204 protein-coding genes, 3 tRNA genes, 2 rRNA genes and 3 pseudogenes (2 of these 212 only partly in view) are annotated in these 230,686 nt (G+C 47.9%); 37 read left to right on the top strand and 175 right to left on the bottom strand.

What is annotated here, in order from left to right; all coding sequences use genetic code 11:
- From murD to IPJ67_01090, 51 genes and pseudogenes are all read right to left on the bottom strand, one after another.
- A protein-coding gene (murD, locus tag IPJ67_01340; GenBank protein ID QQR77776.1) for a UDP-N-acetylmuramoyl-L-alanine--D-glutamate ligase crosses the window boundary here: on the bottom strand, positions 1-1,262 show its 5' portion. The gene continues 1,270 nt to the left of window position 1, outside the view; the window shows 1,262 of its 2,532 coding nt (coding positions 1-1,262); its start codon is at positions 1,260-1,262; the stop codon falls past the left edge of the window.
- A gap of 144 nt (positions 1,263-1,406) precedes the next feature.
- Positions 1,407-3,005 carry a D-aminoacylase gene (locus IPJ67_01335; GenBank protein ID QQR77775.1) on the bottom strand — a complete coding sequence of 533 codons (1,599 nt, stop codon included), beginning with the start codon at positions 3,003-3,005 and terminating at the stop codon, positions 1,407-1,409.
- Between the two features lie 88 nt (positions 3,006-3,093).
- Positions 3,094-4,083 (bottom strand): type I glyceraldehyde-3-phosphate dehydrogenase, encoded by a 990-nt coding sequence (gene gap / locus IPJ67_01330; protein ID QQR77774.1) that lies wholly within the window; start codon positions 4,081-4,083, stop codon positions 3,094-3,096.
- A 32-nt stretch (positions 4,084-4,115) separates the two neighbouring features.
- On the bottom strand, positions 4,116-5,045 hold the full coding sequence (locus tag IPJ67_01325) for a class II fructose-bisphosphate aldolase (GenBank protein QQR77773.1): 930 nt from the start codon (positions 5,043-5,045) through the stop codon (positions 4,116-4,118).
- Complete coding sequence (tpiA, locus tag IPJ67_01320; protein ID QQR77772.1) at positions 5,042-5,821, bottom strand: triose-phosphate isomerase; 780 nt, start codon at positions 5,819-5,821, stop codon at positions 5,042-5,044. The genes IPJ67_01325 and tpiA overlap by 4 nt, the downstream gene beginning before the upstream one ends.
- Before the next feature lie 4 nt (positions 5,822-5,825).
- On the bottom strand, positions 5,826-6,872 hold the full coding sequence (locus IPJ67_01315; GenBank protein ID QQR77771.1) for a DUF4921 family protein: 1,047 nt from the start codon (positions 6,870-6,872) through the stop codon (positions 5,826-5,828).
- A 54-nt stretch (positions 6,873-6,926) separates the two neighbouring features.
- The gene (locus IPJ67_01310; protein ID QQR77770.1) at positions 6,927-7,709 is read right to left on the bottom strand and encodes a glycosyltransferase family 2 protein; all 783 of its coding nucleotides are present in this window, start codon (positions 7,707-7,709) and stop codon (positions 6,927-6,929) included.
- Positions 7,710-7,756: 47 nt separating this feature from the next.
- Entirely contained in the window at positions 7,757-8,167 is a 411-nt protein-coding gene (gene ruvX, locus IPJ67_01305) for a Holliday junction resolvase RuvX (GenBank protein QQR77769.1), read from the bottom strand.
- 24 nt (positions 8,168-8,191) lie between these two features.
- Entirely contained in the window at positions 8,192-8,545 is a 354-nt protein-coding gene (locus tag IPJ67_01300; protein QQR77768.1) for a GFA family protein, read from the bottom strand.
- A 62-nt stretch (positions 8,546-8,607) separates the two neighbouring features.
- Positions 8,608-9,888, bottom strand: a complete 1,281-nt coding sequence (dcm, locus tag IPJ67_01295; GenBank protein ID QQR77767.1) for a DNA (cytosine-5-)-methyltransferase — start codon at positions 9,886-9,888, stop codon at positions 8,608-8,610.
- 73 nt (positions 9,889-9,961) lie between these two features.
- Positions 9,962-11,347: a hypothetical protein gene (locus IPJ67_01290; GenBank protein ID QQR77766.1), complete on the bottom strand. Its 1,386-nt coding sequence runs from the start codon at positions 11,345-11,347 to the stop codon at positions 9,962-9,964.
- A 3-nt stretch (positions 11,348-11,350) separates the two neighbouring features.
- Positions 11,351-12,013, bottom strand: coding sequence for a DNA repair protein RadC (gene radC / locus IPJ67_01285; GenBank protein QQR77765.1), 663 nt, complete (start codon positions 12,011-12,013; stop codon positions 11,351-11,353).
- A 237-nt stretch (positions 12,014-12,250) separates the two neighbouring features.
- Complete coding sequence (locus tag IPJ67_01280; protein ID QQR77764.1) at positions 12,251-12,466, bottom strand: hypothetical protein; 216 nt, start codon at positions 12,464-12,466, stop codon at positions 12,251-12,253.
- Between the two features lie 134 nt (positions 12,467-12,600).
- A complete protein-coding gene (locus IPJ67_01275; protein ID QQR77763.1) occupies positions 12,601-14,508 on the bottom strand; it encodes a CHAP domain-containing protein in 1,908 nt (635 codons plus the stop codon).
- A gap of 151 nt (positions 14,509-14,659) precedes the next feature.
- Positions 14,660-15,493, bottom strand: a complete 834-nt coding sequence (locus IPJ67_01270) for a hypothetical protein (GenBank protein ID QQR77762.1) — start codon at positions 15,491-15,493, stop codon at positions 14,660-14,662.
- A 168-nt stretch (positions 15,494-15,661) separates the two neighbouring features.
- Complete coding sequence (locus IPJ67_01265) at positions 15,662-16,129, bottom strand: hypothetical protein (GenBank protein ID QQR77761.1); 468 nt, start codon at positions 16,127-16,129, stop codon at positions 15,662-15,664.
- A gap of 329 nt (positions 16,130-16,458) precedes the next feature.
- Positions 16,459-16,968, bottom strand: a complete 510-nt coding sequence (locus IPJ67_01260; protein ID QQR77760.1) for a hypothetical protein — start codon at positions 16,966-16,968, stop codon at positions 16,459-16,461.
- A 20-nt stretch (positions 16,969-16,988) separates the two neighbouring features.
- Positions 16,989-17,939 carry a hypothetical protein gene (locus IPJ67_01255; GenBank protein QQR77759.1) on the bottom strand — a complete coding sequence of 317 codons (951 nt, stop codon included), beginning with the start codon at positions 17,937-17,939 and terminating at the stop codon, positions 16,989-16,991.
- Positions 17,940-18,157: 218 nt separating this feature from the next.
- Positions 18,158-18,928 carry a type I methionyl aminopeptidase gene (gene map / locus IPJ67_01250; protein ID QQR77758.1) on the bottom strand — a complete coding sequence of 257 codons (771 nt, stop codon included), beginning with the start codon at positions 18,926-18,928 and terminating at the stop codon, positions 18,158-18,160.
- Between the two features lie 122 nt (positions 18,929-19,050).
- Complete coding sequence (locus IPJ67_01245) at positions 19,051-19,716, bottom strand: nucleoside monophosphate kinase (protein QQR77757.1); 666 nt, start codon at positions 19,714-19,716, stop codon at positions 19,051-19,053.
- A gap of 24 nt (positions 19,717-19,740) precedes the next feature.
- Positions 19,741-21,021: a preprotein translocase subunit SecY gene (secY, locus tag IPJ67_01240; GenBank protein QQR77756.1), complete on the bottom strand. Its 1,281-nt coding sequence runs from the start codon at positions 21,019-21,021 to the stop codon at positions 19,741-19,743.
- Between the two features lie 19 nt (positions 21,022-21,040).
- Entirely contained in the window at positions 21,041-21,523 is a 483-nt protein-coding gene (gene rplO / locus IPJ67_01235) for a 50S ribosomal protein L15 (protein QQR77755.1), read from the bottom strand.
- A 17-nt stretch (positions 21,524-21,540) separates the two neighbouring features.
- The gene (rpsE, locus tag IPJ67_01230; protein QQR77754.1) at positions 21,541-22,098 is read right to left on the bottom strand and encodes a 30S ribosomal protein S5; all 558 of its coding nucleotides are present in this window, start codon (positions 22,096-22,098) and stop codon (positions 21,541-21,543) included.
- A gap of 33 nt (positions 22,099-22,131) precedes the next feature.
- A complete protein-coding gene (locus IPJ67_01225) occupies positions 22,132-22,491 on the bottom strand; it encodes a 50S ribosomal protein L18 (protein ID QQR77753.1) in 360 nt (119 codons plus the stop codon).
- A gap of 12 nt (positions 22,492-22,503) precedes the next feature.
- Positions 22,504-23,040: a 50S ribosomal protein L6 gene (gene rplF / locus IPJ67_01220; protein QQR77752.1), complete on the bottom strand. Its 537-nt coding sequence runs from the start codon at positions 23,038-23,040 to the stop codon at positions 22,504-22,506.
- Between the two features lie 76 nt (positions 23,041-23,116).
- Positions 23,117-23,524 carry a 30S ribosomal protein S8 gene (rpsH, locus tag IPJ67_01215; protein QQR77751.1) on the bottom strand — a complete coding sequence of 136 codons (408 nt, stop codon included), beginning with the start codon at positions 23,522-23,524 and terminating at the stop codon, positions 23,117-23,119.
- Between the two features lie 4 nt (positions 23,525-23,528).
- Positions 23,529-23,714, bottom strand: coding sequence for a type Z 30S ribosomal protein S14 (locus IPJ67_01210; protein ID QQR77750.1), 186 nt, complete (start codon positions 23,712-23,714; stop codon positions 23,529-23,531).
- 13 nt (positions 23,715-23,727) lie between these two features.
- Positions 23,728-24,291 (bottom strand): 50S ribosomal protein L5, encoded by a 564-nt coding sequence (gene rplE, locus IPJ67_01205; protein ID QQR77749.1) that lies wholly within the window; start codon positions 24,289-24,291, stop codon positions 23,728-23,730.
- 40 nt (positions 24,292-24,331) lie between these two features.
- A complete protein-coding gene (rplX, locus tag IPJ67_01200; GenBank protein ID QQR77748.1) occupies positions 24,332-24,640 on the bottom strand; it encodes a 50S ribosomal protein L24 in 309 nt (102 codons plus the stop codon).
- A 27-nt stretch (positions 24,641-24,667) separates the two neighbouring features.
- Positions 24,668-25,033 carry a 50S ribosomal protein L14 gene (rplN, locus tag IPJ67_01195; protein ID QQR77747.1) on the bottom strand — a complete coding sequence of 122 codons (366 nt, stop codon included), beginning with the start codon at positions 25,031-25,033 and terminating at the stop codon, positions 24,668-24,670.
- 44 nt (positions 25,034-25,077) lie between these two features.
- Positions 25,078-25,353 carry a 30S ribosomal protein S17 gene (gene rpsQ / locus IPJ67_01190; protein QQR77746.1) on the bottom strand — a complete coding sequence of 92 codons (276 nt, stop codon included), beginning with the start codon at positions 25,351-25,353 and terminating at the stop codon, positions 25,078-25,080.
- 19 nt (positions 25,354-25,372) lie between these two features.
- A complete protein-coding gene (gene rpmC, locus IPJ67_01185) occupies positions 25,373-25,558 on the bottom strand; it encodes a 50S ribosomal protein L29 (GenBank protein QQR77745.1) in 186 nt (61 codons plus the stop codon).
- 57 nt (positions 25,559-25,615) lie between these two features.
- The gene (gene rplP, locus IPJ67_01180) at positions 25,616-26,026 is read right to left on the bottom strand and encodes a 50S ribosomal protein L16 (GenBank protein QQR77744.1); all 411 of its coding nucleotides are present in this window, start codon (positions 26,024-26,026) and stop codon (positions 25,616-25,618) included.
- 19 nt (positions 26,027-26,045) lie between these two features.
- Positions 26,046-26,693, bottom strand: a complete 648-nt coding sequence (gene rpsC, locus IPJ67_01175; protein QQR77743.1) for a 30S ribosomal protein S3 — start codon at positions 26,691-26,693, stop codon at positions 26,046-26,048.
- Positions 26,694-26,718: 25 nt separating this feature from the next.
- The gene (rplV, locus tag IPJ67_01170; protein QQR77742.1) at positions 26,719-27,234 is read right to left on the bottom strand and encodes a 50S ribosomal protein L22; all 516 of its coding nucleotides are present in this window, start codon (positions 27,232-27,234) and stop codon (positions 26,719-26,721) included.
- A 4-nt stretch (positions 27,235-27,238) separates the two neighbouring features.
- Positions 27,239-27,577 carry a 30S ribosomal protein S19 gene (rpsS, locus tag IPJ67_01165; GenBank protein QQR77741.1) on the bottom strand — a complete coding sequence of 113 codons (339 nt, stop codon included), beginning with the start codon at positions 27,575-27,577 and terminating at the stop codon, positions 27,239-27,241.
- 47 nt (positions 27,578-27,624) lie between these two features.
- A complete protein-coding gene (gene rplB / locus IPJ67_01160; protein ID QQR77740.1) occupies positions 27,625-28,467 on the bottom strand; it encodes a 50S ribosomal protein L2 in 843 nt (280 codons plus the stop codon).
- A gap of 27 nt (positions 28,468-28,494) precedes the next feature.
- Positions 28,495-28,815: a 50S ribosomal protein L23 gene (gene rplW / locus IPJ67_01155; GenBank protein QQR77739.1), complete on the bottom strand. Its 321-nt coding sequence runs from the start codon at positions 28,813-28,815 to the stop codon at positions 28,495-28,497.
- A 5-nt stretch (positions 28,816-28,820) separates the two neighbouring features.
- On the bottom strand, positions 28,821-29,480 hold the full coding sequence (rplD, locus tag IPJ67_01150; protein ID QQR77738.1) for a 50S ribosomal protein L4: 660 nt from the start codon (positions 29,478-29,480) through the stop codon (positions 28,821-28,823).
- 35 nt (positions 29,481-29,515) lie between these two features.
- Positions 29,516-30,112: a 50S ribosomal protein L3 gene (gene rplC, locus IPJ67_01145; protein ID QQR77737.1), complete on the bottom strand. Its 597-nt coding sequence runs from the start codon at positions 30,110-30,112 to the stop codon at positions 29,516-29,518.
- Between the two features lie 248 nt (positions 30,113-30,360).
- Positions 30,361-30,690, bottom strand: a complete 330-nt coding sequence (rpsJ, locus tag IPJ67_01140) for a 30S ribosomal protein S10 (GenBank protein QQR77736.1) — start codon at positions 30,688-30,690, stop codon at positions 30,361-30,363.
- A 132-nt stretch (positions 30,691-30,822) separates the two neighbouring features.
- The gene (gene tuf / locus IPJ67_01135; protein QQR77735.1) at positions 30,823-32,013 is read right to left on the bottom strand and encodes an elongation factor Tu; all 1,191 of its coding nucleotides are present in this window, start codon (positions 32,011-32,013) and stop codon (positions 30,823-30,825) included.
- Between the two features lie 274 nt (positions 32,014-32,287).
- Positions 32,288-33,328, bottom strand: a complete 1,041-nt coding sequence (recA, locus tag IPJ67_01130; GenBank protein QQR77734.1) for a recombinase RecA — start codon at positions 33,326-33,328, stop codon at positions 32,288-32,290.
- 60 nt (positions 33,329-33,388) lie between these two features.
- Entirely contained in the window at positions 33,389-34,390 is a 1,002-nt protein-coding gene (locus IPJ67_01125; GenBank protein QQR77733.1) for a helix-turn-helix domain-containing protein, read from the bottom strand.
- Between the two features lie 241 nt (positions 34,391-34,631).
- Positions 34,632-34,799 (bottom strand): annotated as a pseudogene (locus tag IPJ67_01120) (DUF1697 domain-containing protein).
- A complete protein-coding gene (locus IPJ67_01115; protein ID QQR78024.1) occupies positions 34,777-35,055 on the bottom strand; it encodes a YdeI/OmpD-associated family protein in 279 nt (92 codons plus the stop codon). Before IPJ67_01115 ends, IPJ67_01120 begins: the two are co-directional and overlap by 23 nt.
- Positions 35,048-35,464, bottom strand: a complete 417-nt coding sequence (locus IPJ67_01110) for an SRPBCC family protein (protein QQR77732.1) — start codon at positions 35,462-35,464, stop codon at positions 35,048-35,050. Before IPJ67_01110 ends, IPJ67_01115 begins: the two co-directional genes overlap by 8 nt.
- A gap of 286 nt (positions 35,465-35,750) precedes the next feature.
- Entirely contained in the window at positions 35,751-36,170 is a 420-nt protein-coding gene (locus tag IPJ67_01105) for a nucleoside 2-deoxyribosyltransferase (GenBank protein ID QQR77731.1), read from the bottom strand.
- Between the two features lie 609 nt (positions 36,171-36,779).
- Positions 36,780-37,496, bottom strand: coding sequence for a hypothetical protein (locus IPJ67_01100; GenBank protein ID QQR77730.1), 717 nt, complete (start codon positions 37,494-37,496; stop codon positions 36,780-36,782).
- A gap of 667 nt (positions 37,497-38,163) precedes the next feature.
- Positions 38,164-39,147, bottom strand: coding sequence for a hypothetical protein (locus tag IPJ67_01095; GenBank protein ID QQR77729.1), 984 nt, complete (start codon positions 39,145-39,147; stop codon positions 38,164-38,166).
- A gap of 4 nt (positions 39,148-39,151) precedes the next feature.
- Positions 39,152-39,835: a hypothetical protein gene (locus IPJ67_01090; protein QQR77728.1), complete on the bottom strand. Its 684-nt coding sequence runs from the start codon at positions 39,833-39,835 to the stop codon at positions 39,152-39,154.
- 173 nt (positions 39,836-40,008) lie between these two features.
- On the opposite strand from IPJ67_01090, the gene IPJ67_01085 reads away from it, so the two are divergent.
- Entirely contained in the window at positions 40,009-40,143 is a 135-nt protein-coding gene (locus IPJ67_01085) for a tyrosine-type recombinase/integrase (protein ID QQR77727.1), read from the top strand.
- A gap of 320 nt (positions 40,144-40,463) precedes the next feature.
- On the opposite strand, the gene IPJ67_01080 is transcribed toward IPJ67_01085, so the two are convergent.
- On the bottom strand, positions 40,464-40,760 hold the full coding sequence (locus IPJ67_01080) for a hypothetical protein (protein QQR77726.1): 297 nt from the start codon (positions 40,758-40,760) through the stop codon (positions 40,464-40,466).
- A gap of 272 nt (positions 40,761-41,032) precedes the next feature.
- Between IPJ67_01080 and IPJ67_01075 the strand changes: the two genes are divergently transcribed.
- The 4 genes and pseudogenes from IPJ67_01075 (at position 41,033) to IPJ67_01060 (ending at position 43,563) form a co-directional block, all read left to right on the top strand.
- Positions 41,033-41,620 (top strand): hypothetical protein, encoded by a 588-nt coding sequence (locus tag IPJ67_01075; protein ID QQR77725.1) that lies wholly within the window; start codon positions 41,033-41,035, stop codon positions 41,618-41,620.
- A gap of 373 nt (positions 41,621-41,993) precedes the next feature.
- A complete protein-coding gene (locus tag IPJ67_01070; GenBank protein QQR77724.1) occupies positions 41,994-42,761 on the top strand; it encodes a hypothetical protein in 768 nt (255 codons plus the stop codon).
- A gap of 25 nt (positions 42,762-42,786) precedes the next feature.
- Positions 42,787-43,242 (top strand): annotated as a pseudogene (locus tag IPJ67_01065) (recombinase family protein).
- Positions 43,216-43,563 (top strand): annotated as a pseudogene (locus IPJ67_01060) (recombinase family protein). Before IPJ67_01065 ends, IPJ67_01060 begins: the two co-directional pseudogenes overlap by 27 nt.
- A 300-nt stretch (positions 43,564-43,863) precedes the next feature.
- Here the strand turns inward: IPJ67_01060 and IPJ67_01055 are convergent.
- The 8 genes from IPJ67_01055 to IPJ67_01020 form a co-directional block, all read right to left on the bottom strand.
- Positions 43,864-44,028, bottom strand: a complete 165-nt coding sequence (locus IPJ67_01055) for a hypothetical protein (GenBank protein ID QQR77723.1) — start codon at positions 44,026-44,028, stop codon at positions 43,864-43,866.
- A gap of 228 nt (positions 44,029-44,256) precedes the next feature.
- A tRNA-Ser gene (locus IPJ67_01050) sits at positions 44,257-44,343 on the bottom strand.
- Positions 44,344-44,552: 209 nt separating this feature from the next.
- Entirely contained in the window at positions 44,553-44,840 is a 288-nt protein-coding gene (locus IPJ67_01045; protein ID QQR77722.1) for a hypothetical protein, read from the bottom strand.
- Between the two features lie 49 nt (positions 44,841-44,889).
- The gene (locus IPJ67_01040) at positions 44,890-45,216 is read right to left on the bottom strand and encodes a hypothetical protein (GenBank protein QQR77721.1); all 327 of its coding nucleotides are present in this window, start codon (positions 45,214-45,216) and stop codon (positions 44,890-44,892) included.
- A 26-nt stretch (positions 45,217-45,242) separates the two neighbouring features.
- Positions 45,243-46,673, bottom strand: a complete 1,431-nt coding sequence (gene pyk, locus IPJ67_01035) for a pyruvate kinase (GenBank protein ID QQR77720.1) — start codon at positions 46,671-46,673, stop codon at positions 45,243-45,245.
- Between the two features lie 176 nt (positions 46,674-46,849).
- Positions 46,850-47,230 (bottom strand): DUF4870 domain-containing protein, encoded by a 381-nt coding sequence (locus IPJ67_01030; GenBank protein ID QQR77719.1) that lies wholly within the window; start codon positions 47,228-47,230, stop codon positions 46,850-46,852.
- A gap of 64 nt (positions 47,231-47,294) precedes the next feature.
- Positions 47,295-48,185: a M48 family metallopeptidase gene (locus IPJ67_01025; protein QQR77718.1), complete on the bottom strand. Its 891-nt coding sequence runs from the start codon at positions 48,183-48,185 to the stop codon at positions 47,295-47,297.
- A 9-nt stretch (positions 48,186-48,194) separates the two neighbouring features.
- Positions 48,195-48,746 carry a LemA family protein gene (locus IPJ67_01020; protein QQR77717.1) on the bottom strand — a complete coding sequence of 184 codons (552 nt, stop codon included), beginning with the start codon at positions 48,744-48,746 and terminating at the stop codon, positions 48,195-48,197.
- A 209-nt stretch (positions 48,747-48,955) separates the two neighbouring features.
- Here IPJ67_01020 and IPJ67_01015 point away from each other — a divergent pair, with 209 nt between their 5' ends.
- Positions 48,956-49,630: a hypothetical protein gene (locus IPJ67_01015; protein ID QQR77716.1), complete on the top strand. Its 675-nt coding sequence runs from the start codon at positions 48,956-48,958 to the stop codon at positions 49,628-49,630.
- 36 nt (positions 49,631-49,666) lie between these two features.
- Entirely contained in the window at positions 49,667-50,107 is a 441-nt protein-coding gene (locus IPJ67_01010; protein QQR77715.1) for a divergent PAP2 family protein, read from the top strand.
- A 117-nt stretch (positions 50,108-50,224) separates the two neighbouring features.
- On the opposite strand, the gene IPJ67_01005 is transcribed toward IPJ67_01010, so the two are convergent.
- Positions 50,225-50,590 carry a hypothetical protein gene (locus IPJ67_01005; protein QQR77714.1) on the bottom strand — a complete coding sequence of 122 codons (366 nt, stop codon included), beginning with the start codon at positions 50,588-50,590 and terminating at the stop codon, positions 50,225-50,227.
- A gap of 58 nt (positions 50,591-50,648) precedes the next feature.
- On the bottom strand, positions 50,649-52,676 hold the full coding sequence (gene uvrB, locus IPJ67_01000) for an excinuclease ABC subunit UvrB (protein QQR77713.1): 2,028 nt from the start codon (positions 52,674-52,676) through the stop codon (positions 50,649-50,651).
- Between the two features lie 80 nt (positions 52,677-52,756).
- Here uvrB and IPJ67_00995 point away from each other — a divergent pair, with 80 nt between their 5' ends.
- Both IPJ67_00995 and IPJ67_00990 read left to right on the top strand, forming a co-directional pair.
- Complete coding sequence (locus IPJ67_00995) at positions 52,757-53,122, top strand: hypothetical protein (protein QQR77712.1); 366 nt, start codon at positions 52,757-52,759, stop codon at positions 53,120-53,122.
- Between the two features lie 179 nt (positions 53,123-53,301).
- Positions 53,302-54,453: a PD-(D/E)XK nuclease family protein gene (locus IPJ67_00990; GenBank protein ID QQR77711.1), complete on the top strand. Its 1,152-nt coding sequence runs from the start codon at positions 53,302-53,304 to the stop codon at positions 54,451-54,453.
- Positions 54,454-54,456: 3 nt separating this feature from the next.
- On the opposite strand, the gene IPJ67_00985 is transcribed toward IPJ67_00990, so the two are convergent.
- Positions 54,457-55,158: a DUF1361 domain-containing protein gene (locus tag IPJ67_00985; GenBank protein QQR77710.1), complete on the bottom strand. Its 702-nt coding sequence runs from the start codon at positions 55,156-55,158 to the stop codon at positions 54,457-54,459.
- A gap of 329 nt (positions 55,159-55,487) precedes the next feature.
- Here IPJ67_00985 and IPJ67_00980 point away from each other — a divergent pair, with 329 nt between their 5' ends.
- Positions 55,488-56,141 carry a peptidylprolyl isomerase gene (locus IPJ67_00980; GenBank protein ID QQR78023.1) on the top strand — a complete coding sequence of 218 codons (654 nt, stop codon included), beginning with the start codon at positions 55,488-55,490 and terminating at the stop codon, positions 56,139-56,141.
- A 24-nt stretch (positions 56,142-56,165) separates the two neighbouring features.
- Here IPJ67_00980 and IPJ67_00975 read toward each other — a convergent pair whose 3' ends face one another.
- Positions 56,166-58,289 carry an acetate--CoA ligase family protein gene (locus tag IPJ67_00975; protein QQR77709.1) on the bottom strand — a complete coding sequence of 708 codons (2,124 nt, stop codon included), beginning with the start codon at positions 58,287-58,289 and terminating at the stop codon, positions 56,166-56,168.
- Positions 58,290-58,588: 299 nt separating this feature from the next.
- Here IPJ67_00975 and IPJ67_00970 point away from each other — a divergent pair, with 299 nt between their 5' ends.
- The 3 genes from IPJ67_00970 (at position 58,589) to IPJ67_00960 (ending at position 61,951) form a co-directional block, all read left to right on the top strand.
- Positions 58,589-60,667: a ribonucleoside triphosphate reductase gene (locus IPJ67_00970; GenBank protein QQR77708.1), complete on the top strand. Its 2,079-nt coding sequence runs from the start codon at positions 58,589-58,591 to the stop codon at positions 60,665-60,667.
- A 168-nt stretch (positions 60,668-60,835) separates the two neighbouring features.
- Positions 60,836-61,087, top strand: coding sequence for a hypothetical protein (locus IPJ67_00965; protein ID QQR77707.1), 252 nt, complete (start codon positions 60,836-60,838; stop codon positions 61,085-61,087).
- Between the two features lie 84 nt (positions 61,088-61,171).
- On the top strand, positions 61,172-61,951 hold the full coding sequence (locus IPJ67_00960) for an anaerobic ribonucleoside-triphosphate reductase activating protein (protein QQR77706.1): 780 nt from the start codon (positions 61,172-61,174) through the stop codon (positions 61,949-61,951).
- A gap of 85 nt (positions 61,952-62,036) precedes the next feature.
- On the opposite strand, the gene IPJ67_00955 is transcribed toward IPJ67_00960, so the two are convergent.
- The 15 genes from IPJ67_00955 to IPJ67_00885 all read right to left on the bottom strand — a co-directional run bounded on the left by IPJ67_00955 (position 62,037) and on the right by IPJ67_00885 (position 75,120).
- On the bottom strand, positions 62,037-62,837 hold the full coding sequence (locus tag IPJ67_00955; protein ID QQR77705.1) for a metal ABC transporter permease: 801 nt from the start codon (positions 62,835-62,837) through the stop codon (positions 62,037-62,039).
- 2 nt (positions 62,838-62,839) lie between these two features.
- Complete coding sequence (locus IPJ67_00950) at positions 62,840-63,616, bottom strand: metal ABC transporter ATP-binding protein (GenBank protein QQR77704.1); 777 nt, start codon at positions 63,614-63,616, stop codon at positions 62,840-62,842.
- The gene (locus IPJ67_00945) at positions 63,604-64,536 is read right to left on the bottom strand and encodes a zinc ABC transporter substrate-binding protein (GenBank protein ID QQR77703.1); all 933 of its coding nucleotides are present in this window, start codon (positions 64,534-64,536) and stop codon (positions 63,604-63,606) included. The genes IPJ67_00950 and IPJ67_00945 overlap by 13 nt, the downstream gene beginning before the upstream one ends.
- Before the next feature lie 26 nt (positions 64,537-64,562).
- The gene (locus tag IPJ67_00940; GenBank protein QQR78022.1) at positions 64,563-64,910 is read right to left on the bottom strand and encodes a transcriptional repressor; all 348 of its coding nucleotides are present in this window, start codon (positions 64,908-64,910) and stop codon (positions 64,563-64,565) included.
- A gap of 184 nt (positions 64,911-65,094) precedes the next feature.
- Complete coding sequence (locus tag IPJ67_00935) at positions 65,095-65,928, bottom strand: TatD family hydrolase (GenBank protein QQR77702.1); 834 nt, start codon at positions 65,926-65,928, stop codon at positions 65,095-65,097.
- A gap of 6 nt (positions 65,929-65,934) precedes the next feature.
- Positions 65,935-67,362 (bottom strand): methionine--tRNA ligase, encoded by a 1,428-nt coding sequence (locus IPJ67_00930; protein ID QQR77701.1) that lies wholly within the window; start codon positions 67,360-67,362, stop codon positions 65,935-65,937.
- Between the two features lie 536 nt (positions 67,363-67,898).
- Positions 67,899-68,624: a 16S rRNA (cytidine(1402)-2'-O)-methyltransferase gene (gene rsmI / locus IPJ67_00925; protein ID QQR77700.1), complete on the bottom strand. Its 726-nt coding sequence runs from the start codon at positions 68,622-68,624 to the stop codon at positions 67,899-67,901.
- A gap of 15 nt (positions 68,625-68,639) precedes the next feature.
- On the bottom strand, positions 68,640-69,674 hold the full coding sequence (locus IPJ67_00920; protein QQR77699.1) for an AI-2E family transporter: 1,035 nt from the start codon (positions 69,672-69,674) through the stop codon (positions 68,640-68,642).
- A 56-nt stretch (positions 69,675-69,730) separates the two neighbouring features.
- A complete protein-coding gene (locus IPJ67_00915; protein ID QQR77698.1) occupies positions 69,731-70,999 on the bottom strand; it encodes an insulinase family protein in 1,269 nt (422 codons plus the stop codon).
- A 46-nt stretch (positions 71,000-71,045) separates the two neighbouring features.
- Positions 71,046-72,530 (bottom strand): glycine--tRNA ligase, encoded by a 1,485-nt coding sequence (locus tag IPJ67_00910; GenBank protein QQR77697.1) that lies wholly within the window; start codon positions 72,528-72,530, stop codon positions 71,046-71,048.
- Between the two features lie 123 nt (positions 72,531-72,653).
- Entirely contained in the window at positions 72,654-72,896 is a 243-nt protein-coding gene (locus IPJ67_00905; protein QQR77696.1) for a hypothetical protein, read from the bottom strand.
- A gap of 317 nt (positions 72,897-73,213) precedes the next feature.
- The gene (locus IPJ67_00900) at positions 73,214-73,498 is read right to left on the bottom strand and encodes a hypothetical protein (GenBank protein QQR77695.1); all 285 of its coding nucleotides are present in this window, start codon (positions 73,496-73,498) and stop codon (positions 73,214-73,216) included.
- A 38-nt stretch (positions 73,499-73,536) separates the two neighbouring features.
- Complete coding sequence (locus IPJ67_00895; protein QQR77694.1) at positions 73,537-74,397, bottom strand: N-acetylmuramoyl-L-alanine amidase; 861 nt, start codon at positions 74,395-74,397, stop codon at positions 73,537-73,539.
- Positions 74,398-74,463: 66 nt separating this feature from the next.
- Entirely contained in the window at positions 74,464-74,700 is a 237-nt protein-coding gene (locus IPJ67_00890) for a DUF883 family protein (GenBank protein QQR77693.1), read from the bottom strand.
- Between the two features lie 72 nt (positions 74,701-74,772).
- Complete coding sequence (locus tag IPJ67_00885) at positions 74,773-75,120, bottom strand: hypothetical protein (GenBank protein QQR77692.1); 348 nt, start codon at positions 75,118-75,120, stop codon at positions 74,773-74,775.
- A 143-nt stretch (positions 75,121-75,263) separates the two neighbouring features.
- Between IPJ67_00885 and IPJ67_00880 the strand changes: the two genes are divergently transcribed.
- Positions 75,264-76,934 carry a lamin tail domain-containing protein gene (locus tag IPJ67_00880; GenBank protein ID QQR77691.1) on the top strand — a complete coding sequence of 557 codons (1,671 nt, stop codon included), beginning with the start codon at positions 75,264-75,266 and terminating at the stop codon, positions 76,932-76,934.
- A 364-nt stretch (positions 76,935-77,298) separates the two neighbouring features.
- Here the strand turns inward: IPJ67_00880 and IPJ67_00875 are convergent, their stop codons facing one another.
- Positions 77,299-77,604, bottom strand: a complete 306-nt coding sequence (locus IPJ67_00875; GenBank protein ID QQR77690.1) for an RNHCP domain-containing protein — start codon at positions 77,602-77,604, stop codon at positions 77,299-77,301.
- Between the two features lie 146 nt (positions 77,605-77,750).
- On the opposite strand from IPJ67_00875, the gene IPJ67_00870 reads away from it, so the two are divergent.
- Complete coding sequence (locus IPJ67_00870; GenBank protein QQR77689.1) at positions 77,751-78,860, top strand: efflux RND transporter periplasmic adaptor subunit; 1,110 nt, start codon at positions 77,751-77,753, stop codon at positions 78,858-78,860.
- 74 nt (positions 78,861-78,934) lie between these two features.
- Positions 78,935-82,360 carry an efflux RND transporter permease subunit gene (locus IPJ67_00865; protein QQR77688.1) on the top strand — a complete coding sequence of 1,142 codons (3,426 nt, stop codon included), beginning with the start codon at positions 78,935-78,937 and terminating at the stop codon, positions 82,358-82,360.
- Between the two features lie 60 nt (positions 82,361-82,420).
- Here IPJ67_00865 and IPJ67_00860 read toward each other — a convergent pair whose 3' ends face one another.
- The 6 genes from IPJ67_00860 to IPJ67_00835 form a co-directional block, all read right to left on the bottom strand.
- Positions 82,421-83,725, bottom strand: a complete 1,305-nt coding sequence (locus IPJ67_00860; GenBank protein ID QQR77687.1) for a trypsin-like peptidase domain-containing protein — start codon at positions 83,723-83,725, stop codon at positions 82,421-82,423.
- Positions 83,726-83,774: 49 nt separating this feature from the next.
- Positions 83,775-84,860, bottom strand: coding sequence for a peptidylprolyl isomerase (locus tag IPJ67_00855; GenBank protein QQR77686.1), 1,086 nt, complete (start codon positions 84,858-84,860; stop codon positions 83,775-83,777).
- 88 nt (positions 84,861-84,948) lie between these two features.
- Positions 84,949-85,347, bottom strand: a complete 399-nt coding sequence (locus tag IPJ67_00850; protein ID QQR77685.1) for a hypothetical protein — start codon at positions 85,345-85,347, stop codon at positions 84,949-84,951.
- A 408-nt stretch (positions 85,348-85,755) separates the two neighbouring features.
- Positions 85,756-87,840, bottom strand: coding sequence for a type IV secretion system DNA-binding domain-containing protein (locus tag IPJ67_00845; protein QQR77684.1), 2,085 nt, complete (start codon positions 87,838-87,840; stop codon positions 85,756-85,758).
- 49 nt (positions 87,841-87,889) lie between these two features.
- Entirely contained in the window at positions 87,890-89,155 is a 1,266-nt protein-coding gene (locus IPJ67_00840) for a hypothetical protein (GenBank protein ID QQR77683.1), read from the bottom strand.
- A gap of 171 nt (positions 89,156-89,326) precedes the next feature.
- Complete coding sequence (locus tag IPJ67_00835) at positions 89,327-90,481, bottom strand: hypothetical protein (GenBank protein ID QQR77682.1); 1,155 nt, start codon at positions 90,479-90,481, stop codon at positions 89,327-89,329.
- A 207-nt stretch (positions 90,482-90,688) separates the two neighbouring features.
- Here IPJ67_00835 and IPJ67_00830 point away from each other — a divergent pair, with 207 nt between their 5' ends.
- The 12 genes from IPJ67_00830 (at position 90,689) to IPJ67_00775 (ending at position 104,100) form a co-directional block, all read left to right on the top strand.
- Positions 90,689-91,981 carry a nucleotide sugar dehydrogenase gene (locus tag IPJ67_00830; GenBank protein ID QQR77681.1) on the top strand — a complete coding sequence of 431 codons (1,293 nt, stop codon included), beginning with the start codon at positions 90,689-90,691 and terminating at the stop codon, positions 91,979-91,981.
- A gap of 26 nt (positions 91,982-92,007) precedes the next feature.
- Positions 92,008-92,238 carry a hypothetical protein gene (locus IPJ67_00825; GenBank protein QQR77680.1) on the top strand — a complete coding sequence of 77 codons (231 nt, stop codon included), beginning with the start codon at positions 92,008-92,010 and terminating at the stop codon, positions 92,236-92,238.
- Between the two features lies 1 nt (position 92,239).
- On the top strand, positions 92,240-93,190 hold the full coding sequence (locus IPJ67_00820; protein ID QQR77679.1) for a glycosyltransferase: 951 nt from the start codon (positions 92,240-92,242) through the stop codon (positions 93,188-93,190).
- An 82-nt stretch (positions 93,191-93,272) separates the two neighbouring features.
- Positions 93,273-94,382 (top strand): glycosyltransferase family 4 protein, encoded by a 1,110-nt coding sequence (locus IPJ67_00815; protein QQR77678.1) that lies wholly within the window; start codon positions 93,273-93,275, stop codon positions 94,380-94,382.
- Positions 94,379-96,388, top strand: coding sequence for a hypothetical protein (locus tag IPJ67_00810; GenBank protein QQR77677.1), 2,010 nt, complete (start codon positions 94,379-94,381; stop codon positions 96,386-96,388). Before IPJ67_00815 ends, IPJ67_00810 begins: the two co-directional genes overlap by 4 nt.
- A 1-nt stretch (position 96,389) precedes the next feature.
- A complete protein-coding gene (locus tag IPJ67_00805) occupies positions 96,390-96,764 on the top strand; it encodes a hypothetical protein (GenBank protein ID QQR77676.1) in 375 nt (124 codons plus the stop codon).
- A gap of 3 nt (positions 96,765-96,767) precedes the next feature.
- On the top strand, positions 96,768-97,895 hold the full coding sequence (locus IPJ67_00800) for a glycosyltransferase family 4 protein (GenBank protein QQR77675.1): 1,128 nt from the start codon (positions 96,768-96,770) through the stop codon (positions 97,893-97,895).
- Positions 97,896-97,956: 61 nt separating this feature from the next.
- On the top strand, positions 97,957-98,964 hold the full coding sequence (locus IPJ67_00795) for a hypothetical protein (protein ID QQR77674.1): 1,008 nt from the start codon (positions 97,957-97,959) through the stop codon (positions 98,962-98,964).
- A gap of 8 nt (positions 98,965-98,972) precedes the next feature.
- Complete coding sequence (locus IPJ67_00790; protein ID QQR77673.1) at positions 98,973-99,950, top strand: hypothetical protein; 978 nt, start codon at positions 98,973-98,975, stop codon at positions 99,948-99,950.
- A 42-nt stretch (positions 99,951-99,992) separates the two neighbouring features.
- Entirely contained in the window at positions 99,993-101,501 is a 1,509-nt protein-coding gene (locus IPJ67_00785) for an RtcB family protein (protein QQR77672.1), read from the top strand.
- A 7-nt stretch (positions 101,502-101,508) separates the two neighbouring features.
- Complete coding sequence (locus IPJ67_00780; GenBank protein ID QQR77671.1) at positions 101,509-102,117, top strand: hypothetical protein; 609 nt, start codon at positions 101,509-101,511, stop codon at positions 102,115-102,117.
- 507 nt (positions 102,118-102,624) lie between these two features.
- Positions 102,625-104,100 carry a flippase gene (locus IPJ67_00775; protein ID QQR77670.1) on the top strand — a complete coding sequence of 492 codons (1,476 nt, stop codon included), beginning with the start codon at positions 102,625-102,627 and terminating at the stop codon, positions 104,098-104,100.
- Between the two features lie 48 nt (positions 104,101-104,148).
- Here the strand turns inward: IPJ67_00775 and IPJ67_00770 are convergent, their stop codons facing one another.
- The 5 genes from IPJ67_00770 to IPJ67_00750 all read right to left on the bottom strand — a co-directional run bounded on the left by IPJ67_00770 (position 104,149) and on the right by IPJ67_00750 (position 111,385).
- Complete coding sequence (locus IPJ67_00770) at positions 104,149-106,656, bottom strand: type IV secretion system DNA-binding domain-containing protein (protein ID QQR77669.1); 2,508 nt, start codon at positions 106,654-106,656, stop codon at positions 104,149-104,151.
- A gap of 29 nt (positions 106,657-106,685) precedes the next feature.
- Positions 106,686-107,147, bottom strand: coding sequence for a hypothetical protein (locus tag IPJ67_00765; protein QQR77668.1), 462 nt, complete (start codon positions 107,145-107,147; stop codon positions 106,686-106,688).
- 87 nt (positions 107,148-107,234) lie between these two features.
- Positions 107,235-107,750 (bottom strand): hypothetical protein, encoded by a 516-nt coding sequence (locus tag IPJ67_00760; protein QQR77667.1) that lies wholly within the window; start codon positions 107,748-107,750, stop codon positions 107,235-107,237.
- A gap of 66 nt (positions 107,751-107,816) precedes the next feature.
- Positions 107,817-108,149: a hypothetical protein gene (locus tag IPJ67_00755; protein QQR77666.1), complete on the bottom strand. Its 333-nt coding sequence runs from the start codon at positions 108,147-108,149 to the stop codon at positions 107,817-107,819.
- Between the two features lie 29 nt (positions 108,150-108,178).
- A complete protein-coding gene (locus IPJ67_00750; GenBank protein ID QQR77665.1) occupies positions 108,179-111,385 on the bottom strand; it encodes a hypothetical protein in 3,207 nt (1,068 codons plus the stop codon).
- A gap of 103 nt (positions 111,386-111,488) precedes the next feature.
- Here IPJ67_00750 and IPJ67_00745 point away from each other — a divergent pair, with 103 nt between their 5' ends.
- Both IPJ67_00745 and IPJ67_00740 read left to right on the top strand, forming a co-directional pair.
- Positions 111,489-113,105 carry a glycosyltransferase family 39 protein gene (locus IPJ67_00745; protein ID QQR77664.1) on the top strand — a complete coding sequence of 539 codons (1,617 nt, stop codon included), beginning with the start codon at positions 111,489-111,491 and terminating at the stop codon, positions 113,103-113,105.
- Between the two features lie 210 nt (positions 113,106-113,315).
- The gene (locus IPJ67_00740) at positions 113,316-115,277 is read left to right on the top strand and encodes a glycosyltransferase family 39 protein (protein ID QQR77663.1); all 1,962 of its coding nucleotides are present in this window, start codon (positions 113,316-113,318) and stop codon (positions 115,275-115,277) included.
- 20 nt (positions 115,278-115,297) lie between these two features.
- On the opposite strand, the gene IPJ67_00735 is transcribed toward IPJ67_00740, so the two are convergent.
- From IPJ67_00735 to uvrA, 22 genes are all read right to left on the bottom strand, one after another.
- On the bottom strand, positions 115,298-116,233 hold the full coding sequence (locus IPJ67_00735; protein ID QQR77662.1) for a hypothetical protein: 936 nt from the start codon (positions 116,231-116,233) through the stop codon (positions 115,298-115,300).
- Between the two features lie 55 nt (positions 116,234-116,288).
- Positions 116,289-117,191 (bottom strand): hypothetical protein, encoded by a 903-nt coding sequence (locus tag IPJ67_00730; GenBank protein QQR77661.1) that lies wholly within the window; start codon positions 117,189-117,191, stop codon positions 116,289-116,291.
- 21 nt (positions 117,192-117,212) lie between these two features.
- Positions 117,213-118,349: a glycosyltransferase gene (locus tag IPJ67_00725; GenBank protein QQR77660.1), complete on the bottom strand. Its 1,137-nt coding sequence runs from the start codon at positions 118,347-118,349 to the stop codon at positions 117,213-117,215.
- Positions 118,350-118,699: 350 nt separating this feature from the next.
- Complete coding sequence (locus tag IPJ67_00720) at positions 118,700-119,809, bottom strand: glycosyltransferase family 4 protein (protein QQR77659.1); 1,110 nt, start codon at positions 119,807-119,809, stop codon at positions 118,700-118,702.
- A gap of 7 nt (positions 119,810-119,816) precedes the next feature.
- Positions 119,817-120,824 (bottom strand): rod shape-determining protein, encoded by a 1,008-nt coding sequence (locus IPJ67_00715; protein QQR77658.1) that lies wholly within the window; start codon positions 120,822-120,824, stop codon positions 119,817-119,819.
- A gap of 182 nt (positions 120,825-121,006) precedes the next feature.
- On the bottom strand, positions 121,007-122,278 hold the full coding sequence (gene murA, locus IPJ67_00710) for a UDP-N-acetylglucosamine 1-carboxyvinyltransferase (GenBank protein ID QQR77657.1): 1,272 nt from the start codon (positions 122,276-122,278) through the stop codon (positions 121,007-121,009).
- 48 nt (positions 122,279-122,326) lie between these two features.
- A complete protein-coding gene (locus tag IPJ67_00705) occupies positions 122,327-122,719 on the bottom strand; it encodes a response regulator (protein ID QQR77656.1) in 393 nt (130 codons plus the stop codon).
- A gap of 17 nt (positions 122,720-122,736) precedes the next feature.
- Complete coding sequence (locus IPJ67_00700) at positions 122,737-124,341, bottom strand: PAS domain-containing sensor histidine kinase (GenBank protein QQR77655.1); 1,605 nt, start codon at positions 124,339-124,341, stop codon at positions 122,737-122,739.
- A 16-nt stretch (positions 124,342-124,357) separates the two neighbouring features.
- Complete coding sequence (locus IPJ67_00695) at positions 124,358-125,047, bottom strand: FAD-dependent oxidoreductase (GenBank protein QQR77654.1); 690 nt, start codon at positions 125,045-125,047, stop codon at positions 124,358-124,360.
- Positions 125,032-125,289, bottom strand: coding sequence for a hypothetical protein (locus IPJ67_00690; protein QQR77653.1), 258 nt, complete (start codon positions 125,287-125,289; stop codon positions 125,032-125,034). The genes IPJ67_00695 and IPJ67_00690 overlap by 16 nt, the downstream gene beginning before the upstream one ends.
- Positions 125,290-125,621: 332 nt before the next feature.
- On the bottom strand, positions 125,622-126,080 hold the full coding sequence (locus IPJ67_00685; protein QQR77652.1) for a type II secretion system protein: 459 nt from the start codon (positions 126,078-126,080) through the stop codon (positions 125,622-125,624).
- Positions 126,081-126,097: 17 nt separating this feature from the next.
- Complete coding sequence (locus IPJ67_00680) at positions 126,098-126,553, bottom strand: type II secretion system protein (GenBank protein ID QQR78021.1); 456 nt, start codon at positions 126,551-126,553, stop codon at positions 126,098-126,100.
- Between the two features lie 74 nt (positions 126,554-126,627).
- Positions 126,628-127,059 carry a hypothetical protein gene (locus tag IPJ67_00675; protein QQR77651.1) on the bottom strand — a complete coding sequence of 144 codons (432 nt, stop codon included), beginning with the start codon at positions 127,057-127,059 and terminating at the stop codon, positions 126,628-126,630.
- Between the two features lie 30 nt (positions 127,060-127,089).
- The gene (locus IPJ67_00670) at positions 127,090-127,626 is read right to left on the bottom strand and encodes a prepilin-type N-terminal cleavage/methylation domain-containing protein (protein ID QQR77650.1); all 537 of its coding nucleotides are present in this window, start codon (positions 127,624-127,626) and stop codon (positions 127,090-127,092) included.
- A gap of 3 nt (positions 127,627-127,629) precedes the next feature.
- Positions 127,630-129,060 carry a hypothetical protein gene (locus tag IPJ67_00665; protein ID QQR77649.1) on the bottom strand — a complete coding sequence of 477 codons (1,431 nt, stop codon included), beginning with the start codon at positions 129,058-129,060 and terminating at the stop codon, positions 127,630-127,632.
- Positions 129,011-129,451 (bottom strand): prepilin-type N-terminal cleavage/methylation domain-containing protein, encoded by a 441-nt coding sequence (locus tag IPJ67_00660; protein ID QQR77648.1) that lies wholly within the window; start codon positions 129,449-129,451, stop codon positions 129,011-129,013. The genes IPJ67_00665 and IPJ67_00660 overlap by 50 nt, the downstream gene beginning before the upstream one ends.
- Complete coding sequence (locus IPJ67_00655) at positions 129,448-130,887, bottom strand: type II secretion system F family protein (protein ID QQR77647.1); 1,440 nt, start codon at positions 130,885-130,887, stop codon at positions 129,448-129,450. The genes IPJ67_00660 and IPJ67_00655 overlap by 4 nt, the downstream gene beginning before the upstream one ends.
- Positions 130,888-130,945: 58 nt before the next feature.
- Entirely contained in the window at positions 130,946-132,598 is a 1,653-nt protein-coding gene (gene tadA / locus IPJ67_00650) for a Flp pilus assembly complex ATPase component TadA (protein QQR77646.1), read from the bottom strand.
- A 147-nt stretch (positions 132,599-132,745) separates the two neighbouring features.
- Positions 132,746-133,123, bottom strand: a complete 378-nt coding sequence (locus tag IPJ67_00645; GenBank protein QQR77645.1) for a response regulator — start codon at positions 133,121-133,123, stop codon at positions 132,746-132,748.
- Between the two features lie 62 nt (positions 133,124-133,185).
- Positions 133,186-134,529 carry a GIY-YIG nuclease family protein gene (locus IPJ67_00640; GenBank protein ID QQR77644.1) on the bottom strand — a complete coding sequence of 448 codons (1,344 nt, stop codon included), beginning with the start codon at positions 134,527-134,529 and terminating at the stop codon, positions 133,186-133,188.
- Positions 134,526-135,560 carry a YvcK family protein gene (locus IPJ67_00635; protein ID QQR77643.1) on the bottom strand — a complete coding sequence of 345 codons (1,035 nt, stop codon included), beginning with the start codon at positions 135,558-135,560 and terminating at the stop codon, positions 134,526-134,528. The genes IPJ67_00640 and IPJ67_00635 overlap by 4 nt, the downstream gene beginning before the upstream one ends.
- A gap of 103 nt (positions 135,561-135,663) precedes the next feature.
- On the bottom strand, positions 135,664-138,228 hold the full coding sequence (gene uvrA, locus IPJ67_00630) for an excinuclease ABC subunit UvrA (protein ID QQR77642.1): 2,565 nt from the start codon (positions 138,226-138,228) through the stop codon (positions 135,664-135,666).
- A 259-nt stretch (positions 138,229-138,487) separates the two neighbouring features.
- Here uvrA and IPJ67_00625 point away from each other — a divergent pair, with 259 nt between their 5' ends.
- Positions 138,488-138,997, top strand: a complete 510-nt coding sequence (locus tag IPJ67_00625; protein QQR77641.1) for a hypothetical protein — start codon at positions 138,488-138,490, stop codon at positions 138,995-138,997.
- A gap of 54 nt (positions 138,998-139,051) precedes the next feature.
- Here the strand turns inward: IPJ67_00625 and IPJ67_00620 are convergent, their stop codons facing one another.
- From IPJ67_00620 to IPJ67_00520, 21 genes are all read right to left on the bottom strand, one after another.
- Positions 139,052-139,360, bottom strand: coding sequence for a methylated-DNA--[protein]-cysteine S-methyltransferase (locus tag IPJ67_00620; protein QQR78020.1), 309 nt, complete (start codon positions 139,358-139,360; stop codon positions 139,052-139,054).
- 382 nt (positions 139,361-139,742) lie between these two features.
- Positions 139,743-140,060 carry a hypothetical protein gene (locus IPJ67_00615; GenBank protein QQR77640.1) on the bottom strand — a complete coding sequence of 106 codons (318 nt, stop codon included), beginning with the start codon at positions 140,058-140,060 and terminating at the stop codon, positions 139,743-139,745.
- 70 nt (positions 140,061-140,130) lie between these two features.
- Entirely contained in the window at positions 140,131-140,385 is a 255-nt protein-coding gene (locus IPJ67_00610) for an MGMT family protein (GenBank protein ID QQR77639.1), read from the bottom strand.
- The gene (locus IPJ67_00605) at positions 140,382-141,344 is read right to left on the bottom strand and encodes a tRNA-dihydrouridine synthase (protein QQR77638.1); all 963 of its coding nucleotides are present in this window, start codon (positions 141,342-141,344) and stop codon (positions 140,382-140,384) included. The genes IPJ67_00610 and IPJ67_00605 overlap by 4 nt, the downstream gene beginning before the upstream one ends.
- 108 nt (positions 141,345-141,452) lie before the next feature.
- Positions 141,453-143,963 (bottom strand): magnesium-translocating P-type ATPase, encoded by a 2,511-nt coding sequence (gene mgtA / locus IPJ67_00600; GenBank protein ID QQR77637.1) that lies wholly within the window; start codon positions 143,961-143,963, stop codon positions 141,453-141,455.
- A gap of 297 nt (positions 143,964-144,260) precedes the next feature.
- Positions 144,261-146,558: a ribonuclease J gene (locus IPJ67_00595; GenBank protein QQR77636.1), complete on the bottom strand. Its 2,298-nt coding sequence runs from the start codon at positions 146,556-146,558 to the stop codon at positions 144,261-144,263.
- Between the two features lie 172 nt (positions 146,559-146,730).
- Positions 146,731-146,814 (bottom strand) — tRNA-Leu (locus tag IPJ67_00590).
- 88 nt (positions 146,815-146,902) lie between these two features.
- Complete coding sequence (locus tag IPJ67_00585; GenBank protein ID QQR77635.1) at positions 146,903-147,937, bottom strand: bifunctional phosphoglucose/phosphomannose isomerase; 1,035 nt, start codon at positions 147,935-147,937, stop codon at positions 146,903-146,905.
- Between the two features lie 121 nt (positions 147,938-148,058).
- A complete protein-coding gene (locus IPJ67_00580; protein ID QQR77634.1) occupies positions 148,059-149,687 on the bottom strand; it encodes a hypothetical protein in 1,629 nt (542 codons plus the stop codon).
- 157 nt (positions 149,688-149,844) lie between these two features.
- Positions 149,845-150,063: a preprotein translocase subunit SecG gene (gene secG, locus IPJ67_00575; protein QQR77633.1), complete on the bottom strand. Its 219-nt coding sequence runs from the start codon at positions 150,061-150,063 to the stop codon at positions 149,845-149,847.
- Between the two features lie 85 nt (positions 150,064-150,148).
- Positions 150,149-151,255, bottom strand: a complete 1,107-nt coding sequence (rodA, locus tag IPJ67_00570) for a rod shape-determining protein RodA (protein QQR77632.1) — start codon at positions 151,253-151,255, stop codon at positions 150,149-150,151.
- 81 nt (positions 151,256-151,336) lie between these two features.
- Complete coding sequence (locus IPJ67_00565; GenBank protein QQR77631.1) at positions 151,337-152,173, bottom strand: hypothetical protein; 837 nt, start codon at positions 152,171-152,173, stop codon at positions 151,337-151,339.
- Positions 152,174-152,356: 183 nt separating this feature from the next.
- A 5S ribosomal RNA gene (gene rrf, locus IPJ67_00560) occupies positions 152,357-152,503 on the bottom strand.
- Between the two features lie 90 nt (positions 152,504-152,593).
- Positions 152,594-155,815, bottom strand: a 23S ribosomal RNA gene (locus IPJ67_00555).
- A 387-nt stretch (positions 155,816-156,202) separates the two neighbouring features.
- On the bottom strand, positions 156,203-158,872 hold the full coding sequence (locus IPJ67_00550) for a hypothetical protein (protein QQR77630.1): 2,670 nt from the start codon (positions 158,870-158,872) through the stop codon (positions 156,203-156,205).
- A gap of 151 nt (positions 158,873-159,023) precedes the next feature.
- Positions 159,024-160,784: a Flp pilus assembly complex ATPase component TadA gene (gene tadA / locus IPJ67_00545; protein ID QQR77629.1), complete on the bottom strand. Its 1,761-nt coding sequence runs from the start codon at positions 160,782-160,784 to the stop codon at positions 159,024-159,026.
- 44 nt (positions 160,785-160,828) lie between these two features.
- Positions 160,829-162,058 (bottom strand): lytic murein transglycosylase, encoded by a 1,230-nt coding sequence (locus tag IPJ67_00540; GenBank protein ID QQR77628.1) that lies wholly within the window; start codon positions 162,056-162,058, stop codon positions 160,829-160,831.
- 175 nt (positions 162,059-162,233) lie between these two features.
- Positions 162,234-164,324: an elongation factor G gene (gene fusA / locus IPJ67_00535; protein QQR77627.1), complete on the bottom strand. Its 2,091-nt coding sequence runs from the start codon at positions 164,322-164,324 to the stop codon at positions 162,234-162,236.
- Positions 164,325-164,385: 61 nt separating this feature from the next.
- A complete protein-coding gene (gene rpsG / locus IPJ67_00530) occupies positions 164,386-164,853 on the bottom strand; it encodes a 30S ribosomal protein S7 (GenBank protein ID QQR77626.1) in 468 nt (155 codons plus the stop codon).
- Positions 164,854-164,979: 126 nt separating this feature from the next.
- On the bottom strand, positions 164,980-165,396 hold the full coding sequence (gene rpsL / locus IPJ67_00525; protein QQR77625.1) for a 30S ribosomal protein S12: 417 nt from the start codon (positions 165,394-165,396) through the stop codon (positions 164,980-164,982).
- A gap of 167 nt (positions 165,397-165,563) precedes the next feature.
- Positions 165,564-166,292 (bottom strand): site-2 protease family protein, encoded by a 729-nt coding sequence (locus IPJ67_00520; GenBank protein QQR77624.1) that lies wholly within the window; start codon positions 166,290-166,292, stop codon positions 165,564-165,566.
- A gap of 109 nt (positions 166,293-166,401) precedes the next feature.
- Between IPJ67_00520 and rpmB the strand changes: the two genes are divergently transcribed.
- Positions 166,402-166,578, top strand: coding sequence for a 50S ribosomal protein L28 (rpmB, locus tag IPJ67_00515; GenBank protein ID QQR77623.1), 177 nt, complete (start codon positions 166,402-166,404; stop codon positions 166,576-166,578).
- A 25-nt stretch (positions 166,579-166,603) separates the two neighbouring features.
- Positions 166,604-167,035, top strand: a complete 432-nt coding sequence (mscL, locus tag IPJ67_00510; GenBank protein QQR77622.1) for a large-conductance mechanosensitive channel protein MscL — start codon at positions 166,604-166,606, stop codon at positions 167,033-167,035.
- A gap of 57 nt (positions 167,036-167,092) precedes the next feature.
- Here mscL and IPJ67_00505 read toward each other — a convergent pair.
- From IPJ67_00505 to lepB (IPJ67_00415), 19 genes are all read right to left on the bottom strand, one after another.
- Positions 167,093-167,163: transfer RNA gene (locus IPJ67_00505), tRNA-Pro, on the bottom strand.
- A gap of 135 nt (positions 167,164-167,298) precedes the next feature.
- Positions 167,299-167,508, bottom strand: a complete 210-nt coding sequence (locus tag IPJ67_00500) for a hypothetical protein (protein QQR77621.1) — start codon at positions 167,506-167,508, stop codon at positions 167,299-167,301.
- A 927-nt stretch (positions 167,509-168,435) separates the two neighbouring features.
- Positions 168,436-169,044, bottom strand: a complete 609-nt coding sequence (locus IPJ67_00495) for a nucleoside-diphosphate kinase (GenBank protein ID QQR77620.1) — start codon at positions 169,042-169,044, stop codon at positions 168,436-168,438.
- A 76-nt stretch (positions 169,045-169,120) separates the two neighbouring features.
- Positions 169,121-169,828, bottom strand: coding sequence for a ribonuclease H-like domain-containing protein (locus tag IPJ67_00490; protein ID QQR77619.1), 708 nt, complete (start codon positions 169,826-169,828; stop codon positions 169,121-169,123).
- Between the two features lie 34 nt (positions 169,829-169,862).
- Complete coding sequence (locus tag IPJ67_00485; protein QQR77618.1) at positions 169,863-170,063, bottom strand: DUF1508 domain-containing protein; 201 nt, start codon at positions 170,061-170,063, stop codon at positions 169,863-169,865.
- A 57-nt stretch (positions 170,064-170,120) separates the two neighbouring features.
- Positions 170,121-170,966: an MBL fold metallo-hydrolase gene (locus tag IPJ67_00480; protein ID QQR77617.1), complete on the bottom strand. Its 846-nt coding sequence runs from the start codon at positions 170,964-170,966 to the stop codon at positions 170,121-170,123.
- Positions 170,967-170,997: 31 nt separating this feature from the next.
- A complete protein-coding gene (locus IPJ67_00475; protein ID QQR77616.1) occupies positions 170,998-172,332 on the bottom strand; it encodes a ComEC/Rec2 family competence protein in 1,335 nt (444 codons plus the stop codon).
- A gap of 132 nt (positions 172,333-172,464) precedes the next feature.
- Positions 172,465-173,805, bottom strand: coding sequence for a cell division protein FtsZ (gene ftsZ / locus IPJ67_00470; protein QQR77615.1), 1,341 nt, complete (start codon positions 173,803-173,805; stop codon positions 172,465-172,467).
- A 288-nt stretch (positions 173,806-174,093) separates the two neighbouring features.
- The gene (lepB, locus tag IPJ67_00465) at positions 174,094-174,585 is read right to left on the bottom strand and encodes a signal peptidase I (GenBank protein ID QQR77614.1); all 492 of its coding nucleotides are present in this window, start codon (positions 174,583-174,585) and stop codon (positions 174,094-174,096) included.
- A gap of 179 nt (positions 174,586-174,764) precedes the next feature.
- Positions 174,765-175,601: a hypothetical protein gene (locus tag IPJ67_00460; protein QQR77613.1), complete on the bottom strand. Its 837-nt coding sequence runs from the start codon at positions 175,599-175,601 to the stop codon at positions 174,765-174,767.
- A 43-nt stretch (positions 175,602-175,644) separates the two neighbouring features.
- Entirely contained in the window at positions 175,645-176,019 is a 375-nt protein-coding gene (locus tag IPJ67_00455) for a hypothetical protein (protein QQR77612.1), read from the bottom strand.
- Positions 176,020-176,106: 87 nt separating this feature from the next.
- Entirely contained in the window at positions 176,107-177,354 is a 1,248-nt protein-coding gene (ftsA, locus tag IPJ67_00450; protein QQR77611.1) for a cell division protein FtsA, read from the bottom strand.
- 185 nt (positions 177,355-177,539) lie between these two features.
- Complete coding sequence (locus IPJ67_00445; protein QQR77610.1) at positions 177,540-177,899, bottom strand: diacylglycerol kinase family protein; 360 nt, start codon at positions 177,897-177,899, stop codon at positions 177,540-177,542.
- Positions 177,900-178,054: 155 nt separating this feature from the next.
- Positions 178,055-178,510, bottom strand: coding sequence for a GatB/YqeY domain-containing protein (locus IPJ67_00440; GenBank protein QQR77609.1), 456 nt, complete (start codon positions 178,508-178,510; stop codon positions 178,055-178,057).
- A gap of 11 nt (positions 178,511-178,521) precedes the next feature.
- Positions 178,522-178,776, bottom strand: coding sequence for a hypothetical protein (locus tag IPJ67_00435; protein ID QQR77608.1), 255 nt, complete (start codon positions 178,774-178,776; stop codon positions 178,522-178,524).
- Positions 178,777-178,895: 119 nt separating this feature from the next.
- Complete coding sequence (locus IPJ67_00430) at positions 178,896-179,243, bottom strand: histidine triad nucleotide-binding protein (GenBank protein QQR77607.1); 348 nt, start codon at positions 179,241-179,243, stop codon at positions 178,896-178,898.
- A 31-nt stretch (positions 179,244-179,274) separates the two neighbouring features.
- On the bottom strand, positions 179,275-179,802 hold the full coding sequence (locus IPJ67_00425) for a hypothetical protein (protein QQR77606.1): 528 nt from the start codon (positions 179,800-179,802) through the stop codon (positions 179,275-179,277).
- Positions 179,803-179,828: 26 nt separating this feature from the next.
- On the bottom strand, positions 179,829-181,229 hold the full coding sequence (locus tag IPJ67_00420) for a histidine--tRNA ligase (protein QQR77605.1): 1,401 nt from the start codon (positions 181,227-181,229) through the stop codon (positions 179,829-179,831).
- Between the two features lie 12 nt (positions 181,230-181,241).
- The gene (gene lepB / locus IPJ67_00415) at positions 181,242-181,895 is read right to left on the bottom strand and encodes a signal peptidase I (GenBank protein ID QQR77604.1); all 654 of its coding nucleotides are present in this window, start codon (positions 181,893-181,895) and stop codon (positions 181,242-181,244) included.
- A 460-nt stretch (positions 181,896-182,355) separates the two neighbouring features.
- Between lepB (IPJ67_00415) and IPJ67_00410 the strand changes: the two genes are divergently transcribed.
- Both IPJ67_00410 and IPJ67_00405 read left to right on the top strand, forming a co-directional pair.
- Positions 182,356-183,771, top strand: a complete 1,416-nt coding sequence (locus IPJ67_00410) for an LCP family protein (protein ID QQR77603.1) — start codon at positions 182,356-182,358, stop codon at positions 183,769-183,771.
- A gap of 54 nt (positions 183,772-183,825) precedes the next feature.
- Entirely contained in the window at positions 183,826-184,383 is a 558-nt protein-coding gene (locus IPJ67_00405) for an aminoacyl-tRNA hydrolase (GenBank protein ID QQR77602.1), read from the top strand.
- 315 nt (positions 184,384-184,698) lie between these two features.
- On the opposite strand, the gene IPJ67_00400 is transcribed toward IPJ67_00405, so the two are convergent.
- The 19 genes from IPJ67_00400 to IPJ67_00310 form a co-directional block, all read right to left on the bottom strand.
- Positions 184,699-185,367: a 50S ribosomal protein L25 gene (locus tag IPJ67_00400; protein QQR77601.1), complete on the bottom strand. Its 669-nt coding sequence runs from the start codon at positions 185,365-185,367 to the stop codon at positions 184,699-184,701.
- A gap of 93 nt (positions 185,368-185,460) precedes the next feature.
- Positions 185,461-185,781 (bottom strand): hypothetical protein, encoded by a 321-nt coding sequence (locus IPJ67_00395; GenBank protein QQR77600.1) that lies wholly within the window; start codon positions 185,779-185,781, stop codon positions 185,461-185,463.
- A 220-nt stretch (positions 185,782-186,001) separates the two neighbouring features.
- Positions 186,002-186,586 carry a hypothetical protein gene (locus tag IPJ67_00390; GenBank protein ID QQR77599.1) on the bottom strand — a complete coding sequence of 195 codons (585 nt, stop codon included), beginning with the start codon at positions 186,584-186,586 and terminating at the stop codon, positions 186,002-186,004.
- A 189-nt stretch (positions 186,587-186,775) separates the two neighbouring features.
- Entirely contained in the window at positions 186,776-188,848 is a 2,073-nt protein-coding gene (gene gyrB / locus IPJ67_00385; protein QQR78019.1) for a DNA topoisomerase (ATP-hydrolyzing) subunit B, read from the bottom strand.
- 185 nt (positions 188,849-189,033) lie between these two features.
- Entirely contained in the window at positions 189,034-189,423 is a 390-nt protein-coding gene (locus IPJ67_00380; protein QQR77598.1) for a hypothetical protein, read from the bottom strand.
- Between the two features lie 129 nt (positions 189,424-189,552).
- Positions 189,553-190,110: an elongation factor P gene (gene efp, locus IPJ67_00375; protein QQR77597.1), complete on the bottom strand. Its 558-nt coding sequence runs from the start codon at positions 190,108-190,110 to the stop codon at positions 189,553-189,555.
- An 11-nt stretch (positions 190,111-190,121) separates the two neighbouring features.
- Positions 190,122-190,331: a 30S ribosomal protein S18 gene (locus IPJ67_00370; protein QQR77596.1), complete on the bottom strand. Its 210-nt coding sequence runs from the start codon at positions 190,329-190,331 to the stop codon at positions 190,122-190,124.
- A 100-nt stretch (positions 190,332-190,431) separates the two neighbouring features.
- Positions 190,432-190,923 (bottom strand): single-stranded DNA-binding protein, encoded by a 492-nt coding sequence (locus IPJ67_00365; GenBank protein QQR77595.1) that lies wholly within the window; start codon positions 190,921-190,923, stop codon positions 190,432-190,434.
- 17 nt (positions 190,924-190,940) lie between these two features.
- Positions 190,941-191,429 carry a 30S ribosomal protein S6 gene (locus IPJ67_00360; GenBank protein QQR77594.1) on the bottom strand — a complete coding sequence of 163 codons (489 nt, stop codon included), beginning with the start codon at positions 191,427-191,429 and terminating at the stop codon, positions 190,941-190,943.
- A 152-nt stretch (positions 191,430-191,581) separates the two neighbouring features.
- Positions 191,582-192,748 carry a hypothetical protein gene (locus IPJ67_00355; protein ID QQR77593.1) on the bottom strand — a complete coding sequence of 389 codons (1,167 nt, stop codon included), beginning with the start codon at positions 192,746-192,748 and terminating at the stop codon, positions 191,582-191,584.
- A 101-nt stretch (positions 192,749-192,849) separates the two neighbouring features.
- Complete coding sequence (locus IPJ67_00350) at positions 192,850-195,879, bottom strand: fibronectin type III domain-containing protein (GenBank protein ID QQR77592.1); 3,030 nt, start codon at positions 195,877-195,879, stop codon at positions 192,850-192,852.
- 40 nt (positions 195,880-195,919) lie between these two features.
- The gene (locus IPJ67_00345) at positions 195,920-197,323 is read right to left on the bottom strand and encodes a LamG domain-containing protein (protein ID QQR77591.1); all 1,404 of its coding nucleotides are present in this window, start codon (positions 197,321-197,323) and stop codon (positions 195,920-195,922) included.
- A 112-nt stretch (positions 197,324-197,435) separates the two neighbouring features.
- The gene (locus IPJ67_00340; GenBank protein ID QQR77590.1) at positions 197,436-199,997 is read right to left on the bottom strand and encodes a DNA translocase FtsK 4TM domain-containing protein; all 2,562 of its coding nucleotides are present in this window, start codon (positions 199,995-199,997) and stop codon (positions 197,436-197,438) included.
- A gap of 145 nt (positions 199,998-200,142) precedes the next feature.
- Positions 200,143-203,766: a DNA-directed RNA polymerase subunit beta' gene (gene rpoC, locus IPJ67_00335; GenBank protein QQR78018.1), complete on the bottom strand. Its 3,624-nt coding sequence runs from the start codon at positions 203,764-203,766 to the stop codon at positions 200,143-200,145.
- Positions 203,767-203,884: 118 nt separating this feature from the next.
- Positions 203,885-207,196 carry a DNA-directed RNA polymerase subunit beta gene (locus IPJ67_00330; protein ID QQR78017.1) on the bottom strand — a complete coding sequence of 1,104 codons (3,312 nt, stop codon included), beginning with the start codon at positions 207,194-207,196 and terminating at the stop codon, positions 203,885-203,887.
- A 464-nt stretch (positions 207,197-207,660) separates the two neighbouring features.
- Positions 207,661-208,818, bottom strand: coding sequence for a tRNA guanosine(34) transglycosylase Tgt (gene tgt / locus IPJ67_00325; GenBank protein ID QQR77589.1), 1,158 nt, complete (start codon positions 208,816-208,818; stop codon positions 207,661-207,663).
- A gap of 55 nt (positions 208,819-208,873) precedes the next feature.
- Positions 208,874-210,781 (bottom strand): hypothetical protein, encoded by a 1,908-nt coding sequence (locus tag IPJ67_00320; protein ID QQR77588.1) that lies wholly within the window; start codon positions 210,779-210,781, stop codon positions 208,874-208,876.
- A gap of 87 nt (positions 210,782-210,868) precedes the next feature.
- The gene (locus IPJ67_00315; protein QQR77587.1) at positions 210,869-213,652 is read right to left on the bottom strand and encodes a fibronectin type III domain-containing protein; all 2,784 of its coding nucleotides are present in this window, start codon (positions 213,650-213,652) and stop codon (positions 210,869-210,871) included.
- A 68-nt stretch (positions 213,653-213,720) separates the two neighbouring features.
- Positions 213,721-215,061, bottom strand: a complete 1,341-nt coding sequence (locus IPJ67_00310; protein QQR77586.1) for a hypothetical protein — start codon at positions 215,059-215,061, stop codon at positions 213,721-213,723.
- A 119-nt stretch (positions 215,062-215,180) separates the two neighbouring features.
- Here IPJ67_00310 and IPJ67_00305 point away from each other — a divergent pair, with 119 nt between their 5' ends.
- Together IPJ67_00305 and IPJ67_00300 are read left to right on the top strand one after the other, a co-directional pair.
- Entirely contained in the window at positions 215,181-216,656 is a 1,476-nt protein-coding gene (locus IPJ67_00305) for a LamG domain-containing protein (GenBank protein ID QQR77585.1), read from the top strand.
- 35 nt (positions 216,657-216,691) lie between these two features.
- Positions 216,692-219,172, top strand: coding sequence for a fibronectin type III domain-containing protein (locus tag IPJ67_00300; protein ID QQR77584.1), 2,481 nt, complete (start codon positions 216,692-216,694; stop codon positions 219,170-219,172).
- 82 nt (positions 219,173-219,254) lie between these two features.
- On the opposite strand, the gene IPJ67_00295 is transcribed toward IPJ67_00300, so the two are convergent.
- From IPJ67_00295 to IPJ67_00285, 3 genes are all read right to left on the bottom strand, one after another.
- Complete coding sequence (locus IPJ67_00295) at positions 219,255-219,440, bottom strand: four helix bundle protein (protein ID QQR78016.1); 186 nt, start codon at positions 219,438-219,440, stop codon at positions 219,255-219,257.
- 131 nt (positions 219,441-219,571) lie between these two features.
- Positions 219,572-229,576, bottom strand: coding sequence for a tail fiber domain-containing protein (locus IPJ67_00290; protein QQR77583.1), 10,005 nt, complete (start codon positions 229,574-229,576; stop codon positions 219,572-219,574).
- A 103-nt stretch (positions 229,577-229,679) separates the two neighbouring features.
- Positions 229,680-230,686 carry the end of a hypothetical protein gene (locus tag IPJ67_00285; protein ID QQR77582.1) on the bottom strand. Its footprint extends 5,437 nt past the window's final position, so only the last 1,007 of its 6,444 coding nucleotides appear in the window; its start codon lies off the right edge, out of view; it ends in the stop codon at positions 229,680-229,682.

The following is a 230,686-nucleotide window of genomic DNA, read 5'->3' as shown; positions in this document are numbered from 1 at the left end:
ACAAGCGATTCCGGATGTTCAATCTTCACAAGGAATTCTTTCGCAATGCGACTCTCGCCGAAATGTTCATTTGAAAGAAAGAGTGCCGCACGAGCCTCCTCAACCGTGCCCACGCAGTCAAACGGCTTCATCGAACCAAAGCCCAAAATATCGCCAAAGAGCGGGAGAAGAGACTCATCATCAAGGAGATTCTTACCGAAAATTTCCAGCACGTTCTGCTTTTCGAGAAATGCCGAGAGTAAGAGAAAAACAAAAGCACACTTCGCACACTCGCCACACCAGAGCGTTTCCGAACGCCTTTGGTGTACTTTGAAACTCCGATTGCAACTTGAGAAAGAAGAAAAATATTTCTCATGACAAGCAAACATCTCTGCAATCCGAATTTCGTAAAACGGGCGAAGCAGTGAAAAATACGTTATATCCGGCGACAAAAATGCTCGCGAATACTCCTGAAACATCGTCTCAAATTCAAGAGACTTGCTCCATTGGTGATTTACTGTTTCACCGAGATACTCGACATTGCCGATATTACTGCTCCGCTCATTTCCCACAATGACATATCGATATCCACCGAGAACCGCCGAAAGATATCCCACCCATGCAACGAGCGCCGAGAAAGGCACATGCCCATTGTACGCCCCGTCATAACCATCAAAGACCTGCGGATCAAGGAAGTGTTGCACCTTCATTGTTGGAATACCCATCGTCTCAACGACGTTTTCAATGAGCGGTACCGGACTCCCTGTTTCAAAAAGAAATGCCGTCGTTTCATACTTCATTTCTTTGAGGAGTTCTCCGGCGACGATGGAGTCTTTGCCACCACCAATGCCGAGAAGCGCACGGTCTTCGGGATGAGCGCCATAGCTTCCCCGGGAGAGAGTCGCATCATATGGAAACGATATTCTCCCTCGCGGATCAAGATTATTTCGAAAGAAAAATTCACCCAGTCCTTTGCGATAGACAGTATTCCAAAAGTTCGCTTGCTTCTCTGAAAGCGCATGGGTCACCTCGATATGTTCCGGACACGAAAGTTTGTAGTAACTCACACCAAGAGCGATATGCACTCCTTGCAGCACCGCATCAATCAATGATTCTGAGGCAGCCACTGTTTCCGGCAACCCCGGAAAAAGGAGTGCATCAGTAAACACCATTGGCTCCCGATTCTCAAATTCCATCCGATACACAAAAGACGCTTTTCTCTCCTCGAGAGAAAAGTCGTAGGAATCAAACACAAATTTCGTCGCTTTCGGTCGTTCAGACATAGTACAATTGTCAACACACTACCACCTCAACCATACCTCCAAAGTGCCCTCCTATCAAGCGAGGAACTCTCCCACGGGAAAACAAAAGACGCACTACTAGGTGCGACTCATGCGTAGAGCAATACAAAAAGTATAGCAGGCACATCACCAAAATCGTTCAAGGAAACCGCTTTCGCGGCGGAGTACAGTACCGGATCGATTGCCAGTGTATTCTCCGCTTTCTACTGCAATCTTACCATTGACAATAACAAATGGGATTCCTGATGGGTATTGATAGGGATTTTCTGATGTTGCATGATCTTCGACTTCACTCGGGTTAATCACGACGATATCAGCGTGATTTCCAACCGCAATCGTGCCGCGTTTCTCAATGCCCGCTTTTGCAGCTGGCTTGCCGGTCATTTTGTGAATCGCTTCTTCCCAACTGAGAAGTTTGCGCTCGCGCACATAACGAAAGAGGACGCGCGGGAACGTACCGAAACATCGAGGGTGAATAGCTTCGCCTGTTTGGGCATATCCGACCGGATAGCCCGTACCATTCGTACTCACAATCGAAAATGGATGACGAAGTCCCTTTTCGATATTCTCTTCGGAGAGTGCGTCAAGTGAAACAATCGCGCGATCATCCGAAGCAAGAAGCACATCAAAGATAACGTCTTCCGGTGTCTTTCCCTCTGCATGCGCCATCTCGAGCACATTTGTCCGAGTAATCATCTTGTTGAGCGACGAGAGCGAGAGTACCGCTGAAGAATAGTCGATATGTTCTTCTCTGAGATCATGAACCGCCTCCGTCCGAATGGCAGGACTGCGGAGTCGTTGGAACATTATTTTCTTCCCACCATCAGTTATCCATGTCGGGAGAATCGTGTAGAGTACGGTTGCGGTCGATCGATACGGGTAGATATCAAATGACACGTCAACTCCTTCGGAATCAGATGCGTCAAGCAAATAGAGCGCGCGTTCCATAGCCTCCCAGTATCGTCGCCCGACCGCCTTGAGGTGCGAGATATGGAGACGGACACCGGAATGTTTCGCCATCGTGATTGCCTCCGCAATCGCTTCCGGAAGCTCTTTCCCTTCACTACGCAGGTGCGCCGTGCAGAATCCATTGTATTTCCCGACTATTTTTGCGAGCGTCGAAAGCTCATGCTCTGTCGCATGTCGCCCATGCACATAGGCAAGTCCCAAAGACATACCTATCGATCCCTCACGCATCGACTGTTTCAACATCTTCTCCATGCCGGCAAGCTCCGCCGCTCGAAGCGGTCGCGATTCATCATGGACAAATCCGCGACGAAGTGTCCCGTGCCCCAAAAGTGTCGCAAAATTCACCGAGAGCTCCCGTCGTCCAACCTCATCCAGAAATTCATTCGTCGAAAGCCAATTGAGATTGAGATTTCGAATATCCGTCCATTTCTGAATGGACTGCAGCATAGATTGATCCGTGAGCGGCGCAAGAGACGAGCCACAATTCCCACCAACAATCGTCGTGATACCCTGTCGCACAAGACTTTCCAAGTCGGGATTCAAAAATATCTGCCAATAGGTATCCGAGTGATTGTTGATGTCCACAAATCCGGGCGCGACATAGCAACCCTTGGCGTCAATCGTCTTCTCGGCTTGTTCACCGTTCAGATTTCCAATCGTCACAATCGTGCCTTCCTTGATGCCGATATCGCCCGCAAACTCACGCGCACCCGTCCCGTCGAGCACTGCCCCGTTTTTTATGATGATATCGTACATACAACGTCTTTTTTGTTTTTCTAGCCAAGCTCACTCCAATTTCAAATGCCTCTTGTTTTTCTGAAGAACAGTCTTGCTCGTCAGACTCTTACACCATGAGCGTCATGTCGACAAGTCGCTCGGAGTAGCCCCACTCATTGTCATACCAGGCAACGACTTTGACGAGATTGCCACCGACTACCTTGGTAAGCGAAAGATCCACCGTCGATGAAGCCGGATTGCCAATAAAGTCCGATGATACCAATGGTTCATTGGTCACTTCAAGGATTCCCTTGAAACGATCCGTCTTCGATGCAGCTTCCAGCGCCGCATTCACTTCTTCCGCCGTCACATCACGACTCAGTACAAAGGTAAAATCCGTGAGTGATACAACCGATGTCGGAACGCGTATCGCCAAGCCATCAAATTTCCCTCGTATTTCAGGAACGACTTCCCCAATAGCGATTGCAGCACCCGTTGTCGTCGGGACGATATTCTGCGCCGCCGCACGCGCTCGTCGCAAATCCTTGTGCGGGCCATCCTGCAAATTTTGATCGGCTGTGTATGAGTGCACCGTGGTCATCATTGCTTTCTCAATGCCAAACGTCTTCTGTATCACCTGCGCAACCGGCGCCAAGCAATTCGTCGTACACGACGCGTTCGAGATAACCTTCTCGCCCTGATACGTATCATCATTCACGCCCATAAGATACATCGGGATATCACTACCCTTCCCCGGCGCTGAGAGAATCACTTTCTTGGCACCCGCGGTGATGTGCTTTCCCGCCGCATCACCCTTTACAAATCGCCCCGTGCATTCGAGCACCACATCCACATTCATGTCTCCCCAAGGAAGCTTTGCCGGGTCCGGCTCAGAAATCACAGGAATTTCCTTTCCATCTACCACAATCGCATTTTCTTTCGAAGAAACTTCGTGAGCAAAAGCGCGAAACGCCGTATCATGTTTCAAGAGATGCGCGAGTGTCGCCGCATCTGACAAATCATTCACCGCGACTACTTCCACTCCCTCACGGTCCGAAAGAATCCGAAACGCCGTTCGCCCAATTCGTCCAAAGCCATTTATTGCAATTCGTTTCATAGTGTTTTCTTTATTCTTTTAATCGCACCTCGTTATTCTTCCGCTCTATCATTCGCCGTCGATTCGAGTTGAATATCATTGCTGATTGGTTTCTTCGATGCTCCTTCTGCCTTTCCCGCCGAGCCAAATTGCTCTATCTTCTTCCACACAGCTACCTCGGCACTGCGTCGCGCCGCACCAAGTGCTTTGCGAATATCTGTCTCATCGCCACTTGCGAGCGTTTGCGAGAGTTGACTCAAGAAACTCAACCGAATAGCCGTATCAACATTGAAACATGAGACACCGAGACCGATGACTTTTGTCACTCGATTTCCATCCCAATCCGACGCACCATGAAGCACAATCGGCACGCGGACGCATTTGCGGAGTTTCTCGAGACGCGCATAGTCCGGTTCGGGACGCTCCGGGAAGAATCCATGTGCATTTCCGATGGCAATAGCAAGGGTATCAATTCCCGTCTCTTCGACAAATCGACACGCCTCTTCCGGATCAGTCATATACTCTTCCCATACAATCGTCTGCGTGGAAGCTTCTCCAATATACGGCACACTGCCAAGCTCGCCTTGCACACACACATCACGACTATGGCAAAGGTCTACAACGCGCTTCGTCATTGCGGCGTTGTCGATATACTTCTTGCGCGACCCATCATACATCACCGATGTGAAGCCGATATCAACCGCGCGCTCAACCAATTCGTAGCTCTTCCCATGATCGAGATGAATACCGACGGGAATATTCGAATAATAACATTCTGCCAAATCACGAACGAGATGATAAATCGCCCGTCCTCCAGCATAATCCAGCGTTTTCTCTGTCATTTGCACGATAACCGGTGAGCGGAGTTCGGATGCCGCATGAAGAATCGCGTGTGTCGTCTCAAGATTGACTGTGTTGAATGCGCCAACCGCATATCCCCCCTCTTTCGCCTTTGTCAGAATATCTTTTACATTGGCTATCATAGACGTTCATTTACCGGATTATCCGAAAGCATATTCAGAATCTTCACTATTTCCCGTGGTATCAATCCCTCCCGCCCAACGAGCACCCCGGCAAGTCCAGACGTATGCAAGATATCACCCGCTCGATCTGCCGACACCGACCCACCATAGAGAATCGGGAGTACATCCGCCATATCGCGGTTGAACACTTCCACAAGCGTGCGACGAATTGCAATGATTACTTCCAAAATTTCATTCGACGAAGGCACCTGTTCTGCACCAATTGCCCAGCGCGGTTCATACGCTATCATAACACGCCTGAATTCTTCGGGAGAAATACCGGCACATGCCGACTCAATCTGTCGACGTATTATGGAAAAAGTTTTCCCCGTCGAACGCTCTGCCAACGTTTCTCCGACGCACAGTATCGGTCGTATATTGTTTCGCAAGCACGTTACCAGCTTCTTTGAAACCAGTGCATCTGTTTCACCATGATAGTCCCGCCGCTCACTGTGTCCCACAAGCGCATAGGTCACGCCACAATCGAACAAAGACTTGGGTGATACATCGCCCGTATAGGCGCCACTCTCTTCCGAGGCGACATCCTGCGCACCAAGCACCGTCTGTTTCGGCAATTTTTTGCCAAATTCACCGAGAAATGGAAATGACGGACATATCACGAGACACACATCTTTCTCCTTTCGTCCCTTCAGAGCGTCTGACAGCGCCGAAAGATACCCGAGATTTTCTTCCTTCGATACCAGCTTCATTTTCAAATTGGCAACCAGATATCGCATAGAATTACAATTGTGCTCGCAAATACTCCGCTGCTTTTTCGGGTTCGAGGGAAGAGACTTCTATACCGGTCGAAAGTTCGAATCCCGCCCAGACGGATGTCTTCGGGAGAATCTCGATATGCCAGCCATAGTGTGGATAGTCACAACCATCACAGGGCGCAGTATGAATATAAAAGTTGTATGACGGATCACCAAGTCCGCGATAAATCGAAAAAAGTGCCGCACGAAGCGCCTCCGCGGCAAAAAATTTTTCTTCATCGCCAATTCGTTCGAAATAGGGCGAAGATTTCTTCGGCATTACCCACACCTCAAATGCCGCCCGAGAGGCAAAGGGACAAAACGCAATGAACGCATCATTTTCATAGACGACTCGCGTCTTTGTCTCGCGTTCATATTCCGCCATCACGGAATATACTTTCTTTCGCGTACTTCGATAGTAAAGCTCTGCGCCTTTCAATTCCAATTGCAGGTACGGCGAGATAACCGGTATCGCCATGAGCTGAGAGTGCGGATGCGGAAGCGATGCGCCCGAAGATTTGCCGTGATTATGAAATATCTGAATATAGTTTACGCTCTTTTTCTTCATGAGCGAGAGATATCGATCTTGATAGGCATCGAGCACTTCCGCCACCTGCCACGTTTCCATCGTCGCCAATTGATTGTAGTGATCGCGTGTCACGAAAAGCTCATGATATCCCGATCCCGTCATCGAAAAATACGGCCCCTCGCCGATTTGTCGCGGCACCTTGCCACGCGAAAAAGCCGGATATTTGTTTGGAAATACCCGAAGCGTCCACTGGTCATCTCCCGAAGAGTAGATCAAAACGTCCTTCTCCTGCCCGGTTGCCTCGGGATTCTCGAAGGGGCAGTGTTCGATACCAACATCATTCGACTCGTGGTCATGATGCGCAAATTCATCCGGACGCTTAGCGCGCCCCGTCGCAATAACCACCCAGTCCCCTGTCACAATATCTTGCCGCAATTCCGAAATCGACGGCACCGAAGGAGGCGTGGATTTTACCTCTATTTCTTTTTGAAGTTCCTCGTTCACGATTTTGTTTTACATCTCGTATCCCACTATCTACAACCCTGTCATTTCCTCACACTATCCTTCCTGTACCTTCTCATCCGACACATATTCTCCTATCTTGTATACACCCGTCATAAGTCGCCACTTTGTCTTGAAGAGATCGATAAGCACCTGTATAAAACCGTTTGGGCCGAAGAGTCCACCCACTGTCGACCCTTCTTCATTGAGCCAGCGAACCGGCAATTGTTTCACGGTAAATCCCAGTTTGTGTGCCAAGATAATGAGCTCATAGTCAAAGCCAAATCGGTCGACAACCATACGGCTCGCAATCGCTTCCGCGGCACGCGCCGAGAGTATCTTGAATCCGCACTGCGTATCCGGATACGACCACAACCCCAACACGATACGGATCGCCCAGTTACCCATATCGCCCATGATTTCCCGATACCGCGGCTGATGCACCTGCACAAATGCTCCTTCGATATCGCGCGACCCAATCACCACATCATTCCCCGCCTCAAGTGCCGGCAGAAATGTCTCGAGATGCGTAATCGCCGTCGATCCATCAGCATCCATGAAGAGCCGATATTCCCCCTTCGCCTCAAGCAGTCCCTGGCGAACCACATACCCCTTGCCGTGATTCTCCGGATTGTCGATGACACGAATATTGTCTATATGGAGCGCGTAGTTTCGTGCAATTTCCGCCGTATTGTCCGGCGACCCGTCCACTACGACGAGGATTTCATAGGTGAGATCTTTCTGTTTGAAGTACTTACCGATTTCCAAAAGCGTTGTCCCGATACGGTCACCTTCTTTGTACGCTGGTACAATGACCGAAACAAAAGGCTGTGATTCCATAAAAAATAAAGGGAAGAGAAATTATACCCCTGAACACTTCCAGTGTATCACAATTTCCCCTTCCCCGCGAGGAAGCTCTCGAGGATGATACGAGCGGCTTCGCGGTCGTCTTGGGCGTCGAGGTGTCCACGAACGCCACGGGCGATGAGTTCGGCGCGCGCCATTTTGGTCGTGAACATTTCATTTTCATAGTGAACAGGAAGGTGGAAACGGTCGGCAATTAATTTACCCAGCTTTTCCCCACCATACTCGACTTGCTCGCGATTCACATGAGACGGAATGCCGATGACGACTTCCCGTACCAGGCGCGCCTCGACAATCTCTCCAAGTGCATCGAGGAGTCGGGCATCATTCGGAAGTGTCGCAAGGGCAAATGCCATCCGCGTCTCCGAATCCGCAATTGCTATTCCCACCTTCTTCTCTCCCCAATCAATACCGAGAAAGGAAAATGTCTCCATAAAGATGCTGTGTCATTCTCAATTTTACAACGACTTTCCGTCGAATTTCTTCACCGTCAGAGAGTCGACATCCATATTATCCACGCACCGCACATTGATAGCTACCGTCTCCACACCGTCTGTCCCCAAACCATACGCAAATGATTCAATCCCGCAGGTCTTACAAAAAAGATGTGCGATACTCTTGTCGCCGAAGCGATACTCTGTCAGATTGTCTTCTCCCGAGAGGAGCGTGAATTGCGCCTTGGGGAGAAAGGTCAAAAGCCACCCCGCCTTCTCACATCGCGAACAATTGCACGAGAGCACCTCCTTGATATCCTCCACCTCCATCTCAAACCGCACCACCCCACACTGACACCCACCCGTATATTTTTTCATAAGTTTTTTTGTTAAAATTTTCCCATAAATGCTCTCGCCCACTTATATAGTGTGTTTCATCTTTATTCTTTTTCAATAGCTTTTCGAAGAGACTTCCCAAGCTCTCTAATGACACCAACAACAAGTGCGTTTCCCATAATAAACGCTCGCTTCACATCAGAAACTTCCAGTCCTTCCCCCATAAACCGCGTGTGATTATCAGGAAACATATTGAGCCTCTCAAGTTCTATTGGCATCAATCGGCGGAGTCTCCCAGAGTTTGTTCTAATAACATGCTTAAACCTCGATGCGGAACGTCCTCCTTCACCAGTTACGATTGTACGTGATGGTTTCTCTAATGAGTCAGGGAAAATCATCGACCCTTCCGAATAATGGTATACATGCCCAGTCTTTGTCTCTCGTCGTTCTTTTTTTCCTGCCTTCAAATACTCCCATTCCTTTATCTCATTATCATCTACAAAAAAGACATCTGGAATCTTCTTCTCGTCAGTCTCAATTATATCTCCAAGAATAATCTTATGCTTCGACTGCTTTGGAATCGTCTTCAATGTATAGACTTTTCGATTAATCATCAGCCCGGAATTCTCAAACGGACTTTTCGCTGGACCTCCGACTGAAAAATTCTTTGTCACCTCAGCAAAATCTCCTTCAATAAGAAATTCACGGGCACTATTAGTAGATTTCTCAACAGGAAATGCCTTTGCTATAACGCCATTACTTTGCAACCAATCTGACTTCATTTTCTCAGAATTCACTGTTGTATACAGGTTTGTACCCTTTTTATACCCAAGAATAAAAACGCGTCTTCTCCTCTGCGGAAATCCATATTCTGCCGCATTTATAATCCGCCATTCAACTGCATAACCAAGGTCAGCAAGAGAAGAAAGCATGACTGCGAAATCGCGTCCACGCTGTGATGCTGGCGATTTCAACAACCGATCAACATTCTCCAACATAAGAAATCGAGGAGCTTTTTTCCCCTTCTTCTTCAGAATATCAAATATCGACCACCAAAGAACTCCCTTCTTTCCTTTCAAGCCTTCAGCTCGACTCAATGTCCTTGCAACGGAATAATCCTGACACGGGAAACCTCCAACAAGCAAATCATGGTCTACTATTTCTTCAAATTTTTTCTCGACTACTTGTCGTATATCTTCACATGAGTGACCTTTAGATCCAAACTTGTGAACATAAATACCGGAAGCGTGCTGCATCTTAGCGTCAGGTTCCCACTGGCTACTCCAGACAACCTCATATTTGCAATCTTTTCTACTTGCAGCATCAAGACCAAGACGAAATCCTCCAACTCCAGCAAACAATTCAACAATTCGTATCTTCTTCATACCAAGAAAGGTAGTTAAACGCCACAACAACAATGGTAGCAGAGTACTGAAAATTGATCAACTACGGCTTAGATTAGTCATCCTCTACCACTCTTCGTATATAATTTGCATTCAACCAAAAACATCGCTTTACTTCACGCGTTCCTTGTGGCGTTTCAAGAGTATCCGTCAAATCCTTCCCATGTGGTCTTACGTGCGCAATGGCACTCTCGCTCATTTTTGGTAAATCTCCATAGTGCCCTTCCCTCACACATTCAACAGCTTTCTCCCACACACGCTTTGCTTCAGTCATATCTTTCATTGGGAAATTCCAAAACTTAATTTTTTTAAGAACGATTTCACTACTTCCCACAATCTTCTGGAAGACTATGAAAAGAAATCTCCTTGTTTCAAGTGCCAAATGAAAGTCCGTCATAGTTCCATCCTCTTCATTCTCCCATTCCTGTATGACAAGTTCATTATAATCAAAGGCTGGAAATGATATGGATTCCCTGAGAGAACCCGTGTGTTCAAGAGTTACCACTCTAAGCGTGACATTCGCTTTCTCAAGCTCTTCAATCCTATTTGAAGATACCCCGAGCATCTTATTTACGAGTATCCTTCTATAATTTTTCGCTTTCGTCGCTCCCTTCCAACCAATCTCCTGAATAATCTCCTTGTCAGTCTTTCCGATGTAAGGTCTCAATTTTTCCTTAAAAGCATCATCAACACTTTCAATTCGCCGCGTCTTCTTAAAAATAGAATCCGTCTCAATATCCTTTCCGAGAAGCTCCTTCTGGATAATATAGTTTAAATACTGTTGCTTGAGAGAGAATGCTCGAGGTTTAGCTGGAATTCGATTGTTCGGCTGTTCGCGGACAATCTGGCTATTCGCAGCTTTCGTACACGCTCCGAGATAATACGTATCACCTTCAGATAGAAGATGCGCCTCTCCCCGTCTTATCTTCGCAACTATATACTCCCAATCTTTACGTATCTGAAAGATATCAACATCCGATATATCTTCAAGTAAATTCATCAAGTAAACAAATTTGAATTTATAATCAAGAAGACTCTGCTCCTTCATCCATAAATAGAATAGTATAAGAAGAACTCTATTCTTCTTAAGGAAAGAGCTTGTTTCCCACGTCTCCTGAACAATTTCATCGTAATTAATCAGGGAGAAAACAAGACGCTCCTTTGAGATATACACCTTTGTAGGATGGCTCTTAAGTGGATTTGTTTTTAATTCGACTCCCGCTATCTTGAAATCAGCTTCTGAATTATTGTTTACACTGAGACCAAATACAAACTCTTCAACGAGTCCGCCAAGAAATCCCTTCCGATTTGTACCATAGGAGTTAAGACGCTTTTCAACTGCATCAATATCATCTTTAGACATCAAACTCCGCAGGGATTGATTCAATATCTTCCTCGCTTCATTGATAACTGCCTCCTTCGTTTGGTATTTCTTTTGCATAAGTCAATCAATAGCGATAACTTTCCACCCCGCCGTTGCCACAATTATATGATCAATTACTCGTATATCTAGAACTTTACCCGCCCTGAACAATCGCTTTGTTACCTCAATATCTTCAAATGACGGCTCAAGACTCCCTGATGGATGATTATGAGCGACAATAATTCCCGCAGCAAGACAATCTACAGCTGGCTTAAACACCTCTCTTGGATGAACGAGACTAGCATTTAGCGTTCCTATAGAGATAAGCTCTTTATGCACGAGTTGATTTCGAGCATTCAAATACAATGCAATGAAATGCTCTTTCTTAGCCGTCCGCAACTCCTGGAGCTGAGCAACAGCGTCTCTTGCCGAATCAATTATCGGGAGACTATTATCTTCAACCGCCAAGGCACGTTTCGTCAACTCAAACGCCGCCAACAAGAGACAGGCTTTTGCCTGTCCAATACCTTTCACTTCCGACAATTTCCCATAATCAAGAGCTAGTAGCTTCTTCTTTGGATATCTCGCCAATATTTCTTCAGACACCCTTACAACGTTCTTTCCCGTAATTCCAGTTCCAAGGAGGATAGCCATTAATTCACTATCGCGAAGATTTCCTACCCCCCTTTCAATGAGCTTTTCTCTCGGCTGCTCGTGTTTTGGAAGATTTTTAATTCTCGGCATACTCTTATTATACAGAAAGCTCTACTTTCCCTTAGAAAGAGGGCAATCGATTCACTACATTAACATTTCTCATCTATAGTTTCCTTACATTTTCTTGAATTTACAAGTCTCCGCTTCAGCACTCTCCCTATCCTACTCCCCTTTCCCTCCCCGTTCAAGCCAAAAACCAAATCAAAAACCCACCACCTTCCGGCAATGGGTTTTGTTGAATTGTGAATTGAAAGAACTTTCCAGCGACTACCTGGAAACCGACCACAGGTCATGAACCGTGTTGCTGTCACTGTCCGTTTTGCTATTGATGTCATAGTACAGCTTCACACAGGTTCCATCTGCTTTTGCCGACACGATAGCATCGTACCAAAGAGCGACAGACGTTTCCGTCGGCCAGTCATAATCGGGATTGGCACTGAGCGCATGATTTGAAGCAACTCCCGATACGCCCCAAATCCGCATAACCGAGTGCCCATTTATCTCGATCTGGCTGTAGCTATCCGGGCAATACGACGTTTCAGCCGATAGAGCCGAGTAAGCAATGAGTCCACTGAAGAAAATCAGCAGAACCATTTGCGCTAATGTTAGCTTCACTTTCATCTCCTACTCCTCTCACGCCTGTGTTTGTTGAGTATCATAAGGACTGCCGGATTCACATGTTTGTTTACCGGGTGGCTGCTCTCAATGGTGACGACATCCCCTGAAGTGCAGGTTGTCATCCCTTCGATACACGCCGTCAACACCCATGGACCGAGCTTGGTAAACGAAACGCCCGAAAGCGTCCCAGTGGCATTTCCCCCTTCGGGTACTGCGCCGACTTGGAATGTCCCCAGGGAGATATTCTCTACCCCATGAGGAGCCGATGAAATGAATACTTCGCCAGTCATGGGAGACGAGATGCCTCCGGTATTTCCGATACTGATGGAAATGTCCGGACGCTCGTCGGTGAAGACGTGGCGGGTGCCGTTTGCGAGAACTACTCCGTTTATCGACAAAATCGGAGAAACGGGCGCAGTCACATTGACCAGAAGTATCCTGCAATTGTCCGATTCGTTCGTCTCGACGATATCGTCCGTAAAGTCAGCGCACGCTTTGATTTCGTGGACACCGGCCGTTGCAATACCTCCGTGGATGGGGATTTCTTCCGCTTTGCTCATCCCTCCTTTCATGTTTTCGCGACGGATTTGGTTTTGTCCCACCAGTTCTCCGTCTACGAAATAGCCGATATAGACATAGTCGGGTCCGAAGTTTTCTCCCAGATTGGTTGTGGTTGAAGAAATATTGAAAGGCTGATTGATTACGGGGTTTCCGACAATGCCAGTAAGACTGATTGCCATCGTCGCAAGATTCGGATCACTTACCACGTCAAAACGATATTCGTCATGGCAGTTGTCTCCTTCATCAGATTCCGCAATCTTTTTGTCGCCGTCATTGCCATCCGTATCTGCACAGGCAGTGATATTGAACTTTCCCGGATATTCGAAAGCGGGAATGATTTGATAGACTCGACGGGATTGTCCCGCCGACAAATCAGTCATGCTCTCGTGTCCCAGGTTGTCGGGATCGTGATCACGATAGTTTCCTTTGGACAAGTAGCAGCGATTCGCCCAGGTGCCCCAAGCTCCGGCTTCTCCGGTATTCTTGACCTGGATGTTGCAGTAGCTTCGTTCTCCGATATGGATTTGGGAAAGATGCGGGCTGTCCCTATCGGCTTCTTTCACCAGATACAGTTCGTGAACGATGAGATTGGGGAGGTCGCCCGGGTGTTTGCCTCCGGTGATGGGAGGGGGAATGGAAGTCTCAAGATGATCGGTTGAAATCACTTGCTTAGCGCAGGAACTAATCGTTCCAGTAGCATAGACAGGAGAAATTAAGAAATCCAGGGCTGATGACTGACTGTCATAGCACGACGTCGAACAAATACTCCAATCTGCGGGTTGGCTCATATGAGCCACACTATCTTCAATACCCCATGCGGTCGCATTTTCACAAGAGCGGTCAACACCATTCTTAGTGAGCCAGCAGATATACTGAGTTGCACTCACTTGAGAACATTCAGTGGCAGGGAAACCAAGGTTGGCGTCTTTGGAGTAGATGAAACCGAGAACCGGATAGGATCCGGAGCCGTATACAGAAACGCTCGTCCAGTTTCCTCCAGAGAGGTCTTTGACAGAAACACTTCTATAAATTCTGTCATCCGTCGCTCCGTTTGGCGCCCAGTTTGCATGATTCACAGCGATTTCACTGCTACTCGCAATACTCGCAATAATAGCGACGTGACCAGCGGCACTCTTACCCCACGAATCGAACACTATTACAGCACCAACCATGGGAACATGCCCTGTGGAATAGCCTTTCCCATTGGCGGCACCATACCAATTTTTGGCATATCCTGTACCAAAAAAATCGCTATAGCCATTGTCATAGGCAAAAGCAACGCACTGGCAACCGCCAGGGATGCCCTCATGACAATATTGCGCGTGAGCATTCGTCCATGCAAACATTGCAAATAAGAAAACGATTATGAATCTCGCCTTCATCAAAGTCACCTCATTTTCAGGTTGTTAAAGATCTATCCATACTTGAAATACACTGCGGACAAATTCCTTGTCCGCAAAGAATCTTTTTGTAAAAGATTCTTTGCGAAAACAGAATCTACTGAAATGAGAAAGTATTTATTAGATGCTCAAATGCATTGCTCACAATATTGCTATAGTTTGCATTTTCCTGATAGATAACAAGAACCTTTTCTATATTTTTTAGTGGCACAAAGATCTTTCTCGTGCCAGCAAAGCCATACTCGGTAGTTTTATCACCTATAAACGATAGGGCATTCTTACTACCAAGCGTAGTATTACTCATTGTTCCTCTAGAAGAAACATCTGAGGATATACTCATATCCTTAACATCGAAATCATAGTAACGTTTAGAATCCTGTTCTGATAGAAGATAAAAATCTATTTGTCCACCATTTAACCCTGAGTATATTACACAACCGTCGGAAATAGAGGCGTTTGGAAAACCAACCGAAAACTTGTCTTTTTTATCTTTATATAAGGTAAGCATCTCTTCGAAAGTAATTTTCTTGAACTTTTCTTGAAAAAATCCCGTGTAGGATGACTCCTTTGATGATGAAAATATTCCTTGCTGTTCAAAGTAGGAACTTTTCATTTTTTCATCATAGAAACAACTAGTACTAAGGAATTCTCGCAACTCCCCCTCATTCATTGTCACTTCCCCTGAATTCCGCGTCTCGACAAGCCACTTATCGGGAACCTCGAAAGAAAAGGTCAACTCTCCGTTACTCACCATCACCTTCTTGTACGGTCCTTCGAGGTCTTGGACACCCGTAATCTTGTCGCGTGAAAGCACCTTGTTGTACTTGGCAAAGTCGGCATCAGAAACCTGTTGCATCGCCGCTTGTTTTGCCACTTCCTCTTGGTCTGCTTTTTCCAAAGCCATTCTTTCAAATTTTTCCTTCGCAACCAAAAACACCCCACCGAGAGTGACAATGAGGACGAAAAAGGTGGCAAGAATGAGCGTCTTTTTTGACATAGAAGCATTGAAACAGGTTTATGGCTTAGTGTCAAGTTGCGTATCATTGCACTGTCAACAAGTTCCATGAATCCATGGTACCAGGAGAAACGGTTTGATTCTCTACTCGTTTCCAAACTTTTGAAAACGCGATGAAGAAACAAAAAGAACCTGCTGGTTCGTGTCTTCGCGCTGGTTGTGCTTTTCAATCACAACCGTTGCGGAGAGATTGGGGGCGGAACTGCTTGTTCCTGCCGAGACCAAACTTGGGAGGTTGGACGGTGGAGGAGGTGGAGTGGTGGATTCGGGGTCGGCGGGTGGAAGGGAAACAAGACCATCATACCAGAGAACAACATCTGAAAATCCAATACCGCCAGCAGTAAACGCCCACGCCCTCAAGCCAAGACAAATGGCAACGGTATTATCCCAATCCGTAAGAGATGCTGATACTTCAATCACACCATGTGGCATTGTTGACTTCCAGACATCAATGGCAGTATCCCCAAGAAACGTCACCCCATAGATATATATCTTTTTGGGATCAAACGAACTTCCGGTTATTCTTCGAAAAATCGATACATCGAAGAACATGATTCTGTCATTTGTGTCATTGGGGTCACCGCAAGCCGCTGGACCATTAGGCACAGATATCGCAGTCTTGATCGTCCCGTATACAAGCGGCCTTTCGCCATACCAAACACTTTCCGCCAAAGACGAACTCCTTTCAGAACCAACAGCGTGTTCCATCCAAAGACAGAAAAAACATACAAATAGCAAAACCACAAACTTGACATTCATCACTTTTCCTCCAACTAAAATTCAGATTGTCAATGTGCACTTGGAGCAGAATACTTCGGTGCTCCACACAAATTTTCATGAAAATTTGTGTGGAAAATCGAATGCCTTCTTACAAAACACTATCAAACATTTTTGCTTCTCATGAAAGATATCCCAAGAAAAAATCGAACAATACGAGAAAAAATATAACCAGAAAAAAACGGGATCAAAAAAACAATAATGCTTGAGGTAATCCCAATCAAAATCGAATTTGGAAGAAATGTCCATATATCATCAAAAGAAAAAGACGCAACAACCACAAAAACAAAAAGCAAACAAGACGACCATAGTATAGGGAGAGCATGGCTTATGAATGAAAAACGACCAATGACATACAATCTTTTATCAGAAAAAAATCCGTAAATGGTGCCCCATAAAAACACCAGAGAACATCCAAAATACAAAACAGCTATTATTGTAGCATCACCAACCTCATCATGAACATTGAAAAAGTTCGCATACATGTTCGCAGGTACAACAATGATCGAGTTCAGCAAAAATCCTCGAAGAAAAGCTGACACAAGAGAGTAGTCAGATATAAGTCTAATCGTAAAAACTGGTCGAAATAAAATTGATTTCCATTTGCTTTCCATAAATCAGATTTCTATTTAATTTACTCGAACGTGAGAGTGTCTATGAGACGTTTAAACCCATCTTCGAACTCGCCTTCAGCATAGGCTTCTTTCCATATCCTAAGAACCTTGTTATTGCCAAGATCAATCGTTTCCGCAAACCCATGCATTTCTCCCTTGTCTATGATAACATTCCTGTTTTCGTCTCTTTTCGCCCTCTTTTCGATATTCTCTCTATATTCAAGGTAGTCTTTTTGAAGACACTCCGTGTCATAACAGAAAGAAGTAATGCCCCTAATATACTTATACTGAGAATCCAAAACTTTATCGAGAATGTAAAAATGCACCTGATCCCATCCGGTATCTGTGTACCAAATTTTATTGTCGGGTGTTACAGTTGCATTTGGAAATCCAGGAGAAAATTCACTTTTCGCATCAAGATATCGTTTCTGCATATCCTTATACGAGATGCTTTTAAGCGTATTCCAATCCATACCAGAATAGTCGGAGTACGGTTTCCCACAAAACTTCTCAATCGTCATTTTTCCGTTTGCATCATAAACATCTTCGTTGGTGCAAACCTCTTCTGATCGGATATCCCCGTCATAATTCGTTCCCAAAAACTCCCGCAACTCCCCCTCATTCATTGTCACTTCCCCTGAATTCCGCGTCTCGACAAGCCACTTATCGGGGACCTCGAAAGAAAAGGTCAACTCTCCGTTACTCACCGTCACCTTCTTGTACGGTCCTTCGAGGTCTTGGACACCCGTAATCTTGTCGCGTGAAAGCACCTTGTTGTACTTGGCAAAGTCGGCATCAGAAACCTGAACATCTTGCGGTTTCTCCACCGTTTGCACCGGCTGTTCCGAGGCTACAGATGGCCCTTTCGGAGCATTCCAAACACCCTTCTGACCACGAAACACAAGCCACCCGCCGAAAAGAGCGACGAGCAAAACCATCAAAATAGAGAGAATGAGGGATTTCTGGTTCATGAGGGTTCAAGAGAAGTATACTTGAAAATATACTGTAATTATATTTTTGTCAATATCTGTACCATTGTGAAATCAATGTTTATAATTACCGATCATTACAGAGTCATCTTCGCAAGCAACTCCATCTCCATATCCAATCTCCAAACTTCTTACAAAAAACCGTCTCCGCAGAGACGGTTTGTCACAATGCCGAAAAGAACATATTGCTAGGTGAGAGATTATTTCCCACTTCTTGTTACGACTTCGATGCCTTGGTCAGTAATAATAACCGTGTCCTCGAAATGAGCACTAAGACTGCCATCTTCGGTTGCGAAGACCCAGCCGTCTTTGCCGAGACACACTTCGTATCCGCCGACATTTACCATTGGCTCGAAAGCGACCGCCATGCCAACGCGGAAGATTGCATCCTTCATGCCAACGAAATAATAATTTGGAATCTGCGGAGGTTCATGGAGATCAAAACCAACGCCATGCCCTACCAAATCGCGCACGACCGAAAAGCCATTCTCCTCAACATGCTTTTGTACCGCCTTGGCATAATCAGACAGTCGCCCGCCAATTCGCACGGCGCTAATTCCTCGCAACAGGCTCTCTTCGGTGACACGCACGAGGCGTACCGCCTCATCGGAAACTTCGCCGACGGCAAATGTCCGCGCCATATCGGACACCATCCCATTAAAGCGCAGTCCCATGTCTATTTTTACCAAATCGCCATCCTGAACAAGGCGGTTTTTCCGAGGAATGCCATGCACCACTTCATCATTGATTGAGGTACAAATTGTCGCTGGAAACGGTTTCCCATATTCCTCGCCGTACCCTTTGAAAACTGGTGCGCTTTCGAGTTGATGGATTTTTTGTTCGGCAATTTCATCCAATTCCGCCGTAGAAACGCCCGGGCGAATCGCTGCTGCGACTGCCTGCATTACTTTCTCGAGACGCCTGCCGCTTTCTCGAAGTGCGTCCATTTGCTCGTTGTTTTTGAGTTGCATAGCACGTATACATCTTTAGGCGACATGCTTCCGAAAGGCGTAGCTTTCCAAAATTTTCTTATGAGAATACTCTGAAAAAAACCGTTCTGTCTTTCAATTTCATTGTGTCACAAAAGAGCGAACTAAAGGTTTGACATGATACGTTTTCGTATATCACCAAAAATTGTAATGGGATCTTGCGTGCCATCAACCTCAAGCAGCGTGCCCTCCTTGCGGTAGTGTTCTACAACTGGAAGCGTATTCGAGGAAAATACCTGGAATCGTTTTCGCACACCCTCTTCTGTATCATCCTTTCTCCGTGAAAGTGGCAGAGCACATGAAGGACAGAGAGCGTTTCCTTCCGAGAAATCTACTCCCGACACAAACGACTGATTGCACTGCGAACACATCCATCTGCGAGAAATCCGCCGCACCGATTCTTCTTCCGAGAGAGCAACATACACAGCAAGATTCACTCGTCGTTCGAATGTCTTGAGTATAGCATCGATAATTTCAATCTGTGTTTCACAACGAGGAGCACCATCAACAATCACCAATCGATTCGGAGGCACCGAGGCAAGTGCACCCGAGAGTACTTCTTCGACAATATCATCCGGAACAAGCTCCTTTCGGCGATTCATAATATCTGCAACTCGCGCGCCAAGAGGCGTGTTCATTTCAGCGGTCTTCCGAAGTGCGAGACCGATATCAACATGCACCGCCTCCATCTCTCGCACCAAAAAATCTGCCTGCGTGCTCTTCCCACTTCCCGGAGGTCCTAGCAAAATAGCCGTAAATAATGTGTTCATGTAAAAAGTAAAAAGAAAAGAATCTCAAAATCCCTCATAGCTTCGCATAGCAAGCTGGCTCTGCACATGCTTGACCATCTCAAGTACCACAGATACAACAATAAGAATACTGATACCACCAATTGTGAGCGACTGTACACCAGTCAAACCGCGTACCACAACCGGAAGCACAGCGACCGTCCCCAAGAACACCGCTCCAACCAGCGTCACATGCCCCAAAACTTTTGCCAAATATTCCACGGTTGGCGTCCCTGGGCGTATACCCGGCACATAGCCACCCTGTTTCTGCAGATTCTCGGCAATTTTCGTCGGATCAAAAATAACCGCGGTATAGAAATAGGTGAAGACAACGACAAGTGAGAAATAGAATATCCCGTAGAACCACTGATTCTGAAAGAGGAAATAAGCCTTCGACGCCAGACTCGCCACAGTCGGATTCGTCGCTGTTTTCATGAGATACCCAGCGACGACATTTGGCAAAATAATGAGTGAAACCGCGAAAATTATCGGGATTACCCCTGCTTGATTGACGCGCAACGGAAGATGTGTCGATGTGCCCGCCGCGGCAATGCCCCCCCGAATACGCTTGGCATAGGAAATCGGAATGGTACGCTGTGCCTCATTGACAAACACAATGCCCGCCACCATGAGGAGCGCCACTATTGCAAAGACGATATTATTGAAAAAATCATCAGGACTCTGCCCGAACGTATCGAGAAAACGCGCGAGCACTCCCGGGATGCCCGCCATGATGCCCGCAAAAATCATAATCGAGACACCATTCCCAAGTCCCTTTTCGGTAATCAGCTCGCCAAGCCACATAAGCAGAATCGTACCAGCTGTCGCAATAATCACCATCGCGGTCGTATCGAAGGCAGTGATTTGTCCCAAAACACCCTGCGACCGAAGCAACGATATCATGCTAAAGGTCTGAATAACGGCGAGCGGGATCGTCAGCCATCGCGTCACCATGTTGAATTTCTGTCGCCCAGCTTCGCCCTCCTCCTTGTAAATCCGCTCAAGACGAGGTACGACCGTCGTCAAAAGCTGCATAATAATAGACGCCGTAATATACGGCGCCACTCCCAAGAGCACGATAGAAACACTCGAAATCCCTCCACCAGCAAAGACATTCAAAAGTCCAAGAAACTGATTTTGATCAAAAAACCGCTGGAGCTGCAAAACATCAACACCGGGCAACGGCACAACTGCCGCTATCCGATACACTACCAGCGCTCCAAAAATAAATAGGATTTTGTTTCGTATTTCCTTCTCGGAAAAAATACGAATGAGTGCTGCATACATAACTTTTGTGTTCCGGTTGTTATCGACTCTCCTCTTCTGCGTTGTCCGCTGAAACAGATTTCTTCATCGATACCATTTTCCCGCCGGACTTCTCGATACCGGCGCGGACGCTTTCCGAAAACGAAAGAGCTGAATCAAAAGAAAGATTCTTTGGAACAGTTCCCAAGCCGATAATCTTCACACCGCTCTTCAAGATTTCTGTCGGAGCGAGATTCTTTGCTACCAATGTTTCCGCTGACACGGTCTCTTCGGATGTAAATACCCGGACAATGTCTGAGAGCTTCACAAATGACTTCTTCGCATGTGGCGACTTAAATCCTCGCACTTTCTTGAGACGATCGACAATCGATGTGTGTCCACCTTCAAAAAGCGGGTTCACGTGTGCGCCCGAGCGAGCCTTCTGTCCCTTGTTTCCGCGACCAGAGTATGTGCCGCGCTTCCCGCCGCGCCCTACGCGCTTTCGTCGCAACCGATTTCCTGAAGAAATTTCATGAATCTGCATAGTATTCGTTCGTCGTGTTATACCTGAGTCGTCACTTCTGCAACAGGAGTATCTGTGGCAGCTACCACTTGTTCAGTTTCCGATACGTTCTCATCGTGTCTCATACTCGGCTTTGTTCGGAATCGCGAGAGCGCACGAACCGTCGTACGAGCAACATTGAGAGGATTTGATGCTCCAAGTGACTTGGAAACGATATCTTTGATACCCGCTAAATCCATAACTGCTCGGACAGCGCCACCAGCAATAATACCCTGCCCAGCAATACCCGGCTTTAGAAGAACTATCGAGCTCCCCAATTTCTCGCGGACATCATGTGGTATAGTCGAACCGTCCAGCATCACCGATATCATATTCCGTTTCGCATCGTTAAATGCCTTCTGTATAGAATCTGAGACATCCGAACCCTTTGCAACGCCAACGCCGACCTTGCCTTTCCGATTCCCAATAACCAGCGTCGCACGAAAACGAAATCGCCGTCCGCCTTTTACCACGCGCGTCACGCGAGCAAGGTTCAGAAGTTTCTGATCATACTCCGGTTTCTCTCGACGTTTCGGTTTTCTGTTCTGCTTGGACATAGATTCGTTCACCCAAAGTTACATGGTTTACCGCTAAAATACCAAACCACCCTCTCGAGCTCCCTCCGCGACCGCTTTCACACGACCGTGATACCGATAGCTACTTCGATCAAAGAGAGCGCTCTGAATATTCCCAGCGAGACATTTCTTGGCTATCAACTTTCCCACTTCATGCGCACCGGCAATGGTATTCGACGCCTTCCCATTTTTGATTTCACGAAGATACGCAGAGAAAAGTGTTTTCCCATTCACATCATCAATCGCTTGCACGGAAATTCCTCGAAGGCTTCGAAATACCGAAAGACGAGGACGCTCCACACTCCCGGATATGCGTGCACGAACCCGATTTTTTCGGAGCGTTCGCCCACTTTTTTTTGTCAGTGATCCTTTCATATCCATTCGTCATTAAGCGGCTGATTTCTTGCCTTCCTTCTTCAATACTGTCTCTCCGACATATCTAAATCCCTTTCCCTTGTAAGGCTCAACGGGCTTCAGTTTCTTTATTTCTGCAGTAAACTGCCCCACAGCCTGCTTATCTATACCAGAGATATCCAATACATTGTTCTCTATTTTCGCTGCAATTCCTTCGGGAAGAGCAACTTCAACTGGATGCGAGAAACCAAGTGCAAATACCAATTTCTGCCCCTGCAATACCATGCGATACCCGACACCGTTCAGTTCAAGGCGCTTTGAGAACCCCGCAGTCACACCGACAATCATATTGTGAATCAATCGAGCGGTGGTTCCCCAGAGGGCCGGCGCCATCTTTGAATTCACCCGCTTCTCAATCAAAACCTCAGAACCTTCGATTTTCACAATCACATCGTAGTGGTGCGTCAAAGAAAGGACTCCCTTGGGACCTTTGGCTGTCACCACATTTCCAGAAAGCGTCGCCTCGACACCCGCTGGAATGGCAATGGGTTGTTTTCCAATTCTGCTCATATGCTTCATTGCTAGATAAAATCCTACAGGACTTCCGAGCTTTCGTACAGCCCCAAGGAGAAAACTGCCCAAACCTCTACCACACCTGACAGAGATACTCTCCCCCGAGTCCGGAGTGATACGCTTCTGTCCCCGTCATCACTCCCTTGGAAGTTGATACAATGGCGAGACCGAAACCATTCTTTACCTTCCGGATATCCTCGTGTTTCACATACATTCTCTGTCCTCCGCGACTCACGCGACGAATCTCGCGAATAGCTGGGTCGAGCTCCGTCGGAGAAACACGACGATACCGAAGTACAATATGAAGACTTTTGGCAGACCCCTTTCCAAGGTCTTCCTCAGTCGCTTTTTCCACAAATCCCTTCCGCTCGAGTATGGATGCAATTGCCAACTTCACTTTGGATGAGGGAAGTGTGACGGAAGCGTGTCCCGCTCGCTGAGCGTTCCGGATTCTCGTTAACATGTTTGCAATAGTATCCATAGAATTACCATGAAGATTTTCGAACACCCGGAATTTCCCCTTTACTCGCTAGCTCACGGAAACAAATTCGACACAAATCAAACTTTCGAAGATAGCCGTGCTTCCGTCCGCAACGCCAGCATCGGCGAACAATTCGAGTAGAGAATTTTGGTTGTTTCCGAGCTCTCGCTACGGTCGATGTCTTCGCCATACAATATATTCTTTTAATTGGTGTCGCGGAGCGGGAATCCGAGGGACTTCGCGAGCGTAAGACCCACATCTCTTGTCTTTGCTGTCGTGACAACCGTCACCTGAAGCCCAAACGAAGTCTGCACTTTCTCGGGGATAATCTCAGGAAATACCGCATGCTCACGAATTCCGACATTGAGATGTCCATTGCTGTCTACAACTGAAGATGATATGCCCTGAAAGTCCCGAACTCGTGGAAAAGCCGTCTTGATAAGACGATCCAAGAAGTCCCACATACGATCCCCTCGCAGTGTCACTTTCACGCCGACCGCTAGTCCTTCACGAATCTTAAATCCAGCAATCGCCTTCTTCGCTTGGGTCAAGACCGGCTTTTGTCCGGTGATATCCGTTATCGAGCGAACAATTTCTTCAACCCGCTGTTCCTCCTTGAGAAACTTCCCGATGCCGGCATTGACAACCACTTTCTGAACACGCGCAACCGCCATAGGATTGGATTTCCCAGAGGCAGCAAGCAGTGCCGGAACCGCGCGGGTCCGATAGATTTCTTTGAGTGGGATGGTGACATCGACATGTTCCATAGAGGTAGAGGAAACGGTTCAACGGTTCTTTCTTGATATATTAGGCAATCGGCTTATTTGCTCGCTTGCTGATGCGAATCTTCTCGCCGCTCTCCATTTGATACCCAATTCTCGTCAGTTTCCCCGTATGAGGACACACGAGCATCGCCTTGGATATTGAGAATGGCGATGATATTTCAACTCGCTCACCTTTCTGACCTTCTTTTCGAGACTTGATGTGTTTCTTTCGCACATTTACCCCCTCAACTACAATCTGTCCAAGAGTTGGCACCGTACGAGACACAGGACCTCGTTTTCCTTTGTCCTTTCCAGTAATAATCTCGACTTCATCTCCTTTCTTGAATTTCATAGGGGTTGTTCAGGGGATATAGATGCCTTACAAAACTTCCGGAGCAAGAGAAACAATTTTCGCAAAGCCACGGTCACGCACTTCTCGAGCAATTGGCCCAAAAACTCGCGATCCTTTTGGCTCTGTTCCTTCGAGAATCACAGCGGCATTTTCATCAAACCGAATACAGGAATTGTCAGCACGACGATAGGTGTCTTTTTGGCGAACAATAACCGCTTTTACCTTATCACCCTTCTTCACCATACCTCTCGGCTGAGACGACTTTACTGACGCAACGATGATATCGCCAAGCGCTGCATATCGACGCTTGCTCCCTCCAAGCACTTTGAAGCATTCGATCACAATCGCTCCGCTATTGTCCGCCACTTTCAGTTGTGTTTCCGCCTGAATCATAGGTCTGATTATTCTTACTCGCCTGTCAAGATTTCAAAATTTAATTACTTCTCCGAGACAATCACTTCGTGCCGCTTGTGCCGACTAACTGGCGGACACTCGCGAAACTCCACCGTATCTCCAACCACATGCTTTTTCTCCGGATCATGTACCTGATATCGTCTCGTTGATCGGTACTTCTTCCGATATTTCGGGTGCGTCTTGAGCGTCTCTACAGAGACAACGATAGTTTTCTCCATTCGATCACTCACGACCGTACCTCGAAATACTGGTGCTTTCGCCGATTGAGAGATTTCAGATTGTAGGGATTTCTTCGTCATACCAACAAGCACAAGAAAATTATATCCGTTCGCTGAGCACGGTCAGCATTCGCGCAATTTCCCGACGGAGTCGTCGGTGTTCCTGATGATTCTTCACTTCACGCTCAGCTATCCCAAATCGAACAACTCGAAGTGCCTCCCGACTTTCCAAGAGTGCCTCCTCGATATCTTTTCGGCTTTTTTCCCGTATTTCAGCGATATTCATAATAGTTCGTAGGAAGTTCTGAGTATACCTTTCTTTCCCAAAAAAATCAACCCCCACTTATTCAGAGACAACAAATTTCGTTTTTACAGAGAGCTTATAGGCAGCAAGCTTCATCGCCTTTTCAGCTACTTCACGAGACACGCCATCTATTTCAAAGAGGACTCGTCCAGCAAGTACTTTGGCAACAAAATGGTCTACCGCTCCTTTTCCCTTTCCCATAGGCGTCTCATCACCCTTCTTCGTCATCGGCTTGTCAGGGAAAATCCGGATCCACACCTTGCCGCCACGCTGAATATAGCGTGTCATCGCGCGGCGTGCAGACTCAATCTGGCGAGCAGATATAAGCCCCGCTTCCGTCGACTTCAACCCATAGGTTCCGAAGCTTACCTGATTGCCAACATACGAAATTCCCTCGACCTTTCCGCCGCGATGAATCTTCCGGTGTTTGACTTTTTTCGGCATCAACATACGATTCTCATGTTCAATACTAATCGCTACTGAATTTCTCTCCTCGATACAACCATACCTTCACGCCAATCGCTCCATAGGTCGTCCGAGCTGTCGCTGAAGCAAAGTCAATGTCAGCTCGAAGCGTATGCAGTGGGAGCGTCCCTCGAGAAAGCCATTCTCTTCGTGACATTTCCGCGCCACCCAATCGTCCGGATATTTCAATCTTTACTCCGCGAATCGCGTGACTCTTCTCCACCTGATCAAGTGTTCCCTTGAGAACACGGCGAAACGGCAAGCGTCTCTCAAGCTGTTCCGCTACCTGTCCAGCAACAAGCACTGCACTTTCCTCAAAATGTTTCACCTCCTGCACGTCGAGCTTCAAGTCAATACGACGACCGGGAAAGAATCGGTGCTTGAGTGTCCGAGTGACATCCTCAATACCTGTCCCTCCGCGACCAATTAAGACACCCGGACGAGCTGTTCGAATGATAAGTCGAATCGTTCCAGACGAGCGTTCAATTTCGACACTGGAAATCCCTGCAGCCTTCCATTCCTTCATGACAAACTCTCGAATGAGGATATCCTCACGAAGGTGCCTTTGATACAGCTTGCCACCGAACCATCGCGACTTCCATGAAGTCGTAATGCCGATTCTCATGCCGATTGGATTTGCTTTATGTCCCATAATGTAAGAGGCTTCAAAACAGAAACTAGACAGCTTTTCGGTGAAAGATAGACCGGGATGATCGCGTGCCAGACGTTTTCTTTATATTTCCAGAACGATGTGAATCGGAAAAAGATTTGGTCTTTGATGCTTTCTCCTGCGCTGGTTCAGACATATCTCTCTTTGCATGAGGCGTCTTCCCTTTAGAAGTAGCAGCTCGCAACTCCGGGTCCACCTCTCTAAGCACGATATGCACTCGAGACATCCGCTTCCAAATCGGTGTCGCACGCCCCTGCGCGCGAGGCATCCACCGCTTTAGCTTTCGCCCCTCCCCGACGGTCACTTTTGACACAATCAAATTCTCGGGAATTGCCTGAAAATTATGCTCGGCATTGGCAATAGCGCTCGTGATCAACTTTTCAAGCGGAAGTGCCGCACGTCGAAGTTCGCGATCAAGCTGAACGATTGCCTCTTGCGCCGGAAGACCCTTGAGCATCTTGGCTACCATGAGAACTTTCCGAGGGGAAATACGCAAATTGTTGAGATGTGCCTCTATGTTCATAACATTATTTCTTCTTTCCACCAGATGAAGCTCCTGCTGCCGCACCAGCATCCTTTTGCTTGGAAGCAGTCTCTATTTCTTTTTGCATCTTTCCGCCGTGGCGTGTGAATTTTCGAGTCAATGAGAATTCCCCCAAACGATGACCCACCATATCTTCCGTCACATACACCTGTGGAAATTCCTTCCCATTGTGAACACCAAAGGTCACACCAATCATTTCAGGAGTAATGACACATGCTCGCGACCAGGTCTTTATAGGACTCGTATCGCCAGGCTTCCGATTTCTCACCTTCTGGAGAACTCGTTCATCGATGTAGGGACCTTTTTTGAGACTTCGAGACATAGAAAACACTCTAAATTATCAGCTTCAATGAAAAATTCTGTATACGCTTATCGCTTCTTTGCTCGACGCTTCACGATATACTGATCACTCAGCCTCCGCTTTCGACGAGTCTTCTTACCAAGTGCTGGCTTACCCCATGGCGTCTTCGGATGCTTGAGACCAATACCCTGGCGACCCTCACCTCCACCATGTGGATGGTCAACCGGATTCATCGCCGAGCCTCGAACAGCCGGACGCTTTCCCTTCCAGCGATTCCTCCCGGCCTTTCCAATTTTCTCAGCACTATGCTCAAAATTGCTCACTCCGCCCACGGTAGCATAACATTCAGCATTCACCAAACGTATTTCCCCAGAAGAAAGTCGAATCCGTGCCATACCACTATCTATCGACATAAGAGAAGCGCTTGATCCGGCACTACGCACCATTTGCCCGCCTTTTCCAGGGAAAAGCTCGATATTTGAAATCGTAGTACTGGCAGGAATATTTTTGAGTGGAAGACTGTTTCCTACTGCAACCGGAGCCTCCGGTCCAGCAAGCAATTTCTGCCCAATGACAACACCAGCTGCTGCCAAAATATACGCTTTGGCACCATTCTCGTAGTGAAGAAGCGCGATAAGAGCAGAGCGATTCGGATCTTTCTCAATCGAAACAACCGTTGCTGAGACACCCTGCTGTGCTACCTGGGCAAAATCAACCAATCGATAGCGTCGCTTGTGTCCGCCTCCCTTGTGACGAACCGAAATCTTTCCGTGTGAACGCCCCGACTTCTTTGTAAGCGAAGTCGTCAGAGACTTCTCGGGACGAACTGTCCCGCGACTTACGTTCTCGGGCTTCACCATGGACATATTCCGTCGTCCTGCCGTATTTTTTCTGTAAACATGAATGGCCATACGAATAGTTTCAGTAGTCCGACACTGCTATACCCCTTTGAATAAATCGATACTTTCTCCCTTTTTGAGGGTCACAACTGCTTTCTTAATGGCAGATTTCCAGCCAACAGATCGACCGAATACCCGGCGCTTCCTTGGCGTACTCACAATATTCACCGCTGTCACCGAAACACCATAAATATTCTCAACAGACTGCTTTACCGACTGCTTCGTCGCCGATGGCGTCACTTGGAAAACATATTTCCCCAAAGAAATCGCAAAATGCGCCTTTTCAGTCATACGAGGACGGAGCAACACTTTGGAAGCAAGGGCACTCGGCATGGATTTTTTGTTCTTGTCCGTGGTCATATTCGTTATGAAACTGTTTCAATACAGCGCTTCTCAAGATCAGCAATAGCAGTCGTGCTCAAAAGAAGAAACTGATGGTCCAAGAGCTCTTTCGTATTCAGCGTATGAATTGGGAACGATGAAACTTTTGAAATATTGTGACTTGCCCGATCAATGCCCACCTCTCCCTGAGAAAATGCAATTACCGCGCTCTTTCCTGACACGGAAAGTGCCGATAGAGCCGCAGCAACGCGCTTTGTCTTCCATTCAGAAAGCAGGAACGAATCAACGATACGGAGAGTGCCGCTACGAACCTTCTCGCTCAATGCAATCTTTATTGCTTTCTGACGAACCTTACGATTTATCTTCTTTGAAAAATTTCGATCTTTCTTCGGTCCAAAAACAACGCCACCCTTCCTCCACAGAGGACTTCGAACGCTTCCTGCGCGTGCGCGACCCGTATGTTTCTGCTTCCACGGCTTCTTCCCTGAACCCTTCCGCTCGCCACGCCCCTTGGTATGCGCATACACCCCTCGCTCATTCGCCGACAAAGAGACATAGACTTCGTGAAGAAGTGCATCATTTTTAGGAAGCGCAAACACGCGTTCATCGAGCTCAATCGAGCTCACCTCTTTCCCTTCAAGATTGTAGACTGGAAGTGTTGTCATAAGATTCACATGCTGCATCAGTTCATTTTCCGTTCAAATCCGATTCATGTTAGTTACTTAGCCGACCGTATTTCAATGACACTCCCCCGACTGCCAGGAACTGCTCCACGGAGTCCTATCAGCCGTTTCTCTGGGTCTACATAGGAGACTGAGAGATTCTTCGTTGTCGATCGAACTCCTCCCATACGCCCTGCCATACGCATTCCCTTGATAACATGCTGTGGGAATGTTGCTCCAATCGATCCATGTGCACGAAGATCGTGTTTATGTCCGTGTGTTTTTGGTGCACCTTTGAATCCATGCCGCTTCACAACACCCTGAAAGCCTTTTGCTTTTGTGATACCAGAAACAGAAACACGTTCTCCGACTGTAAAGATATCCATCGGCAACACGGCACCAATCGGAAATGACTCCACCAAAGCAGATGATTCCGTCTCAGAAAGCTTCTTATCAAGACGAAACTCTCGCTGGGCATTCTTACGTCGTGTCTTCAGCATCTCCACCTGAAGCGCCACATATCCATCACGTTTAATACTGCGCGCCAAAGTTACGGTATTAGTGTCACATTCAATAAGCGTGACATTCCGCGCACCCTTTTCCGGATCATGGATAGTCGTCATGCCGAGTTTTTTCCCCAGAAGAAATTTCATAGAATACAGCAAAGACAGTGAATTTTCGGATGAAGCCTCTCGAATCTCAAGCAACAAAAAAACCGGTCAAAAGCCAGTCCCATACTACAGACATAGAGTCTGTTTCGGTCCCGCTGAGTATCCATTCTCTCCATCCGTTTCTTCCCCGAGAGTCGGACTTGAACGAGTTTTCTATTTTTCGAGAAAGGAGCAGAACATTCGAAAAATAGGTACACGGGAATGCGCCGATTTTTCGAATGCCCTTACTCTTACATTTTTATTTCAATATCCACCCCCGCCGGAAGATCAAGATTCGTCAGATGATCTATGGTTTTTGCCGTTGGCTCGAGGATGTCTACTACCCTTTTATGAACGCGCATTTCATACTGATCTCGCGCATCTTTATGCACAAACGAAGATCGGTTCACTGTCACCCGATGTGTCTCAGTCGGCAAAGGCACTGGACCAGCTACCCGAGCCCCTGTCCGCTCCGCCGTCTCGACGATTTTCCGAGCCGTCTGATCAATCACTTTGTGATCGTATGCCTTAATCTTGATTCTCACTCGATTGAGTGCTCCAACCGGTTCCGACTTCTTCATGTGAGAGGAATACCGAAATTAAATCTTTCCCGAAGAATATCCTGACCATTTTCCAATGTCTTGGAAACGTTTGTTTCGGGAAACAGTGGCAAGCTGGAGAGAATTCTTCAGCTTGCGCTCTTTCTCGAAAATCTACTTGATAATAGAAGTTGCCACACCAGCACCAACCGTTCGTCCACCCTCACGAATAGCGAAGCGCATTCCTTCTTCCATGGCGACTGGAGCAAGAAGCTTCACTTTGAGCTTCACTGTATCACCAGGCATCACCATTTCAGAACCTTCTGGAAGCGTGACATCGCCAGTCACGTCGGTTGTTCGGATATAGAACTGAGGTTTGTAGCCCTTAAAGAAAGGTGTGTGTCGCCCGCCTTCTTCTTTGGTCAGGACATACACTTCGCTCTCAAACTCTGTATGCGGGGTTATGGAGCCTGGCTTTGCCAAAACCTGACCACGTTCGACATCTTCTTTCTTGATACCTCGAAGAAGAATTCCGGCATTGTCGCCAGCGTTTCCGCTATCGAGTGATTTATTGAACATTTCGATACCCGTCACGACAGTCTTCACTGTTGGGCGAATTCCAACGATTTCAACTTCCTCGTTTATCTTGACGGAACCACGTTCGATACGACCAGTGACTACCGTGCCGCGACCTTCAATGGAAAAGATATCTTCGATTGGCATGAGAAGCGCCTTGTCCATATCGCGTGTTGGCGCTGGAATTTTCGAATCAAGTGCTGCAACAAGATCAAGAATCGGCTTTGCATCGGCATCATCAACAGACTTCGACTCGAGTGCTTTGAGCGCGCTTCCGCGAACCACAATAGCATTGTCTCCATCAAATTCATACTTCGAAAGCAATTCCCGGACTTCTGCTTCAACGAGATCAACAAGTTCTGGATCATCCACCATGTCTACCTTATTGAGGAAGACCACAATGGCAGGAACATTAACATAGCGAGCCAAAAGGATGTGCTCACGAGTCTGTGGCATCGGACCATCGGTCGCAGACACCACGAGAATCGCTCCATCCATCTGAGCGGCTCCCGTAATCATGTTCTTGATATAGTCAGCATGTCCCGGACAGTCCACGTGTGCATAGTGACGCGCCTCGGATTCATACTCGCAGTGTGAGGTAGCAATCGTAATACCGCGAGCTTTCTCTTCTGGAGCATTGTCAATTTCATTGACATTTTTCTCTTTTGCAAAACCCTTCAGACTCAGAACATGCAAAAGTGCCGCGGTAAGAGTTGTCTTTCCGTGGTCGACATGACCGATAGTTCCAACATTCACGTGCGGCTTATCCCGCTTGAATTGCTCCGCCATACGATTTGTCCCGGAAAGTTTACGTCCTTTGTATTTCTGTCATCACTTCTCCAGGAGAAGGAAACAGAAAATAACATGACGCGGAAACTTCCTTTACAGGAGAATTAACAGTTTACGCAAACATTACTTTTTTGAGTGTACCACATCCCCTTCAAAAAGAAAGAGAAATACTCGGAACCCCGAGCGCTTTTCAGAGTCTAGCAATTGCATTTTCTTTTGTCAAGCATCGCAAGAATCGTTTCTGCGAAACACTCACCCACACACCAAGGTCGCACTATACCTTGCTGTCATCCTTAGCTTTTTCAGTTATTGCCATTTCTATTTTCTCAGCAATATCGGCATGCTCTTTGAGGAAATTCCGAGCGGCCTCACGACCGACGCCGAGCTTTTCTTCACCAAAAAGAAAGGAATTCCCACTCTTCTTGACAACCTCGTAAAGCAGTCCCGTATCGAGAAGATCGCCCTCTCGAGAGATGCCTTCATTGTACATGATATCGAATTCCGCCTTGCGAAACGGCGGTGCTACTTTGTTCTTGACGATTTTCACATTCACGCGATTGCCAACGATTTCTTCACCCTTCTTGATCTGTGCCGCGCGGCGCACCTCGATACGAACAGATGAATAAAATTTGAGCGCTTGCCCGCCAGTCGTCGTCTCCGGATTCCCAAACATGACGCCGATTTTCATGCGAATCTGATTGATAAACACGACAATCGTATTGGAACGAGAGATAATCGCCGTCAATTTCCGAAGCGCCTGAGACATAAGTCGCGCTTGGCGACCAACATGTTGATCTCCCATCTCGCCCTCGATTTCCGCTTTAGGCACCAACGCTGCCACTGAGTCGACGACAATAATATCAACCGCATTCGACCGTACAAGCGTCTCAACAATATCAAGCGCCTGCTCACCTGTATCCGGCTGAGAAATAAGCAGTTCATCGACATTCACCCCGATCCGCTTGGCATATTCCGGGTCAAGCGCATGCTCAGCATCCACAAAGGCTGCTGAACCGCCCGCCTTCTGGGCATTTGCGACAATATGAAGCGTGAGCGTTGTCTTTCCGGACGACTCTGGTCCGTAGATTTCGACAATGCGCCCCCGTGGCACACCGCCAATACCAAGTGCCAAATCGAGCGACACAGAGCCAGTCGGAATCGCCTGAACATCCACCTTCTTCACATCGCCTAGCTTCATAATCATCCCATCACCGAACTTCTCACGAATCTCCTCCATGACCGCATTCAAATCCTTCTTACCCGCTTTTTCGACGGTTTTCGCTGCCTTCTCCACTTTTTCTTTTCCTTTAAACATATTCGTGCTGATTAATATAAAAACTGCGAGCCTCTCACAACAAGAAAGTCTTCAACGATATCATTCCTGCTTTTCCGGCGCAAGCGAGAAGTCGACGCCGACAATTGTCCCCGACTTCTCTGCTATCGGCTTTGCCTCACCACCATCCCAACTCGCAAGCGTCCCCGAGCCAGATGTCGAGTCTACCGTACAGCCCCGTTCGCATTCAAATTCTTTCGTCTCCCCCGTCAAGAGGTCGCCCTTGTAGAGTTCGCGCCCATCGGAGCGAACCAGTATCGACACGGGCTTCTTCTCATTCGTCGAGAGAACCAGCTTTGGCACTCGAGGTGCCTCAGACCCCTCTGACGATGGCTGATCTGGGCTTTCTGGCACATCATAGTTGGCAATTACCGAAACCGTCTCCACACGCTCTTTTTCAAAGCGATTCACCACTTTCACGGTGACAGTATTCACTCCCGGCTGGAGGCGCACTCGTTCTCGAAATCCCCCTGACTCATCCACAAATACCGGCTGATTATTCAAAAAGAGCTTTGCGTCTTTGTCTGTCTTCCCGACCACGGTGCTCTCATCACTCGAAACCGTCTGCCCATTCGATGGTTCCAAAAGTACCAGATAGGGTTCCGAGACAAATGTGCGGTATTCCTGATAGAGATAGAGCGCAATGCCAAACACACATACAGCAACAACACTCCCAATCATCACCTTTGGCGTGACAACAAAGAACGAAAATTTCCGAGATGGCTTAGCAGTCGCGGAAAGCGCCTTCTCAGGCTCTTTGCCAAGATTCTTAGCAATGCTCCGCTCCCGTTCATAGAGACGAACGAGCGCCTTGGGATCAACCCCGAGAAACCGCGCGTAACTACGCAAAAATCCGCGAATGTACACATCCGCGGGCAATTTGGTATATTCTCCACGCTCAAGATACTCGAGATATTCTCGACGAATACCCGTCTCGCGAACCACATCCGCAAGATTCACTCGATACTCCGCGCGTATTTTTTGAAGTTTCTCGCCGAGCGTGAGCGACCCGACTTTCTTGCGAGTAAATCCATTCCCAAGCATACAAGTAGAACACGAGTCCCGTTCAAAAGCGAGACTGCAAAGACAAAGAGAAGCGTACAATCATTCTCGACGCTCCGCAATGAATTGTCAAATTTCTTTGTTTTTTCAGAAATATTCGCGGTTCTTTTCTCCTCATTTCATCTCTCAGAAGTCATATCCACAGTGCCTCCAAGAATTCTTTTATGCAAAGATTTGTCCAATTTTTTGGAATCTCTTTCTGCAAAGTATCCTGTTCCGTATCTGATTCAAATAGAACATTTCCGGAATTCAAATACGTTACAACATCTGCGTAGCCCAAAGATTCGAAAAGTTTTTTGAGTTTTTTCATCTCAACTTTTCGATTTCCTCCGACATTTATTCCTCTCAGTAATGCGATGTATTTCGTTTTACTTAAACCACTTTTTCGCACTTTCTCTGCGATGCGGACACCCCGGCCAACAACAGGGTCGCTTTTTCCCTTTCAGAATATCCTCTTGCAAACGAACCAGATGTTCTTTACGTGTTTCTTGTTTTTTGACAATGGTCACCCAGCATATCCACTCATTGCGTGCCAATGGGGTGAGTTTGTTCCATTTTTCAAGCACGTCTGAACGAGAAGTCAAGACTTCGTTTAGGTCAGAAGGTATCTTGTGAACAACGCTAGTTTCAATATCGTTTTTACCCATTTTTTTCTCTTTCAGCATAAGACCGAAAATTATCCAGTATTGATTGCCAACCACTTCTTTGTTTTTCTTCAGAATTTTCTTTTTCTGCATCAAAAACGACTACTACCTTGGTTTGACCATCGAGGTTTTCAAAAGAAACATTTACTTCTCTTCCATCTTCCAGAGTGGATGAAAATCTTTCACCCTCGACAACTTCACTGTAGGTTGCTTCAAAATCAAAACCAAAACTTTTGTCCTTTGCTTCCATTCGTGCCTTGTATTTCCCGCCAACCTGTAGATCATTTTCCGCACTCGGACAACACCAGTCTTCTGATGCAAAATTCCAATTTACAATATGCTTAGGATTTGTATAAAGATCCCAAACCTTCTTTTTGTCTGCTGATATCGTTGTTTGAACTGTAATTTTCATAATATCATCATTACCGATGAAAGATTTAAAAACAATTCGTTTTCTGTACCAGAGTGAAAGAAAGCACTCTATTACCTTCCACCGCTCCCTATAGTATACGAAAAATTAAATTTATCCCCTACTGAAAAGCTTATCAAAATTCCTGACTAAAGGAATATTTCAGCTAATGTCAGGATTATGAGAAGTCTGCAAGACTTCGTAACCTCATAATACTTGTTATATTCCCCGAAGGGCTGAAATTTAGTGCAACGTTCCGAAGGAAAATTTCAGAGTTCGGGCTGGCTCGCTACTTCAATGATTCAAAGAAACTATCAATATGAGAAACTGCATCTTCAAAAGTTTCATATCTTGCAATTTTTACGTTTGGATTTCCACTAATCATTGCAGATAATCTTTTATTTTGCTGATTCCTATAAAGACACAACATTTTTATGTTCATATCCTCAGCTTTTCCGATTTCGTATCCAACACCGAGCGATGGTGTGGAAACTTCGGCAATAACAACATCTGATTGGCGAACCCAATCCATATCACGCTCGTAGATATATTCGTCATTGGGGCCGTCTTCACCGATCTCTGTTAGGTTTCCATCGCCGACATGTTCAGTTAAAACTTTACCATGTTTAGCGAGGTGTTGGATTAGCTGAAGATATAAATCTTTATCACCTCTTCCGCCACGAATTGAACCAGCAAAATATATTTTCATAGTCATAATTATAGTAAAAATTGCAAGGATTTAAATGTTTTGCGAGCCAGCCCGAATTGAATATAACGCCTACGGATGATGCGACGTTTTTCTGAAAAGAAATGAAATTCTTGAAAGGAAAATTTCGAATATCTCGCTGTTATACGGAGTTTCGCGAAGCGAAATGGAGGAGAATAGCAAGATTATCATCCGCAGGCTTTATTCGCAATGGAGCAAAGTGAAATTGCGAATAACGTCAGGATTATGAGAAGTTTGCGGAATGTAGCGAAAGAAATTTAGGAGGGATCTCAAGCCGAGCAATTTTTCTTTTATCTCTTGCTGAAGACACGAATGTAGCGTAGCGAAGTAAGAGCGAAGCGTGGTTCGAGCGATAGCGAGAAAGTCAGACAAAGGGGCACTACTTTAAATTATCCTTAATTTTTTCTTTTATCTGAATTAGTGTTTCTTCATCAACTTGAGATTGGCGGAAGGGGTGGGACGAAGTGAGAACGTATGTGCTTCAATTTCCATCATTCCACCAAGTACCCATGATTGTACGATAAATTTTTGGAAACAAAAAGCCTCCTATGTGGAGGCTTCAAGATAAGCACTGTGTGAGAAGCAAAAAAACTACTTTAATGAGGTAAAATTTTTCTGCCCAAAGTCAACAAGAAGTCGACCCTCTGGATTTTCCGTATTTTCGCCAAAACTCAATACGAAAGTATTTGTCTTTTCACCCACTGCAAATAAATACTCAAATTCAACCGAAGCCCCACCCGGAATACTAAAGCTAGCAACATTATAGTTAACTGGGGCTACTTTTATATCATTGACTGATAAAAGAAAATTCGGGTTTATTGACAAACTAGCAGTGTTTTTCTCGTTGCTAACTATTACTCTGACGCCTATTATAGATTTTCCACTTGGGACATCCACTTCTACACTCTTAACAGTCCCGTCTCTCTGTGGTTGGTCGTCAACATAAAAAATTGGTGCGACTCCTGTAGGCGTCGTCAACGTATATTTTTTTACATTTTGAAATGAAAAATTATTTTTTACAGGGGAATCAATGGTTGAGTTTGGCAAAGTGAATTTAACATTTGAAATTGATATGTCTTCGACTTTAAGCTCACGTCCAGACGTATCTCTACCAGCAGCAGAAGAAGAAAGAGTTGCTGGAAGACTTTTCTTTTCAGTTATACTTTGATTTTCTACGGATTTGACCACGGGTTTAACTACTGAATCCAATGTTTGCTGTTTGCTACCCAGCCAAATAAAACCCACAATAACAATAAAAATGACAAGTATTATTCCCACAGCAATCTCTGTTCTTATATTTTTATTCATATTTTTATTTTACCTAATTTTTACATTTTGACATTACCACAAGCAGGCAGGCTATGTCCACGGGATATATTACGCGGGCAATCACGACACTCTCATTTCCAAAGAGTTGTTTGAGAAGGCGCAAGATGTTTTCACAGGAAAAAATCGAAGCCGATACAAAAAGCATTTCTTTCCGCTTCGAGACTTTATGAATTACCACGCGTGCGGATGTCTCATGACCGCCATGGAGAAAAAAGGCTTCACGTATTACTACTGCACCAATGGCAAAGGAAACTGTGAAGCGCGCAAGCGATATTTGCGGAGTGAAGAAGCTGAGAAAATTCCTTATTTCCCCTCATTAAAATAAAGAAAATTTTTCACTCGTTCCTTATTCTAAAAAAGAGACTTGGAAATATGTCACTTAACGTTACGAGTATCCGAAGTTTTTCTGTAGCGTAGCGGAGGAAAAATTTGGATGGAGGCTTTTGTGTAAAAGCCGTAACCGGATACTCGTTGTTAGCTGATGTATTCCTTTTCTTTTTTCCGACTAATGTCGGAATTGTTTTAAAAAATTTTAAAATTTCTTTTTCTGTTTTGGATTTTGGCCAGAGAGGTAGGGGTGCATGCCAAAAATCAAAAACTCCTTTTATTTGTCATGTACAGGAAATTGGTTTCTAATTAAATTTCTTTAAAATAGCCCTTCATTTATAGTTTTGTTTTTACGCCTATATTCTCTAACAAATTTTTGTAAAACATCACCCCATCCATCTCTATGTTCTATGCGATCAAAGTCTTCTCTTGGTCCATTGAGTAATTCTGTCCTGCTTTTTTTACTTAGCTCCGCCCATGAATTATACATTATATATAAGGCGTTTCCATATTTTATATTTTCAAAAACAACAAAATCATCTCCGAACTTTGCCCCAAAATATCTTAAAAAACCATTTGTACCTTTTATATAAACAACGGGCTTTAATTTTGACATAACACCTATTCTTTCTCTCATTATTTTTATTTGATCTGGGGTAATACTTTCTGTTTTTTGGTTCTTTAGCAAAGCTTCTATAATTTCATCAACGGTTCCTGGCGGTAATATTTCCCAATCAATATAAACGGTTTTTGCGTAATCTGCCAAAGTTGCAATACTCGGAAAGACATCTATCATTCCAACGTTTTCTTGTAATAAATTTAAGTTGTACAATAATTCTTTTTCAAAATTCGGAGTATTTCGATTAATTACTTGATCAATTAAAAATTTTATTTTGAAACCATGCTCTCTTTTTTCTATTTGCTCAATTTTCAACTCAACTTCTTTGGGTGGATAAAAATCTTTTCGATATACATCTCGCGAATAAGAAACAACATGCGCACCATTTCCATTCCAATTTGGAGCTTCAGAGCTGAATTCTTTTGATATTTTTGGCAAATCAGTTCTTTTTTTCTCCAAACCTTCCAGGTTTGCCCGAGAAAATTTCCCGGTATTAGGATTTGGGGTTTCCGAAGGTGGGAGAATAAGTTCGCCGTCAATATAGCGTATCCTCAGATGTTTGCATCTATGAATTTCTTCTTTTGGAATATATTTTACACAAGCTACAACAACATCATCCTGACTAAATGTTTTTATCTGATTTCTTATTTTAGCTGGTATTTTTAAAATATTTTTACGTGCCATATAATTATAAATGTGACCTGCAAAAAACTTCTCCTGCAGTTAGTAAATTATTTAAAAGCATTTCCATGCTATCCTCGTTTGATTTGACTATCAATTCATTTAAGGGTTTATTGTTCAATTTCCATTCTGTCGGGAGTGATTCATCCTCTCCTATGTGTAGATAAATCTTTCTTCCCGGCGCTGTTCTATGAATAAGAATATTCCTAGTATTTCTAATATTTTCGAATTCTGAATCGGCAGTTAACTCAATTAATGTTTTAGTGATTTGTTCATCAGGAAATGCCTTTTGAAAAGTTTTTTTTGTTGTTTCTGGAGATATTTTTCGTTGATCAGCTTTGTCGCTTATGGAAAAATATTCTGGATTAATAATAGATCCTATCGCAAAAAATCCATAACACACTGATTCAAAAACTGAAAAGCAAGAACTGAAATGATTAAAAAGAGCTTGTTCTTGTAAATATCTTTTTTCTGGCTGTGGTGCTGTTCCGTATAATTTTATTAATTTGACGAAATCACTTCCATAGTCAATTGCTCCTCTGTATCGATATGCTATAGCATTCCACGCTCCTGAAAAATGTTCGTATTCATTCTTTTCTGCATATCTGCTACTTAAAATAAGGTGAATAGATTCATATTTCTCTTGCGGAAAGCTCTGTATTATTAGACCATTTGTTTTAAGTGGGTTCATATTTATTATTTTTCAAACTAAGCAATTGCATTATGTCCGTTTTTCCCTTATAAGATAAATGTTTTCGTAGCGAAGCGGAGAAAACTCCATATTTCCCCTCTACAATAAAAGAAAAACAAAATCGGATTCTTTCTAAGAGCGGGCGTCAGCGCCGAGCATCGTGAAAGAATGGGGTGAAGCGAAATTTAGAGAACGGTACCGATGTTCGATATGTGCAAGAGCTTTTGGGGCATAGCAATATACGGACGACACAAATCTATACACAGGTAACAAATCCCAAGCTAAAAAACATAAAGATCCCATTGTGACGCCTCTGTTTACAAAGCAGCGGAAACGCGAGGCGCGCATTGCTTACTTTTTTACTTTTGTCCGAAATAACAAGAGCGAGCGCACCACGAAGCAACACTCCACGTTCTACCGTTTCGAACAAAAATGAAAATTGGCGGAAGGGGTGGGACGAAGTGAGAACGTATTTAGTGTATCAAAGCCATTTCTCAAATCAGCTAACTGTAGCATAAAAAAGACCGATACGCACAGGGCATATCGGTCAAGATGTCTTCGTGTTCTCGAGGTTATTGCGCCATTCTGTGTGGACAGTTGTGTTCGAGATAGGAAAAGTTGTTGTCCGTCAAATACGGTCATCAACCCCATCAAAAATAGCCTTTCCCTTTTTCAGGAGTGGTTTCCAGATGGTATCAGGCAGTTCTTTGATGTAAGTGTATTTCAAACAGCGCGGACATTGAGTCGCCGGATAGTGATGCTTGAAGTGAGTGCCATACCACTTCATCAAGACTACATCGTCCTTAGTAACTTTAAGTATGGCACCACATCCTTTACTTTCATCGCTACCGCTACCAATACATTTAATCTGCGTAGACCACTCTTCCGGTGAAGGAACGCTACCTTCTGTAATGACTTGTGCCATGACGATACCTCGAAATTAAAGTACTCTTCACGTGGCCGACGTGATACGGGTTTTCGTTTCCGATAACTGTGGAGTATATAATATTCTCTTTTATTAGTCAATACCCACTCACGAAAATACAGTAAAAATGCTTCATAAAGCCTCATTCTTTGCATCTTCACTTTGACACCAACCTCAAAATACCCTATAACTTCACTGACCTAGAAAATACCTTCCCTATGCCTCCCAAATTCACCTTCGAAGAAAAAATTCTCCAAGGAGTCTCCCTTTTGATGACGGACGACGACTTCATGGCAGACATACGCGTATTGCAGGAAAAATACCATTTTCCCGCCCCTCCCGAACAAAGAGAAAAAGATGGTACGCCGAAACACCTCTTGGACGTACTCGAACCTTTGAAAAAAGACGTGAAAGCGTTGAGAGAAAAATACATACTCTCGGAGTCATACCAATTGGCAATCCTGTATCTTGTTCAAGAAGGAAACATGAATAATTGCAAGTTACGTTCAGAAATGTGGCACCTCAACCCATATTTTACAACCACGGAAACACGAGGAGTTATCCCATTAAAAATATACCCCGAAACGTCGTGGGGCGACATGAAAGCCAATTGGCCAAGAATCAAAAGGGCTCAACAAGAAATCTTGGCGCAAAGAAAACTCGGGAGAAAAAACAGACGGAAAAACTTGGAAAGAGACATGGAAATATTCAGCCTTTACAAAGCAGGAATGAAAACACAAGACATTGCGTCGAAGATAAACGAAAAGTACAAAATACCACGACTCAACTATGAGGATATTCTAAACATCATCACAAGGCTTAAAAAAGGCGCAAACTGCATATCACCCAAGAAAACCTAGCGCGCCTTATACCGTCCCCTCAAAACTCTCTACCCTAAAGACCGTAAATCAATACGGTCTTTTTTTGTGTCCTACTCCTTCACCCAAAACCTCCGAGACAAGCTTATCGAGTACTTCCTCCGCGTCCACGGAGAAACGATAAACCATGAAGAAGCCGACTTGTACCTTGCTTCGATGGCGACTTTGTATTCAGCGTTTTCTTATGGCACCCGTTCCCCTGTGGCTTCCGGTGAAACAAGGTTTCCGAAGGAAACCTATGAGGGTACCCGCATTTCCCGAGTGCGGGTCAAGGTGGAGGCGCCGAAGGCGCACGACCTTGACGCGCCAGCGAGGGAAATGCAAGCACCCAGTGTTCCTCTCTTAACTTGATTCTATGAACACATCTACGGGAAGGTATACCGAGAGAATTTATGAAAAAGTGGTGGTTTCTGGTTTTGAATGCGAACAATACCAGTACAAAGACCGACCCGTCCTTCGCAACTACAAACGCAGGAAACGAGAAAAAAATGAGAACGACAAGAAAGAAGAAAAAGGTCAGACGGAAAAAGCGGAATCCTCCGTTCGACGTACTCGCCGAGAAATTCGACGGACTGTAAACTCAAACCCACAACTCACAAAGTTTTTGACACTCACCTCGAAGATAACCGACGGAAAAAAATCGAATCACTGTTTTAATCTCTTCACCCAGCGCATGAAAGACCGCTTTCCCGAGTTTCAGTACTTTGCCGTCTTGGAATTTCAGAAAGACGTGGATTTTTTCGGAAACGTGAAACCCGAGGGCGGCGCGGCGCATTACCACCTGCTTTGCAACTTGCGGTATGTAAGAAGCAAGGAAATCGAGAAAATTTGGGGCAATGGGTTTATCAAAATCAAGCGAGTACGGCATGTTTCCAACTTGGGACGATACCTGTCAAAGTACCTGCAGAAAGATATGTTCGACAAAAGAATGCTTGGCAAGAAGAAGAAGTTTTTTTGTTCACAGGATTTGGAAAGACCAGTTGAAATCGTCAACGACGACGCCCGAGTTTTCATGCAAGAGAATGCTGGAAATATGGAAAATGGGTGGGAAACGACATTTACCAGCAATTACCTCGGAGAAATTTTCTACGCGATTTTTCGTCTCAATGCTTCGTCTGCTTGATTTTATCCTTTGTTTTCGGTAGCTTATGGACACTATGAAATACCTCCTCTACGTCCGAAAATCTTCCGAAGACAAGAATCGGCAAGCCCTCTCCCTTGAATCGCAAATCAGCAACATGCAAAGACGGGCAAGTGAATTGGGCTTGAATATCATCAAAGTCTTCGCCGAATCCAAGTCCGCCAAGAAACCCTACAATCGCCCGATGTTTACGGAAATGATACGAATGATTGAAGACGGCGAAGCAGACGGCATTGTCTGCTGGGCATTAGACCGCCTTTCGAGAAACCCGATAGACAGCGGAAAAATCCTGTGGCTTTTGCAGGAAGGAATCATCAAGGAAATTCAGACGATGGAGAAATGCTATCTGCCAAGCGATGACGCCGTACTTTTCAGTGTTAAAACCGGAGAAGCAAATCAGGAAATCCGCACCTTGAGTACACGAGTAAAGCGAGGCATGGCGTCGAAACTGGAAAATGGCGGCTACCCCAATTATGCCAAAATTGGATACCTCAACGACCGACTCAACAAAACGATACTCGTTGATACCGAACGCGCCCCCTTTATCAAGAGGGCTTTTGAATTGTACGCTTCGGGAAGTTATAGCCTCAAAAAAATATCCGACCTGCTTTTTCAAGAAGGCTTCCGTTCTCGAAGCGGGTACAAATATCGCAAAGGAAGAATTCAGAAAATTCTCAAAGACCCTTTCTATCACGGCATCATGTATGTCCACGGCATATATTATTCGGGCAATCACGAAACCATCATATCCAAAGAATTGTTTGAGAAGACACAGGATGTTTTCACGGGAAAAAACAGAAGCCGATACAAGAAACATTTTTTCCCTTTGCGAGGCTTTATGACCTGTCATTCGTGCGGGTGTCTCATGACCGCCATGGAGAAGAAAGGCTTCACGTATTACTACTGCACCAATGGGAAAGGAAACTGTGAAGCGCACAAGCAGTATATGCGAAGTGAAGAAGCCGAGAAAATACTTGCCTCAATCTTCAAGAAAATTCACTTTGACGAAGAATTCATCGAGTTGTGCTACGAAGCCGACCGAGAGAAAAACAAAAAAGACGGGAGTTTCTTTGAAACCATGAAGTCAAACCTCGAAAAACGGCGCGAGACACTCGCACAACAAGAGATGAGGCTTCTTGATATCCAACTGGCGGGAAAGTATGCGGGAGAGACCGTAGACGCGAAGCTGGAAGCCTTCAACAAAGAAACCGCCGAGATACAACAGCGACTCAAGGAATTGGAGAGGCACAATCCCGAAACCATGACTCGCACTTTAGAACAGGTGAAAAAAGTCTTTTTGTCCGCTTCTGGTGCGGAAAAGGATTTTATCGAGGGCGATGATGTGAAAAAGAGGAAGGTACTGGAAACGGTACTTTTGAACGCGACGATTGTAAATGGCGAGATGGCTTCGTATACACTAAAACAGCCGTACCGCATACTTGAAAAAGCAGGGGGTACGGCGGATATTGAACAAATGCGGAAGGGGTGGGATTCGAACCCACGGTACCGTTTCCGGTACAACAGTTTTCGAGACTGTCCTATTCGACCACTCTAGCACCCTTCCGTAAAACTTTTTGTCAATCTCTTCTTCAGGTCTTTTTTTCCATCACTTGTTTTCAAATATTTTTCTCTCCCCAGGGCTTCCTCTTTGAAAGAGTAGGCTTCATAACAAAGCAATTCAAGTGGTCGCCGATTCCTTGTCGATTCGACATTTCCTTGAGAATGCTCTTCTATTCCCAAGATCGCACCATGCCCTTGCATCTTCCAAGTCACTTACACTTCTCCTCCCTCAATTTCTTCATCGTCTTGTTTTCTTTCGTGCGAACTCCCTCCTTGTTCAATTCGAATCCTTGCCGCCTTTAATCTCGGGTAAAGAGCTCTGATTGCCTGCTCCACATTGAATGCCTCACGAGGATGAAGGAGCCTCCGAATACCAGAAAGCGCCAAAGTCAGCTCATTCAGTTTATCCTCCAGCTGTTTAAGCTTTCTCAAGTCTTCCTGACATTCTCTTTCCACAACTCCATCGGGAGTATTCCACTGTGTCAGTATTCTCTCTTGCATAGATACCAATTTATGGAAGATTATTGAGAAATTTACCTACCATATCCTTCTATCGAATGTTCCCGTAAAATCGCGCCTCTATCTTTGTGATTTTCCTTGCAAGCGCCTCTGGAACATTCACCTCGAGCGAAGCGGCGAGTATGAGTGTTGTGATAAGCACATCGGCAATCTCATCCCCAAGACCTTCAGCGCGTTTTTCTTCAAGCTTCTCCTTCCGCTGATCACCTTGTGAAGCGAGCACTTCATCAGCAAGCTCCCCAACTTCTTCGGTCAGCTTTACCATACGAGCAAACGCTCGCTCTGTCGATGTCGAGTTTGGCGTCCTTTTGGAAAGCTCACTTGCCACCCGTTCCGTAAACTCAAGCAATTCACGCATTTCCATGGCAACTTATAAAAGAATGGTTACCCAATCTCTCGTACGCCGACGAGCTGGAGCTGGTCGCTCTTGCGGTGGCGGCCGAGGCAGAGGACGGCGCGCTCGCCTTTTTTGACCTTGCCTTCGGCGAGAAGCTTCTCAATGAGTCGATCGATGATGCCGTCAAGTTGAGTATTATCCGCAAAAAGCGTCGCGTCAACTCCCCAGAAGAGTGCCATCCGATTCCATGCATTTTGATTATTCGTCGCCACGAAGAGTCGCGAATCCGGTCGGAAATGCGACATGAGTCGCGCCGTAAAACCGCTCTCGCTCATAAGGAGGATAATTTCGGCATCATAGCTCTTTGCAAGCTCGTAGACACTCCGCACCATGGTCGCATATTCGGAACGAAGATTCATGCCGATAGTTTGATATACATTGTCGAAGGGCGACTCTTCGGTACTGGCAATGATTTCACTCATCGTGCGAATCGTCTCGACGGGATACTTCCCCATTGCCGACTCTTCCGAGAGCATCACGGCGTCCGCATGATCGATGACGGCATTGGTGACATCACTCACTTCGGCACGCGTCGGACGAGGATTCTCAGTCATAGACTTCATCATCTGTGTTGCCACGATAACCGGTCGCACAGCAGAGAGACTCGCCGCAATGATTTCTTTCTGCAAAATAGCGACGCGCGTCTCGGGAAGCTCGATGCCGAGGTCGCCGCGCGCCACCATCACCGCATCCGCTTCATGCACGATTTCACTGAGATTCTTGACCGCTTCTTTTCGCTCAATCTTTGCCACAATCTTGGGCAGTGCCGATTCCGCAAGACCGCCCTCCGCCATCACTGTGCGTGCCAAGCGGATATCATCGGCATTCCCGACAAACGAGAGCCCGACATAGTCAACACCATGCTCCACAACGAAATGAAGATCTCGCGTATCCTTCTCAGTAATAACCGGGAGCTGAAGTTTTGAGTCGGGAAGATTTACACCTTTGTGATTTTTCACTTCACCATCATTCACCGCCTCAAGTTCGAGAACATTCCCCTCCTTCTTCATGACGCGAAACTGCAAGAGACCGTCTTCCACCAAAATGAGATCGTCGACATTGATATCGTGAACAATATTCGGCTGGTCAAGAAAGAACCAATGCCCGCGCGTCTTTGGAAATTCCGCCTCATTTGAAATATCTCCCACAAAGACTGCATCCCCCTTTGCAACGTGAAACGGTTCGTCTATCTGAGTCCGAATACGCGGACCCTGAATATCCGCAAGAATAGCAATCGGACGCTTCAATTCTTCAGACACCTCACGCACGCGATTGATTACCATCTCATGCCAAGCATACTCGCCATGAGAAAAATTAAGTCGCACCACATTCATGCCCGCCTCTGCCATCTCGCGCAATTTCTCCTTCGACTCCGATGCCGGACCAATCGTCGCCACGATCTTGGTATTCTTTTTCATACAGGTTTTATTGAGAGATAGAACGCACTAAAAATTTCATTCGAAATGCCACCCGGAGTATCCTATCAGGAAAATCGGCAAGAGGCAAAAGAAAAAAGGCTTCACACCTTTTTCCTTCCCCGAGCAAGCAAAAATTCTCGCAGAAACCCATGTCTCACAACGCGCGAAGACGGATCCTAGATGTTGATTTTCTTTGCAAGGTCTCCAATAAGCGGTATATCCCACTTCTCCCCGGCAAGAGTCTTTATTAAAGCCATAATATTGAGCACCGCAACTGCGATTGCGATCGCCCACCCAAATATCGGGAACCAAAAGACAAACTTCCCGACTATCCAGACAATGAAAAGCGCCAACCCTTGTTTTGCATGAAACTGACAAAACGGGCTCTCACGTTTGAGAAAAAGCGGAATGAAAAAGAGGGGTCCGAGATAACTCAGCGCCGCGACAACCTTGTTCTCCTCAACATCCTTATCCACCTTCGGTGCCTCAGCACCCTCATGTACGGTTTCCCATGCTTTTGCATTCTCTTCCTTTTTCTCAGATGTTTCTTCTGACATATCGTGTGTCTAAAAAATTTATGAAGGTCTCACCTTAGAAGTATACACCACCTCGCAATACGCGCTAGAGTTTCATCCCACGAAGTGCCGCAATCCGCTCTTCCATCGGCGGATGTGTCATGAAAAGATTCATCATCTTCTTACCCTTAAAAGGGTTGGCAATATAGAGATGAGCTGTCGCGCGATTCGCGGCTTCGAGTGGCTCCGTGTCGCCCGAAATCTTCAAAAGGGCACTCGCAAGTCCTTCTGGATAACGAGTCAGAAGCGCACCTGACGCATCTGCCAAGAATTCCCTCTTTCGCGAAATGGCGAGCTGCATAAGCACGGCAGCAATCGGCGCGAGAATAGAGAGTACGATGGCGAGAATCATAAAAACAAATTGCAATTGCCCGCTCTCACGATCATCGCTTCGCCGACCGAAAAACGCCCAGTTACGAAACCAATCCGCGAGAAGTGTCACAAATCCCACCATCACCACAACCACCGTCGAGAGCAAAATATCACGATTCCCGATATGCGACAATTCATGTGCAATCACTCCCTCAAGCTCTATTTTCTCAAGCCGGTTGATAATACCTGTTGTGAGACAAATCACGCCGTGCTTCGCATCGCGTCCTGTCGCAAAAGCGTTCATCGCAGAATCTTCGATAATATAAATCTTGGGCGTCGGCAACCCCGCTGTGATGCAGAGGTTTTCAACGAGACGATAAATCTCGCGACCATTCTCATGCGTCACTTCCTTGGCGCCGCTCATCGCGAGCACGATCTTGTCACTCCACCAATAGGAGCCAAAGCTCATAATGATTGAGAAAATCACCGCCCCGTAGAGAATCGCACTCGACTGCATCGCGCCCGCAAACACATACCCCACCCCAATCACAAACACCAAAAACCCCGTGATATAAGCCCAGGTCAATCGAGTGTTCTTGTCATAACTCGTATACAGAGTTGCCATACAGAAATACTAAAATTCCACTTTCACCGGTTGCTTTGCTGCTTCTTCTTCGAGTTCGAAGAATTCGCGCTTGGTAAAGGTGAACATGTTAGCAATGATATTTGTCGGAACGGTTTCTATCTTCGTGTTGTACTCCATCACGACACCATTGTAGAAGCGACGTGATGCCTGAATCTTGTTTTCCGTATCGGAGAGCTCGCGCTGAAGCTCGAGGAAATTCTGATTCGCTTTGAGATCGGGGTACGCTTCTGCAACCGCAAAGAGACTCTTCAGGGCACCCGAGAGCATATTCTCCGCCTGCGCTTTCTCCACTGTGCCACCTGCTTGCATTGCCTGACTCCGCGCCTCGGTCACCTTCTGGAAAACACCGGACTCATGTGCAGCATAGCCTTTCACTGTACTTACCAGATTTGGGATGAGATCATAGCGACGTTTGAGCTGAACATCGATATCGCTCCACGCTTCTCCAGCGCGATTCTTGAACATAACCAAGCCATTGTATGCCGCTACTCCCCACACCACAAGAACGACCACTATTCCAAGCAAAATATAAATCGCCATAGACGTGCGAGCCGACCACCTCCGGAAATTCCGAAGAAAATCGTCTTCGTTAAAGCAAAATACTTATTCCCAACACCTCAACACTAACACAAAAATCCCCCAATGAAAAGCAGTATAATATCAAAAAAAGAACAAGCGTTGTATAATTAGTATAATCAACAAACAAGAAGAATATGTTTATTGATTGGTACTTAAAAAGAGGTAATTCTATGAATCGATTCGAAAACCCGACACCACCAAAGGAGAGCAGAGAAGAAAACACGCTACCACAAGAAGTATCTAAAGAAAAAAGTCCAGAAAAATTCAGTCATCAGCTTGCCGAGCATATAACCGGGCTAAAACTGAATGATCCGACTTTTTTAGATCGCCTTATTCAAGATCAAAATATTATTCGATCCAAATACCGTTTACCGCAAAGGGATATGCGGTTTGATCAGCCAAGTGAATATGAAAAAATGCTCCGAGAAATGGCAAAAAATTCCAACGTTGCCATACGATCCAAAAGCGAATGTGGAAAATTTTTCGCTGAAAACCATGCGGCAGGTGGAGTCTTTCTTCCAGAGTCAAACAAAATTGGTATAGATATCAACAGAAACGACCTCGAGACCTATTCAAAGAACTTAGGTACATTTGAACATGAACTCATCCATGCCTTTCAAGAAAATCAGAGTTCAGGAATGCCTATAGAGCTAATGGAATACGAAGCATACATAGCCGGATTTAACTTGCAATTCCTCAATGGAAAGCGAAAAGAAGGTGGGAATGTAGAAGAATATCTCGATACAATGTTCAATATGATTGGCGGATCAGTAGGAATTTGGTACAAATCGCAAAGCAAAGGACGAGATACTCCTTTGGAACCGAAGTGGTATAAGAAAGACTGATTACTTAATTATTTTTCATTCTTTATTTTTCTTCTTATGATTCGAAACGAAATTATGCTCTTCCTAATTCCGATTCTCGTCGGCATCATCACTGAGGGTATCAAGTTTGCCAATTACTGTCGCAAACACGGCTGGGATCTGCGCTACTCGATAGCCTATGGACACATGCCGAGCGCGCACACGGCGTTCGTCTCTTCCCTCGTGACAACCGTCGCCCTCATCGATGGCTTCACCAAGACATCATTTGCCATCGCGCTCACGCTCGCCATCATCGTTGTCTTCGACGCACTTCGTCTGCGCGTCTACATGGGCGAGCATGCACGCTATCTCAACAATCTCACCAAAGAGCTCAAACTCGACGAATCAAATTTCCCTCGCCTCAAAGAGCGTGTCGGACACAAACCCGAAGAAGTCGCTGTCGGCGCCCTAGTCGGAATCCTGCTCACCCTCCTCTTCTTCGCCGTTTGGGGGATATAATTTCGAAATATTCAGATCGCCGGCAGCACAACACTATCGGCATAACTTTTGAAACTCTCGAGAAAAAAGACGGCTGTTCAAAGATAGAACAGCCGTCATGTTTTTATTCCCCACGTTTCAATCTTCTTGAGAACCCCAGATACGATCTGTACATTCGCGTACAAGTATCGTCATGTTCCTGCCAGCTGGGGTGATTTGAATCATCTTGCGTCGGCGTCCTGTCGGCTTTTTCAACCGCCTCCCAGAGTATTCTTGCATGGATTCAAGCCGCGTCTTCACTAAACTTTTCATTTCCAACCGCGCAAGTGTCGAATGCACCGAGCCAATCGTGGCGCGTATACCCATCGTGTCTTGAAGATGCTTCGATATTCGTCCTACATTCACCCATTCACCAACTCCCCTACTCAACAACATCACGAGTATTGCTTCTTCCAATCTACCGACATATCTCTGTACGTTCATCACGATTTTTTCCGCATTCATCTCATTCCCCTCTTGTTACACTACCGTCGAAGTCCGACTCTGGAGCATACGCGCGCCTTTACTTCTTTTCAAGTCCTTCTAATTCCTGTATCTCGTCGCGCAAGAGAGCGGCGGTTTCGAAGTCGAGAACTTTCACGGCTTCATTCATCTCGCTCTTCTTTCGGCGAATGAGTTTCTTTTTGTCATTACCAAATACTTTTTCATCGAGCGCGAGATCGGCGCGGACGGCGCGATCGTGATCACTTTCCATCTTATCGGTAATGTCGTGAATTTCCTTGCGGATAGTGATCGGCGTAATGTTGTGCTTGACATTGTACGCGAGCTGAATATCACGACGGCGATTCGTCTCGTCGATTGCGCGCTTGAGTGAACCAGTCACTCTATCCGCATAGAGTGCGACGCGCCCCGAAACATTTCGCGCCGCGCGTCCGATTGTCTGAATAAGCGCGGTTTCCGATCGCAAGAATCCTTCTTTGTCCGCGTCCAAAATGCCGATAAATGTCACCTCGGGAAGATCAAGCCCTTCGCGCAGCAAGTTCACACCAACAAGACAGTCGAAATTTCCCTTGCGAAAATTAGTGAGAATGCGAATCCGATCGATTGTCTTCACATCGCTGTGCAAATATTCTGCCTTGATGTTCTTCTCCTTGAGAAATGTCGAGAGGTCTTCCGCCATCTTCTTGGTCAGTGTCGTTGCAATAACTCTGCCATCTTTGGCGATTTCTTTCTCCGCTTCGGCGATGAAATTTTGGATCTGTCCGGCATATTCTCCATCAGCGCGAACGGGCTGAATTATCAGCAGAGGATCGACGAGTCCCGTCGGGCGTATCACTTGCTCGACGATATTCTTGCTCGTTCGCCGTTCTTCATCGCCCGGCGTCGCGGACGTAAAAAGAGTCTGCCCGACACGCGCCTCAAATTCTTCGCCACGAAGCGGACGATTGTCGAGCGCGGACGGAAGTCGAAAGCCGTGCTCGACAAGCGTCTTCTTGCGTGACTGGTCACCCGCATACATGCCACGAATTTGTGGAAGTGTGACGTGCGATTCATCAATAATAGTGAGGAAGTCCGACTGCCCATCAGGAGTCTTCGGGAAATACGAGAGCAGCGTCTCAGGCGGCTCGCCGGGCGCCTTCCCCGAAAGGTGCCGCGAATAATTCTCAATACCATTGGTATAGCCGATTTCCTCAATCATCGAGAGGTCATAGTTTGTCCGGCGTTTGAGTCGATCTGCTTCAAGAAGTTTCCCGGCGTCCGTCATTTTTTTGAGCTGTTCCTCCAGCTCAGTCCGAATGGAAACGAGTGATTTTTTCTGCTCTTCTTCTGTCGTCACGAAATGCTTTGCCGGGAAAAGAAAAAAATTGCTTGGCTCTTCGAGAATGGTTTGCGACACGGGGTCTATTTTCCGAATTCGCCCGATTGCATTTCCCGAGAGCTCGATTTCGAAGATGGCTTTCTCTTGCACCGGCATCACCTCGATTCGATTTCCCATCGCACGAAATGTGCCTGGCGAGAGATCGACATTCGTCCGCTCGAAATGCCGACCGATAAGCGCCCGAAGAAATTCCGCACGCGAACACGGCATGCCGAGTTCGACCCGCATATTCTCGCGTTCGTATTCTTCCGGCGACCCCAAGCCATAGATGCACGACACCGACGCGACGATAATCGTGTCGCGACGCGTGAGGAGCGCCTGCGTCGACGCATGCCGCAACCGCTCGATCTCCACATTGATTGCGGCGTCTTTCTCAATATACGTATCGCTTGCGGGAATATATGCCTCCGGCTGATAGAAGTCGTAGTACGAGACGAAATAGTGCACCGCCGCATCGGGGAAAAACCCCTGATATTCCTGAGCAAGCTGTGCAGCAAGCGTCTTGTTGTGTGCGATGACCAGAGCCGGCTTCCCTATCTGCTGAATCACATTTGCCATCGTGAAGGTCTTCCCTGATCCCGTCACCCCCAAGAGGGTCTGCCGATTCATTCCCGCTCGCAACCCCGAAACAAGCGACGCTATCGCCTTCGGCTGATCCCCTGCCGGAACATACGGCGCCACGAGACGAAAGGTATTGTTTTCTCTTGACATAAAGTAAGTTTCTCGCTACTGTAGCAGGAAATCAATTCTTTCACAACCCAGTCCAAAACCATGCAAATAGGAGAGCTGAAGTGTCCAAGAGAATACCCCTCATATACCACATAAGTTCTTCGGTCACAAAGACGATAGAGCTCTCAGCAGGCGATCATAGAATTCTTCCGATGGCGCTCACCCTGCTCCAACAACACATCTCGGAGCATGTTCTTACCAAAAGTAATATCGGCATAGGATATCTCGGCGCATTGGGAGATATCGAGGAAAAAATAAAAAATCGTGATCCAGCAATCCTTTCTCTCCTTAAAGCAAAAGAGGCGGAAGCGCTAAATACAGAGGACTACTGGCCTCCTCGAGCCGCAGAAAGAAACACTCACATTGTCCGCTGTATAGCCAACAGCATTATCAGGTTGGCCAATCAAGATACGGTCGTTCCAAGCTAGTGTCGCGACCACCGCTCAAGAACCTGAACAAAAATTCGAAAACTATGGTTTTCGGACAAACCACTCCAACCACCGGTCTCATTCGCATATGCAGACCGGTTTTTCTTTTCTTTTTTTCTTGCTACAGTGTGGACAGCAATAGTTCTCGGGCTAACAGCTGACAGTTAACAAAACCCTTTATGCGCCTCTCCTACTCATCTCTCGGCACGTATCAGACGTGCCCGCTGAAGTACAAATTCAAGGAAATCAACCGGCTGAGAGAGCCGAAGTCGAAAGAAGCAGTCTTTGGAACACTCGTTCATTCAACGCTGAAATTTTTCCATGAGCCAGCACTTCTCCCGCCTTCGCTCGAAGACGCGCTCAATCATTTCTCCAAAAACTGGAATGACGCGGTCTATGATAACCCAGATGAGGAGCGCGCCGCTTTCTCCGCTGGCGTCGATATAATCCGACGCTACGCCGAACACAATGACCCAAAAGACTTCGCCATCATCGCGCTCGAAAGTCCGTTTCAAATAGAGATTGCCGACTCAACTGGCACGACACATACCATAAAGGGCATCATCGATCGCATCGACAAGACACCGACCGGTTACGAAATCATCGACTACAAAACCGGACGCAAGATGCCCTCCCAAGCGGACGTCGATCACAATCTCCAACTCTCCGTCTATGCCAAAGCATTCCTCGCCCGCTATCCAAAAGAGGCTGAGCATCTGGAAAGTCTCACGGTAAGCCTCTATTTTCTCAAGCACGGCGTAAAACTTTCCTCAACAAGAACCGCAGGAGACCTCCAAAAAGTTGACGATATTTTCTTGGAGACAATCCAAGAAATAGAAGCCGGGCACTTTGAGCCGCGTGTAAATCCCCTTTGCGATTGGTGCGGCTTTCAGAAGATCTGCCCCATGTGGAAACACAAATTCCGTGAGCTCCGCACCGCAACCACCGAGGAAAAAGAACAAGCCGTCAATGACTACCTCGCCACCAAACGTGCGATTGAGCTCGACAAACAAAAGCTCATGAAACTCCAGGCGACCATACTGGAATATATGGACGCCGAAGATGTTGAACGGCTTTTCGGTGATGCCGGAATCATCGAGCGAGCACGAACGCAGAAATATGACTACGATGCCAACAAACTTCGCGATTACCTCGAGCCGCTTGGCAAGTGGGAAAGCGTCCTTGCTGTCAATCAGACACTCGTCAAGAAAACACTCGCCTCACTTCCACTCGAAACACGCACGGCAATAGAGTCTGAAGCGAAAACAATCGGAAAAGAAACCACCACACTCCGTGTCAAGAAAACCCTTGCCGAGGATACGGATGAATAGTGTTTATTCATCGTTTCTGCCAACACACTCGCGAGCACGATTCTCTCGCAACCCGAGAAGCCAGTATGCAGCTACAAAGAGGAGATACGACAGCCCGATAAATATCGCAAAAAAACACGAAAGCGTGACGGCACGACCAAACCATACCGGATCGCCATAGTGCGAAACGGTATCACGAAGCATCTCGAGAGGATTGAGAAATGCATCCCAACTGTTCCACCGAAGAAACCGCCCAAGATACATCCCTACGCCCGAAAGAAAAATCACCGAGACTATCATGAAACCTGCCCACATATCACCAATCATCCGCCGAAGCACACGATGCACCCGAAAGAGTGCCCCCATTCCCAAGAGCAATCCCGTCACCGCAAACACAGCAATGAGTGAAAAATCGTAGATAAAATTCCGTGACCACATATATTCCCATGGCAAATGCACGAAATCCGTCACGATATATGGCGCGTTTGGAAAGAAAAAGAGCCAGAGAAAAAACACGACCCACGCACTCCACGTCATGGAAACACTCTTCCGAGCAATTCGTTCAAATGCTACAGCGAACGCATATGGTATCACCGCCAAGAACAAATTCCAGAGAAGAAAAAAGTAACCATCCGTCATCGCCACAAACATCCGTGCTGCGAGCATTGAAAACGACCCCGCAAGCAGAAGATTGAGCACCGCCAAAAAGCAGTTTTTTCGAGACATACTCAAAGAATCCTGAACAATAAAGTACCGAGAAATATACCACAGAAAACCCATCTCGTCGATATCGGCGAATCTTGAGAGAAATCTCATTTTCCCCTACAATGGAAGCAAAATCCCCGAAGAATCCTATGAAAAAAATAGTCCTCTCCGCAATTCTCTTCATTGCTACACTCACGCTCTCCGGATGCTCGCAAGAGCCAGCAGCAGAAACGCTGCAGAGCAAAAAAGCGGGCGATTACACGTATCTCTCGCGAGCTTTCGGCGAAAGTTCCGGAGCTGCTGCTACAGGAGCAACTCCACAGTCAACGCAGAAGCGACCCGCTCAGGCAATGCCACAAACAGCACCCTCGCCGCAAGTCGCCGACGATCAGACATCGGCAGATTCGCCAGATTCAACTCAAAGCAATCCAGCGTCAACCAATGTGAAACCAACAACAGAAAGCCCTGCTGTCAAAGAAGATACCTCTCAAAAAGACGCCGATTTGAAATTCCTCAAGAAATACGATGGCGCTATTATCAAAACAAGCAAAGGAAATATTACGGTGCACTTCTACAATGACGACGCGCCAAAAACCGTGAATAACTTTCTCAAACTCGCCAGCGAGAATTTCTATGACGGCATCCGATTCCATCGCGTCATCAAGGGTTTCATCATCCAAGCAGGCGACCCCAATTCTAAAGATGAGAATTGGTCGGACGACGGACAAGGCGGACCCGGCTACGCTTTCGACGACGAGATAAACTCACACAAACTCATCGAAGGCTCCGTCGCCATGGCAAACTCCGGACCAAACACAAATGGTTCACAATTCTTCATCGTCACCGCCAAATCGACACCGCTCTTGGACGGCAAATACACCAACTTCGGCGAAGTGACGGATGGCATGGACGTCGTCAACAAAATAGAAAAAGTCGACACCAACAAAAACGACCACCCCAAAGAAAACATCACCATCGACAGCATAGAGTTCATGAAGAAATAGACAAGCTCTCACGCTTACCTTGACTCACAATGACAGTCGACCATCGACAATGAGAGCATGTGTGCTCTCTGAAGACTGCGGATAGACGATAATTGGGTTGATGTCGAGTTCGTGGATAGCGGGGAAATCAGCGAGAAGTTGCGAGAGGCGACCGACGCATTCAACGACGGAAGCAACATCGTATTTCGTGCCACCGCGCGCACCATCGAGCAGCGGGAAGATTCGGAGTTTCCGAAGCATTTCTTCGGCACGATTCCGAGAAACCGGAGCGAGACCAAACGCCGCGTCTTTCAAAATTTCGACATAGATACCGCCACTCCCGAGCATAATAGTCTGTCCCAAGTTTGGATCGCGGAAGCTGCCCGCAATGAGTTCAATACCACCCCTTGCTGCCATTTCCATAAATAATACGCCCTCTATCTTCGCCTCGGGAGAAGAAGCTCTCACACGGTCTATAATCGCCTGAAACGACGCTCCGGCATTTTCCGGCGAGATATTGAGAAGGACACCGCCTGCGTCGCTCTTGTGTGTGATGTCTTCCGACAGAATTTTCAGCGCACAAGGTGTGCCAATCTCACGTGCCACTCGACTCGCCTCTTCGGCAGTCGTTGCAACAGCATATCGAGGCAGAGAGAGTCCATACGCCGAAAACACCTCGAGCGTCTCCACTGCCGACAACGCCTTCCGTCCAGATACTTCTATTTCATGGAAAATCGCTTCGACTCGCGACCGGTCAATCGTTCCCGATGCTTCGAATCCTGAGAAATCTCCCGCATCAACCCGCATCTCTTCTCGCATTTCGCGAAAGTGCGCGAGTGCGGCGAGCATATGTATGCCATCTTCCGGAAACCCGACTACAGGGACCTTTTTTCGCAGAAGCACTTTGATGCCACCAGCAACCAGCTTCCCTCCCATGAAGGCAGCAACCATTGGCACAGTAGCCACTTTGGCACGCTCCGCGATTACTTCTGCTATTGCTTCAACATCCGTCATAGACTGTGGCGTGAGCACCACCATCACCATATGAACGGACGTATCGAGAAGAATCGTGTCGAGCGCACGAGCATAGCGGTCACTTTTTGCATCGCCCAAGATATCAACTGGATTTTTCACACCCGAAGCTAGTGGCAAAAACGAACGCAATTCGGTCATCGTCGCCTCAGAAAGCGGCGCAAGCGAAAGTCCTGACTCAAGCGCCGCATCCGCAGAGAGCACACCCGGACCGCCGGCATTGGTGAGTACGGCAATATTTTTCCCCAGAGGAAGCGGGAGAAGCGAGAAACCTCGCGCCAGCAAAAAGAGCTCTTCCGCTGTCTCGGCACGAAGAATCCCCGCCTCCTCAAAGAGCGCCTCATAACTCGCATCATTTCCCGCAAGAGACCCGGTGTGCGATGAAAGCGCCTGTGCACCTGCCGATGTTTTCCCTGATTTGAGTATGATGATTGGTTTCGACTTCTTTGCCAGTGCCATCGCGCGCGCCACATTCTTAATTGCCGTAGGATTTCGAAGATCCTCGGCGTATATAGCAATCACCTTCGTCTTCCTATCATTTGCAAAATATTCAAGCAGTGCCGACTCATCAAGAAGCGCTTTATTCCCAAGACTCACAAATTTCGAGAAACCCACACCGATATTTGCTGCCATATCGAGCACGGCTGTTCCGAGTGCGCCGCTTTGTGATAAAAATGCGATATTGCCCTTCTTCGGAAGCGTCCGCGCAAAAGAGGCATTCATGGAGAGATGCGGATTGACTACACCGAGACAATTCGGACCAAGAAGCGCCATATCACCCGAACGTGCAATATCGGAGATTTCCCGCTCGAGTTCGGCATTCCCTGCTTCGTGAAACCCGGCGGAAATAACCACCGCGCTTTTCACTTGCTTTGCCACTGCCTCTCGCAAAACAGTTGACACAATTGGCGCTGGGACCGCGATAATAGCGCAATCAACCTCTCCCTCAATCGCCGCAAGATGTGGGTAACAGCGTCGATCATAGAGTGAATCAGTCTTTGGATTGACTGGGTATATTTCGCCCTGATATTTTTGCTCGACCAAATTCTTCACGATGTCGTTTCCGACACTCCCAACCTTCGTCGATGCTCCCACAATAGCGATTGATTTCGGCTCAAACAAAGACTGAATGTTCATACGGCAGAAAATGATGGATTATTTCTTCTTCAAATGATGCGCTGCATTTGGTGGAAATTCTTCTTTTGTGGCTTTCAGAGCATGCATAGACAAGTAAAAAAGAATTTCTGCCGAATACTTCCGCGAGACAGTGCTCTTCAAAGTATACCATTTTTCTTTCCACCAAAGGAAACTTTACGAGTTAGAAACTTTGGAAGATAATGAGGAGGCGCACAACGGAAACGCGCACTCCGTGGGGGAGGTCTTGATGTCCACGGTTTTTCTTTTCTCCAAAATCGAATATTCTAGACAAAAACCGTATGAAACAAAGAAAGAAAACAGAGAAAGTATCCATCGAATCCGTACGAAGAAGAAGTGGACGAACCACATCGTTCAATCCGTACAAGATTATTAATGCCATCGAGAAAGCGCTCTTTGCAACCACGGAAGGAAGTGAAAAAGACGCCGCACGCGTCGGCAAGAAAGTCCTCTCCCTCCTCGAAAAGAAAGCTCGACACTACGCAAAGCAAAACCTCGGTCCCTTCATTCCAAAAATAGAAGAGATTCAGGACCTCGTCGAAACCGTCCTCATGTCCGAAGGCTTTCATGACACCGCCAAAGCCTATATCCTCTACCGACAGCAACACGCGGAAGTCCGCGAAACGGAAGAATCTCTCGTCAAAGCCGTGCACCTCGTCGACAAATACATCGGCAATCTCGACTGGCTTGTGAAGGAAAATGCAAACATGGCGTATTCTCTCCAAGGGCTCAACAACTATGTCTCGAGTGCTATCAGCACCAAGTACTGGATGAACAAAATCTATTCCAAAGAAGTGCGTGATGCCCACGAATCCGGCGATCTCCATATTCACGATCTCCAACTCATCTCTGCCTACTGTTGTGGCTGGGATCTCGAAGACCTCTTGCGACAAGGCTTCACCGGCGTCCCTGGCAAAGTTTCTTGCAAACCTGCCAAGCACCTGGGATCAATCTTGGGACAAATGGTTAATTTTATCTACACCCTCCAGGGCGAAGTCGCCGGCGCGCAGGCATTCTCCAACTTTGACACACTCCTTGCTCCCTTCGTTCGAAAAGACAAACTTTCTTATGCACAGGTAAAACAGGAAATCCAATCTTTCGTCTTCAACATGAATGTCTCGACGCGCGTCGGATTCCAAACGCCGTTTTCGAACATCACGATGGACATCATCCCGCCCAAGATTCTCGCAAAGAACCACGTCATCATCGGCGGCGAGCCACAGAAAGAAACCTATGGCGACTTCGCCACGGAGATGGCAATGATCAACCGCGCCTTTGCCGAAGTAATGTGCGAAGGAGATGCTTCGGGACGTATCTTCACTTTCCCTATCCCGACCTACAACATCACCAAGAATTTCGACTGGGAAAATCCCGCCTATGCTCCGCTCTGGGAAATGACCGCCAAATATGGCATCCCCTACTTCGCCAACTTCGTCAATTCCGACATGAGTCCGGACGACGCGCGCAGTATGTGCTGTCGCCTACGCCTCGACAATCGCGAACTTCGGAAGCGCGGCGGCGGACTCTTCGGCGCCAATCCCCTAACCGGCTCAATCGGCGTCGTCACTATCAATCTCCCTCGAATCGGCTACCTTTCCAAGAATGAAAAGGATTTCTTCAAGCGTCTTGATCGCCTCATGGACATCGCTCAAGAAAGCCTCGAAGTCAAACGGAAAATCGTCGAGCAACTCACCGAAAAGGGCCTCTACCCCTATACAAAATTCTACCTCGGAAATATCAAGAAGCGATTCCATCAATACTGGAAGAATCATTTCTCCACCATTGGACTCGTCGGCACCAATGAAGCCATTCAAAATCTCATCCATACCGATATCACCACCGAAAAAGGTCAGGCATTTGCCAAGAGAATTCTGACACACATGCGCGAGCATATCGGAAACTACCAAGAAAAGACCAATAATCTCTACAATCTCGAAGCGACTCCCGCCGAAGGCACCGCCTATCGCCTCGCGCTCCTCGACAAGAAACACTATCCTGATATCATCGTTGCCAATCAGAAAGAAGTGCAGACTCGACACGCCGAACCCTACTACACCAATTCTTCGCATCTTCCTGTTGGCTTTACCGACGATATCTTCGAAGCCCTCGACCTCCAGGATAACCTGCAGACGCAGTACACGGGCGGCACCGTCCTCCACGGATTCTTGGGCGAACGCATCAATGACCCCGATATGGCACGCACTCTCGTCCGCCGTATCGCCGAGAAATACCATCTCCCCTATTTCACACTCTCTCCCACTTTCAGCGTCTGTCCCACCCACGGTTACCTCCCCGGCGAACACAAGACGTGCCCACAATGCATCACTATTTCAACCACAAAGGAATATCAAAAAGTCTGAGAGCCTGCTAAAAAAGTATCAAAAAGGCGTACTTCTCGCACTGTTTTTCAGAAAAAATTGTTTTTTTGCGGCTTTCGGAGCAAGCGTAGACAAGTAAAAAAACAATTTTTTCTGAAAAACAGCCCTTCTCAACAGACTCTAAACAAATAATTTGTTAGGAAAAAAGTTATGCAAAAGATAACCTGTCATGATTGTGGGAAGGCGCTCGAGAGAGGGGCAGAGTATATGCCCTACGAAGTGAACGGGAAAACAATGGCGAAGTGTCGCGCGTGCCATGAGGCAAAACCGGAACTCTCCGACTTCCAGAAAACCGAAACCTACACGCGCGTCGTCGGCTATATCCGCCCCGTCGAGCAATGGAACAAGGGCAAGCAACAAGAATACGCCGACCGCTTGGAGTACACCCCATCCGTCGCCTAGGGATATCTGCATATTTCTCAATACTACCAAGGCTTGCAATTTTGAGTTTATTTCGAGGCGCAAATGAGAAGCAGAATAAGCTGTATGGAGTCATACCGTGTCGAGTATCGGAATTTGCGACGAAGAAATACGTCAAAATTGCAAGCCCATCGCATTATGTATATCGCCGGCTACCAACCACTCACACTCCTCGACTACCCCGGCAAACTCGCCGCGACGGTGTTTACGCTCGGCTGTGTCTTGCGATGCCCTTTCTGCCACAACCCCGAGCTCATAGAGCCGAGCAAAGAGTACCTTGCGAAAACGGGTGGCGACAAGACCGATGAATTTCTGAATTTTCTCAAGAAACGAGGAGGCAAACTCGACGGTATCTGTATCACGGGTGGCGAACCGACACTCCACGCTGATCTTCTCGATTTCATTCGAAAGATAAAAAATATGGGCTTTTTGGTGAAGCTCGACACCAATGGTGTTTTCCCGAATATTGTCCGGAAAATCGCCGAGACCAAGCTCGTAGACTTTTGGGCGATGGATATCAAACACACGCCGGAGAAATATCCACTCGCCTCCGGCAATACCGATATCGATATCAGTCGCTTCCAAGAGAGCGTTCGCATTATCATGGAGAGTGGCGCCGACTATGAATTCCGCACCACGGTCGTTCCGGGCATACACACCGAAGATGACTTCCAAGAAATCGGCAAATGGATTCGCGGTGCACGACACTTCGCGCTCCAGGAATTCCGAGATATAAAACTCTACGATCCGACACTTGCAAAAAGCGCACGAAACAAATCTGTAGACCTCAATAGTGCCCGAGCCAGACTCCTCCCCTTCATTGAACACGTCGATATTCGTCGATGACGCAAAGAACCCTTTGAAATTCAGGACACCAAAACATCAATGCTCCCGAGCATTGATGTTTTTCAAGAACCAAAAAATATCACTTCTACTGCCTATTGACAAACAAAGAAATGATAAACGCAAAGAGCATAATGAGCACGATAGTCCCTCCCGTTGCGAGATTGAGATAAAACGAGGCAATGATACCCGTAAGTACTGAGAGTATCGATATAATTTCTGCAATAATGATTGTCCCCGTAAATCCCCGCTTCCACTGCAGTGCCGCAATGACCGGAATCACCATGAGCGCCGCAATGAGGAGCACGCCCACAATAGGAATAGCCACAGAAACGGTGAGTGCCGTGAGCAATATGAGTGTGAGATTGAGGAATCGCGTCGGCATACCACTCACTTGTGCCGCTTCTTCATCGAAGGTGACATAGAGCAATGGTTTGAAGAGCGCGAACAATACAATAATAACAAATGCTGAGACGACACCGATGACAAGCACATCATTCTCTGTCACGGTCACAATGCTCCCAAAGAGATAGTTAAAAAGACTCGAGTTGAAGCCATTTGCAAGACTCAGAAGCACGACTGCTAAGGCAAGACTTCCCGAGAGAAAGAGAGCAAGCGCCGACTCACCATAGACTCGTTTCGAATTTCGCAAACGCTCAATACCAAGTGACGCCACTGTCGTCGCACCAAGCGCCATCAAAAGCGGATTCACCTTCAGAAGCAGTCCGAGAGCAATACCCGCAAGGGACACATGAGACAGCGTATCGGCAATCAGAGAATATCGTCGCAATACGAGAAATGTACCAATAAGCGGCGCAACACAAGCGACGATAATGCCCGCTTCGAGACCGCGGAGGATAAAGCTATATTGGAAGATATTTTCTATCATAATCAGGCGTAGTGATGGCGATGTGGCTCTACCTTGATATCACGTTCAAAGATGTCTGCCGATGCACTTTCTGCACGATACTCTTCGGGTGAGAGATACCGAATAAGTGATCGGTCGATGCAGGCAATATGCATCACCTCCTGCGTGATGCGATCGATATCGTGAGACACAAGCACGAGCGTGATGCCAAATTCGCTATTGAGCCTCTTGAGCAATGTATAGAAACTCTCTTGCGTCTTCTTGTCGACGCCGGTCGTTGGCTCATCAAGGAAGAGTATTTCCGGCTGATTCACGAGCGCGCGAGCAATGAAGACTCTCTGCTGTTGCCCGCCAGAGAGATCCCCAATAAGCCGATCTTGATATTCCAGCATACCCACTTTGGAAAGCGCCTCCTGCACTGCCTCGCGATCGGATGCATTCATTTGCTGAAAAAGCCGCCGATTCTTGTATCGACCCATCAATACCACTTCGTACACACTCGCAGGAAAATGCACATCGAAACGCACCGCCGTCTGTGGCACATACCCAACTTTGTTCCACTCTGAGAATTCATGAATATCTTTCCCAAAAAGTCGCACCGTGCCACTCTCCGCAGAGAGGAGATGAAGCATGATTTTGAGAAGTGTCGTCTTCCCGGCACCATTGGGACCCACGAGCCCGACATAATCCCCACGATGAATCGCGAGCGTGATACCCTGAAGAACATTTTCTTTCCCGTCATACGAGAAAGAAATGTTCTCAACTTCAAAAATGTTGTCCGCGTGATCTATTGAGTACATTGCAGTGCTGTTTGCAAATTTTTGAGGTTATCATACATAACCGAGAAATAATCTTTGCCTTTTGATATCTCATCATCGCTCAACCCCTCAATCGGATTGAGCACGAGCGTCTGCGCGCCGACTTCAGTCGCGATTGTTTGCGAAAGCTTTGGACTCGCGAGGCTCTCAAAGAAAATATACCTGACATTGTTCACTTTGGCGAATTGTACAGTGTCGGCAAGCTGCGAGGGCGATGGTTCGGCATCGGGCGACAAACCTGCGATCGACACCTGATTGAATCCATACTCCGCTGCAAGATAGCCAAATGCATCATGAGATGTGATAATATTTTTCTCCGCACACTTTTGAAGACCACTTCGATACGCGATATCCACATCTTTCAATTTCTCGAGGAGTTGGTTGGCGTTTTCACGAAAATAGATCGCATTTTCCTGATCAGCAGCCTCGAACCCGCGAGTAATATTCTCTACCATTTTCCCAGCGAACACCGGGTCAAGCCACACATGCGGATCTGTCGTAAGCTGGTCCTCTCGCGTCATCTCTCGCGTCGTCAAGCCTTCTCCTGTAACAACAATAATAGTCTTGGCTGTATTGATATTTTTTCCAATACTATCGCCCCATGATTCAAGTCCGCTTCCGTTTAAAATGATGAGTCCACTCTTTTCCATCCGTGCCATATCTTGCGCAGTCGGTTCATAATCATGTGGCTCCGCTCCCGCTGGCACAATATTCGTCACACTCGCCTTGTCGCCACCAATTTGCTGAGAGAAAAAATACAACGGGTAGAAACTCGCCACGACTTGAAGCTTCCCTGGCTGATGAAGAGTAGACGACGACTCCTTCCCCAAGTTCCAAAATACAGCATATGCGCCTCCACAAACAAAGATCGCGAGAACAAAAAAATATACCAGCTTTTTCATACGTGTTTTCTTATAATCCTAAAAACTTACTGACACTCCTTACACTTGCCAAAAAATTCAAGTGAATGATCGAGAATGATAAAATGTTCACGACGTTCCAATTTTCTTTCTTCACACTCGAGAGATTCTTCAAGGTGTACATCTCGAACGTCACCACATGAGGTGCAAACAAGATGATGGTGATGTTCCCCAACAAGCTCGTAAAGCGCCGTATCGTTTCGAAAGAAAACTTCTTTCACATACCCTTCTTTTTTCAGAACTTCCATCTCGCGATAGAGCGTCGTCTTATTGAACACCCTCTTTTTTCTGGAAAGTATATCAAGAATTTCAAATACCGAAACCGGTTTCGAAGCGCTTACGAGCACAGAAAGAATTTCCTCTCGCGCGAGAGATCGGCGAAATCCCTTTTCCGGAGATTATTCAAAATAGTGTTCGCTTTTTCCATACTTACACGATAACGCAACTAAGTTGCGTGTGTCAAGTACGTGATTAAAAACAGAAAAAACGCTTCAATTTAGAGCGTTTTTGACAATAAGAATAAGATAGACCGCCCACCTACTAACTGGCAAACTTTCTTGGAAAACATCGATTCGTATTCTCTTCCGTCGCGCGCTCGACTTCTTTAAAAGAAACTTTTTTTACTTCCGCAATCTTTCGAGCAACTTCCATAACATACGCTGGTTCATTCCGAGTTCCGCGATATGCTTGTGGCGCGAGATACGGGCAATCGGTTTCAGTGAGCATTCGCTCAATTGGTATGAGTCGTATGCTCTCGAGAATATCGCCTTTCGTCCCTACAAGTGACTTTTTCACCGGATACGTAATATTCCCCGCAAAGGAAAACAAAACGCGTTCGTCAAGATTGAGAAACTCTTCTGTCACCTCAGTATTGCCTTGATAACAGTGAAGCACGACAAAAGGAATATCGCCGACATACTCGCGCGCGATTTCAAGTACGTCCCTATACGACTCGCGCGCATGAATAACGACTGGCTTCCCAATGCGCTTTGCAAGCTCGAGATGATCACGAAATCCGATTTTCTGACTTTCCTTTTGTTTCTCCGTCACCGCAACAGTGTTAAACGCATGATAATCGAGACCGCATTCCCCGATTGCCACCACTTTCGAATCCATCGCCAATTTTCCAAGACACTTCATCCACAAATTCCTCGTTTCTTCATCAGGAAGCTTAGAATATTCCTCTGGATGAACCGCAACCGTTGCGAAAATATTGTCGTACTTTTTCGCCGCAGCAAGAGCATCTTCGCTTTCCGAAATACTGGTACCAATCGTGATAATTCGTTTCACGCCGCTGTCAAACGCTCGAAGGAGCATCTCTTCTCGATCGACATCAAACATCTCATCATGAATATGCGCATGCGTATCAATCATAGCATTTCAGATTCGCTGAAAGAGAATTCCACCTTTCCGATTAGCAAGCATTGATTGAATATTCTCTGAAGTCTCCGGAAGGAATGGCGCAAGGAGAGTCGCAATACGCTCCAAATCTCTCAAGAGCTTCTGCATCACCAATGCAAACTTTTCTAGATTCGTCTTGGCAAGTTCCCATGGCTTCTCTTTCTCAATATATTTATTGCTCTCGCGCACAATGCTCCAAATATATTCCAATCCCTCACTTAGATGATAACTCTCAAGCAACTTCCCAAACTCATCTGGAAATCCTTCATTACTTCCTTCCATCTTCCAGCTTCCATCTTCCAATTTTTCTCCTAATTTCAAAACACGCGACACTAAATTCCCCAACCCGTTCGCCAGATCGGCGTTGTATTTCTCAGTGAGTTTTTCCCATGACACATCGCCGTCATTGGAGAATGGGAGTGTTGAGAGAAGAAGATACCTTGCACCATCAATGCCATACTTCGCAACCAAGTCCACCGGATCAATAATATTCCCGAGCGACTTCGACATCTTCTGTCCATCCACAGTGAGATATTCATGCGCATAAATCGTTGTCGGAATTGGAAGATTGGCTGAAAGTAGCATTGCCGGCCAATACACCGCATGAAATCGCAGTATCCCCTTCCCAATCACATGAGCACGCTCACCATCGCTCGCCCAGAACTTTTCATAGAGTACGCCGCCACTTGCATAATCAAGAGCCGTAATATAGTTTGACAAAGCATCAACCCACACATACATGATTTGCGAAGGATCTCCCGGCACCGGCACACCCCAATCCTTCGCGCGCGAGACCGATCGCGAGATGGAAAAGTCCTCCAGTCCCATCGAAATAAACGACAACACTTCATTCCTCCGAAAGTCCGGCACAATGTGTAACTCGCCGCTCTCTATTTTTTGCTTCAAAATATCAGCATACGCTGAAAGTCGAAAAAAGTAGTTTTCTTCCTCCACAAGTTCCGGTTCTTTTTGGTGATCCGGGCATTTCCCATCAATCAAATCTTTCGGCAATTTGAATTCTTCACACCCGACACAGTAGAGTCCGGAATACTTTTTGGTATACACGTCTTCAGCCTTGAATGAACGCCAGAGTTTCTGCGCTCCATCGAAGTGTCGCTTCTCGGTTGTTCGAATGAAATCATCAAAGGAGAGATTCAGGAGCTTTCCCAAATCGCGGAACGACTCCGCATTCTCTGCGACAAATTCTCCAACTGGCTTCCCCGCTTTCTCTGCTCCCTGCACATTCTTCAAACTATTCTCGTCAGATCCAGTAAGAAAGTAAACCTCTTCCCCACACGCGCGATGAAACCGCGCCATTGTATCCGTAAGCACCTTCTCGAGCGCATGCCCCACATGTGGCTTCGCATTCACGTAATCGATAGCGGTAGTAATATAGAATCTTGACATAATATTTTATTTATTGCAGTATGTAATCGATTTCGTAAAATTTTCTTTACCAATTCATCCGAGGAGAAAGCACCATGATTATACAAAGAAGCAACTTTCAACAAATAGGAGGGCATCCTCATCCTCCTCATTGCTTATCCCCAAAAAATCGCCCGAGGAAGCATTCAAACCTACTCTTATTCATAGCAATTCCCCTTCTTTTGGTTGCATCGTATATCTATTTCGTCGGAAAAAGCGATGACTACCGACAAGAACAAGCTCGGGAAATTGCTACTCAGCAGGGATGTGCCGTGCAGTTTTCTCGAAGCGTCAGCAATGGATTTGTTGACCGTAACGGAAGGGCAGTAAATTACGAAGTGCGATGCACAAATGGAACAACATTGTACCTCACCATCTCCCTCTTCTCATCGCACTAGATGCACAAGAAACACAAAGGTGCCACGCTTTCCAAGCAAATTCCCCATAGGGACGCGAGATAATTTCTTCCGTCCCTCATTTTTATATACACAACATCCTGGAAAAATGCGCATTCCACTCTACATCACCATCACCACAAACTCTCCCTTCACTTTTCCTGGATTCTTTTGGTAATATTCTAGCACTTCTCCAACACTTCCTCTTTGAATTTCCTCAAACATCTTGGTAAGCTCGCGTCCGATAATCACATTTCTTTCTGATGCAAGCGATGCAAGGAGTTCCAAATTTTTGACAACGCGATAGGGCGATTCGTAGTAGACGACCGGAACTTTTGACTGAGCAATAGCACGAAAAAATGTTTCTCTTCCCTTCTTGTGTGGTGGAAATCCTTTGAAGAGAAATTCCTGCGTATTCACTCCAGCGACCGAGAGAAGCGCTGCAAGCGCCGACGGACCCGGTACAGGTGAAACGCAGAAGCCCGCCGCAATCACCTTTTCCACGACCTCGTTCCCCGGATCGGAAACACCCGGTGTGCCAGCATCAGTCGTCAGCGCCACATTCTTTCCAGTTCGAAGAACATCAAGCACACGACGAATTTTCTCATCTGCTGCTCGCTGCGGAATAGCAAGGAGTGGCTTTGACACATTGTGTCTAAAGAAAAGCTTCTTGGCGACTCGCGTGTCTTCACAAATTATCAAATCGCATTCATTCAAAATGCGAAGCGCGCGGAGCGTAATATCTTCCATATTCCCAATCGGCGTCGCCACGACAAAGAGCATTCCAGTTTCGGATTTTTCTTCCGTGTCGATTTGAATTTCTTCTTCAAAATTATCCATATTCTTCATATTCCATTCTCTCCTCTATTCTTCAATCTGCGCGGGTTTCCGAGTTCCCAAGAACTCATCCGTAAACACCGAGAGTGCTGCTGCCGAAGGAACCGCGAGCAATATTCCCGCAATCCCCGCAAGCTTTGCGCCAATCAAGAGCGCGAGAATAACCGCCACAGGATTGAGCCCTACCGTACGTCGCATGACCTGCGGTACAACAATGTGATTCTGTATTTGTTGGATAACGAAATAGAGAAGAACAACCGCCGCACCCAACCAGGGCGAAACAAGAAGTCCCAAAGCAATTGCCGGAAGAGCTGCCACGGTTGGACCGGCATAGGGTACCATCTCCAGCAAACCACCAAGAAGCGCCAAGAGAAGCGCATAGGGAATGCCGAGTGCGGTAAGCCCGATGAAATAAAACGTAAACACAATCGCCATGAGAAGCAATTGCCCAAACATCCACTGCCCGATTTTCTCCTGAATTTTCCGAGAGAAATAGAGTACGCGCTCCTCATATTCAGCGGGTGTCACCGTTCGGAGAACCTTGTCGATACCGCGCCGTTCAAACGACATATAGAGCGAGAGGAAAAAAATCACCACCACTGAAAAAATCGCATGAAAGACACTTACCGTTGTCGAGAAAATTCCCGAAACCGTCCCCGATGATTCGCCGCTACTCGACATCGCCGCTCCATCAAGAGGCACATCGTGGATACGAAAAAATGAATCGATGCCATTTACAAAAAGCGAGATTCTCTCAAGGTAGCGCGGAACATTTGCTGAGAATTCCACCATCTGACTTGAGAATATTGGCACGATAAGCGAAATAATGGTGACGAGAACACCAACAATAAGCGCGTAGACGCCGAGCACACTCAGCATGCGCGGGATCCGAAACATCTCCAGTCGCTCAATAGCCGGCGCAACCGATGCTGTAATAATAATCGCCACAAAGAACACGATGATAATATCGCGAATGAAATACAGGAAAAAAAGCGTTATCGCTGCAACAACGCCATGCAACAAGATCTTCGTCCACGCCTCAATGTATTGTTCTTTGGTCATAAAAGAAATTCCACAAGGCATACATCAATCAACACCCCACGTTCTTGCACGTATTCTTACAAAGTAAGCATTTTCTCCAATTTCTTGGCTGATTTCTGCGGACCGATAATAGCCAGATTGAGTCGATCGGAACGGAAAATCATTTCCGCAACTCGACGCACATCCGCACTGGTCACGGCGTCAATTTTTGCATAGCGATTCTCCGGAAGGACGATTTCACCCTTCAGCACCTCCTGATCGACGAGATAACCCACGATATCATCGGAAGATTCGAGATGCATTGCCATACTTCCCTTGATATGTTCCTTGGCTTTCAGAAGTTCTTTTTCTGGAACCGCTTCCGTTGCAATTCGCTTGTATTCCTCAAGAATAACCGCGATTGTTTTCTCAAGATTGCCATGCTCGACACCGCATTGCGTCGAGAGATACCCCGCATCGTGATATGCGTCCGTCCCCGTGTGCACACTATAGGCGAGACCGCGCCGCTCGCGAACCGCCATAAAGAGCCGACTCGACATGCCACCACCAAGTATCGTCGAAAGAACCGCAAGCGTATATCGATCCGCATGAAAGAAATCAAATGTCCGCACACCGAGGATGAAGTGCGTCTGGTCAGTCTTCTTACTCTGCAAGAGCACAGCAGGAGCTTTCTGCTTCTCAGTAATTTTCTTTCGCTCGGGATTCTTCCCTGTTCGCATATCCGCAAAACTCCGCTCGATTATCTTCTTTGCCCAAGCGGCATCGAAGTTTCCCGCAATGCCAACAACGACATTTGAGGCAACATAGGCGCGATTGAGATAGCGGATAAATTCCGAGCGTTTGAAGCTCTTGATATTCTCTCGCGTCCCAATGATGTCTCGTCCAAGCGGATGCTCTCCGTAGAGGAGCATTTCAAATACATCACCTACATGTCGCACTGGCGTGTCCTCATACATATTGAGCTCCTGCAAAATCGGTCCCCGCTCGCGATCAATCTCCTCTGCCGGAAGCGTCGAGTTGAGGAAAATATCGCTCACGATATCAAGCGCCATCTCAGCATGCTTCTTGTCAACTTTGGCATAGTAAGCAGTTCGATCCTTCGATGTGAAGGCATTGTATTCCCCGCCAACCGCATCGAGTTCTTCACTAATCGAAAGAGCCGTTGGGCGTTTCTTCGTCCCCTTGAAAAACATGTGCTCCAAGAAATGCGAAAGCCCACCCTCTTTCTTCGTTTCATATCGCGACCCCGTCGCCGTCGTGATAAGCACCGTCACCGTTTCCGCCTCTTTCATCGGCGCCAAAATTACCCGCAATCCATTCGACAAAACAATTTTTTCGTAGTGCATAACGACAGACATTCAAGAATAAAATCGCCTCCTCCCAAAAAATTCTTTACCGAAGATGTTCCCACAAATAATTCCCGAGGTCGGCGAGCGACTGTCGCTCTTGTTTCATCGTGTCGCGGTCGCGCACCGTCACCGTGCCATCATCAAGAGTCTGAAAGTCAATCGTCACGCAGTACGGCGTCCCGATCTCGTCCTGACGTCGATATCGCTTCCCAACATTGCCGTTGTCATCAAATTCGCAGACGACATCTTTCTTGAGAATATCAAATACCTCACGCGCCTTCGCAACAAGCTCGGGTTTATTTTTCATGAGCGGGAATATGGCAACCTTCACTGGAGCAATCGATTTTGCCAAGCGAAGCACGATGCGTGTCTCACCGCCTTCCAGCATCTCCTCATCATAGGCGGAAAGAAGAATCGCGAGAAGCCCGCGATCAAGTCCAAATGTTGGCTCAATCACAAATGGCGTAATCTTTTCTTTCGTCTCAGGATCCTGCCATGTCATATCCCGACCAGAGAACTTCGCGTGACGCGAAAGGTCATAGTCCGTCCGACAGGCAAGTCCGAAGAGCTCTTTTCGTCCGAAGGGATAGTCGAATTCGAAGTCCACCGTACGCGCCGAATAGTGTGCTCGTTCATTCTCGGCTATCTCCGTCGGGTGTACTCGATCCATATCCATGCCAACCGATTGCATCCATCCTTCCATCTCTCCCTGCCAATAACCAAATACGTCATTCCACTCTCGTTTCTTGGAGTCAAAAAAATATTCTATTTCCATTTGCTCAAACTCCCGCGTACGAAAGATGAAATTCCCTGGCGTTATTTCATTGCGAAATGCCTTTCCGATTTGAGCAATACCAAACGGCAAGCGTTTTCTTGACACACCGGCGACCAGTGGAAAATCCACAAACATCGCCTGCGCCGTCTCCGGACGAAGATAGGCAATGTTGGCGCTCTCTTCGGCAGGACCTATGAAAGTCTTGAACATGAGATTGAAGAGTGTCGGATGCGACCAATCGCGCTTCCCACAATGCGGACACGCAATGGTTCGCAAAGCACCAAAGAGCTTCTCGGCAAGCTTCTCAATATCATGTTCGTATTTCTCTACTGTTGCCTGATCTGGAGACGCTTCTTTCTTGAGCTTCTCAATCTCCATTTTCTTGAATGTCATTTCCGAGAATGACAACATGAATTCGTTTTGATTCACCGCATCGAGATGCTGATCCGGTCGTAGTCGCTCATGGCATTCCTTGCACTCAACTAGGAAGTCATTGAAACCAGAAATATGCCCGCTCGCTTCCCATACCTTTGGATTCATAACAATAGCGGCATCGAGCCCAACCATATCATCACGACTCTCGACAAAGGTCTTCCACCAATGATCTTTGATGTTCTTCTTGAGCTGCGCGCCGTATGGACCGTAGTCCCACGAATTCGCAAGCCCCCCGTAAATATCACTCCCCGGAAAAACAAAGCCGCGTCGCTTTGCGAGCGAGACAATCTTGTCCATGGTTATTTCCGCCGTATTCATAGGGATTTTCCAAGAATTTATCTGCCTCTATCCTATCGTTTCAGCCCCAAAGTGTCAAAAAAGAAAACGCCCGAGCAAAGCTCTGAGCGTTCCAATAAATTTAAGTTCAGCTACCTACCTCTGTCATATTCCATCATTGTCCTGCCGACGCTGCCATTCAGCGTGGGCGTGAGCTGAAGAGAATGAAACTTTCGACGATATACTGCCGGCGTACTTTTTTGCGAAATACCCTTGCTGCAAGCCACTCTTCACGGCAACATCTCTCGGTGCATGCTCGCGTTTCCCCTTTCCTTTCCTAGACTTACACTGCGTCGCCATCGTATTCTCCTCTGTTGAAATGAACGAATAACAAGGATTCTTTTTCATAGCCACTATCACCTCTTTCAACAAAGAGGAGTATTTCTCCTGTTCCTGAAAAATCCGAGTAGTACCTTTGTGCACATTCCAATGCACGAGCAACACTCGGAACGAGAAATGAACTCCGATCACTTCCTTCCTTTCTATGTACAACCACATCAACCCAAAAACTTTTTCTTTCCGGAAAATCTGCAAGACACATTGAGAAAATACCTCTCTTGTAGTTGTCAAAATAACTTCCTTATACTAAACAAATAATTTATATTTGTCAATAGTAAGTTCCTGAATTCTATTACAACTGAAACAATCTCAAATGTTACTGCCCCTCAAGAACGCTTAAATCGCTTCCACACACCCGCGACCGTCTCTGCGATACGGCGAGAGGAATAGCCATCCGGCAACTCCGATTCAACTTTTATATCAGTGATGTCGCTCGGCAAAAGTTTATGTTCCAAAAGAAGCCCGTCAATCACTGGCAAAATTTTCTCCAACAACTCCCGATTGGGCTCGATGCGTACCCGCCCGATTTCCTCCGCGCCACGAAACAAAACGACATGTGTCGCCACTTCCTCAACATGAAAAAGAAACCTGCACTCTTGTTGCTTCTGCATAAAAATCCAAATACCGAAAGACGCAAAATCTTGCGTCTCTACAAAATTTTTCCACCTATCTTTTTCCAATCAAATCCCCACGGATCAGTCTTTCTTCCCGGCGCGATATCACTGTGTCCCACGATATGTTTGATGCTATTTCGACTCTTGATATCGGCAAGAAGTTTTTTGAGCGAGACATACTGCGCATCACTCGGGCTGCCGTTATCCTTCCCAATTACTTCGATGCCAATCGAAAACGCATTCACATTCGTCCGACCGTCGGGCATCTCGGAATCCCCTGCATGGTAGGCAATATTCTTTTCTTCAACCATGCGATACACCGCGCCATCTCGCGCGACCAGATAATGCGGCGACACACCATAGCTCTTGTAGATATCAATAATTTTCGAAACCGAGAATGGGTCGCCACCCGTCGCATTGTAGGTCGAGTGAACGACCACCGTATCAATTGTCCGCCCGCTCGCCTTGGTAAATCCCCATGATACGAGTCGATTCTCTATCGAGAATTTTCCGCCCGAATCCTGTTTCGACACAGCTACCTCCTGCTCCTGTGAAGGCGCTGCCACTTCCGGCGATGATGTTGGTACTTCCATTGCTGAAGCTGGCGACGAAGCAGATTCTTGTTCATTTGGCATTGCTTGATTAGATGCGCTAGCCGCATTATCACCACTCTCCGCTTCTCTCGGCATCGCATTTCCCGCTTCGAGCTTCTCGACAATACCCGCGGAGTCCTCTTGTGAAAGCACCTCACTTGTCGCGTTCGCCGACGTATCTCGCATTTCGTTCTCAACCACTCTTGCTGAATCTCCCCGAAACAAGAAGATGCCCACACCCCCCGAAACCAACACAAACAGAACGAGAAGCCACGTCCACGGATTTTTGAAAAATTCATTCATGTCCTCATAATAACAAAAACCCTCTCCGAAGAGAAGGTTCGTGTCAAATCCATGATAACGAGAGAACTATTTCTTCCTCCCGGTGAAGAAGCCGACAATGGCTCCTATGGCAGCGCCAACACCGAGGGCTATGCCGGTTGATTTAACAGGATTTTCCTTGACATACTCCCGCGCATCATCCGCTGTTTCGGCGATTTTCTCCCGCGCTTGTCCCGCCTTCTCGACGACGGTGTCTCGCATCTCACCAGCTTTCTCCGACGCTTTTCCAACTTCTTTCTTTGCTCGATCCATAAAATCATTCATAGGATAGTGATATTAACATTAATACTTCTGTGAAGAATAGAACCTGCCACGCGCATTCTTGTGCTACCACCTTTACCGTCGGGAAAACATCAAGAGAAGTGCGCCCGTTGCAACGAAGAGCGTCCCCACAACGAGCGGTCCTGCCGATGGTCCGAGACGAAACACCTCGACCAATGCCATTCCGAGACCAAACACAACAAACCCAAATCCGATCAAGAGAAACACCATGCCCAGCACAATCTCTCGGATAAACCGCATAATGAATGCGCGAATATCCCCTTCGACTGTGCCGGCAATCGCAAGTGCTCCGCCGACAACTTCCTTGGCGTGTCGTGAGACCATATCAAGCAACAACGAAACCCACGATGGCTTCGCATCTTTCTGAGTTCCTCCAGCTGATTCTTGTGTTGTCTCAGTCATACGCGTATATAAAAAGTCTCTTTCAACCTCCTAGGGGAAGTATACCAGAATATTGACAAAACAAGAACAGTTGCTACTATGTCCAGAAAATTCGAAATACTGAAGATACACTCACTGCTTTCCTGAAACGACTCTTCTAACCTATGACTGCTCGCACAGCATTCTCCGCCTATATAAAACAGAGCGCCCTTCTCGCGATATCGCTCGGAAGCGCTTTTTTTGTTCTCACTGAAATCGCCGAAGCACAAGAAAACTCTTGGAATGTCTTTATACGAACCGTCCAGACTTCAGGCGACACCACTTCCGAAGACTTCATAGAAATACGAAACGATGAAGACTGTGCGCTCGACCTCTCCGGCTGGAAACTCCGAAAACGAATCGGGAGTGGCAGTGAGTCATCCGTCAAAGTATTCGGCGACACATCGAACACGTTGCCACCTGGTGCGACACTCCTCTGGGCAAATTCCGCAAACAGTTTTGCGAGTACCCTGCACGCAACAGAATCAAGCACGGCAACGCTCACAGACAACAACTCTCTCGCCCTCCTCGATACAGATGACGCAATCGTCGATTCCCTCTCATGGGGCATCGTGAACAAACCATTCCGAAGCGACGAACCGAATGTTCGAAATCCCGAAGCTCACGAGATGATTGTCCGAATATCTAAAACAAATGCGCCAAGCATTGAAAAAGCTTTTCTGCCAACCAGGCAAACCTCCTCCCACACATCTGTCGATTTTTGTGGCGCATCCAAAGACCATGTGGGTGATGCGCATATTGTCCTCTCCGAGATTCTCGCCAATCCAAAAGGAGACGAATCAAAAAACGAATTCATCGAACTCGAAAACCGAAGCAGTAAAACCGTCGATCTCTCCAAGTGGACGCTTCGCGACGCCTCCAAAACCGGGAAATACACTTTCCCCACCAAAAGTGCCATCGAGCCAAACGCTTTCCTTACCATCTTCCGCCCCGACTTCATCTTTGCGCTCAACAATAGCCATGAAACCGTCACGCTCGAAGATGCAACCGGCACCAAATCCGACAGCATTTCTTGGGACACAACTCACGAAAACATCTCACTCGCCCGAGACGGTAGTGCCTGGCGCAATACCAAATTCCTCACCCCCGGCGAAGCAAACCGATTTGGCAACGACCCCTCCGCCAAAACATCCGTTCCGAAGGAAGGCTTCGCAAAAATCTCTCTGGAATTCACCGCAAAGATTCGCGATAAAGACCGCGACAAAACCAAAGTCGTATGGGATTTCGGTGACGGACACAAGAGCTACAAGAAAGACACAATGCATACTTTTGCCAAGACCGGACGATACACCGTGAAGCTCACCTACACCGACGGCATCGCCGACAAAACGAAAACATTCCACGTCAAAATTGAGAAATATGTCGCGCCAAAAGTCCGCATTGTTTCTCTCATGCCAAACCCCCAAGGCGCCGATACCAACCGAGAGTCGATTCTCGTCCAAAACAAATCAAAGAAAAATGTCAACCTGAAGAAGTGGAGCATTTCCACCAAATCCAAACGCACCACAAAGAATTTCACAAACCACGTTATACACGAAGACTTTCTTCTCAAACCCGGCGAGTCGAAAACACTCACCCATCAAGAATCTGCCTTCACCCTTGGCAATACGAGGCAATATATAGAACTGCGCGACCCGCAAGGAAAGACCCTGCAACACATCCACTACAAACTCGACAAAAGCGCCCCCGACAATGCCGAATTTTTCAAAATTCCCAACCACCCCTGGCAGTGGCGCCTCCCCATACCACTTGACGCCACAGAAAATGTACAGTAGAAAGGTAGTATTAAATCTTTAACAACCTAGGCTTCTACACGTCTTTGTGTTCTCTTTAAGTGCTGTCCAGAGATTACAAAGGCAACAGAAGAACCCCAGACAAACCCTATCTGGGGTGAAGTTCCCTGCAAGGAACAACCCATCCTTGCAGTTCTCCGGGCGGCGCGGGAATACATGCAAAGTAGCGACGAGCGAAATGCGTCCGTGTCCGCCCGACCAATTCCGGAATCCTGACAATGTTCAGGATTTCAAACCAATCTTTCACGCAGCCAATGCCTTCTCCCAAGCGTGAAGATCTTCTCCCGATGTGATTCCCATGGCATTCCCAATCGCTGCCACTCCCACAAATCACATCGGGAGCTTTTTATTTCTCCCCGTGAACAATTTTGGCAAGTACACTCATATCATCGTCCGCTGCGAGGCGGTTCTTTTTTTCGTATCCACAAGAGAGACAGTGGTGCTGTACCTGCCACTCGCCATGCTCGAGGAATGCTGAAACGGGTTCCATAAGCTCGCCACATCTCGACAGCCTATCACCGGGATGGATGTCGACATGCCGACTCCACAGGCAATGCGGGCAGTGATTGGTATAGCCATCCCCCGATACAGCAGCAGCGCAATGCCCGCACGAGAAATCCTCAACGCGTTTTTGAAAAAATTTCGAAGACATATTCCACTGCTATACCAAAAAAATCTCTTTTCGTCAAACATATCCGCCCTCATAAAAAGGCGCCCCATCTTGACAAAGTAGATTATTTCGAGGATAATGGGCAGATTGTTCAAAGAATATTTATTTGTTTTTAAGCCGAAACTCCTATGCCGTTTCCAATGCCACAATCGCGACGATCAACTCTCTGGATCTTTACAATACTCCTCATTATCATCGGCAGTGTCTGGGTCTTTCTCTCACAAAAGAATACTTCAAAAAGCCAAGAAGAAACCTTGAAAACCGATGAAATAACTCCTCTTCAGGTCACCGCCAAAAAAGCGCGCGATCTCAAAAGCACCACTACCGAAGACCATCTTCCCGGTGTCATTGTCCCCGAAAATGAAACCACTCTCCTTGCTACTACTTCCGGTACTATTTCCTCTGCCCCATTCGAGGTTGGTAGCACTGTCGCACTCGGATCGATGCTCTTCCGCATCGACACGCCCTTTGGGTCTGCCGTTTCAAAAGACGGCTTACTATCAGAGACTATCCGACAGGCAGAAATTGCCGTGTCCCTTGCCAATAAAGCCTACAAGGATGCCGCTCGCCTCACTGAAAAGGACAGCACAAAGAGCACTGCCAATACACTCGCACGAAACCTCGCAAAGCTTCGTCTCGAAAGCGCAACCATAGCACTCGACAACGCTCGCAACAGTGCCCTTGTCCGAGCAACACTCTCCGGCATCATTTCAGAGAAAAATGTTGCTGTTGGGAGCACAGTCTCACCTGGCACCACACTTGCAACCATCGCTTCCGGCACGGCGCCCAAGATACGATTCCAGGTGTCTACCGACACACGACACGCACTTGCGCTTAGCGACACGATTACAGTGACCTCGGGAAATGTTTCATCCGAAGCACGTATCATTTCTCTCGGCGCCATCGCTGATTCCAGTACTGGGAAATTCCCCATCGAAGCGAAACTCTCAGACAAAAGTCTCCGTGCAGGATCCATAGCAACAGTGACCCTCAAAACAGAGCGTGCTTTGACCAACGTTTCCACATTTTCCCTTCCGCTTTCCGCCATCACGACCGGACAAGATGGATCGTTTTTCTTTATCGAAGAAGAGGGCAAAGCAAAAAAAGTTATCGCCACTTCTGTGACCGTCTCTGGTGAAACAGGCATTGTCTCGGCAGACATCTCGGACGACACAAACATCATCATTGAAAGCGGAAGAATTCTCGAAGAAGGGGTCTCCGTAAGTACCGAGGAATAGGAGCGTGTTGAAACAACCCAGACACGAGATATTTCGTACAGATTTCATTCTTCATCTTCATGACGGTCCACGCTATGTCCAAAAATACTTCACACGATACCTCTTCCGATTCGGAATACCTGAGAAAACTCGAGTTTGATCCGGCACTCCGAAAAAGCGCTTTCAATTTCTTCGTCACGCGCCCTCGGGTCATTCTCCTCCTCATTACCGCCATCACCATCTGGGGACTTTGGTCATTCTTCCAGCTTCCGCGCGAATCCAATCCGGAAATAAAAATTCCGGTCGGCATCGTCATTACGCCGTTCCCAGGCGCTTCGCCGTCGGATGTCGAAGAACTCGTCACCAAAAAGATAGAGACAAAGATTAGTGGGCTCTCCGGTATCAAAAAGATTACTTCGAATTCCGCAAATTCCCTCTCATTGGTCACGGTTGAATATGAAGCAAACGAACCGATTGACGATGCTATTCGCAATCTTCGCGATGCGGTCTCTGAAGTAAAGAGTGATCTCCCTGACGACGCCAATGACCCTTCCGTTAAGGAAGTCTCTTTTGATGATCAGCCAATACTCACTATCGCCCTCTCCGGTCCAATCGACGGGCTCGCTCTTCGATCACTCGCCGACACCGCAAGTGATGAACTCAAGAAAATCCCCGGCGTCCGAGAAGTAAAAGTCTCCGGCGGTGATGAACGCGAATTCTCCGTCGCCTACGATCCGGCAAAACTCTCCGCACTTGGCATCTCCCCCGACGAAGCCAATCGCGCTATCGCTCTTACCAATCGCGCCGTTCCCGCCGGTACTTTCGACGGGTCGCGATTCTCCTACCCCGTGCGAACCGATGCGCGATTCTTCAACGCAGACACCCTCGGAAATATTCCCATTCGATTTTCAGCAAATGGCGGTGCAGTACTCCTCAAGGATATCGCTACCGTAGAAGAACGTGCCATAAAACGAACCGTTCTCTCGCGACTCTCTATCAGTGGATCAATCCCGGCAAGCGCGGTCACATTGGATATCACAAAACGAACCGGCGGATCTATCATTGAAACTGTCGATGAAGCAGAGAAGACCATGAGTCAATTATCTGCGAGTTTCCCCGGAGGCGTAGAATGGACGACGACCGTCGACCTCGCCAAAGAAATTCGCAAAAACTTTGACGAACTGACTCGCGACTTTTTCCTCACGGTCGGGCTCGTTGTTGGCACGCTTATTCTCATCGTTGGACTGAAAGAAGCGCTCATTGCCGGACTCACTATTCCACTTGTTTTCTTTATCACTTTCGGCACGATGCTTCTCTCTGGTATATCCCTCAACTTTCTCTCGCTCTTCTCCCTTCTCTTGTCCATGGGACTCCTGGTCGATGACGCCATCGTCGTCGTATCGGCAACCAAACAATACCTCCGAACCGGAAAATTCACCCCAGAAGAAGCCGTACTCCTGGTGCTTCGCGATTTCAAAGTCGTCCTCACGACCACGACGCTCACAACGATGTGGGCATTCTTGCCGCTCCTCCTTGCAACCGGTCTTATTGGACAATTCATCAAGTCTATTCCGGTCACCGTTTCTGTCACACTGACAGCATCTCTCGGTATCGCTCTCATGATCAATCACCCACTTGCCGCCGCACTTGAGCGCATTCGATTTACCAAAAATTGGTTTATCATTGCAACGATTTTTCTCCTTGGACTCGGCACATACGGTCTTTCCTTCAGAAACTTCTGGGGATTTGCCATTGCAGGAGTGTCATTCATTATCGCGATACGACTCCTACTCTGGTATTTCCTCCGCAAAGGAAAGATTCTTCTTGCAAATAATTCCGCACTCGTCGACGCGGAATGGGCTGACGAAAACCTCATAAAAACTCGTCTCAAAGAAGCAGGAAATCGCGAAAACGGCACCCTCAAGGACCGATTCATCCATGGCATCATCCATTTCGATCGCATTATTCCGCCCTATGAGAGATTGCTTCGAAGCGTCCTTTCGAGCACTCGGCGCAAATGGACTGTCCTCATCGGAACCGGTGCCATCTTCATAAGCGCCGTCTTATTGCCCGTACTTGGCATCGTGCCCGTCGAATTCTTCCCCGCATCTGATGAAGATCTCATCTTTGTCAATGTCGAAGCTCCCACAGGACTCAAACTCGATGAGACGAACACTATCGTGCAACAGGTTGAACACAAGCTTCTTGCCTATCCCGAAATTGTGAATTTCTCTACTGTCGTCGGAAATGCCGGCGTTTCCCAAGATGGCACCGGAAGCACGAGTGGAAATTCCTCACACCTCGCCGGTATCGTCATCAAACTCTCCGACAAGCATGACCGGAGTCGCACATCTTCTGCGATTGCCGACGCATTGCGCACTGACGTCTCTGACATCAAAGATGCCGATATCCGCATCGCAAGCCAGCAGGGTGGTCCTCCATCAGGAGCCGCCTTCGAAGCACGAATATCGGGTGACGATTTGAAAACCATCGACGAAATCGCACGCGACCTCAAGGGCATTCTCGCGACTATCCCAGGCACGACTAATATTAATAGCTCACTCAAGAATGCTCCTGCCGACTATACCTTTACACTCAATCATGACCGTCTCGCCTACTACGGACTCGACGCAACCAGTGTTGGGAGCACGCTTCGCATGGCAATTTCCGGCATCGAAGTCACTACTGTCCTGCGCGACAACAAAGAAATCAGCGTCAATGCCCGATTCGCCGAACGCTCAATACCTTCACTCGATGATGTGCGAAATATCGAATTTCGAAATGCCTCCGGCAATATGATTCGCCTCAGTGATCTCGCTACCATCGAACTCAAACCCTCCGTCGATTCCATCACTCGCATCGATCAGAAGCGGACAGCTCTCCTCTCTGCCGGCGTCAATACCGATGTCCGCCCCGCTGAAATCCTCACTGCCTTTCAGAAAAAAGTGAAGGAGAGCTATCATCTCCCTGATGGCTATTCCCTCTCCTATGGCGGTGAAAACGAACAGAATCAAGAGTCGGTCGCTTCTATCCTGCGCGCGCTCGTCATTGCCATCGCACTTATCGTTGCCACCCTTATCATTCAATTCAACTCTGTAAAGCAAGCTGCTATCGTCCTTACAACACTCCCACTTGCTATGATTGGTGTCTTTGTTGGCATGGCGATATTCCACGTCCCCCTCTCCTTCCCGGGGCTCATCGGCATTCTCGCGCTCTTTGGCATCGTCGTAAAAAACGCCATCATACTCATAGACAAGATGAATCTCAATTGGGCAAGCGGTCTCGAACATACCGAAGCGATTATCGATGCCGGGAAGTCTCGAATCGAAGCGATATTCATCACTTCATTCGCCACCATATTAGGACTCATTCCTATCACCCTCTCTGATGCCCTATGGCGAGCACTCGGTACTGCCATCATCTTCGGGCTTGCCGTTTCATCTTTCTTCACCCTCCTCATCGTCCCCGTTCTCTCGTCGATGTTGGTCAAGAAGAATCCCATCAAATCAGCATCACGCTAAATTCAAAAAGAAGTCTCTCTAGAAGACTTCTTTTTGTTTCTTATGACGAAGTGACTACCATCACTTTCGTTCCTCGAGCGTCACATCAACATCTCTCGTATCGCCCTTGTGCCATACTTTGAGCGTCACCGTATCGCCCGCATGCTTCGAAGCAATCACGTCAGCAAGTTGAGCATCGGTATCAATTTTTGTTCCATCAATCTCGAGAACAATATCATTTTCGACGATATCCGCCTTGTCCGCCGGAGAACCAGGCACGACGGCGAGATCGGTAATGTTCTGCCCGCGAACTATAAGCGCTCCATATGCAAACGGAAGATTATTCGCCTTCTGAATTTCCGGCGTAATCGCAACCGAGCGGACACCAAGAAAGGGCGCCGAGATTTTCCCCGTATTTCGTACCTCGTCAAGCGCATGCTTGATGCTATTGACCGGTATTGCGAAGCCAATATTCTGCGCCCCCTGTGCCATGGCAACATTGATGCCAATCACATTTCCCGAAAGGTCCAAGAGTGGTCCGCCCGAATTCCCCGGATTGATAGCAGCATCCGTCTGAATAATGCCTGAGAGACGCTCGGAAGCGCCCATTCCCGATCCCGCAACAAGACTCCGCTGCAGTCCGGATATAATGCCACGACTCACCGTATTGGAAAATTCCCCGAGCGAATTTCCGATAGCCACCGCTGTTTGTCCAACGCGCAGATTCTCCGAATCACCCAAATCAAGTGCTGGGAAACCATCTCCGTCGATTTTCAGGATAGCGATATCTTGCACCGGATCACGAGCGAGCACACGAGCCACGTGTTCTTTTTTGTCGCTCGTTATCACTGTGTAATCCGCCTGCAAATCCTCGACAACATGTTTATTGGTCACAATAGTACCGTCGGAAGACACAAAGAATCCCGACCCTTCACCAATAGTTTGCTTTTCGGTTTCTCCTTGATTCGAATTTGCATCACCGCCAAATGGACGCCCAAAGAAAAATGATGGGAAGCTTGGATCATCAAAAAAACTGCGATATTTTGGAACGTCTTTTGAGATGACAACACTTACCACACCTGAAGTACTCTTCTCGACCAGAGAAACGAGAAGCGACTCTTCCGACGACACTGATGGCGGCAGTGTTGCTGACATATCCTTACTGCCGATATTCCCCGCATTCTTTGTCATTTCCAGAAAAGCTGGCGACATGGGGAGTTTCAAATCATGTGCCACGCGTGGCCCAACCCACCACCCAAGAATACCGCCGAATACGCCGAGGAAAAAACTCATTAACAAGAGCGAGGCGCCGCCATGGCGACAAACCTTTCGACGAGAAATATCCGATCGTTCCGTCGTTGGAACGACACTATCTGTTGTTTCCATACGAAGAAGTAAAAAGAATTATGAATTGTAAAGAAGATTTCGAGGGACATTAGAAGACAAGCGAGGGATCTCCTTCAGATTGTTGAAGCGCCGTCTTCTCAAAAGCACGCAACGCTTCGTCACGAAATATGACACTCCCACTTTCCGCATCCCAGAGATAGCGACGAGGAAGAATAAAAATTACTGCCTCACGCTTCTTCTCAGCAAGCCAGTCCGGAAATGATGGCTTTCGCGTAAATATTTGCCGCATTCGAACCAGCTCTTTTCCGGATTCTGTTTTCCGATCCAAGACGACCACAATATGGAATCCAAGCGTACTCTCAAGTATCGACCCAACCGCATTAATAGACTGTGTTCGCGCCGCATCCTGCAGTTCCGGAACCAATGCCTCAATATCTGTCCAGCCGAGATCGCCGCCATCTTTCTTGGAGTCACCATCCGAAAACGTCTCTGCAACAGTTTCGAACGCCGTCCCATTACTAAGCTCTGAAGCCGCTTTCTCAATTGCCGACTTTGCCGCTGTCACGTCACGCTCTTTCATGAAAGACGCCTCAAGTGCTTCCCGATAAAGCGATGGAACAACAATCTTCTCTTTAAACTCCGAAAGGTTCCATCCATAGAAACGCGCGAGTTGATTCTCAAGATTTTCTTGACTGCCACCCTGCTCTTGTATCGCCTCTTTAACCTTTGCCATCGCTTCTCCATCGGAGAATCGAATGCCCTTTCCCTGTGCCAAGAAAAGAATGATGCGATCTTCCACAAGCTTGTTTAAAATATCCTTCTCTCGAAGAAGCAATCGTTTCTTTCCATCTGGCGTGTTGAAATCCACACGAAATCCCCGCTGTTCCAAATCATCCGACTGCGATTCGTAAAAACGGCGAAGAGACTCTCGATTCTTATCGAGTTCGCCATATGAGATGAAAGCACCATCGGCAATGGCAACCGGAAACGGAAGGACGCGACGCATAACCACGCCAACGGATGCATCCGGAGCAAATGCCACAAGCAAGGATAGCCCCAGCATAGCCAAAATACCCGTAAGGAGCAGTCCAAAAAGCACCGTCCGAACACGAACAACTCCGTGTTTCTTCGCATTTTCTTTAGCAATCTCAGATTGTGTATCGTATTGAGACATAACGAATATCAGAGAGAAGAAAACTAAAAACCATTCTCAGACAACTCAAATCCTGCTCAAGGCACTAGGAAAACATGCTTATTGTTTCTCAGAAAAACTCTCGCCACCATTTGAGGGGATTTGGTTCCGTATCAGTTGATACTCCAAGCACAAATGGCTCATCTTGAGATGAATCCTCCGAAGAATCCTTTGGCATGCCGGCACGTTCTCGAATGAAAACTACTTTTTCTCCCGATTTCTGATATTCAAGAACCCGCTTTGCTTCCCGCTCACGAAACGTGTCCGACTGGAGGTATTCTATACGATCACTCAATTTCCGATTCTCTTGATCAACTCGATTCGCTTCATCTTGGAGTGATTGAATTTCTTCCGCAATAGCCTTGTTTCGCTCAGATTCCTGATACGCACGATATCCCATCACTATACTCCCGACAACGCCAAACAAAACCACGGCACCAGACACAAAAGTAAGCGCGATTCTCTTCATACATCAGAGTCTCCACACAGGCGATTTATCGATACGTAAAGATAGGAGCAATCAGGAAGAATATCATCGATATGACCGCGAGAATCGACACAACGACCCAAGCGGCATAGATTCGTCGATAGCGTTTTTTGAATGATGTCATACGCGTTTCATCAAACAGTAAATACAAGAAATCAACGGCATCAGACAGTATAGCAAAAAATTCACAGAGAGAAAATTGCCAGAAGCCCTCAACGTACATGTCAATTCCTAGAGCCTATCTCAAAAATAGCTTTCGACGCTTTTTAGGAAATTTGAATGGAAAATCATGAAAAACGAGGAGGTATATCGAGATATTTCAACGAATTTTGAATGATTTCCCGTCAAAATTTACAGAAAGTAAAGCAAAGATTATTTTTGAGATAGGCTCTAGTCAATCTTCGAATCGACATCTGGCATTCGCTCGGACGAAAGAATCTTTCGCACTTCGCTCAGATCCACCGTTTCTTTCACCCGCTTGAAAGGTTTTGGGGCGATATGTTGCATTTGCCCCAAAGAAATCGGCGCGTCTTTTGGAGTATATGCCTTGGGAATGAAGGAATTCTGTTCACGTGGCAGTCTCGGCGACATACGATCGTCACGCCTTGCAAGATTCGGCTCAAAATTTCTCGGCATACCACTGCTCTGAACAGCATCTGAACGCGAATCCAATGACGGAAGAGCTGTGGAAGTATCCACCCGAGTCCGAGCAACAGTTTTCTGGAAATTCTTGAAATGCTCACGACAAAATGTCGGGCGCTTCCCATCGGGTTTGAAAGGAACGTCTATCTCAACACCGCACACGGCACACACAGACTTGTACAAGGGGCGATTGTTGAAAGACGGCGCGTCATTTCCCGATAACGCTTCTTGTCTCTGACTCGGACGAACATCCGAACGTGATGAAGAAAAAGACACATTCGATTCATACCGTGGAGTGGAAGAAACTGTGAGTTCATTGGGAGCGGAAAATTCTTTTCGTGGAGACGGTTGCTGCAAATGCGACGGAAACTCCCGAGAAACCGCTCTTTCAGAAGAGTACCGACTTTCTCGATGCTGCCCAAGCGAAGCCTCTCGATTCGAAGGTGAAGCAGAAGGCGCTGGAACTGAAACATTCATTTCCTGAGAAGTTCGTTTGGTGAGCGTCGTCTCAACACGCATTCGCATGCGTTCTTCGAAGCTCTGGCGCTCTTCTTCCGTGAGAATGCCCGTCCAACGACGAATCTTGTCTTCAACATCCTGTTTCTTTGCCGCATATCGCTCGCGAGAAATGCGGATTACTTTGTCAGCGTTGTCAGCGCTTTCTGGAAGATCAATGGGCGGAAGCGTTGTCGCACTGAAGGCATCGCCAGAGATGCCATCAATCATGAGCTTCAGATAGATGTGATATTTCTCCAGATTCACGATATCCGTCGCCAAGAAAATCGGTGAGAATTCCTTTTCGAGAAATTCAGCGTCCGTTGACCCGACACGAAAACTGATAATGGTTCCTGCATTGCCAAAAATGGCATCCCGCACGGGTTCCTCAATCTGCAAGATGTATTGATTGGCGAGGACGAGGTTAAGGCGGTATTTTCGCGCTTCGGAAAGAATATTCCCAAATGATTCCGTTGCAAAGTTCTGGAATTCGTCGACATAGAGATAGAAATCCCGCCGTTCGTCCTCGGGAATATCTACGCGTCCCATAGCAGCGAGCTGAATCTTCGTAATCATCATCGCGCCAATAAGCGCACTATTATCCTCACCGATACGTCCCTTCGAAAGATTCATGATGAGAATCTTTCGATTGTCCATAATATCGCGGACATCGAATGACGAAACCGTCTGCCCGACAATATTGCGGATAAGCGAGCTCGAGAGAAATTGCCCAACCTTGTTCTGAATTGGCGCAATTACTTCCTGCAACACTCGGTCATTCCACTTGGTATATTCATCCACCCAAAACGACTTCACCACCGGATCCGTCACTTTGTCGACCACGCGCTTGCGATATTCTTTGTCGACCAAGATGCGCATCACGCCAAGGAGCGTACTCCCCGGATATTCAAGGAGTGCGAGAATCGCATTTCGCAAAATATATTCGAGACGCGGTCCCCAAGAATCCGCCCAGATCTTCTTGAATACACCCACCAAACCAGAAGCAACCAAATGTCGGTATTCTGCCGACACATGTTCCATCACATTGAAGGCGACCGGGAAATCTTGATCCGACGGATTGAAATAAATCACATCATTGACGCGTGACGGCGGAATGGCGCGTATGAGTTTCTCTGCCGTATCGCCGTGTGGATCGATAAAGGCAACGCCATGTCCGTGCTGAATATCTTGAATGACAAGGTTTTCGAGCATATTCGTCTTCCCCATGCCTGTCTTTCCGATGACATACATGTGTCGTCGGCGATCATCGGCCTTGATGCCGAAGACGCGATCTTCGTTCCGAAAATTCGTTTTTGCAAAATAGGTGATATCAGACATAGGCAAGAAACTCAAAAGAAACAGAAATCCAACACAAAACCAACTCAAACTATTGAATCGGCAAATTCTGTGGTGCAGAACCTCGCTTCGCGGAGATGCGTGGCAGGGAAGGTGCAACAACGTTCATGTCAGGAATGTGGAAGAGCGTCGCAAGCTCCGCAGTACTGAGCGCGAGCATCGGAACCGGAGAGTCGGGATCGCGAAATTTGTAACGACGCAAAATTTTCCGCTGTCGATAGCGAAGGCGCATATCGGTCAGGAGATAGTTCGCATAGGTTTTCGACGCGTCATTCGGCTTGAAGCCATTGAGATTGAAGTCGTTGAACTGCTTGAGTCCTCCAAAAAATGTCGACACAAATGATTTGTCGAAGCCCTTTCTCTTGCCGATATAGATCATACGAAGACGAGACCCGAACACATTGCGCCCGATATTCGACTCGAGCGCCTTCACTACTTCTTTTTCGACCGGCGTCAATTGATATTCAAGAAAGTCTTTTTTATCCGGCTTTTCTGGTGTTGCTGGAGCGAATTCGACTGGCCCGAAGAACGCTTTGGGAACAGCCGTCGCTATTTCTCCAATACCCGCTGCCAGATTGCCAAGCGCCGAAGACGGCTTCACCTTGACCGCACGCCCAATAATTTCATCAAGGAGCGCCTTCCCGGTATTGTAATAATCCGGCTTGAGTGGCGTAATGATCATTTGAAACCAGAGCTTCTGACCCGGCGGCAATTTCCCAAAGCTCTCGAAAAGCCCTGCGAGCGGATCAATCATTTTCCCTGTCACTTCTTCCTCATAGTAGTGATACGTCTTGATCGGATAGGCATCAGGCTTGGTAAATTCAATATCAACTCCAAACAGATCCCAGTCTCGATTCGGCGCACCTTTTGGAATTTCATCGACATAGTCAGCTACCTCAACGATTTCGACATTGGGATATTGCGCGTAAAAATATGCCTCAATAAGATTCCTAAAAACCACCGGCGTCCGCACATAGAGATGCGTGCCCTCGACACCATCGCCCGTCATCTCAAGACTAATGAGTGGCGGGAGATACCCTTGTACATAAGTCTCGACTGTCGTTGGACCTTTATCAACCCCTGCAATACCATCGAAAATCGTCTCCATCACCTTGGGACTCCTCTCGATATCGCGTGGCGAAATAATCTCGAGAAGCACGTTCTTGGTATTTCCGATGTACTGATTCTGGATGTGATCCATCCAGAGAAATTTGAAAACAAAGTAGAGTGCTGGTGGGAGCACCAAAAACCACACTTCTCCCATAACGCTCCAGATAGACAAGAGCGCCTCCGACATGCCTCTAAAATTCTGCAATAAAATAGTGCCCATGGGATAGTTCGTTGAAAATCCCTCACGCATTCTGTTGATTAAGAGTCTGCCAAAGAAACACTCAAAAGGTATACTTCCGCACTGTCTTTTCAGGAACAATTGTTCTTCTTAGCAGACTCTAAAGAGCGTACTTCCCTCCTATTTCGCTCGCTTCTTCGACTCCTTCAAGCTATAGGTACCCTCTGGAGTACGAGCAAAAAAGGCATTGAGATTGATAACCACCGTAGATGCCTTCACATCGCGAACTTTGAGCACCTCAGACACAAGCTCATCACGCTTCACGGGCACGCCTCGCTCACGCAGTATTTCCTCAACAACTTCGCGGACAGTTCCTCGTCGGAATCCCCACTCCACGAGCGCATAGGTACCACGCCCTACCAACACAAATCGCTTATCTTTGATCAATTCATTGTGCACGGTCTGGGGATGCGTCACCTTCCCTGGCTTCTGCAATCCGGACTGGTCTATTTTCGCTGCTATCTCACGGAAGTGCAGTGGCTTTCCTTCGGCGCGAACAACGAGATAGGCACGCTCTCGTGTTCCTCGCGGACAAATATCACTCCATTCAGGAAGTCCCCACTGACCAAAAGGATTCTTGCGACAGTCTTCCGACACCGCGAGAAAATCCAATATCGTCTTCTGAGAAACCGCTTTGAGTGAAGGGTGTTTGGCGATTCGTTTCAAAAATTCTGCTTCGAGGAGTGATTCGCCGTTTTCGACAAGTAGTGTTTTTGCTGCCGTGTTTACTGCCTCCCATGAGGCATCAGCAAACGAAGCCACAGCAATAGAAGGTGTCATCGAATTGCTTTCGAGCATTCGAAAACGCTCCGACAAAACAGCCAAGAAAAACCGAGCGGCGCCCTGTTCTTTTGTGTCTGTTCCAGCAATCGCTTCAAAAAATACTTGCCTCTTCATGATACCACTTTTGCCCATGAGCGTCGACTCCATGCGCTTCGATACTTCCTCGAGTGATGCCGGGTAACGACGTGCGCGAACATTCCCGAGGAGTACCGAGATAATCTGACGAATTCGCTCACGCGTAATGCCATAGGTCTTCCCGATTTCTTCGAGCGTCATCGGTTCCTTCCCGCCTGCGCCGTAGCGCGCCGAGACAATAGCAACTGCCCGTGGCGATATCGAGTGCAAGAAACGGTGAAATGCCGTACCATAAAACCCTCGGGAGGAGGCATCCTTTCGAGATATCTTCCCTGTTTTCTCCATCTTCGCCGTCTTCTGAATCTGACGCGTTCTGTGCTTGAGTTTTCCCTCCGCTCTCGTGTCTGGGGCTGTCATAATGATGCGTTCTTCGGATAAAATTGAGTGAAATAATATTAACGCATAATACAATGTTTTGTCAAGACCACAAAGCGTTCTCCTCTCACGAAGGGTTAGAAGACCCCTGCTACGCCCGATTACACCTCTTTCATCCGCGCACCTCGACTTCTTTACTCTTTTTTCGTACAATAAGGGGCAGAAAGAATAATCTGATTATACTGCGCTATGAAAGAAGGTGAGAAAAAAAATACAACCGTTGGTATTGTCGGATTGGGATATGTGGGATTGCCACTTGCTGTACGTGCAAAAGAACGAGGATACGATGTTGTCGGATTTGATCTCGACGAAAAAAAGAACGCCCTCATCAGCCGAGGAAAAAGCCCTATCGAAGATCAGTACCTCGAAGAGAACCTTCCAAAATATCCTTTCTCCACTTCTTCCGATCCACATACACTCAAACGCGCGGATATCATCCTCGTCTGCGTCCCGACACCCGTCGATGAAATGTACGCGCCCGATCTGACACCCGTCATTGGTGCCATGGAGACTATCGCTGGGAATCTCAAGAAGGGCGCGCTCGTCGTACTCGAGTCAACCGTCAATCCCGGCGTTTCCGAAGAAGTTGTTGTTCCCCTTTTTGAAAAAGCGGGACACATCATCAACAAAGATGTCTTCATTGCTCACTGTCCCGAGCGCATCAATCCGGGAGACGAGGTATGGAATGTCACCAATATCCCTCGCGTCGTCGGTTCACTCGATGCCATCGGACTCAAACGCGCCCTTGATTTCTATCAGTCTATAATTGACGGTGAAATCCGCCCTATGAAGTCCATCCGCGAAGCCGAAGCGGTCAAGGTGGTTGAAAATTCCTTTCGAGATATAAATATCGCCTTCGTCAATGAGCTTGCCCGATCCTTCGACCGACTCGGTATTGATGTCACTGACGTTATCCGCGGTGCTGCAACCAAGCCATTCTCTTTCCTTGCACACTTCCCTTCCTGTGGCGTCGGCGGTCACTGCATTCCAGTCGATCCCTACTATTTGATAGAGCGCGCCAAGAAAGCCGGATTCGATCACAAATTCCTGCGTCTTGCCCGAGAAATCAACAATGACATGCCAGATTATACGGTCGAGCTCCTCCAAGATGCGCTCAACACGGTTAAGCTCCCTCTCAATGGCACCACTATTGGCGTTCTCGGCATCGCCTACAAAGCGAATATCGACGACGTGCGCGAATCACCATCCGTGCGCATCATCGAGCATCTCAAGAAACACCAAGCAAAAGTAGAAACTTTCGATCCGCATATTCTCGATCGCTCAAGCCTGAAGTCTCTCGACGCCATACTCAAGAAATCCACCGCGCTCATCCTCGCAACCGATCATGCGGAATTCAAAGAAGCAATTACCCCCACTCTTCTCAAGAAACACAAGATTAAAGTTTTCATCGATGGCAAGAACGCGTTTGATAAAAATTTGTTCCGAAAGTCCGGAATCGTCTACAAAGGTATCGGGCGATAGCACAGAACACACTGCTAATAACACGTATGTTTCATCTTCTTCGTCTCGCTATTTGGATAGTTGGCGCAATCGTCGTCGGGAGTTTCCTTTTGAATTTCTTCCACTACCAAATAGACTGGTTGTATATCCGAGAGAGCCAGAGTCGCTGCTTCGGCGTCGCACTCGAATGCCAGCAAGATATCGTAAAGAACGGAACCGAAAACGCCCGCTGCAAAGTCGCCTGTTTTGAATTTTCAAAACTCATAAAGAAAAAATGATATGAAACTTGTTATCAATATTCCCGCGTTCAACGAGGCGGAAAAGATCGGTGAAACGATACGGAGAATTCCCCGATCATTCGAGGGCATCGACAAGGTGGTCGTGCATGTTGTCGATGATGGATCAAACGACAATACCGGCTCAATCGCTCGAGAAGCAGGCGCCGACCGCGTGATCATACACTCACGCAACCGGGGACTCGGAAGAGCCTTTCGCACCTCGGTCGAGACAGCGCTCGAATCAGATACGGACATCATGGTAAACATCGACGCCGATGGACAGTTCGATCCCAACGATATTGGTACACTCATTGCGCCCATACTCTCAGGAGAGGCGGACATCGTAAGTGCCGACCGTTTCGGCGAACACGCCGCACAAAATATTCCCCTCGTCAAAGATCGCCTCAACCGTCTCGCTGCAAGCCTTATATCCAGATTTCTCAAAACACCAATACAAGATCTCACTTGCGGCTTCCGCGCCTACAGTCGTGAGTCGCTCTTGCGTCTCAATCTCCTCGAGAATTTCACCTACACACAAGAAGTTATCATCGACGCAATTGGCAAAGGACTCAAGATTATCTGGATTCCTGTTCCCGTCACCTATTTCGCTGGACGGAAATCCAAAATGACGAAGAGCATCGTAAACTATATCCGACAAAGCTCACGCATCATCGTAAAAGCCGTGCGAGACGTTCGCCCGATGAAGTTCTTCGGCATCCCCGGCTTCACCCTCATCGGCATCGCGTTTCTCCTGTTTTGCACCTTCTTTGTTTTCTATATTCAAGACTTCAAAATTTCCCCCTATCGAAACTACCTCTTTTTTTCCGCACTCTTCTTTATCATCGGACTCCAGTTCGTCGTTTTCGCTCTCCTTGCCGATATGGTCAAATCCAACCGTCGCCTCATCGAAGAACAGCTCTATCTCACAAAGAAAAAAACATACAAAAAATGAGTGGATCCCACTCTTCACCGAGAGCATTCTCTGTCATGAGTTTCTCTTTGAAATAATGTATCATTTGAAATTCCGTCCCGCTATGCCTCTTCGTATTCTCTTTATTTCTCGTGCGTATCCACCGATTGTTGGTGGCATCGAAAATCAAAATGCCGCGCTCTCTCTCTGGCTCAAAGAACACGCTGAGATTACCACGATAGCCAATCGATTCGGCAAGAAATTCCTGCCGATTTTCTTGCCCTATGCCCTCTGCCGAGCGCTTTTTCTGTCGCGAAAATATGACGCCGTGCTCCTTGGCGACGGCGTTCTCTCCGTAGTTGGCTGGGCGGTAAAGATTTGCTTTCCAAAAAAAGCCGTACTCTCCGTTATTCACGGACTCGACATCACCTATCCACTCTTTATCTATCAGGCACTCTGGGTTCGCATCTTCATCCCGAAGCTCGACCGACTCATCGCTGTCGGCAATGAAACCATCATGCTCGGCGTCCATCATGGAATAGCCAAGGAAAAATTCGAATTCGTCCCCAACGGTATCGACCCGCAAAAACACTACAACCCAAACTTCACCCGCAAGGACCTTGAAGGCATCATCGGTGATGTGCGCAAAGATGCAACGGTCATCCTTACATCAGGGAGACTCGCTCGTCGCAAAGGTGTCGCCTGGTTTATCCGAAATGTCTTCCCAACACTCCCAAGAGAAACCGTCTATATCGTCGCCGGAGACGGTGCCGACCGCGACAATATCCGAAATGCCATCGAAGAAACCAAAACATTCGAGCGCGTGAAACTCCTCGGGTATGTGAGCGACCGCGCACGAGACATCCTCATGAATACCTGTGATATATTCGTCCAACCGAATATCCACATACCAGGCGATGTCGAAGGCTTTGGCATCACCCCGATAGAAGCAGCATCCTGCGGCATTCCCGTCATTGTCTCGCGTCTCGAAGGACTCAAGGATGCCTTCACGGATCATCAAAACGGTATCCTCGCCGAACCGGAAGACGCCACAGATTGGAAGGAAAAAATCGAGCACTTCATCGTCAACAAAGAAGAACGAGAGATCTTTGGTGAACGAGCCAGACACTACACTGTCAAGCACTTCAATTGGAAAACGATTGCCACATGCTATGCCGGCATTATCAAAGACACGATTGTGCAAATAACCGGCGAACGCGAACTCCACCTATGAGCACATTCTCCAGTCAATTCGCCTTCCTCCTCACAATCACCGGACTCTTTTTCGTTCCCGGAACACTCATCATATCCGCATTTCTCCGAAAGCGACTCCCCACACTTTCCCTGTTTGAATACACACTTCTTTCATTCGCGATGAGTCTTTCTTTGCTCGACTTTGGCTTGCTCCTTCTCTCGCGCATACACATCCCGATAACCGCACTTTCAATTATCGGACTCGAAAGTATCTTCATACTTCTTCCACTTGCATTCCTCATTCCAAGATTCCGAAAAGGCAAAGCGAAAGAAAAAAATTCCCCAACAAAAAATCAATCAACTTCAGGAATAGCATTCTCACACAAAGAAGGCTGGCTCTTCATTGGACTTATTGTGCTTACAATTTTCATCAAATCTCTCTATCTCTGGGATACGATTCTCCCTACGTCGACCGACCTCGGACATCATATGTTTTGGGCAAAGAAAATAGCCCTTACTGGCGCTGTTCCTTCCTATGAAAAAGTTAACATCGACTTCGAGGGAACCGAAAGTGCCGGAGACACCCTCACCGATCCACAACCGATTGATGACTTTATTGTAGGCGAACATCTCCCCTTTGCAGCAACCGCGCTCGTCGCTCACATCGACTTTGTTTCGGCTTTCCCGTCACTCATACTTCTCCTCGTCAACATTCTCACCATCCTCGCACTTTCCCTTCTTAGCTACCGCCTCTTCGAGGATACACTCCCATCAAAACTCCTCGCCCGACGTGGCATGATCGCCGTCCTCCTCTCCGTGGGACCACTCTGGGCACTCTCTTCTCCTGAAGCAAAATATGTGAGCGGTGGCGTCGTCGGCAATCTCTTTGGAAATCTCCTCATTCCGATTATCATACTTTGCTTCTTCCGCGCGCTCCGAGAGAAGAACTCCATATTCCTCGGACTCGCCATACTCTTCATGGGCACACTTGCCTTCACTCATCACCTCTCGACATTCGTCTTTCTCTTTATTGCACTTTTCATCCTCGCAATATTCTTCCTCTCAACTTTCTTCTCGAAAAATTCCGATACAACACGATTCTCCGAACTCCGAGAGTGGCTCGCTCTTTTCCGCTCGCCCTTCCCGATACTCATTGCTTTGTCTCTTCTTGCATTTACGGCATTTGTCTACACGCCGACCTATCTCCACGCGAGTGCCATCGACACCGCTGTCGGCACGCCCTCAAAAGCAACGCGCGAAGGACTTTCTTTTGACCAACTCGCCCAAAGTGTCGGCGGATCCCGATTTGGACTCGAGATTATCGGCATCACGATTCTTCTCCTCTCTCCCAGGCGCAAGCAGCTCGGAAGCATCGTGATGATTGCCTGGAGCGCCGGTCTCATCGTCATGACTCTTTTCCCAAATCTCCTCTTCATCGACATCCCCTCCAATCGCATTGGCACCTACAATACCTTCCCGGCTGCACTCCTTACTGGATTCGCTTTCGTCTCACTCTTCATGCAAGGGCAAAGCAGCAAGAAAACACTCAAAGAAAAATCTCCCGACGAACATCGCTTCCTCCGCTATGCATTTGGGCTCTTCCTCGTCGCTGTTATTGTTGGCGGGTTCTTTGACAATGCCGGGACAATCTCGACAAAAAGCACTGTGCGTGAAGCCGTGCAAACCTATACCGTCTCCTCATGGCTTGCAAAAAATACCCGCTCGGACGAATGGGTACTCAAGGATCACAATTACATCATCGCCGACTCGTGGATGAAACTCTTCTTCATGAGAGACTACTCCTACCCCCTCTCTCGCGGACTCTTCCAACGCTACACTGACGAGACCAAAACGCGTGAACAATGTACCCTCCTCATGATCTCTGCCCCCAATACACCCAAAGGACAAGATTGTTTCAAGGGAACCGGCGTCGACACGGTTGTCGTCAATCCCCACGTCGACAGCCTCCAGTTCACCAAAGCCAAAGACATGTCCCTTCTCTATCTGTCGGACGATATTGCGGTGTATAAGCGAGCAGAAAAATAATATGAAAGAAAAAAATATACTCCTCATTACCGCACTCGCTCTTTCAATCGTTTTCATCATGCTTTCTTTTCGTGAAGCCTTTCTCTCCGACCCAACGAATTCCGACTGGTGGTCATTGTCATTTGCTTCACAGCAAGAAACCGATGCAAGTTTCACTGTTTCAAATTTCGGTCCGACACGCGTCTTCTTCTACGAGATACATGAGAGCGACACAGTCACTGAATCTGCGTCATTCACTCTCAGTGGCACGAGTGGACAAACCATACTCGCCAAGAATCCCGACAAACAACCAATCACCGTACGTGTCTGGACCGAAAGCGATGTAAATAAGGAGAGTAAAGAGCTCAGCAAAAAGAAAGAAATTTATAAAAGATAACGTATGTCGCTTCCCAAAAAGAAAACGCGCATTCTCCTGGCTACACGCCCCTTAGTGCCGCCGTGGGATGAAGCATCGAAAAACTTCGCCTATTTCCTTGCCAAAAGCATCCAAAATCCACACGTCGAATTTCACCTCCTCACTTCCGATGAAACACTCGAGGGATTGGGGGAAAATTGCATACAACACCCGATTTTTACGGACGGACATTTTGATTTCAAAGCGAAAGCGCGCCTCGCGCTGTTTCTTTTTACGCAAAGCCACCACTTCGACATCGTCCACTATCTATTCACGCCAACCCCATTCAATTCGTTTCTCCTTAAGAACTTCACATGGAAACGCCCGCGAACGATTCAAACAATTGCCACACTGCGCGAAGAGCGTTGGGGTGAGCGAGAATGGAGAGACATGTTCTTTGCCGACCGACTGGTCACCTACACAGATCTTTCAAAAACAAAACTCGAAAAGATAGGGTTCTCAAATGTGGAAAGAATATATCCGGGAATAGACCTTGAAAGATTTTCTCCGAGACCAAAAGACACAGAAACTCTCAAAAAACTCGACCTCTCTCCCGACGATTTCATCATCTCCTATGTCGGCGAATACGCCCGCCTCGGTGCGACCGATATGATTGTCGACATGATTGTTCGTCATTCCCGCGAAGGCGAGAATCTAAAATTCCTCTTCGCTCTTCGCATCAAGAATGAAGCCGACCGAAAGAAGAAGGAAGAGATTCAGGAAAAACTCGAGCGTGCTGGCGTCCTCGAATACGTCCGATTCAGCGACACGGTTTTCGATGTTGCCAAACTCTACAATGTTGCCGATATCATCACGTTCCCCGTCACCAATATGCACGGAAAATTCGACGTGCCGCTCGTTATCCTCGAAGCCTATGCCTGTGGGAAGCCGGTCATCCTCTCCGACCTTCCTCTTTTCCAAGAGTTCTCAAATCCGAGATTTTCTGCTACCATTCCTCGTGACAATGGCAATGCCCTCTGGAGCGCTATTCAGGCGTTGCAAGCCAATCCAGAGAAAAGAAAAGCCCTCAGCACGAGTGCGAGGGCGTTTGTGGAGAGGTACTTTGACCTCAAGGAAACAGCAGGGAAATATCAGAGACTATACAAATCCTGACAAATATCCTCCTCAATTGTTTGAAATGTCCGAAATATGACACTACCGTTAACAAAAAAGTATGAGCACGGGCATCAAAAAGCGCAGTCTAGGACAATTTTTTACAAAGAACAACTCCTGGATTAAAGCCCACATTTTGGAGTTTATTAAATCTACAGGAACAACTATTGCATTCGATCCATTCGCTGGAGCTGGAGACCTTTTGCGGATGGCCCAGCAAATTGGCTTTAGCAATACCAAGGGTTTTGATATAGATAAAGGTCTGGGGTGGGAAGTGAATGATAGTCTTCTCCACATCCCAAAGATAAAGAATTCGTTAATTATTACCAATCCACCGTATCTAACGAATTATAGCGCTAAGAGAAAAAAAATATATGAAAACGTACACAAATATTTTGATATTTGTAGTTACGACGATATCTATCAACTAGCTATTGAGAAATGCATGGGGAACGATTTTGGTATCATGATTGTGCCAGAAACATTTATCAACTCAAATGTCCCAAAGAACAGACTGGTAAGTATAACAATAATCGAAGATCCCTTGTTTGATGATACAGAGAATCCCATTTGTATCATCTGTTTTGACAATACTTACAAATCGCATGAGCACATCTCTGTCTATAAGAACGATGAATACATTGGTAGTCTTGGGTATTTCGAAAAATTTCGACGAACACCTCACAAGAATATTCCCATAAAATTTAACGCCCCAAAGGGTCGGATTGCACTAAGAGCTGTTGATACAACAAATCCACAAAAGCCAATCTCCTTTATGAAGCCTGAAGAAATAGACTACGATTTAGCCGACATAAAATATAGTTCAAGATTGATAACCGTCATTGAAGTCGGCGTGGAGAATAACGCTATCGTTGAAAAAATAATCGAGCACAGTAATATTGCACTTCTCGACTTTAGAAGAAAAACTCGCGATGTCCTTCTATCCCCGTTCAAAGGGAACAAAAAAAATGGGGAAAGAAGGAGACGTCTTGATTATCTCACAGCAAGAGCATTCTTAGAAGATGCTTATGAGATTGCCTGTCCAAATTTAAAATCAAGACTGTTTTAAATAAATATATGGGTTACATCGGCAATAGGGAGATTTTTGAATTTTCGCTCGTTCATCCAGAGCCAATCGTGGACGAATTCTATCTGAAAAATGGGAGTCTTATCATATCAGAAGATGCAAAGATCCCAACAGATGCGATGAGAAAAAATTTAGATCTAATCGAAAGTATCTCGACATATAGTTTTGCAAGAAAACACCAGGAAGACTTTATAGCTGAAAAAGCGCTCGAAAAAATATCGGCTATCATACAATGCAAAAGTATAAATTATTCCGAGTTTGTCTCTTTTTGGCCAGTTGCAGATGTTTCTTACAGCCTTTTCAAGAAGATGGACACAGAAGAACAGTATGACATTCTAAAAAGTATTATTGAAAAATACATAGAGTTAAGACACTCGCTTTATTCGTCATATGGCTACACTCCAGTCACATTACAAGCGAGTAAAGATGCAAAAGCTCACAAGGAAAGTGGGGGTCTTGGCATTCGTAAGGTATCAAGAATTCTAAGCACGGCTGGCTACAAAAAATCAGATGATGAAACACTCGAAGAGTTCACTTCTCAGGGTAGCAAAAAGTATATTGAAGCAGATAAAAAAGGGAAAAAACTTTTTAAAAGATTTCTCCAGCATCATGGAATAAGATTCCTATGGAGCAAAAAGAAAGATCAAAAGATGCCAGATTTCCTTATAAAAGACGGGGATGATATTTTCATAGTGGAGCACAAACATATGAAAGAAGGTGGTGGTGGTCAGGATAAACAAATAAACGAGATAATATCTCTCATTGGCTTCAGTGAAAACAATGTGAAAATTCATTATGTTTCATTTTTGGATGGAATGTATTTTAATTTATTTACTAACGAAAAACATTCAAAGAATGGAAAACTCTCGAATCAGTTAAGGAATATAAAGGCGAATCTCACTCGAAATAAGCAAAATTATTTCGTCAATACAGCTGGATTCAAAAAGCTGTTTAACATACAACAATAACGCAGACCATGGAATCCTTCTCAAATATCTTTCCATTATTTTATGTCTCTTCTCTACAAAATTAAGAAACACTCCCCCTACAAGCGCGAGATGAAGACGGGCAAGATGAAAGTGCCAGTGGTATTTCACGTACAGGAGAGCCTCATGCCGAGCGAATCAACACTTGAGCAACTCGAGAGTGTCGCGTCAAACGACGCGTGTTTCCATCACATCGCGGCGATGGCAGACGTGCATTCCAAACCAGGACGCAAGAATGCAACCGGCACCACTGTCGCCTCCGAAAAATATATCTTGCCGCAAGTGAACGACTCCGACCCCGCCTGTGGCATGCGGCTTGTTCGCACCAACCTCAACGAATCGAATTTCTCACCGAAAGACATCGACACCCTCTTCGAAGCACTCGTGTCAAAAGTGCCGACCAAAGCCTATCTCGGTACATTCCTCCCCTTCCATATCATCACCGACATCTGCCGGCAAGGCATCAAGCCACTCATCAAGCACCTCGGTATCAAGACAGTCCACGAAGCCGAAAACTCTCTCGACCGAGGCAATTTCTTCGACCGCGAGCTCTCCCGACAAGATATCTACCATATTATTCCGAAATTCTTCCTCTTCCTCGCGCAGTTTCGCTCCGGTGTCCTCGGCGCCGCCGGCAATCACTTCCTCGATCTTATGAAAGTGACTGGCATTGAAGACAGTGACAAGGCAGCGAAGCTCGGTATCAAAAATGGCGACTATCTCTTCATGGTGCATTGCGGTTCGGGCATCTTGGGACAATATACTATGTATATGTACACCGCGAAGAAACGCGAGCATCTCTCGACGGCAATTATGATGAATATCGGGCGATTTTTCTGGAACACGCCGCACCGGAAAGCGATAGATGAAATCGCTCGGAAAATTCGCGAGTCCGACTTCGGCAAGAAAGAACCTCTCATTACCTTTGATGGCGACGGCGAAGATGGCAAAACCTACCTGGCAGCACGCAATGCCTGCTCCAATTTCGCCCACGCCAATCGTGCGGTCATCACACACAATATTTCACAAACAATTAAGAGTGTTCTCAATCGCAATCCGGAATTCGACCTCCTCTACGACATGCCACATATCCTCGTCTCTCGCGAAGAGCACTTCGGTAAAAATATCTGGGTCCACCGAAATGGCACGAGTCGCGCCTATGGACCATCGCGCATGAGCGATCACCCGGTATTCCGCGAGACCGGTGAACCTGCTTTCATGCCGACATCTATGTCAACCGAGGCCTATCTCGGCGTCGGTACAGACGAAAATGAATCCAGTTTTTTTTCCGCTAATCACGGCGCCGGAAAATCCAAAGACAAAACCGACACAGTTGTACCAAAAAACAAAACCGAGCTCGACCAAAAGCTCGCGACCAAAGGTGTCCGACTCTACAATGGACGCTCATCAAAGGTTATCGAGCAAGACTCCGCACACTACAAGCAAGCCGACGATGTCGTCGCAAGTGTCCGCGAAAACGGCATCGCCATCCCCGTCGCCCGCCTCCAGCCTGTTGCCGTTATCATGTACTAAGCTCACCATGAAATTCATCACTTTCACTGGCATAGACGGATCGGGCAAGTCCACGCAACTTGCTCTCCTCAAAGAACACCTTGAGTCCGAAGGGCACTCTGTCGCCGTGTTCCACGCCATCGAATTCTCCTTGGCAAACAAAATAAGCAGATTCCTCAAAGGCGAAAAAACATTTATCCCCGGGAAAGAATCCGCCATCACGAAGGTTTCTTTTTTCTCACTCTTCCTCCGCAAAATATTTCTTCTCATCGATATCTTTCGTTTCCGATTCTTCCAAAAGAAGCTCGAGAAAAATAGGATTGATTTCCTCCTTTCCGACCGCTATTTCTACGATTCGATTATCAACCTCGAATATTTGAGCAACGAAAAGTCTCCACAAAAATACTTCACCTCACTTGCTACGCTTATTCCTCATCCCAACATCGCCTTCTCCCTCCGTATCACTCCCGAAGAAGTCATGAAACGCGATCGCGTCCCAGAACAAGGCAGAGAATATCTCCAAAAAAAATTCGCCCTCCTCGAAGAGAAAAAAACAAGCTGGCATCTTATTGAAATTGATGCCAGCCAAAACAAAGACTCTGTTTCCCAGGATATTTATTGCCAAGTCTATCCTTAAATTTCAGAGCTCGAAAGATTGATTATGCGTCTCCGAATCCATTCCTCCCCGCCCCAGAAAGGAGCAATTAATAACCACAGAGGAAGCAGAATCAGCAGCAACCCAATGATTGCCACAATCCAGAAGCCAAAAAATGACAACAGGGAAATCAGTAAAAAGAATATTGATTTCATTTCAGCTCCTCGCGTTGGACATCAGATGTTAGTTCTCACTGATCGAGACGTTTCTGCTTTGACGGATTTGCAGAATGAGAACAGAAGTTGCGACAAGCAAAAAAGAAAGTGCGGTGCAAACAATAGAAATCAAGACATTTCTAGTAAGAAAACTCACAAACAGAAGAGACATCACTGACACCAACAAAATATCTCTCAGTCTCTCGAGATTTTCCTTGTTCCGAGAAACGAAGCTCCACACTCTCTCAATACTTTCTCTCGTCATGATATTCCTCCTGTAGAATAGTTGGATAGGTTTAAATAACTACCAGAAAGCTACAATAAAATGATATCTATGTCAACCTCTCTCTCGAAATCACTCATCTGGCTCACGATTGCTGAAGTGCTCTTTAATATTTCTGGCTATGTGATTCACGCGGTCGCCGGGCGTATTTTGGGACCCGCGGACTACGGGCGATACGCCCTCGTTGTTACTCTCACGACCACCGTCATCATCCTCATCGGAAACGGCATCCCAACTGCCATGTCGCGCTATTTGAGTGAGTACTTCGAAAAGTCGCCCCGCATGATTGGCATCATCAAACAAACAGGCGCGCGACTCCAGTTTTTTCTTATTGGAGGCGTCACTATTGTCTTCTTCCTCATCTCGCCACTCATTGCGCGCCTCTTGGGAGATTCCTCACTCACGCCACTCTTTGCATTTTCAGCGCTCATCATTCCCGCATTCGCCGCCTCATCATTCTATTTCTACTACTTCACCGGCATTCACCGCTTCCGCACCCAGGCCACTCTCAAAATGACGCGCGCACTACTCCGCATCATACTCATTGTCTCCCTTGTTTTTGCCTTTGGCATATATGGCGCTCTTGCTGGGTATATACTCGTCCCGCTCTGCACCTTTCTCCTCGGACTCTATCTCGACAAAAAGTCATCCGACTCATTCAAAGAAATTGGAAACGATGCACCGGAGCAAACATTTCCCTGGCGACTCCTCCTCTCCTCCGCCTGGCCCATTACGCTCTTTCTGCTTTTCTACGAAATTTTCATCTCTATCGATCTCTACCTCGTGAAGGCGCTCCTCCATGACGACGTGCAAACCGGTCTCTACAATGCCGCACTCACCCTTGGGCGACTCCCCTACTACCTCTTCTACGCGCTCTCTATCGTTCTCCTCCCTGCACTCGCCAAACTCAAAAGCGATGGCAATCCAGAAAAAGTGTCTCGCCTCATGTCGCAATCACTCCGCTATGCGAGCATCATACTCATCCCACTCTTCATCCTCCTCTTTGCCTATGCCGAGCCGACCCTCACCCTTTTCTTTGGCACGAAATATACGGGAGCAATAGACGCCTTCCGTATTCTCGTTGGCGGACTCTCATTCCTCACCGTCTTCTATATCGTCTCCTCCGGACTCATGGGACTCGGACATACCCGGCTCGCCATGTGGATGGCGATTGCCGGCACCATACTCAATGCAACACTTAACTTTCTCTTTGTTCCGCGCTTTGGCATCATTGGGTCCGCCTGGTCGACGACGATTAGTTCTATACTTATCACCCTCGCGACACTTGCATTTATGCAAGTGTATATCCGCACGCCCGTGAATATTTCTCAGAGTATCCGCATCCTCATAGGAAGCGTATTGCTTTTCTTTGCAACACAGTTTTTCCCATCATCCTCCATCGCGTTTCTCATACCCGCCACTATCCTCAGCATCGGCTACCTTGCAATACTTTCTTTCCTTGGCGTACTCACCCAAGAGGACTTCGCCTCTTTCCTTTCATTTCTCCCAAAGAAAAAGGCGAACTGATACATAGTCCACCTCAAAATCTCTCAGCTTTTAATTGGGGAGTATCTACTATGAAAGACTGCCTACCAACTTTGTCCGCTCCATGATTTCGCGATTGACGACATCAGCGTCGCGACCGAAGCGCAGACGCGAGAGCTCCTTGAGATGCCCCGCGAGTTCCTCATCGCCAGAGGTCGGAGGATAGACCAAGAGATTGAACGGCTTGGTAGACTGATTGTTAATGAGGAGTCGAGCAAAAGCATGATAGTTGTCAACATTCACAAGGTCGCGCGCAGAAAAAATCGGCTCAAATTGTTTCTCGAGAAATTCCGCATCCTCGGGGCCAACTCGAAACGAAACCATTGATCCCACATTACCGAAGACCGCCTTTGAAATATCTTCTGACAGTTGCCCGATAAACTGATGCGCTATGATGAGATTGAGTCCGTACTTTCGTGCCTCGGAAAGAATTTGCGCGATAGAGTCCGTCGTGACGTTTTGAAATTCATCAATATAGAGAGAGAAGTCTTTTCGATCTGCCTCGGGTATATCTGCTCGCGAGAGTGCCGCCATCAAAATCTTCCCCACTACGACCATGCCGAGCAAATGGCTATTTATTTCCCCAAGTTTGCCCTTAGAGAGATTGAGGAGGATGATTTTCTTCTCATCCATGAGTGTACGGAAATCAAGTGTGCTCTTTTGCTGGGCAATAATAGGGCGCATCATGTCATTTGCCACGAAAGGCGTGAGCTTCGACGTGATATATGGCACCATATTGGCAAGCGACGCCTCACCCCCCGCCTTCTCCGCCTCTTTTACCCAGAAATCATAGACGACTGGATTCTTACATCGGTCAAGCTTCATCCGTCGGAAATCCGGATCAGCAAGCACCTTCGATATTTCCATGAGCGTCGAGCCAGTCGCTGGGTCTTCCATAATAAGAAGCATGGCATTCCGCATATACTGCTCAAACATCGGTCCACCGGTCTGCTTCAAATCATAGAGCTTCCCAAAGATATTAATCATTTCATTTACAACAAATGTCTTTTCCTCGGGACGAGAGAATTCCAGCATATTGAGCCCAAAAGGACGCTCTGTGTCAGCGGGGTCAAAATACACAATGTCCTCAGCTCGCTCTTTCGGAACAGCTGCCAAAATATCCTGCACAGCATCACCATGCGGATCAATGAAGCACAAACCTCGCCCATTACGGACATCCTGCTTCGCCATTTCTTGGAGAAACACGGACTTTCCAACACCAGTCTGTCCAATACAGTAGAGATGACGTCGACGATCAGATGTTGCTAGACGAATATCCGTCTTCACGCCACGATAGTCATTGTGTCCCAAGAGAATCCCTTCTTTCGGAATATTTGGTGGTGGTGGCGCCGAGCCTGCCTTTTGCCATTTGATATTCGGCGTCTCGGTCGTTGAAATAGGAAAATGAAAGAGACTCGACACTTCTTCCACACCCAAGAGAAATGCTGTCTCCGAACGAAAAGAGCGGAAGATATAGTCAAAAATTACCGGCTTTGCCGAGCGATCACGCAGACGCTGTGTACGGAAAAGATTTGCTTCCGGATATTCAAATTGTGCAAAGGCATTTTCCATCGTCGCAAGTATTTGATCAGCGCGCTCTTGTGAAGCCGCTGCTGCAAGCAGACGCACATTGACATGGAAGGCAGCCTTCGACACCTTGCGCTCAATCGCCTTCACCAAATCTTGCTCCTCCGGCGTCAGTTGAACAAGAGGTTTATCGGCGGGTTTTTCTCCTGGTTTGTCAGTATAAGTCGCTGCATGAAAGAGCGATACAAATGCCGATCCGAGAAAGTGCAAAAATGGCGACTCGTGATATACATCCGCGAGACGTTTCCCTTGTTGCATCTCATGCGCAATTCGCCGCCCCTCCAAGCGCCATGACGTACCGGCTGGAGAAAGAATGATCTGCACTGCTGCACCCTCACCTTCTTTGGAAAGCTTGCTCAGAGAATTGGAAATCTCATTGAGAGGATCAACATCGAGTGATTCATAGGTCCGTATCGGGAGCGCTGGACTCTTCGCGAGCGATAGCGTCGAAACAGACGAAAAGCTCTTTGGAGAAAAAATAGTGTAGTCCTTCACCTTCTCTACAAAGGCATTCGGGAAAAAGCTGTGCACTTGTTTCTCAATACCTTCCCGAAACTTCCTCGGCACCGAAAGAAAAAATGTCATCTCCTCATCACCTTCGGGATTTGCCACCTCAAATACAATTGCTGGCGGTCCATAGAAGAATCTTTTGATATCCGAGAGAGGATTAAACCTGTGCTTCATCCCACGAAAAGACTGCAGCGACACCAAGAGTTGCTCCATAGCCCCAATCTCTTCCTTCCACTCATCGGGACGCAATGATTCACCCTTCCGATCCGCCGGCTTCGACACCTGAATCGTTTCCAAGTCCATATTGAGCGATCGGTTGATGCGCGCACGAAAAAAGAGAAGGGTTCGAATAACTAACAACACTCCCGAGAGCGCCGCCAATCCCCCCATCGCAAAGAGGAGGGGAATAAGAATCAAATTGAAATCAAAAGTTGTTTCCATAAAAGACATTCGTTCCCATCATCCATCTATCATTCATTGGCGTCATCAAGCAGACCTTGTTTACGAAGTTCATCCGAGAGCTCGTCAGCAATGCGATCATGCGTAATATCCAAAGTATAGGCATCGATATGCTCCGCAACCGACACAGCATGCGCTACCCCCTTCACACGAGCAAGATCAAGCAGCTTTTGTACACGCCCCGCAGCATCCTCCATATGACGAATAGCATCGGCATCGAACTTCACATCATCATTCTTCGTGGTCGTTGTCTGCGCCGAGGCAGATGCTGCTGCCTGCACTTCACTCAACTTGCGTTCATACTCCGATGCGCTCTCTTGAGCATCCACATGCTTCTCTGCTTTCCCGTCCACCCACAACTCTGATTGCCTCCCAGGAACATCCAAAATATCTCGGACATTTTCTACATCATCAGACTTCAATTTTTCTGCAACATCCTCCGGTACCCCGATAATAGTTTTTTCTTCCGGCATAAGTATCATCACACTAAGAAATTAGACTCGACCATTCAATTGTATTCCGAGAAACATCAACCCTGAACACATACCCGTATTCATAAATCAAGATAGCGATTCTTTATCCTTCGATATTGATGACTCCGCATCTTCAAGCTCTTTTTTAGCGGCTCGATATGCCGAGAGACTTTGCCGAACACGTTCATCCAAAGCAATGATATTCAGTCGATCCGAAGTAGAAGCATTGCGCGGAACAAAGAAAAATTCCCATGCCTTTCTCAGAAATCCACGGTTTCTTTCGGCATCTACATACTTATTCCGTAAGGTTGTTTCAGCATTATATTCTCTTTTCAACCTCTCAACCTTCTCTTGTAGAATATCAACCTCTTTTTTTCCTTCGATATGAATGCGCTCCTGGTGTATTTTTTCCGTATCGATATCAAAATCCTCCTGTATCTTCTGAATTTCTTCAACCCTTTCCCTTCGTAATCTTTCCGCAGCATTCTCTGCTGCCAACACCTCGAAGTCAGCTTTATCCTCAGGAGTGCCTCGATAATCAAACGCATCATCAGGCTTTTTGCGTCTGGAGTCCATGTGCTCATTTCCATCTTCAGAAAACATAGCGTGTAGATATTAGAATAAAAAGACACGAATCACTTTCTTTCATGCAAGAGTTCATCACACACATCAAGCAGGCTTCCCAGAAATCGAATCTGCCGGTATTCCACCGTTCTTCACTGCATCACGAAACTCCGTGACAATTCCTTTTACAAACGCATCTGGATTCGACACGTACTGTTTGATAAACGCCTCCAGTTTCTGTTGATCTCCCGATTTCATCAACGCATCGAATTCATCCGCACCCTCATCACCCATCTTTTCTCCAAGCGCGAGAAAAATCTGCTTCATCACCGTCTCCGTCATCATATCAAGCAACTCCTGTTGCTTTGCTTCTGGCAAATTCTCCAACCCAAACTCTTTCACAAGGTCGGCTTTAAGTTGCTCAATAGAAAGTGGCATAGATGAAAAGTTAAAGACAGAAGTTATGTTTATTTTTTCGACTCAAGCGGATGGGTAAGAATATATTTCGCCATTTTTGTAAGCCAGCTTCCGACGGTTTCACCTGGTGAAATTACTTTGCCAATGCGAAGTGATTCGCCACCGATGCGAACAATACCAGCGTACACAGCTCTATTCACTTTCTCTTTTATGTATTCAACATCATTCCGCATCCAACGTGCCACATCTTCCGACGGAAAAAGTGCTCGCCCAAGCGAATCCTTCACAAAAAGCACAGAGCTCGGCGTCGGTTCAGTCCCAGAAACCGGAACTCTGGCGCCAAAAATACTTTCTATAAGATCCTTTTGTCCCTGAGAGAGAGGAAGAAATGTCAACCTCTCTTTCACTATTGTACCCACATTCTTCAAATATTCACTTCCCTGAGCAGAAATATCAAGCGACTCGAGAGGCACTTGAGGGATAGATTCGGCAGGAATAGGAGGACTCGATACAGCGACGTCAGGAGAAGGGGTTGGCGGCGCAATTGACCGCGAAAGTGGAGCTGCACTTGACTGCGGTGAAGGAGAAGTCAGTTCAATTCTCGCGCTGTGGACAATATCTCCCGCTCCAGGTGCCGTGATATTCTGAAGAATCGCCTCTCCCGACTTTCGGGTGATTTGCAAAATTCTTGCTGTGCCATCCGGATTTATAATCACGCTCACATCATCCCCTATATGCATGCTCTTTTGAAGAACGTTATCGAGCTGAGCGATATTCTTTCCAGCTTTTTTCATCTCTTCCAAAAAACGAAGATACGCTCGATGACTCTCCGCCCCGTCAATACCAGCTTTGTTCATTACTTCCTCAATGGAACCGCCTTGGTGATTGATAACCAGTTCTCTCATGCCAGCACCAACATTCACACTTTCTGATGCGGGAGGACTCACCTGACGAACGACTTCCGTCGCACTGGAAGGGGAAACCTCTACACTTCCCACACCTGAAGCAATACGAGCAGGAGAAGCACCTGTATCAACTGATACACTCGGTTGAGAAGGGGTGAGTTCGCTCGGAGGGACATTGTAGACATCGAGAGGAGAGGCATCTAGTGAAATTGGAGCACTGTGAAAATCCTCGATTCCGGTAATGATTTTCATTTGCTCAAGAAGCTTTGAAAAGCCACTTGAAACCTTTCCCGAAACTTCCCGTATCGCTCCATGATGAGCAAATGCCGATCCACCAGCAAAGAGCAATGTGCCAAGTGCAACACTCGTCACGACCCGCTTCCGATTTCCTGCGATTGCTCGATCGAGATTCTCTTGTGTACGATCGGCATACGATTTCATTCTCTGCTCCAAGAATCCTATATCTTCTATCTTCTCAATATTCGAGAGTGCTGCCTCGTGATACTGAACCGTTTTTCTATTCGCTCGACCCTCCAGATACTCATATGAAACACGTCCAACGCCGTACGACCCCAACAATCGAATCAGCGTGCTTCCCGCGACACCAAGACCCACCAATCCCGCAGACCCCGTGGCAACCCCGGCAACACCTGTACCCAAAGCAAGCGCGGAAATCGCCATGCGCTTCTTCCAATCGAGCGCTCTGTATTGTTCCGTCCAATCCTTCGCACGACCGAGTCCGCGAAGAAACCGGGAGTCTTCCCTATTTCCCCATGCCGCATCTTTCCAGGCATTGTAATTTTCAATCGATCCTTGAAAATCAAGCCCGCGAATCGCCTCCGCCATGAGTAAGCCCTTTCCTTTTCCATCCAGTTTTCGATCCTCCGATTCGCGTTTCGCTAGTTCAACAACAGCATTTTTATAAAGCGTCAATTTATATTTCCAGTTGCTTTCCAAGACCGCCAACTCGTCCACGAGGTTCTTTGGCGGTTCCTTGGAGCGTGATGCAAACAGTGCTCTCTTGACCGCCAACCATTTCGACTCATTTCGATGCTTTAATTTCAAATAATCGTCCCGAGCTGCATCAGCTTCACTCTTCAATTCCTGAGCACGACTATGCAGTTCTTGTGTGGACACTTCTCCTTGAGGGAAATATTCATCTTCAAGAGCATTTTCATCCCCTGTTTCCGAGGAATCTTCAACTCCCGAATCACCACCAACCATTCCAAAACCTTCCACAATACCATCTTCTTTCATAGCTTCAATCTTCCCCTCTTTTTCTTGATGCAACAGACGCTCCACTGTATCACGCAACCCTTGAGAACTCGTCACAAAATTCGTCACCCCCATTTCTCGAGCTCCCGCGACAATTCTTCTCAAATCATCACCAGAATAAAATTGTTTCGACCCCTGAATACCCGGGAAGTCCGGATCATCCAAAAGCATCAAAAGTTCCTCGAAATTTTTTACACCCCTAATCTGCTTGAGTTTTTCTATACTCTCTTGTTCTTCTTGCGTCACATCATCAATTGCTTCCTTATAATCTGGCGCCCCAAAGTATCCGCCATTCGTATCACTCTTTACCTCTTGATCTCCTTCTGCAATATCCTTACCTTGAGCATCGCCATCATTCGAAGACATATCCGCATCATCTCCATTCGTCTTACGCATCTCTTCCAAATCATCAACTATTCTCCTAGTACCAGAGCCTGCTTTCTGGGGTTCCGTTTCATTTGACCATTCGTTTAAACCTTGTTCTTTAAGCAGCTTTTTCACGCGGTGTTTCTCCATTTCTTTCTCCTTATCAGTTTTAAGTCCAAGGAATTGTGTAAAGTCACTACTTTTGAAGAAAGTAAAGATTATCTTTGCTATATTTCCTAATTTTCCTTTCAAAAGGTTTTTACATACTTCACTCGAGTGTTTTTTTAAAAATTTCTCTATAAGATCATCCTGAGAGACTGGCATTGCAGACTCAACTACGGTTTTATCTTTACCACTGCGAACTAAGCGTTTGCAATCATTCGGGAACAAATCTTTCAACTTCGGAAGAAGCTTTTCCAAAGCTTCTTTTTCTGCCTGTCGTCGAGCATCCTGTATTCCATTTTCGAGTTCTATCACTTGTTCCATTTGCACATTGTTTTTCAATACACGATCAATTTCTTTTTTTTGCATATCACCATTAACTGACTTGGAGTATTTGAGTGTTTCATTTTCAGAAGTCGAAAGAGTCACAGGAACATCACCTTTTCTAGAAACATTCACACTAGCAACTGCCGGGTTCGTTCCGGAAGTTCCCTTTTTCCCTCGTGCCTTTTTTTCGATGGATATATCAGTTTCCTGCTCCATGGACATACTGAAAACAAAAAAATAATTCGTGGTATAATTATACCATCATTTGAATGCGCCGACGAGACGCGCGAGCGAAAAGTCAAGACACAAATAGAACACCAACACTATGCGACGACATTTCTTCGGGTATTTTTTTACAGCAGAAAAGCTCCTCGCAACGTCTATACTCATTATTCTGCTCGCGACCGCATTTTTTCTGCGATTTTGGAATATCGAACATATCCCAGCTGGGCTCTATCCAGACGAAGCAATGAACGGCGTCGATGCGATTCATGCCAATGAGACCGGCAACTATCAGCTCTTCTACCCCAATAACAACGGCCGCGAGGGACTCTATATCAACCTTGAGGCGCTTGCAATGCTCTTTTTCGGCGTCAATATCGCGGCGCTCAAGCTTTTCTCGGCGATATGCGGCACAGCAACGGTTCTCGGCGTCTATCTCCTTGCCAAAGAGCTCTGGCAGAAACGAAGCGTCGCACTTTTCTCCGCATTTCTCATCACGTTTTCCTATTGGGCGATTAACTTTTCGAGAATTGGATTTCGCGCCATCATGGTGCCACTCATTCTTTCATTCTCATTCTATTTCTTCTTCCGAGGTCTTCGCACCAAAAGCTTGCTTGCGTTTCTCGTGAGCGGCCTTATATTCGGTATCGGCTTTCATACCTATATTGCCTTCCGCGTCGCACCACTCATTCTTTTCATTGTAGCGCTCGGGTGCATGGCGTCTTACCGAGAGTTTTTGAAGCGCTATTGGAAACACGCACTTGCATTTACCATTGGTATGTTCGTCACCGCTGCGCCACTTATCTACGAATTTGCAACACATCCGGAATATCTTTCGTCGCGATCGGCATCGATTTCGATTTTCTCACCCGACGTGAATCACGGTCACCTCGCACTCACCTTTGCCAAAACACTGAGCCTCTCTCTCATCAAATACACTTTTGTCGGCGATATGAATTGGCGACATAACTATCCGCCCTATCCGCTGCTTGATTTCGTCAGTGGCACCCTTTTCCTTGCCGGGTTTGTCTTCCTCATCATGCGCATCTATCTCCTCGCCAAGAGGCGATGGAAACACACCGAGCGAAACCGCGAACTTATGATTTCGATTTTCTTGCTCGGCTGGTTTTTCACCATGCTTGTTCCCGAATTCCTTACCGAAGAAGGTCTCCCACATGCACTCCGCGCCATTGGCACACAGCCTGTTGTCTTCCTCATTGCCAGTATCCCCCTTCTCTGGCTTGGTGAATGGCTCCGGAATCGCGAGCCCGGCTCAAAAGTTGGTATGATGCTCCTTGTCGGAACCATTATCGCGTTGATTCCTCTTTGGAATGTCAGTAAATATTTCCTCTTCTTTACAAACAATGCGAATGCTCGAGGTGCCTTCAATGAAGGTTTCACCGCTATGGCGCGCTATATCAATACCTTGCCAAGCGACACACATGTTTATGTCCTCGCAAATGCAGGAGGAAAAACCATCGACAATGGTCTCCCTGTCACGGCACAGCCGATTCTCTTCCTTACTCATGATTCAGCAAAAGGCACGCCGGAATTTCTCATGCCCGACACAACTCTCAAAGTACCCGCCGTCATTATCCCACAAAAATGGGACGACGATATTGCCAGGAAAGTCCAAGTAGCATTTCCAGCATCAACCGTTAAAACTATTCCCTTTCGAGAAAATTCGCCAGAGAATTTCCGGGTAATTGTGATAAGATAATAAAAACACTCTCGAAAACTTCACTGCTTCACATTTTTCGGAAGAAATTATTTTTTGTGCCTTTCGGAGCAAGCGGAGACAAATAAAAAAGAATTTCTTCCGAAAAACACACACCTCTTAATTCACTTTCATTTAAAATACCAAGGAAATAAACCGACTCTCAAAAGGTACGCGCGCGGATACAGTCTTTTACTTTTCATTCATTCAGTTATGCAACTCTTCAAAAAGCAGGCAATGTGGTTTGTCGCGGGAATACTCATCATCCTTTTTGCTGTTTCACTCCGCCTCGCCTGGGACGACTCGACCACCATGGATGAAAAGGCGCATATCCCCGCATCCTACAGCTATGTACGCTATCTCGATATGCGCATCAATCCCGAGCATCCTCCGCTTATCAAGGACCTCTCAGGGCTCGCTATGTTGCTTATTTCTCCATTGCCACAATTTCCTGTCCCAAGCACACTCTGGACCAGAGGCGACGAAGGAATAGACCCTGCGCAGCATCCCGAGGGTCCGGCACAAGCATGGGGATTTGCCCAATGGACATTTGGCGACGAGTTCCTCTTTGGTATGGGAAACAATCCCGACCAACTCACCTTCTTTGCGCGCATCCCGATTATCCTCATCGCACTCCTTCTTGGTTTTGCCATTTTTCGATGGACACGCGAACTCGCCGGAACGGTAGCGGGACTCTTTGCACTCCTCCTCTATGCCGCCGACCCAAATGTCCTCGGGCACGATCACCTCGTCACGACCGATATCGGCATTGCAGCATTCGTATTCTTCTCCGTCTATTTCTTCGTCCGATTTCTCAAAGATCCATCTGCAAAAAACACCATCCTCTCCGGTCTCTTCCTTGGACTTGCCAATCTCGCCAAGTTTTCTGCCGTCACACTTTTCCCTCTCTTTGGGCTCATTGTTATCCTCTATGCCCTCTCGAAATCCTGCCCTAATACGGTTGAAGAATCGGATCGACGAGCATGGCGATGGAAATTCTTCTTTTCTCTTGTGCTCAAGTTTGCCGGGTCTGTCGCCGTGTGCTTCATCGCCATCTGGACACTCTATATTCCGAATACCTGGAATATGCCCGCGGAAACTGTGCAAGAAATTGCACGAGCACAATTCCCCAATGACCGCGCTGTTGGTCGTATTGCCGAGTCGACCATCGTCAGCATGAGCAATATCCCCCTCATGAAACCGCTCGCACAATATTTCCTCGGCGTCTTCATGGTATTTGCGCGCGTCTCCGGCGGCAATACCTACTACTTCCTCGGCACAGTTTCCAATCAGGCAACGGCGCTCTATTTCCCCGCCGTCTTTCTCATGAAGGCAACACTTCCGTTTCTCGCCATACTCGGATTTGGACTTCTCTACGGACTCCGTCGCATCACCAAAGTCGCGCACTCAGACAGGCAATCCGGACAAACATGGTCAGGCACGATTGCACATTCTTTCCAATCGCATATCGCGCAATACACCATGCTTGGTTTCGTCGCACTCTACAGCTACCTCAGCATCACGGGCAATCTCAATATCGGCTTCCGACATCTCTTCCCAATCCTTCCCTTCCTCTACGTGCTCGGAACCAAAGCCGTATTTGACTACTGGAAGCGTCACCGTGGCAATCACACAACCTGGAGCATCATGCGCGGATTCATTTTTATCTTCACCTGCTGGATTATTCTCATACCCGTCTTTGCCTACCCGAGCTATCTCTCGTATTTCAACACCGCAATGGGTGGCCACACCGAAGGCTACAAATATGTCACCGATTCCAACTACGACTGGGGACAAGATGTGAAGCGCTTGAAAAACTGGGTAGATACTTACAATCTCTGCGTAGACGGCAATCAGGAGGCCTCCAACGAATGTCAAGCGCTCACGAATGGAAAAAGTCTCCCCACTGCAGTGCCAATACAAAAAATCCGCGTCGACTATTTCGGCGGATCAAACCCGGAGTATTTCCTAGGCAACATGTACGAATCTTGGCACAGCGACAATACGCCTGAACCCGGCTGGTATGCTGTCTCTGCCGGATTCTACCAAGAGAGCATCTACAAACCGCAATCGGAAGGATCCATCAACTATTCCTGGATTCCACAGAGCTCCCTCGTTGGTCGCGCTGGCGACTCCATCTTTATCTTCTACGTGGACAAAGTGCCCGGACAGTAGAATCAAAAAAGAAGTACTTCTTATTTCTTCTTCTTTGTCTTGTTTTCGGAAACACTCTCTGTGTCTAGAGGAGATATACCTTCTTTCGGTTCATCACCCTTCAAGAGATAGAAAATGCGATTCTCCGTGCGAAGGTCGATGTAGTCGAGATTTTTTCGATTGTTTTCCAGCAATGTCTTTGCAAAGAGAAGGCGAAGGGCACGTATCGATTTTTCGAGTGGAACCGTCGCACTCATGCGAAGCTCCCATCCATCAGTACTCCGAAGCCACAACTCATCAGAGAAACGCGATGGTGTTTCAGCTACCGAAAATATTTCTAGACCGAGTTCATCGCGGAGCTTTTGTTGCAAAGATGGGAAGCTCCGCAAGAAATCTTCAGAAAGAAGCATGTCTTTCTGCGAAACTGGCTTTGCTGACGTATCAACAACAGTAAGCATTCCAGTCACACCCTGATCATGCGGAGCAGGAGCGGCATCAAAAGCGACACCCTCTTCGTCAACGAAGAAACAGGGTCCGCCAGAACAGAGTACGAATGCCGTATTTCGCTCCTCACTTTTCAAGACAATCGTCGAAGGGAAAAGAAATGAAACCGTCACACTCCGAAACACTGGAAAGGCATTAAGGAGTTTCCGCTCCATAATATACTTTCGAATGAAAGCAACAGGCATCGTATCATTCGGAATAATACCAAAAGAGCTCCCCGAAAGCACGCTATCAATCACTGTTGCCACATCACCTCTTGAGACATGTTCCATCGGGGCTATGTCTTTTTGCTTGAGACGCAAAAGTGACGAGAAGAACAATACGAAAATCACCAATCCGGTAAATGATGCCCAAAGAAATATATACCCGACAGTCCACAATGACCAGGATCGTTGATGATGCTGAGAAACAGTTCTCTGCTGTTCACGATTCGCACCACGAAACAGTCGACTCCGTTTCGGTCGTAAAATCATTGCCTGAGATCCACGTGTTTTTTTTGTTTTGAAAAATCCCATAATACTCTGCTCTCTATCCAAAAAACTGACTCTTTGTCATGCGTTGCATCAGAAGTGGCGAGACGCTTTTTCGAAAGAAAAAAAGTTGTTCCAATATCAATCGAGCACTCCCGGGAAACCGTCGCAAATCACGAAGTGTCGCTGCAACAGCATGAAGTCGCTCGAGCAATGCCCGCCGTTCATAGGTATGAGGAACAGTCAGCATCTCACGATTCAATGCGCTCATCCACCAAGCAAGCAGGCGTTCCGCACCAGGAATATCGTTTGTACAAGCGTCTGCCAGCATCACACGATCACTCAGTGAAAGCAAAGCAAATCCCCGAAGCATGTCCAATCTCCGCAGAGAGTCCGCAAACATTTCCGGATTCTCTCGGAAAGACGCGCATAGCCCGGGACGACCTAGTTGGCGAATCGTCTCCGGAACATCGGAAAATGATTCTGCGAGAACATCCCCAGTAACAAGTGCAAATGAAACTCGCTCACACCGCGAGAGAATCGTCGAAAGCATTCCTCCCTCATTATACGTCACCAAAATAATTGTCGCCCCGGGAAATGGTTCTTCGAGTGTTTTCAAAAACGCATTTTGCGCCCCCTCCGACATCTTGTGCGCATCATCCACAATGAGTACATTCCCCGTCCCGACACGCCCCGAAAGTCCGAGCGTATGTGTCGCCTCGCGAATCATTTTGACACTTATAGGAAGCTCCTTCACTTTTCCTTTTTCTTCAATTCGCTCTGGTCGAATAACTGCACAATCAGAAATCGACGCACTTCCAAGCAGTTCTCCAGCAAGTTCAACTGCAACTGCCAACTTCCCGACGCTCTCCGGACCAACAAATATGTACGTCTGTGCCACGCACTGTTTCTCAGTCGCACGTCGAAGTCGATCTCGAATTGCTTCGTGTCCGATAATCATAGTGTCTTCACAAATTGAAGATTATCCAACAACTTTCCGAATAACATCCGCCATGCATTCTTGAAAATGGCATTCTGAAAATCGCTCGGCGTTCTTTCGTATCTCATTTGTATCAAATGACGACTCTCGCTTGATATATTTTTGCACCGCCTCAATGACACTCTGCGCATCCGGATCAGCAAAGAACACTCCCGAAACATTTTCCTCCACGATTTCTCTTGCTCCACCAGAAGCGAGTGCAATTGCCGGAAGCCCCGCCATCTGCGCCTCAGCAAGCGCAAGTCCGAAATCTTCTTCCCCAGCAAAAACAAATGCCCGCGCTTTCCCAAGTACCGTACCCAGTTCATCGTCTGATATATCACCGAGAAATCGCACATTTGGCGGAGCAATACGCTGAAGCCGCGCCAATTCTCGCCCCATACCAACCACTACAAGCGGAAGCAGAAGCTCTGCAAAAGCTTGCACAATCGCTTCGGTATGCTTGTATTTTGAGAGACGCGACACGGTAACGAACGGACGATCTCGCATATCAAGCGCTGCCGGTTCTGTCGAGGTCAATCTGCGAACCGGTGGAGAGACCACGTCCGACGGACGTCGATAGTATTTCTCAATACGAGCCTGTGTATAGCGAGAATTGGCAACGAGCACATCCGGTCGTGCCGCCGCTTCGAAATCCCAGAGCCGCAAATGCGACAACATCATACGTTTACAAAAGTGAAAGCCGCCGCTCTCGCGAAGGTATCGCTCGTTCTCATCCCACACAAATCGCATCGGCGAATGAATATAAGCGATATGCTTCGTGCGAAGTCGCGTGACAATTCCTTTGACCCATGCGCCCGACGACGAAATAACCACATCGAAATCCCGCACATCAATCGCTTCCGTCGCCGCACTATAGAACGGCAACAGCCACCGATGCCGCCTCTGCAGAAATTTCGGCCACGCCCCCAAGAACGATGTCCGCACCTCTCGGTCGGCAAACATCCCCTGCATCCCCTCGCGGTCATAGAGAAGCGTATATATCGGCGCTTCTGGAAACATATCCGCCAAAGTTCGCAACACCCGCTCCGCCCCGCCACGATAGAGCAAGAAGTCATGCACGAGCGCCACCTTCCCAATATTTCTCATCCCCTTCAGAATATATTGACTTTTTTCCATATCTGTGATGTATTCGAAAGTCTGAAATTGCAGATGGCAGTTTAACAACCAGGAGAGATCTCATGAAAGATTTCTGGAAAGACAACGGTCAATTTATTTTGGATATAATTTCCTCTTTAATAATCGCCGGCGTTGTCCGTTACGTATATAGAGACACGAGCTATGAAACACGTGAAATACTAACTCTTATTGCGTTCTTCGGAAGCATGATCACGTTCTCACTCAGAAACGTTCTCCCTACTCTGTCTACTCTGTGTAAACTTCAAGAGACAGAGAGGAATAAAAAGCAACACTAGCTAGAACGCCGCTAAGAATAACTTACACCCCCGAGAAAACATCAACGGGGGTTTTCATTTTCCCGTAAGCGCCTCAGCAATCCCCCCCGCGCACTTTTCCCAGCTGAACCGGGCTACGTTCCTCGAGCCACTCTCGATTATAGCACTGCGAAATCCTCTGTCCAAAGCCAGCTTCTCTATTCCTCGAGCGATATCTCTCGCATCCAAAGGATCAACAAAAACCGCCCCATCTCCACCCGAAACTTCCACGAGCGATGATGTGCTCGATGTAAGGACCGGCACTCCAACTGATTGTGCTTCCAAAATAGGCAACCCAAACCCTTCATAGAGCGATGGGAACAGAAACCCGTCGGCATTTCGCAAGAGTTGCCATTTCTCTTCTTCACTCACGTATCCCAGCTCAACAATATCGTTTCGATATTTGGCATGCGCCACTTGGTGCGCGACTGTCTCATACCCATACCCAGGTTTCCCTGCCAAGACAAGTTTGTGATTCGTTCCGCATTTCTTCTTAAACATATCGAATGCCTCAATCATTCTCGCTATATTCTTCCTCGCTTCTATTCTTCCGATGAATAAAAAATATGGTTTTGGGATTTGATGTTTGGAATTTATTTTGGAATTTGATTCACACTGATTATTATTCGCCCTCAGTTTGAAACAAGAGACTCCTTCATAAATAACTTCTATCTTTTCTTCTGGCACTCTGTACAAAGAAATCAGATCCTTCTTTGTATTCTCCGAAACGGCGACAATCTTCGATGCCCATCGGCAAGAATTTTTGATAGACCACCGCATATAGATTCGCTCCCACCACGAATACGCCTCGGGACAAAACTCGTACTCAAGCCCGTGCACCGTCACAATCGTCTCTTTCGGATGAATCCACGGCACCGTATGCGCCGGAACAAAGAGCGCATCAAGAGGGTGAAAGAGCATCTCCAGCGCGAGCCTCCCCTGCGTCCAGCAACGAAACCATCCGAGCGCCCGCACACGCCACATTTCCGGAATATCAAAATCAATCACTTGCTTTTTCCGCACATACAAAACAACTTGCTCTTTCGCAAGTTCATTTCGCAAGTGCTTGATACTTTGATAGGAATATTCCTCGATGCCCGTCCGCTTCACAAGAAAAGCCCGAGAAGCATCAATGCCGATAATCATAAGAAAATTATTTCCCAATCATAATGCTTCGCTTATATATATCCAGATTCTCAAGAACGATTCCTGTACCCTTGGCGACGCAAAATGCCGGATCATCGGCAACGAAACAAGGAACGCCAATCGTCCGTGCGATGAGTTGATCCAAATTCTTGAGCTGCGCTGTGCCTCCCGAGAGTATCATACCTTTATCCATAATATCCGCCGCAAGCTCAGGCGGAGTTTCTTGGAGCACATGCTTAATCACATTGATAATCTCGCGAAGTTCATCCTGTATCGCTTCCGTGATCTCGTTCGATGAAACCGTGAGTGTTTTCGGAAGCCCTCCCATCAGATCGCGCCCACGTAAATCGAAATGTTCTTCTTTCACAAGTGCAATCGCAGAACCAATCGTCATCTTCACTTCTTCTGCCGTGCGCTCCCCAATTGCCATACTATATTTGCGCTTGATATAGTCTGATATCGCCTGATCGATACGATTGCCGCCAACTCGGGCCGAATGCGCTGCAACAATTCCCCCCAGCGAAATAATAGCAATTTCCGACGTGCCACCACCGATATTGATAATCATATTCCCCTGCGCTGTATGAATCGGGATACCCGCGCCAATTGCAGCGAGTATCGGTTCCTTCACGACATAGGCAGATTTGGCGCCCGCTTTAATCGCCGCATCCACCACGGCGCGACGCTCCGTCGACGTGACCCCTGCTGGGATAGAAAGCACTACTTCTGGACGAAAAAACCGAAACCGACCAGACACAAGCCCAATAAAATACCGGAGCATCGCCTCGGTAATTCGATAATCCGCAATAGCGCCATCCCGCAAAGGCTGCGAAGCAACAATCGTGTCTGGTGTCCGCCCAATCATTTCCTTGGCCTCATTACCGACCGCAAGCACTTTGTTTTCCCCAACAGAAACAGCAACCACCGAAGGCTCGTTCACGACGATCCCCCGCCCCGGGACAAAGACAAGTGTATTTGCCGTCCCCAAATCAATACCGATTTTTTTGACAAACATACATTGCTAAACAAGAACGAAGATTTGTTCATCTTTACATCACAGCTTTCTTTTGTGTGCGCCGAGACTTCGAAAAGAAATTATTCGAACAGGAGTTCAGCATTCGTGAGATACGTGAGAAAAATTTCTTTTCGAAGTCGAGACAATTTCCAAAACAGTAGAGGTGCAAAAGTACGTCGGCATTATAATTTCACTCGTTCTATCTTCGCGCCTATCTTTTGCAAGCGTTCTTCGATGCGTTCATAACCGCGATCGACTTGATAGATATCCTCAATCGTCGTCGTACCCTCAGCAGCAAGAGCTGCAATGATGAGCGCCGCACCAGCACGAAGATCGAAGCTCTTTATCGTTGTCCCTCGCAAACGAGCCGGACCATGAATCACTGCCTGATGAGGATTGAGAATAGTCGCTCGAATACGCATCTTTTCAAACTCGGAAATATAATTAAATCGCCCTTCATACATGTGTTCATGTATGAGTGTGTCGCCATCGGCTCGCGTAGCAAGGACTGCGAAGAGTGACAGTGCATCCGTCGGAATGCCTGGATAGAGCTCCGATTTTATTTTTCCGGGAGAGGCAAGTTGTTTTGTTGGCAAAACTGTTATTCGATCAGCATCAATACGAAAATCAACACCAAAGTCGCGCATTTTCTCCAGTACGGATTCGAGATGCTCTTCTCGAGCATGTACGACAGAAATTTCGCTCTCTGTCACCGCACCGAGAACAAGGAACGTTGTTGCTTCAATCGGATCTGGAATGACGGTATGTTCCGCCCCATGCAATGGAAGTTCACTGCCTTCAACCGTAATAGTATGCGATCCAAGTCCCTCTATCTTTGCTCCCATTGCAACAAGAAATTTTCCGAGATCCTCCACATGCGGTTCAGCAGCAGCAATTTTGATAACGGTTTTCCCAGGGAGTGCTGCAGCAAGCATGAGTACATCTTCCGTCGATGTCACAGAAAATTCTCTCTGTATGACCTTCCCTGCCCTTCGTCCGGTTGCATCTATTTCGTAGTGCTTCTCATGCTTGATAATTTTTATCCCCAACTTTTCCAGGGCATCTACGTGCGTCTCTATGGATCGGGCGCCAATGGCACATCCACCCGGATGCCCGAGATCAAACCGATCGCACCTCGCCGCAAGCGAGCCAAAAAGAAGTACCGACATCCGCACTCGACGTGCCTCATCAAGTGACATTCGCTCGGGAAATATCTCCTTCGCCTCAATCCGAATGGACCGCTCACTGACCCATTCAACCTTTGCCCCGATACTCTCGATAATTTCAAGCAAACGAAAGACATCCTCAATACGAGGGATATTATTGAGAACACAGGGTTCTGTCGTAAGAAGGGTGGCAGCAATGATGGGCGCAGCAGCGTTTTTCGATCCGCGCACTTCAATCTGACCAGAGAGCTTCATTCCCCCCTTAATACGGAATATTTCAGTAGCCATACGCGGAGTATAGCCGAAAAACAACGATCTTTCAAGGATGGTACACCCTTACTTTTCAAGGCGCTCGCGAATCTTCTTGACAACATCCTCAAGCTTCCAATCCGATTTCACAAGATAATCAAACGCCGCTTGATTCAAAGATTCCAACACACTCTCCCCATCACTCACATTAGTGAGCATAATCACTTGCGCGCTCTTCCCCCAAACATCCTCGCGCAATCGGGAGAGCATAGTTAGTCCATCCATTTTCGGCATAATTACATCGAGCAATATTAAGTCGGGGTGTTCCTGAAACGCACATTCGAGACCAGCAAGACCATTGTTTGCCTGCAGTGCAATAAATCCTTCGCGAGAGAGTTTCTCAACGACTGCTCTCCTCAAAGAGTCATCATCTTCAACAATGAGAATTTTTTTCTCTACCGATATCATAATAATATCCACAAAGATTATCCTTCAAATTAAAGGGGCTCTTTCCACTCAATTTGCTTATTTCCCTCTTGCTGGTGCATGCCAGAGACGGGCAATGTAATCGTAAAGGTCGTTCCTTTTCCTTCTTCTGATTTGAAGGCCACCGTTCCATCAGAATGTTCAATTATGGATTTTATAATATAGAGTCCGAGTCCAGTGCCATCCGTTTCTTTCTCGCAGATATTCGACGCTCGAAAAAGCTTGGTAAATATTCGTGGCCAATCCTCTTTTGGAATTCCATATCCTGTGTCTGCAACAGAAATCGTAAATATCTTTCCATCTTGATTCATGGCAACTGAGATGGAAATCGTTCCCCCTGGAGGTGTATATTTTACAGCGTTTGTCAAAAGATTTTGGAACACAATTCGCGTCAATTTCGGATCGACATTCATCTTTGGAAGATTCTCTGAAAATTTTTCTTCTACATGAAAATTTTTCTCAAGAATTTTTGGTTTGAGTTCTTTAATAACATCCTGAGCAAGAGTTATAATATCCGTTGGTTCCGGTTGAACTGCAAAGGTTCCCAATTCGATCCTTGAAACATTGAGAAGAGCATTGACAAGCTCCACCATGCGATGACTTCCATGACTTACCTCTTCGAGATATTCTCTCTGAACATCAGTGAGCGCACCAGCATCTCCTGAAAGGAGCATTTCCGTATACCAGTTTATAGCAGAGAGTGGTGTTCGCAGCTGATGCGAGGCAAGTGATACAAACTCTGTCTTTGCGCTGTCAATCTCTCTCTCTTTTGTAATGTCACGCTCAATACCGACAAAAAATTCCAGGACACCGTTCTTGCTCACAATAGGCGAAATACTTGAAAGCGCTTGATACGCAACTCCATCCTTCCTTGTATTGGAAATTTCGCCTGTAAAGGGCTTCTTCTCGACCTTAATTGTTCGCCAAAGTTCCTCATAGAATTCCTGACTCATATTTCCTCCCCAGAGTTCCTTTGTGCCCACTTTCTTTCCGAGAACTTCTTCCCTGCTAAATCCAGTGATTCGTTCCAATCCGGCATTTGCATACAAAACAATACCATTCGGATCAGTGATAACAACATGATCAAATGTCCCATCAAGCGCAATTTTGAATTTCTTCAAATCAGAAGCAAGCGATTCTGCCCGATTTCGCTCTTCCTTAACATCTTCAAGCATATTCAACGTGATTCGCTTCGCTTTCTCAAATTCCTCACTCTGTCTGACAATATTCTCCTCGATATCTTTCCTTCCTGTAACAAGAAAGTAAACAGCGATGTATTGCTCCGGCATACCAGAAACATTGAGTATAGGCGCAATCGACGTGTCCACCCAATAGCAGACCCCATCCTTTGCCCGATTCTTGATTTCTCCTCGCCACACCCTTCCAGAAGAAATTGTCTTCCAAAGATCCTCAAACAATGAATCAGGCTGATCTCCAGACTTCAATATTCGATGGTTCTGACCGATTAATTCTTCATGCGAATACTTTGACACACTTACAAATACGTCATTTGCATAAACAATTGTTCCTCGAGAATCAGTAATCGATACAAGTGCCACTTGGCTCACAGCCATCAACAATGCATCATATTCTTCAGAAGAAAGATCTCTCTTCATATGTGATTGAAATATGTCATTCATAACCGGAGAATTCTTCAGATTTTATATATCGATCGTCAATAGCAAGCTTCGTCAAAATCTCCCGAGCCACTCTGACCATCCCGCGAGGACCTGCCAGGTACCACAAGCTTTGTTCTGAATATTTCTTCACATATGATTCTATCGGCTCCGGCGCAATATCCCCAAAAATAGGAATGAAGCTTACAAGATGTTTGCATCCTCTCAATTCTTCGAGGTATGCCGCGCTTTCTTTATTGCGATTATAATAAAATAGTGTTATATTTGCCGAAATTTTCGCATTTGCAATATGCCGCATCATGCTCAGAAACGGCGCAATACCGACACCGCCTGCCAAAAATACTATCGGAATACTCATATCTTTAGGAAGAGTGAAAACTCCTTTCGGACCTTCAATAGACACTTTAATATCCCTTCCAACTTCCCGCTCCCGCAGAATCTCTTGTTTGAAGTGACTATTAGAATTCCGAAACACAATAGCAAGTCGCCGCGTATCTTCTGGGGGAGAAATGAGTGAAAACTCTCGATACTGCTCTCGCTCCTGAAGATGATACAACGTAGGCAACGTCACTGTCACATACTGTCCGGCAGTGAACACAAATGGCTCAGACGTTCTCAATATCACTTCGGTTGTATTTATCGCCTTCGTTGACATGCTCTCAAGCGTCATCATGCGTGTTTCCATATTTTTTTCTCAAGTTCTCGTATCTTCCTTTTCAATTCAATCATCTTAGACTCCCGATTCATCATAATGCGATTCATGCGTTCAAACTCCTCTGTTCGCTTGGTTACTTTCTTTTCCATATCCATCCTATTTCCTTTAAGCTCCTCTGCCATATGATTGAAAGTGCGCAAAAGTTCTCTAACCTCATCATTTGCCAAGAGATCCATTCGCATTTCAAATATCCCACCTAGCATCTTCTGCATTGCTGACTTGAGTTGAAATACCAACTTAACAACTTGAGAAGATACTCGCAACAGAATAATTTTACCGATAAAGGTGACACCATAGCACCATACTTGCCACAATGATAGTCAAAACGTTATTGAGAAATTTATCAGAATTTACCTCTACGCTACCATGATGCTTTGATAAAGAGACGACTTAAGATACATATTCCTACTCTGATTCACTGTGAGCGTGTACCAAAACCTTTACCTCAATAACAAGGAATATCCCAAAACAGTGCCCATAAGAAGAAGCACAAGATAACCTAAAAACACTGTACTTCGAATACTCAATGTCATGCAATATGAAACTACCGCGTCACACTAATAGTCGCTCCTTGCTCGGCGCTTGGCGCACAGACCGTCACTCGATTATTCGAACTCCGCACAATGTAATATCCCGTTCCATCTGTTGACGAAACAGATGGATCGAGAGGAATGCTCGTCACATACTTCTGATTGGTTGTAATGACGGAGATATCAACACCAGCCGAACATGTTCCCGTTGCACCCGCTTTGCATATCTGATAAGCAGCAGTATTGTCACAAGTCGAATTCAACGGAATAGTTGGCAAAGCTCCATTATTATCCAGCGAGTACTGATAGACCGCGTTGAGTATCGTTGTCACATCCGCATGACGCTCCGCGTTTCGCGTATCACCAAGCTGCTTCGACGGATTTATCGCAAGAATAACGATACCTGCCAAAATAGCGATTGCCGCAACAACTAGCAAGATTTCTATAAGCGTGAATGCTTTTTTATTCTTCATACATGTATATTTTATATTTATCGCGTGACACTGATAGTTGCGCTCTGCTCTGCACTTGGCGCTGACACTGTCACTCGTCCATTGGCAGATTTGGCAATATTGTACCCCGTGCTATTTGCTGTCGATCCAGTCGGATCATACGGTAGAGAAACAAGGTACTTCTCGTTTATGGTAAGGACACCCAAATCAATAAGACTCGTACACGTTCCTCCAGTCTTGCAGACACCCGTTGCCGTTGTCGTTATAGATGCCGGCAAAGTGCCATTATTATCAATCGCATATTGATACACTGCATTAAGAATCGTATTCACGTCAGAACGTCGCTGAGCGTTTCGCGTATCACCAAGCTGCTTCGACGGATTTATCGCGAGAATAACGATACCTGCCAAAATACCAATTGCTGCGACGACCAAGAGAATTTCAAGTAAAGTGAAACCCTTTTGTCTTCTCCTTGATAACGACACAAAATCCATTACACCCCTCATAAAAGACACGTAAAAAAATTATTCTTCCGCAATTACACAACAACGCTAGTATACCATATTAATTAAAAACTGCTTATCTCCTGCCATGAGGTTATAGTTATTTTCGGATTAATAGTGCTTAATATCACTTTTGTTCTTCGGACAATCGTGCCAACGGTGCCCGTTACTGTCACGAGTCTGTTTTGCCCGCCCTGATTCGTTACGGTATAGTCACAGTTTCCCTGTCCGAGAGACAGTGAACCGCTTCCGAAAAACAACGTGTCATTTCTCACTTTCTGAAGCGCTTCCTCTGTACAGGCGGAGGAAAGTGCTTTCGCTTGATACAATTGCTGAAAAGAGAATCCTGTCCGAGAAATCCCCAATCCCAAAAGAAGAAGTGACGTCGAAACCGCCACGCCGACCGCTCCAACCACAAGAACGCTCAAGAGAGTCACATATCCGGATTGATTCTTTACCAACATATTTTTGAATTTGCGATAAAACCATGGAGACATGAGATATTGCATTTCTACAAAGATAGAGAATCACGGCTGTCGCAGCGTTGCCGATGTTGTGAATATTTTTGAGAAAGAATACTCGTTTCGTCCCGAAGTATTCACCGCTGCAACAGTAAACCGAATACGCACCGTCCCCGGCGTGCTCGAGCGAGATAGATTCGTAAAGGTCAGGTTCGAAACGACAACCCTCGTATTCGTAAGTGCTGTCGCTAAAGATGAACCCTCTTTCATACGAAATGTCCCCGATGAAAGGTCGAATACGGTTGGATTATTCCCCGAAACTATTGTAGTAAGAGACACTGACGAGGCACTCGTTCCAGGAGACGGCACATTGATACTCTCTGCATTGCGAACAGATTGCATCAGGATATGCAGCACCGCAGCACCTTGCCCTTCTACTTCGGCTATCGTTTGATTCTTCACTCGGGATTCAAGAAGTACCGAAAGAAAAAGTGACGACGCCAAAAGAAGAATTGAGGCGATTGCCACATAAAGAAGAAGCTCGATAATCGTAAATCCTAAGCAACTGGACGAACTCGACAGTGTTTTTCTGAAATTACTCATAGATTATTGTGGCGCAAGAACAATGAACTCTTCGCTATTGGAGGTGCCGACGCCGAAAGCGCGATCAATCGTCTCATCGTAGGCAATGCCAAAAAGATTATTGTTACCCGAAACATCAACCGATCCAAAAAGCATTGGCGACGCAAGTGAAGAAATGTCAACAACTTGGAATTCCGCACTATTTCTGCTGGTCGCCGTGTATACATACGTATTTGCATTACCAAACACAAGCGCAATATCATTCACCGTACCAGAAAGATCGACTGACCCGAGCACGGCCGGACTCGCTGGAGTGGAAATATTCACGGTAAAAAGTTTATCTCCTTGTCCAAGCAATACCGTCGAACCGGTGAAGGCAATAGTAATAGCGTCGGTATTTCCAGAGAGATTCAGTGAGCCGATTTGCGATGGGGATGCAGGTGTCGATATATTCACGACTTTAAGTTCCTCGCTATTATCGCTCGAAGCGATATACGCAGCATTTCCAGACACAACCACTTCATTTCCATTTGCTCCAAGATTAAGCGAGCCAACAAGGGAGGGTGATGTAGGGGAAGCGACATTGATAATCAAAAATTCGTCTGACGAACTATTCGCCCGCACAATATATGCGGTTAATCCGCTGGCAAAGACACCAATCACATTGGCATTTCCGGGAGCATTATAGCTCCCCGCAAGACTCGGCGATACGGGCGTCGAAATATCTACAATCTGCAGCTCTTCATTATTATCGGAACTAGAAACATAGGCATAATTTCCCGCAATCGAAATATTACTCGGCCTCCCAGCAAGCGTAAGTGACCCAACGAGCGAAGGGTTCACCGAATCGCTTACATCGAATACGAGAAAATTATCCGTACCGACATTGCGCACAACATAGGCAAAACTATCCTGATACTGCACTTTGAGTCCGTCGGCATTTCCCGACGCGTCAACACTCGCTTCCTCGAGCGGACTCGCCCAATTTCCTATTCCGGATACAATCCAATTAGTGAGATACGAAGAGAGTGCCACGGTTCCCGTTCGCTCTGCATTTTGTTGCCAACTGACCGTTGATGTCACACTCTTTCGATTGGAACTCACTGGCGCAATCGTCACTGATCGCGTAAAGATACCATCCACATCAGAAGAACCGGAGAAATTCCATTGTCCCCCTGAGATTGCAAGTCCATGAACACCGTCTGAAAGGTTCATGAAATCCGAGTCGCGAATATTGCGCGTCGCCTCAAGCCCTTCCTCCGCAAAAAACACCGCTCGCGTTCGATTGCCCGCAAGCACTGTTGCCTCTTCGCCATAGAGATAGGCACCAACTAATGCCGTCACAAGGAGCGAAAAAACCGCACCCGAGAGAAGCACCTCCACGAGTGAAAATCCGTGTTTCTTTTCAGAAGTTAACCATTCCTTTGGCATTGATGGTGATTGTTCGAGTTTCATTGGTAGAAGAAGTAAGTGTCGTTGTACCAGTTGTCGTTGGCATGCCCGTGAATTTTGCAAAAACAACGTCAGACATACCCGACGACACAATACTCGTTGGCATGGCGAAAATTTCATCAAACGTCGCGTTTCGTGCAACATAGCTTGTTCCACGAAACAACACGATACTTCCTGGTTGAATATGAACACCCCAATTCGTGTCGCCATCAGATGCCTGTGCAAGTACCGTAGCTCGGCGACAACTCTGCGCCACCGTCGTCGCAGCGATATCTAAATCGTTCCGCACCTGAAATGACTGATATATCGGCAAGGAAATTCCAGCAATAACGGCGAGTGCTGCAACGGAGAGCAATACTTCGAGCAATGTAAATGCTCGTACTGATGACCTCATGGCAATTGTTCACTTATCGTTTCCACATATTTTCCAGACACCCACCCTTCATTCCCACTCGACAGAACAACAGAGAACCAACCGGACTGTTCTTTAGTATATATGAGGGTATCCCCTGGCGAGATCTTACCAACCAGAGCGCCAGATACCAAAGGAGCATCACGCACGTTAAGATATCCGACACCGGTTTTCTGTACACGAAGCATCAACGGAGCATTCAATGCATCTTTCGGTTCAACATTCTCCGTTGGCTCAGACGATTCGGCTGGCACCACCTCATTCATCGAACTCGGAAGTGTCTCCATTGCATTTTCCTCAACTGCCGAAGGAGGTACAGGAGAAGATTCCCCCTGATTGATACCTCCAACCAAACTGTAAATAGGCAATATAACCGCAAGCGCCACCCCTACCACCCCGAGCCACACCAGCACCAAAAGTACCGGCTCCAAAATAACCGTAAGGTTTTTCGTCGTTGCATCCGCTTTGCTTTCGTAGATTGATCCAATTTTTAAAAACGTCTCCGGAAGATTTCCGGATTGTTCAGCGGCAGCGATAAGCTGCTGTATTGGTCGAGAAATACGATGATTGCCACGACGAAGCGAGGAAAAGCTCTTCTGAAAAGAATTCCCCTCTTCGACTGAATCGCGAAGATGCATAAATAGCTTCCGATATGGAACCGAATCAGTAGCATTTACCAAAGAATCAAGCGATTTCGTTACCGGCACTCCTGCCGAAAGCAATGTCCCCAGGAGATAACCAAATCTCGCTGTCTCCACCTCTTTCACGAGTTGTCTCACTCCAGGAATGACCAGAAGAATATACTGCCCGACAACCTTTGTTTTTGAAAAGAAGAATACGAAATAAAACAGTGCAGTGAAAAACAATGCTGCGGATGGGAGAACTTTCCATCCAGAGGCATTCAAAAACACACCGGCGCTAATCAAGACTTTCGTAATCCACGGAAGGGTAATTTTGAGTTGCGAAAAGACAAGAGCGAGTTTCGGCAAAATAAACCATGCGATACCAATGCCAACAACTGCCGTCACTACGAGCACAAAAATTGGATAAGCCAAAGCAGAACGAAGTTTTGAACGAAAGAGGCGGTCTTTCTCTTCCTCAAGAGAAACAACCTTGAGATTCTCAACAAGTCTGCCAGACTCTTCACCAATTCGAATAAGCGATATGACATGTTCCCGAAAGAACCCGCTTTTCTCCAATGCTACCCAAAGTGACGAACCGCCTTCGACATTCGCTCGCATCGCAGCCAATGCTCGCTTCATCCGACGTGACCGCATTTCTTCAGTAATAGAATCGAGCGCACTTACAACCGGCATGCCCGCCGCAATGAGCATGCTTAGATTTTCGATAAGATAATCCAATTCTTTCCCCAATCCGACTGTCGCGAAAGGATTTTGGATTTTTTTTGTGTTCTTCATATAAATTCCGTACCTGCTCTATCCTGTGAAGACGCAAAATTTTGCATTTTTGCAAAACCTACACAGCTGGAGGCTCGGCAACGCGAAGCAATTCCTCAATTGTTGTAATACCGTTTTTTACTTTTAAGACACCATCCTCAAAAAGCGATACTGATCCTTCGGTTCTCGCGAGTTTCCATATTTCCTGTGTTGAGGGTTTCTTCACGATAAGCGCCTGCATTGCCGGCGTAACGCGAATATATTCGAAAAGCGCAGTTCGCCCCTTGTACCCCGTACCACTACACATTGCGCATCCTTTTCCTTCATAGAATGTCATGGATTCCTCGTGAAAATACGGCTCTATCGAGTGAAGCTGTGTTACAACAATATCTTTTGGACTTTTGGCAACACCCAGACGACAGGCATCACATATTTTTCGCACAAGACGCTGTGCGATGACAACATCGAGTGTCGAAGCTAAGAGAAAAGGTTCAATACCCATATCAAATAAACGAGGAAGTGCTGTCGCGGCGTCATTAGCATGAAAGGTCGAAAGAAGAAGGTGCCCCGTGAGCGCTGCATTCACAGCAATCTCTGCTGTCTCTCGATCACGTATTTCACCAACCAAAATAACATCGGGGTCCTGACGAACAATTGATCGCAAACCCTTAACAAAGGTCAAATGGGTCTGCAGATTCACCTGAATCTGATTAACGCCACGGACCTTGTATTCAACTGGATCTTCAATGGTCGTAATATTTATGTCAGTGTTGTTGAGCAGTTTGATGAGCGAATACAGCGTCGTTGTTTTTCCGCTCCCAGTTGGACCTGCAACCAAAATCATTCCAAACGGCTTATTAGCCGAAATTTGTAAGAGTTCCTGATTCTCCGAAGAAAGTCCGATATCGGACAATGACAGTCCTTCAATATACGCAGAAAGCACGCGTAATACAATTTTTTCCCCTTCCACGGTTGGAATAATCGATGTCCGCATATCGACAACCTTCCCATCTTTCTCATGCCGTAGTGACCCGTCTTGCGCTGAAAAATGCTCATCAATACGCAAACTACTCTTCACCTTGATTCGATTGAGAAGCGTATCATAGTATTCCTTTGGAATGTTGCCGACATTTTGCAGTACACCATCAATACGAAACCGAATTACAGTACCATCTTCATGTGGTTCGAAATGAATATCAGATGCCCGAAGCACCAATGCATCCTCAAATATTTCTTCCAAAAAACCGGTGGCAACACGATCATTTTTCTCGATGATTTTCGAAAAGCGCATTTCAAGAGACGTCTTATAGTGAACAAATAGTGGCTCGATATCCTCCAAAAGAGAATACGTCATTGAAATAGATTTTCCTACGAAAATCGGCGAAATCGAGATCAATAACGCGGGGTCTTTCGGCGCATCAGTTGCAATAATTACTGTAGCTTCACTCTCCAAAAAAACTACTGCGTGGTATTGTTTTGCTATTTCTTCTGGAATTCTCCGTACTTGCTGAGGCGATATGGACGTTGAATTCAAATCGGAATACGGCACACCAAGCGACTCGGCAATTGCCTGCCCTAAGAGATCTTTACTCATCAAACCATCTTCAAGAAGAAGTTGTGTGAACGAGACGCTACGAGCCCTTGCCGCCACTTCCGTCTTCCGAATGTCGTCCTGCGTCACATAGCTTCCCTCAAGAAGAATTCTTTTGATTTCTTCTGCACTGATATCCATAAAATATGGTGTTTTTATATTTGCCCTTCTTTTGAGTCGCTAGAACACACCTACAAATTCTCTTTCGCCACGAAATTCCAAAATTTTGAACGAAAAACGCCCCCATCTATTCTGCATTCTCCAAGAAGCTCTCAGATTAATTTTATCTCAGGTGGCATTCGAAGATGTATCGAACACATGCTTTATATGCTCAACAATTTCAGCAACCGATATATCTGATTTCACGAAAAATCCTGCCGCTCCAAGTGCTCGAGCACGTGATTCATCCTCAAACTGACTCAGATTTGTCAACACAATAACTGGCGTCGCATTATTCCACTCCCGCAAAGTGGTCAATACAGAAAATCCATCAACTTTCGGCATAACAAGGTCGGTCAGAACAAGGTCAAATGATTCCTCTTGCAAAATTGCCAAGCCTTCCTCTCCATTGACAGCACTTTTTGTTTCAAATCCTACATGCGCCAACTTTAATTCCAACGCTCGAGCCAATGGTTTCTCATCCTCTATAATCAAAATTCTCTTCATATCATTCACATAAAGGAATTGCCAAGAAATTCTCTACTCGTCATCAGTGTAGCAGGTGAGTGTCAAAGAGACAAAAAAGCTTTCCTTCTCCGCTTCCGATGAAATGATATAGCAAAGCGATGCGACTCGCTATTGGCAAGCAGTATGGCGTCTTTGTATGTATCCCTCTCATTCTTTGGTCCAAGTATTCCTTTTGGTTGATGATGTTCGTCTTTCAAGACTGAGACAACGGAAATATCGAGCGAAAAATCTCGCAACACCGCCTCAGCGACATGGCGTTGGAGATTCGATCCATCAACGACGATGAGTTTCGGCATTATCCATTCAGTATGTTTCAAACGCCGACGCAATAACTCTTCAAGTGCCGCGAGATCATTCCCTCGCGCATCACCATGGAGAATAAATTTCCGATAGGCTTCTTTCTGTGCTTCTCCATCAAGAGCAACCGTCATTACTCCAACCGTATTCTCGCCACCCAAATGTGCTACATCATATGCCTCAATGCGCGTCCCACTACCCACATGTATTCCATCGGCCTTTCGAGAATCGCCCTCAAATAAATTCCTCTTGAGCAGCGCCACATCCTGAATATGTGCAAGAGCAAAGAGTGTTTTCTTTATCTCCCCTGCTCGCTCAAAACGCAACCCTCTTGCCTCGGATTTCATCTCGCGTTCCAAATTTCGCACTATCGTTGTTTTCTTCCCCTCAAAAAAAAGTTTGATATTTCGTATCGTCTTCCCATACTCACGCGCCGACACCGCGCCAATGCACACGCCGGGACACAATCCTATCTGCGCATTAAAGCATGGCTTCGCGAGATTCTTTCTCTCTTGATTTTCAAGCGGTGTACAGATATCTCGAAACGGAAAAATTCTTCGAACAATCTTCACTGCTTCTTTGAGCGCTCCTCCAGATGGGAACGGTCCAAACATCGCCCGATAGGAAACCGGTTTGCTTTTCGTCGTCAATCGTCTACCTCTCTTTCCTCTACCCGATTCCTTGTTCTTCTCTCTTTGTTCTCCATTTTCCAATTTCTTCCCCCGCTCCACCAAGACGCGCGGAAATTTCTCCTTCGTAATCACCACGAAGTTCCAACTCTTATCATCTTTTGCATCAGTATTGTATGCCGGGCTATGCTTCTGAATGAGATTCGCCTCAAGAAGCAACGCCTCAAGCGCCGAGTCCGTCTCCTGCCACTTGATGTCCGCCGCCAATTCCAACATCCGCACAATTTTCGGTCCGCGCGTCAGTATAATGTCTTGCGTGAAGTAACTTCTTACTCGACTCGCAAGCGATGTCGCCTTGCCGATATACAAAACTTTCCCCTTCGTACCAAGGAAAAAGTACACTCCCGGCACATCCGGAAGTCTTTCTCGATATTTCGTGTCAAATGTTTCGAGTTTCATACAATATCGTGTATCACGCGTTTCTTTGAATCGAGAGTGACAAGAAAAGCGATTGCCTGCGCCAAACGATCCGAGTCATGCCGGATAAATGCCCGGGTTGCTGCAATCACATCGCCTTCCCGCACAACCGATGCACGATCCGAAACAACATCGGCACGAAGGACGCGATATGTCCGATTGAGAATCGCGTCTTGATCAAAAGTGACGAGCATTCCCTCTCCTTCTTGTTCCTCATATTTCCGTACCAGTTCTTTGTTTGGCTTCCTCACATTCCACACCACAAAGTCCACTCGACCGCGACCAATATATTTCTCCAGTTCCCGAACGAAATCATCAACACTCCACCCACTCGTATGCCCACGCTTATTGGTCAGGTTGGCGACAAAGATAACGCGAGCAGACGAATCGCGTATCGCTCGCGCACAGGTGCGAATAAGAACATTTGGCAACAGACTACAGTAGAAATTTCCCGGCCCAATGACAATAGCATCCGCTTCGCCAATTCGCTTCACGGCAAGCGCGCTCGCTCGCACCGATTTCGCAAAGGAGAATTTCTCAATACCGACTTCCTGAAGCGTCTCCGCATGATTGATTTCGTTTTCCCCGCAAAGCATCGTCCCATCAGAGAGTCGCATCTCGAGATGTGCATCCTCATTTGTGACCGGTATTACCTCTCCGCACACCTTGAGTATTTCCATCGCGCGGCGAACCCCTTCGGAGAAACTCCCTTCCATTTTCTCAAGCGCCGACAACAACAAATTGCCAAAGCTATGCCCTTTGAGTCCGCCATTATCGAAGCGGTAGTTCATGAGCTCTCGCATCTTTTCCGATGACTGTGAAAGCGCCACCAAGCACTGCCGCACATCGCCCGGCGGAAGCACCCCAAGCTCATCGCGAAGCACCCCTGTCGACCCGCCATCATCCGCCATGGAAACCACCGCCGACAACCGAAATGGATGCCGCTTCAGTCCCTGCAACAAAGTAAAACTCCCCGTCCCTCCACCAATTGTGACAATTCGTTTGGTCTGCATAATATTCCAAGTCTACGAAAAACCAGGAAAAGAGCAAGAACTTATGCGACGTTTCAGAAGGATAATCGTTACTAAATTTCTAAAGAAAAGTACCCGAGTACGTTCAATCCTTCAACACTCGTTTCAAATACACTCCCGTATGCGACTTTGGGTTGTTGGCAACTTGTTCGGGCGTTCCTTTGGCGACAAGGCGACCACCTCCCGCGCCGCCTTCGGGACCGATGTCGAGGATATAGTCGGCGCTCTTCAAAATATCCATATTGTGCTCGATAGTGACAACAGTATTTCCCTTTTCAACGAGGCGATCGAGGATTTCGATGAGCTTTCGAACATCTTCATAATGGAGTCCGACGGTCGGCTCATCGAGGAGGTACATTGTTCGTTGGAGATTGGGGCGATAGAGTTCGCTCGCAATTTTGATACGCTGAGCTTCACCGCCCGAGAGCGTCGTCGCCGACTGACCGAGTTCGAGATAGCCAAGCCCCACATCAAGGAGCGTCTGCAACCGATCGGCAATCGCAGGAATGTCTTTGAAAAATGGATGTGCTTCCTCGACAGTCATCTTGAGGATTTCGTAAATATTCTTGTGTTTGTAGGTGACTTCGAGTGTCTCTTTGGTAAATCGCTTTCCTCCGCACACATCGCACGGCACATACACCGTCGGCAAGAAGTGCATCTCGACGGCAATCTGTCCATTTCCCTCACAGGTCTCACAGCGTCCGCCCTTCACATTGAATGAGAATCGCCCCGAGCGCCAGCCCCGCACGCGCGCCTCGGATGTCATCGCAAACATGTCGCGAATATGCGTCCACATACCGGTATAGGTTGCGGGATTCGAGCGAGGCGTCCGTCCGATTGGCGACTGGTCGATCAATACAGCACGCGCGAGATATTCTGTCCCTGTAAACGAGACGCAGTTCACTGTCTTTGGACTCCGATATCGACGATCAAGTCGCGCTCGGAGATTCTTGTGCAAAATTTCATAGAGAAATGACGATTTGCCCGAACCCGACACGCCCGTGATCGCAACGATGCGACCGAGCGGAATCTCCGCATCCATATTCACAATATTAAACACCTTCCCTCCGCGGATTTTTATCGAGCCTTTCTCCTTCATTCGTCGCCGTTCCGGAATCGGTATCACGGATTCACCGCGTAAATAGGAGAGCGTGAGCGATTTCGATTCGTTTTTCTTTGCAGTGAGAAGCTCTTCGAGAAATCCGGATACGATTACTTCTCCACCGTGCACACCTGCTTTCGGTCCAATATCCACGATATAGTCGGATGCAAAAATTGTATCTTCATCATGTTCGACAACGATAATCGTATTGCCGAGGTTGCGAAGCTCGATAAGTGTCTTGATAAGACGGTCATTGTCCCGCGGATGAAGCCCGATGGTCGGTTCATCCAAGACATAGAGTGCGCCCACCAATTGACTGCCCAGTTGTGAAGCAAGACGAATGCGTTGCGACTCCCCGCCCGAGAGCGTATTGGCACGACGGTCAAGCGAGAGATAATCAAGTCCCACATCGAGGAGAAATGTCAGGCGATTGCCGATTTCCTTGAGAACAACTGAAGCGATAGCGCGCTCTCGATCATCGAGCGCCGCCGTATCGAGGAACGCCTTCGCTTCGCCAATTACCATGCCGGAGAACTCCACGATGTTTCTGCCACACACCTTTACCTGAAGTGCCTCCTCGCGCAAGCGACTCCCTTCACACAGAGGACACGGTTCACTTCCGAAGAAGTGCTTCGTGCCAAGACCATTACATTCCGGACACGCACCATAGGGCGAGTTAAACGAGAACAATCTCGGCTCGACTTCCGGATAGGAAAAACCATCATACGGACACGAGTATTTCGACGAAAGCAATTTCTCTTCTTCACCAATCACGATTTTGACAAGCCCCTCTGATTCCTCGAGCGATCTCTCCACTGCCTCTCGCAAACGCATTCCGGCATCATCGCTCCACATTTTACTTGAGAGTTCCGATACCGGTATCGTGTCGACCAGCATATCGATATCATGCGCTTTGTGTTTTGAGAGTACGACGCGTTCACGCAGGCTCTTCATCTCACCATCAATGCGCGCCTCGGAAAATCCCTTTCCGAGATAGTCATAGAGCAATTGATAGTATTCACCCTTTCGTCCGCGCACAATCGGCGCTAAAATTCGAAGCGACTCTTTTGCTTTTGCTTTCGATGCCTGCTCCGAAATAAAACCAATCATCTCATCTGTCGAAAGTTTGGAAATCTCCCGCCCGCATGTGAGACAATGCGGTCGCCCAATACGCGCATAGAGCACGCGGAGGTAATCGTATATTTCGGTAATCGTCGCGACTGTCGAACGTGGATTGGACGAGCGCGATTTCTGATCGATAGAAATCGCCGGCGAAAGCCCTTCTATTTCATCCACATCCGGCTTCTGCATTTGATTCAAAAATTGCCGCGCATACGCCGAAAGCGACTCGACATACCGCCGCTGTCCCTCGGCGAATATGGTATCAAATGCAAGCGAAGACTTCCCCGACCCCGAGAGTCCGGTAAACGCCGTCATCTTCCCCCGAGGAATCGACACGGTGATATTCTTCAAATTGTGCGTCCGCGCCCCCTTCACCACAATCCAATTCTGAGGCACGTGATCATCGACTTTCGCCTTTTTCGGCATAAAAAATACGCTACAGCTGAATGAACAGTGTAGCGTGAAACAAACAGAAAATCAACGTAGCCTAGTATTATCCGGAGCACAGAAGAGAGCCTCCGAAACCATCATCGAGAGCTGGGATTTCTGACAATTATATTCTTTATTATCCGCGGTGAATTCTATTGACAAATTTTGCTCAACATACCACTATTAACATGATTTTTGAGGAAAGTTTTTTAACAAGGAAGGGTTGATCTTTTAGTCACAATTGAGGAAAAAGAAGATGCCCGTGAAAACTTCCGGAGTACGTAAATATAAACCAGGGACAGCTGAGTATACCGTTCTCCATGGTCAATGGAGACAATCTCGGGGAAAGGGATTGTCAGCAATATTTCCATGGGAAAGAAACCCGAGGATAGCACTGGAAATTGCGAAGCAGATTGCCTATTTTCCAACCGGAGCAGGCGGGCAATATTTGGGTGGCGCAGTTCCATCGAGCTACGCCTGCTGTAAATGCCAAGCTCACGGTGTGAAGCTTTGGAGAGATTGGCAGACATTCCGAGCAAGACTTCTGTGTGTTCGATGCGCAGCAGCAGAGACAAATACGGATATCTCCCAATTGCGCTCCGATGGAAGCATTCCCAAAGAGGCCAGCGGGCAATTTACATGTAAAATCGGCATGCTTGTTCCAGCAGTTCCCAGTGAAGATGGCTACGGTTGGTGGGGTCTTGGGTATATCCCAAATTCCGGCGCCAGATGGTGGCTGAATTTGCCGAACTTTAACAGAAAATAAAGGTCATGAAACTTTGGAGAGCCTGACCAGCTCTCTTTTTGTATTCCCATCTTCTCAATCATCCAAAACTCCTTCCTCCTGCAAAATCTCTCGTTTCCTCTTTGCGCCGCGATTGTAGCCACCAGTCGTGCCGTCGCTTCGGACGACGCGGTGGCACGGAATATTCGGGTCGAAGTTCTTGTTGAGAATGTTGCCGACCGCGCGAAACGCGCGCGGACTCCCCGCTCGCTCCGCCACTTCTTTGTACGTCATCGTCTTCCCTTTTGGAATCTGTGACACAACCGCACGCACGCGATTGGCAAATATCGTATCGAACGCCAAAGAAGACTTCCCACTCTCGGAAAGCCCCGTAAACACCGTCATTTTCCCCCGAGGAATCGACACGGTGATATTCTTCAAATTGCGTGTCCGCGCCCCCTTCACCATAATCCAATCCTGCGACGCAAACGGCACTTCCTTCTTCTTTACCATACGAAAACGCAATAAAAAACGCACTACAACTGAATGAACAGTGTAGCGCAATTGTATTCTCGGAGCGATGCTCCGGATTTTTTTATCCTTCTTTACCTCTATCCTCATTCTCCTGCCGCAAGCGACCCTCATTCAAGATTGCTCTTTCCCTCTCCGTAACCCGCGGCGTATCCGAATCAAACGGCTTCCCGGCATGCTCCATCGCGTACCTGTACAGACATTCGCTTACTGGCACGTCGTAATTGTTCGACGATATGGGTTCTAGCAACCGTTCTCAAATGGAACGGGGTCTTAAAACTATCTGAAACTGAAGCCTTCCCGAACCAGAAAGAGTGTTTGATCTAACAAACTGTATTGGAGGAGGAATATCTTGATTCGCGACATGGGAAAACCAGTGTCGCTCCAGCGCCTCCAACAATTCCCCAAAACCATACCCGGAGAAAGAATCTGCATCTACCATACCGTCGCGAATCCCAACGAGTATGCGATGCGTAATATCTGGCCTCTCCATTGATATCTCACCGATAATTCTCCCAAGATTATACAGGGAGACCGCATCAAGTTCACATAAACCGCCACCATTGATATCCATGGAAACCTCGCTTTGAAAGGTACGCTACCAGTAAGAGACTATCACAATAAGATAACTCCTGCAAAAAAACTCATAAGTTTCTTTCCTCTTGAAGTAGCTCCAGCTTCCTCTCCGCGCCGCGATTGTAGCCGCCGGTCGTGCCGTCGCTTCGGACGACGCGGTGGCACGGAATATTCGGGTCGAAGTTCTTGTTGAGAATGTTGCCGACCGCGCGAAACGCGCGCGGACTCCCCGCTCGCTCCGCCACTTCTTTGTACGTCATCGTCTTCCCTTTTGGAATCTGTGACACAACCGCACGCACGCGATTGGCAAAAGTTTGAGTCATACGCATAAAAAATTTGTCACGATTTCTTCCACTTCCTTTGAATTCTTGCATAGCATGAGCCGCGAACGAAGATCAGAGGCATTGGGAAATCCATTGACATAGGCTTTGTAGTGTTTCTTCATGAGATCAAAACTCTTCGTCGTTCCCCACGTCGTTTCGTAGAGGTGCGTGTGCTCGACGAGCGCCAACAGCCTTTCTTCCACTGTCGGAATTTTCCCTGTCACATCAAAGAGCCACGGATTTCCAAATATCGCGCGCCCCAGCATCACGCCGTCCGCCCCCGTCTCGCTCGCTTTCTGTCTTGCGTCTGCGAGGTCGCGCACATCGCCATTCCCGATAATGAGCGTCTCGGTTCCTCGAGCCATTTCAACGACGCGCGCCACATCACTCCAGCGCGCCGGCACGTCCGACATTTCTTTCTTCGTCCGCGCGTGAATCGTGAGTGCATCGAGTTTCGCATCAAGAAGCATCGGTATCCATGTATCGATTTCATCGGAGTCAAATCCTGTCCGTGTCTTCACCGAGAGCGGGATAGTCGACCCTGCCGACGCAATTCCCTCTTTCGTCGCCGCGATGATATCTCGCGCGAGTCCCGGCGTCCGAATGAGCGCCGCACCCGCACCCTGTCCAAGCACTGCACGATCGGGACAGCCCATATTGATATCAATCCCATCAAACCCAAGTGAAACAACAAGTCGCGCTGTTTCATAGAAGTTTTTCGGTGTCGCGCCAAATACTTGCGCCACAATCGGTCGCTCATCTTCGATAAAGAGAAAATCACGAAGCAAAGCCTCCCGACCGCGACTGCAGAGTCCGTCACACGAAACAAACTCCGTCCAAAAAACATCGGGCTTCGCTCGCCGTGCAATGATTTGCCGAAATACCGTATCTGTCACCCCTGCCATCGGCGCGAGCACCATGAACGGCTTCGGAAGTTGTTGCCAAAAACTCTTCTCCATAGTCCACACAGTGTAGAAAGTTTCTCCCAAAAAAGCAAAGGCGCGCTCCACACACGCGCCCCTTTGAGACTCTTTCCATATTCTTTCCTACGCTGCCATACATTCAAGTTACCCCTCCAATTGCACGGTCTTCTCGAAGATTCGCTTGGCGATTTCGACTGTGGCGAGGTAGGCAATGGTGATGGTGAATATGGTGAGGAAAACAGGAAACGGTAGGAGCTCGAAACCAAAGATACGCCCAAATGGCGAGAGCGCAATGATCCAGCCGACAGCAAGAACAAGCAGTGTATTGGCAATAAGAAATCCACCTGGGATACTGCGGAAGAACGGTATGTGCCGCGTTCGGACGATGAAGATGACGAGAATTTGCGTCGCCAAGGATTCCAGAAACCAGCCAGTCTGGAAAGCACCTTCACTCAGGCCAAAGAATAAGAAGAGCGCACCAAATGTCAGGAAATCAAAGACCGAGCTAATCGTTCCAAAGATAATCATGAATCGACGAATACCGCGGAAGTTCCATCGCGCCGGGCGCGTGATAGATTCCTTGTCGACATGATCCATCGGAAGCCCCACCTGCGACGAATCGTAGAGGAAGTTGTTGAGGAGAATCTGCTGAGGACTCATCGGGAGAAATGGGAGAACCGCCGAAGCGCCCATCATCGAAAACATGTTTCCGAAATTCGACGAAATCCACATGCGGATATATTTGAGCGTGTTTTGAAACGTCTTCCGTCCCTCTTCGATACCATCCTTGAGGACCGAGAAACTCTTCTCAAGGAGAATGATATTTGCCGCGTCTTTGGCGACGGGCACGGCGTTCTCGACCGAGATGCCGATATCTGCCGCGTGAAGCGCGGTCACATCATTGATACCATCACCCATATAGCCAACAACGGTGTTGGGAAGCGTACGAAGCGATTGGATGATGCGCTCTTTCTCCGCCGGTGTCACACGAGCAAAAATAGTTGTCTTGAGAGCGAGTATTGCCACTTCCGACGCAGAAAGTCGATCGATATCTTTTCCAAGAACCGTCCCCAAGACCGGTATACCAATGTCCGCGCAAATCTTCCGCGTGAGTGTATCGCTATCCCCCGTGAGAATCTTCACCGAGACACCGAGATCAGAAAGCTCTTGAATCGTCTGCATCGCATCTTTCTTCGGAGGATCAAGAAATGCGGCAAACCCGACAAAAGTCATATCCGACTCATCCGCAGCATTGTAGGTATAGTCATCGGCGTCGAGCGTCTTGGTCGCAATTGCCAACACACGGAACCCTTCCCCAAACAACGTCTCCGCTGATTGCTGGAGCAACGTCCGGCGCACCGCATCCATGGGAATATTCTTCCCGGCAATGCGAATGGAAGACACAATCGGCAACACATGTTCCGGCGCACCCTTGGTAGTCAATATCTTTTCGCCACGCTTTGCGACAACCAAAGACTCGCGCCGACGTACAAAATCAAACGGCACTTCATCCACTTTTTCATACGCAGAAATATCCGGCTTCCCGTGTTCCACAATAGCCCGATCAAGTGGATTTTTGACACCCGTTTGATAGGCGCTGTTGAGATATGAGTAGAGGAAGACTTCTTCCGAGTCGCGTCCATCGCCGTCGATATGTTTGATAAGTGTGATTTTGTCTTGTGTGAGAGTGCCCGTCTTGTCAGTACAAAGCACCGTCATACTGCCAAAGTTTTGAATCGACGACAAGTTTTTCACAATGGCATGCTTCTTCGCCATGCGTACTGAACCGCGAGCAAGCGACACTGAGAGCATCACCGGCAAAAGCTCAGGCGTAAGACCGATAGCAATTGCAATAGAAAAGGTGAGTGATTCAACAAAGTCACGTCCAAGAAGTGTATTCACCAAAAGCACCAGCCCTACCAAAACGAAATTGAGTCGCATGACAAAGAGACTAAACCCGCGAATATTCCGCTCGAAATCCGTCTCACCCTTTTCTTCGGAAACATGCGAAGCAATCTTCCCATATTCAGTCTCCTTACCTATCAGCAGGATTCGCACAGTTGCGAATCCAGAAACAACACTTGTCCCCATGAATACCCGATCATCTCGCTCGGTGATGCGATCAGCAGGACTTCTTTGCCCGAGCGGTCGCTTCTCTGTCGGGAATGACTCACCGGTAAATGCCGACTGATTGACGAAGAAATCTCGCGCCTCAAGCACTTCCGCATCAGCTGGGATGAGACTCCCCGCTGAGAGAAGGACAATATCATCCGGCACGAGACTGCGTGCGTCTATTTCTTTTTCCTTGCCGTTGCGACGAACTCGAGACAGTGTCTTCACTCGCTCAGCAAGTCGCTCCACCGCGCGCTCCGATCGAAACGTATTAGCAAAATCAACCACAGCAGAGATAAGCACCATGGCAAAAATAATGGTGGCGTTTGTCCGCTGTCCGAGAAAGAAGAAAGAAACAAAAGAAACCGCAAGCAAGATAATCAACAGTGGACTTGTGAATTCTTTAAGGAAAGAAACGACAGGATTGATACGTCGACGAGGTGCAAGCACGTTCTCGCCATAACGCTCCGAACGATCCTTCACTTCATGCGATGAAAGTCCCGGAAATAATTCTTCAGTCGGAGAAGACGCCGTATGATCCATAGAAAAATCAACAAAATATATGTCATTTAGTATAGCATCTTGAGAAATATCTTTGCGAGATTGCATTCTATCCTCAAAACTCATCCTCTGCGAGAGAGGTGCTAAAAGAGCATATTTCGCACTGTTTTTCAGAAGAAATTGTTTTTTTGCGGCTTTCGAAGCGAAGACAAGCAAAAGAACAATTTCTTCTGAAAAACAACCCCTCTTATATAGTCACAACCTCCTTCTTCACAACAACAAAAAAGGGCTCGACAACACATGTCAAAACCCTCTCTTGTTTCCTGATACAGGCAATGCCTATGCTTCCACTATTACAGGGAGCACCATCGGACGCCGCTCTGTCTTCATGAAGAGGAATTGCCCGACTGTATCGCGAATATTATTCCGTACGAGATTCCAGTCAAGCGACGTGTCCCTCGACGTCGAATCTTTCACAATCTTGGTCACCTTTCGTTTTGTCTCATTCACAAGATCGAAGTTTTCTTTCACATGGATGAAGCCGCGCGAGGTAATCTGTATCGAACCGATTATTTTCTTCGTTTTCGAATCAATGACAACCGTAATCGCAATCATGCCATCCTGAGCAAGCATCTGCCGATCACGCAAAACCACGTGCCCGATATCGCCGACACCAAGCCCATCGATAAAGACATAGCTTGAGTCCGCCTTCTTCGGAAATACTTTTGCTTCGCCTTTCTGCACTTCGAGAATGCCACCATTGTCGAGTACGAAAACGCGCTCCGCTGGAAATCCTATCCGACCAGCAATCTTCGCTGCCTCTTTGAGGAAGTAATGATTGGCATAGACAGGCAAGAAGAATGTCGGACGAACCTGGCGCAGCATTTCCTCAATGCCCTTTGCAGTCGAGTGTCCACCAATGTGAATGTCGAGATGCACCCCCTGCGTATCAAGCGTCTCACTGTGGAGCACATTGTCACACTTTCGGTAAAGATTGTCTTTGAGGCGCTGAATGCTTCGCTCATTTCCAGGAATTACTGAGGATGAAAAAACAATCGTGTCTTTTTTCTGCAATTTGATGAATCGATGATTGTCAGTAACAATCTTGGACAGCGCTGCATTGAGTTCACCTTGCGCGCCCGTGCAAATCACGAGCACCTGATTATCAGGATACTTATGAATATCATTCACGGTGATAATAGTTTCCTTCTTCGCTTTGAGATACCCGAGCTCCTTGGCGATTTCCATGTTCATCTTCATGCTGTAGCCTTCGAGCGCCACTTTCTTCCCGATTCGCTCAGCATACTCGATGATATAGGCGATGCGCTGCACCTGTGAGGCAAATGTCGCGAGAATGATGCGCCCCGGCGCCGTTTCCAAGAGATTCTTGAGGTTCTGGTGCACTTCCCTCTCCGACGGCGGATCACCGGACTTCAACGCTCCCAAACTCTCAAGCATCAGTATCGTCGGCTTGGGAAGATCGGCGAGATGCGTATAGGTAATCGGCTTGGGATTGATTGGGTCTTTGCCGATAGTCCAGTCGCCCATATGAATAATGGACCCTTCTGGCGTTTCAAGAACCACGCCGACTGCATCCATGATAGAATGCTCTACTTCGAAAAACTTTGCTCGAAAGGCGCCGAGCTGTATCGCGTCTGTGAGTGATCGTATGGGCACAATTTTGAGGCGTGATGTAGACCCCTGTTCATGATCCTCCACCTTTCGTTTGATAAGCGCAATCGTCAGATCACGACCGATAATTGGCGGATAGTTTAATTCCTTGAGAAGAATCGGCGCCGCGCCAATATGATCGAGGTGTCCATGCGTAAAGATAACACCGCGAATATTCTTTTCTTTTCCTTTGAGATAGCTAATGTTTGGCACGATATAGTCTATACCGGGCATATCCGCCTCCGGCCACTGCACGCCCATATCGACAATAACGATATCATTCTCGTATTCGAAAACCGTCATATTCCGCCCAACTTCTTCCTGGCCACCAATCGGGATGACACGAAGCAATCCCTTGCCAATCGGTGGCACCGTGCCACCTTCATTTCTATCAAAGATAAACGGCTTCGGCTCGCGTCGTGCTGCTGCGAATTTACGAGCGGTCTTCTTCGACATTTCCGAGGTGTCATCTGCTCCTTCCCCCGGGCGACTCGCCAGTCTCTGCCCACCCGAATGCTGAGCCCTTGCCGGTCGATTCGCCTGTCGACCCTTCCCATGAAACGATGGGGCAGATCTCTCTTGACGATCCGATCTCGGTGAAAGAGGTGTGGACTGTCTCGGTGATGAAGACGCGGACGATACAACAAACTTCCGATCACGTTCAAAAGAAATATTCCGAAGTGGCTCCGCAAGAAAAGACGAGATAGACCCCAAATCAAGTGGCTTCCGACTAGACTCACTCTGACGATTCTCGCGAGAAGGAGTGCGAGGGAATCCCTGCCGATGATTATGCGACTCGGACATACCTGAAGAGGACACTGATTGAGAAGTCGGTCGATTCTGGTTATTTTGGCGATTCTCGCCAAACGGTCTCCTCCGTGGAAAATTCCTCGAACGCCTCGGCGCACCGGAAGCCGCGGCTCCCGAAGACGGAGAGGATGGAGATACAAATGATGATTCTGTCATAAAACAAACATAAAAAATACAATTCTACCAAATTAAAAAGCAAGAACACTGTGAGAAAGAGTAGGCGCCACGTCTGGAAAGACGCAACGAAAAAAATGCGTAAAGAAATTCAGAATCGACCTCTCTGAATGCTTCAGCCCGTACGTTTCGACACAAAGAATTGCCATCGGTGTGGGGATAGAGAGACTCGAACTCTCACCTTCTTGCGAAGACTGGCTCCTGAAGCCAGCGCGTCTACCAATTCCGCCATATCCCCCGAATTTTTTCCACTCACAAGACAGCTTCTTCAAAAGCAGTCTTGCAAAAATCTCTCATTTCAATTCAAACACGCGTACTTTCCAAAGTTATACGAGCAATTTTTTGAGTTCCTCCACCATATCAACTGGTGTTGGATCAACACCATAGCGAAGCGCGAGATGATACGACGCCCAATCGCCAAGAAAAATCATGCGAAACATTTTTGTAAAGACGCTTCCCTCACCCATATCCACTGTTTCCGATGAGATGCCGCGATTCTCAAGAATCTGCGCTGTCACCTCAAACCGCTTCCGCATCTGCGGACTCCCCTCGCTATCGAGCAACATGATGAGAAAGAACTTCCCCTGAGGATTCGTGAAGCCAACCATTTCATTGTGATTGAGTTCGGGGAAAAAATTCCAAAATGCCGGAGTCTTTGCATTTTCATTCATCTTTATCTTCCAGATCATAGCGACAGATTTGTATCGCGTATCCGAATACACAACCGGAGTCTTGCCAGCTATCTTCTCCGCAAGACGCTTTCCCTGCTCTTCAAGATGAGCCATTTCAAGAGAAAGCGATTCTGCCTCTTTCGCAATATCATCACAGGTATCCATCACCATTCCAAGCTGTGCCAAAACTCCAAATATCGCTCCAAAGAAATATCCTGTTCCGACACGTGGCTGGAAATTCTCAAAAGGAATTGGCAACTTGATATGTGGAATGCCATACTTCTGACACAGTTCCTCTATTGTGCCTCCTGCCGATATGCCAATAGATGGAAGTTTATTTTCAATCGCTTCCTCAAACGCCGCAACGGTTTCCTCGGTATTGCCAGAGTAGGAACAGATGAAATTCAGACACCCTTCCTGGTATGCTTCATGTGGAAGTCCATAAAAACGATTTTGATAAATGGCAATCGGGTGTTTCCCATCAAACTGGCGAAAATGTTCCGCCAAATAGACGCGAAGGAGATTCCCCGGCAATGCCGAGCCTCCCATACCGGAAATTTCTATCGACGTATAGTTCCCCGATATAGAGACTGACTTCCCAAGATCGAGCCCAACACGAAACTGCCCAGGCGCTTCAAGAAGCATCTTTCGGAAATGAGACGGATCGGCATTCTGTGTTATTTCTGTCATACGTTTATTTTTTCTCTCCGAAGACTTACGCGTTTAAATATCATTCAAAAAAAACCGGAAGAAACCTCTGACTGCCAATCAAACAAAACACAGGCAACAAGCTACACCATTCAAATCATCGCTATTTTCTCACTCGCTTTGTACTCATATACCAGTGAGCAGCATCCTGAAATCGAGATGCTGGCGTATTGATTGCCTGAGCGTAGAACCCGTGAACACTCTTACGCTGTACATACACATATCGCGGCGAATAGAGAAACACTGCTGGCATTCTTGTTGCCAGAATCTCCTGAAATTCACGATACATTCCGGAGCGAGTGTCTGCATTAAGCTCTTCACGTACACTGGAGAGTAGCTCGTCGGCACGCTTGTCCGAAAATAGTGCGAAGTTGTGTTCGAGTTCACCCGTCTGGCTCGAATGCCAAAATGAATAGGGATCCGGCTCAAAGGTCGTAGCGAGTCCGTAGAGAAGCGCAGCGTATTCCCGAGACCGAATCGTCCGTTGGGCATCAGAGACATTCTCCAACACCGTAACCGTCACGTGAGCACCAATCTCATTCCACTCATTCTCTACCATATGTGCCGTTTTGACAAGCTCTTCCCAGTTCGGCGTCGCAATATCAAACTCCAAGCGTACGCCACCCTTCTCTCGCACACCATCAGCATTCAACTTCCATCCAGCATCTTCAAGCACCTTCATTGCCTCGTCCGGATTGTATGCGGATGCTTCACCGGCAGAAGAATAGGCTTCAGCACCCGGAGAAAACAGTGAATAAGCCGCCTCCCCATGTCCATCGAGCACATCTCGAACAAGTGCTTCCCGATCTGTTGCGAGCGCAAGCGCGCGTCGCACTGGCTCCTCCGCAAGCGCTGCGTTTTTCTTTTCATTGAGAAAGACCGCGAAAACTCGAGGCTGAACAATATCACGAACGACCGTATCCTTTTGCTCTTTCAAGTCCTCCGGAAACGTCGCGGGCGTCACATTGCTCATCGCAAGTATCTCTCGACGACGATACGCCGAAAGCAAATCTTCTTCACTTCCATAAAAGTACAACACGATTTTCTGAAGAAACGGGACGCCTTCGAAATACTGCGGGAATGCGCGGAGTTCATACGAAAGAATCGTGCCATTCGAGTCTTTCTTGAAGCCCTCGACGCGAAATGGTCCCGAACCAATCGGGTTCAAATTGACATCGGTAAGTGAAAATTTCTCTGGAGCGATACCATCCCAAACATGTTTCGGCACAATACCGACCGTCAGATTTTCCAAAAAATCGAAGTACGCTTTTTTGAGAGAAAAAACTACCGTCAAATCATCATCCTTTGACACCTCAACACCTTGCCAATTGGCGCGAAGCGGACTCCGATAGGACGGGTCTTGAATCGTCCGAAAGGTAAAGAGTACGTCATCCGCCGTGAGATCCTGCCCATCATGCCATTTCACTCCCGAGTGAAGCTTCACCACATATTTCTTCCCGTCCTCGAGGAGCTCATATCCTTCCGCAAGACTCGGACGAAGTTTCCCTGTATCGTCATAGGAAAAAAGGCTGCTATATACCAACTGCACCATATCCGCATCCACTTCCGTTGCCTGTGTCAGTATGGGATTTATATGCATCGGCTCCCCGACTATTCCTTCGGTATAGACCCCTCCCTCGGTCGGTACCGGCTTCGTGAATGCCAAAAAGAGCATCGCCAGCCACGTGAAAAGTCCGGCAAGAGCAACAAAAAGAAGAGCAAATACTACCATTTTCTCCCAAAAACCAATCGTCTCAAGAAATATTCCCCACTTCTTTAGGGAAAAAAATTGAAGCTTTGGAACACGAATACGCTCGAATTACAGATTACGCCACCCTCCTCCATCAGGAACGATAGCGGGCTCTCATACAAAAGTCAATCGGAAGAAGCTAGAATTTCTGCGTGAGATACGCATTGAGCCCCGCAAGGAAAACAAACAAAAAGGCAAGACCCGCTGACGCATAGAGCAGGAATTTTTCGAAGCCTCGTTTAGCATAGTAATTCCCTCCACTTGCAGAAATACTCATACCATCTCCGCGACTCTGCAAAAGTATCGAAACAATGAGGAGAAGCGCGACAATCACCTGGACAATAACGAGAACTCGCATAAGAATACCGAAAAAATGAATACCCAATAAGTATACTCAAAAATGGCAACGATGTCAAGAATCCGAAACAAAATATTCTCCCATTCTACATACCAGACCATTCGTGAGATTCGTATTCCTTTCGTCTCGAGACGATATTTTGCACGATAGCGATACCAAGAAACACTGAGATGAGCGAACTTCCTCCATAGCTCATGAGTGGAAGTGGTATACCTGTCACCGGGAGAACGCCAATATTCATACCGATATTAACGGTCGTTTGTATGAATATCATAGAGGCAATTCCCATGCCAAGCAAATATCCAAAATTGTCCCGCGCAAGAAGCGCTGCTCCAACGATACGAAAGAGAAGTACTCCAAAAAGAAATAACACCAATGCGGCACCGATAAATCCAAGCTCTTCCGACACAACGGCATAAATGAAGTCTGTATGTCGCTCCGGTAAGAATTGGAACTGTGATTGCGATCCATGTCCCAAGCCCTTCCCACTCACACCGCCAGACCCCACGGCAACGAGCGCCTGAAAAACATTGTACCCGCTTCCCTGTCGATCCTGATCAGGATGAAGAAATGTAGAAATTCTGTCTTTCTGATATGGGGCAAGAAAGAACCAGCCAACAGATATTACCACCACAAAAAATGTACCAAGTATCAAAAGATGTTGTCTTCGTATGCCAGAAACGATTACCATGAAAAACCAAATTCCCGCCAAGACCAATGCGCTTCCAAGGTCAGGTTGCTTCAACACTAAAAATATGAGAATCGACGTTAATACAAAAGAAGCAAAAAGTCGAACAAAATCTCCCAATTCACTGCGCTTCTGCGAGATAAAGCTTGCCAAGAAGATAATGAGCACAATTTTCGAGAATTCCACCGGCTGAAACTGGAATCCAAAAAACTGTATCCATCCAGACGTCCCTCGTATCGTACTACCGAAAATCAACACGAAGGTAAGAATTCCTCCTGTGAGAAAATAGAGTGGCGTGCTCAACTTCGACAGATGCCGATAATCGAAGAGTGGAAACGACACCAAGGCAATTGTTCCAAGTGCTGCAAAAATCATCTGCCGCACAAAGATATTTTGCTGCGGAAATCCGCCCGACAGACTATATATAGTGAGGAGTCCCACCCCAAGCAACAAATACGCCGCCGAGAGCAACACCCAATCCCCCTGGAAGAATCGTCGGAGCATACATCCATGTAAAAACTTCGCCTTCCCAAATATTCGGAAACATCACGCAATCTTCCGAATTTCATTGCGCACTACTCCTTTCTACCGGTTCAAATTCTGGAATGATTGGCTCATGGTAGGGAGATAGGTACGGATGAAGGTATCGGTACGGTAGACATTGGCATCGGTCTGTACCTCGACCTTCTCCACATCACCCTGGAACGGGTCCGGCCACAAAAGAGTGAAGTCACGCTGTTCGCCAGAGCGAAGCGTCTGCATATCGGTTTTCTGAAGTGCAACCACATGACTATTCCCATCACGAAGCACAACAACAATACCGATACTCGTAAAATCAAACGGGCTATTATTCACCACCAGCCCCTTCGCCACTCCGAAACTTGTCCCAGAGGCACGCTCAAAACTCTTATTATAGACATCCAGCGCTGGTCGCTCCTTGTACCCTGCGAATTTCTCCCATGCCACCTCTTTCAGCACGACATCGACACGAGAAGGCTTCCCCGAAAGTGCAAGTCCAGTCTCAACAAGATACTTCTCCTCTTTTGGAAGGATGAAACTGGTACCACTCCTCTCCGCCAAAACACCGCCGGAAGCATCGAATACACGAAACGTATACGTCACACTTGAAGCGCCATAATCGTTATTTGGATTGGAAATCTTCCCAACTACATCGTATTCATTCCCTTTTCCCGCAAGCACCCAAGCAGATTCAGTCACCTGTATATCCTCCAAGACTGGCTCAACTATACACGCGCCACACACACCACCACAATCGATACCTGTCTCATTCTGATTCTTTTTGCCATCAAGACACGTTTCTGGCGGCTTAAACGGCAAATAGACAAGGTAGGCAAGACACAGAAAGAGTACGCCGTAAATTGCGCCGAATACGACTTTCTTTTGACGTCGATGATCCATCATAGAGAAAAGAGAATGATTTCCTCCAGTATAGAGAAAATCGGAAGCAATGTCTAAAGAGTCTACCTACACGCTCTTTTGCGCCACTCAAAACCTTCAAAATATAGCAGCGTACAGAAATTGTAAACAAGCTTCAAAATACACAAAAACTCTCTTGAAAGAGAGTTTTTTGATTGAACACACAGTACCTGGCATCGACCTACTCTCCCCCGCACTCTTTGCACAACTCGGGAAAAAGTTGCGAAAAAAGTGCGAGGTACCATCGGCGTGCGCGAGCTTAACGGCTCTGTTCGGAATGGGAAGAGGTGTACCCTCGCGGCAAGAGACACCAGATACTCTGGGTTCAATCAGTATACAAACAAGAGAGTGGGAAACAGTTCGTCAGCCGTTTCGAAAAACGGTCTGATCGGCAACCGGAACATGAAGAGCGATTCGTAAATATATTAGTACTTCTCGGCTCCACCCCTCACGGGGCTTCCACCTGAAGCCTATCAACCTCGTAGTCTCCGAGGATATTTTGTCCCAATAAATTGGAACGACTACCTTATCTTGAGGTCGGCTTCCCGCTTAGATGCTTTCAGCAGTTATCCGGTCCGAACATAGCTACTCGACAGTGCCCTTGGCAGAACAGCCGATACACCAGAGGTTCGTTCTTTCCGGTCCTCTCGTACTAGGAAAGACTCCTCTCAAGTAATGACGCCTACAGTAGATAGAGACCAACCTGTCTCACGACGGTTTGAACCCAGCTCGCGTACCGCTTTCATTGGCGAACAGCCAAACCCTTGGGACCTTCTCCAGCCCCAGGATGCGATGAGCCGACATCGAGGTGCCAAACCACTCCGTCGATGTGGACTCTTGGGAGTGATTAGCCTGTTATCCCCGGGGTAACTTTTATCTGTTGATCTTCCACCCTCCTACGAGGGATGGTCGGTTCACTAAATTCCACTTTCGTGACTGATTGACGTATAGGTCTTTCAGTAAAGCAGGCTTGTGCTTTTGCGCTATCGGTCCGATTTCCATCCGGACCTAGCCTACCTTAGTAAACGCCTCCGTTGCCTTTTAGGAGGCGACCGCCCCAGTCAAACTACCCACCAGGCACTGTCCCCGGACCGGTAGCTGATTTCTAGAACGATATTGAACACTTGAACACGATAAACTCAACCAAAGCATATCCATTAAGGACACACTTCAGCTATCGTAGAAACCAACTAACGGCCCAGGGTTAGAATAAGAATCAAAGCAGGGTGGTATTCCACTTGTTGGCTCCATCCCGACCAGAATCGGGACTTCATAGCCTCCCACCTAATCTCGGCAACCACAACTCCTATTCAATACCAAGTTATAGTAAAGCTCCACGGGGTCTTTTCGTCTAGCTGTAGGTTGACGGCATCTTTACCGTCACTGCGATTTCACCGGGTCCTTCGTTGAGACAGTTCCCAAATCGTTACGCCTTTGATGCGGGTCAGAATTTACCTGACAAGGAATTTCGCTACCTTAGGACGATTATAGTTATCGCCGACGTTCACTGGCGCTTCGGGGATTGGCGTGAACCGCTCCCGTTAACGTTCCAGCACTGGTCAGGCGTCAGCCCCTATACTTCCCCTTGCGGGTTTGCAGAGACCTGTGTTTTTGGTAAACAGTCGCTTGGGAAACTTTCGCTGCGGCCCATCTTGCGATGGGCAAGGCATATTGCAAACGTACGCCTAGCTTTTTTGCCGAGTTCCTTAACGAAGGTTCTCCCGTTCACCTTGGGCTACTCGCCCAGTCCACCTGTGTCGGTTTTAGTACGGTTATGAACGCACGAACCTTAGAAGTTTTTCCTGGCACCCTGCTTTTCTTCGTTCATCCGAATAAATCCGGACGTTCAGAAATATCTTGGGAGAATGTCGGGCGGATTTACCTACCCAACGCCCTCAATATTTCTACACAAATCCAATAATGCGCGAAGAATACTAGAATGCGTCACTCCATCGAATGCGTTCTATAGTATCGGAATATTAACCGATTTGCCATCGACTACGCCTTTCGGCCTCGCCTTAGGACCGACTAACCCCGGGACGATCGCCGTTGCCCGGGAAACCTTGGACTTTCGGTGTGTGCGGATTTCACGCACATTGCGGTTACTCATGCCAACATTCTCACTTCCCTGCACTCCACCCCACCTCACGGTGCGAGCTTCAGCGCACAAGGAACGCTCTCCTACCGCTTACAGACTTCACAAAGATGTTAAGAGAAAACGCGGTTTCTCTTAACATGAAATTGGCGGACCGGACAGGATTTTAACCTGCATCAACTTCCATCATGGAAGCATTCTCGCACTTACACGCATCCCCAACAGAAATTTCTCTGTCTTTCGCATATAAGCCTCTTGAATTACCGATCCAAAAATCTTCTTTGTGAAGTCTGCAAGCCCGTATCTTCGGTACTCTGTTTAGCCCCGTTACATTTTCGGCGCGAAGTCTCTAGACTAGTGAGCTATTACGCACTCTTTAAAGGATGGCTGCTTCTAAGCCAACCTCCTAGGTGTCCGAGAAACTTCACTTCCTTTTCCACTGAACAGAGATTTGGGGACCTTAGATGACGATCTGGGCTGTTTCCCTTTTGAAATCCGAGCTTAGCCCCGGATTTCTGACTGCCGCGGTACGGGTATCGGGCATTCGGAGTTTGGTTGAAAAGTCTACGGTTGCCCGCGAATTCTCATCCAGTAGCTCTACCTCCCGACCCTAATTTCGCGACGCTAGCCCTCAAGCTATTTCGGAGAGAACCAGCTATCGCCGAACTCGATTGGAATTTCTCCTCTACACACAAGTCATCCCCGAGTGTTGCACGGCTCGTGGGTTCGGGCCTCCACGAAGTTTTACCTTCGCTTCACCCTGCTCATATGTAGCTCGTCCGGCTTCGGGTCTTGTCCACGCGATCATAAACGCCCTTATCAGGCTCGCTTTCACTACGCCTCCAGAACTCTCGTTCCTTAGGCGACCACGTAGAGCAAACTCGTTGGCTCGTTCTGCAAAAAGCACGCCGTCACCCTACCAGTAAAGGCAAGGCTCCGACTCTTCGTTAGCGACATGGTTTCAGAAACTATTTCATCTCCCTCACCGGGATACTTTTCACCTTTCCCTCACGGTACTTGTTCACTATCGATCTTGAGCAATATTTAGCCTTGGAAGTTAGTGCTCCCGGATTCAGACGGGGTTTCTCCGGCCCCGCCCTACTTGAGGATATATGCATCGCCTGTTTGTTTCTTTCGCGTACGAGACTTTCACTCTCTCTGGTTGGTCTTTCCAGGACCATTCCGCTAGAAAAAACATGTGCGACCCCGTTCAACCGAGTCCATATACCTCGCAACCCCGAGTGCCCGAAGGCACTTGGTTTAGGCTGTTCCGCGTTCGCTCGCCACTACTGACGGAATCTCTATTGATGTCTGTTCCTCCTGGTACTAAGATGTTTCAGTTCCCAGGGTGTGCTTCACCACCCTATGTATTCAGATGTGTGATAATCCCGCTTGCGCGGAACTGGGTTGTCCCATTCGGAGATCCCCGGATCAAAGTCTGCTTGGCGACTCCCCGAGGCTTATCGCAGCCTGCTACGTCCTTCATCGCTTGCTCAAGTCTAGGCATCCACCATGCGCATGTGTAACCGCTATTCTTGTTTGTCCGAGAAGTCTCGTCCCTTGCGAGACGAAAACCTTTCGGACCTTCGGTTGCCGATCAGGCAGTTTTTACCCAATCGGCATCGCTTCACCTACTCTCTTGTGCCTGCCATATCTCTTCGTATTCCGCATACTCGAAGAAAGACGGCAAGTCCGAATTGTCAAGGTGAATTTCTGCGGAAACGAAAACCTTCTCGCACGAAGATTCGACATTTCAGCACAAAGGAACTTCTTGAGAAAAAAACGCTGGAGAAAGCTGTTTCTCCGTACGTAGTGCTCATCATAGCAAATGAAAATAGATTGTCAAGCATGGGACCGAAAGACGCGAAAACCCCCAAGACTGGGGGTTTTCATAGCGGGAAAGTCTTGTTTATTTTTCCCTAGGGAGCGGGTGTTTTCGGTGTTTCAGGAGGAGTGGGATTCGAAGGCACCTCAGGCGCTGGAATGACCGCTGGCGCATTGGTCACATTTTCAGCTGCTGGAGGTATTTCCGTCGGAGCGGACGTCGTCTCCGGGATATCCGATGGGGTCTTAGTGAGATTCCCCTTTCCACTCTTTACATTGTCGATGAGTATTTGTATTTGTTTGCGTGTTTCCGCATACTGATCATCCTTGAAGATATCCAGAATCTTTCCATAGATTTCACTCGCCTTGTCAGCATTCTTTTTCTTCTCATACACAAACCCAAGATTGAGCATGATATTTACGTTTTTTTCATCGCGCTTCAACGCATCAAGAGAGACTCTTTCCGCTCGATCAAGATCTTTTTCTGTGCCTCGTCCTTGGAGAATTCTTGCGAGATGAAAGGATACGTCTGTATTCGGACCAATCGAGAGCGCTGTTTCAAGATTCTTCACCGCGTCATCAATATTCCCCAGCGCTTCCTCAGTAAGCCCGCGATTGAGATAGCCAGCAATGAAATCCGGTTTTTTCTCGAGTGCGGTGTCAAAGTAGCTCTTTGCTTCATTTAAGAGATCCGTCCGAACAGCTTTCTTGTCATCACGATTAGCAAGTACCCGATCTATCAATCCCAATTTTACATAGAAATTCGGGTTCTTCGGTTCGAGATCGAGTGCACGATGATACACTTCCCCTGTTCGCGCCAGCACATCTGGATCCGATCCAGCAAGTAAACTCACGTTTTCATAAACCTGTCCCGATACCTCATAGACTAAGACGTCATTTGGCATACGCTTCGTTGCTTCATCAACAAGTGGAATGACGCTTTGTTCAACCGTTGTTTTTATCATATCGAGATTCCGTTCTGCTTCGGGTTTTGCCGCCTCCACATTAACAAGCGACATGTACATTTGTCCGAGAGCTGCGTAGTATCGCCCTTCATAGGGCATGAGGGAGAGCGAACGAGCCATCAGTGAAAGCGCGTCGGAATTCACCTCAACAGCTGCCAATCGACTTGATTGCCCCGCACGAAGATCCGCAAGAAATGCCTTTCCGACAAATGCAAAGAGAAATGCAACGCCAGCTGACACCACCATGAAAATAAATGCGAGAGCAAGTGCGAATTTCGGTGACGCCTTTAGCGAGAGACGAATCGAATCATCTCCCTGCCCACTTTCCTCAAGGAGAACTGGTATGGCAAGGAAAAGGAGAAGTAAGCCGTAGACAAATATTGGTCCCTCGATCGGCATCCGAAATATCGCCACGACGAAGATGAGTGCCGACGCCCAAATGCCCAGAGAAAATATCTTATTGCGCTCTTTTTCGCGAGAAAGCCCAACAAATCCAACACCAAGAAAAACCAAGAAAAAGATGAGAAAGAAGAATCCGCCTACGATTCCAATTGTTGTCAGCATTTCCAAGAAAAGATTCCCGCTCTGGTAAAACCGAAAGCTACTTTGAAGACCCTTGTTCAGGCTATCTGGTTTATAGAGAGAGAAATCATAACCATACGTTGCCGGACCCGAACCAACGATGAGGCGTTCTTTGAGAGCATCCTTTGTAATCATCCAAGAAGATGATTGGTCGAGTGCCACTTCAGGAAGAATCGTCGTTTTCTTTGAAATAAATGTGTTTCCTTGATTGCCAATCATGAGAAAAATCAATACCAGCACAAAGAGTGCCATCGGCATCCAATTGAACCGATCACCCAATCGAACGACCTGTGCGAGCACATAAATAAGGAAAAAGCTCACGCCAGCTAAAATAGGAAACCACGGACTAAACGCATAAACCGCCATCAGAATGTACAAGTCAAGAAAGATGCCAATTGAGAGCGAAACGATACCCACCCAAAACACCCAGTTCTTCTCTTTGAACCACTGAAAAAGCGCGATAATACCGATAAGGAAAATCGGCAAAATCATTCCAAAGAAAAGCGTGAGCGACCGCATAGTGCCGAAGAGACTAAGTGGCGCATACTTCAGCAATGCTCCCGGCAAGAACTGTACGCCAAAAAATGCAAGTGCTGTCCACAGGGCAACGAGCACTCCCGAAAGCAGAATAGCGACCAGTAGAAGCTGGAAGCGCCGCATATTCACGTGACTGGTAATGAAGAAATATGAAAGAGTGAGCGCTGTCATACTCAGAAATCCTCGCGAAGGGTCGCCAAAAAAGCCCCACAGACTATGCCATTTGTCCACTGAAAAAAAGCAAGAAATTCCCACCGTTGCCCAGAGGAGAAGGATTGGAATGTCGAGCGGCGTATGTCGGATACGAAGCTCACCCGTCACGATGGCTTTTGACACCCATCCAACAAGCCCCAAGAGTAGCCAAAAATAGAAATATATTTGTTTCTCAAAGACAATTCCTTGAAGAGTCAGTGAGAGAAAAAAAATCGGAAAACCGAAGAAAATCATGAAGAGACTTGTTGTTGCCAGTCCATCCAAAAATTTTGCCATCCACGAAGCGCGCGCAGAAGAGCCCTTCACACTCTCATTATCGACCGATGGTGGAGCACTAGTTGCCCCTCGCCCAAGAAAACTATGCATCCCCGTCCGCAATGGAGACGCCGGGCGCCCAGGAAATTCCGTAGCTGGTCGAACCGATTCACTACTTCGAGCACCAAATCGAATGGATGTATCTTCGTTCATAGAAAACAATACAATAACTTAGAATCTTCGTAGAAGAAGCATCGAATACCCTTCGAAACCGCTTCTTTCTTATAGGGAACAACTGAACATTCCTACTCAAGAAAATGAGCATGATTGATTCTACCACATCTCAATAAGAATCCAAAAAGAGCTATTCCTTGGTCACACGAAGAATTTCTTCAACTGATGTAGCACCAAGTATCGCTTTCAGAAAGCCATCTTCCACCATGGTGAGCATGCCAGCATCTCGCGCCGCCTTTTCGAGCGCTTCCGAAGTTGCCGACTCCATTACTAATCGACGGATATCACTCGTCATTTCAAAGACTTCGTAGATACCAACTCGTCCATGATAGCCTTCACCACCACACTGATCGCAACCCTTCGCGCGAAAAAACGATACACTTTCCCAATCAGAAATATTTGAGAGCTTTTCTTTCATCTGATCCTCTCTCTTCAGAGACACCATCACCTCTTCGAGGTTAAATGTCTTTCCAAGTGTGGCCAACTCAGCTTTCTTCATATGGTATTCCTCACGACACTCAACACACAATCGACGCACGAGACGCTGAGCAATCACCACATTGGTCGTCGAGGCGATGAGAAATGGCTCTGCTCCCATATCAATCATGCGTGGAATCGCGGCGGCGGCACCATTCGTATGAAGCGTCGAAAGCACGAGATGCCCTGTCATCGCCGCGTGGAGTGCGATTTCGAGCGTCTCTTCATCGCGAATCTCTCCTACCATAACGATATCCGGATCCTGACGTAACAATGCGCGAAGCGCCGCTGCAAATGTCATACCAATCTTCGAATTCACCTGCGTTTGATTCACGCGCGGCATACGATACTCCACCGGATCCTCAACGGTACTGATATTCACCTCATTCGTATTTAAGATATCCATCACGGTGTACAGTGTCGTCGTTTTTCCACTCCCGGTCGGTCCCGTTACCAAAACCATACCGTTTGGCTTCTTGATTTCGCGATGTACGATCTCCAACGGAACGCCAGCAAAGCCCATTTTCTCAAGTGTGAGACCTTTTGAAGATTCATCGAGAAGACGCATTACGATTTTCTCACCATCAAAAACAGGGAGGATGCTCACGCGAAACGAAATACGCTGTTCCTCACTCTCCAATTTGAAGCGACCATCCTGAGGCAAACGGTGCTCGTCGAGTTTCAGATTAGACAAGACTTTGATACGAGCGACGATGCCAGCAGCAATGTCTCGCGGCAATGTCATAGCATCGTGCAAAATACCATCTATACGATAGCGGACGTGCACTTCCTTTTCCTCCGGTTCAATATGAATATCACTCGCCGACTGCAAAATCGCATGTTTGATGAGCGTGTCAACAACGCGAATAACCGGAATATCCTGCGCTACCTTTTCGAGATTTTGTTCCGGATCAACATCAGCACTAAACTCTCCCCCAACGACACTTTCTGCGTTGAGAATATCACCAAACTCTGCTTTAAGACTTTTCCCATACTGACGAAGTACCTGATTGATACTCTCCTCGGTCGTCAGACACGGCACAATCTTGAGACCCGTTTTCTTTTTGATAAAGTCGATGGTCTGCAAATCATCCGGATTAAGCATTGCCACCTTGAGATTCGTCCCCGCTTTCTCAAAGGCAACAACATGTGACTTCTTCGCAATGGGTTCCGGAATAATATGAAGGATATCCGTCGGAATGGCTTCCTTCGAAAGATCAACAAAAGGAATGCCGAGAATATACGCGTAGAGTTTCTGAAGATCGGTCTCAGAGAGCAATTTCTTGCTCAAAAGCACCACTCCAAGAGATGTCTTTGAGCGTTCTGCTTCTTGAAACGCGCCCTCGAGAGACTCCGCTGCCACTAAGTCAGAGTCGAGAATAAATTCTTTGAGTTGTTGATTTTTTATTTTCATGTTTTTTTTCACTCCTCGAGAGTCTCCTCTCCAATCAAAATATCTCAATCGAAAAGTTTTTTATAATTCTTCGACCAATAGACAATGCCATTGTAATAGTTACTATAAAAGGTGCCAAGATAATTTATAGACGCCGCTTTAATAACCGACTCCTTATCGGATGTCGCTCCTGCTTTGCGGAGTTTAGTTGCCATTGCCATCACGCCATCGGTCAAATTCCACGGATCAGGTGTTTTGTGTCCCGTCTTCGCTGCTACTTCCGATGAATAGCCCTGCCACACATCCGACATAAACTGCGAAACCCCCATCGCACCACCCTGTCCAATATACCCACTTGGCGAACACGACACTTTCTTATTCTTACTGTATCCCAAATCATCAACAAGAGTATAGAAAATATCCTGCCGCTTGTAGAGGAGCGCAATAGATGCTTTATATTTCGATCCATACTTCTTATACCGCGCAACCGCCACATTCTCCACTTCCTTGTACGTGCACTGCCCGGTATTAACACCGAGATTCGTCTCCATTTTGAGAAACCCATAGAGCACGCCCTTCGGTACGCCCGTTTTACCACTTGCAAATTCTACTGCTTCTTTAATATCTTTTGCATTATACGACTTCCCGGTCAATGTATTCAAATCGCTTTCCAATTCAGCAAGTTTCTTCTGTAACTCTTCTACAGTTGCCGTTTGTTCGGCAACATCCTGTGCAATTGCCGACTGATTCTGTGCAAGTACTGCCTTCTCGGCATTCTTCTTGGCAAGCGCTGCTTCAGCCTCTTTCTTTTTCGTTTCAAGCGATGCCTTCTCAGTTTCACGATCAGCTTTCAATTGCTCCATATCATCGAGAATATTTCCGATGCGCGAACCTATTGTCGCGAACTGCGTCGACGTATCGAGTATTTCCGAAAGCGTTGCCCCTCCCAAAGCAATATCAGCCGGTGACTCAGCACCTCGCAAATATGCCTCGCGCACCAAATCAGCAAGCACTGCTTGCTTCAAAGTGATTTGTTGATCTGTGAGTTCGATTTCCAGTGCCGCACGTGTAATCGAATCTTTTGTATCGAGAATAGCCGCCTGCGTCTTCTGTACCGCCGCTATCGCGACACTGAGTGATACATTTACCTGATTGAGAGTCTGCTCGAGCGTTTTCTTTTTCTTGGTCGCTGCCTCAAGTCGCTTCTCGTACTTTTGAATATCATCTTGGATATTCCCCGCATCATCTTGTGCTATCGCCATATACGGCAAAGCAGCACTCAAAAGAAGTGCCAAAAGAGAAACTCCTGAAAAAATTGTTCTCCGCCACTGCCTGCGGAAAAAAAGTTGATTCATCAACTCATAGTATAGCACGCACTGAAAAAGAAGGAAGTATTTCGGCTACAAAAATCCCGCTCAAGAAAGCGGGATTTTTTTGCAAAACACTTGATAGGTATACAGAACGCTCTTCCTATTTCTTCTTCTCGCCGCCCATGATTTCTTGGGAGACATTTGAAGGGACCTCGGCATAGTGACTAAATTCCATCGAAGAACTCGCGCGACCCTGAGACATAGAGCGCAACGATGTCGCATAGCCAAACATTGACGCGAGTGGCACCTCAGCACTGATTTCTTTCACACGAGCATTGCCCTCTCCACGATCATTCATTTCTTTGATAATACCGCGCTTGGCATTGATATCACCCACCGCATCGCCCATAAATGCCTCCGGCGTAATCACCACTACCTTCATAATTGGTTCGAGAATAATCGGCTTCGCTCGACGCATCGCTTCTTTGAACGCGAGGGAACCGGCAATCTTGAACGCCGCTTCCGATGAGTCGACATCGTGCGAGGAACCATCGTACACCACTGCCTTTACATCGACGACCGGATAGCCCGCAAGCACACCATTCAACATGGCCTCTTGAATTCCCTTGTCAATCGGCTTGATATATTCCTGCGGAACAACACCACCCTTTACTTCACTCGCAAACTCATAGCCCTTCCCCGCTTCCTGAGGTTCGAGACGAACCCAGCAGTGTCCATATTGTCCGCGACCACCGGATTGTTTGATATATTTCCCCTCAGCTTCCGCTGTCATCTTAATTGTTTCACGATAGGCAACCTGCGGGCGACCAACATTCACATCCACCTTGAACTCGCGGCGCATGCGGTCGACAATGATATCAAGATGCAATTCGCCCATACCGGAAAGGATCGTCTGTCCACTTTCTTCATCAGTGTGCACACGGAATGTTGGATCTTCTTCGGCAAGCTTCTTGAGAGCAAGTGCCATCTTTTCTTGGTCTGCTTTGGTCTTTGGCTCAACCGCAATATCAATAACCGGCTCTGGAAATGTGATGGACTCGAGGATTACCGGTCTCTCAGCATCACAGAGCGTATCGCCAGTAGTCGTCGCCTTCATGCCAACCAATGCACCAATACCACCCGCATAGAGCTCCTCTATTTCTTCACGATGATTCGCATGAATCTGCAAGATACGCCCGATACGTTCTTTCTCACCCTTGGTAGAATTCAACACATACGATCCCGCCTTCACCACACCAGAGTACACTCGGAAAAAGGTGAGTTGTCCGACGAACGGGTCTGTCGCCACCTTGAAAGCAAGCGCCGAAAAAGGGGCACCGTCTTCCACTCTCACTTCCATCTCTGCACCAGTCTTCGGGTCGATTCCCTTCGCCGGAGGAATATCGAGAGGCGAAGGAAGATAGTCCACCACTGCATCAAGAACAAGTTGCACACCCTTATTGCGCAACGCTGTTCCTACAAGCACGGGAATAAGTTTCGTTGAAATGACTGCTTTTCGAAGTGCCGCTTTGAGTTCGGGAACAGAAATCTCCTCACCGCCCAAAAATTTTTCAATGAGTATATCATCCGTCTCGGAAATTTTCTCCACCATGGTTTCGCGCCACTTTTTGACCGTCTCAGCCATGTCACTCGGAATATCAATCGGAACAATCTTCTCACCCATAGCGCCCTCGAACGTGTACGCCTTCATTTCCATGAGGTCCACGATACCGGAAAAGTCCGATCGAACACCAATCGGATATTGAATGGCGACGGCATTTGGTGTCAGTCGGTTCCAGATAGAAGCGAGCGCTACTTCGAAGTCAGCCCCTTCTTTATCTATTTTGTTGATAAAACAAATGCGTGGCACGCTGTACTTGTCCGCCTGTCGCCACACGGTTTCCGATTGCGGTTCAACCCCTTCCTTGCCATCAAAAACAACAACACCTCCATCGAGCACACGAAGCGACCGCTCCACTTCAACAGTGAAATCGACGTGTCCTGGCGTATCGATGATATTAATCTGATGCTTCTTCCAATAGCATGTTGTCGCCGCGCTCGTAATCGTAATACCGCGCTCACGCTCCTGCTCCATCCAGTCCATTGTTGCCTCACCTTCATGAACTTCACCAATCTTGTGCGTAATACCCGTATAGAAGAGTACGCGCTCGGTAGTGGTTGTCTTCCCTGCATCGATATGCGCAATAATTCCGATATTTCTATAGTCTTTGAGCGGTGTCGTGCGAGGCATACGAAGAGAATGTTAAGGATTCAGAGATACATTCGTTGATATTTATAAGAGAGAAGATTGTTTAGGCGAAGTGAGCAAAAGCTTTGTTGGCTTCCGCCATGCGGTGAACATCTTCACGTTTCTTCATGGCAAGACCGGTTTTGTTGGCAGCATCGAGAAATTCGTCGGCGAAGCGCTCCGCCATCGGCTTGCCCTTTTTCTTGCGACACACATCGCGAAGCCAACGCATCGCGAGCATTTGTCGGCGATCACCGGACACTGGAATCGGCACCTGATAGTTGGCACCTCCTACGCGACGGCTCTTGAGTTCAAGGAGTGGGGAAACATTCTTGATTGCCTGTTCGAAGACATTGAGTCCGCCCTTCTTGGTTCGCTCGCGGATAATCTCGAATGAATCGTAAATAATCCGCTCTGCCACGGTTTTCTTACCGTCCCACATAATCATACCGATGAAATGCCCGACTAATGGATTTCCATAGCGAGCATCAACTTTCCAGGTCTTATCAAATTGTCGTTTCCGTCGTGGCATAAGCGAGAAAAATTCAAGGAGTAAATCTCTGGTTTATAAAAATATGTTCCAAGAAAGCGAACATCACTTCGTGCAAAAACCTTATCGATATATTTAGCAAAAGAGATGAGGAGAAGTATGAGATGTTTATGCTTCCTTCGGACGTTTTGCTCCATACTTCGAGCGACTGCGCTTCCGATCGGCAACACCCGAAGCATCAAGTACGCCGCGCACAATGTGATAGCGCACACCTGGAAGATCTTTCACTCGTCCACCGCGAATCATCACAATGGAGTGCTCCTGCAAATTGTGTCCGATACCGGGAATATATGCAGTCACTTCCATACCATTGGTAAGGCGAACGCGAGCAATTTTCCGAAGCGCGGAGTTTGGCTTCTTCGGTGTCGTCGTCGACACCTTGAGACACACCCCTCGTTTGTATGGACCCGTCGAATTGGTCGGGTGGTTCTTGAGGGTATTCATTACAAACCCGAACGCAGGCGACTTTGACTTCTTGGAGGATGAGACCCGCGGACGGCGGACCAGCTGATTCAGTGTCGGCACAGGAGTAAAACTTAAAGACAAATAGATGAAAATATGAGAGCAATACGAACAAAAAAGCGACAACTCGCTTGCTTCCCGATAGTACGGGAAGTTTCCCCTCTTGTCAACAGCCACTACGAATATTCTCTTCCGGCAAGCAAAATGATATTTCTTCCACACCCAAATCTTCACGCTGCGATACTAAGGAAGAAGTCGAGAAATATGCCCAGTGGCCATTGAATCAAGAGTCCGAGCGGCGAGAAAATGACGAGAAGCAGAAAGACAAATCCATACTGCTCAAGGAAGATTACCGTCTCGGGGCGAAGTGACAAAAGCGGATACAAGAGCTTCGAACCGTCGAGTGGAGGAATAGGCACCATATTAAAAACCCCAAGTAGCACATTCCAGAAAATCACCATGAGAAGAAACCCGAGAAATATCCCTGGAAGCGACCCGGCGATTGCATCTGCAAAACCACCCCACCGATCCGACCACTCTCCCACGCGCCCGATAATGCCAAAGAACCGGGAAAAAATATCCTGTCGCTCAGCAAGGCTCACCGGAAGAACATGGGCAATAATTGCCGCGATAAATGCAAGCAAGAAGTTCGAACCCGGTCCAGCAAAAGCAACGGCAACCGGTCCCCATTTCTGATTCTTGAGATTGTAGGGATTGTATGGCACCGGCTTCGCCCAACCAAAGGCGAGACCCGTCGTAAAAAACATCATGAGCGGCACCACAATCGATCCCATGATGTCGATGTGAGAAACCGGATTGAGCGTCAATCGTCCAGAATACTGCGCCGTCCTATCACCAAGCCAGAGCGCAATAACACCATGTGCCACTTCATGCATGATGACCGTGTAGAGGAGAATAACGAGATAGAATCCAACGAGCACTAGTTCTTGGGGTGACATAAGCAACAATTGGAGCTAAAATGAAAGGCTCGAGAGAGAGCAGCGTCAAGTTGACGGAATGCCAACGCTATGATACCTTTTCTATCATACTTTTCCTAACGAATCAATTATGAGCAGAGTATGCGCCTTCTCCGGTCGCGGCACCGCCTCCGGAAACACCCGAAGTCACTCGAATATCGCCACCCGGCGTACGTTCAAAATAAACCTCCAGTCCAAAAAGATTGGTGGTGTCCGTGTGAAACTCAGCACCCGAGCCATTCGCACGCTTACCAAGGTCAAGAAATAGCCGCTTTCTACGAAATGACTGTCCTATGGCGTCGTTTATTGCAGAATTCAAATCATTTGCTATCAAAGGAAATGTCATCGACCTCGCTGTCGGCGTCATTATCGGAACCGCTTTCGGCAAAATTGTCACTTCCCTTGTGTCGGATATTCTTATGCCACCCATGGGACTCGTCCTCAACAAGGTAAACTTCTCCGAACTCTACTGGAACCTCTCGAGCACCCACTACCAGACACTCGAAGCCGCCCAGAAAGCTGGTGCACCGACACTCAACTACGGACTCTTCTTGACCAATATCATCGGCTTCGCTCTCACTGCATTCGCCGTCTTCATTTTCATCAAACAACTCAACCGCCTCCGCCCAGCAGGAAAAGACACTCCCTCTGCATCACCGAAACCTTCCAAACAAGAACTTCTTCTCACGGAAATACGGGATCTCCTCGCAGAGCAGAAAAAATAGAATTTTTCTCCAACTCTCGGCACCAAAAAATCTCCCCTCTCGGGAGATTTTTTCCTGTCGGGCTGCCGGGAATTGAACCCGGTCTACATCCACCCCATGGACGCGTACTACCGGTATACTACAGCCCGATATACAGACAATATCGACTTCCCACATAACCTATCACGCCCCCAAAGAAAAATCAAAAGGCGATGATGTTTGCATCGCCTTCTTCACATTCTTTACATCCTCAAATTTAAGAGGCTGTTTTCGTGTTCCTACCGTCAGATATTGTTCATGCCACTTTGAAATTGAACCATTTTGAATTCAATATCCCGTTTCTTTCGACGAAGACACCCTTTTTCATGTTCCGGAGTACGTGGATCCCTTAAACGTTCTTCAACATTCAGAAGCTGAAGTGACACATCCAATACAGCTTCCTCAAAACGCACAATACCCGCACCCGAAAGACCAGAATCATTCAGAAATAGCATATCGAGTTACTCCTCATTATCTTTGGACAAAAACGTGTTTCGTGTGAGAAGCACCATCTTCCACTACGACAACTCTTTTCCTAGGAGGCATTTCGAATGACTCCGGCATACCCACAAAATAAGGTCTTTGTTTTCTCTGGCAGTAATTACCTTCACCAGCAGACTTTCCGCTACGTTCTGCAGTAGTAGCCATTATGAAATCTCCACATGTTTTCTATTGTTAAATCAACAAAAATCCCGACTTATTTCGTCGGGTGTTTTTTCCTTTGCTTCTTTCTCCTCCTTTAGGACAACCCCGACGAATATATGTGCTTCTTGCGTGCAATGACGCCCACAAAGAAACGCAGGTCAAGAAGACCCCACCCTGCCGCACACATTACATTGTTCGTCGCTGTTGTCATGGTGAGAGTTTACTCCTGAGCGGAAACAGTTGTCAAGCAGGAAAAGAAGAAGGCAAGTCTCACCAGACTTGCCTCAGATACTCCACGAAATATTGAATCAAACGATTATTCTTCCCTGGAGGAGGTTTCCGGAGCCAATCCGACAGAACCAGCTATAACGGAAACCGCGCAAAAAAACGCATACGAAACACCGAGAGAGATTCGGAATCCATTTTGGGCGCACTTTGAACCCGTCCTGATAATTTCTCCACTATTTCCGCGGACCACAGCTGCGGAGAGGTCCAATACGTCCGCAACAACGATTGCTGGCGGTGGCAAACATTTCAACGGATGCAACATTTTACACCTCCCGTTCGAGTATAAAGACTTTTGATTTCCCTCTCAGCAAAGAACATTCCCTCTGCCACAGACTATGGCGCATCATAGCCTTTGTGTCAATAAGCACAAAATAAATATCAGCCTATACAAAAACCGATTTGCAGAAGAAGCAAATCGGTCTCGCAAAGTACAACTGAGCACTACTCAACTACTCCAAAATCCCATCCAAGTTCACATCGTAGAGAATCGCTTCCTGAACATGTCGGTAAGAAAGAAGCTCTTTTTCGGCAAACCAAATAGGAATCTCCTTCTCGGCTTCTGACGGATCACCAGAGGCGTGAATAAGGTTGCGGATAGAACGATTGCCTGTATCGGCAAGCTGATACGAATCCACGGTGAAGTCACCGCGAATCGTCCCCACATCACTTCCAAAGGGCTCGGTCGCTCCAGTCAACTTCCGGACAATACCCACGGAGCCATTGCCCTCCCACACCATCGCAACCACCGGTCCAGCAGAAAGATAGGTCGCATTTGACGTAAGAATCGCCATGCCATTCTCGCGAAACGTTGCGTACGGGGATTTCTCGCCCTTCTTTTCATACGCTGCAGATGCTTTCTTGCCAACATTTTCGAGCCATTCCTCACCGCCTACCATGTAGTGCTCCGTTGCCATTTCTGGCGTCGGGATAAGCATTTTCATGGCGACGAGCTTGAGACCACTACGTTCATACCGTCCGAGAATTTCTCCCATGAGCGATCGTTGCACCGCATCCGGCTTCATAATCACCAACGTTCGTTCTTTTTGTGCATTTCCCATACAAAATACAAAATGGCTTATTGAGAAAGAGTACCCGAAAAATCAGAAAGAATCAAGCGTCTGTAATGTCTCCGACTCAAAATCGCAAATACTGATCCCAATAGCCATAGAGTGCGCCGGTTGCTTCGATATCGCGGACATTGTACCGAGCAATATCTTTGAATCGCTTCTCGCGAAAAAATCTCGTGACACTATCCCCATCGATTCCCTCGCCCTTTGGTGTCGGGATACCAAAGGCGCGACACGCAAGATGCAAACTCGGTCGGCGACGTGTCGCTCCATAGAATGTCATCTGATCCATGAGATCGATATGCTTTGCGCCACGCTGAAGTGGAAGATAGCGATTTGAGAGCAGGTCGCGCGTCGGGCGAATCTGATGAACCGCCGACCGCATCATAAGAAACGGCACGTCAAAACCTCGCCCATTGAAGGTGACAAACGAATCGTATTTCTCAGCAACGCGCCAAAATTCTCCAATCATCTCTCCTTCTTCCATCGGCTTATACATAACGCCATTCTCTTCGAACGGTTCTGTTGATTCGCCTGGCGCTTGGAAGTAGACCGCCGACTTCCCTCGTTCGACATCGAGCATACCGATTGCCACAATCTCGCCGGTCAAAGGCGAAAAACCAAGACTATTTTTCACATCCTCAAGCGCCGATTGGTATTCTTGGTCGCTAAATGAATCCTCACGAATCCATCGTGTCAACACCTTCTGTGTCGTTTCATCAAGCGTATCGAAATCCTCTCCGATTGTCTCTATATCAAAAACCAGTGTCGACATAATACCAAATCAATAAGAATATGCTCTTCGCGTTTCATCCACCAGATGCTCGGCGAAAGATAACCGTCGTATCAACAATCTCTGCCCGTCCAGACTCCAATTTCACCAAATTGATAGCTTTCACAGCAGACTCCTTGGATTGATAGGCTTCGCTCGCACAAATCAACTCCCCATTCCCTGCGACCAACTCCCAAAAAAATTCTTCCCGAGGATTTTGTTTTATTTTGAATTTCATAGATGTTTTCTTTTTCTTCAGCATAGCGAGCCACAGAGGTTTCGTCAAAGCGACAACTCACGGCGATTGACAAGAAGCATCTGGCAAGACCGGACACGTATAGAGAATCGTCCCCGACACATCGGTACGAAACGTGCGAATAGCATGATTTGAGAGACGAGTCAGAACATCCTCTGCCGGATGTCCATAGGAATTCTTGCCAACTGAGATGACCGCTTCTTCCGGCGTCATACGATCGAGGAACGAATCGCTGGTCGAATATTTCGACCCATGATGCGCCACTTTGAGCACGCGAATATCAACCGCAGGAAGCACGGTTTCCTCCCGAGGGAGATCGCCCGTAAAAAGAAATGTGTCCTTCCCAACACGGAGGAGTTCAACAATACTCGACGCATTGGTATTCTTCGGATCCGACACAAAATCCCTCCCCGGGAAAAGCGTCTCGATTTGCATGTCGGAAGCAAAGGTGATGGTGAAGCCTGCACGAGGTTCAATCCTTCGAATACCATGCGCATCAACTTCTTTCCGAATAGCCCGCCCAATCGCCGATGTGTTGGGAAGTTCCGCCGAAAGGAGAATCCCCACCTTGTACCGAGACACCAAATCGGGAAATGCTCCGACATGATCCTGATCCGGATGCGTGAGCAATACCATTTCAATCGTCCGATCCCACGGAGAGAGCTGTCGCCCCAATTCAGAAAGAAGGGCACGACTATCATTCCCTGTATCAATAAGCAGCTGATTCGAACCATACGAGATAAGTATCGCATCGCCTTGTCCTATATTGAGAAATGCGACCCGCGCGAGAGGTCTTCCGTTTACACCAATCACAATCGCAAGAAAGATCGTCGCAACACCGACAATCAAGACAACAAGACCGATTATTTTCGTAGAAACCTTCATGGAAAACTCTTACCTAAAAATTCAGAGATAACTATCTAAATGACAACGCTGTGGGGAATTTCCGTCGAAGAAAGACGAGTGCCGTGCCTATACATCCATACCACAGAATTACTGCCCCTACGCCAAAGCTTGCCACCGAAACCGAAGCAAATGGTTGAGAGGCAAAGAAATGAATGATTTCAAGAATGGCACGCGAAACAAGAAATGCCGGAAAACCAAACACTGCAGCAAGTGACGGAAGTATTCCACCGAAACAAAATGCGAACACGCCACATATCATCGCGAGTGGCACCAATGGAAGAACGAGCACATTGACCGCGAGCGAAAGTGCTGGAAGCGCATGAAAATGAAACAGGATAATCGGCAACACGAAGAGCTCGGCAGCAAGAGTCGTAGCAACGACATCTCCCGCCCGGAGAGAAAGCAGTGCAAATGGCGTGACAAGAAAAATCCCAAGCGTCGCCGCAAAAGAAAGCTGGAAGCCAATATCGTATCGAAGAAGAAGCGGATTAATACACAGCATACCAACTGCCGCAAAGAGAATACCGTTTATCGGATTCCCCACTCTGCCCATCCTCGTCGCAAGAAGCGCCACCGAAACCATAACCGCCGCCCGCACCGCAGATGCTGGCGCACCCACAAGGAGCGTAAAAAACACAATGCCAATAAGGGCGCCCCAAAAAGCCTGTTGCCGATACAGCCCAAAGAAAATAAGCGCGTTTATGAATATGACCGCGATAATCGAAACATTGTACCCGGAAACAGCGACGATATGCGAAAGACCCGTGCGAGAAAACTCGTCCTGAATACCTTTCGACAATCGCCCGTCTCCACCGACTATCAGTCCGAGCACGAGTCCAGATTCCGGCTCCGGTATCGCCCGCTCCAATACCGTTTCCACTACCGTACGAGTTTCCCGAATCATGCGAGCAAAGATACTTCCTGACACCCCTTCTTTTTTCCATTCCTTTGGAAATCGACAAATAGAGCCGACGCCGTCTTTTGCGAGCACTTTCGGATAATCGAAGTCCGACGTGAATGATGTCGGTCTCTCCAAGGTACACGAGAGAGAAATCACATCGCCATCGGCTATATCAGCAAAAGAAGGAAAGGTGCCCAACACTCGAGTCGAGGGACAAGAACTCTCTCCGCACGAAATTGGCTTCAGAAGTGCTTGCTTCGCATGCTCTGTCTGCTTGACTCGATCGATAATGATGGCGCGTTCGAGATGCACTGATGCGTCTGGGAGTGTTTCCCATTTCGATACAACCTGCGACGCTCGAAACCACGATCCAAAGAACAAAACAAGAAGTACAATCACGCATGCTACCAGAGCAAAAAACCTTTCAAAATGCCATACTGTCATCCCAACGATAGCCACGGCACACACAAAGAGTGCTATACCAAGAGACCATGAAAAAAAGAGACCGATTCCGGTCCCTCCGATGCTACAAAGCATCCCCATCCGAAATACCCGCGAAGCCGTCATAGACAGAAATCAGTTCTTCTTCATTTTCCTCCGAATGAAAGCTGGGACTTCCAAATCATCTTCATCAGAAAAGTCATCCTTCGCATCACCATGAATCGGTGTCGTTCGAGGCGCTATCTTTTCTTCGATAATCATTTTTGGCTCCAGCTTCCGCGTTGGAAACATTCTTCCATTAGGATCTTCCGTCGGTTGTGTCAATTCATCAGTTGATTCCTCTCGCTGAGAAGTTCTCTCCACTGACTCAAACGATGTCGATGCTACAGGAGTCTCGCGGACAGGAACCGTCTCACGGACAACACGACGATCATCGTGCACATCCCGATGATTATCATGTTGATCATCTTTCATTGCCGAGACGCGAGAGAGCTTCCGGAACGGATCCTCAACCGTCCGCCCGTTATCAAACCCGGTCGCCACAACCGTAATCTGCACCTCACCCTTCCTCACCTGATCATCGGAAACCGCACCAAAAATGACTTTGGCATTTGGATCGATGTTTTCTGTGATAATATTTGCCGCCTCATTAATTTCGAGCATCGTGACGTCGCTCGATCCGGAGATGTTGAAGAGGACTCCCTTGGCACCGTCAATTGAAAGATCGAGCAAGGGGCTATTAATTGCCGCCTTTGCCGCTTCCATAGCACGATTTTCACCCGAGGCGATACCGATACCCATAAGTGCACTACCACTATCCTCCATAATCGCACGCACATCGGCAAAGTCGACATTTACGATACCTGGTCGGGTAATAAGATCTGATATGCCTTGCACCCCCTGGCGAAGCACGTCATCCACAATACGAAACGCATTGATGAGGGTCGTCTTTCGATCGATAATGGAAAGAAGTTTGTCATTTGGAATTGTAATCAGTGCATCCACGCGCTCCTGCATATTGCGAAGTGCTTCTTCGGCAATCGCGCGTCGTTGGGCGCCCTCGAATGCAAACGGCTTTGTCACCACACCAACCGTGAGTGCGCCGATTTCCTTGGCAGTCTCAGCGACAATAGGCGCCGCACCCGATCCGGTTCCCCCACCCAAACCACAGGTGACAAACACCATGTCGGCACCCTTCAAGACTTCCTGGATTTCATCACGATTCTCTTCGGACGCCTGCCGACCGATTTCCGGATTCATACCGGCGCCAAGCCCCTTGGTCAGATTTTTTCCGATGTGAATTTTTTCACTCGCGCGCGAGTGATGAAGCGCCTGCGCATCAGTATTAACAACAACAAACTCAACACCCTTGATCTTCGCTTCGATCATGCGCGAGACGGCATTGCATCCCGATCCGCCAACGCCCACGACTTTTATTTTTGCAAAGGTTTCTATTGCCGGTTTGATTTCAGCCATACGCACGAAAGAGGTTTAGGCAAAGAGAGAATACACTTCCTGAACTCCCAGAAGGAGAGCAAACAAAAAAACGGACTTCATGAGAATGCCCCACTTTATCACGAGGCAAAAAACAGTGTCAAGAAAAGCCAGCCCGGACGTGCCCCCGAGATACGGAGAAAACTCCACACATGAGGACACTCTCGGAAACTGGCTTGTATATCTTTTTTTGGAATCCTGCAGAAGAGTCGCCCCCAGAAGACCCTCGCTACCGCGCAGTGTATCAGAGAATCAAGAAAAGCTCAAATGCTACCGTCCCCACACCTTTCCCAACAAATTTTTCCGCTCAACAAAGCCAAATTGTGACGAATCCAAAGAACCTGTCGCCACCTCTCCAAATATGAGAAAGGAATCAGGTGGAACAATCCCATGGAATTGCTCCTGGTATGATTTCCAGAGCTCTGCTCGAACAGGAGGAAGATGATATGGAACACCAAGTGAGTTCTTCAGTGTCTCATTATTCACCAGGAATATGCCCTCTCCGTCTGGAAGAATACTCACACCGAAAGCGTCGTCAGGAATCCCTCGAATACGTTTTAAGATTGGCGATTCATTTCCAAGGAAAGAAGCGAGAACACTATCGTCTCTCTCAGGAATATGACAAGCATACCATCCAAAAGAAACTTTTATCGTATCCCCCGGAAGGAATAGCGGCTCCATGGAAACCCCTCGAACAATCCTCGTCTCGAGAGAGTGCGGGCACGTATTATTTAATACCGGAACAACGTTCGAAAATTTCATTTTCCAAACAAAGATGCCTACTCCGCCAAAAAGAAGCACGCACAGAAAGAACAAACAAAGCAACCGTATCATACTCGATTCCAAAGAAAGAGCCTCTTCACCACAGAAACGCAGTGTCAAAAGAATCACAGAGACTCATTTGCCAATCATCCTCCAAAGAAACAGAGGGAGTTACTCGACTACCTGGGAGCACAGAGACAATAAAAAGTTCTATAGGATGCAGATCCTTGGATGTCATCAGTCGAATAAACTTCACCACATTCATACGAAGCATCTGCTGCACCAGAACAGTTAACCGCTGAAGCATAGACTGCCTTGCATCCCTTTCCCCACACTGACTGAATGCTCCCACCAGTCAGTGACCCAAAGCTCCCAGTGCACCCCCCACTCACTCCACCACTACATGAGCCGCCGCCTCCTGCAGCATCCACATACCCCTTTGTTGCCACATCGCTTGAGCTTGCCGGAGCCGCGACATTTGTCACTCGATTACCGCTTGCATTGATACCGGAATACGCTTTAAGCAATCCACCTATACCAAGCGCTCCTTTTTTGTACTGCGATTCAGATCCAGTTGTCACATAGACATTGCTATCCACTGCCGGAGTACTCTGTGCGAGCACAGATCGAACAATACGCTTTTCCGTGCCGAATATTCCTGTTGTCTCTATAGAGGCAACGTCACCGAGTGATTCCGAACAACCCATCGGCTGATCAGAGCTATCGCGGAATACCACTTGATATTCTCCCGAAGAATTCTTTCCTGATATAATACCGTCTTCGCAAATTCCATTGAGACGAGTAATCGCATCACCTTCACTCAGATTCTTCATTTCTTCAATAACCGCTCTCGAGCCCATATCAGCTGCCTGAAAAGCAGTAAATCCCGGAACAGAATCCGCATTCCCTCGGCGAACAAGAAAGACTACCCCTCCAGAAACAACGAGAACTGCAAGAACAAACAAAGATTTTCGAAAGAACTGCGCGACCTTCGAAGATGAAGATTTGTGTCTCATATATATTTTTTTAAAAACACCAAAAAAACCAGCTCCTATTTAATTATTGAATGACTTTCCTATCGAGTTCCATTTGTTGAACATCTGTTGAGGAGAGCACATTTTTCCCAACCTTCTTTCGGAGGAGATCAAGATCGATAGATTGCTGTTCGATATTGCCCAGAGGTGCTCCCGATTGAAGCGAGTCAAGTGCTGAAGAATCTGCAGATTGCGTCGTATCCTGAGGCTCCGAAAGTGCCGGATTGAGAGACATTGTGTATTCCGGAGTTATCCCTTCCGCCACATCTTGAGTCGGACTCGACGGGGAGCCTCTTCGTGCAAGAAAAAAGAGGAAGACAATAAGAGGAATACCTACAACAAAGGCGAGAAGCAATCTCTTCGGAAGTGAGAGAAATTGCAAAGATTGAAAAGAAAACATAGAAAAATATTAGAATGACACCAGTAGTATACCACGCGATACACTTCTCAAAATCGCCACCGGATTCCAATCCAAATATGAAGCTAGCTAGGGTAAAAACTTTCCGAGAAATTTCTTTGTTCGACTCACAACATCATGAACTTTCGTAGTAGCCATCCAAGATGAATGTCCAGAGACATGATCGGTATTTGCCTCTGCCCACAGTATGAGACCGATTGCTGTCGCGAATTCCGGATCGTCTACACGATCAAGTACGCCGCCGAGTGGTTTCGGATAGCCAATTTGCGCCGGCAATCGAAGCGTTTCTTTGGCGAGATCGACAAGTCCAGGGAGCTTCGCTCCACCACCCGTCAGTACGATTCCTGCCGGCAATAGTCCCGACCGACCAATCGCCTTCAGTTCTTCGTCCACATAATGAAACAATTCTTCGACGCGCGCTTCGATAATTTCCGCAACATGTCGACGCGAGACAGCACCATCCTCTGTGCTATTTATTTCCGCAAGATCGATATCTTCACGATGATCGATATCGCCAGGAAGTGCGCTTCCATAGCGAAGCTTCACTTCTTCAGCGACATCAATAGATGTGCGCAAACCAATAGCAATGTCATTCGTAATATGCCCCGATCCAATAGGCAGAATTTTCACATGCAACAAATCACTCTCTTCAAAGACAGCGAGTGACGTTGTGTTGGCACCGATATCAACGAGCGCCACACCAAGCTCTCGCTCACGCGCACCGAGAACCGCTTCCGACGCGGCAAGTGGCGCCACAACAAATTGTTCAAGTGATATATTGGCTTGTTCGAGTACTCGAGAGATATTCTTCGTATGTTGGGAAGCGTCTCCGATGATAAGTGCCGCTACTTCGAGACGAACACCACTCATACCCAGAGGATCCTTGATGTTTTTCTCATCATCGAGGCGATACTGCTTGGGAATAATGTGGAGAATTTCCTGATTCGGAGAGAGTGTTGCCGAATTCCTCGCTTGCTCAAGCACACGATTCACATCATCCTCCAGCACTTCGCCATCTGCCTTCCCGACAGCAACGACGCCGCTTGTTTCACGAAAAAACACCTCATGCCCGCCGAGCGCGACAACGGCATGGTCCACGGTAAACCCCGCCATTCCTTCAGCACGTGAAATAGATTCGAGAAGCGCGCGAATCGCCCCTTCCATATCAACGACCGACCCACGCCGAACACCCGAAGACGGCATCGATCCAACGCCGACCACGCGGGGAATATCACGGTCTTTTCCCGGAACGGCAATAACGGTCCGGATAGTTCCGGATCCGATATCAAGACCGACAACACAGCTACTCTTTCCCATACGAAAAGTAAGAGAGGAACCAAAACAAAAGACACTTTCGCAAACAAACTAATGGAGAACGCACAAGTGAAAAACAAACTCAAAAAAACGAACTCAAAACATCGTATTCGAAAAATATATTTTGTTCATCGCAGTCTATCAGAGATAGTATACCACACAACCGTGAAACGATATGCGAGGAGCGCCTACAGAAACATATTCAATATCCTTGGAATGAATATGGCAAGTCCTACCAAAAGCGCCCCTCCAGCAGAAACCAAAACCGCCGCCGCCATGACATCTTTGATAATGCGAGCATACGGATGAATGCGTGGCTGCAACACATCCATAATTCGTTCCACGGCAGTATTGACCAATTCAAGCGTCAGCACCCAAGCAATACAAAGAATAAGCGCCACTCGCTCCAATACGGAAAGGTCGAAGACAAGCATACCCAGAATGACGACGCCTGCTACAAAAAGTTCAATCTGAAAATTCCGCTCGCCGCGAAGCACATAGCGAAACCCCCTCGCCGCAAACGAAAAACTTCTCACGGTCCGATTCATAGGAGTCGTTCAATCAAAATATTACGTTGACTCAATATTACCACGACTTCGTGCGTCCCAAAAATTCCCAAACATTTTATTCACGAAGAAGTCACTAAAAAACGACACCGGCACAGAAGTGCCAGTGTCGTTTCATATGATTGTACGGAAGCACACTACGAGCCTAGGAGATTCTCTGTTATACGGCGAACATCATTCCCCGAGGCATTCGCGAGCGACTTCATAACTAGTCCCATAACTTTCCCCATATCCTTTCGTGATGTCGCCCCTGTTTCCGCGATCGCTCTTTCAACGGCCTCGCGTATCACACTTTCATCTGGTGCAACCGGTAAATAGGCAGCGAGAATCGATTTCTCTTGCTCTTCTTTCTCGGCAAGCTCATCCCGATTACCAGCACGGTATTGCCGAGCGCTATCCTCACGCTGTTTAACACTCCGTCGCAATACAACGAATACATCTTCATCGGACAATTCGGAAAGCGACATTCGCTTCTCAAGTGCCGCATTTTTGAGAGCGCTCTCGAGAAAGCGGAGCGTATCACGGCGAAACGAATCGCCCGAGCGCATCGCTTCTTTCATATCTTCATGCACTGCCGATATGAGCCTTGTCATAGAAAAGCACGTTATCGATTGAGACGCTTCCGAACTTCACGGAGTGATTCATCATCGAATTTGCCAAGTTTCTTCAGGCGATCAATTTCCTTACGAATCTTGACCTTGTAGAGCGCTTCTTCGCGCCGCTTTGTTCGACTCTTTTCTTCGAGACGGAATCGATTCTTTCGGACACGCTGAAGCACACCGCTTTGCTGAACGCGACGAGAAAACCTCCGGATCATACTTTCCGGCGTTTCACGATCTTTCTTGCGAATATGAATCATATCAAAAACCTCCTTTCGTAAAGCCCTCATCACTGAAGGCTCTCGCCTATAGCGCTACAGCACATTCTTTCCAAAGCACCATAGGCGAAAGCTCCAAACACAAAAAGATTTCATCTTTCTCAAACCAGGCGAATGTCCTCATGGAGGCGAGCCCCTCCGATAAGGTGCAGGTGAATATGCGGGATTTCCTGTCCACCATCCCTCCCCACCCGAAAGAGCAGTTTATACCCTTTTTCGGAAATATTCAAGTGCCGCGCCACATCGCGAGCAACCATGACCATTTTCCCCACCAGTAAAGCATCATCCGGATTGAGGTCGTTTATCGAAGAAATTTCTCGCTTCGGAATGACCAAGACATGTACCGGCGCGAGTGGATGAATATCTCGAAATGCTATCACCTCATTATCCTCGTAGAGGATGTCTGCCGGGATTTCCCTGTCAATAATCTTGGTAAAAACAGTCGACATAATAGGAAAGCTATTTTCAAAATTCACCCCCTTAAAATCTCGGGCTCATTGGCACACTTCTCGGAGTTGATTTCGGCGGAGTAAACCGAGACAATCTCGGAGTTGACTTTCCACTATCTAATCCGCCAGACACACCCGTTGCTTTTTTTGACATTGAATACCTCGATGAAGACATATCCGCATGAGGAGAACCTTGCCTCATTTCATCATTGCTCCAATCCTTCTGATAAAGATACCGGCGAGTGCCTGCTGGGAGAAGTTTTTTTGCAATTTTTTGAGCAAGTGGCACAGCTTCTTTCCAGGCATTGATATTCGCTGCCTTGCCACTTCTGAAATAGCCTAGAACTTCACGAAGTCCATTTCGAGTCAGCCTCCCACCAGGAGTCCGCGTCGCCACTTCTTTCATCTTGTCATAGAAAACTTTCCTTTCATCTTTCTTATCCAGAATATCGGCGATATCTTTGTCAGCCAAAAGATCCTTCATTACTTTGCTGTACTTGAAGTTCTCATATTTCATTTCCTTCGCAGTAAACACGGTATCGCTCGAAAAGAATCCCATACAATTCATCTGAAATTTATTGAACGCTATTTCCCATTCCCATTGTGATTTATTTGCACATTGCCTTTGAGGATTTTTTTGATCGCGCCAACGAGTTTGTCTTGTCGTACCATTTCTTGTGTGCCACTTACCATATCTTTGACGATCGCCGTTCCATCAAGAGCTTCCTTCTGCCCAATAATAACCGTGATTTCGGCGGCAACACGATTAGCTGCACGAAGCTGCGCCTTGAGATTCCCTCGCCCGAAACTCTCTGCCACAAGTATGTCATTTTTTTGAAGATCCGAGAACACTCGAAGGCTTTTCTTCTTGGCGCAATCGCCAAGCTGCGCAAGAAACACCTTGGGTCGCGATTCTCGATAGGGCTTGCCGCCGAGTCGTATCATCTCAAGAACCAACCGATCCATGCCGAGCGCAAAACCAATTGCCGGCGTCTGCTCACCACCAAGTGATTTAATGAGTCCATCATAGCGACCGCCACCGCCAAGAGATGCTTTCTTCCCATTTCGTTCAGTGCTTGTCGAATAAATTTCGAATACGGTCTTTGTATAGTAGTCGAGTCCGCGCACCAATCGCGGATTCACAACATACGGCAGTTCCAACTCGTCAAGATATTCCAAAAGAAGTTTGAAATGCTCACGCGAATCCGCATCAAGATAGTCCGCCGACTGAGGAGCATTTGCCGTCACTTGCACACACTTATCCTCCTTGCAGTCGAGAACGCGGAGCGGGTTCAAGAGAAGACGATCCTTGCAATTCTGACACAGCTTATGTCGTTGAGACTCGAGATACCGCACCAAAATTTTCCGGTATTCTTTCCGACCTTCCAGTGTCCCGATGCTATTTACTTGGAACTCGATATTCTTGAGTCCCAGCTGCGTCAAGATTCGAGCCGCAATCTGGAACACCTGCGCATCAAGAATGGCATCCGATTCGCCGAAAATATCAAAATTCGCCTGCCAATGCTCGCGATAGCGCCCCTCCTGTGGTCGGTCATATCGGAAGAGTGGTCCTGTTGAAAAAAGCTTCACCGGTTTCGGCAAGGACTGCATGCCATGCTCGATGTAGGCGCGAGCAATGCTTGCAGTCAATTCTGGTCGAAGGGCTGCCTTATCACCACCACGCGTTTCAAAGAGATAGATTTCTTTATCAATAACATCCGTCCCCGTTCCGATAGAGCGAATGAAAAGATTCGCATACTCGGCAATCGGAGTATCAATTCGCTGAAAGCCGAATTCCTGACAGGCGCTCGCAAGAAGTCGACGGATTCGCTCCCAATACGGCTGTTCATCGGGAAGAATATCTCGCATACCGCGAAGCGTTTGCAAAAGCAATGGTTCTTTCTGTTCCTTTGTGGCGACTGATTTCTTCTCGGGAGCTGATTTTTTCTTCGAAGATTCTTTTAGTGAAGATTCAGTGGATGACATAGTTAAGGAGGTTTAGAAAAAAGTGAGACGACTAAACGGCCACGCACGCAACATCACTTTGCCGGTAATACGATCTTTTGAAACAGGGCCGAAGGCACGAGAGTCCTTGCTTGCTGTACGATTGTCGCCCAAAAGGAAGTATTCATTGTCACCAAGCGTCAATACCCTATCCCCTGTCGTCTCTACGGATGGCAGAAGGTATGTTCGCTCATTGAGAACGAATCCTCCCGGAGCCTGCGCATTTTTGATAATGATGTGAGAATTGTTAATCTCTATCGTCTCGCCCGGCAGTCCGACGACTCGCTTAATAAAAAACTGTCCGGTGATACCTGGCGGACGAAAGACCACGGCATCGCCGCGATGCAATTCCTTAAACGGCATCACATTCAACAAATTTGTCCCGCCAAATCCGACACTCGTCTCTTTGTAACCAAACTCACCAACAACGAGATATTCTCCATCATGGAAATTCGGTTCCATGCTTGATCCCTGTACAAAAAACGGCTGGAAGAAGAAGGCGCGGACAGGTATAATGATAATCAGCGCAAGAATAACGATTTTCACGATTTCCCACAGAAATCGCCCAACGCCATAGACTTCTTCGTCATCAAATGTCTCTTGATACGAATCGGTATTTTTGGAGCGAGACGGTTCGATATCGTTCATACAGTGCTTTCAATGGATTGGGCGATGCGCATCTGGAACTCCTTCAGCGCTCTCTATAAAAATTCTTTTTCCCCGTTGGAAGAGCTCTTGGAAAGAGTCAATCTCCGAATACACAAGCTAACCTTCACAGAATATCACGCGCATTCGACGCTTGGCAAGACAACACTTATACAGAAATATTTCCATGGATAGCCTTCGCAAAAAAATTTCCCCACAAAGGAACACACGCCCCGCTCCCAGCATTACGCATACCGCTCTCCCAAAGCATTTCGAGAGAGTCCTTCCTTCGAGTAATCGCTTTCATGGTCCGCGAAATACCGCGAACATACGCAAGCAATGTCCACCTCGACGCCGCAAAACGCTTCTGCGATTTCTTGTTTGGACATTCGTACTCTTCACACTGACTGCCATTTCCACGCTCGGATATCTCTCTTGGAAAGTCGGTGGAGCTACAAGATCTATGAGCATCAGTCCACAAGAGACACAAGAGAACACAGCACTTTCCGATACGATTCATGGTGCAACATCACTCCTCACTCCCATTCTTCATCGTGAGAGATTGCCTCTCCCTGGCGAGAGTGACGGACGCACAAATATCCTTCTCCTTGGAAAAGCAAACGAAAAAACCGCCGGACAAAATCTCACCGACACTATCATGATTGCTAGTTTTGATTTCTCTCGAAAAAGGATTGCCCTTCTCTCACTCCCTCGCGATCTCTACGTCGAAATACCCGGAACACATACTTTCACCAAACTAAATGCTCTCTATCAAATAGACCAAAACAACAAAGCTAGCGCCGAAACGATAAAGCAAGCTGTCTCAAACATCATCGGACTCCCCATACACGCCTTTGCAACACTCGACTACGATGGATTCATTAACATCGTAAACCTGGTCGGCGGTGTCAGCATCTATGTCGAGCAAGACCTCTTCGACTCCAGATTCCCCGGACCAAATTACAGCTATGAAACATTCTCCATCAACAAGGGCTGGCAAGACCTCGATGGCGCGACCGCTCTCAAGTATGTGCGCGAACGACACAGTGACCCAGAAGGCGACTTCGGACGCGCCAAACGCCAACAAGCTATTCTCTCGGCTTTAAAGAAAAAGGCATTCTCTCTCAAGATACTCTTCAACCCCTTTGCCGTTTCAAATATCATTAATACACTTGGAGACCACATTCGTACCGATCTCTCCCTAGAAAATATGCAGAGCCTCATCGGACTTGCCGATGACTTCGACACAACAAACATTGCAACTGCCGTCGTTGATGCTTGGAAAAAAGACAGTCTCCTTCGAGTCTCCCATGTTCCCGTTGGTCCAGTAGCTATGTTTATTTTGCTCCCTCGTACAGGAGACTGGAGCGAAACACGAGAGCTTGCTCGCGATATCTTCGACCTCGACAAGCTCAAGGCTCGACAAGAAGCTATTGAGGCAGAGGATGCTCATGTCACCCTCATCAACCAGTCAGATACGCCAACACTCAGCGCACGAGTCGCTCGATTCCTCAGTGAAAATTTGCACATACAGCATGTACACATAGCGTCGACAACGCATTCAACAGAAGATTTGCCACCGAGAGGCGGCGCCCCGCTCGATACCAGCATCATCTTCCGCCGCGGTGGCACAGAGGCTGTTTACACAACTGACGAAATTGCCACAAAACTCTCCCTCCGCATAGCTGACCCAAATAATCCTCCTGCCGGTATCTCATTTAATGAGAGTGATGACAGCAGTATACTCATCTTCCTCGGGAATGATATTGCCAAACGCCTCTCATTCGAAGAAGATACCATGGACGACATTCAGAATGCCGAGAAAGATCCTGCTTACCAGAAGCAAATCGATACCGCTCTCACATCAAGAGAAAAATAACCGCCATCACATATACCGTATTTTCTCCCTCTAATTTCTTCATCTCTCACACCTATGCATCTCATAATCGGTCTCGGCAATCCTGGAAAGAAATATCTCGACACACGACACAATATCGGATTTTCTTATCTCGAATACATCCGACAAGAATGGAACTTCCCACCCTTCCGAGACAATGCATCCTTTCGAGCGGAATGTTCCGAAGGAAGAATCGACACGGAGAAAATCCTACTCGCTCGTCCACGCACATTCATGAATCGCTCCGGAGATGCCGTACAAAAAATTTCCCGGTTCTACAAAATCGAATCGAATCATATCGCCGTCATCCACGACGACCTCGATATTCCCCTTGGGGAAGTCCGCGAATCATTCGATTCCCGATCCGCCGGACACAATGGCGTCGAAGACATCATCGGCGCACTCAATACCAAAGAGTTTTTCCGCTTCCGAATCGGCATCAAAAACCCCGAGGAGAGAACCATCGAAAACTCCCAAAAAGACACTGCAGCATTCGTACTCGAACCATTTTCTGCAGATGAATACGCCGCTATCGAAAAAATATTCCCAAACATTACCGAGAGACTTCAAACTTGGATAGAAGCAAGAGGTTGAAGTATTACTCAAAAATCTCCCAAAAAAACAAAACAACCTCATGTCCTTTGTGGGACACAGGGCTGTTTTGTATTGGCGCATAGGGTTCCGTCCGCAGCCGTTTCCTTTTGTCCGAAGACGTGGGAAGCGCAACCTTCGGGGACCTAAGGAGGGATAGTCCTCGAATGGTACTGCGGGCGGAGCCTCAGACGCCAAAGAGCGGAGAGAAGAACATATACAGAGTCGCTCTTTCCTTTCCAATATCCCAAAGTAGCAGAAAAAAAGGAGTCTGTCAATACGGACTCCTTTTTCTGTCAGAAAATATCAACAAATGACTTATTCGGGATTCTTCTCGGCACCCGGAGTTGCCTCTTTCTTCACAACACCTTCCACTTTGTTGACGTCGGCTTCCACCTTTGTTTCAAGTGATGCCATTTCTTCATCTGTTCTCGGACGTTCAACGAGCGCCACAACGGTATCCTGATCACTCAGCATCTCGACACCTTCTGGAACAACAATGTCAGAAACGTGAATCTGATCATCAAATGTAGCAAGTACGGAAATATCGATAGAGAATTCATGGGGAATACTTCCCGGAAGACACGAGACCTCCACTTCATCGAGCGCCTTCACAAGAATACCACCAGACCCGCGAACTGCGAGTGATTCACCGACAAATTCGAGCGGCACATGTGCTTCCACCTTTTCATCCATGCGCACTTGATAAAAATCTGCGTGAAGAATATTTCCTGACAAAGGATCAAGTTGCACATCGTAGATAAGCGTATTGATCGACTTTCCCTTTGGAAGTGAGAGCTCGACGATGGTGTTTTCGCCAGCCTCCTTGTAAGCACGTGAAAACTCAAGAGAGGGGACCGTCAGCATCTGAGGCGCATTCCCATGTCCATAGAGTATGGCAGGAATTCGTCCGTTTTTTCGGATACTTGACAGCGTCGATTCATCCTTTACCCGCTTATCGACTGAGAGTTGTATTGATGCGCTCATAAATGCATTTCAAAAAAGACTGACCGGAAAAATAAAAAAAATCTATCCAAATCATCAAAGTCCAGAGGGAATCAGTTCTCTCCAAAATACTCGTTACAATATATCACTCAAATGCCCCGCTCGCTCCTTGAAGAAGATATAGGCATCAAGTGCCTGATCAGTCGAGACAACTTCCTGCCCGAAATGCTTCTTGGACTCCTCTCCTCCGAGATCCGTAAGCACGCCGACACTTGCAACGCCCCACTGATTCATCGATACAAAAAGGATACTCGAGACACCACATGACGGGCACGAAATATGCACCGTCGAGCGAGTATCATTCTCGGCAAGCGGCGTCACAACAGCGGGCGTGTATTTTTTGTTACACACTGGGCACTTTGCGAGTGACTTCAGATTTCCGATTGACCCATTCATACATCGAGTATAGGAGAAAAGAACCGGGAGAGCAAAGGATTCCCTGCCCAAAAAGCGTAGCATGAAAGCCCAGACAAGGTCAAGGCGGCGGCAATATCCTAAGCAAATTCAATCTCGCCCGCTTCCGGAAATAATTCACTCCCCCGTTTATACGCAAAAGAAAAACCGGCATCAACACAATTGATGCCGGTTCGAATTTTCCCACTCCTTTCACCTCAGCTCACCGCGGACCATTCTCCCTCAAAACCTCGAGAAGGTATCCGGCGAGCAAGCGAAAATCCTTCCGAAACGCACAGGCGACTACTCTCTCGTAATCCGTGCACAGGTCGCCAATAAATCCTCGACTCAGCTTTGAGATGAGGAGGTTTTCATCCCCTTTCATGCGAAACTTGGAGAGTATTTCAATGTACTGCTTCAGGGTCTCCGTGTCTTCTATAGCAAAGCCTCTCTGCTGAAGTTCCTGCCGAAGAAGCTGCGCACAACATGAGGAATACATCGCTTGAGCAAGCTCCTCTCCCGCTATAAGCCAATATTCAAGCGCAGTCGAATCCACAAAGGCGCCCATTTTCAGAAGTTTCAGCGCATCGTCGACATTTCCAATTGCAGCCTGTATCGAAAGCAGCGATAGTGATTGACCACTTCCGAAGCGGATGAATACATTCGGAGTGCCAGCCATATCAAGAACCTCCCAAATATCCACGTCGATTGGTTGCAGCGTTTCTCGAGACTTCCCCTGCCATGGAGATGACAGGACTTCTTCACTAATCACAGGAAAACACTTTTCAAATTCGGATTTTTCAGCCATCTTCTTGCTCCTTTCTGATAGCAAAGAACGCTTCTCCTTACCTTCTCGATTATTTCCGCCCTCCCAAAAAATTTAAGGTACGCAACAAAAACCGAAAACACTCACTTTCTCTTGATTCGAGAAAGATACCGAAATCGCACCTATATATTTTATACAGCATAAATTAATAACTGTCAATATTATCTCACTTCAAACATCCAAGTTTTTCACATTCTTGGCGTGCGTTTGAATGAAACGGCGGCGAGGTTCAACTTCATTGCCCATAAGAATGTCAAAAATCCGGTCGGCTTCTTCGGCATCGTCAAGAGAGACGCGAAGCATTTGCCGATGTGCCGGATTCATCGTCGTCTCCCAGAGCTGTTCGGGATTCATTTCTCCCAAACCTTTGTATCGCTGAATATTGACGCCGTGAACGGTTTCTGAACCATCGGTCGATGAAGCAGTTCCTCCCTCAGCATCTTCTTGGGCACTCTCTGCATTTTTGCTCGATGATTTCGTCTTCTCTGACTTCCCGGCAAGGGCGGCTTTCGCGGCGATATCTTTGGTCATCTGCGCGAGCATGCGGTCTTTTTCTTCATCCGTAAAGACATATTCGACTCGCTTCCCCTTCTGGAGACGATACAGTGGTGGCTGAGCAATATAGACATAGCCCTCTTTCACCATGTCTTCGAAATATCGATAGAAAAATGTCAGAAGAAGCGTGCGAATATGCGAACCATCCACATCGGCATCCGCCATGATGATAATCTTGTGATACCGCAGTTTCGCGAGAGTAAGACTCTCCCCAATACCTGCGCCGAGCGCGATGATAATCGGCTTCAAGGTGTCCGACTTCACCACCTTATCGAGACTGGTCTTTTCGACATTGACGAGTTTCCCTCGAAGCGGAAGTATCGCCTGAAACATTCGGTCCCGCCCCTGCTTGGCACTTCCACCAGCGGAGTCTCCCTCGACAATATAGAGCTCCGATTTTGATGCGTCGCGACTGGTACAGTCGGCAAGCTTCCCAGGAAGCGTCATACCGTCGAGAGCGCCTTTTCGCAATACCGCATCCTTTGCGGCACGCGCCGCAATGCGCGCCCGCGCAGTGAGAAGACATTTCTCAAGAATCGCCTTCCCGTCATCGGGATGCGTCTCGAGAAACTCTGAAAGTCCTGCCGAAACAACACCCGACACAATGCCACGCACCTCGGCATTTCCAAGCTTTGCCTTTGTCTGACCCTCAAATTGCGGCTCCGGAAGCTTCACGGAAATCACTGCGGTAAGTCCCTCAAACACATCTTCCGAAGACAGCGCTCCATCTTTTTCCTTGAGAAGATTGCGCTTCTTGGCATAATCATTGAGCGAGCGAGTCAGTGCACTCCGAAAGCCAGTCACGTGTGTCCCGCCTTCTGGATTGAGGATATTGTTGGCAAATGCGAAGAGATGTTCTTTGAAGGTATCGACATACTGAAGCGACACTTCGACATACGTGTCGCCAATTGTTTTCTCGATGGAAACTGGTGTCGTATTTTTTATTTCCTTCCCACGATTCAAAAATTTGACAAATGATATGATGCCGGAATCAAACATGAAAGAATACTGCTTCGTTTTGTACGCTTCATGAACACCAGATGCCTCCCGCTCATCGGACACACTGATACGAATTCCCTTGGTAAGATACGCTTGATAACGGAGATAGTCCAAAATCTTGCTCCAGCTATATCGGATTTCCGGGAAAATTTGGCTATCCGCCTTGAAGGAGATAGTGGTCCCTGTGCGTTTGGAAGTACCGATTGAGCGAACATCTCCTCTCGGCTTCCCGCGATCGTACTCTTGAAGCCACACCTTTCCCTTGAGGTGTACTTCGACGCGCGTCCATTCCGAAAGTGCATTGACTACCGACACACCAACACCGTGAAGTCCACCGGAAATTTTGTACCCGCCACCGCCAAACTTCCCTCCGGCATGCAGCACAGTCAGCACGGTTTCAAGGGTGGATTTCTTTGTCTGCGGATGAATTTCCACCGGAATACCTCGACCCTCGTCTGATACCTCGACAATCTCACCCGGCAAAAGTCGCACGACAATGTGATTGCCAAATCCTGCCATCGCTTCATCGATAGAGTTGTTCACCACTTCCCAAATAAGGTGATGCAATCCCTCAAGTGACGTGCCGCCGATATACATGCCCGGGCGCTTCCGCACCGGATCAAGACCTTCAAGGACCTGAATGGAGGCGGCATTATATTCGTTCTTGTTTTTTGATTCGGTTGGAGACATAACAGTAAGCACAGCTGAAAAATCAATAAAGCAACAGGAAAGTCCTCTCGAAAAACGAAACTCGTACTTTCTCTCACAATCTTCCGGAAACAATCGATTTTCCCTTACTCTTTCCAACTTTTCACCTGGCTCGCGAGAGAAAAAGAAAATCTGATTATTTCCGGGAAACTACGTATAGTGAAAACTCATTCCGATTTCTTTACCCGAAACTTCCGAAGGAAAAAGAGATCGACAAGAAACAGGAAACCAAAGAGAAGCATTGCATCCCACCAGACAAACCACCCAGCACGCACAAGGAGGAGTGCTCCCACGAAAAATATCGCAAGAAACAAGCCTTGACGAACACTCGTGCCGACACGCATCAATGCCCAGTCAATCCCAAATAACATTCGTCGCAGCAAGAGAATGCCGAGAGAACAGGTACCCGTAAGAACGAGCAGAAGTGAGAGTAAGAAAAGTGCCCATTCGAATCCAGTGGCGTTTTCTGGGCTCACGAAAAAAAGCACTGCTCCCCACGCAAGAGCTGAGAGAATCGTACTCAAGACCAGTCCCCACAAAACAAGCGCCCATTTCATATCGCTCTGCCGTCAAGAAAACAAAGGAACTCCTCCCCTCTCCAGTCTTCAGTATAGCCAAAAACTCGAGTGTACGCAAACAAAATAACTCGCGCTCTCAAACATCTGCCTCATGCAAGACAGGCGCTCTTATGCGCGAGACACATAGGTACCACGATCAGTATTTACCAGTATTCGATCGCCCTCTTTGACAAAAAGTGGCGTCGTCACCTCGAGTCCGGTTTCGAGCTTCACAAGCTTGTCGCCAGAAGAAACACTGTCCCCTTTTATGCCCGGAGGCGCATCGACAACTGTCAGCGTCACCTTCGGCGGAAGCTCGATAGTGAGCGGCGTCCCTTCAAACTGCAGAAGCGTCACCTCTATCCCTTCAACGAGATATCGCTCTGCGCCAGAAAGCGTCTCTGTCGACAGAGATACCTGATCATATGACTCCATATCCATGAAAGCATACGAATTCCCCTCCTTGTATAGGTACTGCGCTTTAGACTTCGCAACATCTGCCTCATCCACTTTGTCCGATCCCTGAAATGTCCGTTCTAGCACAGCACCCGTCCGAAGATTCTTGAGGCGGGTCCGCAAGACAGCGCCCGCACGACCCGTCTTTGAATGTTCATGATAGAGCACGGCGTAGGGGTCGCCCTCCACCACAATTTTCTTTCCGGTTTTGATATCACTGATATTCAGCATACGAACAGCTATTACTGGATAACATATGGGACGAGCGCCATGTATCGCGCGCGCTTAATCGCGACAGAGAGGTGTCGTTGTTCCTTGACGGTCAATCCAAATTTCTTTGGCGGATAAATTTTTCCCTGCGAATTGAGAAATCGCCGAAGGAAGTGCGCATCTTTGTAATCGAGTGCTTCGAGTTTCTTTCGCATTGCCTGTTCCTGTTCGCTGGTCTGCATAGTACTCATAGTTATTTGCATAAATTAAAAGGAATCACCACTTCTGAAGAAACTTTCTCTTTCAGTATTCCTATAAAAGTGAAATTGTCGTTCCTGAAAATCAGAATGGGACATCCTCGATCTTTATCTCCTCTTTCTCATCATCGAGATTGATAGTCGGAATATCATCATCTGTGGCAGTTGGCGTAGATTTTGGCTGATTCTGGCCTGTTGGACGCGATGCCGGAGTGGATTCTGATCGCGAAGATCCGCCGCCTTGCCCCATTGGGCGACTTCCAAGCTGCATGTTTTCTGCAACGATTTCTGTCACTTTTCGTTCAACTCCGTCTTTCCCGGTATAGCTTCTCGTCTGAATCCGACCTTCAAAATAAGCCTCCTGACCCTTTGTCAGATACTGCGCCGCTACTTCTGCTGTCCGACCCCAAAGAATGATGGTGTGAAATTCGGTCTTTTCTTGCTTCTGTCCACTCTTGTCGCTCCATCGGTGACTGGTCGCGAGTCCGATTGTCGCCACGGTCTGTCCACTCGGCGTCGTCCTCGTCTCGGGATCACGCGTCAGCCTTCCTACCAAAATCGCCTTGTTCACATTCATAAGCGAGAGGAAAAGAATTAAATATCCAAAACCTCACCAAGCTTCTTGTCTATCTCTGTATCAGACAATGCTGATGCTGCCGATTCCGGCTTCACAACAGCAGGTGCCACGCTCTGAGGGGGGCGCTGACGACTCGAAATATATCGCCCCTGAGGTTTCCGTCTCGTGTCCGGAGTATGTCGCACTCGCTCCTGAGATTCTTCGAGTGTCGGCAATTCCTCAGCGCGCACGACCATAAATCGCAGTATATTCTTGTCGAACGATATCGTTTTCGTCACCTCTGCAGGAATATCACCCGCACCCTCTTTCACTGTAAAGCGCTTGGCAATATATGTCCCTCGAGACTCGCCCTTAATCGGATATTCCATCCGGCGCTCATCAACAAATTCTCCCTCTTGCATCTCTCCGCCCGCCGCAACAATCGCGTCCTCAACGCTTTTCTTGATGGTATCAAGCTGCGCCTTCTTCGACTCTCCCACAAGATACAATATCTCGTATTCCATCATACGGTCGTATTAAAAACAAAAAGCCCGCAACGCAAAAAGGCGCCACGGACTGTAAAGTCTCGAGTCCCGCCCATATCCTCAGGGAAACCCCGAGGCGGAGCAAGAAAGGCCTTTTCGGTTGTTTTTCCAGCGTACCATACTGAGCCCTTCTGTCAATACGAAGGCTTCATTGGAGAAGGCTGAGCACTTCGATTCAAGATAACTGTCTCAGATGTACAGTTCCTCCCAGATGTGTGCATAGCCCATTTGCCTCCAGAGGCGCCCATCGGAACATCGTACGACACCTGACGAGTCATTGCCTCATCTCCCTTCGATTCCAAGGAGAAGACCGCGCACAATTCAAACTGTGCCTCACTCCCATCTTGCAACAAAGCGAAACCTTTCACAGCACGATACTCATAGGGCTCTCCCGTCTCAGGATCTCCCAATGACAAACAATATCCATATTGGCTCGACTGCTTCAAATCCGAAAGTGCCTTCGGCAAACGAGAAAAGTCTTGCGCATAGCCACGTATACACCCCGCGAGCCTCTCCAAATCACTCGCGCGACGCGCATCAAATGTTCGATTCCTCTCCAGAGCTGGAGAGCCAACTGCCAGAAATCCCAGTATGATTCCAAGTACAACAGCGCCGAGAAGTCCCCATCCAAACGATTGGAATACCTGCCGAGAAATATCGTGCTTGTACTGAATCTTCTTCCTCTCCAGAAAATAAAAGCCAAACACCATTCCAGAAATTCCAAAAATCACGATCGCCTTGAGGAAAAATCGCACACTGATTTCCCCCTGAAGAAACGTGTAGAGAATCGCAATGAAGTCACCAACAATCGTGACAGCAGCAATTAAAAGGACGAGATAGGTCACCCACTTAGTCAGGCGAGATTCTGCGCGAGCATCATCTTCGCGAAACCGACGAAACCACAAACGAATCGCGAAGAAGTACAAAGGAGTCCCGACAAAAAGCGCTGCCATCGAGTAGTGCACCGCATCCGACGAGACAACTGATCCAAGTCCAGCATTTACAACAGTATCTGGGAAGTACCGATTGATTATTTCAAAAAAGAGCGAGCCGAGCGCTGACACGATAATGCCCAGCAAAATGAATGAGAAGAAACCAATCATAATGTCAACCGTCGAAGCCTTCTTCGCTGCGAGCGCCTTCCCTATTCCCTCCGGAACTGGCACGCCCGCCGCAATAAGCGCTCGCGCATACGCCGCGTCCACATCCTCTTCCGACCACCCGACCGCGAGCAACATTTCCTGAATATCGGCTTTTCTCACCCCACTTCGGACTTGACTCACTATATACGTTTCCAACATCTCATTTTTCATAAAGTTCAACAATATGAATACACTCTCCTTCCCCTGCCCGCAACCCCGCCTTGCGAAGGAACGATACGGGCGTGCACACTTCCACACGTCTACATCCCTCCCCCTTGCACCTGCCAGTTGAAACTCGCACACGCCGTATCCCGACACCCGCACTTCCACCCACCTCCCTGCACACTGCAGGTCATCCCGACCAGGTAGGTGGGTGAGCCCGTCCCGGAAGTGGAGACATTGGCATCCGTGATCGTCGCGGAGACGGAGCCTTGGCACCACTCGCCATTGAGCGCTCCCGTGCAGGTGCCGGTGTATTGTCGCCAGGCGCTTCCTATTGCATCGTACCAGTAGCCTTTGGTGTAGACGATTCTCGCGGTGTCTCCCGTTACTCCGGTCGTGAACGTGATGGTATGCGTGTCGGCGCTGGTGCACAGTGCATTCATCAGATTCGTACTCGTTTGAAACGCATCGAAAGGCGCGCCGTAACTGTTGTAAGCGGCATCGGAGAAGTTCGCGGTCGTCACGGTGTTGCAAACTTGGGTTCCGCTTCCTCCTTGGGTGAGCGGGGTATTCATATCGGTTTGGATTTCTGATTGCGTGAGCGCCTTGTTGTAGATGCGGACATCGTCTATCGTACCGTCAAAGGAGTTGGAGCCTTCGGGATTTGCTCCGATTGAAATGTTGGCGGTGTTTTGATCGATGGTGCCGGTTTTGGCTTGGCTTCCGACTTCGAGTCCGTCTTTGTAGAGTGTCATCGTGCTTCCGTCATAGACCGCGGCGACATGAGTCCAGACATTTGTTTGGAGAGTGCCGCTCGTTGCAACGAGGGTTGTGGTTGTGCCACCGGTTTTGAGGCGGAAGCGGAGGAGACTATTGGAATCGGAGAGCATCCAGGTATGACCCTGTTCGGTACTGTCGGTTGCTTTGGAGAGGATGCGGACATCGTCCGTCTTCCAGTCGTCCGCCCGTACCCAGGCGCTTAGGGTGATGGCGCTTCCGGGAATGTTCCAGTTTCCAATACCGACAGAGCTGCTCGTTCCGTTAAAGTCGAGAGCGTTTCCGTATTTGCCGCTCGTCGACCAGGTGGTATTGGAGAGAGTACCGGTGTGGTTGTGACCGGAGATGTCTTGGGTGGTGGTGCCGGTGCCTTCGGCAAAGTTGTAGCCCGCCTGGAGATACTGGGAGACGGGAGGCGCAACGGGGGTCGTGGCGGAAGAAATATTCGAGTAGGGGGAAGTGTTGTTGGCGGCATCGGTTGCGAGGACTCGGTAACGGTAGGTCGTCGTTCCCGTAAGACCGGCGTCGGAGTAGGAGTTGGTCGTTGGAGTGGCGATTTGGGTGAAGGTGGTGCAGGAAGTTCCGGAGCAGCGTTCGACGGTGTAATTGGTGACGGCGACATTGTCTGTGCTTGCCGTCCAGGCGAGGTTGATGTTGGAGGATGAGACGACGGAGGTTTGGAGATTGCTCGGAGCTGTGGGCGCTTGCGTATCAGGAGCTTGGGTCGTCGCACCGACCACATTGGACCAGCCGGAGAGATTCCCGGCGGCATCGGTCGCGCGGACGTGATAGTTGTAAAAGGTGTTTGGCGTGAGGCCGGAGTCGACGAAGGGAGAGGTGGTCGGAGTGCCGACTTGGGTGAAGGTGGAACAACCGGAGCCTTGGCAGCGCTCGACGATGTAATTGGAAATACCTGAGGTGGTCTGTCCCGCGACTATCGGATCGGTCGAGGCGGTCCAGGAGACGGTGATGCTCGATTGGCTCGTGGCGTTTGCGGCGAGGCCGGTGGGAGAAGTGGGAGAAGTGGTGTCGGGGTCGAGGGGGGTGCCGGAAGTGTATTCGTAGGCGCCGATGTCCCACCCAGCCCCTACTGGACGCGTTAACCCAGTAATATCGTCGTTAACGGTAAGACTCGCCCCCGAATCAATTGCTGGACTGCCAGTCGAGAGACGGAAGTCACCAGTGGAGCGATCAACAAATAAAGGGTTGCACCCATTGATTCCGTTTGCTTCTGAAAAAGACGTAATCGTATTGTAGCTATTGGAGGCTACGCAGTTGTAATCTGCCTGCGGGTTAGGCCCCCCGCTTGCAACAATGAAGTTATAAACATAAGATGCATTAGCATCTTTACTTGTAATGAAGATATTGTTCTTTATTTTGGCATTTATGCCATTCATCTTGTACGAATCCTTTTGCACCGAAATAACCCCTGTATTCACAAAGGTATTGTTATATACCTCAAAATTAGGGACGCCTATATAAGCGTTTTGTGAAACATTATAAAATAAATTGTTGCGGATAATTACGTCACTCAGGGTGGTTGCACCTTGGACCTCCGTCATCCACATTTGTCCTTGAGAATTAGCGACTCTGTTTTTCTCAAATAGCAAATTATATACGGTATCACCGTTGATGCCGTAGAATTGAAGTACGTCTATGTGCGCCGCACTTCCCGGCGAGTAAGAAATGTCATGGATATAGTTGTTTCTTATGATATTGTTTGATCCGAACGGACGGAATGAGTCAACATCATAGCCGGGTCCAATCTCGTTATTCTCTATAAGATTATTATCGCCATAGATCATGATCGTGGGGAAATCCGCTCCCTGCGGCGTTGGTACGGTAATGGTATTGCCACGGATAACGCAATAGTCCGCTTTTTGGTCTCTATTCGGAGGAAAAAAAATCCCACCGTTCGTAAATGTGTTACTGGAGATTTCGCAATAGTCACCGATTGACTCAACCGCGCCAAATCCCGATAAACTGAACCCTTCTACAGTTACATAATTATGATCAATAAAGAATTTGCTTCCTTTGGCAATCCCATTTGCTCGAAATGTGATTCTATTTCCTACGCTTCCGTGGCGTACCGTTCGCACGGTCTCGTTATATGTCCCAGCAGCCACCAGCGCTGTATCACCGCTGACCATGGTATTTGCCGCTTTGGTTATAGTCAGCCACGGCTGCTGCGATGTGCCGGGATTGCTATCTGCACCTGTTTTCGACACATAGTACGTCGCTGCTTCCGCCTTTCCTGGAAAAACAACCGCCGCGCCGAAAACAAAAACCGCTACCAAAAAACAGAACGAACCAATCCTACTCCCAACCAAACTATGAATGACGTACTGCATAAGAAAAAAATTATTTTCCGTCCAGGGTCGGCTAATTGTTTTACCGCCCCATGTTGTAGAAGTTGGTGATTTCGCTTGCGGAGAGGGCGCGGTTGTAGAAGCGAACATCGTCAATGATCCCATTAAAAGGCTTCAGGCCATCAGAACGAGCACCTATACAAATTTCTCCTCCTGCTAGTCTTGAGCCCGCGGCTTGATTGGCTGTCCCGTCTTGTGTACCGTTTATGTATAATGTTGCCGTGTCATCACTGTTATTTACAACCACCACAAAATACCACTGATTGATATTTAAAGCGGAAGATCCTCCTACTCTTGTAGAGTAGTTATTGTTCGTCCAGTAAAGACGACTGACATAAGAACTATAATAAAAAATCGAGTTGCTCGTATTAACAATTGAGGGGAGATCGTTTATTTGTTTCATATTGATCCACGCACTTATGGAGAATGCTCCAGAAGCAGGAATGGTTGAATTTGTTTCAACATAATCCCCCGTCCCATCAAACCCCATCCCCTGGCCCAATTTCCCCTTCACCGGTACCGCTCCCGTTATCGTCCCATTGTTCCCGAAGCTACTCCTGTCTATTGCGGTACTCCCCTGAATATCCGGACCATCAAACGTCCAGTGCCCGACCAAGGAGGTGTCGACGGGTTGGGCGGGGCTCGTGGTATTGTAGAGCTTCTTTACTTCGTCAGCAGAGAGAGCGTAGCCATAGACGCGGATATCATCGAGCTTGCCATCAAAAGGAACTCCGGCGTCGGATTCGGCTCCGATACGGAAGGCATTGGCATTCGAGAGGTCTCCTATACTACTGGTAGAGGTTTCTGTGCTTCCATTGAGTCCTCCATCAATATAGACAGAGGCACCACGACTATCATCCCAGACGGCAGTGAAGTGATGCCAACCGGTTGATGTGAATGTTGTGGTAGAGTCTGCTTCGTAGGTATAGGTACCATCAGAAATTTCGAAGTTGACCGTATCGGTAGAGGCATCTATCCAGACGACATAGCCGGCATTGGTAGCTTGGTCGGTTTTCTTGGCGACGATGGTGTGGTCGGCGGTGAAAGTGTCTCGATTGAACCAGCCCGTGAGAGAGAAGTCGGCTCCATTGGCAAAGTCGAGGACACCGCTTGCGGGATCGGCGACGGAGAGGTATTGTCCGCTTCCGGAGAAGTCGAGCATGTATGGACCGATTTGTCCGGCACTCCAGGTGGGAGAGCCAGTCATGGCGAGAGTGTTTGCATTTCCACTACTGTCGGTCGCATTGGTGCCGGAGCCGTCATCGAGTTTCCAGTAGCCGCGCATCCCTTGGGAGAGCGAGCTCTCGACAGAACCATTGAGCTGCATGCCGGCTTTGGATTCGAAATCGTAGTTGAGTCCGACGACAACAAGCAGCACGGCAGCGATGCCGCCCCACTGGAGGAAATGTGTGAGGGAGAGTTTCATAAAGGGGGTGGCTAGTACGTGTAACGGATCCAGGTGGTAATGAATTGCACTGGAACAATTCAATACCCATCATCCAAGAAAATTTCTTGATCTCACAAGAGATTCTCGGTATCTATACCTGCCACTTGTCATCTTGAGCACTCTCCGTTGGCAAATCCTCATCATCCGAGTCGGATACTGAAGAATCAATGGGAGATGAAACATTGGCAGGGGTGCCACTTGAAGCAAGGATCTCTCGAGGTTTGGAGCCATCCTTGGGACCGACGACGCCGGCTTTCTCGAGACAATCGATAATCTTTGCTGCTCGAGAATACCCAAGTCCCATGCGCCGCTGAAGAAATGACGTGGATGCTTGGCGAAATTCGAGCACCACCTGTCGCGCTTCCTCATATCGAGGATCCTGATCTTCTTCCAATGAAGACGCATCATCAAGCGAAAAGACAATGCCATCGGAGAGTTTCTCCGGATGCGAAAATGATTCAGCGTCAGGACCAACCGGCGCCGCTTCGAGATTGCCATCCGCACGAGGAAGCGAAGGAAGCGCAAACTCTCGCTCACGTATAGGAGAGCTTGTGGAAATTTCTCCATCAATCGATTCTTCGAAGCCGGCAGCGAGTTTTTGCTCTCGGATAAATTCAACAACATTGCGTACCTCGTCTTCGGACACAAATGGTCCCTGGATTCGCCGTGGCTGAGGATATCCAGCCGTTGTAAAAAGCATGTCGCCCTGTCCAATGAGCTTCTCCGCACCACCCTGATCGAGAATCGTGCGCGAGTCAATCTGCGTCGCCACCTGGAAGGCAATGCGCGTCACGATATTTGCTTTAATAAGCCCCGTGATAACCTCAACACTCGGGCGCTGTGTTGCAAGTACCAAGTGAATGCCCACCGCGCGCGCCATCTGCGCGAGGCGCACGATAACTCCTTCCACCTCGCGCCCATGCGACATCATGAGGTCCGCCATTTCATCGATTACGATGACAATATACGGGAGCTTGGGCAGATCTTCCTCGCGCGATCCACCACCCGGCAGAGGCACTGTTCGCCTCTCTCCGCGAGCACACCGCACATGATAGGATTCGATATCTCGAGACCCTACCTGCTCAAGAAGCTTGTATCGACGGTCCATTTCACCCACCATAGAGCGGAGCGCATTCACTACTTTCTTTGGCTCAACGATAACATCGGTGATAAGGTGCGGGATACCATTGTAGAGCGAGAGTTCCACGCGCTTCGGATCGATGAGAATGAGACGAAGATCATCCGGTGCATTTTGATAGAGCAGCGACAAAAGAAGCGCATTGATAAAAACGCTCTTCCCGCTTCGCGTAGTCCCCGCAACTAAGAGGTGCGGCATCTTCCCGATGTCGGCGACAGCGTAGTCACCATGCACATCCTTCCCAAGTGCCACGGTCAGCGCAGAGCTTCGTTTCAAGAAGGCTTGGCTTTCCAAAATATTCCGAAGTCGAACAATTGCTTGCACCTGATTGGGCACCTCGATACCGATGAGCGCCTTCCCGGGAATTGGCGCCTGTATACGAATAGAAGGCGCCTCCATAGCGAGTGCGAGATTGTCTGACAGCGTCGTGATGCGAGAGAGTTTGACGCCACCGGCGGGACTGAACATATACTGCGTCACGGTTGGACCAACCATAGTCGCATGATGCACGACAGGAATGCCGAAATTCTCCAATGTCTGTCGAATAATCTCCGCACGTGCCTCCGTATCCCCTCCAAATCCCTCCTCGCTCGACGTATCCAAGAGATCTGATGTCGGCAATTGCCAAAATGTCCGCTTCCGCGAAGATCGGCGAGGGGTTACCACAAATGGCTTTCGTTCGCCCGAGAGAAAATAGGCAGGCACCGACGCAAGTTCCGCATGTTTCTGTGCCTCGGCATTTCTTCCTTCTACATTCTTTTCATTCTCTTGCGGGAAATGAATACGTTTGATATTCTCTTGCTCGAGCTTCTCCTTCTCAGTGACAATCGGGTCAACAATTGGCACATCAACTCCATGAGAATCTTGTGGTATTGATTCACTTACAGTCGTACCGTCACCTGATGTCTTCTCAGATTCTGCCTCATCATCGGAAGTCACGTCGTTCAGATCTCGCCGTTTCGTCCATTCACTGAGCGAATCTGAAAATCGTAGCAATGAGAAATTGAACGCCGCAATCGTACCGATAAGGAAGAGTGCGACAAACAAAATCGTGCCACCGAGTGTCCCTGCAAGTTTTCCAAAAAGAGATGCAAGCCCAAAACCGATATATCCTCCACCACGACCACTCACTGCAAGCTGCGCCAAATCGCCACTCTGAAGTGAATGAAGAAACCCCAAGAAACTCAAAAATGCAATTGAAAGCCCCCCGAGCTTCACTGCGTCCGACCACGAGCTTGTCCGACGACGAAACAGGAAGATACCAGCAAGAAATAAGAGGAATGGGAAAATCCACTTTCCCCACCCCAGACCAAGTCCTGCTACACGATCAAAGAATGTCCCCAGAATTCCCGCACTCTTGAAAAATCCAAGTGCGAAAAGAATGCCCAGCGTAAAAAGAAAGACTGCGGCAATACTCCGCTTCACGTCGTGATGAAGAATACCTGGCGACTCCGCTCGGTCATCATCCTCCAGATCGGGTTGAGATACTTCTTTTGTTTTCTTTTTTCTTCCCATAATAAGGTATTATACCAAATCCTGAGCAGAAAAGGAAAGCGATACTCCAAGTCTTGTGAAAATCATTTTCTTCCCATACAAAAACAGCCCCGATATTCCGGGGCTGTTTTCTCGCTAGCATTTCACAAACAGCTCTCCAAAAAGCTTACGCCTCAGGAGACACTGCGGGAGAAGCTGACACTGACGCTGACCGGCGTTCCAAGAAGCCAGTTCCCGCAGGAATCAATCGCCCAATAATCACATTCTCCTTGAGACCACGGAGCTTGTCAGCACGACCAGTGACGGCAGCATTGATGAGCACTCGCGCCGTTTCCTGGAACGATGCCGAGGAAAGGAAAGACTCAGTCGAAAGCGCCACCTTGGTAATGCCCAAGAGGAGTTGTTCGCCAATAGCGGGCTTCCCGTTTGTAGCAACCGCTTCCTCATTTGCCTCTTCGAATTGATCTTTCTCGACAATATCACCCGGGAGAATATCAGCATCACCGGAATCCAAGATGCGAATACGCGAGAGCATCTGTCGAATAATGACTTCAATATGTTTGTCATTAATACCTTCACCTTGGGAGGCGTAAATCTCCTGAATCTCTCGAAGAATGTAGCGATGCAGCGCTTCGCGTCCCATGACTTCGAAGAGCTTTCGAAGGTCGAGACTTCCCTCAATGAGTGATTGTCCTTTTGCAATGAGATCCCCCTTCTCAACACGGATGCCACTCCCTGTGGGTACGAGGTATTCTTTCATTTCACCATCCGCCGTTTCTATTTTGATAGAAATCGTCTTAGAACTTTCACTGAGGATAGAAATAACCTTCCCATCCACTTCCGAAATAATCGCCTCCCCCTTCGGCTGACGAGCTTCAAAAATTTCTTGAACGCGAGGGAGTCCCTGCGTGATATCCGATCCGGCGACACCTCCAATGTGGAAGGTACGCATCGTAAGCTGTGTTCCCGGCTCACCAATTGCCTGTGCGGCAACGATACCAACCGCCTGTCCCTCTTGTACGAGCGATGCTCGTCCCAAGTCGACGCCATAGCATCGCTGACAGACACCTCGACGCGTCCGGCACGTGACAACGCTTCGAATATGCACTTTCGGCAGCTCGCGACGCTCAATTTCCTGCGCCTGCATTTTTGTAATGAGCTCACCCTTCTTCACGAGAATCTTTCCTGCTTCAGTTTTGATTTGCTCGAGCGACACACGACCCTCAACACGAGAGGCGAAGGAAACGCCGACACCATCGCTGTCTTCGCGATAGAGTGTTGCTCCTTCGGTATCACCACAGTCCGCCTCGCGTACAATGACGTCTTGCGACACATCGACGAGTCGACGGGTCAGATAGCCAGCTGTCGCTGTACGAAGCGCAATATCTGCCATACCCTTTCGCGCGCCGTGCGTCGAAATGAAGTATTCCAGCACATTGAAACCTTCCTTGAAGGAGCTCTTCACCGGGAGTTCCAATGTCTCTCCGGTTGGACCTGCCATGAGTCCTTTCATACCTGTCATCTGCACGACAACCGACTCAGTACCGCGCGCCTTCGAATAAATCATGGAGTAGACTGGGCCGTCTTTATCAATCGACTCTCGGACCAATTCAGTAATGATATTCTTGGTCGCATTCCATATTTCAATAACCCGGTTCCGACGCTCCTCGTTCGTGAGGAGTCCCATCTGGTATTGCTCTTTCACTTCGGCGATTTGTCGCTCCGCTGCCTCGATAGTCGCCTTCTTCGCGGGTGGCACAACAAGGTCGTCCATGCCCCAACTAATACCGGAATGTGATACCGCGCGGAAACCCAAATCCTTAACACGGTCTGCAAAAAGCGCCGCTTGTTCATTCCCTTCAGTCGCGAGTATCTGCGCCACCAAACCCTTGAGATCTTTCTTCGTCATCTCTGCATTCACAAATTGAAGCGACTTCGGCAAAATATCATTCAGAAGAATTCGCCCAATTGAAGTCTCGATGATTTCATCATTAAACAAGAGCTTCACGCGAGCATTCGCATCTGCCAATCCAGAGTCATAGAGATAGACACCTTCTTTCATGGAACCCAATATCTTCCCCTCGCCCTTTGCGCCGTTCTTGATGTGCGTCAAGTAGTAAATACCGAGCACCATATCAAGCGATGGCGTCACGACTGGTTCACCGGATGCCGGCTTCAAGAGATTCTTTGACGACAACATGAGATTGGCACTTTCTGCACGGGCCTCATCGGTTAACGGAACATGCACAGCCATCTGGTCACCATCGAAGTCTGCATTGAACGCCGAACAAACAAGCGGATGAAGACGAATCGCCTTTCCTTCAATCAAGACTGGTTGGAATGCCTGAATAGACAATCGGTGCAGTGTCGGAGCGCGGTTCAAGAGCACATAGTGATGCTCGATAATCTCATCCAAGATTTCATAGGCTTCTTCGGTCTCCGCGTCCACCATACGCCCGGCAGTACGAACATTGTGGGCATATTCCTTCTCAATCATTTTGTGAATGATGAAAGGCTTGAAGAGCTCGAGTGCCATTTTCTTCGGCAATCCCGCCTGGTGCAACTTGAGCTGTGGACCCACGACAATAACTGACCGACCGGAATAATCGACACGCTTTCCCAAAAGGTTCTGTCGGAATCGCCCTTGCTTTCCCTTGAGCGCATCGGCGAGCGAGCGAAGTGGTCGCCGTTGTCCAGTCGAGGCGGCTGTCGATGCCTGACCGCGTCGTGCGCTATTGTCGAAGAGCGCGTCGACCGCCTCCTGAAGCATACGCTTCTCATTGCGCGTAATAACTTCGGGCGCATTAATTGAGAGGAGTCTCCGAAGACGATTATTGCGATTGATAATACGACGATAGAGATCATTCAAATCGGACGTCGCAAAGCGTCCTCCATCAAGCGCCACCATCGGACGAAGGTCTGGTGGAATAACCGGAATCATCGTCGGAAGCATCCATTCGAGTTTCAATCCTGCTTTTTTGAATCCCTGGAAGAGCTTCAGTCGCTGAAGTGTTTTCTTCTCATCATTCATGCCATTCGCCTCGAGTTCCTCTTTCAATCTCTCAAGCGTCTGATCGATATCGAGTTGTTCCAATACCTTTCGGATAGCCTCGGCGCCAATACCCGCCGTGAACATCTGCCCGAATCGCGTCGAAAGATTGAAATACTCGACTTCGGACAAGACCCGGAAGAGTTCGATGCTCTTGATATCTTCTTTTGCGGTGCGATACTGATCCTTCAGCGTATCAAGTCCCTCTTCGACATGCTTCGTGGTACCAGATTCCTCTCGAACATCACCCTGCTTCGATTTGTACTCGCGCTCCAATTGATTGATTGCTTGTTCTCGCGCTTCCTCGTTGACAGAAGTGACAATGTATGAAGAGAAATACACGACTTTCTCCACTTCCTGCGGAGAGAGTCCGAGCGCCAAGCCGATTTTCGACGGCACACCGCGCAAAAACCAGATATGCGAAACCGGTGCGGCAAGTTTGATATGCCCCATTCGCTCACGGCGCACTACTGATCGTGTCACCTCGACGCCACACTTGTCGCAGACAATACCCTTATAGCGCACGCGTTTATACTTGCCACAATAACACTCCCAGTCCTTCGACGGACCAAAAATCTTCTCGCAGAAGAGTCCGTCGAGTTCGTAGCGCTGCGTGCGATAGTTAATCGTTTCGGGCTTCGTCACCTCCCCGCTCGACCACTCGAGCATTTGCTCGGGAGAAGCGAGCGTCAGGCGAACGCTCTCGAAATCACTCACTTTAGTGGTACCAGTTTCTTCCATCATAGTGTTGGGAAAATTAGAGTTGAAGAATACGAAATTGCGTATTTTTTATCAGTGTCGACTCAACAATTCATCTCGATGGATTCTTTCTTTTGTACGTATCGAGATGTTCCTTCACTTATGAATGGTCATCCTCTTCGGACACTATCGGCTTTGCGCCAACCAATTCAACATTGAGACACAGACCTTTCAATTCATTGACCAAAACATGGAATGACGCGGGGATATTCGGACTCTTGATAGGCTCGCCCTTGATGATAGATTCGTACGCTTTCGATCGACCAAGTACATCGTCTGATTTGATCGTGAGCATTTCCTGAAGTGTATGCGCGGCACCATATCCTTCGAGCGCCCACACTTCCATTTCTCCGAAGCGCTGTCCGCCAAACTGCGCCTTGCCGCCCAATGGCTGCTGAGTAATCAAGGAGTACGGTCCGATAGAACGCATGTGAAGTTTGTCATCGATGAGGTGATTGAGTTTCATGACATACATGACGCCAACCGTCGATTCATTGTCGAAATATTCTCCCGACTTCCCATCGCGAAGTCGAACCTTGCCGTTTTCGGGAAGTCCCGCCTTGCGAAGCTCGGTCTTGATATCTATCTCCGTCGCACCATCGAGCGCCGGAGTTGCCACAGTATACCCAAGTTTCTTTGCCGCCCATCCGAGATGCGTTTCCAAGATCTGTCCGATATTCATACGGCTCGCCACACCAAGCGGATTCAAAATCATATCAACCGGTGTCCCATCTTCGAGGTATGGCATATCTTCAATCGGCGCAATGCGAGAAACCACACCCTTGTTTCCATGACGACCAGCGAACTTGTCTCCCACTGAGACCTTGCGAAGTTGTGCCACTGAGACCTGCACCTGTTGGAACACGCCCATGGAAAGTTTGTCGCCCTGTTCTCGGGAAAAGATTTTTACATCAACCACCTTGCCACGTTCGCCGTGCGGGAGATAGAGCGAAGAATCCTTCACATCACGCGACTTCTCACCGAATATCACGCGAAGAAGTCGCTCTTCTGCCGTCAGGTCACCTTCACCTTTCGGAGAAATTTTTCCAACCAGAATATCGCCCGAAGACACTTCGGCACCGATACGGATGATACCCTGTTCATCGAGGTTCTTGAGACGGTCTTCACCGATATTGGGAATATCGCGCGTCACGACTTCGGGACCAAGCTTTGTATCTCGCACATCAAGCGAAAAGTCTTCGATATGAATAGAACTATAGCGATCTTCATGAAGCAATCGCTCCGACATGATAATCGCATCTTCGAAGTTGTATCCCTGCCATGGCACGAAGGCAACAACGACATTTTGCCCGAGCGCCAATTCACCACGATCAGTCGAGGCGCCATCGGCAATGAGGTCACCTTGCTTGAGGGATTGCCCCTTCACAACGCGCGGCACCTGGTTCATGCTCGTGAAATTGTTTGACTTCGCAAAACTCTTGAGTGTGTAGGAGCGATCAAAATGCGCTTTCTTCGAGCCGACCGGCGCCTCTTCGCGCACAACAACATGGCTCGCATCCACTTCAATCACTTCGCCATCCTGCCGAGCGAGTATCACCTGTCCGGAATCTGCTGCTGCCTTGTCCTCAATGCCTGTTCCAACAAGTGGCGCATCTGGCACCACACAAGACACAGCCTGACGTTGCATGTTCGAACCCATGAGAGCGCGGTTTGCATCGTCGTGTTCCAAAAATGGAATGAGTGATGTTGCTACAGAAATACACTGCTTCACAGAAACGTCTACATAGTCGATGCGCTCCGTCTCAATCATTTCCGGGTGGCCATTCACACGCGCCTCGACAAGCGGTTCTATGATATTGTTCTTTTCATCGGTATCGATACCAGCATGTGCGATAATTTTTCGATCTTCGACAATGGCATTGAGATAATCAATCGTGAGTGTAATAAATGGCTTCACGCGAATCGTTCCAGTCTTTCGCTCTTTGGCAATTTTCCCGGCAAGCGCTTCATCAATCAGTGTACCTACTTCACTTCCTGCTATCGACTCATTGAGAATTCTTCCCTCAAGCTCTTTTGGATTCTCAACTGAGACATCTTTCTGAATGCGCAGATACGGTGTCTCGAGGAATCCGTATTCATTGACGCGTGCATAGGTCGCCATATGACCTACGAGTCCAATATTCGGACCTTCCGGCGTTTCCACCGGACAAATACGTCCATAGTGCGACGAGTGAACATCGCGCACTTCAAAGCTCGCGCGCTCACGAGTGAGTCCGCCCGGACCCATCGCTGAGAGTCGTCGCTTGTGTTCAAGCTCTGCGAGAGGATTCACCTGATCCATGAACTGCGAGAGCTGAGAACTCGAGAAAAATTCCTTCACTGCCGCCGCAACCGGACGCGGATTGATGAGCTGTCCCGGGATGACGGTCTCGACATCACAGGTACTCATGCGATCCTTGATATTCCTCACCATGCGGTAGAGTCCGACACGTAATTTGTTCTGAATGAGCTCACCGACAGCGCGCACGCGACGATTGCCGAGGTGGTCGATATCATCCGGTCGCGCTTCCGGATCATTGTTGAGCCTGATAATTTCGCGAATAATAAGGACGAGGTCATCAACATTGAGGACGCGATTTGCCTCGAGATCTTCACGATTGGTTTCGAGTCGCTGATTGAGACGATATCGCCCGACACTTCCAAAGTCGTAGCGTTCATAGTTGAAGAACATCGAGTCAATCATTTGCTTCGCGTTCTCTTCAGTTGCGAGGTCACCCGGACGAAGTCGTTTGTAGACTTCCTTGTAGCCTTCACCCTGTGTCCGTGTTGGATCCTTGGAGAGTGTTTCCTCGATATAGTGCGTTTCTCCAGTATCGGTTCCTGCAAACAGTTCACGTAGCGTCGCATCATTCCCGCAGCCAAATGCTTTCAGGAGCGCTGTCACTGGCACCTTTCGCTTCCGGTCTATTTTCGCAGAGATAACCCCATCGAGATCGGTTTCGAGTTCGAGCCAGGCGCCGCGATTTGGAATAATCTTCGCACCAAAGAGCTTCTTGCCCTTCTGATAATTCATCGTAAAGAACGCGCCTGGAGAGCGGATAAGCTGACTCACGACCACGCGCTCAACGCCATTTATGATAAAAGTTCCCCGATCGGTCATGATAGGGAATTCGCCAAGATAAATTTCTTGGTCTTTCACTTCGCCCGTTTTCTTGAAGGTAAGCGTCGCCTTGGCACGAAGTGGCGCTTCATAGGAAATATTCTTTGCCTTGGCGGTCACTTCGTCATATTTCGGCTCATCGAGATAGTATTCACCGAGACGAAGCTCGAGATCTTTGTTGGTAAAGTCGCGGATAGGATTTACTTCTTCAAGCAATTCTTTGAAGCCCTTGTCCCAAAACCACGTGTACGAGCTTGTCAAAACATCGATAAGATTGGGAAGCGACACCATGATGCGTCGCTTGAAGAACTTCCGTGTCGAAAGAGATGAACCCGATCGAAACGAATCGCGAATCTTCAGCACTTTCTCCTCTTTTCTGACCTCTTCTTTTTTGGGCATAGAAAGACGCTCATCCTTTCTCTCGCCTCGCAGAAGAACAAAAAATTCTCCCGAAAGACGGCAGCGGATGAGAAGTTAGACTCGCTTACAATGAATTGTTATATCTCCGAGACAGAAGCGTTGACATTCGCTTGAAAAAGACCCTTCGTACACTTTCTCTTCCTATCATATCTTCCCTCTTCCTGCATGGCAATCTTTTCCTCTTTGGTTCGGAAACCGAACCACTCCACGCGAATCCCAGGGGCTTCTGTCCACAATCATGATTCCCTAAGAGTCCGCCTTTCTCCTGACTTTCCTAAGAGTATAAACTCCCCGCCAAAATTTGTCAAATGCGCATATACTCGACAAATTTCGTTTCAAGAAGCAACTTTTCCCGCCTTTACATCTCGTCCGCGCAGTTCATCCATGAGTGTGGCGTAGAACCGAAGATTGTGAAGCGAGAGGAGTCGCGACCCGAGCACTTCGCCGGTTGCAAAGAGATGCCGGATATAGGCTCGGGAGAAACCTCCGGCGCACGCCAAACAATCACATGCCTCATCGAGCACAGTAGCATCGTCTCGAAATCGCTCACTCGTCACATTGGCGACTTCATAGAAAGACTCGTCTCGAATATCACACTCGGCATGGCGAAGGAATGCTCTCCCATGCCGTCCCTCTCGTGTCGGAATCACACAATCGAACATATCCCAACCGAGAGCATGAGAGCGCACAATATCTCTCGGTGTCCCGATACCAAGCGCAAATCGAAGCGCGCTCACTGGAATACATGCGGCCGTCTCGCGAAGCACGTCCTCGAGAAAATTCCCTTCCATATCAAGATGCCTCGCACCGAAACCGTATCCATCAAAACCAATCGCCGCAAGCGCCTCAGCACAGTGTCGTCGAAGTGTCATATCCATACCACCTTGAACAACCGAGAAGAGAAGCGGTCTTTGCTTCTTGTCACCCTCCTCCTTCTCTTGCGCCAGACGCTCTTCATAGCGCACCTTGCATCGGTCTGCCCAGCGAAGCGTGCGCTCAACAGCGAGGGTAGCTTCCGCATTCGAGGCATCATTGGGGCGAGGATCGTCGAGACACACCATCATATCAACGCCAAGATCGAACTGGATGTCTATAGCGCGCTCGGGAGTGAGCAGGTGTTTCGAGCCATCGATGGGCGAGCGGAAAAGCGCGCCTTCTTCGGATACCGAGCCACATTCCGGATGTCGATGTATCAATGAATACACCTGGTACCCTCCGGAATCGGAAAGTATCGGCGCATTCCATCGCATAAACTCATGCACCCCGCCCAAACGAGAGATATGCTCCGACCCCGGACGAAGCAAGAGATGATAGGTATTCACGACGAGCGCCTCGATACCGGAATCAACAATCGCTCCCGGCTCAATACCGCGAACCGTTGCCCGCGTCGCGTCCGGCATAAAAAACGGCGTCTCCAAAACGCCGTGTGCCGTATAAATCTGACCTCTTCGCTCAGATCCATCTGTCTGCAAAATCTCGAAATGCGAATCCATGTCTCTACCCTACCCAAAACAAAAAACATGGTCAAGAGAAATTCGACACAATGAGCTATTCTCCCACCACCTTGTAGCCATTTGGCGGAAGAGATGCATCCTCACGGAGACCTATTGTTTTTTCTGATGTTCCCGACTGAATCGTCTCATTCGTAAAGACGTCTGTTGCTTTTGCTGACGATACTTCAAGCAATGTCGGCGATATATTGAGTTGATTCACTTCCGGGCGAATCGATACCTGGAAAGCAACCGTGCGCTTCGGTGAGAATATGCCCTCGCCCACACCAAGACTGCCGACATTCCACACAATCTTATTAGTTCGTTCATTGTAGGAAATTTTTTCTGCATCTGGAAACGTATTCCCCGTCCACGTGACGCCTGTTGGAAGATCTGCCGACACCTCTGCATTTGTCACATTATTGGTCGTATTCGAAAGCGACCAATGCAGTGTATAGGTCGTATTTTGACCCACTCTCGGAGGAATCGGTCCGGTATTCGGGAGCGCTCCGTCGTTGTAATACCCAGCTGTTTCCAGAAGAAGGCGCGAATTTACTTTCGCCCACATGGTGTCTGTTGCAATGATTTTGTTGGCACCTGCAGGATTGGGGACATCAGGACTTTCAATTTTTGCCGTCGTCTTTATTTGGAAATCTTTTGTCAGAGTACTCTGCGGCACCAGGTCATCTCGAACTGGCACATTGAATTCGATTTCGCCTGAGGCATTCGGCACGAGATTTCCAAGCTGTTTTACATCGGATGCCTTCCACGTAATCACCTTTCGGAGACTATCATAAGCGCCTTTCTCCGGACGAAGCCGAGAAAAGTCCAACGCGTCCCCTTCCAATTCCACAGTGACGATTACCTCCCGAAGCGCTATTTCACTGTCGTTGCGATACGCTATTGTATATCTGAGAAGATCGCCAGGATTCACCGCCTTCGGTACTGCACCATTCAAAGATTGTCGAATACTAAAAGGCGCTGACACAATGCGCGTCGTTCGTTCGGCATTGCTGTAGGAAAAAAAGGTGTTGTCTCCTTGGAAAGTACCAAATTCAACCCGTACCGTTTTGGTCTCGTTAGGCACACCATTCATATTCCCTGTGAGGCGAATTTTCCCTCGTTCGCCCGAAGCAATACTCCCGAGATACCATACGACTTCTCCCTCCGATGGTTTCGGATCAGCATCTTTCAAGGAAAAGCCCGACGGAAGCGTTGCCTTCATACGAACATTCGCAAGTGTCGCATCACTCGTATTTTCATAATTTACCAGATATGTCACTTCCCCCGAAGGCGACACCGAAAGCGGAGCCTCCAATTCGACAGCAAGAGAAGCGCTCCGCAAATTGACGCTTTTCTGTCCTGATACAGAAAATCGACTCTGCACATTGCTCGGTCGATAACGAAGCTCGGCGCGAATATACGCAATCGAATCCTTGGATCCGTAGAATTTCCCTGAAAAATCAAGGCTGTTTTTTCCAAAAGGAGCGATATCTCCGAGCGTCACAATGCTCGACGAGGCATCATTTCGGAAGATACTGGCATTCCCCTCTGGAACAAAGTTCGGCGGATAAGAAACAATGAGCTCCGCATCCGCAAGCCTCGAACGATTGGCATTCTCATAAGAAATAACAAAATCGGTTACATCTGAACTATTCACATTGCTCGGACCCATAACAGAAACCGTGACGCGATCTTGCGAAAATAAAGACTGCCGAATACGAACAAATGTTCCTACAAGAAGCGCAATGAACGCTATACCTCCAATGGCAAGCACTCCGAGACGAATCGTCTTTGCCCGATCAGCAAAAAACCGATTGCGTACCATGCGCCACCCACTCGTTTGCTCAAGTGCATTTTTGGCATCATCTGCAACATGCCCCGGATCGAATTCACTTGTCCGAGATGGTTCGCGAACTTCGCCATCATGTTTATGAAGTTGTTCTTCGAGATCCTGTATACTCATACTACAATCTTGTCACACAAAAAATACTTCCTTTAGTATACCATACTCAGACCTCAGCTCATTGGAAATTATCCACCACCCCTCACCCTACAACCCCGCCCCCTGCACCTGCCAATAGAAGTTTGAACACGCCGTATCCCGACACCCACACTTCCACCCGCCACCCTGCACCGAGCAGGTCATCCCCACAAGGTAGGCAGGGTCTGTGGCACTCGCGGTTGAGATATCGGTATCGGTGATGGAAGTCGTGATACTTCCTTGGCACCATTCTCCGTTGAGAGCACCGGTACAGGTACCGGTAAACTGATGCCAGTCAGCAATACCGGGGTCATAGTAGTAGCCTTTGGTATAGACGATTCGAGTAGTGTCTCCCGTAATGCCGAGTGTTGCTTTGAGGGTATGGGTATCACCACTGCTACACTCTGTTGCTATGAGAGGAGTATTACTCGCAAAGACATCATAGGGAGCACCATAGCCGGTGTAGGTACTCCCTGGGAAGGTGGCGGGAGTGATAGTGGAGCAGGAGGAGAAGGAACTTGATGGTGTTCCACTCCCTTTCACTTCTACTGCGGCGAGTGACCAAGACATACCGGTTGGGGCAGAGATTCCAATTGTTTTGTTTCCTGCTGTTCCGGCATTTTCGTAGTAGCCCGCTTCGACTCCATAGCTTGATCCGTCGGCATAGGCAGAGGTTTCTGTGAAGGATCCAGCTTGGGTGGTATTGTAGGTTCTTGCTCCAGTCTTCGCACTCCAGTCTCCGTTTACCATGATGATGGATGAGTTTTCACTGACGCCGTTTAGTGTGAGGGTTGGGTTTCCGGTCGCACTGTTGGCTTGGGCGGTCACACCGACACTACTCGCGTTTCGGAAGTGGAGGACGTCTCCTCCAAAGTTGCCTCCCGCGTTCGTGAAGACAACATTCACATTGGTTTGGCTTGTTGCGACACTCATCGTCCAGAGACGGAGGTAGGTGGCGTTACTGGCGGCAATCGTTTGCTTGAGTGTCCAGGTACCGGAGAGGGTTCCTGTGGGAGGAGTCGTGATGACACTTCCGGAGTTTTCATTCACGGCATAGGCGACGAGGATGTCGCCTGACTGAACATTGAAAGTACTCGTTGTCTTGGGAGAGGTACTCGTATTCCAGGGAGTTTCGTATTCGGAGACGAAGGTGGGAGAAGGAGGGGCTTGGGGGGTGGTGGCGGAAACAATGTTTGAGTAGGAAGAATTGTTGCCGGCTCCATCGTTTGCTCGTACGCGATAGCGGTAGAGAGTTGTGGCAGTGAGACCGGTGTCGGAGTAGCTGTTGGAAGTGGGAGTTCCCACTTGGGTGAAGGTGGAACACGAGAGTCCGGTACAGCGTTCGATGAGGTATCCAGTGATGCCCGATGTTGCCTGCCCCTCGGTAGTGGGGTCGGTTGCTGGATTCCACGTGACGGTGATACTCGAGGCACTGGTGGCGTTTGCGGCGAGAGTGGTGGGAGAGGTGGGGGAGGTGGTGTCGGGAGTGGAGGTACCGTATTCGTAAGCGCCGATATCCCAGCCAGAGCCAACAGGGCGAGTATTATCGGCATAATCATTTGTGACACTCGCTATGGTTATGCCAGTATCTTTGGCTGTAGAATTTATACCTATCTGAAGAAAGTTCGATGTGTTTTCGTTCGTTGAGAGAAACGTGCTAGCACTCCATGCTTGACTGGAGGAGCCACAGGATTTGCCGGAGCCACAAAGGTTGTTGGTCCCCGCATAGGTACCATCCAGTGGATTCGTTCCGTTTGGAGCGTAAATGATATTGTTCGATACAGTTGCTGTTCCAGGGCCGGAATACCCAGCAATGCCATTCGGCCAAGGGTCACTACCAATCTTAGCATAATCGTAGCATGTATTGTTCACGATAAGTGGTCGGGGAGTACCTCCACCCCTATCCCACACGCAACCAGAACCTGTGTCCCAGATGAGGTTGTTTTTAATAACCGTTCCATTGTTACCACCACCACTCTGTACGCTCATAGTAATACCGGGACGGCAGTTCCATGCCGTAGAGCAAGTAACTTTCCCAATATTATGAATCGCGTTTCCTGTAATTTCGAGGTTATTCGAAGTAACACGAGGATTGATTTCAATACCCTCACCACCCATATCACGAATAATATTATTGAGTATTTTCAAGTTTGAGTAACCGCCTCCACCCCCCGGGCCAGCATACACAAAACTTACCTGATCATTAGTAGATGTACAGCCATAACCTTCATTATTGATAAATGCAACATTTGAGTTTACCTTGCTATCGCCAACAGAAAACAAGAGCGCACCAGATCCTGAACACAAACTTTGTGTCCGATAAATCGTCGTATCATTCGAGAGAACATGCAAGGAGTACTGTCCAGCGGAGGATTGAAATCGAATTCCCAAATTCGAGCCACCATCAAATATGAGGTGATGCACATTGGAGCTATTGGTGTTTGAATTGCTAGTAAAAGTTGCGGTCGCTGTACCCCACGGCTTGATAACGATTTCATTCCCTGCGGATCCGTAGAAGGAATCATTATAGAGCGAAAGATTGCCCGTGCCACGAACGTACACATAGGCCGGCCCGCCAGTTGTACCTGGTTTTCCAATTACATTGTCAATATTGGCACAGGGACTTGAAGAAGAGCACGCACTTCCAGAGCCCGAACTCATATCAACATAATATTTGTTTGTCACGGTAGCTTCATCCGGTACCGTGATCGGATAAAATGCCGGCTTTTGATACCCAAGTGGATCAAGCCAGTTGACGCCACCTGTTGTCTGAGCGGCATAAACATGCGCAGGAAGAAGGAAGAAAAATAGTCCAATCGAAGAGAGCGTGAATGCAAGCAAATTTTGTTTCATGGTTTTTTGGTTGAGATTTTTTTAAGAATACCACAAAAGAAGCATAGCAAAAAAATGGGAGGTGAATACTATTTCCCTATGGTATACAAATTAGTCACTTCGGTTACAGAAAGTGCCCGGTTATACATGCGGACATCGTCGAGAGAACCCTTAAAAGAGGTGGAGTTCCCATTCCCGATCATTCCGGCAGTGTAACCCGGAGCACTTGTCGCCGTTCCGGCAGGGGCACCATTTACGTAAAAAGTGACAGATCCTGCATTATTTATCACTGCGACATGCGTCCAGATATCATCCGTAATTTCTGTGTTACTGCAATGACTTGTACTTGAATAGTAGAAATTAAGAGTTTGAACAAAGGAACATTGAGAACTGCTACTATCCTGAAGGTAAACGCCTATAAAGGTAGTGTCACTTTCCACTAACGAATTGTACCCTCCGAGATTTCCAGACGGCTTAATCCATGCGACGAAAGAATGGGTATTGGTAATGGTCGGACCGAGGACACTAATCTCATCACTCGTCCCATCAAAACTCAACCCCTGCCCCAATTTGCCAATCACGGCGGAGGAAGCAGTGAGACCCACGGCATCCCCGTCGTTGCCGTTCCCGCTTCGATCCTTCACCTCACTACTCGAATCGCCCCAGATGACGTCATTTCCGTCCATCGTCCAGTGCCCGACGAGCCCATCGGTCAAGGTGCCTTCCATGCCGAAGTTGATGGTTTGCTTCGCGCCGCTACTTCTGTAGAGATCGGCAACCTGCGTCGCAGAGAGTTCAGTTGAGTAGAATCGTAGGTCATCTAATATACCACCGAAATAGCTGCTCGCGATTTTTCCCAAATATGCTGCGCTCGCATTAATGCTAGTTCCAGTCGTCACAGTGATATGATGCCAGTTGGTGTTGGGAAAGGTGCTGGTTGCCGTTCCATCCACATAGATTGTCGGACTGGTAAAGTTATTCGCCGCTACCGTGCTGGACGTCATATTGATTGTCGCTGTGCCATTCAAATCAATAAAGGGCTGTGTTGTTGAGTTTGGCTTTGCCCAGAAGGAAACGGTTTTCACGCCGTTGTAGACATTGCCGAGAGAGATGGAGTCGCTACTTCCATTAAAAAGGAGTCCCTGACCAATTCGCCCTACCACTGCGCTTCCTGCTGTGAGATTTGAAGAGTCGCCGTGTTTCGCATACCCCGAGACGTCTTTGATTTCACTGGTCGTATCGCCCCAGACAACATCGTTCCCATCAAGTGTCCAGTGCCCGACAAGAATGGAGGATGTTGGTCCTGGAACCGTCGCATTCATCGTTTCTGCGGCTTGACCTTGATTTTTCCCCTGAAGTCGCCACCAAAGAACCGCTCCCACGGTGAGGGAGAAGAGGATAATGATCCAGGTGAAGAAGCGCGCAGGCATGGAGGGAAGAATGAGGAATGGATGAGAGAATTATAGCACGGTTTTTGTCTCAAAGAGGGTGTGATACATCTAGATTTGTGTCCCGGCATGATATACTGTCTACAAATAAAACCTCGCTTATGCGTATCTCCCTCCTCCGCGCAACACAGTGGTTCTTCATTGCTCTCTTTGTCGCGGGAACAGTGGGACTTACCTACGACTTCAACTCCGAAGCGAGCAAAACCGTAAACGCCCCCATCGAAAACCGCCTCTCCCAAGGCATCTTGGGCTACTGGAAACTCGATGACGGCTCCGGCACCAACGCAACTGACAGCAGTGGAAACGGAAATACACTCGCCATGACCGGTTCTCCAAGTTGGACTACGGGGCAAATCGGCGCCTATTCTCTCGATTTCTCCGGAAGCGGACAATACCTCTCCATCGCTGATCCCGCAAGCGGCATTCTCGACTTTGTTGATGGCGCGGACTTCACTATCGTCGGCTGGTTCAATCGCGATACCTTTGCCGCCGATCACACCATTGTCGCCAAGAAAACCGACCAAACCACCAATGCGGGCTATGTCGTCTGGGTCGACAACAATGCCGGCAATGACTATCTCAATTTCGAAATTTCCGACGGGACCGATACCTATTCCGCAACCGGTGCAACCAATTTGAGCGCAACCGGCTGGCACCACTTCGCCGCCGTCTGGAATGACAACACAGGGATGTATCTCTATCTCGATGGCAGCCTCGATGGAAGTACCACCACCTCCACCGCCGCCATCAATTCTCTCGCCAATGCGAATGCCTTCCGTATCGGCGCCGAGAGTGATGCGGGCGTGCCTTTTGATGGGAAGATTGACGATGTCAGACTCTATGGCAAAGCCCTCTCCGAAGATGCAGTGAAAAGACTCTATCAGACCACCGTTCCGGGAGATCCGGTTGATACGGGACTCGTGGGACACTGGACGTTTGATGGACCAGATGTGATTTGGGGCGATACGAGTAACGAGATCAAAGATGTGAGCGGCAAAGGGAATCATGGGGATGCCGTGGGTCTCACCGCCTCCTCTGCTGTGATTGGGAAATTGGGACAGGCTTTGAGTTTTGATGGGACTGGGATTGATGTTGCAGATTCGACAAGTCTCGACATAACGACCGGAGAAATATCTATGTCGGCGTGGGTGAGCTTGGATTCATTTCCAGCATCATCTCAATACGTGCTTATTTTCGGAAAACCTAATAATTACTTTCTCTATCTCTACAATGCGGGATCTGACAACCTCGATGTGGATTTTGGATTTGCAAGTACCGGACCAACCTATCGCGATGAACTTACCACTACACAGCCTATTGTGAATACAAACGAGTGGTATCACATTGTGGCAACATACAAAGATAGCTCAAACACCATAGTGATGTATGTTAATGGTGTGCCACAAACTGATAATGGTGGTGCAAGTGCGTATACTCCAATTACTGATAACTTACCGTTAAACATGGGGGAAGCTTATGATTCATACAGTTTTTATGGAAAAATCGATGATGTCCGCCTCTATAATCGGACGCTCTCTGCGACGGAAGTAGTGGAACTGTATAATAGGGGAAAATAAAAGTGAATGTTATTCAGATAAAATAAAGCGATTCTATGATTAAAAAACCTGTTGTTTCTCGTCGATTTTGTTTGCCATCCTTCAAGAAGAGCGGGCTTATTTTCGTGTTCAGCTTTTTCCTCTTTGCAGATATGAGTATCGCTCAGGCGGCCGTTCTTTTTCAAGATAATTTCAATTATACCGATTCAGTCAATAATCATGGGTGGAGCGCCGGGTCGACATCTTCTATTGCGGTTGGAGCTGGTCCGGATGGTTCAAATGCTCTAAAGATTATCTATAACTGTGATTCAAATAGCTGTGGAGATCGTTGGCATAATTGGGATGCGCCTGCTAATACACAAGAGCTAGATATTAAATTTAACTTTAAGTTTGATTGTGGTTCAGGAAGTTGTGTTGGTGGAACAAAGTTTTTAAAGTTATTTGGCATAAGAAATGGAACTAACTATGCAAATACTACCACAGCCACTACGTATCAAACCAATATATTTGACCAACTAAGCTACGGCTGTTCAGGAACTACTCGCGACACAGCATCAATTGTAACCTATGCGGGATCAAGCAGTTGTGGGGGAACAGTTACCGGAACCAAGCCTGGTCCTATAAATGCCATGGATGGTAATTGGCATACATGGGAACTCCATATGAAGTATAACGACAACAGTCAGACAAACGCTATTTATGAGGTCTGGTACGACAATGTCAAGGTTATTGGATTGACGGGTATTACCAACCGAGACAATAGCAATTCCCTCTATTTTGACTATATCTGCCTTGGAGGATGGAACCAGTTTTATGGAGGGTCTCCGTATAGTGTCTACTATGATAATGTGGTTATTTCAAATACCCCTGGAGGGAGCGATACCACTCCTCCCGCATGGCCCACTGGCACGAGTGTCGCCGCGAACGCCACCAATTCTACTTCTATTACCGTCACCTGGACCGCCGCCACGGACGATGTCGGCGTAACCGGCTATACGGTCCAGCGTTGTACCGGTCTCCCCGCCGCCTGTCCCGACGCTTCGTTTGCTACGGTCGGTACTCCCGCTACCTCACCATTTGTGAATAATACCGGACTCTCCCCGAATACCGACTACAGCTATCGTGTCCGCGCGAGTGACGCGGCAGGGAATGTCTCTGGTTGGACCAATGTGGTAAGCGCAAAGACCCAACCGCTCGCCACTCCCGTTATCACGAGCCCCCTCACCGCTTCGGCTACCACCGGTTCCGCCTTTTCCTACCAAATCACGGCAAGCAACACACCGACTTCCTACAATGCAACCGGACTCCCCGCATGGGCGTCCGTCAATACGAATACCGGCGTTATCTCCGGCACTCCTTCTACAACCGGTACGACTAATATCACCATTCGCGCCACCAACGCGGCGGGTACCGGAACGGCCACTCTCGTACTCACCGTCACCACTCCGCCCCCCATCTCCCAAAACCTCCTCCTCGGACTCAACTTCGATGAAGGAACCGGCACCACCTCTTCCGATATCTCCGGACACAATCATACCGGCACGCTCTCCAATGCCACGTGGTCTTCTGGCAAAACCGGAAGTGGCATCTCTTTCTCCGGAAATGCCAATTCCTACGTAAGCATCCCCAATGAATCCGACTTCGATTTCACCAACAATTTCACCGTCTCCCTCTGGATGAAAACCGCTTCTTTCGGAAGCGCCTGGGCAGCACTCGTTTCCAAAGGAGATTCTTCCTGGAGTCTCACCCGTTATGCGTCAACGAATACGCTTGACTTCAACTCTTTCTCTCCAAGCGCCAATGATCTCCAAGGAACCGCGAATGTCGCAAACGACGCGTGGCATCATGTTGCTATCGTGTATGACGGAACAACCAAGAAGCTCTACGTGGACGGAAACATCGACGCGCAAGCAAGTTTCACGCAAACCCTCTCAACCAACAACTTCCCCGTAAGAATCGGAGGGAATGCCGAATACACGAGCGGCGCTTTTAACGGGAGTGTGGACGATGTCCGCATCTACAACAAAGCATTGACGCAGACGGAAATTCAAACCGATATGAATACGCCACTCACCCAAGGCGGAACCGACACCTTCTCCCCCTGCAACACTGTCACCACTACCAACTTCTCCCAATCCGCCTACAACGGTTACGGAGCTCCATACGACGCCTTCCAAACAAGCACAAATCTCATCAATGCGAGTTGCTCATCATCCGATTCCCATACCATTCAAGCGACTCTCGGACAAACCGGTGACTCGACGAGGATCGTGTATACCAAAGGCTACTACTATGACCCCGGTATTGCTGACTGGCATCAGTTTACCGGCACCTGTACCGGTGCCCTCAATGGAGAATGGTGCCAAGGAAGTATCACCGCTTCCATTACCGATACCGATATCTCGACTGCAAGTGCCATAGACCCTGCCTACTTTGTCGGGATGACCTGCAGTATCCAAGGTGGTGGATGGAAGTGTGGGTGTCGGGATACAACGTGTTCAAACTTCTATTGGCAGGTGCAGGGGGCGGGGTTGTAGGAACAAGAGTTTATAGCTGTTAGCTTTTAGGAGATACAGGAAACTCTAAGCTAAAACCGAGAAGCTAAAAGCTGGTTTCGGGCTACTTTTTGCTCAGTTTGGAAATCATAGAATTGAGCATTTTCATAACTTCTCCAAGAAGAGAAGCCGTTTTTTGGTATTCCCCTTTTTCGATTAGATTCAAACGAAATGAAATTTCGAGTTGTGTCTCAAGCTCCGCTCCGGATCCATAGGCGATACGAAGAAATTGAAGAAAATCTTTTCGAATCCTGCAACATCATCCTTCCGAAATGTTCAAGGGTACCGAAACCACCGCTCTTTGCATTGCAGAAGAAACCGCCATACTCGCTTTTCCCTAAAAACTATAAGCTAACACCTATAAGCTGTTCCCTCTCTCCCTTACTTCTCTTCCACGACGATCCAGTCAAATGGGATTTCTTCAGAGGTTTCATTTTTCATTTCAACAGTGAATCCCTCCCCTTCTGAAATATCAGTGACTGCAAGTGGCTCGGCAATTGCCTGCTTGGGCGTAAGGAAGATGCGCGATCCAACACTGACCGCTTTTGTTTTGACGATTATCTGCTTCCCATTGCGTGCCAAGACATCCGGATCTTCCATAGAATCTCCTGACACATCATCAAATCCATCGGCAATATCATTGCCGTCAGCATCCTTTTCTCCCTTCTTGTCAACCGCTTTCGGGAAAAGTGTTGCTGAGCCGATTGTCGGCGCCTCTTCATCCACAATCTCGATAGCGAGCGCACCCGTCGAGAGCTCCTTCGCGCGAATCTTTCCATTTGAAAGATCGAGATTGCCATCTGCATTCTTGACCAGGACATTGCCGAGTGACAATGAATTGTAGAAATCGAGCAGCACTTGGTTCGAACTTTGTAGGAGTGACACAGCGGATTCGAGATCTGTCACCTTGATCGAAAGCGCTGTTGTATCTATCGCCTTTTCTTCAAGGCTCGCGAGACGAACTTCGAAACCATTCTCCGTTTCAGATACAACTGTCAATTGCTCGTCCACTGATGACTGCAAACTCGCAAGCGTTGTTGCATTTGCGGTGGTTTTGAGAGAGGTCGCACTGACATTCGCGCCGAGTGTCGTCACTTTGGTGTTCTCTTCCTGAAGAGCCTTTGCCAAAATAGGGACGAGACCAATAGTGTTCAGCTGGAGATATCCGCTATCATCCGTTCTCACGAGTTCAGGAATAAGTGCGCCAACTTCCTGCGCAATAAACCCGAAGCTCTTCATATCGCCATCAGATTGATAATTCCAATTGTATTCCACTGGCCGAAGAGCAAGAAGCGTCTCAAGTCCCAATGTTGTTGAATGAATATTCTTCTTCAATCGACTATCAGAGGAACAGCTTATCGTACCTCCGGTCGCAAGCGTACAGCCCGTACTATTATTGCTGTTAAATCGAGCAATAACACCGGTGCCAGAAGCAAGCACGTCAAGCATATATGCTGGCGTCGTGGTGCCAATACCAACTCCTTGATTCTGAATACCACCCGATCCATCACTTTCCGCATACACCGTAAGAACCGGGTTGCTATCAATCTGTGCACTATAGCTTTCCACTGTTCCCGATACCGATGAACTGGTCACCGACATATCAAGCCAAGAGAGAATACCTCCATCCTCCGGTAAACTCTGCGCACCGAGACGGGCATTGGCAATAGTTGTCACACCAGTCGAGTCAATCTTGAAGTCCGGCGAGGTACTGAGACCGTCATTGGAGTCAATCTTGAAGGTATCGCTATCGGAAGTATCGACACCGATGGAGAACTTCACTGCGAGAGAGGTAGCTGCCGTGCGGAATTTTATAAGAGGATCATTTGTTGTTGTGTTGGAAGTAATCGTGAAAATTCGATCACTCGCCGCAGAGCTATAGAGCTCGAGTCCAGTGACAGGCGTCGCCGTACCAATACCAACATTGCCCGCAAAATACGATTGATTCGTACTCGATGAATACAGTGACCAGCTCCCTGCCGTCGTCGCGACGGTACCGAGTACCAAGTTGGCATTATGCGTCGCTCCTGAGACATCCGTTATATTGACACCGTAATTGGATGTCGCCGCTCCGGTCGGACCCGTAATCTTTGCGCCGTATGTCGCTGTCCCTGTTGCACTCATCGTCCCGACAAATACACCGTAGTTCGTAGAGGATGCGGCTGTACCCGTTATACCGCCGAGATTGATGCCATAGTTCGTTGCGCTCGCTACTGCCGTTACGACACCAGCGGTAATCTGCGAATTTGATGCCGTTCCTCCGGTCAATGTTCCGAGGTTAATGCCGTAATTATTTGCACCAGTACTTGAGATATTTCCGACGGTCACTCCAGCGCCAGTACCGGTACCAGAAATCGTTCCGATATTTATTCCCTTGTTCGCCGTAGATCCAGAAAGATTGCCAATATCAACGCCCGTCGATGTTGCCCCCGTAAGCGCAGCTACTTGCAAACCAAAGTTTGTTGTCGCTCCAGTTGCACTGAAATATCCGGCGATATTTGTCGATGTTGTCCCTGTATTCGTAATAGCAGAATAGAGTCCATAGTTCGTTTTGCCACTCGTGCTATTAGCACCCGAACGGCTGAGATTCAAGAGCTTGGAGCCATCTCCAACCGTTGAAGTAGAAGAAACATTGAGTGCTGTGCCTGTAGTAAGTGAATTGGCGGTATAAGTGAGACCGGTTGTAGTCGTCCCGGTGAATGTCTGATTGTAAGTATAGGTCGTCTGAGCAATGGTCGTGTTTTCAGAAAGAGTGCCACCGAGCTTGAATGTTGTAGAAGAAAGAGTGAGACCGTTTCCGGCGGTGTAGGAAGAGCCTGCACCAATACAGTCAGTCCAACCAGTGTTTTGGTAACAGCGGAATTTGTTGTCGAAGGTATTGTAGTACATGGCGCCTTCGAAGCCTTCGCTCGGATCACTGGTGGTGTTCCTTACATCAAGACCAAACAATACTGGAAGTGTCGTATCGGTTCCCAAACCAATTTGTACCTTCTTGTTGTCAATACTCCCCGCCCCATCAGAGAGGGCATAGATCGTCAGGAGATTCTGCCCATCAACCTGCGCGCTATAACTCTCCACCGTGTTGTCCGTCGCGCTACTCGTCACATCCATATCCACCCAGGAGAGCACTCCGCCATCGGTTTCAAATTTCTGTGCGCCAACCTGAAGCTGACTGATGGTGGTAACACCAGTCGTATCTATGGAAAATTGACTTGTGCCACTGAAGTCTGAACCAGCATATATTTTGAATTTATCAGAATCCGTATCATCAACACCGAGAGAATAGAGAGCGCTGTTCTCGGTGAGCTCAAAGCGAATACCTGCATTGTAACTTCCGGCATTGGTGTTGCCGATAGTGAGATAGGTATTTGATGCATCGGCTGCCAAAATATCAAGAGCACTGTCGGGAGTAGCGTCCCCAATCCCCAATCTCTTATTCGTATTATCCCAGAAGAAATTGGCATTGTCTTGTGTATACACACCGCTTGCACCGGCAAAAACGATAGAGCCTTGGGTGAATTGAGTGGTCGTGCCCGTTCCTCCAAGTGCCACTCCAAGCGAACTCGCCACACTCCAGGTACCACTACTAATAGTAGGAACACCAGTAGAGGCAGAGGTATTGAGTCCAGTGCCTCCATAGATGGAGCCAATTGCAGTGCCATTCCAAGTAGCAGAGGTAAACGTCTGTCCTCCATCAATAAGGGCAACGGTTCCCGTACTCGCTGGGAGCGTAATGGTATTGGTACCGGCGATAGCGGTTGCATTGAGGGTGATGGTACCAGAAGTGCTTCCATCAAATTTGATAGTGCGGGTATATACATCCTTCCAAGCAATCGCAGCGGAACCGAGGTCATCGGTATTGTCGGTGTCGGAGACGAGGCTCGTATTGATGGCGACGGAGGCGAGGTTGGAGAGAGCGGCGTTGGCACCACCAATACCACTGACGCTCGCACATTCCCAGACATCGGTTGCTTCGTTCCAAGCAAGTACTTCCCCACTGGTACATCCTTGAAGGAGGGTGAGTCCGGTTGCGAGGAGTTCCATACCAGAGCCGGAGCTCGTGGTACTTGAAAGCGCATCCGTTGAAGGCTGGAGAAGAATGCCGAGACTCCCGCCAGCCGTTCCCGTCATTACGAGTCCGCCACTCGCGGTTGCTGAGGCGATATAGTCTCCGGTCGTATGTGTCCCAAGTGCCACCTTGCCCCAACTCGGTGAGGAGCCTATCCCGCCAGAAAGGAGAACATTTCCAGTAGCGACATCACTCAGTCCCGCAAGTGTCGTTGTTCCAGAGGCATAGAGAATGTCGCCAGCGGTATATGAACTCAAACCTGTTCCCCCATCGGCGACGGATACATCTGTCCCACCCACTCGATAGACATAGGCGCCACCGATAGTGACGGCGGTCGGGATATCTGTTGCGAGTGAAGGGACACCTGAACCATTGGTGACAAGTATGGAGCTATTCGCCGTTGCCAGAGAAGCGAGTGTATTGGCAGAAGTAGTATAGAGGAGCGTATTGGTCCCGCCGAAAGTCGCCACCCCCGTTCCTCCATTCCCTACTGGCAGTGTCCCCGTCACATCGGTTGTGAGGTCAACTTGTCCGCGAACAATGTCTTGACCGGAAAGGGTGATGTAGTCATAGGATCCGGAAAGGGTGACAGCGTTATGAAGGTCACTGGTGAGGGCGACGGTTCCCGTACTCGCTGGGAGCGTAATGGTATTGGTACCGGCGATAGCGGTTGCATTGAGGGTGATGGTACCAGAAGTGCTTCCATCAAATTTGATAGTGCGGGTATATACATCCTTCCAAGCAATCGCAGCGGAACCGAGGTCATCGGTATTGTCGGTGTCGGAGACGAGGCTCGTATTGATGGCGACGGAGGCGAGGTTGGAGAGAGCGGCGTTGGCACCACCAATACCACTGACGCTCGCACATTCCCAGACATCGGTTGCTTCGTTCCAAGCAAGTACTTCCCCACTGGTACATCCTTGAAGGAGGGTGAGTCCGGTTGCGAGGAGTTCCATACCAGAGCCGGAGCTCGTGGTACTTGAAAGCGCATCCGTTGAAGGCTGGAGAAGAATGCCGAGACTCCCGCCTTCGGTGCCGGTCAGAGCGAGACCACCGCTTGCGGTTGCGGAGGCGACGTAGTTTCCGGTGGTGTGCGTCCCGAGGGTGATGAGATTGTTGAGAGTGGTCGCGCCCGTTCCTCCATTCCCTACTGGCAGTGTCCCCGTCACATCGGTTGTGAGGTCAACTTGTCCGCGAACAATGTCTTGACCGGAAAGGGTGATGTAGTCATAGGATCCGGAAAGGGTGACAGCGTTATGAAGGTCACTGGTGAGGGCGACGGTTCCCGTACTCGCTGGGAGCGTAATGGTATTGGTACCGGCGATAGCGGTTGCATTGAGGGTGATGGTACCAGAAGTGCTTCCATCAAATTTGATAGTGCGGGTATATACATCCTTCCAAGCAATCGCAGCGGAACCGAGGTCATCGGTATTGTCGGTGTCGGAGACGAGGCTCGTATTGATGGCGACGGAGGCGAGGTTGGAGAGAGCGGCGTTGGCACCACCAATACCACTGACGCTCGCACATTCCCAGACATCGGTTGCTTCGTTCCAAGCAAGTACTTCCCCACTGGTACATCCTTGAAGGAGGGTGAGTCCGGTTGCGAGGAGTTCCATACCAGAGCCGGAGCTCGTGGTACTTGAAAGCGCATCCGTTGAAGGCTGGAGAAGAATGCCGAGACTCCCGCCTTCGGTGCCGGTCAGAGCGAGACCACCGCTTGCGGTTGCGGAGGCGACGTAGTTTCCGGTGGTGTGCGTCCCGAGGGTGATGAGATTGTTGAGAGTGGTCGCGCCCGTTCCTCCATTCCCTACTGGCAGTGTCCCCGTCACATCGGTTGTGAGGTCAACTTGTCCGCGAACAATGTCTTGACCGGAAAGGGTGATGTAGTCATAGGATCCGGAAAGGGTGACAGCGTTATGAAGGTCACTGGTGAGGGCGACGGTTCCCGTACTCGCTGGGAGCGTAATGGTATTGGTACCGGCGATAGCGGTTGCATTGAGGGTGATGGTACCAGAAGTGCTTCCATCAAATTTGATAGTGCGGGTATATACATCCTTCCAAGCAATCGCAGCGGAACCGAGGTCATCGGTATTGTCGGTGTCGGAGACGAGGCTCGTATTGATGGCGACGGAGGCGAGGTTGGAGAGAGCGGCGTTGGCACCACCAATACCACTGACGCTCGCACATTCCCAGACATCGGTTGCTTCGTTCCAAGCAAGTACTTCCCCACTGGTACATCCTTGAAGGAGGGTGAGTCCGGTTGCGAGGAGTTCCATACCAGAGCCGGAGCTCGTGGTACTTGAAAGCGCATCCGTTGAAGGCTGGAGAAGAATGCCGAGACTCCCGCCTTCGGTGCCGGTCAGAGCGAGACCACCGCTTGCGGTTGCGGAGGCGACGTAGTTTCCGGTGGTGTGCGTCCCGAGGGTGATGAGATTGTTGAGAGTGGTCGCGCCCGTTCCTCCATTCCCTACTGGCAGTGTCCCCGTCACATCGGTTGTGAGGTCAACTTGTCCGCGAACAATGTCTTGACCGGAAAGGGTGATGTAGTCATAGGATCCGGAAAGGGTGACAGCGTTATGAAGGTCACTGGTGAGGGCGACGGTTCCCGTACTCGCTGGGAGCGTAATGGTATTGGTACCGGCGATAGCGGTTGCATTGAGGGTGATGGTACCAGAAGTGCTTCCATCAAATTTGATAGTGCGGGTATATACATCCTTCCAAGCAATCGCAGCGGAACCGAGGTCATCGGTATTGTCGGTGTCGGAGACGAGGCTCGTATTGATGGCGACGGAGGCGAGGTTGGAGAGAGCGGCGTTGGCACCACCAATACCACTGACGCTCGCACATTCCCAGACATCGGTTGCTTCGTTCCAAGCAAGTACTTCCCCACTGGTACATCCTTGAAGGAGGGTGAGTCCGGTTGCGAGGAGTTCCATACCAGAGCCGGAGCTCGTGGTACTTGAAAGCGCATCCGTTGAAGGCTGGAGAAGAATGCCGAGACTCCCGCCTTCGGTGCCGGTCAGAGCGAGACCACCGCTTGCGGTTGCGGAGGCGACGTAGTTTCCGGTGGTGTGCGTCCCGAGGGTGATGAGATTGTTGAGAGTGGTCGCGCCCGTTCCTCCATTCCCTACTGGCAGTGTCCCCGTCACATCGGTTGTGAGGTCAACTTGTCCGCGAACAATGTCTTGACCGGAAAGGGTGATGTAGTCATAGGATCCGGAAAGGGTGACAGCGTTATGAAGGTCACTGGTGAGGGCGACGGTTCCCGTACTCGCTGGGAGCGTAATGGTATTGGTACCGGCGATAGCGGTTGCATTGAGGGTGATGGTACCAGAAGTGCTTCCATCAAATTTGATAGTGCGGGTATATACATCCTTCCAAGCAATCGCAGCGGAACCGAGGTCATCGGTATTGTCGGTGTCGGAGACGAGGCTCGTATTGATGGCGACGGAGGCGAGGTTGGAGAGAGCGGCGTTGGCACCACCAATACCACTGACGCTCGCACATTCCCAGACATCGGTTGCTTCGTTCCAAGCAAGTACTTCCCCACTGGTACATCCTTGAAGGAGGGTGAGTCCGGTTGCGAGGAGTTCCATACCAGAGCCGGAGCTCGTGGTACTTGAAAGCGCATCCGTTGAAGGCTGGAGAAGAATGCCGAGACTCCCGCCTTCGGTGCCGGTCAGAGCGAGACCACCGCTTGCGGTTGCGGAGGCGACGTAGTTTCCGGTGGTGTGCGTCCCGAGGGTGATGAGATTGTTGAGAGTGGTCGCGCCCGTTCCTCCATTCCCTACTGGCAGTGTCCCCGTCACATCGGTTGTGAGGTCAACTTGTCCGCGAACAATGTCTTGACCGGAAAGGGTGATGTAGTCATAGGATCCGGAAAGGGTGACAGCGTTATGAAGGTCACTGGTGAGGGCGACGGTTCCCGTACTCGCTGGGAGCGTAATGGTATTGGTACCGGCGATAGCGGTTGCATTGAGGGTGATGGTACCAGAAGTGCTTCCATCAAATTTGATAGTGCGGGTATATACATCCTTCCAAGCAATCGCAGCGGAACCGAGGTCATCGGTATTGTCGGTGTCGGAGACGAGGCTCGTATTGATGGCGACGGAGGCGAGGTTGGAGAGAGCGGCGTTGGCACCACCAATACCACTGACGCTCGCACATTCCCAGACATCGGTTGCTTCGTTCCAAGCAAGTACTTCCCCACTGGTACATCCTTGAAGGAGGGTGAGTCCGGTTGCGAGGAGTTCCATACCAGAGCCGGAGCTCGTGGTACTTGAAAGCGCATCCGTTGAAGGCTGGAGAAGAATGCCGAGACTCCCGCCTTCGGTGCCGGTCAGAGCGAGACCACCGCTTGCGGTTGCGGAGGCGACGTAGTTTCCGGTGGTGTGCGTCCCGAGGGTGATGAGATTGTTGAGAGTGGTCGCGCCCGTTCCTCCATTCCCTACTGGCAGTGTCCCCGTCACATCGGTTGTGAGGTCAACTTGTCCGCGAACAATGTCTTGACCGGAAAGGGTGATGTAGTCATAGGATCCGGAAAGGGTGACAGCGTTATGAAGGTCACTGGTGAGGGCGACGGTTCCCGTACTCGCTGGGAGCGTAATGGTATTGGTACCGGCGATAGCGGTTGCATTGAGGGTGATGGTACCAGAAGTGCTTCCATCAAATTTGATAGTGCGGGTATATACATCCTTCCAAGCAATCGCAGCGGAACCAAGGTCATCGGTATTGTCGGTGTCGGAGACGAGGCTCGTATTGATGGCGACGGAGGCGAGGTTGGAGAGAGCGGCGTTGGCACCACCAATACCACTGACGCTCGCACATTCCCAGACATCGGTTGCTTCGTTCCAAGCAAGTACTTCCCCACTGGTACATCCTTGAAGGAGGGTGAGTCCGGTTGCGAGGAGTTCCATACCAGAGCCGGAGCTCGTGGTACTTGAAAGCGCATCCGTTGAAGGTTGGAGGAGAATGCCGAGACTCCCGCCTTCGGTGCCGGTCAGAGCGAGACCACCGCTTGCGGTTGCGGAGGCGACGTAGTTTCCGGTGGTGTGCGTCCCGAGGGTGATGAGATTGTTGAGAGTGGTCGCGCCCGTTCCTCCATTCCCTACTGGCAGTGTCCCCGTCACATCGGTTGTGAGGTCAACTTGTCCGCGAACAATGTCTTGACCGGAAAGGGTGATGTAGTCATAGGATCCGGAAAGGGTGACAGCGTTATGAAGGTCACTGGTGAGCGCGACGGTTCCCGTACTCGCTGGGAGCGTAATGGTATTGGTACCGGCGATAGCGGTTGCATTGAGGGTGATGGTACCAGAAGTGCTTCCATCAAATTTGATAGTGCGGGTATATACATCCTTCCAAGCAATCGCAGCGGAACCAAGGTCATCGGTATTGTCGGTGTCGGAGACGAGGCTCGTATTGATGGCGACGGAGGCGAGGTTGGAGAGAGCGGCGTTGGCACCACCAATACCACTGACGCTCGCACATTCCCAGACATCGGTTGCTTCGTTCCAAGCAAGTACTTCCCCACTGGTACATCCTTGAAGGAGGGTGAGTCCGGTTGCGAGGAGTTCCATACCAGAGCCGGAGCTCGTGGTACTTGAAAGCGCATCCGTTGAAGGTTGGAGGAGAATGCCGAGACTCCCGCCTTCGGTGCCGGTCAGAGCGAGACCACCGCTTGCGGTTGCGGAGGCGACGTAGTTTCCGGTGGTGTGCGTCCCGAGGGTGATGAGATTGTTGAGAGTGGTCGCGCCCGTTCCTCCATTCCCTACTGGCAGTGTCCCCGTCACATCGGTTGTGAGGTCAACTTGTCCGCGAACAATGTCTTGACCGGAAAGGGTGATGTAGTCATAGGATCCGGAAAGGGTGACAGCGTTATGAAGGTCACTGGTGAGGGCGACGGTTCCCGTACTCGCTGGGAGCGTAATGGTATTGGTACCGGCGATAGCGGTTGCATTGAGGGTGATGGTACCAGAAGTGCTTCCATCAAATTTGATAGTGCGGGTATATACATCCTTCCAAGCAATCGCAGCGGAACCAAGGTCATCGGTATTGTCGGTGTCGGAGACGAGGCTCGTATTGATGGCGACGGAGGCGAGGTTGGAGAGAGCGGCGTTGGCAGCCGTGTAGCCGAGAGAGGCTTGGTAGCCAGAACAGACACTGCCGGTGGTACAGATGGTGCCGGTTTCATTTGGCAAAGTCCAGGTGCGGACAGCGGAAAGATCAGCGCTGGTCAGTTGACCCCTCCCATCAACATCGTAGAAATACAAGCTGGTTCCTTGGATGCCGCTTGAGGTGAAGGCATCTCCGCTCGTCACATCTCCGATAGCGGTGATATCTCCGATACCTCCCGATCCGGCTGAAGTCCAAGAAAGTACTCCTGATCCATCGGTAATTAAGACCTGCCCACTTGTCCCATCATCATTCGGAAGTGTATAGGTGATGTCTTGTGTTTGGGTGCCGGGCTGGAAAGTCGTGGTGTAGTCGGTCGCGCCCTGTTCGGAGTAAAGAATGAAAGAACCGTCGGTGCCGTTTGCGCCGAGTTGGAGGGTGTTGATGTTGACGGAGGAGGCGAGGTCGAGGGGTGGTGGCAGTGATGGAGAGGTTGGAAGAAGGAGCGAGCCAGGTCAGTGCACCACCAGAGTTATCCCAGAAGAGAACGCGATCGGCTCCGGGATTGGAGAGTGTGGTACCGGTGCCTCCTCGGGTAAGGGAGAGATATTGTTCGGCAGCAATAGAGTTCGTGCTATCCCAATATGTTGCGTAGCCGCTTGTTCCAGTTCCACTCACTCCGCCAGCACCGGAGACGCTCGACCAAGAAAGTGTGCCACTTCCATCGGTGAGAAGTACCTGCCCACTTGTCCCATCATCGTTTGGAAGTGTATAGGTGATGTTTTGTGTTTGGGTGCCGGGCTGGAAAGTCGTGGTGTAGTCGGTCGCGCCCTGTTCGGAGTAAAGAATGAAAGAACCGTCGGTGCCGTTTGCGCCGAGTTGGAGGGTGTTGATGTTGACGGAGGAGGCGAGGTCGAGGGTGGTGGCAGTGATGGAGAGGTTGGAAGAAGGAGCGAGCCAGGTCAGTGCACCACCAGAGTTATCCCAGAAGAGAACGCGATCGGCTCCGGGATTGGAGAGTGTGGTACCGGTGCCGCCAAGTGCCAGGGAGAGCGTACTCGAAACATTCCACGCACCAGCGGTCACATACGGCACACCAGTCCATCCTGAACTATCTTGCCCCGTGCCACCGCGCGTATTGGACAATTGCGCTTCCGATGTCAGAGTGTTTGCTCCACTCCAATAGGCAACTGCATTCGCCGCTCCCGTACCAAGCGCTACTGTGCCGGTCGCATTTGGAAAAGTGTAGGTCTTGTCATTACTTGACAGGTCGCCAACATCGAATATACCGAAGAATGTCGCGCCACTTGATTCGA

It is taken from the genome of Candidatus Moraniibacteriota bacterium, from assembly GCA_016699385.1.
GTDB lineage: Bacteria > Patescibacteriota > Minisyncoccia > Moranbacterales > UBA1568.
Note: the sequence above shows the minus strand (reverse complement) of the source record. Positions and strands in the feature narration are given on the sequence as shown.

What these genes read in the sequence shown, in the direction of transcription:
- IPJ67_01335 (QQR77775.1), bottom strand. Translation starts at nt 3,005, where the DNA reads ATGTACGATATCATCATAAAAAACGGGGCAGTGCTCGACGGGACGGGT.
- gap (QQR77774.1), bottom strand. Translation starts at nt 4,083, where the DNA reads ATGAAACGAATTGCAATAAATGGCTTTGGACGAATTGGGCGAACGGCG.
- IPJ67_01325 (QQR77773.1), bottom strand. Translation starts at nt 5,045, where the DNA reads ATGATAGCCAATGTAAAAGATATTCTGACAAAGGCGAAAGAGGGGGGA.
- tpiA (QQR77772.1), bottom strand. Translation starts at nt 5,821, where the DNA reads ATGCGATATCTGGTTGCCAATTTGAAAATGAAGCTGGTATCGAAGGAA.
- IPJ67_01310 (QQR77770.1), bottom strand. Translation starts at nt 7,709, where the DNA reads ATGGAATCACAGCCTTTTGTTTCGGTCATTGTACCAGCGTACAAAGAA.
- ruvX (QQR77769.1), bottom strand. Translation starts at nt 8,167, where the DNA reads ATGGAGACATTTTCCTTTCTCGGTATTGATTGGGGAGAGAAGAAGGTG.
- IPJ67_01300 (QQR77768.1), bottom strand. Translation starts at nt 8,545, where the DNA reads ATGAAAAAATATACGGGTGGGTGTCAGTGTGGGGTGGTGCGGTTTGAG.
- dcm (QQR77767.1), bottom strand. Translation starts at nt 9,888, where the DNA reads ATGAAGAAGATACGAATTGTTGAATTGTTTGCTGGAGTTGGAGGATTT.
- IPJ67_01290 (QQR77766.1), bottom strand. Translation starts at nt 11,347, where the DNA reads ATGCAAAAGAAATACCAAACGAAGGAGGCAGTTATCAATGAAGCGAGG.
- radC (QQR77765.1), bottom strand. Translation starts at nt 12,013, where the DNA reads ATGCCGAGAATTAAAAATCTTCCAAAACACGAGCAGCCGAGAGAAAAG.
- IPJ67_01280 (QQR77764.1), bottom strand. Translation starts at nt 12,466, where the DNA reads ATGCGGATTTGGGGCGTATCGGGAGTTGCTTCAAATCATGCGCTCAGT.
- IPJ67_01275 (QQR77763.1), bottom strand. Translation starts at nt 14,508, where the DNA reads ATGTTTGCATGGACGAATGCTCACGCGCAATATTGTCATGAGGGCATC.
- IPJ67_01265 (QQR77761.1), bottom strand. Translation starts at nt 16,129, where the DNA reads ATGTTCTTCGATGTATCGATTTTTCGAAGAATAACCGGAAGTTCGTTT.
- IPJ67_01260 (QQR77760.1), bottom strand. Translation starts at nt 16,968, where the DNA reads ATGGAAAGCAAATGGAAATCAATTTTATTTCGACCAGTTTTTACGATT.
- IPJ67_01255 (QQR77759.1), bottom strand. Translation starts at nt 17,939, where the DNA reads ATGAACCAGAAATCCCTCATTCTCTCTATTTTGATGGTTTTGCTCGTC.
- map (QQR77758.1), bottom strand. Translation starts at nt 18,928, where the DNA reads ATGCAACTCAAAAACAACGAGCAAATGGACGCACTTCGAGAAAGCGGC.
- IPJ67_01245 (QQR77757.1), bottom strand. Translation starts at nt 19,716, where the DNA reads ATGAACACATTATTTACGGCTATTTTGCTAGGACCTCCGGGAAGTGGG.
- secY (QQR77756.1), bottom strand. Translation starts at nt 21,021, where the DNA reads ATGTATGCAGCACTCATTCGTATTTTTTCCGAGAAGGAAATACGAAAC.
- rplO (QQR77755.1), bottom strand. Translation starts at nt 21,523, where the DNA reads ATGCAGATTCATGAAATTTCTTCAGGAAATCGGTTGCGACGAAAGCGC.
- rpsE (QQR77754.1), bottom strand. Translation starts at nt 22,098, where the DNA reads ATGTCCAAGCAGAACAGAAAACCGAAACGTCGAGAGAAACCGGAGTAT.
- IPJ67_01225 (QQR77753.1), bottom strand. Translation starts at nt 22,491, where the DNA reads ATGAAAGGATCACTGACAAAAAAAAGTGGGCGAACGCTCCGAAAAAAT.
- rplF (QQR77752.1), bottom strand. Translation starts at nt 23,040, where the DNA reads ATGAGCAGAATTGGAAAACAACCCATTGCCATTCCAGCGGGTGTCGAG.
- rpsH (QQR77751.1), bottom strand. Translation starts at nt 23,524, where the DNA reads ATGGATACTATTGCAAACATGTTAACGAGAATCCGGAACGCTCAGCGA.
- IPJ67_01210 (QQR77750.1), bottom strand. Translation starts at nt 23,714, where the DNA reads ATGGCGAAGACATCGACCGTAGCGAGAGCTCGGAAACAACCAAAATTC.
- rplE (QQR77749.1), bottom strand. Translation starts at nt 24,291, where the DNA reads ATGGAACATGTCGATGTCACCATCCCACTCAAAGAAATCTATCGGACC.
- rplX (QQR77748.1), bottom strand. Translation starts at nt 24,640, where the DNA reads ATGAAATTCAAGAAAGGAGATGAAGTCGAGATTATTACTGGAAAGGAC.
- rplN (QQR77747.1), bottom strand. Translation starts at nt 25,033, where the DNA reads ATGATTCAGGCGGAAACACAACTGAAAGTGGCGGACAATAGCGGAGCG.
- rpsQ (QQR77746.1), bottom strand. Translation starts at nt 25,353, where the DNA reads ATGACGAAGAAATCCCTACAATCTGAAATCTCTCAATCGGCGAAAGCA.
- rpmC (QQR77745.1), bottom strand. Translation starts at nt 25,558, where the DNA reads ATGAATATCGCTGAAATACGGGAAAAAAGCCGAAAAGATATCGAGGAG.
- rplP (QQR77744.1), bottom strand. Translation starts at nt 26,026, where the DNA reads ATGTTGATGCCGAAAAAAGTCAAACACCGGAAGATTCATCGCGGCGGA.
- rpsC (QQR77743.1), bottom strand. Translation starts at nt 26,693, where the DNA reads ATGGGACATAAAGCAAATCCAATCGGCATGAGAATCGGCATTACGACT.
- rplV (QQR77742.1), bottom strand. Translation starts at nt 27,234, where the DNA reads ATGAACATAGAGGCACATCTCAACAATTTGCGTATTTCCCCTCGGAAA.
- rpsS (QQR77741.1), bottom strand. Translation starts at nt 27,577, where the DNA reads ATGTCTCGAAGTCTCAAAAAAGGTCCCTACATCGATGAACGAGTTCTC.
- rplB (QQR77740.1), bottom strand. Translation starts at nt 28,467, where the DNA reads ATGGCCATTCATGTTTACAGAAAAAATACGGCAGGACGACGGAATATG.
- rplW (QQR77739.1), bottom strand. Translation starts at nt 28,815, where the DNA reads ATGACCACGGACAAGAACAAAAAATCCATGCCGAGTGCCCTTGCTTCC.
- rplD (QQR77738.1), bottom strand. Translation starts at nt 29,480, where the DNA reads ATGCAGCATGTGAATCTTATGACAACACTTCCAGTCTACAATCTTGAA.
- rplC (QQR77737.1), bottom strand. Translation starts at nt 30,112, where the DNA reads ATGAAATTTCTTCTGGGGAAAAAACTCGGCATGACGACTATCCATGAT.
- rpsJ (QQR77736.1), bottom strand. Translation starts at nt 30,690, where the DNA reads ATGAAGAAGTCGGAACCGGTTGGAGCACTCAATCGAGTGAGAATCAAG.
- tuf (QQR77735.1), bottom strand. Translation starts at nt 32,013, where the DNA reads ATGGCGGAGCAATTCAAGCGGGATAAGCCGCACGTGAATGTTGGAACT.
- recA (QQR77734.1), bottom strand. Translation starts at nt 33,328, where the DNA reads ATGTTTAAAGGAAAAGAAAAAGTGGAGAAGGCAGCGAAAACCGTCGAA.
- IPJ67_01125 (QQR77733.1), bottom strand. Translation starts at nt 34,390, where the DNA reads ATGCTTGGGAATGGATTTACTCGCAAGAAAGTCGGGTCGCTCACGCTC.
- IPJ67_01115 (QQR78024.1), bottom strand. Translation starts at nt 35,055, where the DNA reads ATGGGTAAAAACGATATTGAAACTAGCGTTGTTCACAAGATACCTTCT.
- IPJ67_01110 (QQR77732.1), bottom strand. Translation starts at nt 35,464, where the DNA reads ATGAAAATTACAGTTCAAACAACGATATCAGCAGACAAAAAGAAGGTT.
- IPJ67_01105 (QQR77731.1), bottom strand. Translation starts at nt 36,170, where the DNA reads ATGAAAATATATTTTGCTGGTTCAATTCGTGGCGGAAGAGGTGATAAA.
- IPJ67_01100 (QQR77730.1), bottom strand. Translation starts at nt 37,496, where the DNA reads ATGAATAAAAATATAAGAACAGAGATTGCTGTGGGAATAATACTTGTC.
- IPJ67_01095 (QQR77729.1), bottom strand. Translation starts at nt 39,147, where the DNA reads ATGGCACGTAAAAATATTTTAAAAATACCAGCTAAAATAAGAAATCAG.
- IPJ67_01090 (QQR77728.1), bottom strand. Translation starts at nt 39,835, where the DNA reads ATGAACCCACTTAAAACAAATGGTCTAATAATACAGAGCTTTCCGCAA.
- IPJ67_01080 (QQR77726.1), bottom strand. Translation starts at nt 40,760, where the DNA reads ATGGCACAAGTCATTACAGAAGGTAGCGTTCCTTCACCGGAAGAGTGG.
- IPJ67_01075 (QQR77725.1), top strand. Translation starts at nt 41,033, where the DNA reads ATGACGGACGACGACTTCATGGCAGACATACGCGTATTGCAGGAAAAA.
- IPJ67_01070 (QQR77724.1), top strand. Translation starts at nt 41,994, where the DNA reads ATGAACACATCTACGGGAAGGTATACCGAGAGAATTTATGAAAAAGTG.
- IPJ67_01045 (QQR77722.1), bottom strand. Translation starts at nt 44,840, where the DNA reads ATGCAAGAGAGAATACTGACACAGTGGAATACTCCCGATGGAGTTGTG.
- IPJ67_01040 (QQR77721.1), bottom strand. Translation starts at nt 45,216, where the DNA reads ATGCGTGAATTGCTTGAGTTTACGGAACGGGTGGCAAGTGAGCTTTCC.
- pyk (QQR77720.1), bottom strand. Translation starts at nt 46,673, where the DNA reads ATGAAAAAGAATACCAAGATCGTGGCGACGATTGGTCCGGCATCGGAG.
- IPJ67_01030 (QQR77719.1), bottom strand. Translation starts at nt 47,230, where the DNA reads ATGTCAGAAGAAACATCTGAGAAAAAGGAAGAGAATGCAAAAGCATGG.
- IPJ67_01025 (QQR77718.1), bottom strand. Translation starts at nt 48,185, where the DNA reads ATGGCAACTCTGTATACGAGTTATGACAAGAACACTCGATTGACCTGG.
- IPJ67_01020 (QQR77717.1), bottom strand. Translation starts at nt 48,746, where the DNA reads ATGGCGATTTATATTTTGCTTGGAATAGTGGTCGTTCTTGTGGTGTGG.
- IPJ67_01015 (QQR77716.1), top strand. Translation starts at nt 48,956, where the DNA reads ATGAATCGATTCGAAAACCCGACACCACCAAAGGAGAGCAGAGAAGAA.
- IPJ67_01010 (QQR77715.1), top strand. Translation starts at nt 49,667, where the DNA reads ATGATTCGAAACGAAATTATGCTCTTCCTAATTCCGATTCTCGTCGGC.
- IPJ67_01005 (QQR77714.1), bottom strand. Translation starts at nt 50,590, where the DNA reads ATGAATGCGGAAAAAATCGTGATGAACGTACAGAGATATGTCGGTAGA.
- uvrB (QQR77713.1), bottom strand. Translation starts at nt 52,676, where the DNA reads ATGTCAAGAGAAAACAATACCTTTCGTCTCGTGGCGCCGTATGTTCCG.
- IPJ67_00990 (QQR77711.1), top strand. Translation starts at nt 53,302, where the DNA reads ATGCGCCTCTCCTACTCATCTCTCGGCACGTATCAGACGTGCCCGCTG.
- IPJ67_00985 (QQR77710.1), bottom strand. Translation starts at nt 55,158, where the DNA reads ATGTCTCGAAAAAACTGCTTTTTGGCGGTGCTCAATCTTCTGCTTGCG.
- IPJ67_00980 (QQR78023.1), top strand. Translation starts at nt 55,488, where the DNA reads ATGCCACAAACAGCACCCTCGCCGCAAGTCGCCGACGATCAGACATCG.
- IPJ67_00975 (QQR77709.1), bottom strand. Translation starts at nt 58,289, where the DNA reads ATGAACATTCAGTCTTTGTTTGAGCCGAAATCAATCGCTATTGTGGGA.
- IPJ67_00970 (QQR77708.1), top strand. Translation starts at nt 58,589, where the DNA reads ATGAAACAAAGAAAGAAAACAGAGAAAGTATCCATCGAATCCGTACGA.
- IPJ67_00965 (QQR77707.1), top strand. Translation starts at nt 60,836, where the DNA reads ATGCAAAAGATAACCTGTCATGATTGTGGGAAGGCGCTCGAGAGAGGG.
- IPJ67_00960 (QQR77706.1), top strand. Translation starts at nt 61,172, where the DNA reads ATGGAGTCATACCGTGTCGAGTATCGGAATTTGCGACGAAGAAATACG.
- IPJ67_00955 (QQR77705.1), bottom strand. Translation starts at nt 62,837, where the DNA reads ATGATAGAAAATATCTTCCAATATAGCTTTATCCTCCGCGGTCTCGAA.
- IPJ67_00950 (QQR77704.1), bottom strand. Translation starts at nt 63,616, where the DNA reads ATGTACTCAATAGATCACGCGGACAACATTTTTGAAGTTGAGAACATT.
- IPJ67_00945 (QQR77703.1), bottom strand. Translation starts at nt 64,536, where the DNA reads ATGAAAAAGCTGGTATATTTTTTTGTTCTCGCGATCTTTGTTTGTGGA.
- IPJ67_00935 (QQR77702.1), bottom strand. Translation starts at nt 65,928, where the DNA reads ATGATTGATACGCATGCGCATATTCATGATGAGATGTTTGATGTCGAT.
- IPJ67_00930 (QQR77701.1), bottom strand. Translation starts at nt 67,362, where the DNA reads ATGTCAAGATTCTATATTACTACCGCTATCGATTACGTGAATGCGAAG.
- rsmI (QQR77700.1), bottom strand. Translation starts at nt 68,624, where the DNA reads ATGAAGAATATGGATAATTTTGAAGAAGAAATTCAAATCGACACGGAA.
- IPJ67_00920 (QQR77699.1), bottom strand. Translation starts at nt 69,674, where the DNA reads ATGACCAAAGAACAATACATTGAGGCGTGGACGAAGATCTTGTTGCAT.
- IPJ67_00915 (QQR77698.1), bottom strand. Translation starts at nt 70,999, where the DNA reads ATGCACTACGAAAAAATTGTTTTGTCGAATGGATTGCGGGTAATTTTG.
- IPJ67_00910 (QQR77697.1), bottom strand. Translation starts at nt 72,530, where the DNA reads ATGAATACGGCGGAAATAACCATGGACAAGATTGTCTCGCTCGCAAAG.
- IPJ67_00905 (QQR77696.1), bottom strand. Translation starts at nt 72,896, where the DNA reads ATGAAAAAGAATCCTTGTTATTCGTTCATTTCAACAGAGGAGAATACG.
- IPJ67_00900 (QQR77695.1), bottom strand. Translation starts at nt 73,498, where the DNA reads ATGCAGAAGCAACAAGAGTGCAGGTTTCTTTTTCATGTTGAGGAAGTG.
- IPJ67_00895 (QQR77694.1), bottom strand. Translation starts at nt 74,397, where the DNA reads ATGAATGAATTTTTCAAAAATCCGTGGACGTGGCTTCTCGTTCTGTTT.
- IPJ67_00890 (QQR77693.1), bottom strand. Translation starts at nt 74,700, where the DNA reads ATGAATGATTTTATGGATCGAGCAAAGAAAGAAGTTGGAAAAGCGTCG.
- IPJ67_00885 (QQR77692.1), bottom strand. Translation starts at nt 75,120, where the DNA reads ATGACTGAGACAACACAAGAATCAGCTGGAGGAACTCAGAAAGATGCG.
- IPJ67_00880 (QQR77691.1), top strand. Translation starts at nt 75,264, where the DNA reads ATGACTGCTCGCACAGCATTCTCCGCCTATATAAAACAGAGCGCCCTT.
- IPJ67_00875 (QQR77690.1), bottom strand. Translation starts at nt 77,604, where the DNA reads ATGTCTTCGAAATTTTTTCAAAAACGCGTTGAGGATTTCTCGTGCGGG.
- IPJ67_00870 (QQR77689.1), top strand. Translation starts at nt 77,751, where the DNA reads ATGCCGTTTCCAATGCCACAATCGCGACGATCAACTCTCTGGATCTTT.
- IPJ67_00865 (QQR77688.1), top strand. Translation starts at nt 78,935, where the DNA reads ATGTCCAAAAATACTTCACACGATACCTCTTCCGATTCGGAATACCTG.
- IPJ67_00860 (QQR77687.1), bottom strand. Translation starts at nt 83,725, where the DNA reads ATGGAAACAACAGATAGTGTCGTTCCAACGACGGAACGATCGGATATT.
- IPJ67_00855 (QQR77686.1), bottom strand. Translation starts at nt 84,860, where the DNA reads ATGTCTCAATACGATACACAATCTGAGATTGCTAAAGAAAATGCGAAG.
- IPJ67_00850 (QQR77685.1), bottom strand. Translation starts at nt 85,347, where the DNA reads ATGAAGAGAATCGCGCTTACTTTTGTGTCTGGTGCCGTGGTTTTGTTT.
- IPJ67_00845 (QQR77684.1), bottom strand. Translation starts at nt 87,840, where the DNA reads ATGTCTGATATCACCTATTTTGCAAAAACGAATTTTCGGAACGAAGAT.
- IPJ67_00840 (QQR77683.1), bottom strand. Translation starts at nt 89,155, where the DNA reads ATGTCGGAGGCGCTCTTGTCTATCTGGAGCGTTATGGGAGAAGTGTGG.
- IPJ67_00835 (QQR77682.1), bottom strand. Translation starts at nt 90,481, where the DNA reads ATGACAGCCCCAGACACGAGAGCGGAGGGAAAACTCAAGCACAGAACG.
- IPJ67_00830 (QQR77681.1), top strand. Translation starts at nt 90,689, where the DNA reads ATGAAAGAAGGTGAGAAAAAAAATACAACCGTTGGTATTGTCGGATTG.
- IPJ67_00825 (QQR77680.1), top strand. Translation starts at nt 92,008, where the DNA reads ATGTTTCATCTTCTTCGTCTCGCTATTTGGATAGTTGGCGCAATCGTC.
- IPJ67_00820 (QQR77679.1), top strand. Translation starts at nt 92,240, where the DNA reads ATGAAACTTGTTATCAATATTCCCGCGTTCAACGAGGCGGAAAAGATC.
- IPJ67_00815 (QQR77678.1), top strand. Translation starts at nt 93,273, where the DNA reads ATGCCTCTTCGTATTCTCTTTATTTCTCGTGCGTATCCACCGATTGTT.
- IPJ67_00810 (QQR77677.1), top strand. Translation starts at nt 94,379, where the DNA reads ATGAGCACATTCTCCAGTCAATTCGCCTTCCTCCTCACAATCACCGGA.
- IPJ67_00805 (QQR77676.1), top strand. Translation starts at nt 96,390, where the DNA reads ATGAAAGAAAAAAATATACTCCTCATTACCGCACTCGCTCTTTCAATC.
- IPJ67_00800 (QQR77675.1), top strand. Translation starts at nt 96,768, where the DNA reads ATGTCGCTTCCCAAAAAGAAAACGCGCATTCTCCTGGCTACACGCCCC.
- IPJ67_00795 (QQR77674.1), top strand. Translation starts at nt 97,957, where the DNA reads ATGAGCACGGGCATCAAAAAGCGCAGTCTAGGACAATTTTTTACAAAG.
- IPJ67_00790 (QQR77673.1), top strand. Translation starts at nt 98,973, where the DNA reads ATGGGTTACATCGGCAATAGGGAGATTTTTGAATTTTCGCTCGTTCAT.
- IPJ67_00785 (QQR77672.1), top strand. Translation starts at nt 99,993, where the DNA reads ATGTCTCTTCTCTACAAAATTAAGAAACACTCCCCCTACAAGCGCGAG.
- IPJ67_00780 (QQR77671.1), top strand. Translation starts at nt 101,509, where the DNA reads ATGAAATTCATCACTTTCACTGGCATAGACGGATCGGGCAAGTCCACG.
- IPJ67_00775 (QQR77670.1), top strand. Translation starts at nt 102,625, where the DNA reads ATGTCAACCTCTCTCTCGAAATCACTCATCTGGCTCACGATTGCTGAA.
- IPJ67_00770 (QQR77669.1), bottom strand. Translation starts at nt 106,656, where the DNA reads ATGGAAACAACTTTTGATTTCAATTTGATTCTTATTCCCCTCCTCTTT.
- IPJ67_00765 (QQR77668.1), bottom strand. Translation starts at nt 107,147, where the DNA reads ATGCCGGAAGAAAAAACTATTATCGGGGTACCGGAGGATGTTGCAGAA.
- IPJ67_00760 (QQR77667.1), bottom strand. Translation starts at nt 107,750, where the DNA reads ATGTTTTCTGAAGATGGAAATGAGCACATGGACTCCAGACGCAAAAAG.
- IPJ67_00755 (QQR77666.1), bottom strand. Translation starts at nt 108,149, where the DNA reads ATGCCACTTTCTATTGAGCAACTTAAAGCCGACCTTGTGAAAGAGTTT.
- IPJ67_00750 (QQR77665.1), bottom strand. Translation starts at nt 111,385, where the DNA reads ATGTCCATGGAGCAGGAAACTGATATATCCATCGAAAAAAAGGCACGA.
- IPJ67_00745 (QQR77664.1), top strand. Translation starts at nt 111,489, where the DNA reads ATGCGACGACATTTCTTCGGGTATTTTTTTACAGCAGAAAAGCTCCTC.
- IPJ67_00740 (QQR77663.1), top strand. Translation starts at nt 113,316, where the DNA reads ATGCAACTCTTCAAAAAGCAGGCAATGTGGTTTGTCGCGGGAATACTC.
- IPJ67_00735 (QQR77662.1), bottom strand. Translation starts at nt 116,233, where the DNA reads ATGATTTTACGACCGAAACGGAGTCGACTGTTTCGTGGTGCGAATCGT.
- IPJ67_00730 (QQR77661.1), bottom strand. Translation starts at nt 117,191, where the DNA reads ATGATTATCGGACACGAAGCAATTCGAGATCGACTTCGACGTGCGACT.
- IPJ67_00725 (QQR77660.1), bottom strand. Translation starts at nt 118,349, where the DNA reads ATGGAAAAAAGTCAATATATTCTGAAGGGGATGAGAAATATTGGGAAG.
- IPJ67_00720 (QQR77659.1), bottom strand. Translation starts at nt 119,809, where the DNA reads ATGATTATCGGCATTGATGCTTCTCGGGCTTTTCTTGTGAAGCGGACG.
- IPJ67_00715 (QQR77658.1), bottom strand. Translation starts at nt 120,824, where the DNA reads ATGTTTGTCAAAAAAATCGGTATTGATTTGGGGACGGCAAATACACTT.
- murA (QQR77657.1), bottom strand. Translation starts at nt 122,278, where the DNA reads ATGGCTACTGAAATATTCCGTATTAAGGGGGGAATGAAGCTCTCTGGT.
- IPJ67_00700 (QQR77655.1), bottom strand. Translation starts at nt 124,341, where the DNA reads ATGAAGAGAGATCTTTCTTCTGAAGAATATGATGCATTGTTGATGGCT.
- IPJ67_00695 (QQR77654.1), bottom strand. Translation starts at nt 125,047, where the DNA reads ATGGAAACACGCATGATGACGCTTGAGAGCATGTCAACGAAGGCGATA.
- IPJ67_00690 (QQR77653.1), bottom strand. Translation starts at nt 125,289, where the DNA reads ATGCAGAAGATGCTAGGTGGGATATTTGAAATGCGAATGGATCTCTTG.
- IPJ67_00685 (QQR77652.1), bottom strand. Translation starts at nt 126,080, where the DNA reads ATGAAGAATAAAAAAGCATTCACGCTTATAGAAATCTTGCTAGTTGTT.
- IPJ67_00680 (QQR78021.1), bottom strand. Translation starts at nt 126,553, where the DNA reads ATGGATTTTGTGTCGTTATCAAGGAGAAGACAAAAGGGTTTCACTTTA.
- IPJ67_00675 (QQR77651.1), bottom strand. Translation starts at nt 127,059, where the DNA reads ATGTCTCCATGGTTTTATCGCAAATTCAAAAATATGTTGGTAAAGAAT.
- IPJ67_00670 (QQR77650.1), bottom strand. Translation starts at nt 127,626, where the DNA reads ATGAGTAATTTCAGAAAAACACTGTCGAGTTCGTCCAGTTGCTTAGGA.
- IPJ67_00665 (QQR77649.1), bottom strand. Translation starts at nt 129,060, where the DNA reads ATGAAACTCGAACAATCACCATCAATGCCAAAGGAATGGTTAACTTCT.
- IPJ67_00660 (QQR77648.1), bottom strand. Translation starts at nt 129,451, where the DNA reads ATGAGGTCATCAGTACGAGCATTTACATTGCTCGAAGTATTGCTCTCC.
- IPJ67_00655 (QQR77647.1), bottom strand. Translation starts at nt 130,887, where the DNA reads ATGAAGAACACAAAAAAAATCCAAAATCCTTTCGCGACAGTCGGATTG.
- tadA (QQR77646.1), bottom strand. Translation starts at nt 132,598, where the DNA reads ATGGATATCAGTGCAGAAGAAATCAAAAGAATTCTTCTTGAGGGAAGC.
- IPJ67_00645 (QQR77645.1), bottom strand. Translation starts at nt 133,123, where the DNA reads ATGAAGAGAATTTTGATTATAGAGGATGAGAAACCATTGGCTCGAGCG.
- IPJ67_00640 (QQR77644.1), bottom strand. Translation starts at nt 134,529, where the DNA reads ATGAAACTCGAAACATTTGACACGAAATATCGAGAAAGACTTCCGGAT.
- IPJ67_00635 (QQR77643.1), bottom strand. Translation starts at nt 135,560, where the DNA reads ATGCAGACCAAACGAATTGTCACAATTGGTGGAGGGACGGGGAGTTTT.
- uvrA (QQR77642.1), bottom strand. Translation starts at nt 138,228, where the DNA reads ATGCCGAAAAAGGCGAAAGTCGATGATCACGTGCCTCAGAATTGGATT.
- IPJ67_00625 (QQR77641.1), top strand. Translation starts at nt 138,488, where the DNA reads ATGCCCGTGAAAACTTCCGGAGTACGTAAATATAAACCAGGGACAGCT.
- IPJ67_00620 (QQR78020.1), bottom strand. Translation starts at nt 139,360, where the DNA reads ATGACGGTGTTTACGGGGCTTTCCGAGAGTGGGAAGTCTTCTTTGGCG.
- IPJ67_00615 (QQR77640.1), bottom strand. Translation starts at nt 140,060, where the DNA reads ATGGATATCAATGGTGGCGGTTTATGTGAACTTGATGCGGTCTCCCTG.
- IPJ67_00610 (QQR77639.1), bottom strand. Translation starts at nt 140,385, where the DNA reads ATGACTCAAACTTTTGCCAATCGCGTGCGTGCGGTTGTGTCACAGATT.
- IPJ67_00605 (QQR77638.1), bottom strand. Translation starts at nt 141,344, where the DNA reads ATGGAGAAGAGTTTTTGGCAACAACTTCCGAAGCCGTTCATGGTGCTC.
- mgtA (QQR77637.1), bottom strand. Translation starts at nt 143,963, where the DNA reads ATGGATCATACGGCGTCTTCTCCGACTGAAGAATTATTTCCGGGACTT.
- IPJ67_00595 (QQR77636.1), bottom strand. Translation starts at nt 146,558, where the DNA reads ATGACAGAATCATCATTTGTATCTCCATCCTCTCCGTCTTCGGGAGCC.
- IPJ67_00585 (QQR77635.1), bottom strand. Translation starts at nt 147,937, where the DNA reads ATGACAGAAATAACACAGAATGCCGATCCGTCTCATTTCCGAAAGATG.
- IPJ67_00580 (QQR77634.1), bottom strand. Translation starts at nt 149,687, where the DNA reads ATGGTAGTATTTGCTCTTCTTTTTGTTGCTCTTGCCGGACTTTTCACG.
- secG (QQR77633.1), bottom strand. Translation starts at nt 150,063, where the DNA reads ATGCGAGTTCTCGTTATTGTCCAGGTGATTGTCGCGCTTCTCCTCATT.
- rodA (QQR77632.1), bottom strand. Translation starts at nt 151,255, where the DNA reads ATGCTCCGACGATTCTTCCAGGGGGATTGGGTGTTGCTCTCGGCGGCG.
- IPJ67_00565 (QQR77631.1), bottom strand. Translation starts at nt 152,173, where the DNA reads ATGATGGATCATCGACGTCAAAAGAAAGTCGTATTCGGCGCAATTTAC.
- IPJ67_00550 (QQR77630.1), bottom strand. Translation starts at nt 158,872, where the DNA reads ATGAACGAAGATACATCCATTCGATTTGGTGCTCGAAGTAGTGAATCG.
- tadA (QQR77629.1), bottom strand. Translation starts at nt 160,784, where the DNA reads ATGAAAATAAAAAATCAACAACTCAAAGAATTTATTCTCGACTCTGAC.
- fusA (QQR77627.1), bottom strand. Translation starts at nt 164,324, where the DNA reads ATGCCTCGCACGACACCGCTCAAAGACTATAGAAATATCGGAATTATT.
- rpsG (QQR77626.1), bottom strand. Translation starts at nt 164,853, where the DNA reads ATGCCACGACGGAAACGACAATTTGATAAGACCTGGAAAGTTGATGCT.
- IPJ67_00520 (QQR77624.1), bottom strand. Translation starts at nt 166,292, where the DNA reads ATGTCACCCCAAGAACTAGTGCTCGTTGGATTCTATCTCGTTATTCTC.
- rpmB (QQR77623.1), top strand. Translation starts at nt 166,402, where the DNA reads ATGAGCAGAGTATGCGCCTTCTCCGGTCGCGGCACCGCCTCCGGAAAC.
- mscL (QQR77622.1), top strand. Translation starts at nt 166,604, where the DNA reads ATGGCGTCGTTTATTGCAGAATTCAAATCATTTGCTATCAAAGGAAAT.
- IPJ67_00500 (QQR77621.1), bottom strand. Translation starts at nt 167,508, where the DNA reads ATGCTATTTCTGAATGATTCTGGTCTTTCGGGTGCGGGTATTGTGCGT.
- IPJ67_00495 (QQR77620.1), bottom strand. Translation starts at nt 169,044, where the DNA reads ATGGGAAATGCACAAAAAGAACGAACGTTGGTGATTATGAAGCCGGAT.
- IPJ67_00490 (QQR77619.1), bottom strand. Translation starts at nt 169,828, where the DNA reads ATGTCGACACTGGTTTTTGATATAGAGACAATCGGAGAGGATTTCGAT.
- IPJ67_00485 (QQR77618.1), bottom strand. Translation starts at nt 170,063, where the DNA reads ATGAAATTCAAAATAAAACAAAATCCTCGGGAAGAATTTTTTTGGGAG.
- IPJ67_00480 (QQR77617.1), bottom strand. Translation starts at nt 170,966, where the DNA reads ATGAAGGTTTCTACGAAAATAATCGGTCTTGTTGTCTTGATTGTCGGT.
- IPJ67_00475 (QQR77616.1), bottom strand. Translation starts at nt 172,332, where the DNA reads ATGACAGTATGGCATTTTGAAAGGTTTTTTGCTCTGGTAGCATGCGTG.
- ftsZ (QQR77615.1), bottom strand. Translation starts at nt 173,805, where the DNA reads ATGGCTGAAATCAAACCGGCAATAGAAACCTTTGCAAAAATAAAAGTC.
- lepB (QQR77614.1), bottom strand. Translation starts at nt 174,585, where the DNA reads ATGAAATTTTCGAACGTTGTTCCGGTATTAAATAATACGTGCCCGCAC.
- IPJ67_00460 (QQR77613.1), bottom strand. Translation starts at nt 175,601, where the DNA reads ATGAGACACAAATCTTCATCTTCGAAGGTCGCGCAGTTCTTTCGAAAA.
- IPJ67_00455 (QQR77612.1), bottom strand. Translation starts at nt 176,019, where the DNA reads ATGTTTTCTTTTCAATCTTTGCAATTTCTCTCACTTCCGAAGAGATTG.
- ftsA (QQR77611.1), bottom strand. Translation starts at nt 177,354, where the DNA reads ATGGGAAAGAGTAGCTGTGTTGTCGGTCTTGATATCGGATCCGGAACT.
- IPJ67_00445 (QQR77610.1), bottom strand. Translation starts at nt 177,899, where the DNA reads ATGAATCGGACCGTGAGAAGTTTTTCGTTTGCGGCGAGGGGGTTTCGC.
- IPJ67_00440 (QQR77609.1), bottom strand. Translation starts at nt 178,510, where the DNA reads ATGACAAGGCTCATATCGGCAGTGCATGAAGATATGAAAGAAGCGATG.
- IPJ67_00435 (QQR77608.1), bottom strand. Translation starts at nt 178,776, where the DNA reads ATGATTCATATTCGCAAGAAAGATCGTGAAACGCCGGAAAGTATGATC.
- IPJ67_00430 (QQR77607.1), bottom strand. Translation starts at nt 179,243, where the DNA reads ATGTCGACTGTTTTTACCAAGATTATTGACAGGGAAATCCCGGCAGAC.
- IPJ67_00425 (QQR77606.1), bottom strand. Translation starts at nt 179,802, where the DNA reads ATGGGATTCTTTTCGAGCGATACCGTGTTTACTGCGAAGGAAATGAAA.
- IPJ67_00420 (QQR77605.1), bottom strand. Translation starts at nt 181,229, where the DNA reads ATGTCATCCACTGAATCTTCACTAAAAGAATCTTCGAAGAAAAAATCA.
- lepB (QQR77604.1), bottom strand. Translation starts at nt 181,895, where the DNA reads ATGAACGATATCGAACCGTCTCGCTCCAAAAATACCGATTCGTATCAA.
- IPJ67_00410 (QQR77603.1), top strand. Translation starts at nt 182,356, where the DNA reads ATGAGCATCAGTCCACAAGAGACACAAGAGAACACAGCACTTTCCGAT.
- IPJ67_00405 (QQR77602.1), top strand. Translation starts at nt 183,826, where the DNA reads ATGCATCTCATAATCGGTCTCGGCAATCCTGGAAAGAAATATCTCGAC.
- IPJ67_00400 (QQR77601.1), bottom strand. Translation starts at nt 185,367, where the DNA reads ATGAGCGCATCAATACAACTCTCAGTCGATAAGCGGGTAAAGGATGAA.
- IPJ67_00395 (QQR77600.1), bottom strand. Translation starts at nt 185,781, where the DNA reads ATGAATGGGTCAATCGGAAATCTGAAGTCACTCGCAAAGTGCCCAGTG.
- IPJ67_00390 (QQR77599.1), bottom strand. Translation starts at nt 186,586, where the DNA reads ATGGCTGAAAAATCCGAATTTGAAAAGTGTTTTCCTGTGATTAGTGAA.
- gyrB (QQR78019.1), bottom strand. Translation starts at nt 188,848, where the DNA reads ATGTCTCCAACCGAATCAAAAAACAAGAACGAATATAATGCCGCCTCC.
- IPJ67_00380 (QQR77598.1), bottom strand. Translation starts at nt 189,423, where the DNA reads ATGAAATGGGCGCTTGTTTTGTGGGGACTGGTCTTGAGTACGATTCTC.
- efp (QQR77597.1), bottom strand. Translation starts at nt 190,110, where the DNA reads ATGCTGAATATCAGTGATATCAAAACCGGAAAGAAAATTGTGGTGGAG.
- IPJ67_00370 (QQR77596.1), bottom strand. Translation starts at nt 190,331, where the DNA reads ATGCAGACCAGCGAACAGGAACAGGCAATGCGAAAGAAACTCGAAGCA.
- IPJ67_00365 (QQR77595.1), bottom strand. Translation starts at nt 190,923, where the DNA reads ATGAATGTGAACAAGGCGATTTTGGTAGGAAGGCTGACGCGTGATCCC.
- IPJ67_00360 (QQR77594.1), bottom strand. Translation starts at nt 191,429, where the DNA reads ATGATGGAATACGAGATATTGTATCTTGTGGGAGAGTCGAAGAAGGCG.
- IPJ67_00355 (QQR77593.1), bottom strand. Translation starts at nt 192,748, where the DNA reads ATGTTGGAAACGTATATAGTGAGTCAAGTCCGAAGTGGGGTGAGAAAA.
- IPJ67_00350 (QQR77592.1), bottom strand. Translation starts at nt 195,879, where the DNA reads ATGCAGTACGTCATTCATAGTTTGGTTGGGAGTAGGATTGGTTCGTTC.
- IPJ67_00345 (QQR77591.1), bottom strand. Translation starts at nt 197,323, where the DNA reads ATGAAACTCTCCCTCACACATTTCCTCCAGTGGGGCGGCATCGCTGCC.
- IPJ67_00340 (QQR77590.1), bottom strand. Translation starts at nt 199,997, where the DNA reads ATGGGAAGAAAAAAGAAAACAAAAGAAGTATCTCAACCCGATCTGGAG.
- rpoC (QQR78018.1), bottom strand. Translation starts at nt 203,766, where the DNA reads ATGGAAGAAACTGGTACCACTAAAGTGAGTGATTTCGAGAGCGTTCGC.
- IPJ67_00330 (QQR78017.1), bottom strand. Translation starts at nt 207,196, where the DNA reads ATGGTGTCGCTTCCCAATCTTATCGATGTTTTGACAAGCTCGTACACG.
- tgt (QQR77589.1), bottom strand. Translation starts at nt 208,818, where the DNA reads ATGGATTCGCATTTCGAGATTTTGCAGACAGATGGATCTGAGCGAAGA.
- IPJ67_00320 (QQR77588.1), bottom strand. Translation starts at nt 210,781, where the DNA reads ATGAGTATACAGGATCTCGAAGAACAACTTCATAAACATGATGGCGAA.
- IPJ67_00315 (QQR77587.1), bottom strand. Translation starts at nt 213,652, where the DNA reads ATGAAACAAAATTTGCTTGCATTCACGCTCTCTTCGATTGGACTATTT.
- IPJ67_00310 (QQR77586.1), bottom strand. Translation starts at nt 215,061, where the DNA reads ATGCCTGCGCGCTTCTTCACCTGGATCATTATCCTCTTCTCCCTCACC.
- IPJ67_00305 (QQR77585.1), top strand. Translation starts at nt 215,181, where the DNA reads ATGCGTATCTCCCTCCTCCGCGCAACACAGTGGTTCTTCATTGCTCTC.
- IPJ67_00300 (QQR77584.1), top strand. Translation starts at nt 216,692, where the DNA reads ATGATTAAAAAACCTGTTGTTTCTCGTCGATTTTGTTTGCCATCCTTC.